The sequence below is a fragment of the Shewanella baltica genome, assembly GCF_900456975.1.
Classification (GTDB): Bacteria; Pseudomonadota; Gammaproteobacteria; order Enterobacterales; family Shewanellaceae; genus Shewanella; species Shewanella baltica.
The window spans coordinates 1,730,146-1,960,831 of sequence record NZ_UGYM01000002.1 but is presented as its reverse complement, the minus strand read 5'-3'; the positions used below and the strand labels follow the sequence as shown (position 1 = coordinate 1,960,831).

Genomic DNA, 230,686 nt, shown 5'->3' with positions numbered 1-230,686 from the left:
CCGTATTGTGGCTCTAACCACTCAGGACGCGCGGCGTCATCGCCTGCTTTTTCCAGCATGCCTTGAACGTGGCCTAATTCCCAACCTTGCTCAACCAATTTAACTTTGGCATCCGCAGGCGTTGGCGAGGCTTTGATCAGCGCAATAATCGGGTCGATGTTAGCCAGTGCAACCGCCAGCGCTTCCAAAATATGGGCACGCTCACGGGCTTTACGCAGTTCAAATACGGTACGACGCGTCACGACTTCACGGCGATGCAGAATAAAGCATTCGAGCATTTCTTTAAGATTAAACAGTTTAGGCTGACCATTGGTCAGGGCCACCATGTTAATCCCGAAAGAACACTGCATTTGCGTTTGAGCATACAGGTTGTTTAATACCACCTCGCCCACTTCACCGCGCTTAATTTCGATAACGATACGCATACCGTCTTTATCAGACTCGTCGCGTAGACCGCTGATCCCTTCAAGCTTTTTATCTTTGACCAGCTCGGCAATCTTCTCGATTAAACGGGCTTTGTTCACTTGATAAGGGATTTCAGTCACGATAATGCGTTCACGGCCATTATCTTCGGTTTCCACATCCGCCAGTGCACGCATGATCGCGCGGCCACGGCCAGTTTTATAGGCATCAATAATGCCTTTACGGCCATTGATAATTGCCGCAGTTGGGAAATCCGGACCTGGAATGTATTCCATCAGCTGTTCAATAGACAGTGAGGGTTCTTCAATCAGTGCCAAACAGCCTTTCACGACTTCCGTTAGGTTGTGTGGTGGGATGTTGGTCGCCATACCTACCGCAATACCCGATGAGCCGTTAATTAACAGGTTAGGTACGCGTGTAGGTAATACAGCTGGAATGAGTTCTGTGCCGTCGTAGTTAGGGACGAAATCTACTGTCTCTTTTTCAAGATCGGCCAGTAATTGATGCGCTAACTTATCCATACGGATTTCGGTATAACGCATTGCCGCCGCTGAGTCACCGTCGACCGAACCGAAGTTACCTTGGCCATCTACTAAGGTGTAACGCAGTGAGAATGGCTGGGCCATACGGACGATAGTGTCATAAACAGCAGAGTCACCATGAGGGTGATATTTACCGATGACGTCACCGACCACACGGGCAGATTTTTTGTAAGGCTTGTTCCAATCGTTCTTCAATTCACTCATGGCAAACAGAACGCGGCGATGAACCGGCTTTAAGCCGTCGCGCACGTCTGGTAATGCACGTCCCACGATAACGCTCATGGCGTAATCAAGGTACGAATTCTTTAGTTCGTCTTCGATATTAATTGGCGAAATAGATGATGCCAGATCAGTCATAAACTGCTCGTTCCCCTGAAAAATAGCCGACAACGTATAATCCGTATCATTGCCTAGCCCAAAAACGTGATTTGGCATTCTAACACAGTTATTTAATGTCGCCAGACCTATCATTATCGAATTGAGAGTCTGGTGGCTTAATAGATGAAAACACTGTCAATTTGGTCGTTTGAGCGATAAACCAGCGTTGGAATTCGCGGCTTAGGATGAGAAAAAATCGTCAAAGGGATGAAGTAAAAGGTCGATACGGAGCACAACAATTAACATAAAAGCAGAAAACTGCTGAAAATTCACTCAACCACAAGGGCTTAGCTCAGTCGAACACTTTGTTTATCAAACATAGTCGTTATAATAGCCGCACAATACAGCTACTTCAGGTAATAGCATGCATCAGAATACCAATGTGGACCCACAGGAAATCGCAAAGTTTGAACGTATGGCCGAAACGTGGTGGGATCTCAACGGTGAATTTAAGCCGCTGCATCTATTAAACCCGCTGCGCTTAAATTATATCGATCAAACTGCTGGCGGTATTTTCGGTAAGAAAGTGCTCGACGTTGGTTGCGGCGGCGGGATTTTATCTGAAAGCATGGCCCGCATAGGTGCCGAGGTTGATGGTCTTGACATGGGTGATGAGCCCTTAGAAGTCGCGCGCCTGCATGCCCTCGAAACGGGCGTAAGCATTAATTATGTAAAAAATACTGCCGAGACCCACAGCCAAGATCATCAAGCCTATTACGATGTGGTGACCTGTATGGAAATGCTGGAGCATGTGCCCGATCCACAATCGGTGATCAAGGCTTGCTGTGACATGGTCAAACCCGGTGGCTTTGTGTTTTTCTCCACCATCAACCGCAACATTAAATCCTATGTGCACACGATTCTCGGCGCAGAATATTTACTGAAGATGCTGCCGGTTGGCACCCATGAGCATAAAAAATTCATTAAGCCTTCGGAATTGATTGAGCTTGTGGACAATACCGACCTTATCTGTACCGATGCATTAGGCATCAGCTACAACCCGCTGACGGGCATTTTTAAATACACGCCTAAAGTTGATGTCAATTACATGATCGCAACGCGTAAGGTTGATTAATATGAGTCTGGCACAGATCCAAGGCGTACTGTTCGATCTCGACGGCACCTTAGCCGATACCGCGCCGGATCTGGTGCAGGCCCTTAATTTAAGTCTTCAGGACGTCGGCATCGCCGCGCAGCCGTTAGCGGCCATGCGCTACGCCGCATCCCACGGCAGTTTTGCCTTAGTCGATGCGGCGATCCCCAATGCAGCGGATGATCTTCGTACTCAAGTTCAGCAAGGGCTGCTCGCCCACTATCAGCGCATTAATGGCGATCACTGTGCGCTATTCACAGGCATTGCAGCATTACTCGACTGGCTCGAGTTAACGCAGCTGCCGTTTGGGGTGATCACCAACAAGCCAGCCCGCTTTACCCGTCCCTTATTGCGAAAACTGAATTTACACTTACGTATGCCCGTTATCATCAGTGGCGATTCAACCAAACACCCAAAACCCCACACAGCACCTATGTTGTTAGGCGCACAGCAACTGAACTGCGCACCTGAGCACATTTTGTATCTTGGGGATGCCGAGCGGGATTTGTTAGCAGCTAGGGCGGCGGGCATGTTAGGCGGCGTTGCCCTATGGGGTTATCTGGGTGTCAACGACAAGCCATCGCAGTGGCCAGCTCACGCGCACTTTGCCAGCCCAACTGAGTTACATCAGGCATTAGCCGACGCATTCGCCTGAAAACTCGCCCATAAAATGGTTAACAAACTTCACTTTTGCACTCGAAGATAAACCTTTTGCTAAAGTGACTATGCAGACGCACATAAGTGTGTTTGCCTGATTTTTACCTGCGAATAAAATCAGGCTGCGAAAGGTCGGCGGATAAAAGATCGGCACTTGTACGCGATCGCGATCTAAAGAAAAGATCGCCTAAAAATCCCCCATGAGTGCGACACGCTAACCTGAAATTGAGCTTCAAGGTTAGTCGTTACTAACGCGAAAGCTTATCCTCAACTTATCCACAAGATGTCCCCTGAATTCAGACTTGCAAATAGGGGCAAACCTCACTATCTTGTATCCCAGATAATTTAAAACACCATATCTTGTGTATAGGTAGCAATCAGACACACTAGAAGCTCGCCGCTTAATTGACTCGTTTTCAACCAGTCAGCAGTATTTAAGGGACGGTTATTGATTGTTTTACAAGGATACGTACGGTGAACTTGCTCACCTAAATAGATATAAGAACCAAGGCCTATCTCCAAATGAATAGCACTATGACAGTCACAAAACGCTGTGGCGATCGTGAAAATATCGATCTCGAAAAAATACACCGCGTAATTACTTGGGCAGCCAAGGGATTAAAAAACGTTTCTGTTTCTGAAGTTGAGCTTCGCTCGCACCTACAGTTTTTCGATGGCATCCCAACCGAAGCTATCCATGAAACCATTATCAAAGCGGCGGCGGATTTAATTTCTCCAGAATCACCGGACTATCAGTTCCTCGCCGCCCGTTTAGCGGTGTTTCATTTGCGTAAGAAGGCCTTCGGTCAGTTCGAGCCGCCAGCACTGTATACCCACGTGACTAAGTTAGTTGAGCTTGGCAAGTATGACATGCACATTCTGCAGGATTACAGCCGCGAAGAACTCGACGTGATGGATACCTATATCGACCATTGGCGCGATATGGACTTCTCTTACGCTGCGGTAAAACAGCTTGAAGGCAAATATTTAGTTCAAAACCGTGTGACGCACGAAATCTACGAGAGCGCCCAGTTCCTCTACATTTTGGTCGCGGCCTGTTTGTTTGCCCGTTATCCAAAAGAAACGCGCCTGAAATACGTTAAAGATTTCTATGACGCGGTATCGACCTTTAAGATTTCGCTACCAACGCCAATCATGGCCGGTGTGCGCACGCCAACGCGTCAGTTCAGCTCTTGCGTACTGATCGAATGTGGTGACAGCTTAGATTCAATCAATGCGACTGCTTCTTCTATCGTGAAATACGTTAGCCAACGTGCGGGTATCGGTATTAACGCCGGTCGTATTCGTGCTTTAGGTAGCCCAATCCGTGGTGGTGAAGCCTTCCACACAGGTTGTTTACCTTTCTATAAGTATTTCCAAACCGCAGTGAAGTCTTGTTCTCAAGGCGGCGTGCGTGGCGGTGCTGCGACCCTGTTCTACCCTATTTGGCACTTAGAAGTCGAATCTCTGCTGGTATTGAAAAATAACCGCGGCGTCGAAGACAACCGTATCCGTCATTTAGACTACGGTGTGCAGCTGAACAAAGTCATGTATCAACGTCTGATCAAAGGCGAAAACATCAGCCTGTTTAGCCCATCTGACGTACCAGGCTTGTATGATGCTTTCTTTGAAGATCAAAACGAATTCGAACGTTTATATGTGCAATATGAGCAAGACAGCAGCATTCGTAAGAAAACCATAAAGGCAGTTGAGCTGTTTTCACTGATGATGCAAGAGCGCGCCTCAACTGGCCGTATCTACATTCAAAACGTGGATCACTGCAACACTCACAGCCCGTTCGATTCAAAAGTCGCACCGATCAGACAGTCTAACCTGTGTCTTGAAATCGCCCTGCCGACTAAACCATTGAACAACATCGATGATCCAGAAGGTGAAATCGCGCTTTGTACGCTGTCAGCACTTAACTTAGGTTCGATCAAAGAATTATCTGATATTGAGCCATTAGCCGACCTCGCCGTACGTGCACTGGATAACCTGTTGGATTATCAAGATTACCCCATCAAGGCCGCGCAAATTGCCTCGATGAATCGCCGTACTTTAGGCATAGGCGTGATTAACTTTGCTAACTACTTAGCAAAAAATGGCATGAAGTATTCCGATGGCAGCGCGAACGAGCTTACCCACAGAACCTTCGAAGCGATTCAGTTCTATTTACTGAAAGCCTCAATGAACTTGGCCAAAGAGCAAGGTGCGTGTCCGTTATTCCACGAGACCACTTACTCTCAAGGTATTTTGCCAATCGATACCTACAAACGTGACCTAGATAAAATTTGTGCTGAACCATTGCACTTAGACTGGGAATCACTGCGTAGCGATATCAAGCAATATGGCCTACGTAACTCAACGCTGTCGGCATTAATGCCTTCAGAAACCTCGTCGCAAATCTCCAATGCGACCAATGGTATTGAGCCACCACGTGGTCTTATCAGCGTGAAATCGAGCAAAGACGGTCAGTTGAAGCAAGTCGTGCCAGATTTCGATACGCTGAAAGATAGCTATGAATTACTGTGGAAAATGCCAAGCAACGACGGTTACTTACAGCTAGTGGGTATCATGCAGAAGTTCGTTGACCAAGCGATTTCAGCCAACACTAACTACGATCCTTCACGTTTTGAAGGCCGTAAAGTACCGATGCAAACCCTGCTGAAAGATTTGCTCAATGCTTACAAGTTAGGTGTGAAAACGCTTTACTACCATAACACTCGCGATGGTGCGTCGGATTCACACGATGACATCACCAATTTAGAGAAAGAAGACGATGGTTGCGCCGGCGGCGCGTGTAAAATCTAGTCTTTAACGTTAACGCGGCTCTTACAAATAAAAAGTATAGGGATCCCGATTGAGTGGATCCCTATCCATTGGAAAATAGCACCATGGCCTACTCTACCTTCTGTCAAACACCCAACGATGCCACCCGTGAACCTATGTTTTTAGGTCAATCGGTCAACGTGGCTCGTTACGATCAACAAAAATATGAAGTGTTCGAAAAACTGATAGAAAAGCAGTTATCTTTCTTTTGGCGCCCGGAAGAAGTAGACGTCAGTCGCGATAAAATTGACTACGGTGCATTGCCCGATCATGAAAAACACATCTTTATTTCTAACCTGAAATACCAAACCTTACTCGACTCGATTCAAGGTCGCTCACCCAATGTGGCCTTTTTACCACTGGTGTCGCTGCCTGAACTAGAGACTTGGATTGAGACTTGGTCTTTCTCTGAGACGATTCACTCGCGCTCATACACCCATATTATTCGCAATATCGTTAACGATCCTTCAGTGATCTTCGACGATATCGTCGTGAACAAAGAAATATTAAGCCGTGCGACAGATATCGCCGCTTACTACGATCACTTGATCCAACTGACTCAAGTGTTCCATTTACTCGGCGCGGGTACCCATGTTATCGATGGCAAAGAAGTCATAGTCAACACTCGTACCCTGAAAAAAGCCTTGTACCTGTGCATGATGTCAGTCAACGCCCTAGAAGCGATTCGTTTCTATGTTAGCTTTGCCTGCTCATTTGCCTTTGCTGAACGTAAGCTAATGGAAGGTAACGCGAAAATCATTCGCCTGATTGCCCGTGATGAAGCACTGCACTTAAACAGCACTCAGCATATTTTAAGCATCATGCAAGGCGGTAAAGACGATCCAGAAATGGGTGAAATTGCTGCAGAATGCCAACAGGAAGCCTTCGATTTATTCTTCAAGGCCGCAGAGCAAGAGAAAGAATGGGCAAAATACCTGTTCAAAGACGGCTCTATGATAGGTTTGAATGAACAGATCCTCTGCCAATACGTTGAGTTTATTACGAACCAACGGATGAAGTCGGTGAACCTGCCGCAACCTTATCCTGAAATAACCAATCCATTACCTTGGATGAAAAACTGGTTAGAAAGCGATGCAGTGCAAGTCGCGCCTCAGGAAGTGGAAGTGTCTTCATACCTTGTCGGTCAAATTGACTCAGCGGTTGATGGCGATGAATTCCTCGACTTCGATCTCTAAGACGCTCAAAAGTGACGTTAAAAATGGCATTACAACAGTGACATCGAAAAAACGGCCACAAAACCTGTTTGCGAAGGCGCCAATCGTGCGCCTTCAAGGTCAACCTGTGTTGCTCTTTACCGAGCAACAAGGCACCTTGTTGCAAGCGCTCGAAGCAAAAAAAGTTAAAATCTTCTCAGAATGTCGCAACGGATTCTGCGGTGCCTGCAAAACACGGGTCATCAGCGGAAAAGTCAGCTACTTAAACGAGCCCTTAGCCGAACTTAAACATGATGAATGTTTACCCTGCTGCTGTGTGCCTACCGAAGATTTAGAGCTGGACTTGTCACCTGAAGGTGCGGCCGTAGTCACATATGCGTGTCAACCTCGTCAGAGCAAAGTCAGTTTGGCTAAGTCAAAGCAAACACAGCATGAAGCAAGCACCACGCACACGTTAAAACAAGAAGTGTTTGAAGACTAACAGCGCCAAGATTAGACTTCTCTATAAGCTGCTTTAAATGATCCACTCTGAATAAACAACTTTCACTTTTTCAGTAAGCGGCGTTAAAACAAGCATTACCTGTTAAACACAAAGTCCCTTTCAATACTGCCTTAATCAATCCGCGCCAATTAGCGACCAAACGCATTAAACCCCACACTTCTCACTATTTTCAATGCATTCCCGCGGAAAACCAAAACAAAAAAGCCTGAACACAGGTTCAGGCTTTCAGGCTTTCAGGCTCTAAAACTTAACGCCTAAAGCTTATCGCAGAAGACTTATCGAGTTTCTATAAACGCATTGCCAGCTCAGCGCCTTGGCGAATTGCACGCTTAGCATCAAGCTCTGCTGCGACATCCACGCCGCCAATCAGATGCACAGTCAAGCCCGTCGCTTTCATCTCATCCACTAAAGTGCGATTCGATTCTTGTCCAGCGCAAAGCACAACATTATCAACGGCCAGCACTTCAGCGGTTTCGCCCACGCGAATATGCAGTCCCGCATCATCAAACTTATCGTAACTCACGCCTGTTTTCATCTTCACATCATGTTGCTTAAGCACAAGACGGTGGATCCAGCCAGTGGTTTTACCTAAGCCTTTGCCCATCTTCGACGTTTTACGTTGCAGTAAAAACACCTTACGATGATCGGTATTGTCGGATTGAGGTTCTGTCAGGCCGCCCGCATGTTGGTAAGTTTTATCTATGCCCCACTGTTGTAGCCATTTATCGGCGTTCAGCGTGCTAGATTGGCGCTCACACAAAAAGTGCGCCATATCGAACCCTATGCCGCCAGCACCAATCAAGGCGACTGTATTACCGACAGTCACTTCACCCGAGAGCACTTTTTGATAATCGACCACGCGTGGGTCGTCAAAGCCGGGTAAGACTAAATCACGCGGCACAACGCCTGACGCTATCACCACTTCATCAAACTTTTCGGTTGCCAACACGCTGGCATCGAGGCGAGTGTTTAATCTCAGCTCCACCTTATGCAACTTAATTTGATTGATGAAATAACGGATAGTCTCGTTAAACTCTTCTTTCCCAGGGATTTTACGGGCGAGATTAAACTGACCACCTACCTCGGATTTCGCTTCAAACAAGACAACGTGATGGCCACGCATGGCGGCATAGACAGAGAACGCCATGCCCGCAGGACCTGCGCCCATCACCGCAATACGCTTTTTATTTGCTGTGGGTAAGAAGTTGATTTCAGTCTCATAACAGGCACGAGGATTCACTAAGCAGGTAGCGCGCTTAAGGGAGAAAGTATGATCAAGACACGCTTGGTTACAGCCAATGCAGGTGTTGATCAGCTCTGGCGTGTTCGCTGCGGCTTTATTGACAAACTCAGGATCAGCAAGGAAAGGCCGCGCCATCGACACCATGTCAGCTTGACCTGAGGCAATGATCTGCTCGCCAATCTCAGGGGTGTTAATGCGGTTAGTCGCAATTAAGGGCACAGAAACTGATTGTTTGAGCTTTTCAGTCACCCACGCAAAGGCGCCGCGGGGCACACTTGTCGCAATGGTCGGTACGCGCGCTTCATGCCAACCAATGCCGGTATTCAAAATAGACACGCCAGCTTGCTCTAACCACTGGGCGAGCTGCACCACTTCATCCCAAGTCGAGCCGTTATCCACTAGATCGAGCATAGATAAACGGAAGATAATGATGAAGTCTTTTCCGACCTTTGCCCGTATCGCGTTAACAATCTCAATTGGGAATTGCGCCCGCTTTTCAAACGCGCCGCCCCATTCGTCGGTGCGGGTGTTGGTGCGCGCACTGACAAACTGATTGATCAAATAACCTTCAGAGCCCATGACCTCAACGCCATCGTAACCGGCTTTCTTAGCTAGGGCGGCTGAGCTGGCATAATCCTTAATGGTCGAGCGCACTTGGCGACTAGACATAGCAGACGGTGTAAAAGGTGTAATCGGTGATTTAATCTTGCTCGGTGCTTGGGAAAAAGGATGATAACCGTAGCGGCCCGCATGCAAAATTTGCATACAGATCTTACCGCCCGCCTCATGCACAGCCTGCGTGACCACGCGATGCTTACTGACTTGCCAAGGAAAACTCAGCTGACAGGCATGCGGCGTAAGGCGGCCACGAAGATTGGGAGAAATACCGCCCGTCACAATCAAACCCACACCGCCCAGAGCGCGTTCTTTGTAGAACGCTGCCAGTTTCTCAAATCCGCCCTTTTCTTCTTCCAAACCTGTGTGCATTGAGCCCATAAGCACGCGGTTTTTGAGCTGGGTAAATCCCAGATCTAAGGGTTCTAATAAATGGGGAAACGACATTCAAACATCCTTTTAAAACAAGTGATTTAAATCAGCATACCTTGAGTCAAATCTAAGCTCAACCGTTGGATCGAGGCCATCAGTCAAAATCCTTTACAATTGTGTTTAGCCTGTAGCGCCATTTTCAGTTAGCATTGGCAGATTGGACTTATAAAGGAGTGGCAGATGTCCGCTAACCCATCGTTTTTCAAGAGAATATGTTTGTTTATTTGGCACACCCTCAACGGGACGCGTAAACTGATCCTCAATCTGATCTTTTTTGGCATCTTAGCCGCCATTATCATCTCCATTGGCAGCAGCGAAGATATCCAAGTAGAAGACAACTCGGCGCTGGTGCTTAATCTGGCCGGCTCGATTGTCGATCAGAAACAACAGGTTGATCCCTTAGAAGCCGCATTCAAGCAAGGCCAAAATGCCAACGCCGATGGGGAAATCCTGCTAGCCGATGTGCTGTATGTAATTGACAATGCCGCGCAAGATCAAAGGATTAGTACCCTAGTACTTGATCTAGCCGATTTGAAACGTGCCGGGATCAGCAAGCTGCAATCTATCGGAGATGCACTTAACCGCTTTAAAGAAAGCGGCAAAAAAGTGGTCGCCATCGGCAATTACTACGAGCAAAATCAATATTTCCTCGCCAGCTTTGCCGACACCATTTACCTTAATCCCCAAGGCGGCGTGTCGCTTGATGGCCTGAGTATGTACAACCAGTACTTCAAATCGGCCTTAGATAAACTCAAAGTTAAAGCGCATATTTTCCGCGTAGGGACTTTTAAATCTGCGGTTGAACCCTACATGCGTGACGATATGTCCGACGCCGCTCGCGAAGCCAGCAGTGCGCTTTTAGCGGATGTATGGCAAAGCTACACCCAGACTGTCGCAGGCAATCGCAATATTGAGCCTAACTCACTGGTACCCGATGCAACCACTTATTTGGCCGAGCTCGATAAAGCCAATGGTGACTCTGCGGCAATGGCCATCAACATGAAATGGGTTGATAGCTTAGCGACCACGGAAGATTTTCGTCAAACAATGCTAGAGACCGTGGGCAAAGCCAGCAGCGGTGACAGTTTCAAGCAAGTGAGTTTTTATGATTATTTAACCTTAGTGACGCCATTGCCAAGCTTTGTTGAGCAAGACAGTGTCGGCATTATTGTCGCAAGCGGTACGATTCTGAACGGCACTCAACCTGCGGGCCAAATTGGCGGCGAAAGCACTGCCGAACTGCTACGTAAGGCACGTTTCGATAAACACGTTAAAGCCTTAGTGCTGCGCGTCGATAGCCCTGGCGGTAGCGCCTTTGCCTCGGAGCAAATTCGTCAAGAATTACTGGCACTTAAAGCAGCGGGCAAACCTGTTGTCGTCAGTATGGGCAGTTTGGCCGCATCGGGTGGTTATTGGATTTCGGCCAGTGCCGACTACATCTTCGCAACGCCAACCACGCTCACGGGCTCAATTGGGATCTTCGGCATGATCACCACCTTCGAAGATTCTCTGGCCAGTATAGGCGTGCATACCGATGGCGTATCAACGTCGGAATGGGCGGGATTGTCTGTGACACGCACGCTGTCACCGCAAGTTGAAGCGATTATCCAACGTCATATTGAACGTGGCTATTTAGACTTTATCTCGCTGGTCGCCAAAGAACGAAAGATGACCATAGAACAAGTCGATAAGATTGCCCAAGGCCGTGTTTGGAGCGGTAAAAAAGCCCTTGAGCTTGGCTTAGTCGATGAACTAGGTGATTTAGATGAGGCGATAGCTAAAGCCGCTAAACTCGCGGATATGACACTATTTGACACCCGCGTTATCGAACAAGAGCTGACACCCGAGCAACGCTTTATGCAACAGATGTTTGCCTCAGTATCGAGCTACCTGCCCGCCTCACTGAGCCAATCATCGATGTTAGAGCAAATGCTAGCGCAATTGACCAGCAGCTTGAAAACGTTAACCTCTTTTGATGATCCAAATAACGTCTACATCTACTGCGATACTTGCAACATGATGAACTAAAGCTGCCAGCGTCTAGGTTGCAGCTCGCAACTTCAAGATGATGACAAAGACAAAGCCCGGATCTCCGGGCTTTTTTATTGGGTTTATGTCAGTTAAATCGTATAATTCGGCCACTTGAAGCTAAGAAAACGACAAGAATGACTAAACGCTCCATTTATGTTGCCTATACAGGCGGCACCATAGGTATGCAAAAAACCGATAACGGCTTCGTCCCCGTGGCGGGATTCCTGACTCAGTGCGTGCAATCTATGCCCGAGTTTTACCATGAAGAAATGCCGACATTCGTGATCAACGAATATTGCCCACTTATCGACTCTTCCAATATGGCGCCGACTGATTGGCAGATGATCGCTGATGACATACAAGCTAATTACGATAAATACGATGGCTTTGTGATCCTCCATGGCACAGATACCATGGCGTATACGGCTTCGGCGCTGTCGTTTATGCTGCAAGGCTTGTCAAAACCTGTGATAGTAACGGGCTCACAAATTCCCCTCGCCCAGCTGCGCTCAGACGGACAAACTAATTTATTAAATTCACTCTATATTGCGGCGAATTATCCGGTCGCAGAAGTGTGTTTATTCTTCAACAACAAACTCTTTCGAGGTAATCGCTCGACGAAGGCCCATGCCGACGGTTTCGATGCTTTTGCTTCGCCTAACTTCCCGCTACTGCTTGAAGCTGGGATCAAAATCAATCTGCGCGCTGGCAAAATCACCGTTGCCAACGATACCCCATTGGAAGTGGCGCATATTAGCCCGCAGCCTGTCGGTGTGGTGACTTTGTATCCAGGGATCTCGACCCAGATTTTTGAGAACATTCTGCAGCAGCCGGTTAAAGCCCTCATACTACTGACATTTGGTGTGGGTAACGCGCCACAGGATGCAGCCTTACTCAAAACCTTAAGGCAAGCGGATGAACGTGGCATAGTGCTGGTGAATCTTACCCAGTGTTTCCAAGGTAAGGTGAATATGGGCGGCTACGCCACAGGTAATGCGCTCGCTAAAGCGGGCGTGATCAGTGGCGCCGATATGACCATAGAAGCAGCCTTAGCAAAACTGCATTATTTACTATCTAAAAATTTGCAGCCAGCGGAGATAAAAGCGGCCATGTTACAAAATCTAGTCGGTGAACTGAGCATAGATTAACGCCATAGTCTTTAAACATTTCCCTTATTGATCAATCACTTGCCCCGCCCCAAGATAGGTTGACAGTTTTTAGGCCAGCTCCAGTAGCTGGCCTTTTCTATTGTGCACCTGATTAGGGGTCGCCATATTCAAACTCAGATGCGGTCTCATATCGTTGTATATTGCTATCGATTCTCTAACAAGTATCTTCAGCTCCGCAAATGTCCTACATCGGTGCAGTAAAAACTCCTGCTTCAGTATGCCATTCACTCTTTCTGCTAATGCATTTTGGTAGCAATCATAACCATCCGTCATTGACGGCTGGATTTGGCTCGCCTGAAGCGCATTCTGATAAACTGCTGAGCAGTATTGTAAGCCTCTGTCTGAGTGATGCACTGCGTTGCCGATATAGCGTTTATCTTTTATGGCCATTTTTAACGCTTTCACCACACTCTCGGCTTTCATGTCTTTACTCACGTGATGACCGACTATCTTACGAGAACTGGCATCGGTGACCAGTGACAGATAGTGCACACCTTGGTCTGACTCAAGATAGGTGATATCACTGACCAGTACATGCCCTGCATCATGCAGTCCTTCCTCTTTCAGCAGATTAGGATGCTTCTTCATCCAGTGTTTGCTGAACGTGGTTTTTGTGTAGCTTTTCTTCGGCTTAACCAGTAAACCTTCACTTCTCAAATAGGTAAAGAACCCATCTCGCCCAAGTTTAATATCGTGCTCAACCAGCCTGGATTTTATCAACGTGTAGAGCTTACGGGCCCCTAACCTTGGCATATATTTACGCCAGTACTGGACCCAGTCTTTAATGACCGATAGCTCAGCTCTACGACTTTCCATTCGAGCAACTGCCTGGTAGATACCTTGCCTCGACATACCCGCAGCACGACACGCGGCAGCCAGGTTTATTTCGCCGTTGCCTTTTGCTTGCCAGACGTACCGGATAAGTACTTTTTTCTGAGGCCAGCTCCATATTCATTGTCCATGATATCAACCATGCCATTGAGGATTTGGTTACGCAGTTTCTCTTCTGCTAACTCACGTTCAAGGCGCTTGATCGTTTCGGCAGGGGTTTCTTTTGACTTAGGCATAAGGGGATGCTGAAAAGGTTTCGACCAATCGAGTCTACCATGTTTTCTAAGCCAAACGAGTACCGTTGAACGGCCTTGAATACCAAAATGGGCTTGGGCTTGTTTGTACGTCATTTCGCCTTTTTCAACACGCTCTACGACGCCTAATTTAAAGGCTAAGGTGTAATCTCGTTGTGTGCGCTTACGGCTTGAGTTAATTGATGTTGTCATAAAGAAGTCCTCTTTATGTCAACGTATTTCAGGACGGGACAACTAGTAACAAAAAAGCCCATTAGATATGGGCTTTTTAATTTTAACTCAGATTAAACGGCGTCAAACTAATGAGTAAGTTACAAATCTTGTACTTTGAACTCGGCAATTGGCTCACCGCGGAATTGCTTTTTCAGCTCAGCTTTAGACAATTCATTGATTTTACCGTCAGGCGCAATAGTGAAATGCTCAGTTTGCTCAAGCTTGCGAGCTTGATACAACATCACGACCTGCAGGGTCGATTCACGCTGCGCTTCACTTAACACAGTGCCATCTTCCCACTTACCCAGCTCTGCTGCACTACGAAGCCTTTCATAGACTTCAATGGGCATTTGATCGATCACTTGATTAATATCTGTCATACACTTTTCCGCTTATGTAACACGATTCTGACTCGTGTGATGAGATAACCCACAAAACCAAACACAAAGCATATTCCAGCGATATTCGCCCGCATACCTTCGGCAGGTTCGCCACCCCAAAACCAAATCACCACACCAGCAATAAACAAGGTCATAGCAACAAAACTCTGATTCATTAAGCTGCTGGATTTTTGAATATGACTAATCCGTGATAAGGACTCATTGTCACCATTGCTGCTCGCTTGACAATGGGGACATGAAGGCGCCTTACTCGACATCCGCTTGCGACACACTGGACATTCAATTAATGCCATATCAGCCTCGCCCTAACGTAATTTATCAACAACGGCGAGCATGGCGATAAGCGATGCTTCACCTAAATAAATACTGCGCTCTGGCGACCAACCCACAAAAGGATCGGCCAAATTGTTATTGTCTTTAAAAGGCATTTCGAGGGTATTGGATAAACACTCGAAGGTCTGAGCGACCCAATTAGAAGCAACCGTTAGATTCGCTTGGCCAGGCTCGTCTTTGTCATAGCCAAACTGAGTTTGGAAATCAGCACTGGCTAAGGTTAATGCTTGACTGAAGTCCGCTTGCAGCTGCGCCAGCTTATCATTGTAGGCAGGCACGCCCTCACAACCTGCGAGAAACACATAAGGTAAGCCTTCATCACCATGGACATCATAGAACAAGTCGACACCAGTTTGCTGCATCTTGTTGACGACGTGGTACACCTCAGGGCTCTTTTCTAAACTTGGCGTTTGCCACTCGCGGTTAAGATTGATCCCAATCGCATTGGTGCGCAGATGGCCTCTGACACTGCCATCGGGATTCATGTTCGGCACTATATAGAAATTGGCTTTATCGAGCAGCGCTTTCGCCGTGGGGCAGTCATTATCGAGTAAACGATTCACGAGACCTTCGACTAACCATTCAGCCATGGTTTCACCCGGATGTTGTCTGGCGGTGATCCAAATATTGCGTTTAGAAGGATCGCCATTCCCTACTTTCATCAGGGTAATGTCGCGGCCATCTAAGGTCAGGCCTAAATGCTCTAAATTGACATCTGGGTGTAACTGGGCGCCGCTGAGTAAATCTAAGTGACGCTCATAGCTGTATGGCGCAAAGTAAGCGATTTGAATTGCATCGCAGTCCAGCTCTAAGCTAATGCTCAGTTTACCGTCTTTATATTGAGTCGGAATACGGAACCAATGCTGACGGTCGTAACTGGCTACCGCCTGATAGTCTTCCCATCCCTTGGTATAGGAAGCCGTCCCCGCGTTGATGATATTTAAGGTGTAATGGTTACCCACCTCACCTTCGAATCGAAAATTGAACCATTGATAAAACTCGCCGCCCGCATCGGGACGAATAGCAAGTTGAATATCGTCTTTATTATCAAGATTGACGACTTGGATATTTCCGCCATCAAAGTTGGCACTGATCCGCATAATGATTCCTAATAGGTTGTTAAAGCTAAGGGCAGTTAATGGCACGCGACTGATAGCACGCGGCACATTTTATTATATGGCCGATAGGATAAACCAAAACATCCCAAGGGGAAAACGAAAGCCAGTAAAATCAGTCAAGGCAGTTGCAGTCGACCTTTTATTGACCAAGTTTCACGCCAAACATCCGTCAAACTCAGCCGTTAACAAGGTAGTAAACGATGGTGTTAAGCCATAAAACTATAACCTTGGCCTCGCACTGTATTGATTAAGTTACGCGGCAAGCTTATGTTGGCTAATTTACGGCGAGTGTTACTAATGTGCATATCAAGATTGCGGTCAAATCGGCCCAGATCTTTTTGTAATACTGAGCGTTGCAACTCTTGTTTCGTGATGACTTGGCCTTTCCTTTCAAACAGATATTTAAATAATTTAAATTCGGTTTGAGTCAAATCGACATAACGCGTGCCAATCGTGATCCTATAACTCATATCATCAAAGTTAATCACTTTCGCCGCCACAGTCGCTATTTGCGGCGATTGAGATTGACGAGAACAAAGACGCCGCTCTAAAGCACGTAAGCGAACAAATAGCTCTTTGATGCTAAACGGTTTACTCAAAAAATCATCGGCCCCCAATTCATAACCTGTGATGCGATCGTCTTCATTATCCCGTGCTGAGATCATCAATACCGGCGTTGAGCATTCCCGCGCTTTTAACAGCTCAAAACCATTCATTTGTGGCATGACTAAATCAAGCACTATGATGTCGGGAGCAAAACTTTCAATGCATGCCAAACCGTCGACACCATTCACCGCACATGCAACTTGATGCCCTTGTGTGCCCAAGGCATCGGCCAACCACACACTAAACAAGGGATCATCATCGACTAAGAGTATTTTACTCATCCTTAAAACCCAAACGAGAATCTATATCATTTATATTACCATGCGAATCGAGATGACTCTAGACCTATTACATTCGTTAAGAAGTGTGATGTTGAAAACTGTGAACAAAATACGAAATTTAGGGAAAATTAAACGAAAATTGGCTATTTAAAAGCGATGAGTCAAATGATGTTTAGCCACTCAAAATCTGTGTCTAGCTCCATTTCACAATAAAAAAGCGCCCTAAGGCGCTTTTTAAACACTAAGAGTATTAACTTAGCTTAGAACTTAACCGTTACACCACCGTATATAGTACGGCCAATGGTGTCGTACACTTCTGGAACTGTACCAGCATCACTACCGTTAGTAACGTATAGCGGCTTCTCGTCAGTAAAGTTCTTCACCCCTAAGCTAACTGTGGTGCTGTCATTTACGTGATAAGTACCAGAAATATTGTGATACAGAATAGAATCAACACCTCTAACAGCAGCAAATGGTTCATCATTCACATCATAGTCAGTGTAATTATCATTCATAGATCGGATATAGCGGTTGAAGTACATTACACTCCAATCATCTTGACCCGCAGAAATGCTGAAGTTGTTACGAACACGAGAGTAAGCACCGAAGTTCCCATCGATAGTGCCAGTATAGTTTTCACCATCTTGCTCATAATTAATGAGGTATGTAGTGTCATTACTGACTTTCCAGTCTAACCCAAACAATGCAAAGCTATAAGCTAAGTTGAAATCAACACCGCTAGTATCCTGTGACCCAACGTTTGTTAATGCACTTGTTAAATTAAACAAATCACCATCGGCAGTAATATTGAATGTACTACATGCTTCTGCATCACCTTTATAACAAGCATCTAAACCAACTTGAACATCTGCACGAGCAATAGCATTGGTTACTTTGAAACGCCAGTAGTCTAAAGTCAGAGACATACCATCAATATAGCTTGGTGAGTAAACTAAACCAGCGGTATATGACTCAGATTCTTCAGGTTTTAAATTTTCATCAGATGTGCGATTAACTAAAATCTGTCCAGTTTGTTCACTCAGAGGTAACCAAGGGTTCGTTAAATAATCAAAAGAACCTGAATTACCACCATATAATTCAGCAACACTTGGAGCACGGAAACCTGTAGCAGCGACAGTACGTAACATAAGTTCGTCGGATGCGACATATGTCAACCCAATTTTCCACGTAGTTGCTTTACCAAATGTTGAATAATCATCTAAACGCAGTGCAAATTCACCCGTTAATTTTTCTGTAAATGGTACGCTCACTTCTTGGAAAATAGAGATAACGTTGTAGTTACCGCTTGTAGGGTCTTGCTGAGCAGCAGTACTATCGCCAGCGACAACAACTGGATCTGGATTATAGAAACCACTTTCACGACGGTATTCAGCGCCAATCGCAAAGCCCACAGCACCCGCACTTAAATCGAAGAGTTCACCATTTAAGCCAGCAGACAACGTTTGTTGTTCATTGCCACCAGTTGATTTCTCGTCATACGAAACGTCTTTCATTTCATTCGTCAGTGGAGCCCCTTCAAACCACGCATATGGGTCTGCATAAATAGAAGCAGCCATTAATGTTGCGTTAATTGAGTTATCAACACCAGTTTTAGCCTCGTTCTTACCAAATGTGTAGTCCACATTCCAGTTCATACCAGTATGAACATCCAAAGAACCCGCTAATCCACCAGATAAACGCCAAGTATCAGTATCTTGGCTGTAAACACGAGGTCCAACATCATTCATACGTCTGTTATATTGCACTTGTCCGCGAGCGTCAGCTTTAATCCCTGCATCAACCATGCTTTGGTCAAGATTAAGGCAACCAGCAGTTGGATCTGTCACTCTTGGGTCGCCACAAACATTTAATTTGATTTGCGCAGGCTGTGCCGCAAGCTGTTGGTTTGAACGGCGATTGGTATAGATAGCATCCGCGGTTAGTACCACATCATTACCTAACTCTTGTGTCATATTTGCAAATAAGCTACGGCGTTCGCTTGGCGTTTGGAAGTAAACGTCATTCGAATAATCATAACCTGTGGCTCTGTTAACCCAATTACCATTTGCATCAATAACCTTCTGGTTTAATGCACCAGTTGGAATAATTGAACTCGTATTATCGAGTGGGTCATACCAATCTCGATCACCTTGGATAACACCACGACGGTCAGCATAAGCAGCACCAAAGGTGTAGTTACCACCCTCTGTGTTGAAACCATATAATGCACTTACATCACCACTCTCACCGTCACCTTTGTCAGTGCCACTGCCGTTAAAATCGAGCTGGAAACCTTCAAAGTCTTTCTTAGTGATAATGTTCACTACACCGGCAATCGCATCTGAACCATAAACCGCTGAGGCGCCATCTTTCAGAATTTCAACACGTGCGATCATAGCCACAGGGATTGAGTTCAGATCCACTGCACTATCAGCACCAGAACCTGAGTTCACCATACGACGGCCATTCAGTAATACAAGCGTGCGCTGTGAACCCATACCACGTAAATCAACTTGCGCGACGCCATCAGCACCATTGTTAGTGCTTGAACCCACGGCTGCACCCGCCATAGATGTTTGTACTTGTAGCATTTGGTCAACAGAAGTAAAACCTTCCGCTTTAATCGCAGCAGCATCAATAACGGTCACAGGTGAAGCTGTTTCCATATCTTGGCGCTGAATGCGTGAACCCGTGACTTCAATACGTTCAACTTTGGCTTTTTCTTCCGCTGCAAATGCGCTTGACGTTACAAATGCACCAGAAGTGATAGATGCAACGATAGCTAAGTTAATAGCCGACGCTACTTTGGTTCTTTTGATCATGTATGAATGCTCCCTAGATCTTACTATTATTTTTATGCTTACAGCTTGTACAACTATTGATGTACTAGTGTTGCACTCGATACTGATGATTCACTTTAACCCCGTCAACACTCAAAATATTAACTAATTAAACATTAATGTTAATAAATATGAGTCAACTTGTTTTATTTGATGATTTTTATTTTCGATAAAACTTAAGCGATATAATTTATCAGAAGTTAAGTCTTAATGATGATAAATAATAAGTGATTAACACTGTTAACGAGTTACTTTTATGAAACATTACCAGTATGCAAAAGTGTGATATAGATCACGCTTAGCATGTGCAACGAGAGCTTTTGGTTGGAATGAAATACTGATTAACCACCACTTAAACTGCATAAAAAAGATTGTAAGTAACTAATGAAAAGCCAGAATAATTAAGATAATCTCACCAAATCAGCATATAACAACAGATACAATCAGTATCAATTGTGTTATTTATGCATAGAGAATAAAGCCGCCAATAAAATCTCAACAATAATATTACAAATTATTCAGCATGCTAAGCCTAACGAAGAGTAACGGTAGCGACTATTGTATTGAGGATTTAATGGCCTAAATCAAATTTGTTAAATTAAGTTAATCTCAGAGAAAAAAATCAATCTAAATAGTGAAAAACTCAGAATCACGCTCAATAAATACACTATAAAGATACATTTGTTAATAAATATAGGCGATCACTAATTGGCTATAAATATATAGATTTCTATATAAAAGCTATTATCAATGTCTAAATAGTGAGCTATAAAAGCCGTAAAACTTTTGAGTGTTGATGCAACTTAATAATGAGGCGTTAGTAGTTATCAACTCATAAAAGCTCCTACATTTAACGCCACATTAAACATCATTCGATTTGCTAAAGTGCGCTTTACTTCACCCCGATCGAACCAAAGGTAAATTTTAACCATAAAAAAGGCGACCTCTTAGGTCGCCTTTCATTATCGGTATTATCAAGCAGATGGCTATTCGGGTTTGATCAGCTCAAAATGCTGGTATGCCCGTACGGTTGCAATTCGGCCGCGGGGCGTGCGTTGGATAAACCCTTGTTGGATCAAGAAAGGTTCTAACACATCTTCGATGGTTTCACGTTCTTCGCCTATGGCCGCGGCTAAGTTATCCAGTCCTACTGGTCCACCCATAAATTTATCGATAATGGCCAGTAACAATTTGCGATCCATATAATCGAAACCTTCACTATCCACATCTAACAAATCTAAAGCGTGTTCGGCCACAAATTTGGTGACTGCACCGTCATGCTTCACCTGCGCGTAATCCCGCACGCGGCGCAGCAATCGGTTAGCTATTCGCGGTGTGCCGCGGGAACGGCGTGCGATTTCAAATGCGCCTTCGGCATCAATATCCAGTTCCATTACCTGCGCTGAACGCGTGACTATGGTGCTTAAATCTTTGATGTTATAGAACTCAAGCCGCAGTGGGATCCCAAAACGCGCCCGAAGTGGTGAGGTTAACGCCCCTGCCCGTGTTGTCGCGCCCACTAGAGTGAACGGCGGTAAATCAAGCTTGATAGAACGCGCCGCCGGCCCTTCACCTATCATGATATCCAGCTGATAATCTTCCATCGCCGGATACAAAATCTCTTCTACCACAGGGCTTAATCGATGGATTTCATCGATGAATAGCACATCACCGGATTCAAGATTGGTCAGGAGAGCTGCGAGATCACCGGCTTTTTCAAGCACTGGCCCCGAGGTGGATTTAATGTTTACCCCCATCTCGTTTGCCACAATCATAGCCAAGGTGGTTTTACCCAATCCTGGCGGCCCGTAGATCAACATATGGTCTAAGGCTTCGTTGCGATTCTTCGCCGCTTGAATAAACACCTTAAGCTGCGCCCGCGTGTCATCTTGGCCCGTGTATTCATCGAGCATTTTAGGGCGCATTGCCCTGTCGATGGATTCATCTTGAGCTTGGATCTGCGGCTGGATGAGTCTGTCTGCCTCAATCATTGTTCTTCCTTCTCGCAGCTTTCATCTTAATTATCATCATTATTCAATTAAAGCATCGACTTAAGGGCAGCTTTGATCAGGGTTTCTGAATCCATACCTTCTTTGTAGGCTGCAGAAACTGATTTACTCGCCTGCGGCGGTTTATAACCCAGCGAAATTAAAGCTGAAATGGCGTCTTCTTCAGCACTATTAACAGTCGGCGCAGGAGAGTAATTAGATTGCAGCACAAACTCACGCTCTGAACCTGCTGAGGCTTCCATCAAGCTCTTGAGCTTATCGCGCATTTCTACCAGTAAACGCTCGGCGGTCTTCTTACCCACACCGGGTAATTTCACTAAGGTCACTATGTCATCACGCTCAACACAGCCCACAAACTCTCCGGCAGTCATACCTGATAAAATGGTCAGTGCGAGCTTGGGACCGACACCATTGGTCTTGATCAGTAAGCGAAATAACGCCCTTTCCTGTTTAGTGATAAAACCATAGAGTAACTGTGCATCTTCACGCACCACAAAGTGGGTGTAGACCATAGTTTCATGGTTAACTTCAGGCAACTCATAAAAGCTGGTGAGCGGCATCTGCAACTCGTAACCCACACCATTAACATCGATCAAAATTTCTGGCGCTTGTTTCTCAACTAACACGCCCCGTAAACGACCTATCATCTGTACCGTCCGTATGTTCTTGCCGTTGCCCGGCCACTCAATGCGATTAAACTCTGGCTGGTGTGATAATGACACACAGCAACACCGAGTGCATCTGCGGCGTCAGCTTGTGGGGCTGCGGGTAATTTAAGTAGTTGTTGGATCATGTGTTGTACTTGAGCTTTCTGTGCTCGCCCCGTGCCAACGACTGCGCTTTTAATTTGAGTCGCACTGTATTCAGCCACAGGTAAATTGGCGACAGTGGCGGCGACAATGGCCGCGCCGCGTGCTTGACCAAGCTTGAGCGCAGAATCGGCATTTTTTGCCATAAATACCCGTTCAATCGCAAATTCGTCCGGTTGATACTGACGAATAATTTCAGTGATCCCATCAAATATTTGCTTAAGCCTGCCAGGTAGCTCTTCAGACGAAGTGCGAATACAGCCACTGCCGAGGTAAATCTGATGCCGTCCCTGACATTGGATCACGCCGTAGCCTGTGATCCGTGAACCTGGGTCAACACCTAAAATAATTGCCATTTAATGCCTTATATGGGATCTGAATGTTCGTCTCAGTTCCTGGATTAGCGAGTGTCCTACGTTAGCGTGTGCGAGCTGAAATTGGTCTAGATTGACGCCCAAATCCAGCTCACAGTCAATCTAACCTAGGCTTGCCATCACATCATCGGAGATTTCCGCATTATGATACACTTCTTGCACATCGTCATGATCTTCAAGGGTATCGATAAGGCGCATAAATTTTTCGGCGGTGTCTAGATCAAGCTCAGCTTTCGTCGAGGCTATCATAGCGATTTCAGCGTTATCTGCCACAAAACTCGCTTTATCGAGCACATCTTTCACCATATAGAAATCAACGGGATCGGTGAAGACGTCAATCGCGCCATCATCATAGCTGACGATATCTTCCGCACCCGCTTCAAGCGCCGCTTCCATCAATGCATCTTCATCGGTTCCCGGCGCATAGGATAACACCCCACGCTTAGTGAACAGATAAGAAACCGAACCATCCGTGCCTAAATTGCCACCCGATTTACTAAATGCATTGCGCACTCCGCTCACAGTCCGATTACGATTGTCCGTCATGGTTTCGACCATCACAGCGGTGCCGCCTGGGCCATAACCTTCATAGAGAATGGTTTCGAGTTGCTGACCTTCTAATTCACCGGCACCGCGTTTAATCGCGCGCTCAACCGTATCGCGGGTCATATTGCCACCGAGGGCTTTATCAATGGCGACACGTAATCGTGGATTTGAATCGGGATCTGAGCCGCCTTCACGGGCTGCGACGGTTAATTCGCGAATGAATTTAGTAAAGAGTTTACCGCGTTTAGCATCTTGAGCTGCTTTACGGTGCTTAATGTTGGCCCATTTACTGTGACCTGCCATGGGAAGTCTCCTTAACTGAGGTGTCATCGCATAGCTTATCAAGAGCCGAGGTGTAATGGATTGAATAACGGCTATGTAGGATTGAACTAACTGATATTGATAAGCAAAGAAATGACGATTCACTAAAAACAGACCGAGGCTTGCGCCTCGGTTTTCGGTACGACTAAAAATAACTGATAAGGACTAATGCTAATAGACTAACGCCAATCGACTAATGCCAATCGCCTTTCACAAAACGAGTTACATAACGTCGACTTGAATAAGGTCGATTTGCATAAGATCGATTTACAAAAGCCCTCTTACGAAAGATCAGTCTTCGGTTTTAACGGCTTTCTCAACCACGGCAATGCCAAGTTCAGCTAACTGCTGCGGATTAGCAAATCCTGGTGCGTTAGTCAGCGGACAAGCGGCTGTTGTCGTTTTCGGGAACGCCATCACATCGCGGATTGAGCTTGCGCCCGTCATCAGCATGATGATGCGGTCTAAACCAAACGCTAAACCTGCATGTGGCGGAGTGCCGTAACGCAGCGCTTCTAACAGGAAGCCGAACTTCTCTTTAGCTTCTTCGTCGGTAATACCCAAAATACGGAATACCGCAGACTGCATTTCTTGGTTGTGGATACGCACTGAACCACCGCCTAATTCGCAGCCGTTTAATACCATATCGTAAGCATCAGAAACGCGATTTGCTGGGTTAGCTTCAAGTTCTGCCGCCGTTACGCCGCGCGGAGCGGTAAACGGATGGTGAACAGCGTGGAAATTGCCGTTGATTTTCTCAAACATTGGGAAGTCAACCACCCACAGTGGACGCCATTCGCCTTGCAATAAGTTAAAATCTTCGCCCGCTTTAAGACGCAGTGCGCCCATGGATTCAGCAACCACAGTCGCCTGATCTGCACCAAACAGGATAATGTCGCCGGTTTGCGCGCCAGTACGGCTGATAATTTCGTTAACAATGCTCTCATTCAAGAACTTCAGCACAGGTGATTGAATGCCCTCTAAGCCAAGGCTTAGGTCATTAATCTTCATCCACGCTAAGCCTTTAGCACCATAGATGCCAACAAACTTAGTGTAATCATCGATTTGCTTACGAGACAGTGCAGCGCCGCCTGGAATACGCAGTGCGGCAACACGACCTTCTTCATCGTTAGCAGGGCCAGAGAATACCGCAAATTCGACTTCTTTGAGTAAATCGGCAATGTCCACCAACTCTAATGGGTTACGTAAATCTGGCTTATCTGAACCGAAACGACGCATCGCTTCGTTGTAGGTCATGCGTGGGAACTCGCCCAGATCGACGTTCAGCATTTCAAGGAACAGACCACGCATCATCTCTTCGGTTTTCGCCATCACTTGCTCAGAGCTCATGAAAGACGTTTCGATATCGATTTGGGTGAATTCTGGCTGACGGTCGGCACGTAAATCTTCATCACGGAAGCATTTTACGATTTGATAGTAACGATCAAAGCCTGACATCATCAGCAACTGTTTAAACAGCTGTGGCGATTGTGGCAAGGCAAAGAACTGACCTTTATAAGTACGGCTTGGTACTAAATAATCGCGGGCACCTTCTGGGGTTGCCTTGGTCAGGATCGGTGTTTCTATGTCTAAGAAACCGTTTGAGTCGAGGAAACGACGCACAGAACTGGTCACTTTAGCGCGGAAAATTAATCGCTGCGCCATTTCTGGGCGACGTAAATCTAAGTAACGATACTTAAGACGTTGCTCTTCGCTGTTGTTCTGGTAGTTATCCATGCTCAATGGCAGCGGATCGGCAGCGTTGATGATAGTCAAGGCTTGGCCTAAGACTTCAATTTCACCCGTCTTCATTTGACCATTGACTTGGCTGTCAGGACGGGCGCGAACTAGGCCTTTAACCTGAACGCAAAATTCGGCGCGCAGCGTGCTGGCGACATTGAACACCTCAGGTAAGTCTGGATCATAGACCACTTGGATCAGACCTTCTCTGTCTCTTAAATCTAAAAAGACAACGCCACCCAAATCACGGCTACGATTAACCCAACCTACCAAGGTAACTTCTTGTCCAACGTGAGACTTATTGACGTCTCCACAATAATGACTGCGCATCTAACTCTATCCTTTATCCGGAAACCGGTGCTTTGGAAATAATCAAAACGAGATAAAAGCGGCATTATAGTAAAATAATGCCGATTACCAAAGTACTTCACACTTAGGCGGTGAAGTATCAAACAGTTTTACGCCCTTGACTAGAGGCGAACGCACTATCTGAGCATGAGCGTTCAAAAAAACATCAAGCTGAGCGATAACAACGCCCGCCGCAACTTTTTGCGTGGTACATCAGTTGATCGGCTTTTTTCAATAAGCCTATCGCGGTATCACCATCGCGGGGGTAAATCACCACGCCCATACTGACCGCTATGCTGACACTGACGCCTTGAATAAGCAAAGGGCTCGACAGTGCCTGTAGAATATTATCAGCAACTTGGGTTGCAGCATCGAGATCTTGCACACGATTTAGCAGGATAACAAACTCATCGCCGCCAAATCGCGCCACGGTATCTGAGCCACGGATAACCTTGGTTAACTTTTGGGCGACCTGTACCAGTAATTCATCACCAATCGGATGACCATGTTGATCATTAATTTGTTTAAAGCCATCCAGATCAATAAATAACAAGGCAAAATGCGCTTGCTCGCGCTGATGGGACAATAAAGCTTGGGCTAATCTGTCATCGAGCAAGGCGCGATTGGGCAACTGAGTCAAAGCATCGTGGTTTGCCACATGCAGCAAACGTTTTTCTGCGACTAATCGCTGGGTGATCTCACGATTTAAGCGGCGATTCACTAACAACACTGCCACCATCACTAAGCACAAAATAATCACGCCAAATACGATATAACGCAGCCATAGCAGATATTTAGCACTCTCTGTCGCGACAGAAAATGACACCCAACGCGCATAAATTTGCTGCTGATGCTGAGCGTCAATCAAGGCTAAGGCTTTGTTAATCAGTGGCACCAGCGGCGCAAACTGAGGATAAACACCAATATGGCTATGCTGATCGGCAAGATCACTCAGCAGCGACATTTTCAGCGTCGGGTAGTGACTGGTTTTAAGTTCGGAGGCCAATGTCACCACTTTATCGATAAACACATCCGCATTGCCATTCGTCACCGCCGCCAATCCCGCCTGCGTATTTGGCACTATCACTAACTTGAGTGAAGGTTCAAGACTCATCAATTGCGCCACCAAATGATAGCCCTCGACCACGGCCACCCTTTGCCCTGCAAGCTGGGCAATATTGAATACCGAGACTTGCTCCAATTGCGACACTAATGCCCACGGCGATGGCCAATAAGCCTCACTAAACGCTAAACGCTGCTGGCGCTCTGCCGTTTGGGCGACACTGCCGGCTAAACTCACCTCGCCCTTTTGCAACGCCTCGATTAACGAATGCCAATCATCAAAGGCAACGGGCGTGAGCTTAAGTTTGAGCTGTTCCTTGAGTAATTTGACGATATCGCTGTTGATCCCCGCAAACTCGCCCTGCTCATCCATAAACTCCATCGGCGGCCACTGCTTTAAATAGCCCACTTTAAGCTCGCCTACACTTTCCACATAGGCCTGTTCTGCTGGGCTTAGGCTGACATGGCGCTCAGCTTGGGTAAAAACATGATCTTTGGGATTGAGCATCCATTTATTTTCAATATCGGCAAACTCTTGATTGCTAATATTGTTAAAGCCATTGGCGATCCGCTGCGTCAGACCTGGATCATCACTGCGAGTCAGCACATAAATGTTGGTGCTAAATTCGAGATTGGGATACTGGCTAAAGTCAGACCAGCCTTTATTGAGCAGTAAATAATGGGATGTCCATGCACCCGAAGCCACAAAGCCAACAATCTCGCCCGATCTTGCGCCCGCGACCATGGCATCCATATTGTCGTAATAACGCAGTGCCATTTGGGGTAAGGCTTTACGTAACTCCACCAGATAAGGCGCCGTCGGCACCACACCAATACGTTTGCCTTTTAAGCTGTCTAAATCGGTCAATTGCTGCTGAAAGAGAAACAAGCGGCTCTTAACTGTATATAAGTGCCAAGCCCGATTAAGCCCCGTTTTAACATCATCACTCTCTGGATAACCAATGTGCGCATCGGCAAGACCTCGGCGAACGTCATCCACACTGGAGTTCATATCGCCAGAAATAAAATCAACGGCGATACCGGTCTTCTCAGACCAAAGCTGCCACATGTCCACATACAAGCCATGGGGTAAACCATCGACCCCTAAGTCCACAAAAGGCTCGGCGCCCAGTTGCATGGAAATAACAATCCCAGCTTGTTGACGTTGGTAGCCAAGCCATCGTCGCTCCGTTTGTTGGATAAAGTGCGGATCGAGCGCGGTGAAACCTTTATTGATCCTATCAACTAAATCGAGATTGCCCTTTTTGACCGCAGGAACAAATTGCATCGCCTTAATTTGGATACGCGCCGTATTGGGATAATTCGCGGCAACCTCTTGGGATGAAGCGGGATCTTTCAAATAACCTTCTAAGCCCGCAAACACCATAATCTCGCCGGCTGCGACCCCAGCGAGTAATTTCTCACGACTTTCGTAACGTTTAAACACTAGCTGAGGTTCGATACGGTGCAATTCCGCTTCATGGGATGAAGCCGCCACCACACCAATTTGAAAGGGAATGAGTTCTTTAATGGACTTTTTACCCTGCAGGGATTTATGCAGATACAAAAAGGTACCGACATCGGCGATGGGCTCAGCAAAGTCGAACTCTTGCTCACGCTCTGGGGTTTTCCCCATGCCGATATGCACTTGCGCCTTACCTTGCCGCAGTTGATCAAGGGACTCGTGCCAGTGGCGCGCCACAAAAACCACTTGGGTATGGCTTTGTTTCGCCCACTCTTTCCATAAATCGACCAGTAGTCCGGTCGGCTCGCCATCGTTGTCGACATATTGATAGGGAAAGCTATCCTCCCCCATCACCACAATTAATGGCTCGTCGGGCAATGGACTTGCCTGCCCTGTTATACTCAAAAAACAGCTGCACAAGATCACGATTAAGTGGATCACAAACTTCAAGTTGAGCCCTTAGTACTTGATGTACATGTAACGATTTTGTTATCTATGGCGTATTAGACAAAAATTTATCGCAAATTACCAGTATGAGACTTGCTGCTAATCGATCGGATTCGTTAAAATGCCGGGTTGAATTCCCATGAAAAATCTCAGATGAACGTTTCTCAAGACACTATCTACGCTCAAGCGAGCGAGCATATTAGCGATTTCCAGTTTGATAACCGTGTAGCAGGCGTGTTCAGTGACATGATCCGCCGCTCCGTGCCTGGATATACGCAAATTATCAATACCATAGGCGATTTTGCAGATCGTTTCGTCATGCCAAATACTCAAATTTACGATTTGGGTTGCTCACTCGGCGCCGCAACTTTAAGTATTCGTCGCCAAATCCAAGGCCGTCAATGTCGTATTATCGCCGTGGATAACAGCGAATCTATGGTTGCACGCTGCCAAGAGAACCTGAATGCCTATGTCAGCGATACGGACGTCGATCTGGTTTGCGGAGATATTCGCGATATCGATATTCAAAATGCCTCACTGGTGGTACTCAACTTTACCTTGCAGTTTTTACCGCCAGAAGACAGAGAAACCCTGATAGCCAAGATTTATCAAGGCCTAAACCCCGGTGGGATTTTAGTGCTGTCGGAAAAAATTCGCTTTGAAGATGCCCCGATCCAAACCCTATTGGAAGAGCAACATTTAGACTTTAAACGCGCCAATGGCTACAGCGAACTCGAGATCAGCCAAAAACGCAGTGCGCTGGAAAATGTCATGAAGCCTGACACCTTAACCACGCATCAACAACGCCTAACCAGCCAAGGCTTCAGTCACTTTAGTCTCTGGTTCCAATGCTTTAACTTTGCTTCTATGGTGGCCATCAAGTGATCAGCTTTAGCTCGTTTTACCAACAAATCGCCGATTCAAATCTACAACACTGGCTCGAAACCCTGCCGAGCATTTTAGGCAAGTGGCAACGGGATCATAAACACGGCAACTTGCCAAAGTGGGAAAAAGTGCTCAACAAGCTGCACTATCCTGCACCCGACCAAGTGGACTTTATCGATAGCGTGACCGTCGGTAGCGGCGAGCAACTTAGCCCTGGCGAAAAAGAGAAACTTGAGAACCTACTGCGTCTGTTTATGCCATGGCGTAAAGGCCCCTTCCACATTCATGGCATCCATATCGATACCGAATGGCGCAGTGACTGGAAATGGGATCGCGTGAAGCAGCATATTTCACCGCTGAAAAACCGCACTGTGCTCGATGTTGGTTGCGGCAGTGGTTATCACATGTGGCGCATGTTGGGCTCAGGTGCCAAACGTGTAGTCGGTATCGACCCTTCACCGTTGTTTTTATGTCAGTTTGAAGCGGTAAAACGGTTAGCGGGCACACATCACCCTGTGCACCTTTTGCCTCTTGGCATTGAAGAGTTGCCACCGCTCGATGCATTCGACACCGTTTTCTCCATGGGTGTTTTGTATCACAGGCGTTCACCTATCGATCACTTGTTACAACTGCGTGATCAGTTGCGTACTGGTGGTGAGCTAGTGTTAGAAACATTAGTGATAGATGGCGACGAAAACGCCGTACTCGTGCCTCAAGATAGATATGGCAAAATGAATAATGTATGGTTCATTCCGTCCGTTGCCGCGCTGATGCTCTGGTTAAAGAAGTGTGATTTCACCGACATACGTTGTGTCGATACCGATGTCACAGCCCTTGCAGAGCAACGCCGTACCGATTGGATGCCCAACGAGTCACTGGTTGAGTACTTGGATCCTAACGACATCACCAAAACGGTTGAAGGTTATCCTGCGCCCAAACGCGCCACGATTATCGCGGTGAAGAACCAGCCGAATCAGGATTTAATCAGTTGATCTAATATCAGATTTACCGCTAACAGGAAGCACTATGCTTAAGCAGCTGCTCGCTATTGTCATTACCACCACACTTGGGGGATGTGCAATGACAGAACCGACCACCCATGCCACAGTTCCCGTAGATGCTGCCACGTTCAATACCCGTTTAGCCCAGCAACAAGACTCGCTGATTGAGGTCATCAATCAGCGATGCCAACCTCAAGATACGGCGCCTCTCGTGCAACTGCACGAGCAAGTGCAGCTACTACAACAGCAAGTCGCGAGTCTAGAAACACCCAAAGCTAAAACCGTTGCCGTGCCCAAACAATGCGCCCGCACGCCCTTAGGTGACAAGTTTATCTTAGGTGAAGTCGAAAACGTGTTTGTGGATGAACTCAACACTTATTTTGCCACCCGAATCGATACGGGCGCCGAGTCTTCCTCTATCGATGCGCGCAATATCACCCTGTTTGAGCGCGATGGTAATCAATGGGTACGGTTTGAGGTATTCACTCAGGGGGCAAACACTCCGCCACAACAGTTTGAGGCCAAAGTCGTGCGCTTTGTCCGCATTAAACAAGATGCGAGCGAGAAAGAAGATCGCCGCCCTGTGATCCACGCGCATCTTAAAATTGGTCAATATGCTGCAGAAACCGATCTCAACCTCACCGACCGCAGCCACCTCGATTATCCGTTACTACTTGGACGCAAGTTTATGAAAGACATTGCCGTAGTCGATGTCAGTCAACGTTATGTCCACGGCAAAGTAACAAACCAAGTAACCTCGGCGCAGTGAGCACGCTTTGAACTAAATGGCCGAACTCAAGAGGCGTGAGAACCAACAGCGATGAATGTCAAAGCTAAGCGTCAGGCGTGGATTTTGTATCAGCTTTGGTATCAGTCACGCCGCTCAAACTCACCGTTCACAACGACAGCTTAAAATTATTATTTTTCGACAACTTAATACGCAAAAAAATAGCTCAGCCAACGCAGGCGTCGTGACTATCACACTCGTGACTATAACACTCGTGACTACAACACTCGTGACTATCACATCAGTTTTTTAATAGACAATCCCGCGTTGGCATAACACTGAGTAGACGTAGCACTAAGTGACCAAACACTAAGTTGTCCTAACAAGAAGGATCCATAATGCACTCACGCAACCCTTTCTATATCTTGGTGGCAGTGCTCTTTATTGTCGGCATTGGCGCCAGCATTTACCGTGGCGTCGAGCATAACGTGCCCTTTTTGCCCGGTAAGCAAGTTCAAAGCTGGGCCGTGGAAGCCAAAGTCAGTTTTCAAGGTACGGGTGAACCAGCAGAAGTGTCTTTCTCTTTACCGCAAGATCCTGCCTACCAAGTGCTGGTCGAAAATGCCAGTTCACCGGGTTACGGTTTAACCATCAATCATAATGACAACGATCGCCGCGCGGTTTGGTCGATACGCCAAGCCCTAGGCACACAGGATTTATATTACAAAGTGACACTGGTGCCGACAGGGCATACCGAAATGCCAGCGACTCAAACTCCCACAGCGCCCGAAGCCTATTCATGGCCCGCGACTGAACAAGCCGCCGCAGAGCAAGTGATTGCAGATGCCTGGGCTCGCAGCGCGAGCAACCTCTCCTTCGCCCAACAATTGATGGCATCGATAACCGAGCCTAAACGCAGCCAGAATGTCGAGCTATTGCTCGCAAGCCAAACGCCGACCCAACTGTTTTTACACATGCTACACACTAAGGGCATTCCTGCGCACAAGGTCAGCGGTTTGTATTTAGAAGATCAACGCCGTCGACAGCCCTTATCGCCCTTTGTTGAAGTCTTTCACGACGGTCAATGGATACTGTTCGATTTAGTCAAAGGCAAACAAGGTCGCCCCCAAAACCTGCTGCTGTGGGAACGTGCGGGCCACTCAGTGCTTGATGTCATGGGCGGAGTTAACTCGCAGGTGAACTTCGCAATGCTGCAGGACACCCGTTCTGCCCTTGCGACATCCATCGACATGATGATGAACAACAATGCGCTCGATTTCTCCCTCTACCAATTACCCCTTGAGGAGCAAAGCCTTTTTAAAGGGATCTTGCTGATCCCCATCGGCGTACTAATAGTGGTTTTTTTGCGGGTGATGATTGGCATTAAAACCTCAGGGACTTTTATGCCGGTATTAATCGCACTGGCCTTTATTCAAACCAGCTTACTCACCGGGTTAATTGGTTTTTTGCTTATCGTTTCCTGCGGACTCGTCATCCGTTCCTACCTATCCCATTTAAATCTACTGCTAATCTCACGGATATCGGCAGTGATCATCGTGGTGATTGGGATCATCGGCGTATTCACACTGCTTTCCTACAAGTTTGGTTTGAGTGAAGGCTTAACCATTACTTTCTTCCCTATGATTATTCTGGCGTGGACCATAGAACGCATGTCGATTCTGTGGGAAGAAGAAGGTCCGAGGGAGGTCATGCTCCAAGGTGGCGGTAGTTTGATGGTTGCCACCTTGGCCTACCTCGCCATGAGCGCAAGCTGGGTACAGCATTGGGTGTTTAGCTTTCTCGGGATTCACTTAGTGATCTTGGCCTTAGTATTACTTATGGGGCAATACACAGGTTATCGTCTGCTCGAGCTCAAACGCTTTAAATCATTGGCGGGTGCATAAACATGGGGTTCGCTTGGCCGTGGGAGCTACGCAAAAATGGCGTGCTGAATATGAACCAACGTAATATCGATTACATTGGCCGTTACAATCCGCGTAAATTTTATAAACGCGTCGATGATAAGTTGATCACTAAACAGCTGGCCTTAGCGAATGATATTGCTGTTCCTGATCTGATTGCGGTCGTACGCGAACAACACGAGATAGCGCATATCCCTGAACGCATCTCAAGCCGAAGTGGATTTGTCGTCAAACCCGCCAAAGGCTCGGGCGGCAAAGGCATTATTGTGATCACTTAGGTCGATAATGGGCGCTATTTTAAACCCAGTGGCCACGAGATCAGCCTCTCTGAACTTAACCGCCATGTCTCCAATATTCTCAGTGGGTTATTTTCACTCGGCGGTAAACCCGATGTTGCCATTATCGAAGGCCTAATCGAATTCGATCCTGTGTTTGAAGGCTACAGCCATGAAGGGGTACCCGATATACGCTTGATTGTTTTTAAGGGATTTCCCGTGATGGGCATGCTGCGTTTATCGACTGCGGCCTCCGACGGTAAAGCCAACTTACATCAAGGCGCTGTGGGTGTAGGCGTTGACATTGCCACCGGAAAAGGGTTACATGCTGTGCAATTTGATAGACAAATTGAGTTTCATCCCGATACAGGTAAAAAACTCACCGACATCATAGTGCCCCATTGGGAAAGCTTGCTCCATACAGCTTCCAGCGCCTATGAAATGTGTGAAATGGGTTATCTCGGCACTGACATGGTGCTAGATCAAAGCAAAGGCCCTTTACTACTTGAACTCAATGCGCGCCCGGGACTGGCGATTCAGATTGCAAATGGAAAAGGTATTTTGCCTCGTCTTAAGCATGTTGAAGCCATGTCATCTCATTCTATGACAGTTGCAGAACGTGTTGCCTATGTTAAAACCCACTTTACTGGTTAGCCTGCTTGGCTTAAGCCTTTATGCTACGAATGCCGCCTATGCGGCGCCAAGTCCTGTTCCCCTCTTGGTTGAGCAATGTCTGCGTTTGCCAAACATTGAGCTCGCGTCTGCCTTCGCCAACGCGCGCTTAACGACGGCGCAATTAACCTTGGCCCAGCGCGCGCTTATTTTTGAGCAACAGACGATTGGGCTTAATAATATCAACGACAGGCTCAACTATTATCGTGGGTTTAACTTACCGAGTGAAGAACGCGAAGGTTTACTGCAATGCCAGTTACACCTAGCCGATACCCTGTCGCAACTTCTCAACCAAGCGGAATTAAGCCAACTGGCTTACGCCTTAGCCCAAGGTAATACTGAACAAATACTGTTGAGCCAACAGCTTAAACACTTGCTACAACAGCATTGGAGCGCCGAGGAAAAAGCGAAACTGCATACGGCGCAGGCCAGCATAGGCCAAGGGTTAGGCAGCCAACAATTTAGTCTTGCCTTCAATGACAACCAATGCCAACCCGAAGCGACTCAGCAGCAACATCATCTGCATGAAGAAGAGGATAAAAGTAACGAGCCGAAGCGCAGCAGTGCAAAGCAAAGCGATTTTTCGGGCACTATCGTCAGCTACTTACTGACACAGGAAAACGCCGTATGTCGCCAAAATGTATGGCAAGCCTACCAAGCCAGAGCGAGTGAAACCAATCAAACGGCATTACAGCGAATTGCAGAGCAGCGCCAACAAGCCGCCACTGCCGCAGGCTTTACCGATTACAGCGCATTAGCGCTTAGTTCGCAGCAGTTATCATCCCCCGAGTTGGTCAAAGCCTTTCTTGATAGCCAAACCCAAGATTTGCAAGTGGCTCCCTGGGATATTGGACGTACCCTGTCACAACAAGCATCAGCCAAGGGCCCCACATGGCAGACCTCAGACGTCTTGAGTCGCAGCTTTACTTATCTGCAAGTGTTTGGTTTGCAGTTTGAGACCATAGCAACCGCCAACGCCGAGAAAGCACCAACCGATCCTAATCGGCCACATATCGTCAGGGTTTACCACCAGCAAAGATTGTTGGGTGAAATCTATGTGGCGTACAACCAAAATCCACAGCAAAGTAGTCAACAGCAGACATTGCGCCAAAGTGTACTCGGCCAGCAATTTGGACAACAGGCGTTGGATCTTAAGCCGCAACTGAGTAACTACAAAGACATTGAACAGTTAACCGAATCCATCGCAGAAGCAATGACGTCCCTTGCTAAAGCGAGCCATTTCTACCTCAACAATGCCATGGGACAGAGTCAGGATAGCCATTTTGTGGCGAGTCTCTGGTTAGCTGAAGTACTGCGCCATCAACTCTTTCCGCAATTTGAGCAAAACTATTTACAAGAGCGTGAAACACTAGCTAAAGCTTATTCGAAACAGCTCAAAGTCTTTCGCGCTAAGGTTGCAGTCAACTTTTATCAAGATGTAAATTCACAAGTCTATCCGGATATCGGTGCAGAGTTTAGTGCTAGCTTCGGCCAAAATTGGCCGCAAACCAAGGATTATCCCTACAGCTTCAATGCTATCGCCAACGAAGGTCCGCTCTACTACCAATCGCTCTGGCAAGCATCGTTAGCCCAGCTGATTGATCAAGCAACATTAGGCTGCCAAGACAAACTTCAATTATTCAATTTGTTAGTCGTCAATGAAGACGCTTTAAACGTAAGTAAACAATTGAATGCCATTATTGGTGCGCCCGTTGATAGCGCTTCGCTGATCCAAAGGATCTCCAATCGCACCGCTTCGGAACATGCTGGTAATTCTGACAATCAAGCTTTCGACGCCACAGGCTCTTGTGCTTTTTAAGAGTGAATGCATAAGCTGTGTTTGTGACTCGCTCGGGCGCAAACACAGTTAATCGTCATGATTCGCCTCTCTATCCCCTCAATAACTTAGCGCGACATAGCTAGCAGTATGTCGTGAGAATGACTGACTCTATGATATTTAATTGAAAAAGTCGTAAGAAGTGGCCACTATAAGCCTCAATCTATCGTTTTTTTGAGATTATAATGACTCGAGCTAAATCTACCTTAGAACAATGGCGTATTTTGCAAGCGGTGGTCGATTTTGGCGGCTATGCCCAAGCGGCCGAAAAACTCAACAAGAGTCAATCGTCACTAAACCATGCGGTTGCCAAATTACAGCATCAATTAGGTATTGAACTACTCGAAGTCAAAGGCCGTAAAGCCTATCTCACCCAGCAAGGCGAAGTACTGCTGCGCCGCTCACGGCATGTCACCCAAGCCGTCAACGAGTTAGAACAGCTCGCGAGTAATCTCGAGCAAGGGTGGGAGCCGACACTCACGATTGCCCGTGAAATTATCTATCCGATGGAAAGCTTAGTATGTGCCCTCAATGCGTTTCTGCCCCACAGCCGTGGCACTCGCATCATCATGCTGGACTCAGTGATCACCGGCACCCAAGAGCTCATTCTGCAGAGTAAAGTCGATATTGCTATCTGTGCAGGGGTGCCGCCTAAAGGGTATTTATCCGAGCCTTTATGTGAACAAGAACTCTACCTCGTTTGTCATCCAAGTCATCCACTCGCTGACTTAGGTTCGATTGAAGACGATAAGCTACTGGCACAGTATTTACAGTTAGTGATCAAAGATACCGGCGTGCAATCCAATATCGACATCGGCTGGCTCAAAGCTGAGCAGCGCTGGACAGTTTCTAACTTCCACGAAGCAAAAGTCATTTTAAACCAAGGTATTGGTTTCTGTTGGATCCCGTCTTTTTTAGTCCAAGAGGAATTGGCTTCGGGCAATTTAGTGCGTTTACATCTTGATGGCAGTCAAAAACGCCGCATCATGTTAAGCCTAGTGATCCCCAATAGGGATCAACAAGGACCAGCATCTAAACTGCTTGCCTCTTTGATTTTAAAACAGCATGGAATTGAACCGACAAATAACAATTAATAGCAAGATAACCAAACGAGTTCTCAATTTGAGTGAGCAAGACGCTAAGAGCCTAGTGCTGACGCTGGTTTAGTGCTTAGTGCTTAGTGCTTAGTGCTTAGTGCTTAGTGCTTAGTGCTTAGTGCGAAAGAATAAATGCAGAGAGGTTGCTTGAAAAAAGAGAATGAACAGCTGAATGGACATAGTTAAAGCCTAATCTTACACACTAAAATCAACATAGCGTGCTGGTTGCTGACCCAAGTATTGCGGCTGAATAAATCCTGCTTCCTGCGATGCATCATCCTCTGCACTTGACTCACTCTGCGGTGACGCACTGCGATTCTCAATCGCACTGATGCTTGAGGGCGACTCGTTTATCTCGTTGGTATCTTTTGCTGCCAGAGTTGGCAGAACAGTGGCGGATTGCGCATGATTAGGCTGCTCGTTTACAGGGGCTAGATTAGAAGGCTGAATATTGACTTGCTGCGTTACGTCAGCACGGACTGAAGGTCCAATGCTGGCTTGTGCAACAGCGGCATAATAACGACTTGCGGTACTATCGGGTCTTGGAATAAAACGGGTCGCTAAATCAGCAGCAGTTGATGCTTTTCCAAATGCTAAGGTTGCAGTCGGTGGCTCAATGGTTTCCACTGTCGTTGGCGTATTAACTGAGCCGCTGGTACTAGAGGTATTAGATGGAGTTTCCGAACTAGGATTAGAGCTAGTATCTGTCGTCGCTGCGGTTTTGGCCCTCTGCGCTTCAACCCTTTGAATAAGCTTATCGACTGCATCTGATACTGGTGTTGAGACGGCATTTTGGGGCTGAGCGATATTCCCTGACTCGTCAACTTTCCCCGTTACTACGGGTGTGTGTTCTTGCAACGGCGGTAGCTCTTTAATCTGCGCATCGGCGCCCACTAAGATTTGGGTTGTTTGTAAGTCTACAATCTGTTGTTGCCGCTCTTCAGCAAGCTTCACCTTTGCTTCATTCATTTTTTGCAAAGCTTCAGCGGCAACGCGGATATCCGCAGATGAAGGATCAACCGGAGCCATTGCCGCCGCGTACACTTGCTTCATTTTGTTTATTGTTGCGAGTGGATCGCCTCCGACAGCAGAAACATCGATCTGCACTTCTCCATCGGTAGCATAACGTTGGCCATCGGCGCCCTTCTCATACTTAAAACTCGGACTCTGAGCGTATTGCCCGCCGACGGTGGCATGGGCATGTTCATGGGCTTTAACCTCAGAATCTCTGGCCTTAAGTGAATCAACCTGTTGTTGCTGTTGCGCCTGCGCTTTTTCTTGGGCTTGCTTCACTTGCTCCTGAGCTTGCTGTGCCTGTGATTGTTGCTGCTTTGCTTGTTCCACTGCTGCAGCTTGCTGTTTCTGCGACGCTTCTTCCTGTGCTTGCTTTTCAAGCTGATTATCGTTTTTAGCAAAGACATCGGCTAAGGCTTGCTGACGATCATCGGTGTTAGACGCTATAGCAGGATCTTCTACCTGACTAACTTGAGCCTTAGCGTCACCGAAAACCTGGGTAAATTGTTCCAACACTGTCGGTTGAGCAACTTCATTGCGAGCGGATTGATCTGCTGCTTGTGCAGAGTTTGACTGCTCAACAGTCCCCGCAATCGCTGCTGAACTATTACTACTTATATTTCCAGAATTTCCAGAATTTCCAGAATTTCCAGAACTGTTATTTACAGAGCTGTTACCTTCCGAGGTAGAGGGGTCAACTACCGCTGCGCCAGTAAAGACAGTTTGCGGCCCAAACACTGCGGCTAAATCAGGCGTTATTGGAGAAACACTGCCCGTACTCGATGGATTAAAAGCGGGAAGATCTGTGCCAATTGATGAACTCGGAGGCATAAAAATATCGGCGGGAATACTGCTCGTGACACTAAGACTCGGACTTGTTGTAGATAAGGCGTTTGCGCCAAGGCTAGTTCCTATAGTACTCGTGATTGATGAAAATACCAGAGTCGACACAGGTGCGGCAATTTGTCCCCCACGCACACCAGAAATGGATCTAGGTCCCGTTAATAAGCTAAAACTGGCATCGGCATGTAAACTCGCCCGATCTTTTAACCCATTGACTTGAGTAGCATTGGTTTTAGGAAGAGTAACCTGCGGCCTTGATTCAGCAAAAGGACTGGCCTTTAGTGCTTGGCTTGCGCCATTAAACGCTGGTAGTACAGGCGAAGCAGCAGCAATTGCAAGCGACGCTTTTACAGCATTAATGCCAGCGACATTTGAACTTATGGGTGTCGCCGTATTTGTCCCGTTGAATAAAGGCGCTGATGATATAGCGGCAGGCGTAGCAGAAAATGTTTGAGTGCTCGATGGCAATGAACTAGCAGCCAAAGAACTCGCATTAAAAGACACATTTGGTGATGAGTGGAGAGATTGAGAAACGTGAGTTGCTAATGAAGCAATAGGCGCGGCTTGAACCGGAGCGGTTGAGGTTCCAGTAAAATGTGGTTCATAGGCACCACTCACTTCAAATTTTGCTGAGCCTGCAGTGTGAGCGCTGGCTCCTTGATAAGTGCTATTAGCTTGACTCTGGCTTTGGCTTTGGCTTTGAGTCTGGCTTAGATTCGAGCTTAGCGTCTTATCATGTGCCGAAAATGAAGAGGATGGCGCTCCAACCTTAGGTGATAGCGCCACAACCGACATAATATTTACACCTTAATATTAATGATCGAACCTATCGTTTCTGAATCAGTTTCAATCACTTCTGTTGAGGCTTCACCTTGTCTTAATGACTCATTTGCTGCCAGTAATGCCGAGGTTTTATCGGGCTGGGCAACATCTCTGGCAGGCTCAGCCGGAGTTGCACTTTGCGTCTGCGTAGGTTTAGCCACATCTATTGTTGCTTGAGTGAGCCCAGATTGAGCACTTTGCAAGCCTTGCAGACCGGATGAATAAGCAGATTGGATTTGCATAACGGTATTCCTGCACGCTGTGATTAATGGGTCAATTATTGACCAGTAACGTGCAAAAGTACAGATTTTATCCGCATTCTCAGCATTTATTTACGGCCAGATTTATCCTGTGATCCAATTAGCTTCCCAATCCTTAAATACGGGGTTAAAACCCTGCCGTTGCATCTGTTCGATAACTTGCTCGACACTGCGATCATCGCTTATCTCAAATTGATCGAGTTGACTGTCAGGCGCTTGATAGCCGCCCGGTTGTGTCGAACTGCCCGCACTGATTTGAGTGATCCCAAGTGGCAAAAGATTATCCCTCAGCTCAGGGCTTTCTCTTGTCGACATGCTGATGTCAAGCTGTTGATTAAAAAGTCTAAATGCACAAATCATTTGCACTAAACCTAGATCCGATAGCATGACTTTTGGGGTGATCCCGCCAGTACAAGGCCTTAACCTTGGTAGCGAAATACTAAAGCGGGTGCGCCAATAGCGCCGTTCTAAATAGTCGAGATGATATCCCATCATTAACGCATCTAAACGCCAATCATCCAGCCCGAGTAATACCCCAAGACCAATTTTATCGACGCCCGCCGCCGCAACTCTGTCAGGTGTTGCTAAGCGATAGGCAAAATCCATTTTTTTCCCCCTGGAATGGTGACTAGCATAAGTCTCTGGTTGATAGGTCTCTTGATAAATCATCACAGCATCTAAACCTAGCGCGACTAACTGGCAATAATGGTCCTCACTCATGGGCTGAACCTCCATCGCCACATGGCTAAATTGCTGCTTTACCAGCGGCAACATTTGCTTGAAATAATCAATACCAACCTTAGTTTCATGCTCACCCGACACCAGTAAAATAGAATCAAAACCTCTGCCTTTGATAATGGCTATTTCAGCCATCAACTCCTGTTCATTCAAGGTTTTGCGTTTGAGTTTGTTACTCATGCTAAAACCACAGTAATCACACTCATTAGCGCACAGATTCGAGACGTATAGCGGTAAATACATGCCCAGATTCGCGCCAAATCGCTGCCGCGTAAGCGCCGCAGAGTGCTGCGCCATGGTTTCGATATAAGGTTCCGCCGCAGGTGATAGCAAGGCCAGTAAGCTACGTAAATCCCCAGCTGGACTCACTAACGCCCGCTCAACATCTTGGGCTGTGCAAGAATACAAATCGAGTAACAGTTTATCCCGTGGGATCTTGGCAAATTCCGCTACAAAACTCATTGATTTAAAAATCCCGTTAGAGGACTGGTATGTACCGCGCCCGTTTGTACTCGGCCAAGCCCAGCTGCAAAGGCCCGTCTGCCGCATTGCACCGCCTCTTTAAAGCACTCGGCCATCACTATCGGCGACGCGCTGCTGGCGATGGCGGTGTTGACGAGCACCGCATCGGCGCCCAGCTCCATTGCCCGCGCAGCCTGTGAAGGCGCGCCAATACCGGCATCGATCACCACTGGCACCCGCGCCTGCTCTATGATGATTTTTAAAAAGCTTTCAGTGACTAAACCTTGATTACTGCCAATCGGACTCGCCAGTGGCATAACCGCGGCGCAGCCCACTTCTTCTAAACGATGGCACAGCACAGGATCGGCATGCACGTAGGGCAATACGATAAAGCCTTTCTCACAGAGAATTCTGGCCGCCTCTAAGGTTTCTATCGCATCGGGCATTAGGTACTTAGGATCCGGGTGGATTTCGAGCTTAATCCAATGAGTTCCCAGCATTTCACGGGCAAGCTCAGCCGCAAACACCGCTTCCTTGGCGTTTCTCGCCCCCGAAGTGTTAGGCAATAGCCGTACACCCGCTTGACGTAACGGCGTGAGTAAATCATCAAGCCCAATTTTAAAATCAATTCTTTTCATCGCAACTGTCACTAACTGCGATTTTGAAGCCGTTATCGCCTCAAGCATCACTTGGCTATTGCTGAATTTTCCCGTTCCGGTAAATAACCGTGATTCAAACTCCACATCGGCAATCGTTAACATACTAGCCTCCCGCTACAGCTGAAAAAAGTTCTAATTTATCTTCATGTTGGCAGAGAATCGATTGCCAGCTATTACGCGGAACCACCTCTGCATTCAACACGATAGCGACCGAATCGAGGGCTATATCTTGCGCGAGGATCACCGCCGCGAGTGAAGTCGGTTCCGTTAATGGCTGCGGGACATTATTTATGTGAATTAAAATCATATCAAACCTCCATACTTTATAGTTTGCTGAGCTTATCGGATGATGAACGAACCTCTTTTGGACCACATACGTCACAATGGGGATCCCGCGTTAATGTCGCCGCTGTCCATGAAAGTGATTTAGCGTCGAAGCGCCAAAAACGCCCCAACAAGGCGCTTTTCGATTCATCACATCTATCCATATTCAGCAAGAGTTTCATGGCCACCAAAGATTGCATTGACGCCATGACGCCTACGCTCGGCCCGAGTACGCCTTGGGTACTGCAGCTCTGCGACACTCTCGTCTGCGCGGGGAAAATACAGTGATAACAACCACCAGAGGGGAACTGCATTTGGTCGACCGCGAACAATTGGCCGCTAAATGCCGCGATTGACGCGCTGACTAAAGGTAAAGCCGCTTCGATACAGCTGCGATTAATGGCTTGGCGAGTCGCAAAGTTATCGGTGCAGTCAAGTACAAGAACTCTTTTACCTTGTTGTTTTATTTGTAAAATATCCGCCAAATGATAAGCCGATGTCGCAGCATTAAATGCTGTTTCATAGGCAGTAACAGTGCAATGCGGTGCTATGCCATTGAGCTTTTGCTTGGCAACTCGCGCCTTATTGAGTCCAATATCGGCATCGTTGAATAACAATTGTCTTGGCAGATTTGATACTTCAACCTTATCCATATCGATTAAGGTCAAGCGACCAATACCTGCACAGGCCAGATATTGCGCCGCCAATTGCCCTAAACCGCCAAGACCGATAATAACAACGCTGGCGTCGACCAGTTGCAATTGCCCAGCCTCACCGACTTCAGGCAATAAGACTTGCCGAGAATAACGCATGAAATCGGCATCACTGAGTGTATGGCCGCAGTGTTCATTGTCGCTGTGTATATGACCGCAAAGAACCTCTGCGTGAGGAAGCGGTGGGTTTTTACTCATGCTTAGCACCCAACTCATGCTTTACAGCCAGTTCTTCAGACAAGCTACATTGCTCCCAAGCTTGGCTCAGCTCTGCAAACGCGGCTAACGGATCCTTAGCTTTCGTTATTGCGCGCACCACAGCAATATTGCCAACCCCTGTAGCTTTCACCTTTGCCAGATTTGTTAAGTCAATACCGCCAATGGCGACCAAGGGATAATGATCTTGGAGTAACGCCACATAGTGTTTAAGTTTTGCGAGCCCTTGGGGCGCCGAAGGCATTTGCTTCGTTGTGGTTGGGAATATATGCCCAAGCGCTATGTAGGATGGCGAGTATTGGTGCGCCAATAGCAACTCGAAATAACTGTGGCTCGATATGCCTAGCGCGAGCCCCGCGGCTTGAATGGCCGCTAAGTCAGTAACGGCGAGATCTTCTTGGCCTAAATGTACCCCGAAGGCATGGTATTTTATCGCTAACTGCCAGTGATCATTAATAAAAAGCTGTGCATTAAAATGCTTGCCTAAGGCAATGGCCATTTGAATTTGTGCTTCTAATTCGGAGCCAATTAACTCTGGTTCGCCTGACTTAGATTTGCCTGACTCACATCGACTTAGCGCAGACTTGCCTAAATTAAATTCGGCTGGCGCTGCACTAGTCAATTCGCTGATGTCGGTTTTTATCCGTAACTGCAGGGTTTTAACGCCCGCAGCTAACAAACCCTCCAGCATGGTTAAGTCACTCACCACAGGGTAAACACCAAGATCGGCATCGAGCACTTTAAAACCGTGGGATAAAATATTTTGAGGTGGCGTCGAGGCTATTCTTACCTGAGCGGTTGCCTGATCTGTTGCGGATAAAACTGTTGCAACTAAATCACTTCTAACGTCAAGATGTCGATTGAGGTGATGACGAATAAAATTGCCATCACACAGATTTATCTTGGCATAGCGGGACAAGTTATTAGGCCAACCCTTACGGGCCAACGGCCCTGGACCTTGCCCTAAACCAATCGCCGCGCTTAAGCCTTGACTCACATAGGCTTTCGCAACCACCACCGCATCTTGCAATACAAAACCCTGCGCTAACACGGCGGCAATGGCCGATGACAAAGTACAGCCACTACCATGGTTATGACGGGTATTAACCCGCTGGCTGGCTAACCAGAAGCGCCCATTTTGATGCAGTTTAGAGCTCGCGCGCACTTGACGACAAACTAGATAATCCTCGGCAAGCTCAAGATCCCAGCCATTACTCTTGTAAGCGATATCATGAGCGTTAGTCTGAGTTTGAGCATGAGTATCAGCAAGAATGTCAGTGCAACCAAAGCTCACATCGCCACCTTTAGCGAGCACACTGCAATCAAGGCTCTGGGATAAAGCCAGTGCCGCGGCAGCGAATTGCGCTTTCGTTGAAACATCACTGTGAGTTAACCGCCCAAGTTCAAGCACATTGGGCGTGATAAGTTCGATTAAACCTTTGAAAGGCTTAAAATCTAAGGCTGATTTGGCCGCACTTTTTATATCCTGACAGTTATCGACTGCTAATGCATCGCCACAACTGGCGACCATCACAGGATCGACAATCACAGGCACAGATGGATAGTGGATTTTAAAACTCGCGATCCAATCTGCCAGCAATGCCACTTGAGTTTGATCTGCCAGTAAGCCGATTTTAATTGCTTTGGGTGGCAAGTCGGAAAGTAGAGTCGTCAGCTGAGCCATTAACATCGCCGCTGATACGGGCTCGACTAAAATGACCGCCACTGAGCTTTGCGCCGTCACTGTGGTGATCACGCTGCAACCGTGACAGCCCAAATCTTGAATTGTCGCCAAGTCCGCCTGAATACCGGCACCGCCGCCACTGTCTGAACCAGCTATGGTCCAAACAAACGCGGGACGCTCGGTATTCATGGGCGCATTATCCCCATGAATACCCAACATAATTAGGCTTCCTCAGCTTCGGCGACGAGCTTGTCTTTCACGTGATAGATCTCGGCGCCCGAAGCAGCAAATTGTGCCGATTTTAGCGCCATAGCCGCTTCCAACTCCTGCGGCGTCTTGACTGTGACTTGCATGGCTTGGTCAGCAGCTTCAACTTGATCCGCCTTCGCTTGTGCCGCCTCTAAGCCAGCGGCATAGGCGCGCACATCTTGGGTGATTTTCATCGAACAAAATTTAGGGCCGCACATAGAGCAAAAATGCGCGACTTTAGCGGATTCCTGCGGTAAAGATTCATCGTGATAAGCACGTGCGGTTTCAGGATCGAGTCCTAAGTTATATTGATCTTCCCAGCGGAATTCAAACCGCGCCTTTGCCAGCGCATTATCACGAATTTGCGCACTCGGATGACCTTTCGCCACATCGGCGGCGTGGGCGGCAATCTTATAAGCAATCAAACCTTGCTTAACATCTTGTTTATTCGGTAATCCTAAGTGTTCTTTTGGCGTGACATAACACAACATAGCGCAGCCGTACCAAGCGATCATGGCCGCGCCTATGCCGGAGGTGAAATGATCATACCCAGGTGCGATATCGGTGATTTGCGGGCCAAGCGTGTAAAACGGCGCTTCATCGCAGTGAGCTAACTGCTTGTCCATGTTCTCTTTAATGAGTTGCATCGGGATATGTCCCGGCCCTTCGATAATGGTTTGTACGTCGTATTCCCATGCGATTTTGACTAGCTCACCTAAGGTTTCAAGCTCTGCAAACTGGGCGGCATCATTGGCGTCAGCAATTGAGCCTGGACGCATACCATCACCTAAAGACAGGGATACATCGTAGGCGACGCAAAGCTCACAGATCTCACGAAAATGGCTGTAGAGGAAGTTTTCCTTATGGTGGCTCAGGCACCATTTGGCCATGATTGAACCGCCGCGGGAAACGATCCCAGTGACGCGTTTAGCCGTCATCGGCACGTAGCGAAGCAGCACACCAGCATGAATGGTAAAGTAATCAACACCTTGCTCAGCTTGTTCAATCAAGGTATCGCGGAACACTTCCCAGGTTAAATCCTCTGCCACGCCGTTCACTTTCTCCAGCGCTTGATAAATCGGCACTGTGCCAATGGGCACTGGCGAGTTACGGATGATCCACTCGCGGGTCTCGTGAATATAACGACCCGTGGATAAATCCATGACCGTATCTGCACCCCAACGGGTTGACCAGACGAGCTTTTCCACTTCTTCCTCGATGGATGACGTCACCGCAGAATTACCAATATTGGCATTCACTTTCACCAAAAAGTTACGCCCTATGATCATAGGTTCGGCTTCGGGATGGTTAATATTCAGCGGAATAATCGCGCGGCCACGGGCGACTTCAGAGCGGACAAATTCGGCGGTAATCGGCTCGCCGACTAAGGCACCAAAAGCTTCACCCTTGGCTTTACGATTAAGAATTTCATCCTGTACCTGCGCAAGTGCCATGTTCTCGCGGATCGCCACATATTCCATTTCGGGCGTGATAATCCCTTGACGGGCATAGTGTAATTGACTGACTCGTTTACCCTGCAGCGCTCTGCGTGGGCGGACAATTGCACTCGAACCTGCCTCAAAACGCAGATGGTCTAAACCGTCGTCGGCGAGTCTTTGTTGGGTAAAATCTGAGGTCGCGCAGGGTAATTGCTCTGTGTCGTTGCGGGCTAGGATCCAGTTTTGTCTTAATTTACCAAGGCCTAGACGCACATTGATATCGGCCTCAGGATCGGAATAAGGTCCAGCGCAATCATACACGCGTATTGGCGGATTTTTTTCCATGATAGGCGCATCATCTGTACCGCCGACAAGGGTGTCAGTCTGCAGGATTTGCCGCATGCCAACGCGAATATCGGCACTTGAACCTTCGAGGTAAATCTTTTGTGAATTAGGATGTTGCAGCGGCGCTAACGTATCGATAAAGGCTTGGGCCTGCGCGCGGGTTTCGCGGCGACTCGGCGCCTTAGGCACGATTGATTGACTAGACTCAGCCGATTTATTAGGCACTGTCGATTTATTAGGGATTGTCGATTCTGACGCTGTGATTTCTATCGCATTGGCAGCTACAGCTGGGTTTTGGTTTGAACTGGACATAAGCAATCTCACGTTAAAAAATGGAGTTGCTTGTCTGGAGAATTGAGTTGTTGATAGCTGGGCATGGCAATCAATTTTTGTGACCAACACTGGCTTCAAAAATTGAGTTACCCTGCTCAATAACAATTAAATCTAAACATTAAGGCTTAAAACACTGCTGAGTTAACAGGTGTTCAAGCCGTCTATTTTGGCGATTTAATATGTGTTATTACGCTTGTTTCCTTCGCAGGTTTTAACCTGATCAGGTTCAACGGATCCCGAATAAACGGTCTCAGCCAAGAGGCACTCCGACAAGATGAGTGCGCAGTATAGACAGAAGCGGCAGCAACAAACAAGGAAAAAAGTAATTAAAAGCCTTAAATACCAATCCAAAATAAAGATTCATAATTTATTGTTTTTAATTAATTAAATAAAATTAAACTAAAAAAGTTATAATTAGCATGAAAATAGATCATAAAAGAAAGTCACTATTTATGGGGTTTGAGCATCATTTTATTTAATCGAGATTGAATGGCATCATCAATAGCTTGATTGATTTTTTTGCCACTGCAGTCAAATGGGAAGCCTAAATTTTCTGCGTAAGGATTGACTTGAGTCCCCAATTGTACCACGCGATAACAAGTATCCCCTTTACGCACAATACGATTTGGATCTAAGGGTAAATCTAGACTCGTTGTGCCACCGAAATCATCGGCGTTAGGGACAAATAACACTTCCATCTCAGGGCTCATTTCACTCATATTCGATTTCCGGGTGAATTTATCGGCCTGTTCAATGACGAGATCATCGAGCGCTTGCTCGCGCTGACGTTCAAAATATTGCTGGGTGAATAAACTCATGCTTGAGCTTGTCGCTATTGTGCTCTCACCTTCTGCTGCAGGCGAACTCTGAGCGCCAAGCTGCGTCTTAATTTCTGTGGCATCAAACATATTTGTTGGCTTTTTTGCCGTCGCTTCCGCGGGCTGTACTTCACTTGGGGCACTTGATTGAGATTGGCTCGATTGAGTGATGTCAGGTTTAACCGTATCTGGCTTCACTTTTCCCTGATCTACTTTTTCAGGCACGACCTTTTCAAATATTGGCATAGGCTTAACTTGAGTTGTAGGCGTGGGAACAGTTGTAGGCGTAACAGAACTTGTCATCTCAGTCTTATCCTCGGCCTTGCTCTCTGTTTCTAGCGCAGCGCTTTCAGCCTTCTCTACCGCGGGAGCATAAATAAAATAAGCTTTGAGCGCCGTCACTTTAGGGCCCCGGCTTTCTGTTTCCGTTAATCCAAAGAGATTTAACTGTGGGCGCCACAAAATGCAGATAAGTAAGAATAAACACGAATGCACTAAGAGCACAAAAAAAAGTAGACTTAATCCTTTGAAATACGGCTGACGAGCACGTAAAACGGATCCCGCCCCCAATGCCTGAGCATAGGTTTGTAACGTACAAGACAGTTCAAATTGGGATTCTAATTTAGACTCAGATGCCAAAGCATCACCCTGATCACTGAGGTGATCATCAAATGCAATAAAAGTCTCGCATTCTGGCGATGTGACCGATGACGATGTGACCGAAATAGGCAAATCACTATCAGCATCATCTCCAATCGCTATTGCTGTAGGAGATACTGTCAATAAAGGCACGGCTTTGGGTTGACGTTGAAAAGGCAAAATCCATCCTTAGGTTTTGTGTAGTCTCAATTGATTTCGATGATGCTTAACGTGGAACAATTGCACTCAAATTCAATATCGAGTTGCTGAATATTGAAAGAGAATTATCCAATGATTGCATTTACTTGCGAGTGCTCAACGCAGATTAGAGGAGGCAAACAGGGTAAAGTTCAACGCGAATGCAACACGTTACAAGCGCAGTGCTTACGCCAATGCTTAGTAAGACACTTGTCAGTCGAGACAAATAAGGCTGGGAATTGAGATCACAATCGCGCTAAATTGATGGGAAAATGCTTGCTAACTCTTACGTCTTAAAGCGGATAACATCATCAATGCGATACGCTGACGGGAATGCAAGACGGCGTAAAAAAGATAAAAGATGAAAACAACAGTAGCCAGTCACAAATTTAAGCTTACAAGTGTACGCTTAAATATGGTGATTTATTTTCCTAACTGATAGACTCAGTCATTATCGTTTGCGAGTGTGTATCTACCATGTCGAGTCAAAGTGTTGTCGAACAACAAAACCCAGCTAACATCCCTGCTAAGTCTGGGCCGTATAGTATTAAAGAAGAAATCGCTAATAGTGTATCCCATGGCTTAGGCGTCATCGCAGGCATAGCGGCATTGGTACTGATGTTACTCAAAGGGCAAGATCATCTAACGCCAATTCAACTAACAGGCGTTGCCATTTATGGTGCGAGCATCATTGTGCTTTTTCTATGCTCGACCTTATACCACAGCGTTAGCCATTCAGGCTGGAAACATAAACTTAAGATCGCCGATCACTGCGCAATTTACTGCTTGATTGCAGGAACTTACACACCTTTGATGCTGATAAGCCTACAGGGGACGCAATCGATAGTGATTTTAACAGCGATTTGGTCGCTTGCGATTGGTGGGATCCTATTTAAGACGCTATTTATTCACAAATTCAAAAAGTTAAGCTTAGTCTTGTATCTCGCCATGGGTTGGCTATGTGTCACTGTGATGGGCGATTTAACGGCGGCCATGTCGGAGTTGGGTTTCAATCTATTGATCTTAGGCGGGTTATTTTACACTTTAGGGGTGGTGTTCTACGTCGGGAAACGCATTCCATTTAACCATGCCATTTGGCATTTGTTCGTGCTTGGCGGTGCCATGAGTCACTTTCTGTGTATTTATCTGACTGTTATTTAAATGAATATGATTTACCTGATGGTGATTTAACTGGCTCTTATTTAACTGACGGTGATTTATCTGTGGGTCAAAGCTGAAAGTCGTTAATTATCTATTCAAGCACTTCCTCAAACGTTCTCTCGAACATCGCAATCAAGTACGGCTATTCAATTCAGTAAATAGCGACGCTAATAGCGTCGCTTGTTCTGCTCTGCCACACTGGCGCCAAAGCGCAATAATGCATTCTGCGGTGCACAAGCCCCCTTCTTGCTGATTACGCCGCAATATAAAGGCGGATTCAGGCATAAGTGGCGGCAAACTGACTCGTGCAGCCGTTTTCAGATAGGGGCTCTGGCGCAGCATCTTACGTGCCTCCTGCCAGGTCGCATCTAAAATCACCACTTGGCTCGGCATTAGTTCTGCTATCACTGTAGATTGCGCTGGTGCTAAAAAGGCTTGTGCGTTCGAGAGCGCCGGCTCAGCTAAAACCGTATCTAAGGCATTATGATAAATGGGCACAGCGGGCTCAGTATCGCTTGCTGGAAACAACAGTTTGGCCTGCTGGGATGCCAACATAGCCACTAAATCGTTATCAGGTGCCGTTCTCGACCAGACGATGCTTTTCACCTCTTCAGGGAATGCGGCTAACGCAAGTTGGCCAGTATTCGTTTTGCGGCTTAACTCGCGTTCGTGGGTCAATAAAATAATCTGCATTACCTTCCTTGCTGCGGCAAAAGAATGAGAAATAGCATTAAAAATCTACTGATGTCAGCCACAGGCTCGAAGCAATATCAGCTTAAAAGAGCACGTTGAAATAACGACGTTTAATCGCTAACCAAGCCCTGCTCACTCAGTTATGTGTGAAATAAAATCATATATTAAGATAATGATTTAAAAGTGATAAAACTTACAAGCATTCCAACACTATCTGTTTTAGCAGAAAAGTTTCACGCTCTATTGATTGGCCTTTATGGGGGTGATTACGCTGAATATCTTCGTTATGGGCGATAGCTTGATGAATATTAAGCCATTCAGGCCGCATGCCATTTTTTATCTCATGGGCTTCTAATCGAGTCTCACCTAAACCACGCTCGCCCAGTGCGGTGTCGATACGGCACACGTAACAGAATGACTCCATGTGCACTACGTTCGCCCCTTCACGGTACCAAGGCCGAAACTCTTCGTAACGGCCAAAGGGCGCTAACACTTGAATGTCTAGGGCGCCGGTTTCTTCCTGTAGCTCGCGGATCAGTCCATCTTCGAGGCTCTCGCCATCGTCAATTCCGCCGCCGGGTAAGCTGTAGTCGCGGTATTTTTGAGTATACAGCAGCAAAATGTCTTCACCCGATAACACAATCGCGCGGGCAGCTCTGCGATAAAAAACGCGTGCCGTCTGTAGGTTAACCGCTGGATCTTGGGTGGTTCTCAATAAACGCATAGTCGTAGCCATTTGCCGAAAAGGAGTCGCAGCATAAACGAAAATGTGCCAAATGCAGATCAAAAACTGTAGCAGAGGCAATAATCACACTCAGTCCCGTCCGAGTGATTAATAGGTTTTAGCGATTAGACTCTTGATTATTAACGGCTTAGGCTAAAATCGATTTGCCCATGATATTAACGTTATCTCTTTCGCCGATTCTCATCGTCGTTGCTCATCTTTGGTGCCCATCGTAATGTCCAAGCGGAAAAATGCTCAAGAGCATTCAAACTAACTATGCTCACTTAAGAGCTGGGCCAATTGCTGCTGATAGGCATCAATAATCTCTGGTGTTTGCTTATGCGTGGGCATGCGTAGGTAATGACCAATCACCTGCGACAGATAACGCTTCGCTCGCGGCAAACTTGTTTCATCTAGCGTCTGCCACATTAACGAACCCGTAGCACTGATAGGCAGACCATTTGGAGCCGCGATTGTACTGACATGGAGGATTTCGTAGAAACGTTGATTCTCTTCCAATAAATGTTCCGACTTAAGCCCTAGCCCTAAGGCAGTGAGTGATTGCCTGACATAGTAATTATGATGCACGGGACACAAAATAAATTCGAGGTGCCGCTGTGGGTGCTGGGCTAGAATTGCCTTCACTAAGTCCACCAGCAGTTCACCGCCCACACCAGCGATGATGATCAACTGTTTATCCTTGTCACTGGTTTGCGCGAGCGGTAAAGCCACAACATCAAGGCAATGCACTTGCCACTGAGTATGACGACTTAAATTTGGGTCTATGTCTAGGTTTAAGTGTGGGTCTATTTCTGGGTTTAAGTCTGGATCTAAGTTTGGATTAAGGCCTGATATGTCAGCGGGGAAGAAACGCTGCAAACGCAGTTCAAGCGCCTGCATCAGCGAAGGGACACAATCGACAAAGTGTACATGGCGGGCAGCGCTCCTTTCTAGCAACAGCATACCGAGTAAACCATGATCGCAGCAGCAATCCCAAATATGATCGTAATGACCACTGATCATGCTGTTTATCTGTTGTAAACGTTGGCTAATTTTCACGGTTTGACCTTACTGCTGCGGCTCCAAATACTATAAATCCCACTGTAAATCCCACGCTAAATTGCATTTTTAAGCAAAAAGAAAGCGCGCATATTACCCGAGTCAAAAGCAAACCACATCTTTTGTTCGTGCCCTCGCAATACTTCTCGTCACTTCTGTTACGTCACGCCTTAATGTGGTGAATACGTATGCAGGCCGTTGCGGTTAAAAAGCCATCGCCACTAGTATGCTGTGAGTCACATTCATTATAAAAACAAGGATCAAGGAATGTTCATCAAGACCAACCCTATTCAGTTTACTGGCCGTCACTTAACAAAGAGTCACGCTCGCCAGAGCTCAGCGCGCCAAAAGCGATCGCAAGCGCTATTGTGCCCTACACTTATCGCTCTTGCGGTTACGAGTCTCTTTAGTGCCAACGTATTTGCCAAAACCGTTACCGTCAGCTCACCCAACCAACAAATTCAAATCAGCTTGAGTGACGATACTGGCCGCCCCGAATATAAAATCGATTTTCACGGCAAGACAGTCATAGAACCGAGCCGCTTAGGCTTAGTTTTTCAATCCCTTGGTGAACTCGGTCAAGGATTGCAGATTAAAAGTAGCGATAAAAAGAGTGCCGATGACAAGTGGCAACAACCTTGGGGCGAGCAGGAATGGATCCGCGATCAGCACAATCAACTGACCGCGGTATTAAGCAACGGCAAGGTGCAGCTCGAAGTCGAGTTTAAAGCCTTTGACGATGGTATTGGCTTTCGCTATCACTTAGCCCAACAAGCCTCCCTTCCCGCTAATTCGCCGATCTTAATCACAGACGAGTTAACCGAGTTCAATGTCGGTCAAGCCGATAAAGCCACCGCTTGGTGGATCCCTGCCCGTGGCTGGAATCGCTACGAATATTTGTATCGCACCACAGCGCTGAAAGAAGTCGATAGAGTCCACACGCCCTTCACCTTTAAACTCGCGAACGGTACGCACTTAAGTATTCACGAGGCCGCCTTGGTGGACTTTGCCGCCATGACCTTAGATCAGCAGCGCGATGGCAAGCTTAAGGCCGATCTCACGCCTTGGTCCGATGGCATTCGCGTCAAAACTCAAGTGGGCTTTTATACGCCGTGGCGCACCATTCAAATTGCCGACAACGCGACTGGGCTGCTCAATTCGCACCTTATCCTTAACCTCAATGAGCCCAATAAACTCGGCGATGTTGCTTGGGTAAAACCGGGGAAATACGTCGGTATTTGGTGGGGAATGCACTTAAATGAAAATACTTGGGGTTCGGGCCCAACCCACGGCGCCAACACCAGCGAAACCGAACGCTACATGGATTTCGCCGCTAAATATCAGTTTGATGGTGTATTGGTAGAAGGTTGGAATGAAGGTTGGGACGGCGACTGGTTCCATAATGGCGATCAATTTAGCTTTACTAAGGCCTATGCCGATTTCGATCTGCCCGCCATCACAGCCTACGGGGCGAAAAAAGGGGTGCGTTTAATCGGCCACCATGAAACAGCAGGCTCTGTTACCCATTATCGCGATCAAATGGCTGATGCCTTTGCCCTGTATGAGCAGCAGGGTGTTACCCAAGTCAAAACGGGCTATGTCGCCGATGGTGGCCAAATCAAGCGTATCGATGACAAAGGCATTACCCGTCACGAGTGGCACGATGGCCAGTTTATGGTCGGCGAGTATCTGCACAGCGTCACAGAAGCTGCGAAACACCATATCAGCATCAATAGTCACGAGCCAATTAAAGACACAGGCCTGCGCCGAACCTATCCGAACTGGATCTCCCGCGAAGGCGCCCGCGGCCAAGAGTACAATGCCTGGGGTAGCCCACCAAATAGCCCTGAACATACGGCCATGTTACCGTTCACCCGTATGCTCGCTGGCCCAATGGACTTTACCCCGGGGATTTTTGACTTAGCACCTAAGGGGTTGGATGCGCAAAACCGTGTGCAAACCACCTTGACCAAACAGCTCGCCTTGTACGTTGTGCTCTATAGCCCAATCCAAATGGCAGCAGACTTACCGCGCAATTATGAAAAGCACTTAGATGCCTTCCAATTTATCCGCGATGTGCCCACCGATTGGTATCAGAGTGTCGCGCTTGCCGGTGAAGTTGGCGACTATGTGGTCTTTGCCCGCCAAGCAAAGGATCAAGGTGATTGGTACTTAGGTGCACTCACGGATGAAACCGCACGTAAGATCACGGTTAAACTGGATTTCCTCGATCCCAAAAAACGTTATCAAGCGCAGATTTACCGCGATGGCGCAAACGCCGATTGGAAAACCAATCCCTATGATTATGTGATTGAGACTAAAGAAGTGAATGCTAAAGATAGCCTAAACCTCGCACTCGCCAGCAGTGGCGGTACAGCAATCAGATTCAAAGTACTTTAAATTTAGTGCGTTAGGTTTAGCGCTTTAAATTCGGCATGTTAACGTCAGCGCGTTAACTGAGTGTTTGAGCGAGTGTTTGAGCGAGTGTTTGAGCGAGTGTTTGAGCGAGTGTTTGAGCGAGTGTTTGAGCGAGTGTTTGAGCGAGTGTTTGAGCGAGTGTTTGAGCGAGTGTAAAAATACAGAGTAAAAAACAGAAAGTCACCAAGGATGTACCTTGTCCTTGGTGACTTTTTATTGCCAAATAGCACCTGTTTATCCCAATACAAAACGTAAAAGTTAATCCCCCTCGAAGCGTCTTAGCTGATGTTGGCGTAAATTCAGTTCGTGCCTAGGCCGACAAATCAGCATGAACCGAATACACAGGCTTTTAAATACCCTCGCAAACTAGCCAACAGCACAGACTAACCACTCCAATCCAAGGCGAAGGCGAACAATCAACACAGGTGCAAAAATGCCTCAGTTAGATTAATCTGACCTTCCTTTACTTGCTAATGGTGCTCAGCGTGCGATATAAGGCAAATTTATTAGAAATGCGCAGCTTTAAGCGTTTTGAGACCGAACTCGCACACTTAGGCTTTACGCATTTTCAACCCTTAGCGCCACTTCGCCCTTGGGTGCAGCGCTACTTTCATTTGCGCGTAGCGACCGATTTACCGCAGGGCATTGAGCAGACATTTTATCCGGACGGCGGCACTAGCCTACATTTCTATTTCCCAACACAAACGCTAACTCAAACGATAAGCAGCGATGAACCCAAAGTGTTGTTTCATTGTGGTCAAAGCCGACATTCCCACGCCTTTTTGCCAGGAATCGAGCTGCTGATAGTTCGCTTTCACCCCGGCGGCGCGTTTCATTTACTCGGCATTGAACTGCAAGATATTAAGTCTACGACATCAGTGACGGCTATTGATGCGACGCAATTGCAGCTAACAGGATTGGATCAACTGCTATCACAACTGGCGCAAACCAATCAACCAGCCCGACGCATCGCATTACTTGAGCATTGGCTATTGCAACTCAACCAGCGGCAATTTACTGCGGCCTTATCTCGGCATGAATGCGCGAGGATTGGCTTAGTGCAGGCGAGTTTGCCAAAGCTTATTCAAACCCAAGCCAGTTTAGAGGATTTCTACGGACAACTGCCCCTAAGTCGTCGTCAGTTTGAACGAAGATTTAAACAAGAAACCGGATTGTCGCCAGCGCAGTTACTGCAGTTAAACAGAGTCAAAGTCGCCCGTAACCTACTCAGTCAATCACCTAACCTCAGCCTAGTGCAAGTTGCATTCGATTGCGGATTTTACGATCAAGCCCATCTACATCAACACTTTGTGCGAGTGACACAGCAAACGCCAGGACAATACAAAAAGCGTAAAATGTCGCAAATCTCCAATCCTACGTCGCGCTAACCGCTTAGATTGAAGCCTCAGCTTATAGGAGGCTTTTATGTCAGAACGTATACCACGCCAGCAAATTTATCAGCTACAACCCGCACTCGCCAACGCACTGTTAAGCTTAGACAAAGCAGCCGGCGACTCCCACTTTGCGCCATTACTGGTGCATTTAGTCAAGCTCAGAGCATCGCAACTCAATGGCTGCGCGTTTTGTCAGCGAAGGCACGCCGAGGAAGCCAGAAATGACGGTGAAGAACAGCTGCGTTTAGATTTACTTGCAGCTTGGCATGAGGTCGATGGAATCTTTAATGAACGGGAACGTGCAGCGCTGCTCTGGACAGAAATCTTAACCCAAGTTGCTACTGCACCCGTGCATGACAGTCAGTATGCGGCGCTTGCAGAGCATTATTCCGAGAAAGAAATTGTCGACCTCACCAGCTTAATCATTGCCATTAATGGCTGGAACCGCATCGCGATCGCCTTCCACTTGCAACCCATATAGCAGCAAATAAATGGACAATAAAAAGGGCACCTAATCGGGTGCCCTGTTTGTTGGTATCACTATGCCGTTCGTATCGCTATGCCGTTAACTTAAGGTCAGCGCGACAATTTTAAGTGGATGATTGTCATCGAACGAAGGGAAATCTTCATGGGGATCAAGCCAAGTGTGCGCTGTGACTGTACGACCTTGTTTTTCAACGCAGCGTACTAAACTGTCAAACCATGCTTGGCGCTCAACTTTCGCCACATTGTTGCAGCAAACGATAGTGCCGCCGACTTTAGTCGCCATTAATGCAGGCTTAAATAAACCTTGATAATCATTGATCAAATCGACAATACCGAAAGCACTCTTGGCATAACGCGGTGGATCGAGGAACACGAGATCAAACTGGGTTTGCGGCAATTTTGGGTAGCTCGGTAATTTTTGATTACGGCGCCCTCCCACACTTAAACCAGCCAATTGGCGCAATGCCGGAAACGCATCACTCTGCACAAACTCACACACATTGGACACCTGATTTAACGCCGCATTCGCTTTGCCCGTCGCTAAAGCAAAGGAAGAAAAATCGACGTTCATCACCCGAGTCGCGCCGCCGATGGCTGCCGCTGTACCAATGCCGCAGGTGTAAGAAAATAAATTCAGCACGGTTTTATCTTGGCTGTTTGCCCGCACATATTCACGACCAATGCGCATATCGAGGAATAACAGCGGATCTTGTCCTTCGTGGCGCAGTTTAGTGCTGAACTTAATACCATTTTCCTGCATGACTCGCTCAGAACTCGCGATCTCTGTCAGTGCCGGTGATAACGCGTTCAATACGCGGGAATTGCCTAATGAGCGGTCGTTATACACAATCGGCAAATCGGTCTGTTGCAGCAAAACGGCGCTAATATCGCTCAACTCTTCGTCGGTTAAGGTCTGATGAAAACTCTGCACTAGCCAAGTATCGCCGTAACGGTCGACATTCAAGCCACTCACGCCTTCGACTGTGCCATGGAACACCCGAAAACAATCGGTTTGATCCTGTTCTGCTTGTTGTAAAAAATCATGGCGTTTCGCCAGAGCCGTCGATAACAGCGTTTGAATAGACATAAAAAGCGGGACTCGCGCAGCGGAAACCTGCGTAAGGTTTCAAGAAGGAAAACGGCATAATAACAAACTAGGTCGCAGAATATCGGATAAATTCACCAAAAGAGCGCTAAATTGCAGGCTTTGGCCCGTTCCAACGAGGGCCCGACTCCCTTAGCATAGCTCTCTCGATAGCACTGTTGGATATAAGGTCAGATACCGCTCATGCTGATCATTTGAATAATCATTAGCTTGAAATCTAGCGCTCGCGTTTAGCTAGCGTCAGTGCAATCTTAACCTAAGCCGTTTTCTGAGTGCCCTTTCATTCTTAGTCCATCTCAAACTCACTTCACCCGTTTGTGATTTAGTTCACTGAGCCCTTGATGTATAAGGCTAAAGCATGCAGATGGATTTTCTAACGGCAGCAGATGTCCATATCGCTTATCTTCTAAAAATACTGTATCCGGCGTGAGCTGTTGCCAGCGCTGCCAGGTCGCTTCAGAAAAGAACACTGACGGTTTCCCTCGGATGGCGACGCAGGGAAGCTTTATCTGCTTCAATATCGATAATACATTCGGCGGTTGAGTGTAGTTATGCGCTTCCCATCGTTTAGGAAACTTCAACATGAATTGGCCATCATTGTTTTGATAAATCCCGAATTGAGCTAAGGCGATAAAAGCCTCATCATCAAAGCGTTTGTATAGCTTACTCATTTTGCAATATTCGATATATTGCTCCCGGGTTTCCCACACATCGCGCTTCTTTAAGGTGTTTTTTGCGGGCGCGGTCAGATTCATTAACGATTTAGGCATTAACTTAGCAAACCAAGCGATAGGGAGCGATACCATTGCAGGTTCAATTAGTATCAGTGCTTTAAACAAATCAGGTCTTTTATTGGCGGCAAGAATGGTACAGGTTGCTCCCATGGAATGGCCAATTCCCACAATCGGCGCACTGCAATGCCGCTCAATATGCAAGATCAAATCATCGGCATAAAGCTGCCAATCTCGACGCTTAGGCGGCATACCTGCATCAGGCCATGTCGGCCTTAACTCCAGTGCATTAAGGCTAAACTCTTGCTTCAACTTGGCCAATAAGGGCGCATAAACGCCTAATGGAAAACCATTGGCATGATAGAAATGAGCGGGTTCGCCAGTATCTGAAAAGGCTTTAAAAACCTTAGCCAGCTGTAATTCAGTCCAAATTTGATCCATCAAATCCCACTTATCGAGTCACAGTGTTATAGTTCAACGGATTCAATCGTACCAATCTAAATCGCTAGGCACCTTACGCTCAAGCTACGAAATCTAACCTGCCGATATTAGCCTCCACGACGGCCTAAAAGGTTATTAAATCACTTCAATTAACTGCTCTAATCCGGGCGCGGTTTTAGTCGGCACAAACTCTATTACCTCAAACTCGGCAACATCGGCAATGCAGAACGGATCTTGCTGCAAAATGGCCTCTAGCGCCGCGCGACTCTCAGCCTTAGCAAGGATGACACCGCCGGTACGTGGCACTTTGCGACCCGAGGCGACAAAAGTCCCTGCGGCATAATACTGCTCAAGGTAGGCAATGTGGGCGGCTAAATGTAACTCCACTTCGGCAATAGGCTTTTTATAGGTGAGCGAAACAACAAACATAGGTATCCTCTTATTCACAAGTTTGGGGCATAGGGTTCCCCCAGCTGACTATATAGTGCGGTCCTAAAGTGTCAAATGAACTTAGCTTCCTGCAAAGTTAAAAATAGCCAACAGCAGGTTGCACCCCTGTTTACCAGAAGTTATCAACCCATGATGAATACGTATGTAAGCAGTTGTGCACAAATCCACGCCGAGGCTACTATAAATCCGCTAGTTTCACCCTCTGCTTGTGGGGTTTGAAATCTGTGAGGTCGTTTCTGATAGGGTTATATACAAGGATTGCTATCAGGCTTAAGTTCTTTCTGCTGACTGGCTTTGAGCCACTCTTTTGGACTAACCGCTTTTAACTAAAGCTGAGGTCCAATTTAGAAATGAATTTATTGGCGAATATACTTCTGAGGGAGAGGTATATTCGCCATTTTTTCACAGAGCAGACTCATTCATAGCATGCGCGAAACCATAGCGAACAAGCTTTGAATCTAACTATCGGTTGTTTCGGGGACTTGCTGGCTTTTACAGGAAGCCTTTAACACAAGCCTCTTAGCAGTGATGAATAGCGAACCACATAAAAGCAAAGTACAGTGCCAATCCATTGCTCGGCAAAACAATTAAAACAATAAGCACTCAAGGCAGAAATACTGCCGGCAACAGAAAGGAAGTTCAATGTCTTCGAATCATCAACAGGCTAATCAAAAAGATAGCCATCAAGCTGCCACGCCTCAGGCGCCGCATTCATTCAAGCAACAACCTGAGCTGAATTTCTGGCAAATTTTTAATATGTGCTTCGGTTTTTTAGGCATTCAATTTGGTTTTGCCCTACAAAATGCTAACGTCAGCCGCATTTTTCAAACCTTAGGTGCATCTATCGATGAAATCCCTATTCTGTGGATTGCCGCGCCGCTGACGGGTTTATTGGTTCAACCTATTATTGGTTATTTGAGTGATAAAACCTGGGGATGCCTTGGCCGTCGCCGCCCTTATTTTTTGATTGGCGCGATTTTTACCACTCTCGCTATTTTCATCATGCCGCACTCGCCTACCCTGTGGATTGCCGCGGGCATGTTGTGGATCATGGATGCTTCGATCAACATCGCCATGGAGCCGTTTCGCGCCTTCGTTGGTGACAATTTACCGAAAAGCCAGCGTACCCAAGGCTATGCCATGCAAAGCTTTTTTATCGGCATTGGCGCTGTGGTCGCGTCAGCTTTACCCTATATTTTGACTCACTTTTTTGCTGTCGCCAATACTGCACCAGCGGGTGAAATCGCCGACTCAGTGCGTTATGCCTTCTATTTCGGTGGCGCAGTATTATTGCTAGCGGTCACTTGGACTGTCGTATCGACAAGAGAATATTCCCCCGAAGAGTTAGCCGCCTTTAACGCAAAACAAGTCGATGCTGAGGATGAAACTTTAGCTCGCACTCGTACCCGTAAGGATTATCAATTTGCGTCCTTCGTGTGGATGGGTCTCGGTGCCCTGCTCACCTTCGCTATTTGGGCGCAGGATTTAGATAAGCAACTGTATATCTTAAGCTTAGGGATTTTCGCCTTTGGCCCATTGCAACTGTATTGCGCGCTGCGTTTGGGCAATTCACAACCCGCTGAACGCAATAAGCTCGGCATGGTATTTAGCGTGGTCGATGACTTATTCCATATGCCCAAAGCCATGCATCAACTGGCGATAGTGCAGTTTTTCTCTTGGTTTGCGTTGTTTGCCATGTGGATTTACACCACAGCTGCCGTGACGTCTTACCATTTTGGCAGTAGCGATGTGTTGTCCCAAGCCTACAACGACGGCGCAGATTGGGTCGGCGTGCTGTTCGCCTCCTACAATGGTTTTGCCGCGATTGCCGCGATTTTTATACCTATGCTGGCTAAGCGTATCGGTATCAAACTGACGCACACAGTCAATATGTTCTGTGGCGGTATAGGCTTGATTAGCTTCTTCTTTATTAAAGATCCAAGCCTGTTATGGCTGCCTATGATAGGTGTCGGTATCGCGTGGGCGTCAATATTATCTGTGCCCTACGCTATGTTATCGGGCATGTTACCCCCGCAAAAAATGGGCGTTTACATGGGGATCTTTAACTTCTTCATCGTGATCCCGCAGCTTCTTGCCGCCAGTGTGCTGGGTTTAGTGCTCAATGGTCTGTTCGATGGTCAACCTATTTATGCGCTGATTACTGGTGGCGTCTTGATGATGTGCGCTGGTATTGCCGTACTTTTTGTTGAGCAAGAGATTGCGGATCAAAATGGCCAAAGCGCCGCCGTAAATAGCAAAATCAACTTAACCACAAAAGCCGCAAACAAAGTTAACTGATAACAAGTTCACTGAGGGCAGTGACGCTCAATGAGATGGCACTCAATTAAGTGCCATCTCCTTAAGTGAGGCTCTTTTAGATGCCAGGCCGTTAGATAAGAGGCAGTTAGTCGGCATACATCCAGATACGTTACGCAAGGTGAACTCGGCCAGTTGGCGATTCACCGCAGCATGAAGCTTTTATATCAATTCAATCACTATAAAAATATAACCATTATTTGGGGAGAACGAGATGGAATCTAGTCCTACGCCGCAGCAGGATCTGCACACTAGCCAAACCCGTCACGCGCAAACGTTAACAAGGCGTAGCCGCCTAGCGCTTGCCGCAAGTCTATTAGGGACAATAGGATTCACAGCCTGTTCACCCACATCGAATTTAGCAACAGCGAGCATGAGTAGCAATGCCGCATCAAATGTGCAGCTGGTTGCGCCCGGCGCACCGGGTAAAGCGCCGACTTGGGCATTTTCGGGTAAAACCGGTATTGGGACGTCTTACGAGCCTTACACCCAAGGTCAATACCAAGATGCCAAGCAAAATCCCATTAGCCGCGTTTGGTTCTCCCTCGCCCAAGGTATTTTAACCGAAACCATGTATGGTCTGATCCATAATGCGCAGCTCAAAGAACTGCAATTTGTGGTCACGGGTAATGGCTTTGTCGATACCGAAAAAGATAACACCATCAGCAGCATAGAATATTTAGATACCGATGCTAACGGTCGCCCGCAATCCCTTGCCTATAAAATTATCAATAAAGATGTTGAAGGTAAGTATCAGATTGAAAAGCATATCTTTACCGATCCCGACCGCGACACCCTAATGATACGCGTCACCTTTACCGCCTTTGAAGACGGCATTACGCCGCATTTGTATGTCAATCCGCATATCGATAACGCAGGCGCCAATGATATCGGCCGCATCGACACTCATACTGACAATCATGCCAACACTCATGCCAACACTCATGCTAGTAATCAGGCACTGGTGGCCTATACCGCCGCCAAAGACAGCAGCGTGATGACGGTGAAATCCGATCTCAATTTTGTGCAGGCAACGACAGGCTTTGTCGGCGTCTCTGATGGCCTAGCCGATTTGGCCGATAACGGCACACTCGATACGCCCTATCAAACGACCAGTGCGCAAGATAAATCGACCGTTGGCAATATCGCCTTTACTGCGAGTTACCCTACGCTCATCAAAGCCAAACCCGTCACTTTTAATCTCGCCATCGGTTTTGGTAAAGATGAAGCACAGAGTTTAGCCAATGCCGATGCCACTTTGGCCGCAGGTTATGATGCAGTGCTGAGCGCCTACAAAGGCGATGCCACCCATGTCGGCTGGCACGATTACTTAAGCTCGCTGCCCGCCATCACAAACATGGCCAACAACACTACCGATAACGGCAAGCTGCTTTATACCAGTGCTATGGTCTTGAAAGCGCAGGAAGATAAAACCTATGCGGGCGCACTGATCGCCTCGTTATCCAATCCTTGGGGCGATACGGTTTCAGCAGCCGTTCCGAGTACTGGCTATAAAGCGGTATGGCCGCGTGACTTTTACCAATGTGCCATGGCATTCCTCGCCATGGGTGACACCCAAACGCCCAAGGTGGCCTTCGAATACTTAAAAAAAGTGCAAGTAACCGAAAAGACGCCCGGCTTTACGGGTACGCCGGGTTGGTTCCTGCAAAAGACCCATGTGGATGGCCAAATTGAGTGGGTTGGTGTGCAGCTCGATCAAACCGCCATGCCTATCATGCTCGGCTGGAAACTCTGGCAAGCGGGTGTACTCACCCCCGATGAGATCAGTCACTGGTATCAAGAGATGCTAAAAGGTGCAGCGGACTTCTTGATCAGTGGCGGTGAGGTCAATCTGGATTGGAATCACACTCAAATCGCCCCGCCAAAAACCCAGCAAGAGCGTTGGGAAGAACAAGCGGGTTACTCACCCTCGACCACGGCCGCCGTGATCGCCGGTCTTGTTGCCGCGAGTGAAATAGCCAAAGAAGCCAAGGATCCCGACTCCAGCAGCCGTTATCTTGCAGCCGCCAAAGACTTAAGTAATAGTTTAGAAAAACACTTAGTCACCACCCAAGGACTACTAAAAAACAGCGCAGGCGTCAGCGCGCCTTACTATTTACGTTTAAGCCCGAATGGCGAGCCAAACACCGCCGATACACTGGCGGCGAATAACGGTAAGCAAGGTTTAGATCAGCGTCAGATCCTCGATGGCGGATTTTTAGAACTAGTACGTTATGGCGTGCGCGGTGTAACTGATAAGCTGATCAATCAAAGCCTTCAATTGATTGATAACACTGAACTTGACTCTAATTTGCGCCTTAAATATGAGTTTACCGCTAAAGATGGCAGCAAAATCCCAGGCTTTAGACGTTATGGCAACGATGGCTACGGTGAGGATACGGTTTCTGGCAAGAACTATGCGGAATCGGGCAGCAACAGCGCCGAACAACGTGGCCGCGTCTGGCCCTTCTTCACCGGTGAGCGCGGTCATTTTGAATTAGCACTCGCCCAAGCAAAAGGCGAGCTAACAGGCAATAACGCGCAGCAAACCAAGCAGCAGTTGGTAAACACCTATGTGCAGGGCATGGAAACGTTTGCGAATGCGGGCATGATGTTACCCGAGCAAGCGTGGGACGGTGTCGGCGATGCCACCCGCTACCATTACCAACTCGGACAAGGCACTAACTCAGCCACGCCGCTAGCTTGGACCCATGCCGAATACATCAAACTGGTGCGCTCGATGACCGACGGCCAAGTCTGGGATAACTACCCCATCGTCCCAACGGCATTGAAATAACGAGTTGAAGTGGCTTTTTGAAATAGCGTATTGAAATAGCGCATTGAAAAAATGTGCTGAAATAACACACTAAAACAGCGCATGAGCTTAACGATGCTTTAGCTTTAATAAATTAAGGGCTAGAACAACTCACAAATGTTGTTCTAGCCTTTTTTATATCTGGCTGTGACCTGTCAGACTCATTTTATAGAATTAATGCCCTTTTCATACTGAATTAAAGATGCATATCACCGAGTTCATTCACAACCAGTGTACAGTGCGCAAAAAACAGACGAAGAATAGCCCTGTTATGCTAACAACATCCATCAAACCTGATGAAAGTTGCGGTGATCTTTTACATATATTTTTTTAACATTCAAATCCCTTCACAGGCTGACTTCCCAAGCAACCAAATCGTGTTACATTATGTAATTAATGGCGGTTTAATTTGTTAACAGGATTTTTAATGCGACGTTTTTTGCGGGTAATGAAATGGATTTTAATCTCTCTATTATGTATTCCTGTCAGTTTATATTTCATTCTTCTGCTTATAAATTTTCGAGACAGTCCACCTTCTGAACTGGCACAAAACTACTTAGCCGACATCGCGGAAAATGATAATGCACTATCAAATCACCTTAACGATAATGCTTATGTATTTGTACTCGGTTTTGATGTCAGCAATACTGCTTCGCCAATGGATGTTGGACTAGAACGCCTCAAGAAGTTACAACACCTCGGGGTTATGGATAAACCTCAAGATAACCAACAAATCCGTTTTGAAAAGCCCCAATTACCGCTTGAACAATGCATCAAAGAAGATGATTTTCTCTCCAGCTGTAATGTAATGCTTAAACAAGAGAACAATCTTAACGCCTTACTCGATGAATATAATTGGTTAATCGTCCGCTACCAGCAGCTGCTTAATATCGGTACTTGGCAGGATGGCAGCCAATTTAATGTTTTTACAGATAGTATGCCCTTTACCCATCTGTTAGCAGCACAAAAACTCTATCTGTTTAATGTACTGACCGATGCCAGCACTATGGATCCCCTACAAGTCGCCGAGGCAATCAACCAAGATATGCTATTTTGGCAACGGCTATCAGCAAGCACTCATATGCTTATCGGTAAGATGATGAGTAATGCTGGAATGGAAGCGAATATGAAACTTGGAGAGTTGGTAATGAGTCAATTGCCGCATTCACAACTAATCGAGGCGTTACCACCAAGCTGGAAGCATGCACTGTCACCAGAAGTACTTTCGTTTGACAATGTAAAAAGGGGCGAATGGTATTACTTTACCCAGATAACCAGAGCGACACAGGTCACTAGTGATACTGACATAAATACAAAGCTAATAGAGTGGTTACTGCTACCATTGATGCAACACCAAGATACCGCCAATCGTTATGCCGCGATCCTAAACGACACGGCTCCCCTGAATGAATGTCCTAGCAATTTATCAATCGAAACTTTCAGCCAATACATCTATAACCCCGTAGGGAAATTCATACTCTGCTCTGGCATTATTTCATTAACCCCTTATCAGGAAAGGTTTAACAGACTTGAGCATCAACGAGCGGAGCTTGTTACTCGACTCCCACAAGATAGCACGAATATTAACTCCACTCTGACTGGCCAATTATAAGAATCGATATACAAAACATAGATATTTGTTATGGCTGACTCAGTTTATTCTTGCGCGGGAGTAAACTGATTTTTCCTGTTTTTCATCAGCTTATGCTGCGGATAATCTTGCGGCGTGCAACCAAATTGCATTTTAAAAGCCGCACTGAAACTGCTGACGCTCAGATAACCTAGACTATGTGCCACCCTAGTCGTGCTCTCTCCTTGGCTTAAGCTTTCAAGCGAATTTAACAAACGAAACCTTTGCCGCCATTGTCGATAAGTGAGCCCAGTTTCAGCTTTGAATAGTCGTTCAATCGTTCTCACACTCGCGCCGCCCATTTCGGCTAACTCGGTCAGGGTGTAATTCACTGTTGGGTGCCGGATCAACTTTTGGATCAAGCGGCTGAGTCTTGGATCTGAGCCTGCGGGTAAATGAGCATCTAGGCTGTCCAGAGTTTCGAGCTCATCAATGGCAACCAAACCCAGCCGATGCAGTTGTCCACTGCCTAAAAGGTGTGAACTCTCACAGAGTTTGAGCACCAGTTCGCGCATCAGCGCTGTCATCGTCACCATCACCACTTTTGTATCCTGTGGCCTAACATCATAGCTAGGATCAATATAGATATTGCGAGTGTGGGCGTGGGTTTCGCTGTTCACTTGATGGGGCAAATTGCAGGGGATCCACACCGCATGGGTTGAAGGTACCACCCAGACGGCATTGTCGCTGCGGACACGTAACAAGCCTTTCGCGGCCCAAAGTAGCTGCCCCCGCGGATGAGAATGAGGCTCGATGCCCGCTTCCGCCGCCATATTGCGAGTATGGGTTAGCACAGGTCGATTGGCATCTGTGATAAACGCCACGTCACTGGGCGTTAATAATGTCGCTTTAGGAACAGGTTTTGACATATTACCCTCTTAAAACGCCAAACTAAGTCAGCTATCTTAGTTGGCATCTTTTACGTATTCAACCCAATAGGTCGGTAAACATGAAACGTTTTATTGACGTTAAACCGCTAGCGTTTTTCAGTGCACTGTTGATCGCTACTTTACTTGCACTTTTTCCGCTGAGTCAGCATCCCGCGGTGTTTTCCTATAGCGGTGGCGTAGTATTAGTGACCTTAATGTTTTGGAGTACAGGTTTTTTCCCGCCCTTTATGGCGGGATTAATATTTTTTGCCCTTGCCACCATTTTCAAACTCATTGAGCCGAGTGTACTTTTTTCAGGATTCGGCTCGACTGCGGTGTGGTTAATCATTTCAGGGTTTGTGATTGGCAGTGCCATCACTCAGTCTGGTTTAAGTCGCAGAATGGCCAGTTTGATTGCCCCCATACTGACCTCAAGTTATCCACGCTTGATTGCGGGTTTGGTCTTTAGTGCCGTGCTGCTTGGCTTTGTGATGCCCTCATCCGTTGGCCGTGCGGTGGTCATGGTGCCAATTGGTATGGCGTTAGCTGAGCAAGTCGGTTTTGCTCGTGGTAGTCATGGGCGGATAGGCATTGCGACCGCCTTGGCACTGGCGTGTAACATGCCCAGTTTTGCCGTGTTGCCCGCGAATATTCCCAATATGATATTGGCGGGTTCCAGCGAGAATCTATTCAATATCCATTTTGGTTATACCGAGTATCTCTTACTGCATTTTCCAATCCTTGGTTTGCTCAAATCGATATTGATTGTGGCGCTAGTCGTCTTCCTATTTCCTGCAAAAATAGATGAAAATCGGCCTGAAAGCGTTATTGAAACAGAAGCTTATAATCTTGGTATGCAAAAGAAAGTCACAGTATTACTTGCGATAACTTTACTGTTTTGGGCGACAGACTCACTGCACGGGGTCAATCCGGCGTGGGTTGGACTGACCACAGCTATCTTGTTATTGCTCCCCAAATGGGGAGTGCTTGAGCCTAAGAGTTTTAATAGTTCGGTGGATTTTGCGACCGTCATTTTTGTCGCGGCGGCCTTAGGTCTAGGGGCATTGGTCAATCAATCTGGACTTGGCACTGCGCTAGGCCAATTGTTCAGTGAATGGCTACCATTGCAGCAAGGGGCATCGTTCCTGAATTTCATGTCGTTATCGCTGATGGGGACGCTGACGGGATTGGTAGCAACGGTTCCAGGTGTGCCGACAGTGTTGTCCCCCATGGCGGCAGATTTTGCCAATGCAACTGGCTTCTCCACCCCTGCGGTATTAATGACGCAGGTGATCGGTTTCTCAACCGTAATTTTTCCTTATCAGGTTGCCCCGTTGATTTTGGCGATGCAATTATCCCAAGAGCCCTTAAGCAAACTACTTAACATCACCTTACCGCTGGCGGCAATAACGCTCGTTGCACTGATCCCACTGGATTATCTGTGGTGGCTATGGCTCGGTTGGATTAACTAAATTGCGTTAACTAAAGCGGGTTAACTAAAGTGCGTTAACTAAATTAAATTGACGAAACACTCACCCTTGGCGGTATTGACGCCGCCAAGGGTGCTTTAGAGCAGCCATCATCAATTGCCCAGCACTCGGCACTCATCGCTCGACAGCGCATACAATCATCACACAGCATAAAACAAGTTCGTCTTTGCGCCAGGGTCGATAACACAACTGTCTCCACATAAATTCTTTCGATAAGTTTCATTGTTAGACTATACTGTTCATACGTACAGTATATTGTGATTTATTATGATGATCCTAGGCCGCTTCACCAAACATACCCAATATCGGCTCTCGCTATTTAGCTCCTTGATTGCCGCAGGATTTCCGTCACCAGCCCAAGACTATGTAGAACAAACATTAGATCTCAATGAGTTATGCATCAAGCATCCCGCCGCCACGTTTTTTGTCAAAGTCCAAGGGGATTCGATGATCGAAGCGGGGATTTTCTCCGGTGATATTTTAGTGGTGGATCGCTCATTACAGCCGGCCCACGGAGATACCGTTGTCGCAGCAGTCAACGGCGAGTTTACTGTAAAGCAATTACAGCTGCGCCCTGTGGTGCAATTGCTGCCACGTAATGCCTTATTCTCCCCGATTGCCATCAATGATGAGTCAGAGTTAAACATCTTTGGGGTGGTGACCAACGTAGTGAAAAAGCTCAAATGACGCCCTCATTATTTGCCCTCGTCGATTGCAATAATTTTTATGCCTCCTGTGAGCGGATGTTTAGGCCAGATTTAGCTGGCAGGCCGATTGTGGTGTTATCCAATAACGATGGCTGCGTCGTCGCCCGCTCGGCAGAGGCAAAACAACTTGGCATCAAGATGGCGGTGCCTGTGTATCAAATCGTAAACCAGCTCCGCCAGCATCACGTCGCGGTATTCTCCTCCAACTATGCACTCTATGCCGACATATCAAATAGAGTCATGACCACCTTAGAACAAATGGTACCGAAAGTAGAAGTGTATAGTATTGATGAAGCGTTTTTAGACCTTTCTCGTCTCGATAAATGTATTGATATTCATCAGCTTGCCTTAGATATTTATCAACGGATACCGCAGTGGATTGGGATCAGTGTTTGCGTCGGCATTGGACCGACAAAAACTCTCGCTAAACTGGCAAACCATGCCGCGAAACGTTATCCCGCGACGCGGGGCGTGGTTGACTTGCGCGACCGTGAACGCCAACGACGGCTGATGGCGCTTATCCCTGTCGACGAAGTCTGGGGAATAGGCCGTAGGCTTACAAAACGCTTGAACATCATGGGCATAAATACCGCGTTGCAATTGGCGGATGCGCATCCCAAGCTTATCCGCGACACCTTTTCTGTCACCGTTGAGCGCACGGTACGCGAACTTAACGGCATTGCCTGTGATGACATACAAGAGGTCGCCGCCACTAAGCAACAAATTATCAGCTCCCGCTCCTTTGGCAGCCGTATTGATAATTTAGAAGCGATGCAACAGGCAATCAATGAATACACTTTTAGGGCCTGTGAAAAACTGCGCTCCGAGCGCCAGTACGCTAAAGCGATGTCAGTATTTGTGCGTACTAGCCCTTTTAGCGATGCAACTCCCCAGTACAGCAAATCACTGTCGGGCAGTTTAGTTCGCCCCAGCAATGATACGCGTGATTTTGTCACCCTTGGCCAAAGCCTACTGCAACGTATTTGGCGTGAAGGTCATGCCTATGCAAAGGCCGGTGTCATGTTAGGGGATTTTTCTGGTGCAGGCGTGTTTCAGCTCGGATTATTCGATGACGTCACGCCTAGGCCTAAAAGCAAGGAGTTGATGCAGTTACTCGATAAAGTTAACCACAGCGGTCATGGAAAAATTTGGTTTGCAGGACAAGGTATTGACCCGACTTGGGGAATGAAGCGTGAGCAGCTTTCCCCTCGTTACACCACCCAATGGGCACAATTGCCCATAGTGAAATAATCAACAAATCCAGTGGCTAAATGACCATCTGCGAATTACAGAACCCACCTAACTCTAAACTAACTCTAAACTAACTCTAAACTAACTCTAAACTAACTCTAAACTCCATATAGCACTAAAACCCATCTAGATCTAAAAAACATATAGCGCTAAGCCCGTCGAGCGTTAACGCTAAAACGGTATTAACATATACCAAGCTTTGTCTCATTCCGCCTTAACACTCTTCATCGCTGAGATCTTCAAAGTACCAGTAGCCTAGATTCACCCACTCGGTAAGTTGCGTGAGCAAATCAGCATGGGCTAACCAAGGGGCTAAGGCAGCTTTATCCAACTGATTACTATCACATAGTAATGGGATCACTGCGGCCAATTCGGCTGAAAGCTGATACTTATCACCATTAATATAGACAACGCCCTGTGCCACATTGATATCAAAATACAAACAGCGCAGCCCGCCGAGGCGAATAAGCGGCTGCTCATCGAGCCAAGCGAGCACTTCGTCTTGCGTGATGTCCAATGGCTCATCGGGTAAATCTAAGGCGCATTTTGACTGAGTTAAATAGCGGCCCGAAAACTCGCTCACCAGTTCATCGGTCAACATATTAGTCAGTTGGGTGCGTAACCGCGCTAAATCGCCATTATCGACACAACCACTGCGGGTGGTCAGCTCGCGGTCTGGATCTGAAATCTGCTGTGCGCCTAAATCCTGTTCAGACAAATGATCGGCCAAAGCACTTATCATATCTTTGGCGGAGGCGGTGCGATAACCCACTGAAAAACTTAACGACTGTTCTAAGGTTATGCCGTCATGGGGGAATCCAGGGGGAATATAAAGGATGTCGCCAGGCAACAACTCAGTATCGATAATCGGGTCAAAGGCTTCGGTGTGCAGCAAAGCGGGATGGGCGGCAAACTCTTTGTGCGGCCCCAGATCGCCTACGCGCCAACTGCGACGTCCCGAACCTTGGCAAATAAACACATCATACAGATCGATATGCGGCCCCACGCCACCGCCTTGCGTCGCAAAACTCACCATCACATCATCTAAACGCCAGCGCGGAATAAAATCAAAGCATTGGATCAAGGCTTCCGCATCGGGCACCCAGTTATTCAAGGCTTGGACTATTAAAGTCCAATCCCGTTCTCCGAGATGATCGTAGGAATCGAAGGGGCCAAATTCCGCCTGCCATTGGCCTGCTTGTTGGTACACCCGCCGAGATTCCACCAGCTCATCCATGGCTAAGCCAGCTAATTCTTCAGAAGAGACTAAATCTTGAAAATGCTTGAATCCTTGGCGGATCACCAAAGGTTTTTTCTGCCAATATTCTGCTAAAAATTGCGCGGGCGTTAAGCCGTTAATATCGAGTTGCATGGGTTGCTCACAAACCAAACTGTTATTCATAGCAGCAAATGCTAACAGGAAGCGAAACCAAGAAAGCTCGACCGGATCAACAAAGCATTAAGTCTTTTGTCAGCATCAATGTGATAGTGAATTTACTAACGTATTGAATTACAATCGGCTTATCAAAAAGCATTTCGCCACAAACAGCGCTAATGCTGACACATCATTTATTGAGTCCATGTAAGATCTATGCCTACATCAGCTGCTAACACTTTGGTCGTGCTCGACTTTGAAACCACGGGGCTGTCGCCCAATCAAGGAGATCGCGCGATTGAAATCGGAGCTGTGCTGATTGAAGACGGCGTGATCACCCAAAGATTTTCTGAGTTAATGAACCCAGGATTTAGAATAAGTCGCTTTATTGAGGACTACACAGGGATCAGCAATCAAATGCTCAGGGACGCGGCGCCCTGCAATGAAGTGATGGCGCGTTTTGCCGACTTTATCGCCGATCACAATTTAGTTGCCCACAATGCGGCGTTCGATCAACGCTTTTTAGATGCGGAGTTTGCCCAAATTCGCCATCGTTATCTTGGGCAATTTGGCTGTTCCTTGCTGGTGGCGAGACGTTTGTATCAAGCGGCACCCAACCATCAGTTAGGTACTTTAGTGCGTTATAAACAGTTGCCAACCGATGGCACTTTTCACCGCGCCTTAGCCGATGCCGAAATGACCGGCCATTTGTGGCTAGCGATGCTGGCAGACCTTCAGCAAGAGTTCGGCGTCAATGCCCCTACCTTTGAGTTACTGCAAAAAATCGCTAAGAAAACCAAAGCAGATGTACCAAAGTTTTTGCGTCAATACGCAGGCAAGTGATCAAAGAACAACGCCGCTAAATGATAGTAAAAAGCCGATATATCCTAGGATTATCGGCTTTGTTCCATCAGCTTAGTTTCAACAGGTAAAATTAACGATTCAATCGGTTACCGACAAAAACATTATGCTAGCGGTAACGGCCATCTATAGCGACTTAAGCGGCGCGCTATCAATGCCGCATGAGCTGCGAACCACTAAGGTTGTAGGAATAAGCTGCGCACTCACCTCTTGCCCGCGGATAAGTTTGAGTACACTGTCGACTAAGATCTCACCGGCTAATTGGGTGTTCTGCTTAATAGTCGTTAATGGCGGATTGGCAAAACTCGCCACCGGAATATCGTCATATCCCACAACGGCCACTTGCTCTGGGACTGAAATGCCCTTTTCTTTCAGCGCCCGAATCGCGCCGATGGCAATCAAATCGCTGGCCGCAAATATCGCATCAAACTTAGCGCCTTGGGCAATCAACACCATAGCGGCATCGTAGCCGGAACTTTCGGTGCTGATGGCCGACACTTGCTTAGTGCGATCCACGGGAATATTCGCTGTTTGCAGCGCCTTGACATGGCCTAAATATCTGTCCCTAAACTCAGGGCTATGGCTCGAAGCATCACCTAAAAAGGCAAACGCTTTGCGGCCAAGGGAAATTAAATGCTCTGTCGCAATCAAGCCGCCTTGATGATTATCACAACCAATCGATAGCACAGACTTATTGTTATGCTCGGCGCCCCAAATCACAAAATGGGTATTCTGCGCTAACAGTCGCTCCAGCTTTTGCTCATAATCCATATAGTCGCCATAACCGAGCAGAATAATGCCATCGGCTTTATTGCTGTCTTCATAATCGGCATGCCAATCGCTGGATAATTGCTGAAAAGAAACGAGTAAATCATAACCCTGCTGCGCAGTTGCTCGGGTAATTGAACCTAGCATAGACAGAAAAAAGGGATTGATTAACGAGTCATCATTGGTGGGGTCTTCACACAATAACAGCGCTAAGGTATGGCTATTTTGGGTGCGAAGATTACTGGCGTTTTTATCAACCTTGTAATTCAGCTCTTTAGCAATGGCTTGAATACGTTGACGGGTCTCTAAATTGACTAACGGACTGTTTCTAAGGGCACGGGAAACCGTAGACTGGGATACGCCAGCACGATAAGCAATATCAATCGAGGTCGCTTTCGATGCCATAGAGAGGAGGTAACCTTAGTGATTATTTTGCGTCGATACTAAAACAGTTCCGCTAACTTGTATAGACGAATGCATTAACATCCGTCTTACACTTAGATTTTCTGCTTAAATGCCAAGCTGATCGAGCAAATCATCGGCGTCATTATCAATGGCGCGAGTCGCAATGGCGGGTTTGTCGGCCATCTTCACCCAAGGCGAAACATTCGACGTTGAGTCCTTATTACCGCCTATCGTGCTGTGCTGCTCTAACAGGCTGTCGGGGTCGAATTCTTCATCGTAAACAAATTCATCTAAACGAATGAACTCAGTTTTATCCATGGCAAATTCGAGGTAGAAAATATGATTATTTTCAGTTCTAAACGACACTCTACGGGCCACAGCATCATCTAAGTTAGCATCGATTGAAATAGTTAACTCTTTATTAATCGTCAACATTTTTGGTTGGCTTTGGCTGATTGACGTTTGTAATTCTTTTGAAATTTTATTAATAAAATCCCCTAAGATTTGGTTCATCAACTCACCCATCACGTTACCCACTTCATCTGACGTGTGCGAAAACGCTAATTCAGATTCAGGCATCCCCATGTTCAGCATGTAGCGACGGTAGATTTCAATCGCCGCAGAGGCGGAAAAGTTGATCACCACTAGGCCTGAAAAACCGCCATCAAAAATCGAGAAACAACCAAGATCGGGTTTTAGACGCGTGCGCGCGATACTTTGAACCATACCCGCGTGGGTAACATTACTGGCACTGGTGCTAGAGAGCACGTGGGCGACTGAGTGACATAACTTCAGTAAAATATCATCCGACGTTACGATAGTATTTGTGGTCATAATCGATTCTCAAACTGAATAATGCATTAATCTTGCGCGTAAAAGTGTAAAAAATCAAAATTAAAACAATTGATTAGCCTAATTTAGCAAGGCCGTAAAGTTAACATAATGCTAACTTATTGATATTTAATAGGTCAGATAAAACCTTCAAGGCGCAAGAACTTAAAAAACGGAATAACTTAATAAGAACATGCCCCATAATGCAACAGATTAAAATTCCCTATCATGATTCCCCGCTTTAGATCAAAGAAACTCATATTTTATAACGGCTTTTGCTGAATTTATGTCACAGACGATTCAATTGAGATTGATTCGCAGGTATATTAAGTAACAATTATCAGCCTTTGAGAACCCCCAATGATCACGTTTTTGCGCCGATTTACTATCTTGCAACGCTTAATGATGATGCTTCTTATGGCCGCGATAGGGACTGTGTGTTTTGCCAGTTTTTCGATTAAGGAGCAGTACAGCAATTTAATTGAGCAGAAATGGCTACAGATAGACGGTCAACTCGCAAGCATGTTAAGCGTGATAGATGTACATCGTCAGGATGCGCTCAAAGGTAAATACAGCGAAGAAGACGCCAAGAAAGCTGCCGCTGAGTTAATCAATCAGACTCGCTATTCTGGCTCAGGCTATTTCATTGTTATTGATGATAATAATCAAATCCTCGCCCACGGTGACAATGCAAGTCTTGTTGGCACCTCAGCATTAACGTTTAAATTACCCAATGGCACTAATCCATTGGCCACTATGCTGCCATTAGCGCGGGCTAAATCGAAAACCACCCTCGAATACCCCATAGCCGATCCTATGACTCGCGCTATCGAAGATAAGCTCGCCGAAGCCCGTTACTACCCGCAATGGGGCTGGACAGTGATGACAGGTGCTTATCTCAGTGATGTGAAAGCGAGTTTAAAGTCGGTCATTATCGATTACCTAATTATCATGTTTTTGATTTCAGTGCCGATTTTTGCCTTCTTCCTTGTGCTTAATCATTCCATCACCTCGCCATTGAATGATGCTATTGATGCCCTTGAAGATATTGCCCAAGGCGAAGGCGACTTAAGTCAGCGCATTAATGCCCAAGGTAAAGATGAAATTGCCCACCTTGCCCGCGCCTTTAATATGTTTGCACAAAAAATTGGCGACATGGTCGGCCATTTACAGCCCTTAGGCCAAGCGTTAGACACAGACGCAAAACAACTCTTAATTGCAGTTGAAGAGTCCAATCAAAGTGCTGAGCATATCCACAGAGAAACGGGCAGCGTTGCCACCGCCGTCAATCAAATGCTGTCGACCACCCATGAAATGGCGAGCAACACCCAGCAAGCGGCCGATGCGGCAAATAGCGTAAAAGAACAAGCGCAGCAAAGCCAAGTGGTGATTGACAACACGGTCAGCAATACTGAAAAGCTGGTAGCTGAATTAAAAGCCTCTGAAGTGATTACCCAAAAACTGGGCGTCGCCTCACAGCAGATCGGTAGCATTCTCGATGTGATCCGCAGCATTGCCGAACAGACCAACTTGCTCGCCCTTAATGCCGCCATTGAAGCTGCGCGAGCTGGGACCCACGGCCGCGGTTTTGCCGTGGTTGCCGATGAAGTTCGCGCCCTTGCTACTCGCACCCAAGACTCGACCAATGAGATCCAAAAAATCATTAGCGAGATCCAATCCGGCGTTGGCTCAGTAATGAAGAGCAACAATCAAACTCAACTGCAATCCGATGAGTTGCAAGCCCAAGCCCACGAAGCGGGTAAAGCCATGGCGGCGATTCTGCAATTGATTGCCCATATCAGTGATATGAATACCCAACTAGCGAGCGCCACCGAAGAGCAATCACTGGTGACCGAAGAAATTAATCGAAATATTTGTAATATTTCGGAATTAACGGAAGTATCAGTCAAAGCTAACGAGAGCAACAATCATGCGGCTCAGTCACTGCAAGACATTAGCCAAGACATGTCCCGCACCTTAGGTCAGTTTAAAATCTAACTAGAGTGTCTAGGCTGTGTAAAAGTGTATGACTTATCGACAGGGGCGCCATAGGGCGCCCTTTTCGTTGCACACCTTTTCCAGTAACCCTGGTTAACCGCTATCTCACCAACAATGAATTTCAACGAAAAAGTCCCATTAACCACAAATTCTCTGTCACGCTAACGTTTGATATGCGGTATGCTTTAGCCCTAAAAATTCAACCGAGACACTGCCATGCGAATGACCTTAGCCGTTCATCCTGAACAGTACACAATTCATAGCTTTAGCCCGAATGCCGTATTGCCCAGTGAGGTTTTTGCACAGGACATGTATTTCATTGGTAAAACCCAAGAAGGTTTATCTTTAGTCATTTCCAGTGAGATGGAACTCGACAGCCTAGAGCAAGAACCGGGCTGGTGTTGTTTTGAAGTGCTCGGCCCACTCGGATTCTCGATGACAGGCATTTTATCTAAGGTGTCTGGCACCTTAGCGGACGAACAAATCAGTATTTTTGCGATTTCCACCTTTGATACCGATTACATCCTCGTGAAAAATAATCGCCTCAAAAGTGCCATCGCCGCCTTGAAAAAACAGGGCTACCACATCATAGAATCGAAAGACGAAGTGTAATACCCCTCTAAATATGAGCTCATCCACTATGTACGAAAAAACAGTCACCATTACCGCTAAACATGGCATCCACACTCGTCCTGCAGCTTTACTGGTTAAAGAAGCCAAAACCTTTGATTGCGATGTCATGGTCGAATGTAATGGTAAGCAAGCCAGCGCTAAGAGTCTGTTTAAGCTACAAACTTTAGGGCTATATTCTGGCGTCACGGTAAGAGTGTTTGCCGAAGGTGAACAGGCACAAGCCGCGGTTGAGAAAGTCTCCGAGCTGCTGATCACGCTAAGCTAGGCCTTTATCCTATTTACTAGTGCACTGATTAGCGCACTAATATCTAAGTGCTTACATGTAGATCTTACCGACGAGGGATTAGTTGAAACGGATTCTGTTCGTGCCAATAGTTTACATGCCAACGCTTTACAAACTCAACGCCACTCAACTAGACTCGCTAGCGCTAACGGGCACTCAGTTCAGTGGTTAATTTAGGAAGGGATATGTCAATAACGGGGATTATAGTGTCATCGGGAATTGCCTTTGGTCAGGCACTTCACCTTATTCACACCGAACACCACCTCGATTATCGCCCTATTCCCCTGTCGAAAATTCCCCAACAACAGGGCAAGTTTGCCAAAGCCTTGCAAGAGCTACAGGCACAATTAACCCACAGCCAAGCTGCACTCGATAGCGACTCGGAAATTTATCAGCTGATCGAAGCCGACCTATTATTATTGGAAGACGATGAATTAATCGAGCAAGTGAACGATGCGATTCGTACCTTACAACTGTCGGCAAGTGTGGCGGTTGAACGCATATTTGCCCATCAAGCCAACGAGCTGCAATCCCTAGATGATCCCTATTTAGCCAATCGAGCCCAAGATGTACGCTGTTTAGGCCAACGCGTTGTCGCCGCGATCAATGGCCATTTAAACCAAGGGCTCGACAAACTCGATAAGCCCACCATCTTGTTGGCGCAAGATTTAACCCCCGCCGAATTTGCCTTACTGCCGAGGGAAAACCTCTGCGGTATTGTGCTCAAAACTGGCGGTTTAACCAGTCATACGGCGATTTTAGCCCGAGCTGCCGGCATTCCAGCCATCTTAAGTTGTCAGTTTGATGCCGATTCGATCCCCAACGGCACGCCCTTAGTACTCGATGCGCTCAATGGTGAGCTTTGCGTTAATCCCAATCCTGATCAACAGGCAAGACTCACAGTCACCTTTCACCACGAACAGGCAAGACGGGCGGCGCTGCAAACCTACAAAGATGGCCCAGCGCAAACCCAAGATGGCCATATCGTGGGGCTTATGGCTAACGTGGGTAATCTCAACGACATCACCCATGTCAGCGATGTTGGCGCCGATGGTATAGGTTTGTTTCGCACTGAATTTATGCTGATGAACGTCAGCACCCTGCCCGATGAGAAAGCCCAATACAGCTTATATTGCGATGCATTGCACGCTCTGGGCGGTAAGACCTTTACTATCCGCACCTTAGATATCGGTGCCGACAAAGAACTGCCTTGCCTGTGCCAAGAAATAGAAGACAATCCCGCCTTAGGGCTGCGCGGTATTCGCTATACCTTGGCACACCCCGACTTATTTAAAACCCAATTGAGGGCCATTCTGCGCGCCGCAAACCATGGCCCAATCCGCTTGATGTTCCCTATGGTCAATCAAGTCGAAGAATTGGATGAAGTGTTTGCACTGATTGCCCAGTGCCAAGATGCCCTGGAAGAAGAAGAGAAAGGCTACGGTGAACTCAGCTACGGTATCGTTGTCGAAACCCCCGCAGCGGTATTTAACCTCAATGCTATGCTGCCACGACTCGACTTTGTCAGCATTGGCACCAATGATTTAACCCAATATGCAATGGCAGCCGATAGGACTAACCCGCAGCTTACCCGCGACTATCCGTCCCTTTCGCCTGCCATTTTAGCGTTAATTAACATGACAATAGTCCAAGCAAAAGCGGCCAATGTGAAAGTGTCGCTGTGCGGCGAACTGGCCAGTTCACCACAAATTGCACCGCTGTTAATCGGCATGGGGCTGGACGAACTCAGTGTTAACTTAAGCTCACTGTTAGAAGTCAAAGCTGCCATTTGCCAAGGCAACATCCAACAATTTTCGGCACTGGCGCACACTGCATTACAACAAGATAGAATTGCAGGTCTACAGCAGTGTATAACAAGCTATAAATAGAGACATTTATTCGTTATGCTGCATTACAGAACAAAAACAATGACAAAAACAAGCAAAAGAGGCTCTAGATTATGGGATTTTTAAGCCGAATAAGGCGCTTGGTATCGGGTCAGACTCAGTTAGCTGGCGGTATCATGGTATATGCCCCCGTTTCAGGCGATATCGTCGCTATTGAAAAAGTCCCCGATGTGGTTTTTGCTGAGAAGATTGTCGGTGATGGCATTGCTATCGCCCCCAAAGGCGAATTAATTCTTGCGCCTATCGACGGCACCATCGGAAAAATTTTTGAGACAAATCATGCCTTCAGCATTGAGTCTCCCCAAGGTTTAGAATTATTTGTGCACTTTGGTGTCGGCACAGTCGAGCTGAGAGGCAAAGGTTTTAAACGTTTAGCCCAAGAAGGCCAAGAAGTGAAAGTCGGCGATCCGATTTTGTCCTTCGATATTGATTATCTTAAAGATCAAGTCGACAGCCTACTCACCCCTGTCGTACTGGCGAACATGGAAGACGTCAAATACCTAGACAAGGCTCAAGGCAGTGTCACTGCAGGTAAAGACGTGATCTTTACGGTACAGCTCTAATTTAACTGTTTAACATGCATCGTTTATCGGTTGTGTTTTGAATAATAAAAGGCTGACTCATAATCATGAGTCAGCCTTTTAAGTGTTTGAAAACCGAGCCTAACACGGTATTTGAATTCGCCAAGCTGTAGCAGTCTCGATACACAGCATTTAGAACAATCCATTTCGGTCGTTTTCACGCTAAGCCATCACGTTAGCTGCAACGAGCTGAGATAGAGTTCTCGTATACTAATCCGCTTTAAACATGGAAAAATCGGGTCGCGGTAGTCTATCTAAAATGCTGTACAGATAAATCACCAATACCGAGAGTGCGGCGCCCGTCAAAAACAGCCACTGACCGCCAAAATGATCCAATATAATACCGCCGCCAAGGGGCGCGAGCGCAAAGCCTAAGTCATAGAATGAGGCGGCGCCAAAGTAAGCACCCCGAAGATGGTCAGGGGCTAAGCGGTCGATATGCACATTCATAGTAGGAAACAAAATCGTCTCGGCGACGCTCATCACCATAATTGCCCCTATCCAGCCCCAAAAAAGATCCAGTGGATTAAATGCCAGCCAGATTTGTGAGCAGATAAGTAACAGCAATCCGATTTGAATCCGTTTGACGAGCGGAAAACGGGCCATGAGTTTCAATAGCAAAAATTGGGTTGAGATAATCACCATAGCATTAGTGAAAATCATGCCAGAGATTAACGTCAGTAAATCAGGCGCGCCAGCGCGAGTGAGATATTGGATCAACGAACTGTCCATTTGGGCATAAATGAACATACACAGAATATTGGCGAAAATTAAACATTGCAGCAGTTTATCTTGCAATAGAATGGCGACAATTTGCTTACGGCTCACGACAGCCGCTTTTTTCGTGCTCGTCTCAGTATCACTCGATAAGCCATTCACGCCACGATTAACACCATCACTTGTCATGTCATTTACACTACCACTTGCACCATCACTTTCAGTACCACTCGTAGCGTCACTTAAATTGTCATTCGATGAGGCGCCAGCCGCCAAAGCAACATCCTGACGGGTTTGATGGTTAAATCCCCAATATAACAAGGCTAACAACACGGCAAAGGCCACTGCAGTAAGGTAAAAACTGGACTGCTTGCCCGTAAGACCAAGCCATACCCCAAGCATAGGGCCAACGGCGCAGCCAACGTTGACGATAAAATACAGCGACTGCATCGCCAATTCGCGCGTCTTAGGATCGGCAATGATGTCGCCAATAGCCGCCGATGTCAGCGGTCGCCACAGTGACGTGGCCATAGAGCACAGGGTCATCACAACCACATACCCCTCGACAGAATTGGCTTCAGCCAATAACGAAAACGAGATGATATAGAGGATGCCCGTCAGGTACATCAGCTTATGACGACCTATTCTGTCGGACAATGAGCTACCAACAAAGCTCGTAAATACCGAAATAATCGCGGCGCAGGACAAGACCATGCCGACCTCAGTGGCACTTAGCGCGAATTTCTCATATAAAATAACGGCCAAAAATGGCCATACCATGTAATAACTGCCACGGGTGATAAAAGACCCAAACAAAAATATCCACATCAAGCGCGGAAATTGCTTAAATCGCTGCCAAGAAACATCGCTGTGCATTTTAATCCTTTAAAAGTCGCGCTAGAGTCAACGCCAGATATCAAGCTGATTTTAATGAGAAAACAATATATAACAGACAGTTTTGGTTAAACAAGTGTTAACGATTTTATCTGTGGCGTATTAAATATAAATACCGAGTGTCTGATGCTAAACGCATAGAGCTTACCTCGACTTATGGGTTTTGGTTGAAATCCTTAGCTCAGGCTCAGGTCGCTAAAAAGTGAACAACCTTGTGAGCTGAAAGTGCTGAAGGATGAAAGTGCATAAAGGTGAGAGTGTGGTGAGACAATAGGCATGATTAGTCATAGTAATGATGATGAAAAATATTAAAAAAGATACTTAACAATTGCTTAAAGCAAAAAAGAAAGCAGCACCTAACGATGGTGAATAATGTAAACACGGAATGGAAAAGCGATGTAGAGATCATTTCTTCGACAGCCAAAACACATAACGTTCTAGGCCGATAATATTCTAGGTAGATGTCCATTGACTGTTTTGGTGAGGATAAATGACATGTCGCACCCTGTTCAGAATGCATTCTTTCAACACTGCATGAAATTTAAGCACAACATAAATGCTGATGCGCATTTCACTTAGGTCGGTAGTCATTATCAAATCCTCTAAAACACTCGTCGGCTATATCGCATTAAAACCCGAGGACATAACAATATCGGCAATAAAGACACTGAATGGAGACGCTAATAGAGTAGAGGTAAAATTAAGAGGAAAAGTCGGCAATTGAGATGACAACCGCCGACCTGAATGGCCTCTAACTTTAAGCATTTAACTTAGGCCATGAACTTAACTAACTGACTTGAGAAACTAAATTGAATAACAAGCTCGAGTATCAAGCTCAAGCCACGAACTTAGGCAACCAACTCAAATAAAAAGCTTTAAGCAAAAGTGTCGACGGACTCCCCTTTGCCCGCCTCTTTCGCACGCTCTTGGGATGACTCATTCACTTCCTCTACTTTCTGAGGCGAGATATTGGCTTGTTTCTGTTGAGCTTGTATCGATGATGACTGCATGCTCGCAGATGATTGACCCACATTGGCGATATTCATGATGATTTCCCTCAACTAATGACAACAATTACACGCTTAGACATTAGAGCGGAAAACTTAAGCGACGCTTAAGCCTTTAGCCTATTTTTAATACAAACGAACAGACTTTCCCCCATGCTCAGATAACGCTTACAGCCCACAACAGCAGGCATGTAAAGGCGGATGCACTGACATTTTTATGCTCACGCTATCTCAGCGACACATCCTACTTGTGACATGCGGCGCACAATGCCACAATGCCAGCAAAATCAATGCTTGCCAGCCAAGCGTCCATCCACACTGGAGCATCATTTTGACCCTCTACGGTATTAAGAATTGCGATACAGTGCGTAAAGCACGCAAATGGATTGAAAATCATCAACTTCCAGTTCACTTCCATGATTTTAGAGATGACGGCCTACGCCAAGAAGACCTCGAATTCTGGTGTAACACCTCAGGCTGGGAAACCGTATTCAATAAGCGCAGCACAAGCTTTCGTGCACTCAGTGACGCAGATAAAACCGATATCGATCAAGCCAAAGCCATTCAACTTATGCTGGCGCAACCGACACTGATCAAACGCCCCGTCTTGGTCGTCGGTGAACACGTGCTGATTGGCTTTGATGAAGCCGCCTATAAAAGAGTATTTTCACTATGATACCAGCCGATGATTATCCCGTAACGGAACTGACAAAAGCGCTGATAGCCCGCCCTTCGGTGACGCCGCTTGATGAAGGCTGCCAAACCTTAATGGCTGAAAGACTCAGCGCCATCGGCTTTAATATCGAACCTATGGTATTTGAAGACACCACCAATATGTGGGCTCGCCGTGGCAATGAAGGTCCGGTCTTTTGTTTTGCCGGCCACACAGATGTTGTGCCAACAGGTGATGTGAGCCGCTGGCACACGCCGCCTTTTGTGCCCACCATTATCGATGGCTACTTATATGGCCGCGGCGCCGCAGACATGAAAGGTTCATTGGCGGCTATGGTCATTGCCACCGAACGTTTTGTGGCTAAACATCCCGATCATAATGGCTCAATCGCCTTTTTGATCACCAGCGATGAAGAAGGCCCCTTCATCAACGGCACGACGCGAGTCATTGATACCTTAGAAGCGCGCAACGAGAAGATCACCTGGGCGTTAGTCGGCGAGCCTTCATCTACCCTAAAGCTGGGTGATGTGGTCAAAAATGGTCGCCGCGGCAGTTTAACCGGCAACTTAATCGTGAAAGGCATTCAAGGCCACGTGGCCTATCCACACCTTGCCGATAATCCAATCCACAAAGCCGCGCCTTTCTTAGCTGAGCTGAGTCAGATGCACTGGGATAATGGCAATGAGTTCTTTCCGCCCACCAGCTTCCAAATCGCCAATATTAATGGCGGCACCGGCGCATCGAATGTGATCCCCGGCGCATTGGACGTGATGTTTAACTTCCGTTACTCCACCGAAGTGACCGCCGAAATATTGATTGAACGGGTTGAAGCCTTATTGAAAGCCCACGAGCTAGGCTACGATATTAGCTGGATTTTCAATGGTCTGCCATTTTTAACCGGCGATGGTCCACTGCTTGACGCGACCCGTATTGCTATTCGCCAAGTCACAGGCTATGAGACAGATCCACAAACCACAGGCGGCACATCGGACGGACGCTTTATCGCGCCAACGGGTGCTAAAGTGTTAGAGCTTGGCCCAGTGAACGCCACCATTCATAAAGTGAATGAATGCGTTAAAGTGGACGACCTTGAGCAGCTAGCCCTGTGTTATGAAGTGATTTTGGAACAACTATTGTGCTAACACACCTAGAGATCCGCCCCGAAACCGCAAGACTTTACGGCTTAAACTCCCCTGAATTGGTGGAATATTTAAGTCCGTATCACCTTGGGTATCATAGCTTTTGGCTCGAAGCGAACACCGCCATCGCCTTTAATGCGATGGCGGAAAAAGCCAAAGATGCGGGCATAGCACTCGCCATCTGCTCTGCCCACCGCCCTTTTGAGCGACAACTGGCGATTTGGAATGCCAAGGCCAGCGGTAAACGCGCGGTATTGGATGCCAACGAGCAGGCGGTAAGCATTAAGGGATTGAGTGATGATGCCATCGTCGACTTGATTTTGCTCTGGTCGGCGCTGCCCGGCGCTTCACGTCACCACTGGGGCACAGATCTCGATGTGTTCGATGCGAATCAAATTGATGTCAAAGCCCTGCGCCTTGTTGAAGCTGAATATGTCCAAGCTGGCCCCTGCGCCAAACTGCATGCTTGGCTAGTGGAGAATGCCCATGATTTTGGCTTTTATTTCCCGTTTCAACAGGGACAAAGCGCGGTCAGTCCTGAGCCTTGGCACATCAGCTATTTCCCTGTTGCGCAATTATTGTTGCCGCAATTCGATCGTGCCGAACTGGCAATCCTTTTAGAAAACAGTGATATGTTACTAAAAGATGCGGTACTAGCACGATTAGACTATCTAGTGGATGAATACGTATTGCGTATCGCTCAGCCTTAGCTGTGGGATATTAGTCGCAGATTTTTGTAAAGGTTAAGTCCAGCGCTCTATCGCCAAAATGGGCACCAAATAGGCTTAACATAATGATATATTTAATTAAGTAGGTTTTATGGATTTTTCTGCACACCGTCAGCAGCTCATTATTGCCGATCGTAAATTAAGTTACCTTGATGTCGGTACAGGCCCTGTATTGTTGTTTGGCCACAGTTATTTGTGGGATAGCGCCATGTGGGCGCCTCAAATTGCCGCGCTAAGTGCCCATTACCGCTGTATTGTGCCAGAACTGTGGGGTCATGGTCAGTCAGATTTACTGCCCGATAACGGTAAAACCCTGCTCGATATTGCCGATCACATGTTGGCCTTAATGGATGATCTCGACATCACTGACTTTAGTGTTATCGGACTTTCAGTAGGTGCAATGTGGGGGGCCGAACTGGTACTCAAGGCACCAGCAAGGGTGAAAACCTTAGTCATGCTCGACAGTTTTATCGGTTTTGAACCCGAAGTGACCCGCGCGAAATATGATGGCATGCTGGATATGATTACCGCCGCTAAGGCGATTCCTGCGCCGCTTATCAGTGCGATTTCACCTTTGTTCTTCGCAAACAATGCCGCGCATAACACACCTGAACTGGTCGCTGGCTTTGAACACTCACTTGCCACAATCTCAGCAGAAAAAATCCCCACGATAGTGAAACTTGGACGAATGATTTTTGGTCGCCGCGATACCATGGAATGTGCGGAGCAATTTACACTCCCCTGCCTCATCATGGCGGGCGTTGAGGATAAAGCGCGCAGTGTGCTCGAAAGCTACCTAATGAGTGATGTCATCGATGGCAGTCAACTGGTGCATATTCCTGCGGCGGGACATATCTCGACCCTTGAACAAGCCGAATTTATCAATCAACACTTAGCCGATTTTCTCGCTAAACATCACTAATCTGTCACTAAATACCGTCGCTAAATACTGTTGCGAAATAAATCTTCAAGGTGTGGGCATTCGCATCTTGAAGATGGCTATTCGGCTTAACCCATACCCTCAATACCAAATCCACGTTCCCCCTGTTTAACCCATGAATATATTAGGCTTTACTTGATTTAGCACCGCAGGTTAGCTCGCCTAGTTTTCCAAGACTCCACCGTTAAATCAGCATTAACAAGTATAAATCACCATTTTGATGTCAACGTCTCAAAAAATGTTGCATAAAGGTGAAATCTACCATTTATCAACTACCTTTATTACTGTATTCCCTCAACAAGGTATTCTGCCATGAGAAAAAGTACAGTTGCCCTCTGCGTGCTCAGCACACTTTATATGCCGTCTCTTTATGCCGATGTTCAAATAAATGGATTTGCCTCTATTGTCGCGGGTTCGAGTCTCAGTGACGATAAAAGCTATTATGACTATGACAAAGAGCTCAACTTTAATAACGATTCAAAAGTTGCCTTACAATTTACCGCCGATCTGGGCAGTGGCTTAAGAGCTACGGCGCAAGTGCTATCCCGAGGCAATAACGATTACAGTGCCGAATTTGAATGGGCTTATATCTCCTATGACATCAGCGACAAACTTATGCTCATGGCGGGCCGCCAGCGCTTTAACCTGTATAAATACTCTGATTATATTGACGTAGGCTATGCCTATCATTGGATCACCCCGCCCCGCGGCGTTTATTCGTTGCCGTTTAATTCAGGCGAAGGTGTCGGTTTAGTGTATTCCGATTTATGGGGCGATACCGAAGTCGGGTTGACCTATAAATACATCACCACTTCCGTTTCCGACTACGCACCTATAGGTTCATCAACACCTCCCGCACCCTTCTCCGCCAAGGGCCACATAATGAACTTTAACTTTGTGACCTCTGGGTTCGAGTACGGCTTGAATATTGGCATAGTGACCGATTTCTCCTACGAGTTACCCGCTTTGCTCGGCCTAGGCGATGCGATTGCCCAAACAGGGTTATTTAGTCAGCAAGTGGTCGATGATCTTTTACCCATTAACGACAGCGCGTTACTTATTGGCGCTAACGTTAAATATGATGCGGGTAAATGGTTCGTGTTGGCGGAATACACCCGCATTGACGTCGATCCCAGCAGTTTTAACATCCAAGATTCGGCCTTTGTTTCCGGCGGGATCCGCTATAAGGATTTCACCTTCCACTTAACCTACGGTATCGATAAAAACGATCCACAATACGATGCCTATGAAGGCATGTTACCGCTATACAATAGCCTGCCACCAGCAAACCAAGCTGCGCTAGCGCCTCTGGTTTTTGGTACAAAAGCTGCGCTTGAAGCACAGCAAGAAGACAGCTCCTACTACATCATAGGTACACGCTGGGATTTCCATCCCTCAGCAGCGCTAAAACTGGAGTACACCAACTACAGCAATGACAAACCGTCCTCCGATGAACAGTTGCTGAGTATGGCAATAGACTTAGTTTTTTAAGGAGTTAAACATGAAACTATTAATAAGATCTCGGTTGATGATGAAAACCTTAGTCGCCAGTGCGCTTTTGCTTGGCAGTGCCTGTGTGCAAGCCGAAATTGCCGTCGTGGTGCATCCTTCTAATACGTCAGAAATTAGCGCTGCGGATATTTCACGTATCTATTTAGGTAAACTTAAGTCTTTCCCCAGTGGTGGCACTGTGGTCGCGCTCGATCAACCCGAGGGCTCACCCGCCCGTGATGCGTTCGTGAAGCAAATCCTCAATAAAACCGAGAGTCAGCTCAAAGCCTATTGGTCAAAACTGGTCTTTTCAGGCCAAGGCCAACCGCCAAAAGTCGTCGACTCTAGCGCTGAAATGCTCTCATTGATTGCCGCCAATCCCAATATGATCGGGTTTGTTGACGTCAGCGAAGTGAACGATAGCGTGAAAGTGATCAGTAAGTTCTAGTCCATCTAGCATCATCCTTGTCCGCCTTAACCTCTGGCGGACAAGGTTTTCACTCAGCATTAGCGCGATATTAACCCCAAACACCCCCGCAAATGGCGCTCGAATCCCCAGAGAGAAGCTATCCATTTACAGTACTATTAAGAAAAAATAATCTCGATTTCTCAATATCCCGATTCAAACCTTAATTGGATAGACCAGCAGAAACAATTTTGCTGGTATACTCTTGCTAAAAATGTGCTGCTTGCATGAATTAGAGCATGAGAAGACATTTTATATGTCAATAAAACAATAGGTTAAAATGAAACTACTCAAACCTTTATTCGACAACAACCGCCGCTGGGCCGGACGTATACGCCAAGAAAATCCTGATTTCTTCGAGCAATTAGCGAAACAGCAACATCCTGAATACCTGTGGATTGGCTGCTCAGATAGTCGCGTACCGTCTAACCAAATCATCGATCTTATGCCGGGTGAAGTCTTTGTTCACCGCAATATTGCCAACATGGTGATCCATACCGATCTTAACTGCTTATCTGTGCTGCAATACGCCGTTGATGTGCTCAAGGTGAAGCACATTATGGTGGTGGGTCACTACGGCTGTGGTGGTGTGCGTGCGGCCATGAGTCAGCAACGCTTAGGCCTTATCGATAACTGGCTCGGGCATTTACGTGATATCTACCGTATCTATCAAGATGAATTAAAACAGATGGATGAAGCCAAACGTTTTGATCGCCTGTGCGAGCTAAACGTGATTGAGCAGGTTGCCAACGTCACCAGTTCAACCATAGTGCAAGAAGCCTGGGATCGCGGCCAAGAAGTCGCAGTACACGGCTGGATTTACGGCATTGATAACGGTTTACTGACAGATTTAGATGTCACGGTCGATCGTGAACACGGCTTAGCCAATCCACGCTAACGGCCTGAATCTAGGCTTTTAACCCTTAGCTAAGTGTCAGCTATACTCAGATAAAACCTGCACCTGTGCAGGTTTTTCTTTTTCCATGGCAATTTTCAGCAATAAAACATCGCAAGGGTCTATTACCCCAGTTATAATCCGCCAGTTAATTGCAGCGCGACCTATGCGCGACATATTCTAAGGAGATACCTTCCATGCCCGGTTTTGAATTATTTGGTCCTGAAGAGAAGCAGGAAGTCGCTGACGTTATGGAAAACGGTTTTACCTTCCGTTACAACTTCGACCATATGCGTAATGATCGCTGGAAGACTCGCGATATGGAGCAACTGCTCTGCGAGAAAATGAACGTGAAGCATGCTCACCTTTTATCAAGCGGTACCGCTGCACTGCAAACGGCCATGATGGCTGCGGGCATTGGCGCTGGCGACGAAGTTATCGTGCCACCTTTTACCTTTGTTGCCTCAGTTGAAGCGATTTTTATGGCAGGCGCGATTCCTATCTTTGCCGAAATCGACGAGACACTGTGTTTATCTCCAGAAGGTATTGAAGCCGCGATTACCCCACGTACTAAAGCGATTAACTTAGTGCACATGTGTGGTTCTATGGCAAAGATGGACGAGATCAAAGCCGTTTGTGCAAAACATAACATCAAGATTTTAGAAGATGCTTGCCAAGCCATTGGTGGCAGCTACAAGGGTCAAGCCCTCGGAACTATCGGTGATGTGGGTTGTTACTCATTCGATTCAGTCAAAACCATCACCTGTGGTGAAGGTGGCGCAGTGATCACTAATAACACTGAAATCTACAACAACGCGCACATGTTCTCAGATCACGGCCATGACCACATAGGTAAAGACCGCGGCGCTGAGTCACACCCAATCATTGGCTTGAACTTCCGTATTTCGGAAATGAACGCCGCCTTAGGTTTAGCGCAATTACGTAAACTCGATACCATTATCGATATCCAACGTAAAAACAAAAAAACCATTAAAGATGCGATGGCCGCTGCTATCCCAGAAGTAACCTTCCGCCTGATCCCCGATCCAGAAGGCGATTCAGCGGGCTTCTTAACCTTTATGTTGCCAACCGAAGCGCGTACTATTGAAATCAGCAAAAAACTGGCTGAAAACGGCGTCGATGGCTGCTTCTACTGGTATGTAAACAACTGGCATTATTTGAAAAACTGGAAACACATTCAGGAGCTTAAGGCATCTGCTGCGTTGCCAATCACATTAATCGCCGACAGACCTGACTATACTCAAGTTTCTGTGCCTAAATCCGATGCCATTATGAGCCGCACCATTTCTATGCTCATCAAGTTGTCTTGGACCGATGCTCAGATCGCTGAGCGTATCGAAAACATCAAGAAAGCATTTGCCCAATAATTCTACGGGAGTTTGTTGCAATGAGTTTTAAGAATTTTAAAGTAGTTGAAAAAATGATCTTTGGCCGTGGCTCATTCGTCCAATTGGATGAAGTGTTAGCTGCTGAACGTAAAACCGCCGACGACTTCGTGGTATTTTTAGTCGATGACGTGCATCAAGGCAAAGCCCTTGAAGGCCGTATCCCAGCTAAAGCACAAGATATGGTGATTTGGGTTAACGTTGATGAAGAGCCAAGCACCATTCAAATCGACACGTTAACAGAGCAAGTTCAAGCTTTTAATAGCAAACTGCCTGTCAGCGTAGTGGGTTTAGGTGGCGGTTCAACCATGGACGTGGCTAAAGCGGTATCGCTGATGCTGACGAACCCAGGTGGCTCTGCCATGTACCAAGGTTGGGACTTAATCAAGAACCCAGCGGTACACCACATTGGTATCCCAACGATTTCTGGTACTGGTGCAGAAGCGTCACGCACCGCCGTGTTATGTGGTCCAGTGCGTAAGCTAGGTCTGAACTCAGATTACACAGTATTCGATCAAATCATCATGGATTCTGAGTTAATCGAAGGCGTTGAAACGGACCAATGGTTCTACACAGGTATGGATTGCTATATCCACTGTGTTGAATCTTTACAAGGTACCTTCTTAAACGAATTCTCTAAATCCTACGCTGAAAAAGCCATGGATTTATGTCGCCAAGTGTACTTAGACGACCATATAGATAAAGACGACAAGCTGATGATGGCGTCTTTCATGGGCGGCATGAGCATAGCCTATAGCCAAGTGGGTGCCTGTCACGCGGTTTCTTACGGTCTGTCTTATATCCTGGGTTACCACCACGGTATCGGCAACTGTATCGCCTTTGACGTGTTAGAAGAATTCTATCCAGAAGGTGTTGAAGAGTTCCGTTTGATGATGAAGAAACACAACATCACACTGCCGAAGAACATCTGTAAAGATCTGCCAGACGAAACCATCGCTAAAATGGTTGCCGTGACTAAGAGCATGGGTCCACTATGGGCTAACGTTTACGGCGCGGGTTGGGAAGAGAAAGTCACAGACGAAATGTTGACTGCCCTGTTCCGTCGCATCTAAGCTCTAACACATATTAAAAGGGCTCAATTGTGAGCCCTTTTGTCTATATGCATTGTATTTCTACACTGTATATCTTTGATAAAAGTAGGATAATTTGATGAATGTGACTCTGTTAATCCCGGCTCGTTACGGTTCAAGCCGCTTCCCGGGCAAACCCTTAGCCCCGATTAACGGCAAGCCAATGATCCAACACGTGTATGAACGCGCGTCGTTAGCCAAAGGCCTCACCAATATTTATGTCGCTACCGATGATGACCGCATTAAAGCGGCCGTTGAAGGTTTTGGCGGCAAAGTGGTCATGACCAGCCCAGAAGCGGCATCGGGTACAGATCGTATCAATGATGCGATAAACCAACTGGGACTGAAAGATGACGACTTAGTGATCAACCTACAGGGCGATCAACCCCTTATTGACCCAACATCCATCGAGCAAGTCATCAGCCTCTTCGAGCGTCACCCAGGTGAGTTTGAAATGGCCACCTTAGGCTTTGAAATCGTGAATAAAGCCGAGCTTGACGATCCTATGCATGTGAAGATGGTGTTCGATAACAACAACTATGCCTTGTATTTCTCTCGTTCGCGTATTCCTTTTGGCCGCGACACCCAAGATTACCCCGTTTATAAGCACTTAGGTGTGTATGCTTATACCCGCAAATTCGTCCAAGCCTTCGCCGCTCTGCCATTAGGACGTCTAGAAGATCTGGAAAAACTCGAGCAATTACGTGCATTAGAGTACGGCCATAAAATCAAAATCGCCATTAGCGCCTTTGATTCTATTGAAGTTGATACGCCAGAAGACATTCGTAAATGTGAGCAACGTTTAGCGGTTGATTAATCGCTCGTGAGTCTATTCGAAACAGGAGCTGAGTATGTCGACCTTAGAAGTCTGGATCATTATTATTTTGATCGTCGGTGTCATCGCCAGCAATCTTGCCGCGTTGAAATACAGTGCTAAGTTCAAACTGCCGCAGTTCGGCCAACATGGTAAAGATAAGCAGATAAAGCCTACTGCCGAGCCTTCGGCAGCAGAGAATGACGCAGATGATGCTTCAAACAAGCCAAGTTCTGCGGACTCAGAAGCCAATAAAACAGATGAGCCACCTAAGGGCTAAACTCAATATTGGCCTTTAAAGAGTGTGTTGAAAGATGATTCGTAAACACGCCTCTTAAAGACTGCGCTAAAAAGCTGAGCAATAACGTTAGCAAACATAGAAAAGGCGCCATAAGCGCCTTTTTTGTCTCTTATACCAATCGTATTAATCACAAGCTTGCCCACGCATCAACCTTCAGCTTTTTTCGCTGATGTGCGACTCAATGGCTGCTCCTCAAGGTGCGCCACTAAAAAGACTAAGAAGCGAAACAGGGATTTAATCCTCAGATCGTGGCTTTTATTGGGCTCGGCCGCGACTAATTTCTGCAGTGATTTGATTTTAGAGTAAGCATTCTCGACTAAAGCGTCGTTCTCTTTACCGACATACTTAGCAAACTCGGCAAATTCGCCAATAAACTTCAGGGTCACTTTACGGCGATTTAACGCAGTGAGTGCAGCGCCCTCTTTCAGTTTTGCCTCAAAAATACTGCATTCTAAACCGCTGGCGATCGCACTTTGCGATAAACCGCTGCTTAACGCATCGGCCAGAAAGCCCAAATTGGCTTTTAACTCAAAGGCAATCGCCTGCTTACTGGCGCTCGATTGCTGCCAGCGACTGCGTTCCTTATCGAAAATATCGTATAGCTCTTTCCAAATGCTCATGCGCTTTGCCTACCTTGCACTGAATCACTCCCTTTCGTTTAATGGCACTCGACTTTATTTTTTAATACTAGTAATACTCGCGTTTTTTAATACTAGCGACTGAAAGTTATCATAAATTTAAGATTTTCGGCATAAAAAATGGCCCGAACGAGTCGGGCCATAGTGCAACCATATTCAAATCGAGAGCAATGTATGAGCTGCCTGAACGAGAAACGAACTCAGTGCAAACTCATGACTAACTAGCAGCTAATCCAATGAAATATAAAGTTAAAGCACTTGCGATTTTTTCGCGTTATTTTTCTCGGCGGCAAGTCGACGCTGCGCTTCTTTTTTCTCGCGGCGCGCTTCAATCACTTGATTCACATCGCTACCGATATGCGCTTCGTTACGGGCTTTTGCCAGATTCACTTGGCGCTCACGCTCAACAAAACGTTTACGCTGCTCGTCAGAAATTTTATCGATACAATGTGGGCAACTGACACCTTGCACATAGGCAGGGCTCTGTTTTTCAGCTTCAGTGATTGGCATACGGCAAGCATTACATTGATCGTATTGACCTTTCTTCAAGTCATGGTTAACCGCGACGCGATTATCGAACACGAAGCACTCGCCTTCCCACAGACTTTCTTCTGCTTTGACTTCTTCAAGGTATTTAAGAATGCCGCCTTCGAGATGATAGACCTCGTCAAAGCCTTGCTCTTTCAAATACGCGGTTGATTTCTCACAGCGGATACCACCAGTACAGAACATGGCAACCTTTTTATGTTTAGCAGGATCAAGATTCTGCTTCACATATTCAGGGAATTCTCTGAAGGTTTCAGTCACAGGGTTAACGGCATTTTTAAAAGTGCCGATTTGCACTTCATAGTCGTTACGGGTGTCGACTAAAATCACGTCAGGGTCAGAAATCAGCGCATTCCAATCTTGAGGCTTAACATAGGTGCCAACCACTTTAAGTGGATCAATGCCTTCAACGCCCATAGTGACGATTTCGTTTTTCAGTTTGACTTTAGTGCGGTAGAACGGCATTTCATCGTCGAATGACAATTTGTGAACAATATTGTCTAGGCCGTTTTGGCTATTAAGCCAAACCAATAATGCTTCGATCGCTTCTTGGGTGCCGGCAACAGTGCCATTAATCCCTTCGCTTGCGAGGAGCAGAGTGCCTTTGATCTCGGCCTGTTCCATCATAGCAAGCAGTGGCGCTCGAATAGATTCAAAATGCGGTAAAGACACGAATTTATATAACGCACACACGACAACTTTAGCCATAACACCCTCTTTGCTAGCTGGAACTTAATTTCCAGTGCATAAACAAATCAATCATCTGTAGACTGGCTACAGATCCCAAAATAGTGCGGAATTCTACCTGAGTCACAGCAAGATAAACACAGATAAAATGCAGGGTCTTTAATTCTTTACGCACAGAGGTAAGAAAAATTATTTTCTGCAGGCAAATTAAGCAGAAATTTCAATATGAAAGCGTTACCATCTGCGCCCTTTGCACACTGCCTGATTGGCACGCGGCATTCGTACTGGCACACTCGCGTCGTCAATAAGCATGTACATGTAGAAGACACAAGCCGACATCAGTGTTCATCGCACCAACTTGCGTCGCATTAGCGCCGCACAGTAGAGGAAATCCTAATGGCTTTAGCCGTCTTATACACTTTTCGCCGTTGCCCCTATGCCATGCGAGCGCGTTTGGGACTCTTACTCGCCCAATGCAATGTTGAAGTCCGCGAAATCACCCTCAAAGCTAAACCAGCGCAAATGCTGGCCGCTTCATCCAAAGGGACAGTGCCGGTATTAGTGCTAGCCAATGGCGAAGTGATTGCCGAAAGTATTGAGATCATGCGCTGGGCACTCACGCAAGCGGATCCCTTAGATCTGCTATGTCAACAAAGCCCTGTAATTGAAGATAAAATGGCGCAACTTATCGCGCAAAATGATCAGCAATTTAAGCCATGGCTCGACCGCTATAAATATGCTGACCGTTACCCTGAACAAACGCAAGCCGACTATTACCAGCAAGCGAGCCATTTCCTCACGCAACTTGAAGCATGCTTAGGGCAACACTCCTTTTTAGTTGCCGAGACACCTCGTCTTGCCGATTACGCCATCGTGCCTTTTATACGCCAATTTGCCGCAGTGGATCTTAAACGTGCACTGAGCGATGATTTTCCGCGACTCGCCGCTTGGCTAGAAAACCTCATTTCGAGTGAAATATTTATTCGAGCGATGGAAAAATATGTGATCTGGGACGCTAGCCATTCTCCAACTTGCTTGTTAGGAGACATGTAAGCCAATAAGATTTAAAGATTATTTTTATTTTATGTTATAGCCATCGGTAAAATATTCGAGTAAGGTATTTGACAGTTAGTGAGATGGCTAATTTAGCTACCGGTCACTAGGCAAGCTTCTCAAGATAAATGTAACCGCGCTTAATATCTTTCAAAGGCGTGAATGATAGAACACAAGGATAAGGCAGTTGGAACATATGGATATCAATATCATTATTATGCTTGGGGGCCTGATGCTACTGCATTTTCTTTTCGCCCTACGAGCCTTCAAAAGTAAAGTGGATCTCAGCACCAACAAAAAATGGTTATGGTGCCTACTCAGTTTGATCCTCGGCCCTATGGGATATTACGGTTATCACGGTTTTATTCCCCTCGATAGAATTCTCAAAGACTAAGCCGTCAAACACCATCACATTGGGCGACAACACTTGCTACTGCATCATTGACCCGCCCAATTCAAAGACTCATTTCAATACGAATCAAAGCACACAAACAAGCATTTAAACAAATACTTACAAAAACTTAAACAAGTACTGAAACACGTAAAAAAATAGCGCAACCTTAGGCTGCGCTATTTGAATGAATCCACTTTGACTTAATCTTTAAATTCAAACCATTCGCTATAAATGGCTATGCAACAATACTGAGTCATCAGGGACTTTTTGGATCACGGGCGCCTGCCCTTCAGCCAAGGCTTGTTTATAGCTTTGATTCATTTTAAGGGCGAGATACAAATCTGGCCGGATCAAAATCCCACCTTCCCCTGTCTGCATACCCGCTTGCTCGAACCAACTCAGCATCTGTCGTTTACGCCCCGCAAGCACTAAACGTACTCCACGCTTTTTAAGCAATTGATGTAAATCAGCCAACATAGCCATCACGCTTAAATCTAAATGGGTAAAACAAGGCACGGCATCAATAATGATGCAATCGACTGGCTCAGATTCCCGAATAAACTTTTCCAGTAAACGGCGTTTAAAATACGTCGCATTAAAGTAAGTTAACGGCGAATTAAAGCGATACATAAATACGCCAGGCACAGATTTAGCTTTACCCGAATCATCGACGCTACGGATAACACCCTTATGATCTAAGCCAAGCACTTGGTCCGTGGGGCGCATTACCGTAGCGAGGAACTGGAATAATCCCAATAACACGGCCAAAGTGATCCCAGGAATCACCCCAATAAATAGCACGGAAAATAAAGTGATACACGCAAGCAAGAACGCTGACTTATCGCGCACACGCAGATTCCACAGCGACTTAAGGTCGATAAGCGAAATAGAGGCAATCACCAATACCACGCCTAAAGCTGCGCTAGGGATGTACTTCAACGGTGCAGTAAAAAACAGCGCGACAACGCCAATCAATACCGCCGCTATGATGGAGACTAACTGGCTCTTGCCACCATTGGCATCGTTCACCGCAGTGCGGGAATCGGCGCCGCTCACCGCAAACCCTTGGGAGATGGCGGATGCAATATTGGCTAAACCTAATGCCCTGAATTCTTTATCTGCATCTATATCGTAACCATTTTTTGCCGCAAAACTTCGGGCCGTCAGCATCATGCTCACAAAGCTCACCATGGCTAAGTTGAGCGCGGGCACCACCAACTCACGGGCAATACCCAAATCAAAAGCCGGTGCTTGAAATGAAGGTAGTCCTGAAGTCACCTCCCCGACAACGCTAATATCAAAGCTCGTCAGGTTAAATACCCAAACGAGGAACGCCGCCATTGCCATTGCGCACATAGATGCGGGCCATTGGGGGCGAAACCGCTTCACTAAGGCATAGGTCGCGAGCGTCACAATCCCCATAGTCAACGTCGGCCAATGGGTTTTTGATAAATAAGAAGGGGCGCCGCTGAGGCGTTCGATTAAATAGCGCTCGTCGAAGGTAAAACCAAAAATCTTCGAAAATTGTCCGACGATAATGGTGATCGCGACCCCGTTCAGCAATCCCATTAAAATCGGCTTTGACAGAAAGTCAGCAAGCACACCCAGCTTAAAGCGGCTCGCAATCAGGCACCAAAAGCCTGTCATGGCTGTCATTGTCATGACTAACTGCCAGTGCTTCATGCTATCGCCCGCAGCGAGGGGTGTAACAACGGCGGCGATAACGGCGCAGGTCGCCGCATCTGGACCCACGATTAATTGCTTTGAGGTGCCAAATAGCGCGTATACCAGCATAGGCAATACGCAGGAGTACAAACCTACAGCAGCATTGACGCCTGTCAGCTGGGCATAGGCAATGGCGACGGGTAATGCCACGGCGGCAACGGACAAGCCAGCACGTACATCATCCCTAAGCCATTGCTTTTCATATTGTAATAATTGCGCCAATCCCGGCATAAACGAAATCAAACTAGGGAACTTCACTCGGCAACCTCCATATACACACTATCAAGATAAGCACTAACCAGTATAACCGAGACTGAAAACATTCAGCGAAAAGGTCATGACCTAACAGCCAGCAATAGTATGTTGGTTATGGCATAAAGCCAATCATTACGCGAGTATTTTCCTCAGAATATTTATGGAGTTAGGCGCTGATTGCACACTAAGTTAGCGCAATATCATCGGCAGTGACACTAAAAGTAAACTGCCCATAAACCAATTAAAATGACGCTTACGTCTATCCGTATTGAGTTTCTTACTGATCGCCGCACCAACAAACACCCAAGTAAATGAAGCCGGAAATCCTACTAAGTTAAAGGTTAATACCCCAAGAAAGGCACTGAGCCAAAAGCCATCACCGCCGAGAGTGAAAGCGCTGCACAGAGTGATGGTCGACATCCACGACTTAGGATTAATCCATTGAAATAAGGCGGCCTCAATCAGGGTCATAGGTTTTCGTCCGTCATCTAAATGCGTGCTCTGTACTGGCGATGTCACTAATTTGTACGCCAGATACAGCAAATACGCTAAAGCGAAATATTTTAAGACTTGGTGCAATACTGGCAGTGCTTCGAACAAGGTGCCAAGCCCGAATAATACCGCAAGGTGTAAAGAGGTCGAACCCAAGCGGATCCCTGCAATATGCGGCACGGTACGCAGCACACCAAAATGTGCACCAGAGCTCGCTAAGAGGATATTGTTCGGTCCGGGCGTCATGGTCATGGTTGCACAAAACAACGCGGCAGAAGCCATCAAGGTCCATAATTGTGGATCATAGAGTAGTGCAGTATTCATATTCACCTTAAATTGTATGCATACATTTATTGACATAAATAGATGCGATAAATAATATACGGAGAATATTAGAGATCAATGGATTTATTGTCATGGGTACAATCTGGACGCCAGACCTAAACGCTTTTTCAGGCCCTAAATATCAGCGCTTAGTCAGTGCGATAGAACAAGGCATTTTACAGAAGGTGTTGACCCAAGGCAGTAAACTGCCACCGCAGCGCCGCCTAGCGGATGCCTTAGGTATCACTATTGGCACAGTAACCCGTGCCTATGCATTGGCGGAGCAAAGGGGTTATGTTGAAGCACGCGTGGGTGATGGCACCTATGTCAACGCCTCACCAGTAGCTGATACAGCTAACGTACAATTGAATATGGCGACCTGCCAGCAGCCACTCACAGATCAAATCAGCACTCTCAGTGATTGCCTCAGCCAATTAGCAAAAGACCCGACAAAGCTCAGTCAGTTACTGGGTTATCGCGCCAGTCCATTAGACCAACATCAACAAGTGTTTCACCAATGGCTTAACCAACGCGGCATACAACAAACGCCTGAGCAACTGATCTTTACCCACGGCGGTCAGCAAGCGATTTTTGCCTGTTTGAGTGCATTTTTATCGACAGGCGATGTGCTGCTGCACGAGCAATACAGTTATCCAGGCGTGAGAATTTGCGCTAAGCAGCTTGGCGTGACCAGCATTGGAGTCCCCCTCACCCATGATGGCGTGGATCTCGCCCGTTTTGAGGCGTTAGTGCAAATCCACCATCCCAAGTTAGTCTATCTAACCCTTAATAATCAAAACCCTACCTGTATTCAGTACAGTGAATCACAGCGGCAAAAACTCCTTGAATTGGCCGAGCAGTATCAGTTTTATATTATTGAAGATGATGTGAATTATTGTTTACCTGAAGAGTGGCATTCGCCCCTGTGGCAACTAGCCAAGCAGCTGGCTATCCCACGGGTGATTTATATTTCCAGCCTGTCCAAATTGTTTTCTGGCGGCCTAAGGCAAGGTTTTATTCTGGTGCCTGAACCACTTATCGCCCAAGTGCGACTTGCGATTCATAGCCAATGCTGGATGGTATCGCCGCTGAACATTGAAATAGCCTGTCAGTTGATTAAGAAAGGCCAAATCACTGCCGATCGCGACGCCATAGTGCGCCAACGGCAATGCATCTGTATCGCCATGGGCGAACGACTGGGATTAACCCAAACTTGGCGAGGACTGAACGGTTGGCTACAACTGCCAGAAGATATCAAGGCCCATCATCTTGTCACTGCACTGGCCGCTAAAGGCATTTTGATCCGTAACGGAGATGACTTTAATTGCCATGACAATTTTATTCGCTTAAGCCTTGGCGGCGCCGAAAACGACAGTCAATTTCAACATGCGATTGAGTGTATCGAGGCGACGATTCACTCCCTGGTACAAAATGCCTATTCAGTGGTGTAATAGCGCTTAAAAACCTCCGAACTCAGCCAATTTTTATGCGCCATGTCAGATGAAGTTAATTCACACTAAATAGCTAATTTATAAAATTAGAGAGCATAAAAAAGCGCCAGTAGCATGTATGCTACTGGCGCTGATGTTACTGACAAGCTTGATGAACAAGTAATTAGTTATAAACCACTAACGCACCATTATTTAATCTTTAGTTGGTAAACACTCGTCGTGCCGCTGACTTCATTGCCTATGATTAACAAAGGATTACCGTTAGGGCTTTTATCGGCACTGACAAATTTCATCCCTTCTGGCCCTAAATCACCCGCCAATGTTGCATCCCCTTTAACTTCACCCGTATCTGTATCGATAACAAAGTCGGCCTCAAAATCACGATTCACAACATAATCGATAAAATGCACATCGAAGGGATTGGTCAAGTCATAAATCATAAAGCCTGCGGTGCGTTCCAAGCCAATAAAGGCATATAAGCGTTGGCCAATTTGACCCAGGGCTAAGGCTTCTGGCTCTGGTCCTTTGTCATCGCTGCGGCTATCACCTTTATTTTCTTCGTTATTATTGTTGAAGTGACTGCCTAAAAGTGCCGCGGTAATACGTTCAAAATCACTCGCACTGTCAAAGACTTGCTGACCGTCTGCGCTCCAAATCGAGAATGAGCGAGCACCGAAGCTGACTATCTTGTCGTAATCGCCGTCCTTATCGTCGTCACCCATGCTAGTGGTCACTTTAAGGCGGGCTAACTGCGTTTTATTTTTGCAGCGGCAAATTGTGGGTGATTTGGGTCGAGCACTAAATCCCCTGCGCGGGCTTCTTCAGAAAAGCCCGCATAATCACGGGAATCACCTTCGTTGGCCGTAACGATAAAGTCGGTATTGTTCCAACGGTAGGTCGCGACAGTATCGGGTTGATACATGCCGTAGACGCCTGTGTAGCTTTGCAGGTTGACAAGATTGTCTTTGTCACTCGCATCAATTTTATTCACTTCAAGTCCGTAATCCTTAAGGCCTAGTGGTAAAATCTTGGCGACTTTGGCATTGGCGATATCAATTACGGCAATGGCATTGTTCTCTTGCAAACTGACAAACGCACGGCGGTTATCTTGGCTAATGGCGATATATTCAGGTTCTAAATCCTGCGCCACACTCGCCATTGGGCCATTGATTTTAATGTCTGGAGTGATCTCACTGGCACGTGCACCGCCCTGATTAAATTCACTAAAACCGATAATAGTCGCAGTGGCTGCGGGCTTACTATCAGTAATTGCAATCAGCGCCACACTGCCTTCAGGATCTAATGTATAGGCTGGATTTGGCTCGCCTTCATTAGCCACTAATAAGGTTTTACCATCGTGGGTAAATGCCACGTTATCGGGTAAAGCGCCGACTTCTACCGCGCTGATATACTGCGGTGCATCTGTGCCGTTAAGCTGATAAAAAGCGACAAAACCATTGGCTTGGGTTTTATTGCCGTCAGCATCGCCACGTTCAATCGCAGCCGCTAACAAGTTGCCTGAAATGCTCACACTGTTAACGCTACCCATAAAGGTTTGGCCAACGTCTTTAGCAACATCAAGTTCGCCAAATTTTTCGAGATTATTCAATGCTAACGGATCAGCGGCATTGGATGCGGTTGCTAATAAACTGCCATCAATAATGTCCACTTTGCCGCTAATGGCATTGACCACAAAAATACGGTTAGATGCACTGTGATATTCAACGATTTCAGCGGCACTTAAGCCATAAACGCCAGTCTGATGACGACCAATTAACTCAGCTTTTAAGCCTGCAGTTTGTGGCTGGCAAACATATTGGGTTTGCGCTGCTGCAATTTCGTTGTCATCTAATTGTCCATTATTGTTAGCATCTAATCCGGTATCGATTCGCTGACCACCGGCGGGACAATTTGCATCACCGATATTCAATGCCGTCACGTTAACCAGTGAATTTAAGCCGTTGTCGCCTTTATCACCTGCTGCGCCATCATCACCGCTGCAGGCTCCGAGTAATAAGCTCGCCATAATGGCAGCGGCTAGCGGAAGTCGTTGTGTTTTCATCGTGTCATTCCTGAATATTTTATTTTTAGTAGGGTGAGGCTAAAGCCCACTAAATTAGTCAGCATAAAAGACGTTGGGATGACAAAGCCGTGACACTCAAATGACAACTCACACTTTCGAATGAGTCAGTTTGAACCATAAGGATGTGAAGGACTAAGATGTAAAGAACTGAGTTACAAAGGACTGCAATTTGATAAGAAAGACTTGATAAGAAAGATTTAAATGAAGAATCTTGTGAAGATAACAGCTCAATCCACTAAAGTGATGCCTCGATAATCAAACTTACCACTTAGTTACAATTTAATCGGTAAAATACAGTAAAGAAATCAGCGCAAAGATTGGTTTATTTGTCCGAGCACTTTACTATGCTATTGCTTACTGTCTGAACTATGCAAATAGACAATACCGCAATTCACTTTTGCCTAAACCCCGCCAATGATCTTGATCATGTGCTCTCGCTCTTAGTGTAGAAACTGGTAGCGCAGGAACTGGCTTCAAAATGGCGGATTAATCGTGAATTGTCCTAGTACAATTTAAACCACACCGCATAAACCTGTGAAATACGCTTTCAATTCTTTCGCCACCCGAGGTAACAGTGGACCCACAATCACAACCTTCTGCCCATAACGGCAGACGTATACCGAATTTAGCGCTGCTTATTCCCATGCTTGCGGCGATTGTCGCGATCACGCCATTGGCCATCGACATGTACTTACCTGCGATGTCGACATTGGCACTCAGTTTTCATACCGATGTCACGACAGTGCAACAGTCCCTGAGTATCTACTTAGCGGGTTACGCGCTGGGCATGTTATGTTTCGGCCCCCTAGCCGACCGCATTGGTCGTCGCCCTATGGTGATATTGGGACTGAGTGGATTTATGCTCACCAGCTTACTGATTGGGTTTGCGGGTCAAGTCGAAGTCTTTCTTGGACTACGTTTTTTACAGGCCTTTATCGGCGCGGCTGCGACTGTGGTGGTGCCGGGATACATCAAAGAAGTCTATGGTGATAATACCGCCAAGGGTATGTCATACGTGAGTTTAATCATGATGTTAGCGCCATTACTCGCACCTAGCATTGGCAGCGTGATCCTCGAACTCGGTGATTGGCATTTAATCTTCTTCATTCAATCCGCCTATGCCGCAACCCTGTTATTACTGGTGCTATTGGCGCTAAAAATGCCCAGCGATAAAGATATGGATACCCGCAGCCAAAAATCGTTTCTTGGCGCCTATGCGACCGTATTTTCCCGCCCTGGCGTTAAGTTAAACATTGCCAGTGGCGTGTTAACGTCTTTTTCATTTTTCTGTTATCTCACCGCATCGCCCTTCGTTTACATGGAAGTCTTTGCCTTAGATAAATCCTATTTTGCCATCTTGTTTAGCACTAACGTCGGCGCTTTGATGTTGGCCAATATCATCAATACGCGCATCGTGGGCCGTTATGGTTCGCTACGTATGTTGCATGTGTCGACCTTTTTCGGGGCGATTGCTGGTGTCGGTTTATTAACCGTAAACCTGCTGGATATGAGCTATCACTTTACCGTGATCATGCTTATTCCTTTGATGGGTAGCCTAGGGGTGATGTCAGTCAATGCCGATGCGATAGTACTGATGAAGTTCAAGCAAGAAACGGGAACCGCAACCGCAGTTATTGGCACCTTAAGATTTGGCTGTGGCGCACTGGCGGGCCCGTTATTGGCGGTGTTTTACGATGGCACAGCCGTGCCCTTCTCTGCACTCATGTTAGGTTCTATTGTGTTAGTCGGTATTTGCCAATTCAACCGTCCAAAGCATCAAATACCGCCGACGGTTTAAGGATCTATTTTTAAGGGGCTATTTTTAAAAGCCATGGATACCAATGCCACATCGGCAACACATGTTTGATCGCGTGAAAACAGCGCATTGGCTTTCACAGATGTAGCAAATAAGTAATATTTAATCGCGACAGTTAAGTATCTGCTTATCTAACCTCCAACACCAAAACGGCACTTTTAGTGCCGTTTTTGCTTTTTAAGCATCTAACAATCTGAAAAATATAAGATAAGCCCATAAACCAGCCTAGGTTACTTGGCGATTCAAGCAAGTTATCGAGTCATTCAAACGTGAAATTGTTTCAAGTTGGTTATTTTTTACATAAAAGGCTTGAAATGTTGTTTTTTTTGAATATGATGAAATTCTGTTCATTGCAACAGTTGCTGCATCCTAAGGGATGAGTCACTTGTCTTCGACGAAGTCAGTTCAGCATTTCGGAGTCTGAATTACCCTTCAGGCTTAATTTTTAGAGCGATTACCGTCGCTGTAACAAGATACTGTTTACCGTAACGGTACTATGCAATAGGAGTTCCACATGGAGATGTTATCCGGCGCCAGCATGATAGTGCGTTCTTTGATCGATGAAGGCGTAAAGCACATTTTTGGTTATCCTGGCGGTTCAGTTTTAGATATCTACGACGCCCTGCACGTTATCCCCGGTATTGAACACATACTCGTTCGCCACGAACAAGCCGCCGTACACATGGCCGATGGCTACGCCCGTGCCACGGGTAAAGTGGGCGTTGTATTAGTCACCTCAGGCCCAGGCGCGACCAACGCGATTACCGGTATTGCCACCGCTTACATGGATTCTATCCCCCTTGTGGTGTTATCGGGTCAAGTCCCGAGCAATCTTATCGGTAACGATGCCTTCCAAGAATGCGACATGATAGGTATCTCTCGCCCTGTAGTGAAACACAGCTTTTTAGTTAAAGATCCGACTGAAATTCCTGAAATTATTAAAAAGGCTTTTTACATTGCCTCTACTGGCCGTCCCGGTCCTGTAGTTGTCGATCTGCCAAAAGATTGTTTAAACCCAGCTCTGCTGCACGAATATTGCTACCCAGAAAGCGTCAAAATGCGCTCGTATAATCCAACGACATCAGGCCATAAAGGTCAGATCCGCCGTGGTCTTCAAGCCCTGTTAGCCGCGAAAAAACCGGTACTTTATGTCGGTGGCGGCGCGATTATCTCAGGTTGTGATAAGCAAATCCTGCAATTGGCTGAGAGATTAAATATTCCCGTCGTCAGCACGCTGATGGGACTTGGCGCTTTTCCAAGCACCCACAAAAACAGTTTAGGCATGCTTGGGATGCACGGTCGCTACGAAGCCAACATGACAATGCATAACTGCGATTTGATCTTCGGTATTGGTGTACGCTTCGACGATAGAACCACCAATAATGTGGAAAAATACTGTCCGAACGCGACCATTTTGCATATAGATATCGATCCCTCGTCTATTTCAAAAACTATCCACGTGGATATTCCTATCGTGGGGTCAGCCGACAGCATTTTAGACAGCATGTTGGCACTGTTAGATGAATCGAACGAACACAACGACAACGATGCCATTGCTACTTGGTGGAATGACATTGAACAATGGCGCAGTCGCGATTGTCTGGCCTATGACAAAAACAGTGGCCGCATCAAACCACAGCAAGTGATTGAAACCTTGTATAAGCTAACCAATGGCGATGCCTATGTCGCATCAGATGTTGGCCAGCACCAAATGTTTGCCGCCTTGTACTATCCGTTCGATAAGCCGCGTCGCTGGATCAACTCAGGTGGCCTAGGGACAATGGGATTCGGCCTGCCCGCCGCGATGGGCGTAAAAATGGCCATGCCTGACGCTACTGTTGTGTGTGTCACGGGTGATGGTTCCATCCAGATGAACATTCAAGAGCTTTCGACCGCGCTGCAATATGATACGCCGGTTAAAATCATCAACTTAAACAATCGTTTCCTTGGCATGGTAAAACAATGGCAGGACATGATTTACTCTGGCCGTCACTCACATTCCTATATGGATTCAGTGCCAAATTTTGCCAAAATTGCCGAGGCCTATGGTCATGTTGGCATGACGATCAGCGATCCCACCGAACTTGAGTCAAAAATGGCTGAAGCGCTGGCGATGAAAGACAGGCTGGTCTTTATCGATATCATGGTGGATGAAACTGAGCACGTGTACCCCATGTTGATCCGCGGTGGTGCGATGAATGAAATGTGGCTGACCAAGACGGAGAAATGCTAATGCGTCGAATTATATCTGTATTATTAGAAAACCAATCCGGCGCCCTGTCTCGTGTGGTCGGTTTGTTTTCACAACGCGGTTATAACATTGAAAGTTTAACAGTGGCGCCAACGGACGATATCACCCTGTCGCGGCTTAATATCACAGTCGTTGCCGACGAAATGGTGTTAGAGCAGATAGAGAAGCAGCTACATAAGTTAATCGATGTGTTAAAAGTATCGAATATTACCGAGTCTGCTTATATTGAACGCGAACTCGCCCTTGTTAAGGTCCGTGCCCAAGGTGAATTTAGGGAAGAAGTGAAACGCATGGCGGATATTTTCCGCGGACAGATTGTCGATGTCACCGCCAATTTATACACCATCCAAATGGTGGGCACGTCAGATAAACTCGATGCCTTTATTCATGCGCTGGGGGAAGTCACCAAACTGGTCGAAGTCTCACGCTCCGGCGTGGTGGGTTTGGCCCGCGGCGAAAAGGCCATGAAAGCCTAGTTTTCTGAAGGAAATCTCGCGGACATTTTTCGCATAAATACAAAAACATCAAGGGGAGCATAATGCTCCCCTTGTTTTTTAAGCGATTATCACAGCGTCAATTATGACTGGCTGTCTAACAAGCGCGATGAGGTGATCTCAATTTTGCGTGGTTTCAATGCTTCAGGAATTTCACGCACTAAATCAACATTGAGTAAGCCATTTTCTAAACTTGCACCGAGCACAGTGACATAGTCTGCCAGCTGAAAAGTACGCTCAAAACCGCGTTCAGCTATGCCTTGATACAGGTATTTACGCTCGGTTTGGCTTTCGGCTTTATTGCCTTTCACCAGCAATTTTTCACCTTCACTGCTGATCTCAAGTTCATCCATTGAGAATCCCGCTACGGCCATCGTTATGCGATAACGATTTTCGCCGAGTAATTCGATGTTATATGGAGGATAACCTGAGTTGCCATTATTGGCAGCGGCATGTTCTGCCAATTGCGCTAAACGGTCAAAACCAATGGCACTGCGGTAAAGTGGTGTTAAATCATAAGTACGCATATTCATATCCTTGTCTTAAGCAATATGGAGAATTGGCGGACTGTTTTCAGGATGAAAACGTTTGTAGAGTCTGCCGAATTAAATCTTCTGTCCTTACGGCACAGAATTCACACTAGGATCCTCATCGAGCGATCCTGAAATAGATATAAGGACGGGAGAGAAAATTTCAAGCAAGAAAATTAAAAAAATGTGCAGAATTTTAAAAGAACAATAAAAACAAACGCTAATACCGCTTTAAAACGGTAAAGCGAGATGTAATTGGTATCGCGGCATTAGATTCATTGCGCACGGCAAGCAGTATTCGCTAAATTGCAGCCAATAAAAAAGGAGCCTAGGGCTCCTTTTTCAGTCTTAGCATCGAATTAACGAGTGCGTGGACACAGTTCTTCAGCGCTGAAGAAGTAAGCAATTTCACGAGCAGCAGATTCAACAGCATCAGAGCCGTGAGCCGCGTTTTCGTCAATGCTTTCAGCGAAATCAGCACGGATAGTACCAGGAGCCGCTTGAGCTGGGTTAGTTGCACCTAAAATTTCACGGTGAGCTAAAACAGCGTTTTCGCCTTCTAATACTTGGACCATGATAGGACCAGAAGTCATGAATGCAACCAGAGCACCGAAGAAGCCGCGTTCGCTATGCTCAGCATAGAAACCTTCAGCTTGTTCTTTGGTCAGGTGTAACATTTTTGATGCAACGATCTTAAGACCAGCAGTTTCAAAACGATTGTAGATAGCACCGATGTGGTTTTTTGCAACAGCATCAGGTTTGATAATAGAAAATGTGCGTTCGATCGCCATAACTAGCTTCCTTTGTCAGCAAGTTTAAAAAATTCGCGCGGATTATACGAAATTTAAAAGCTAAATCCTATCTTTATAGCAAATTAGTCTGAGATATTGCGCACATTCGCTTTATTCGTAATCAGCTTGATCACACAAAAGACCCCGCTAGGAGGATAAATCCTCAGCAGGGTCCATTAACTCATTAAAAAATGGGATTATTTTCTATTTTTTGCCCAAATACCTGCACAAGCAATCAAAGCGACTAAAATGACTGCGGGAGCAAGATCTAACAAGTGATGGAATAAACCGACACCGCCATGCCCTGGATGAGCCCAAGCCATTGAAGGGACAAGCATACATAACAATACAAGCAAAAGTTTCATGTGAACATCCTTGCAGTTGCGATAACAAAGTTAAGCCATTTAAATGCCTTAACCAATATACAACAAGGTACGATATCCGCTAAAAATGAACTTGACTGTGATCAAACTCTCGCCAAATATTCTCTGCGCCCCTGCAAATACGTGAGGTAAATCACCTTAGTTAAACGTCAAAAGGACAAGATGCCTCACATAAAAAGCCGTATCACCGCTGTGCTCACTACTTTTCATCAATCCAACACTGCTGAATCGCTTCCAGTATTTTTTCATTACAGTGCTTGGGATCATCGGCAAAATCATCCAAGGCTAACACCCACTCATACAATTGGGTGAAATGCAGCTGAGTAGGATTCACCTCTGGGTGTGCTTCGAGTAATTCCAACGCAATATCTAACGAATCTATCCAGGTTAATGTCATCGTTTTCCCCTATTCGGTTCGCTTTAATGGGTAAGTTCTTGCTAAACGGCGTTACCCATAAGGAGGTGAATCAAGTGTTGATATTCCGTAGTCAATACTCGACAGCAAGGGCACTAACCCTGTGCTTGCGTCACCTTTTTCACTTTAATCGCATTTTTTTCAACAAAATCAATAATAGCACCCGCCACATCTTTCGTGGTGGCGCCTTCAATTCCTTCAAGACCAGGTGAAGAGTTAACTTCCATGATCACAGGACCGTGGTTTGAGCGTAGCAAGTCAACACCAGCCACATTAAGCCCCATGGTCTTAGCTGCACGAATGGCGACTGAGCGTTCCTCTGGGGTTAATTTGACTAAACTTGCCGTGCCACCACGGTGCAAGTTAGAGCGGAACTCACCGGGCATAGCTTGACGCTTCATGGCGGCAATCACTTTATCGCCGAGCACGAAACAGCGAATGTCTGCGCCATTGGCTTCTTTAATATATTCCTGCACCATGATGTTGGCTTTAAGGCCCATAAAGGCTTCAATCACGCTCTCAGCCGCTTTACGAGTCTCGGCTAATACCACGCCGATACCTTGGGTGCCTTCGAGTAATTTAATCACCAGAGGCGCGCCACCCACCATATCAATCAAGTCGGGGATATCACTCGGTTTATTGGCAAATCCAGTAATGGGTAAGCCAATGCCGCGGCGTGACATCAGCTGCATAGAACGCAATTTGTCACGTGAGCGCGAGATCCCAACAGAATCATTTAAAGCATATACGCCCATCATCTCAAACTGACGCAATACCGCCGAGCCATAAAAGGTAATCGACGCCCCAATGCGGGGGATCACAGCATCAAATGCGGGTAACTCTCGCCCACCAATGTGGATACTCGATTGCCGCATGTTGATATTCATATAACATTCAAGGGGATTGATTACTTGTACTTCATGACCACGTAATTGAGCCGCTTCAACGAGTCGCTTCGTTGAATATAACTCAGGCCCTTGCGATAAGATCGCTATTCTCATTCTGGTCTCCGGCAACCATTAATTTTGAGCGCATAATACGCCTGCGCAGGGATAAATCAAACAACTAGAGGCATAGACAAGATTAGTTGCACAAATGCTCAACGCCAAAAGCAAAAAACCAGTCACGTGGACTGGTTTTAACAATTATCGCGGCAGCATTAATTGCCTTCGCTGACCATGTTAACCGTGTATTTAGGGATCTCAATCACCATGTCAGTGTCGACCACTTTCGCCTGACAAGATAGACGGCTTTCGGGCTCAAGTCCCCAAGCTTTGTCTAACATATCATCTTCTAGCTCATCACTTGGCTCAAGATCATTAAAGCCTTCACGCACGATACAGTGACACGTCGTGCAAGCACAGGACTTTTCACATGCATGCTCGATATTGATGCCATTACGCAGGGCAACATCAAGAATGGTCTCACCAACATTCGCCTCAAGCACTGCACCATCTGGGCACAACTCGGCATGGGGAAGAAAGACTAATTGGGGCATTACATCACCTATATGTTGTCGATCGACTGGCCTTTGAATGCCACTCGAATAGAATTGTCCATACGTCTGGCAGCAAAATCTTGGGTTTGCTCATCCAGTTTTTCAATCGCGAGCTTAATCGCATCGGCATCATCGCCCGCGGCAACTTGCGCCACATTGGCCATAGTGGCATCGATTTGTCTACGCTCATCGGCATTCAGCAAGTCGCCATCTTTCGCTAACGCGGCATGTAAAGACTCGAGTACCCTCGCCGCCTCCACTTGCTGCTCGGCCAGCATACGACGACCGATATCGTCTTTGGCATACTTCATCGAATCTTTCAGCATAGTGGCAATTTCAGTATCCGATAAACCAAAAGACGGCTTAACTTGAATACTTGACTGCACGCCGGTGGATTTCTCCATCGCGGTCACACTGAGTAAACCATCTGCATCCACTTGGAAAGTCACACGAATGTGCGCAGCGCCTGCAGCTAACGGCGGAATACCTTTTAGAGTAAAACGCGCCAGTGAGCGGCAATCGGCAACGAGCTCACGCTCGCCCTGCACCACATGAAATGCCATGGCCGTTTGACCATCTTTAAAGGTGGTAAATTCCTGTGCTCGCGCAACCGGAATCGTCGTATTACGCGACACCACTTTTTCCACTAAACCGCCCATGGTCTCTATGCCTAATGACAAAGGGATCACATCGAGGAGCAGCAAATCAGATTCGGGTTTATTACCCACTAAAATGTCGGCTTGAATGGCCGCACCAATCGCGACAACACGGTCGGGATCGATAGACGTCAGTGGTGGTTTACCGAAGAAAGCTTCAACCTGTTCACGCACTAATGGCACGCGCGTTGAACCGCCAACCATCACAGTTTCAAGCACTTCATCTGTCGTTACGCCCGCATCACGCAGGGTACGGCGACAGCTAGCAATGGTCTTCTTAACCAACGCCGCAATCATGGCATCAAATTCAGCTTTAGTAACGATTTGCGTGAGCTCAGTCCCATCGGCAAGGATCACTTTTGCTTCAGTTTCTGCTGCATCCGTTAAGGCTTCTTTGACTCGACGCGATTCAATCAACAGTTGACGGCTTAATTGTGAGTCGATGTCGCTAAGCTGCCACACTTGTTGCATATGTGCTTGGAGTAAATGATCGAAATCATCGCCGCCAAGCGCAGAATCACCGCCGGTGGCTAACACTTCGAATACGCCGCGATTCAAGCGCAAAATAGAAATGTCGAAGGTGCCGCCGCCTAAGTCATAGATGGCAATTACGCCCTCTTGCTTAGAGTCTAAGCCGTAGGCAATCGCAGCAGCCGTCGGTTCATTCAACAGACGTAGCACTTTAACACCCAGCAAAGCTGCGGCATCTTTCGTGCCTTGGCGCTGGGCATCATCAAAATAGGCCGGTACGGTTATTACGACACCTTGCAGCTCGCCACCTAAGGTTTTTTCAGCACGGGCAATCAGCGGACGTAAAATCTCCGCAGACACTTGCACGGGATTTACTTGGCCTTGGGGAGTCACGAATAAAGGTAAACCGTTTTCGCTTTCGGCAAACTCGTAGGGGAATGATTGCTCGCCGGCTTTGATATCAGCCAGGCTGCGGCCCATAAAACGCTTAACCGAAACGATCGTGTTTTGCGGATCCTGCGCCGAACTCAACGCCGCAAGGGCGCCAACTTCGACTGAATCTTGGGTATAACGCACGATAGAAGGTAATGAATGCTGTCCAAGTTCGTCCGGCAGGGTTGCCGTCTCCCCACTTCGAACAGCCGCCACCAAAGAATTGGTCGTACCTAAATCGATGCCAACGGCAAGTCTATGTTGGTGCGGCGCGGCACTTTGACCGGGCTCAGCTATCTGCAAAAGGGCCATATATATCCAACTTAGTAATGCCAACTCAAGCGTGCTTGAGTCAGCAAAGTAACATAAACACGCAAAATCAATCTAACAGAGCGTCTTCGACTCTGGTTAACTCGTCGTGTAATTTTGCCATAAATTTGAGTTTGCGAACTTGATCCGCCGCTAACAATGCATCTTCAGCCTGCTCACTGGTTAACAGTTGAGTCAATTGCTGAGTGAGTTGCGCGCGGTACTGCGCAAACGATTGATATAGCTCGTCAATACTCGCTTGAGGATCGGCACTATCGCGTATGTCTTCCAACGCCTCACGCCATTCCATTTGCTGCATCAAGAAGCCAGTATCTTTCACTGTGGTGGTTTCATGGCTTAATTCAATGCCGCGCAGCGACAACATATGCTCGGCGCGGCGAATGGGATCTTTTAAGGTTTGAAAACCATCATTGACTTGCGCCGTGCGCTGCACCGACAGCAATTTTTGCTGCTCAGTATCATTGGCAAATTTATCGGGATGAACCGCCCGTTGCAGTTCGCGATAGCGTTCTGCAAGTAAGGCGGTATCAATATCGAAGGCAGGGGAAAATTTAAACAGCTCGAAATAATTCATGCGTCAACTTTAGCGGTTAAACAGTGAAACTCTCACCGCAACCACACTCACCTTTTGCGTTAGGATTGTTAAATTGGAAGCCTTCGTTCAGCCCTTCTTTAACAAAATCCAGCTCGATCCCTTGAAGATAGATGAGGCTCTTGGCATCGATGATGATTTTCACATCTTCGATATCAAACACTTCATCGTCATCATTTAAAGAATCAACGAACTCAAGTACATAAGCCATACCAGAACAGCCTGATGTTCTTAAGCCGAGACGCAGGCCTACACCTTTGCCTCGGTTGACTAAGAAAGATCTGACACGATCGGCTGCCGCTGGGGTCATTGTAATCGCCATCTTAACTCCAGATGTTACTTAGCTTGTTTCGATTTGTACTCGTCGATAGCAGCTTTAATGGCATCTTCAGCCAAAATTGAACAGTGGATCTTCACCGGTGGCAATGCCAATTCTTCAGCGATATCTGTGTTCTTAATCGCCGCAGCTTGTTCGATAGTCTTGCCTTTAACCCACTCAGTTACCAGTGAGCTAGACGCAATCGCGCTACCACAACCGTAAGTTTTGAACTTAGCGTCTTGAATGATGCCATCAGCACCAATTTTCAACTGAAGTTTCATCACGTCACCGCAAGCAGGCGCGCCTACCATACCGGTCACGACCGAAGGATCGTTTTTATCAAAAGAACCAACGTTACGTGGGTTCTCATAATGATCTATCACTTTTTCACTGTAAGCCATGGTACTGCTCCAAAATTATCTATTGTAAAGGTCAGAATTAATGATGTGCCCATTGAACTTGGTTCAGGTCGATTCCATCTTTAAACATTTCCCACAAAGGAGACATTTCTCTTAATTTATCAATAGATTGAGTAATTACTTCGATAGCGTGATCAATTTCTTCTTCGGTTGTGAAACGGCCGATAGAGAAACGAATCGAGCTATGTGCCATTTCATCGTTTAAGCCAAGCGCACGTAATACGTAGCTAGGCTCTAGGCTGGCTGAGGTACATGCCGAACCCGATGAAACCGCTAAATCTTTCAGTGCCATCATTAACGACTCGCCTTCAACATAGTTGAAGCTGACGTTGAGGCTACCGCTAACGCGCTCAATCGCATCACCATTGATATAGGTTTCTTCAATGTGCTTGATGCCATTCCATAATTTGTCACGTAATGCACCGATACGAGCGTCATCAGAGGCCATTTCCGCTTTTGCGATTGCAGCAGCTTCACCTAAACCTACGATTTGATGCGTTGGTAACGTACCGCTACGCATACCACGCTCATGACCACCACCGTGCATTTGCGCTTCTAGGCGAATGCGTGGCTTACGACGAACATATAGCGCGCCGATACCTTTAGGGCCATACATTTTGTGACCAGAAATCGAGATCAAATCCACTTTAGTGGCTTGCACATCGATAGGCACTTTGCCTGCACTTTGCGCTGCATCCATGTGGAAAATAATGCCTTTTGAACGGCATAGCTCACCGATTGCATCGATATCGTGGATCACACCGATTTCGTTATTCACGTGCATGATGCTGACAAGGATAGTGTCGTCACGCATTGCCGCTTCTAAACGTTCCATCGGAATGATGCCGTTAGCCGCAGGCTCTAAATAAGTCACTTCGAAACCTTCGCGCTCTAATTGGCGACAGGTATCAAGAACGGCTTTATGTTCAGTCTTACTGGTGATGATGTGCTTGCCTTTCTTGTGATAGAAATGAGCAACACCTTTAATCGCTAAGTTGTTCGATTCCGTAGCGCCAGAGGTAAACACAATTTCGCGGTGATCGGCGTTAATTAACTCGGCAATTTGATTGCGAGCAATATCCACCGCTTCTTCAGCTTGCCAGCCGTAGCGATGTGAACGTGAGGCTGGATTACCAAAGATGCCGTCCATTGTCATGCATTGGAACATCTTTTCCGCGACTCTTGGATCAACAGGCGTGGTGGCGGCATAATCTAAATAGATAGGAAGCTTCATAACACACTCCGTACTGAGCAGTCTCTGCCGAGGCTACATACAACGTACAAAAATTATTTTTATCGTATAACAAAGTTCAGTTATAAACTGACTCTTTGTTCCTTTTGCATAGTGTCTTGCTTAAGCGAGATAAATTGCACATCTCGTTTCTGCATCAAGCCAGCAAGACTGATACCATCTAAAAAATCTGAAATTTGTTTGCTTAAATCGCCCCAAAGTGAATGGGTTAAGCAGCGAGTTCCACTCTGACAATTGCCAAGTCCTTGGCAACGAGTCGCATCGACAGACTCGTCTACAGCATGGACAACCATGCCGACTGAAATATCATTGGCTTCTAGGCCTAAGCGATAACCACCGCCCGGTCCACGTACACTGGCAACTAAACCGTGTTTTCTTAGCTTAGCGAAGAGTTGTTCCAGATAGGAAAGCGAAATCCCTTGTCTCTCAGAGATGTCCGCTAAGGGAACTGGTCCCGATGCCGAGTGGATGGCCACATCTAGCATAGCGGTTACTGCATAACGACCTTTTGATGTAAGTTTCATAACTACCATAGCTCCCGAAGAGGTATGCTTTATTTCAACATACCCGAGTAAATCAGTCAAGTATTAAAACCTACTAAAACACTCAAGTATTGAGTGCGCACATAACCAATACCCTTTCATCTTGGTGGGGTATTTAACCTTTTTCCGGCTTAAGATTCAATGCTAGAGCGCCAATTAATCGACATCTAGCACGATATAAACCCAGGATAAAAGTGATCAGTACACTATGGCGCGGTCAAACTAAGGTTTGACCGCTGTATTAGCCTTTATAACAAGATCCGCTAAAGTAGAACCGTTGAAACTAGACTTTTAAGTCACTCAGACCATTACGTTAAAGTTAAATACTCGGATCAAACTCATCGATAGCATTTTGTCGCTTATCGGCGGCGGCTTTCTCTGCATCATTAAACTCGCCCATATCCAGCTCTGGGAGTTTTTCGGTGCAGACATTACCACCCAGCCCTTGGATGGCTTGACACAACTCTTGAACTTTCGAGTCCATCAGATGCATATGATCCAGCATCTGCCCTATCGCATTGGCAACAGGATCGGGATTATCCGGTGATACTGCGTATGCATCAAAACCGTATTTTTTCGCCATCGCGCTACGGCGTTCAGTTTTCTCTTTCGATTGCGGTGACGGTGATGCCACCACGCGCCCAGGAATGCCCACTACTGTGGTATCTTTTGGCACATCTTTTACCACAACCGAGTTTGAACCCACACGCGCACCGTCGTGCATGGTAATAGGACCGAGGATTTTTGCCCCCGCGCCCACCACCACGTTATTGGCTAACGTCGGGTGACGTTTACCCGCCTGCCATGTGGTTCCGCCAAGCGTTACACCGTGATAAAGCGTGCAATCATCACCAATCTCAGCCGTTTCACCAATCACCACCCCCATACCATGGTCGATAAAAAATCGATGGCCTATGGTCGCACCTGGATGGATTTCTACACCCGTCAACCAACGGGAAAAAGTCGATAAACAACGTGCCGTTAAGCGCCAATCGCGCTTCCATAGCTTATGGCTTATCCGATGCAACCAAATGGCATGCATGCCCGGATAGTTAACCAAGATCTCAAACGCGCTGCGCGCCGCAGGATCACGGTGATATATAGATTCAATGTCTTCTTTTAGCCTAGCTATCACGCCCATTGTTTATCCCTTTACGGTCATTCTGTACGGTAATTATTGATGATTAGGATTTGGCTATTTGTCTTTAGAACCCGTCACTTTCTCAATAGAGGTCAAAATACCCCTGAGGATATTCATCTCCTGACTCTCAATCCGTGCGCGGCTAAACAAGCGGCGCAGTTTCATCATCACTTGTCCGGGATGATTCTTAATGATAAATCCGGTTGATAGCAGTGTCGTCTCAAGGTGTGCAAAGAAACGTTCCTGATCGGCGGCCAAGGGATACTCAGTCAGCTCTTCTTCGGCCACTTCTTTTTGTGCGAGGTGGGCAACACGGGTTTCATAACAAATGATTTGTACGGCTTGCGCAAGATTGAGCGAGCTGTATTCAGGATTTGCAGGAATCGCCACATGATAAGTGCACTGTTGCAACTCTTCATTGCTCAACCCGTGGTTCTCACGGCCAAACACGATTGCCACGGGGCCTTTAAGTGCCTCTGTCGCTAATCTCACTCCTGCTTCTCTTGGCTCTAACATCGGCCAATCTAAGGTGCGACTGCGCGCGCTGGTTGCAATCACGAGACTGCAATCGGCAATCGCTTCAGCGAGTGAATCCACTTTCACAAGATGTTTCAGAATATCCGATGCACCCGCGGCTAATGCAATGGAATGCCCATCGGGTTCAACACGCGGTTCTGCAAGGTACAGATTTGACAGACCCATAGTCTTCATCGCTCTGGCAGTGGAACCAATATTGCCGGGGTGCGAAGTCCCCACTAAAACCACTCGAATATTACTTAGCATGAAACAACTTAATTTAATTCATAAAACGTTGGGGACGAATATTATCACAGCCATTGCCGAATGCTTATATGAAAATCGGTATTTGATATAACTATCAAATCGGGTATAATGCCGCCCGCTATTTTAACGTTCTTTAACATCCAGGGGATTGCAATGCATCCGATGCTGACGATTGCTGTACGCGCTGCCCGCGCGGCCGGCCAAAATATTATGCGCGCCTATACCGAACTTGACCGTATTGAAGTCAGTTCAAAAGGTATCAACGATTTTGTTACCAGTGTAGACAAGGAAGCAGAAGCGACAATTACTTACCAAATTCGTAAATCTTACCCTGATCACACTATCGTGGGTGAAGAGAAAGGCGAAAACCGCGGTGAGAATAACGACTACGTTTGGATAGTTGACCCTCTGGATGGCACTAACAACTTTGTTAGAGGCATTCCCCACTTCGCGATTTCTATCGCTCTGCAACATAAAGGTAAAACTGAAGTTGCGGTTGTTTACGATCCTGTCCGTGAAGAACTCTTTACCGCCGTCCGTGGTAAAGGCGCAAAACTCAATGATTTCCGTCTGCGTGTTACCAACGTGAATGAATTAGCGCCTACCATGATTGGTACTGGCTTCCCATTCAAGGCGCGTCAACACACTGAAACTTACATGGCTATTTTCGGCGAAGTCTTCGGCCAATGTGCTGACTTACGTCGTGCAGGTTCTGCCGCATTAGATTTAGCCTATGTTGCCGCGGGTCGTTTAGACGGTTTCTTCGAAATCGGCTTAAAGCCATGGGATATCGCTGCAGGCGATCTTATCTGCCGCGAAGCGGGCGGTACGGTTACCGATTTCACTGGCAACCATAACTATTTGATTTCTGGTAACATCGTTGCAGGTTCACCTAAAGTGACCACAGAACTAGTTAAAATCATGCGTCCATTATTGAACGAAGCATTAAAGCGTTAATTGTAGGCGTTAATCTCGAAGTGTTATTCTCGAAGCGTTAGTCTCGATTAACACTTAGCTTTCCAAAACGCATAGATACAAAACGCATAGATACAAAACGTTAGACATAAAAAAGGCCAGTGGCTGTCTCTTCTAAGAGCGCTCACTGGCCTTTTTGTTTATGTGGCTTTCATTCTAAAGCCTTCAGTACTCGAGTCATCAAGTCCTCACATCCTCAGTCGCCACAATCTAATAATAAAGAAATAGTATAGTCATTGAGACATAGTGATTGAGAATAAAAGGAGTTTCCTGCAAGCGTCAGCACTGATTTCAGCACCAATCGGCTAACAGGACGAACAACCACTAATTGAGTTATCTCCCCGCTAAGGCTTGCGCTGGCGCAATCTGACTGGCTTTCCAAGCAGGATAGAGTGTGGCGACTAAGCTCATCACAAACGCCATCACAATCACCAACACCGCATCTGAGCCATGTAACTCAGACGGTAAAAAATCGACAAAGTACACATCGGCTGACAGCAGTTGAATACCGAGTAACTGCTCCATCGTACTGGCAATCGCACTTAAATTCAGTGCCACACTCACGCCGATAATCCCGCCAAGACCACAGCCAAGCAGACCATTCAAGGCGCCCTGCACCATGAAAATCCCCATCACAGCAAGGCGGCTCAGGCCCATAGTCATCAAAATCGCAATCTCAGAGGCTTTATCCCGCACTGCCATCACTAAGGTGGAAACGATATTAAAGCAAGCGACACCAATCACCAGCACAAGCACTAAGTACATGACTGTGCGAACCAACTGAATGTCTTGATATAAATGCCCTTGGGTACGGGTCCAGTCACTGATATACACCGACTGCTTTTGCGCATAACCAAGCTCGCGCACTTTGACGGGCGCATCAAACACTTTATCGACGCTAATACGCACGCCAGTCACGCCGCTCTTCATGTTCAAAATCTGCGCCGCGTACTGCATAGGAATATAAGCCGTAGTCAGCTCAAGCTCGCCGCCAAGATTATAGGCGCCAGACACCACAAAACGATGGCTCTTCGCCGCGCGTAAACTGCCCGCCGCTTCTGGATCCAGATCCTGCACATATAAGGCCAGCGTATCGCCAACCTCAAGCCCCAACTTGGTCAACAAACTCTGCCCAAGGACGATGTTATTCTCATCTTGGCCTAGACTCTGCCAGCTGGCATCGCTCATAAATTGCGCCAGTGTCGAGACCTTGATTTCTTCTTTTGGATCGATCCCCACCACGGCTAAACCTTGAAAACCGCCGGGCTTTTGCACTAAACCTTGCATGCGGATAAAAGGCGCCGCGCCGCGAATACCTTCAATTAACAGCGCTCCCTCGGCAACACTCTGCCAGTTCGCGATAGGCTCACTCACGCCAACTATGTCCGCCTGCGGCACGACGCCAAGCAATCTATGTTCTAACTCGCGCTCAAAACCGTTCATCGCCGACAGAACGATGATCAATACCGCCACGCCTAAGGCGATGCCCGCAGTCGATGCGAAGGAAATAAAGCTAATAAAGCTGTTGGATTGGCGGGCGCGATAAAAACGCCAACCAATGGATAAGGCTAACGGTCCTTTCATACTTGGGTTTCCGCCGCTAATTGCAGGAAGCCGTTCTTCATCATCAGTTGACGATCCATACGGGCGGCCAATTTATGATCATGGGTCACCACCACAAACGCCGTACCCAGTTGTTCGGCGAGTTCGCGGATCAACTCATAAACCGCATCGCCACTGTTGGCATCTAAGTTACCCGTAGGTTCATCGGCCAGCACTAATTTAGGTTTATTAATCAAGGCCCTTGCGATAGCCACACGTTGACGTTCGCCGCCAGATAGCTCGGCAGGAATGTGCGTCATGCGATGCCCTAACCCGACCCGCTCCAACAAGGCTTTAGCATCGGCGAGCGCCAGCTTACGATCTTTACCTTGAATAAACGCTGGCATAGCGACGTTTTCTAGCGCGGTAAATTCTGGCAATAAATGATGGAATTGATAGATAAAACCTAAGTCTTGGTTACGGATCTGCGCTTGGCGTGCACTGGACACTTGATATAAATCTTCGCCTAACAGCAAGACTTTACCTGCGGTTGGTTCATCCAACGTGCCCATGATGTGCAGCAAGGTACTTTTACCTGAGCCTGAACTGCCGACAATCGCCAACTGCTCGCCCTTAAACACTTGCAGATCAACATTAGACAACACTTGCGTGGTCACGGCGCCATCATGGTAACTCTTACTGACACTCTGCACTTGCAGTAACACGTCTTGCATTGAAGTTCTCTCTTAAACAGGCTTTGGCATCGATTTATGTCATCAAATCAATGCATTTAATTATTCGTATATTGAAATCGTTATTCCATCGTCGCTCAGTCGCAACGACAGGTTTATTCGCATACCGTTACTCATATCTGAGCGCAGTCGCGGGTTGCACATTGGCGGCGCGCAGTGCGGGATATAAGGTCGCCAGCAGGGTCACCAGTAGCGTACCAATCACGATCACAGACAACTGCATCAACTCCAATTTCACCGGCAAGCTCTGCCCCACACCTAAAATAGAAATCCCTAAGGTGGTCATAATGCCATTCAGATTCAAGGTGATGAGTATCCCAACCGCCAGCCCCAGCACTAAACCGAGCACTGCATTAAGCGACCCTTGCACCACAAAAATGCCCATCACGGCGGGTGTGGTCACGCCTTGGGTTTTGAGTACCGCCACATCTGTGGTTTTATCGACCACCATCATGACCAGCGCCGAGACGATATTGAATGCGGCCACGGCCACAATCAGACTCAACATCAGCGACATCATGTTCTTTTCCATTTTGACCGCGCCAAACAAGTGGCCATAGGTATCACGCCAATCGCTGGTTGTCGCCTTAACACCTTGTTTAGCTAATATATCCTGAACTTTAGGCGCTAAAGCGGGTGCGCTAAAGGGATCGGCTAAATAGAGTCTGAGCTGATCAATAGCCTCACTGGGTTGACGCATCAGCCGTTTCGCATCTTGATAATGGATATACGCCACGCCCGCATCGACCTGAGAGCCCATTTCAAAAATGCCTGAGACCAAAAACTTACGTTGGCTCGGCACTGGGCCTAAGGGCGAATACACCACACCATCGCCACTCAATAATCGCACCGTATCACCGGGGGCGACTTTAAGTTGCCTTGCCAGCTCAGAGCCCAAAATCACCTTGTAGTCGCCGCTCGTCAGCTGCTCAAATGCACCTGAGTAAGTGTGCTGGGCAACCGAAGATAACTTTTCCGCTAACTCGGGGAACACGCCATAAACCTGCACAGCACGAATACTCGCCGCCGATTGCACCATGGCCTGCGTCGACACGCTCGGCGTCACGCCTAATACGCCAGGTAAGGCTTTAAGCGCACTCGCTTGCTTAGTCCAATCGACTAAAGGCGCTTCACTATAAAGGGTTAATTGCGGTACTGCGCCTAAGATACGTTGCTTGAGTTGGCCTTCGAGACCATTCATCACAGAGCTCACGACAATGAGCGCGGCAACGCCTAAAAAAATGCCCGAAACGGCAAATAGAGTAATGAACGACGCGAACGCGTTCGCTTTTCTGGCCCGCCAATAACGGTAACCAATATAGAAAGGAAATCCTGGATTCATTGAAAGAGGGTTGCGTCCTGTGTGCTGAACTTGCTAAATCATGAAGATGGGCACGATAATAGGGGTATTGGTCCTATAAATAAAGAGGCAAGCCTTGTTCACTGACACCAATCCGTATTTTAGTGTGCCTCACCCTTTTACCGCCTACTTAAGTCTGTGGCCGAGTTCCGAGCCATTACCCTCTGAAATGGCATTAAGATCAATGCAATCATTGGGTATTCAGCTACTCAGCGAAGTGAAAACGCTCGAAGCCAATTGCTTGCTGCAACTGCGCCATTTAGACAACGACGCTAAGGTGGTGGTGGACTTTTTAAAGCTGCAATCCCGCAAAGTGGATTTAGTGCTGCAGCATGTATTAGAGAAAGAAACCCAAGAAGGCGAAAAATGCATTGGCAATCAGTTTGGTGGCAGCGGCCTAAGACTACTCACACCCACAGCCTTGGACATCGGATCACACTATAAAATCACCCTGTTTATTCACGACGAGCTAGTCGCTATTCTCTGTTTTGGCAAAGTAACCGCCTCTACCGCGCAAAAAACGCTATCTACCGAGAGCAGCGCCAATAGCGATACTAATAGCGGTGACACACAAAGCCACGAATTCAATACTCAGGCGGAACTTCAGTCGCCTGCCCCGCAGTGGCAAACCGACTTTGAATTCAGTCAAATTCTCGAAGCTGACGTGGAGCAATTAGTCAAAGCCAGCCTCAATGTGCAGCAGAAACAACTCAAGTTACGTAAACTCGCCAGAGACGAGCGTCAATAGCCGCTGACTTTTCACTGGCACCTGCGCCATCAAGTCTCTACAATGTCTGCAACTCTTTGTGAATGAATCAGTTTATCGCACGCCAATGACTCACATATCAGCCCTAACGCCGCCAGCCGTCAAAAATGGCAATCAAATTCAGACTCTGTCCACTGTGGGCGGCGTTTGCCAAGCCGTTACACTCGCCAGTTTAGCGCGTCAACACAAGGGGACGACCTTAGTTGTCACCAGTGATACGCCGAGCGCCTTAAGCTTAGAGCTAGAGCTGAGTTATTTGCTCAGTAAAACAGGCATTAAGGTCAGATTATTCCCTGACCGCGAAACCTTGCCCTACGACAGTTTTTCGCCCCATCAGGATTTGATCTCCCAGCGACTCGAAACCCTGTCGCAGTTGTCTCAAATTGAGCAAAACATCGTTATCGTGCCGGTCACGACCTTAATGATGCGCCTGCCACCTAAGGCCTATTTGAGCGCCAACGTGTTTGTGCTGAAAAAAGGCGATAGCTACAAGTTACACGATGTACGCCAGCATTTAACCGACACTGGCTACCATTCAGTTGAGCAAGTGTATGAACACGGCGAGTTTGCCATTCGCGGCTCGATTCTGGATATCTTCCCCACTGGGATGAATATGCCGCTGCGCATCGAGCTATTCGATGAAGAAGTGGAGACCATCCGCCATTTTGATCCCGAAACCCAACGTTCATTGCAACCTGTTGACTCGATTCGCTTATTGCCCGCGAAGGAATTTCCGACCGACAGCTCTGCCATCGAAGGCTTTAGACAAAGATACCGTCGCCGTTTTGAGGTCATAGTTAAAGAGCCGGAATCAGTTTATCAGCTGGTGAGCCGCAGCTTGATGCCGGCGGGGATTGAAAACTACCTGCCGCTGTTTTTTGATGACACAGCGACCCTATTCGATTACTTGCCCAAGGACACTCAGTTAGTCACTTTAGGGGATATCGAAAAGTCGGCGCGCGCGCATTTGCAAGAAGTCGAACATCGCTATCAAGACAGACGAGTCGATCCACTGCGGCCGCTACTGGCGCCTAAAGAGCTGTATTTACTCATTGAAGAGTTATTTGCCGCCTTTAAACCGCTGCCACGTTATCAAATGCACGTGCCGACAGATGGCACTGAAACGACAAAAGCTGTGGTGATTGCTGCCAGCCCCCTGCCCGATATCAGCGCCAACCATAAATTAAAGCAACCACTGTTAGCGCTGCAAGATTACGCCAGCAGCGCCAAACGCATGTTGTTTAGCGCTGAGTCCGAGGGTCGCCGCGAAGCGCTGCTTGAATTGCTCGCTAAAATTCAGCTTAAACCTGTGCTATTTAACCATTTTGATGAATTTATTCAAAGTGATGCCAAGTTAGGCCTTATCGTGTCGCCGCTGTCACGCGGTTGTTTGCTGCAGATCAGCGCCAAAGATGGCATCAGTATCATTTGTGAAACTGAGCTCTTCGGCCATCGAATTTCCCAGCAACGTCGCCGTGAAAAACAGCGTCAGATCAGTAACGATGCCCTGATTAAAAACTTGGCCGAACTCAAAGTCGGTCAGCCCATTGTGCATTTAGAACACGGTGTTGCCCTCTATAAAGGCTTAGTCACCCTAGATACGGGTGGACTGGTCGCCGAATACCTGCAATTGGAATACGCCGGCGGCGATAAACTGTATGTGCCAGTGTCTTCATTGCACCTTATCAGCCGCTACAGTGTTGGCGCCGACGAAGACGCCCACTTAAATAAACTCGGCAATGAGACGTGGGCTAAAGCCAAGAAAAAAGCCATTGAAAAAATCCGCGATGTTGCGGCCGAGCTGCTTGATGTCTATGCCCGTCGCCAATCTCGTCCCGGCGAAAGCTGCGAGATTGACGAAGATGAATACGCCCAATTCGCTCGCGGTTTCCCCTTCGAGGAAACCGTCGATCAAGAAAGCGCCATCATCGCCGTGTTAGCCGATATGCAATCGCCAACAGCAATGGACAGATTAGTCTGTGGCGATGTGGGCTTTGGTAAAACCGAAGTCGCCATGCGCGCCGCCTTTGTGGCCGTCAACGCCGGTAAACAAGTGGTCGTGCTGGTCCCGACCACATTGCTTGCCCAGCAACACTATGAAAACTTTAAAGACAGATTTGCCGACTGGCCTGTGGTCACCGAAGTGATGTCACGCTTTCGCACCGCCAAAGAGCAGACTCAAGTGCTGCAGCAATTGGAAGAAGGCAAAGTCGATATCGTTATCGGTACTCACAAGTTATTGCAATCTGAGGCCAAGTTTGAAAACTTAGGCCTGCTGATCATCGACGAAGAACACAGATTCGGTGTGCGTCAGAAAGAGAAAATCAAGGCACTGCGTGCGAACGTGGATATCCTAACTCTGACGGCAACGCCTATTCCACGGACCTTAAATATGGCCATGTCGGGCATGCGCGATTTATCGATTATCGCCACCCCGCCCGCCAAACGTTTAGCGGTAAAAACCTTTGTGCGGGAATCCGATCCTGCAACCGTGCGCGAGGCCATTTTGCGGGAAATTCTCCGTGGCGGCCAAGTGTATTACCTGCACAATAATGTTGAAAGTATTGAGAAATGTGCCCAAGGTATTATCGATTTACTGCCAGAAGCGCGGGTAGTCGTCGCCCACGGTCAAATGCGTGAGCGCGACCTTGAGCGGGTGATGTCTGACTTTTATCACCAAAGATTCAACGTGTTAGTCTGTACCACTATTATCGAAACTGGTATCGACGTTCCGAGTGCCAACACCATTATTATCGAGCGCGCCGATACCTTTGGTCTGGCGCAGTTACACCAATTACGCGGCCGCGTCGGACGCTCGCACCATCAGGCTTATGCCTATTTGATGACGCCGCATCCTAAACGTATGACTCCCGATGCGCGTAAGCGTTTAGAAGCCATTGATGCCCTTGAAGATCTCGGTGCAGGCTTTATGCTCGCGACCCAAGATTTGGAGATCCGCGGTGCAGGTGAACTCTTAGGTGATGAGCAGAGCGGCCATATTTCGAAAATTGGTTTTAGCTTATACATGGAAATGCTCGAAGCGGCAGTCAAAGCCTTAAAACAAGGCAAAGAGCCATCGCTGGCGCAAATGCTGAATCAACAATGTGAAATTGAACTGCGTATCCCTGCCCTACTGCCTGAGGCCTATGTGAGCGACGTGAATATTCGTCTATCGCTCTATAAACGCATCGCAGGTTGCGAAACCGAAGCGGCGCTGGATGAGTTAAAAGTCGAATTAATCGACCGTTTTGGCCTATTGCCCGAACCGACGCGCAACTTAATGGAAATGACCCTCTATAAACATGAGGCGACTCGCTTAGGGGCGACTAAAATAGAAGTGCACAGTAAAGGTGGCAGCATCGAATTTAGTCATGATCACGTCATCGATCCTATGTTTATTATTGGATTACTCCAAAGCCAGCCACAAATCTATCGAATGGAAGGACCGAATAAGTTAAAGTTCAGCCTTGCGGCCGAAACCAGCAAAGACAGGCTCGCTTTAGTGAAACTCTTGCTCGAACAATTATCGCAACATCGTCTTGGAGATAATAAATAGTGTTACGTAAACTCGCGGTCTCTATCGCTACCCTCATTGCACTATCGTACAGTCAGGTGGTCCAAGCTGAAGCTTGGTTCGAAGTTGAAGTCTATGTATTTGAACGCCAAAGTCAGTCAACTGAGCAATGGCCAGATACGCCGATCAAGACGAAAACCGATAAAGCGATAGACTTGATCTCTCCAGCGGTTGCACAAGTCATCACCCCAATGGCGAGTGAGTCGGCGCCTTGTACGCTAGTATTTGATGCCGATGCCAATAGCCACTGCGCTGAAAGCTTAAACGGTGAGCCAACGTCTGAGCCTGTAGCCGCCGCGCCGACCAGTGTCGAATATCGCTATCCGCCAGTGATCCCATCAGAAATCAGCAGCGCAACGACCAGCTATGCCAGCGCCAATGGTGGCCCAGTGTTATTAGCACGCAGCCAAAGCCAGTTCGCGAGCATTATCAATAGCATCTCCCGTGAACGCGGCACGCGCAGTTTACTGCACATGGCGTGGCAACAACCGATGCGCGGCAAAAGTGGTTCTGTGCCTATTCGTTTATTTGCGGGTAAAGATTTCTCGGATACCTATCATTTTGATGGCAGAAAAATTGTTACGCCAACTCAAACAGAACCTATGATCAATGCCGATGGCACGCCTATGCTTGCACCTGTGGTCTCACCGGTTTGGGAATTAGATGGCACGTTAAATATCTACTTGAGCCACTATTTGTATATTGAAACTGCACTGAATATGCGCAAAGAAGGCAGAAAGCTATTACCAGCAATGCCAAGCGATGCCGCCGATACCAGCGCAACACTCACGGCACCTAAAGTCATGACTCCGTTTTTAATGTCAGTGCCATTGGAGCAAAACCGCCGGGTGAAGAGTGAGGAAATCCATTATTTAGATCACCCCGAAATGGGCATGGTGATCCAAATTCGTAAGATGGCACAACCTAGTGCACAGCAAAAAAGTCAGAATGCCGAATCCATACAAACGGTTGGGCAATACTGAGTCAGCAAGTAAATTGCAAAAGACTTGAGTCGTACTCTAAAATGAATGACTTAGACTGTACTGCTGTTTGAGACTGCACGTTTAGCTTAAGACTGTGCAGCTGTTTAAGACTGTACTTTTAACTTAAGACTGTACTATGGAGAAGTCGAGGTAGATATCATCGGCTTCGTCTTCTCCCACAGTGACAGTTAATCCCTCGGTACAAGGCACGCCCACTTCGCACCAAGCAATCAAGTTATTCACCGCAATATCACTGCCTTGGGCTAATACTTCGACACTACCATCACGGCAATTGGTGACATAGCCTGTCACGCCCAAGGCTCTGGCCTTAGTCAAGGTCGCATGCCGACAACCCACACCTTGTACTTTACCCGTTAAACTTATCAATACACGCTTCATCTCATGCCCCTTTTGCATTGCACACAAGCCTGTTATTGGATTAAGCATAGCCGCAATTATCCAAAGGCTAAGTGTTAACCTATGGATCTATAGAGCAAAAAACAAACGATATTTTATTTTAGGCAAAAAAAACAGCTAACAAGACTGCAGTTAGCTGTGTCGGGCGACATACGCAAAGGGATATCCAATAAATGGACAAATACAACAGCAACTCTGTAGCATTTTGTTACAAAATAGCAAGACTGACTACTTTACACAATAAATAATTATTTTCAAGAGTTTGAAAAGTAAAACTATCCCTCCCCAGCGAATATAATGCTTTTAGCTGAAAATCGGCTCCTACCTCTGCCTGCATTGTTCATTTAACAAAACACCCCTGTGAAAATCGCAGAAACATGAGGGCGCATTGACGTTCAACGCTGAGATTGTGCTTGTTCTGGCCAGCTCGCAATTGCAAAACGAGGGTTTGGGAAGTAATGGGGTTAGAAGTGAGGGTTGTAGAATTGAAGTGTCGCTATGCCACGCTAATAACGGGTACTGTGTATGGCGAAGCGTTACAGCAAGACAAGCAAAAATATGCCAGCTACACATTCAAAAGACAAAAGTAAAAAACCGGCATAGTCTGCCGGTTTCTGTTTTATTGCGCGATAAGTTGATTACGCGATAACCAGCTAGTCGCTGATCATCTGACCATTTTGATAGCGATACTCGGATGAGGGTTCGCCATTAAAGTAATACACCGACCTGCCGTGCAGTTGATTATCAAGATACTCATCACTTTGTAGCAGGCTGCCATCTTCGTTAAAACTGTAACCTTTACCCTGCAATTGACCTTTATCATCATACTGCGTCTGCCCTAATAAATGGCCGTTGGCGGAAAAGGCTTGCCAGTGACCCACTTCGTGTCCTGCTTTATAGTGACCATGCCAGAGCTTAACCATGCTGTAGCTGCTTTCATCTTGCAGCAGCCATTGGCCTTCACGCTGACCGTTAACATACTGACCTTGGGCTTGCAGCTGTTTATCAAAACCACGCAGTAAATATGCGCCATGTAACTTAGCGTTTTTATAAAACTCTCGGCGCATTATCGTGCCATCGGCTGCAATTTCTGTTTGTTCGCCACTCAACTCACCTTGTTGGTTAAACTGCTCATTGCGCGTCGTGTCACGGGTTTGCGTGACCCACTTGCCGACCTTTAAACCTAAGTGGTATTGGCCGCTGACAAAACTGCCGTCCTCTACATTATCTTCCCGATAGGCACCGTGCATTTGACCTTTGCTATAGCTCGCACGTTGGACAGCGCCATTCCAGCCAATCCCGATATACAAGCCATCGTATTGCCCCTTGAGTTGTTCATCGCGTTCAATCAATTCACCTGCAGAGTCGAAGCGCTGACGTAAACTCCAGTTTTTCGCAGTATCACGCTGATATTGATGGGTTAACTTTCCAGTGGCATCGAAGCGCTGTTCAGTGCTAATCCGGCCTTTTGCAAGATATTGAGTATCGGTTTGAGTGGCGACATTGCCAGCATTATCATAGGTAATATACTGTATTTCACGGCCATCATTATCGTACTCTTGCTGCATGGCTAACAGCCCTGGCCCTTTAAAACGCTGCTGGTTTCCTACCTGCTTGCCATGCTGATAATGTTTGATCTCTTGCAGAATGTCTGCGGCCTGATAACTCAACACTTCTCCGTGCATTTTTCCATTCAGGTAAAACTCTTTGGTGTATAACCAGCCCTCTTTAGTCCAATACAGTCGCTCACCTTGGTATTTTCCCGCCACCATATTCACGCTTTGCTCTGGCTTACCATTGTCATAGAAGCTTTCATATCGCCCTTCCATACCGTTCGCACCATAGTTTGCGCGCGATGCCAGCAGGCCGTTGGCATGATAACTTTGCGATAAGCCTAATTCAGCCCCATTCACGCGATGCTCATGGCGCTGCAGTTGGCCATTTTGATAATAGCTTTTCTGCTCGCCGTTCAGCTGGCCATTCTGGTAGTGGTACTCTCCCGAGAGCGCTCCGTCTTCCCAATAATGCAGATGCGTGCCCTGATAATGTCCTTGCGCATCGCTGCTGCCCTTGCGAGACAATTGACCGTCGGGGTAGAAAAACTCGAAATCGCCAACGATAAAACTCTCGACTAAATTGGGATTGTTGACACTGCCCTTAAAAACCGGTTTATCCGTTTCTAAATAAAATAGCTGCACTGGCCACTCGCCATCTTGTTCTGTCGGCGCTTGCTCCAGATAATAAATGGCTTCGCCCGGCACATCGCTAAGCCGCCATTCTTGGTCGAGTAAAATTCGCTCAGCCGACAAATTAAACGACATAAGTAGCGCAGATAATAGTAATAAGACTCGCATTTTCTGCTCCTTAAGGTAACGCAGGGAATGTATTAACCCACTGTTTATTTACAGGTTCGCCGCTTATCGAAAGCTGTTCTATTTGTGCTGCGCGCCCCGCCAGCACAAACCAGCGTTGCTCACGTAATACTTGCTGCAACGGACGTTGATAAAAATCACTACTGTCACCTTGCATAGCAGGCGCAAGGGGTAAATTCTGCGCATTTAAAAAACGATAGCGCCGCATAACGTCGGCCACGGTTTGAGTGGTATCCAAATCTGGCAGCTGACTGACATCAATCAACCAGCTTTGCTCGGGGTGATATGCGAGTGCTTGCCATTGAGGCGTACCGGTACAGGCCAAGGTGCTGCTGACATTGATGTCGTAAAAATTGCGGCGGATCCCATCGGTGCTACTCAGTTGGTACAGCACAAACTTATCTAGCCCAGCACCAAAACCCGTGTTGTTGCTGGCGTTAGTGTTTGTCCATTGCAGTGTGTGCCCGTTTACCTTAGGGGCATCGACCACACTGAGGGTGCACACCGCTGCCTGCTCGGACGTTAACAGCATACTAACGCCGTATTTGGCGACGATTTGCGGCTCAAGTAAGGCAGGATCGAAAGGTGTGCTAGGTTGCGGCTGATTATCATAGGACGCATACATATCATCGCTATAAAGCAGTTGCTGCTGCGCCGGCGGATAAGCCATATTTTGCGCGTAATCTAGGGTCGGAATAAAACGAATATTCTTAGTCAGTTCGCCGCTGTCAGTCGCAGTATTCACATAGAGTGTCAGTGTCGACGGCGCGGCGGCAAAGGTAAACTGTGTAATCGTTTCATATTGCGCCGATGAAGTCAGCGCCAGCATATTTTGCTCTGCTGGGGTTAACCAATCCGGTCCAGTGGCTGGCGGTGGCAGATAGTGCACCATAGCGCCTTCGGCACCGTCATAGCGCCGGTACAACCAAGTTTTGTCAGCGCCGCCTCGCGATTTCAGTAAATAACTGAATGGTTGATCTGGGATTGGCGAGAGTTCCAGCTGTAAATCTTCATACTGCAAGCTCACAGTTTTACTGGGATCAGGTGTCAGGTTAAGTTTGACCAGTTTCGCACCATGATAATGGGCAGTCGCGCGAAACTCAGCAACCTGAGCTAAGAGGTCATTTGGTGCATTCCAGCCAATAAGCAGATTTTGCTGCACAGATTGATGGAAACCATCCTGTTCTGGATAACTGTAACTGCCCACCTTGCTTAGTTGCAGTGGCAGCACAGTGCCATCCACGCTGTGTGCCGTGATATCGGTTAAGCTAAATCCGCCTTCGGGTTTAAAACCTGAAAAGTCATGATGATAGGTTAGATTTAATAGATCATCTTGCTGGTAAAAGTAACCCGCATCATAGGCAAACACAGCATCAATGCCTAAGGTCTTATTGATGTCATCCAGTACAAAGTCAGGCTGTTTTTGATACTCAAAGGCAGGGAAATCATAATCAAAACCTAAACGCTGTGTTAAATCACCCAACTGGCGCTGCTGCGGCAACATAATAACGTTGCTGCGCACTGTGCCCTTATAGCCGTAGCGCTCAAACGGCGCTTCTGCCACTAAGGCTAACTGTGCTAACCAACCCCGCTCACGTTCTAACATCAGCTGACCGTATATTTTGGCTTGCTCACCATCACTTTCAACTTTGGCTAACACATGCGTATCAGTGACTTGCAATACAGTAAGTTTGGCATTGGCGTGGCCTTGATAGGTAGGAAGCGCGACGACCGCCCCTGCTTTGGCGGGTATGGTGCTAAGGAAGGCCGATGAGCTAAAGAGTTTTTTCAGTTCCTGCTCAAGCTCTGCGCCGCGTTCAGCCAGCAGCGCCTGCCATACCGGTTTGTTCAATGCACTGAATTCTTTAACGCTGCCATCGTCTAGATTTAACGTAAATTCAAATCCCTGCGAGAAAATAGCGTGCATTTCGGGATTACGATCGGCCCGCTGGCCACTACTGACGCCGCTCCCTTGACCATCGCGCATGTTCATATAATCGACATGCACTTGAAACCGACTGTTTTTGCCTGTTTCGAGGACCTTATAACGCAGCAATTGATGTGAGCTAGTATTAACCGTTTCGGTACGCCGACCGTTGTCTACAGTGATGTTGGTGGTGCTATACAGCTGATACGAGCGCTCTTCCCCTTTCTCAGGTGTGAACTCAACATCAGCATCCCCAAAAGAACAGGCCGATAATAAACAGCATGCAACTACGCTAACCAAGTACTTCATGGTTATTCCTTGTATCTCAAATAGTAAGCGCCGCATTATGCCCTTTCACGCCCAGTAAATAAAATGCTTTGCTGTTTATGCCTGTCCAGCGCAACACATGCGGTAGCAACCATCAGCGAATTAAGGCGTTTCTGATGTACTTGAGGACATTGTTCTTTGAGTAAATCGTGTAATATATCGATATCATGCATAATGTTGAATCTATGAGGTTTTTGCTAAATGGTTTAGATCAAAAACATCATGCGTGTCTACTTATTTGAATCTCATCGAGTTTATCTGGGATTCGCTAGTTACAGGCGTTAAATGCTTAGAGGGAAACGTAGGCAGTGAAGATTTCAAATAGTTCCAAAACAGATCGTCTTGGTGTTCAAAGTGTTGGTTACAAATTTGAGCGCATTGGTTATGTATTTAGAGAACAGACGGTCGCCGACTTTGGTATTGATGCACAAATAGAACTTGTCGATGAAAATAGTGCTACTGGTAGATTGATAGCTGTTCAGATTAAATCTGGTAAATCTTGGTTCAAAGAAAGCAACGACCGAGGCTATGTTTACCGAGGAGACATGTCGCATTTAGATTATTGGCTTCATCACTCACTTCCCGTATTAATTGTCTTATGTGATGTTGATGAAGATGAATGTTATTGGCAAGTTGTCACACCAAATACTGTCACTTATACCAAGACTGCATGGAAAATAGAAATACCCAAAAATCAAAAAATTAATGCGGGAATGCATGTGGACATGAAGAGGCTAGTTCGAAAAATGCCTGTCCACAAGAATTACACCATCTCATCAATTGAAGAAAATAGCCATAACGCAGCGAAGAGGTACTCGCTGAGGGTTGTGCTGAACAAAGAGCATACTCAGGCGGAACTAATCGATGTAGTAAAGAATTGCACCCTTGAAGCGATTAATTGTGAATATCATCGGAGCGAAATTACGCGAAACCGTTGGAGTGGAACAGCAGCACACGTAGTATGGCTTCTTGTGTATCCAACGTCGGAAGATGAAAAGAACAACAATTATATTTGCCGTTCTGAATGGTTCTCTGACAGTTTAGATGCGAATTTCCTTCCCATGTCTCACGGAGGGGAAGACATTGGTTTAAACATCAAGGTAGAGTGGGACGATAACTATCTCTCTAACTCCCGATTCAATGCCGAGAATAGCATCTGTAAAGAGAAGTTCGTTTTGGAGACGACTGGGATTAAGAATTTGGTTGAACCTCTTGTTTGCGAATTGAGTTCAAAGCTAAAAGATTATGATTCAGGTCGTTTGGAGTTTGGCGGGATTATTTCTGTCTTGCATTCTTACTTCCCTAAGATCAATAGGTTATATAATGCAGGTTTGGGAATTGGCCTATCTCCATATGAATGTAAAGAAGTTAGTACTAAGTTTCAGAGTCTTATTGCTCATGCTGATAATATCTGCTTACTCGCATACCATGGTGTCGAACGTAACGAAGAGATCAACGAATGGCAGGTAGTCTTTAACGCAAAGAGCCAACTCAGTTACTATATTGAAGCAACTGAAGGATTTGAGTTCGAACTGAAAAAGGTGCAATAGCACTTAATAGATGGCTCCCTACAACAGCACGGTGGGCACACTGCAAGAACTCACCGATTACTGCGAGCACTTAGAAAGCTACGACGGCACTTTGCATCAAGTTGTCAGCACTTTCACATCAACTGACAGCTACTTAATATCGCTCCGAAAACAATTATCGCCTAACATCTCCCAAGCACTATGGGATGACTTGTCACGTCTGAAATACACCATTTTTCAATGAATTAGCTCGCTTTTGACTCCTTTTCCCCTACAGCCAATGTTAATGACCCTCGTTAAGGCTACTTTAGCCACTGCTGCTTGAAGGCAAACCTAAAGCGCATTATGTTGTTTTAAATAGAGAGACAAATAGAGAGAAGACAAATAGAGAGGACAGCCATATCTTTTTGTGTTTTTTAGCTTCTTTGACTAGGCTTTACATTATCTTGCTTTTGTCGTTTTGGAGTGTCTTATGACCTCAGCCAGAAGACAGTTAATTGATGCTAATGCGACACCTTTCTATCATGTAATAAATCGCTGTGTTCGCAGGGCTTTTCTGTGCGGTGAAGATAAACTGTCAGGCCGCAGTTATGAGCATCGTCGCGGCTGGATTGTTGATAAAATCAAGGTATTTTCTGCATTGATATTTGCGCCTATGCGGTGATGAGTAATCACTATCATTTAGTGCTTAAAATTGATGTCGACAAGGCGAAATCGCTAACGCAAAAAGATATTATTAGTCGCTGGTGTCAAATCACTAAGGGCCATGTTGTCGCCACTAAGTATATGAATGGTGATGATTTAATCGACGGTGAAGTGATGTTACTTGATGCATTACTCGCCGAGTGGTATGAGCGACTGAGCAGTATCTCTTGGTTTATGCGCTGTTTAAATGAAGAAATTGCCCGTAAGGCCAATCGTGAAGATAAGTGTAAAGGCGCTTTTTGGGAAGGCCGTTTTAAGTCACAAGCGTTGTTAGATGAGCAAGCACTGCTGGCGTGCATGATGTATGTCGATTTAAATCCTATTCGAGCAGGGATTGCCGACTCCGTGCAATCCTCTGATTTTACATCGATTCAGGAGCGCGTGAATGCACTTAATCCTCATATCAACGCGCCCCAACGGGCCAAAAATACCGCAGATAACCTACAGCAAATACCACATAAAGCCCTCGCAAAATTTGATGGTTCAACACTTCTGAATCAGCAAACGGGTATTCCGTTTCATTTTGCCGATTATCTTGAGTTAATAGATTGGACGGGACGAGCTATGCGCCTTGATAAAAAAGGCTATATCGATAATCAACGGCCAAAACTACTCAATGAATTAGGCATTTCGCCCGATGCGTGGCTCACTTCAGCTAAAGAGTTTCGACGTCAATACAGTGGCATAAGTGGTCGATGGGATAGCATGTGCGAGTTTAAAAAGCAGCACAACAGCGGCAAATGGTGTAAAGGTAAAGCCTCAAGCCAAGCGTTACATCCTTAAGTTCATTATTGCCCACGATTCAGCGCTTGGAATTATTTTTGTTGTTCCGAAATGAAGATAATTCCGCGCAAAACATAGCACGTTTTTGTCCAATAAGAGTGGTGTTTAATAATCGTTAAGATTAGATCTAGTCTTTAAAACCTAGAGGTTACGCATGCGCTCGAAAGGCGAGCTATGGTGATTAGCGAGACGACCGTCCGCCCCATGGACGAGGCGGTCGAGCATCCACGGACGGACTTGCTGCGTGTCGACGAGTCAATGCCATGGCAAGCCTGTGCAAGTGGAGACCACCCAACACTAAATCACTAAATCACTAAATCACTAAATCACTAAAAAATAAAACTAAAACTAAAGTTGCAGCCCTTCGGCACTACTATCTAACACATTTCAGTCCAAAATCAACACAGTCGATTTTACAATTTAGAGCCCTTAATGTGCGCGGCATGAAGTATAAAAAGCCAAAACCATAAGGCGGAATAGCCGATGAGATAAACCCACTCCCCCTCTTAAATATAAAAAGAGGAGTGGTACTTTTATCCAATCGATATCAATCAAGCCAATTTAAAGGCTTTTATTTTGGGCAGATGTGCGGCGAGTTGGGGGAATTTGTGGGGCTGAACGTCATCCCAATCAATCGAATAATAGGCGCTTAATTCACTGGCGAGTTGCAGATTATCGAACATCTCATCATTCACTGAGAATATGCACATGGCCTTGTGGGTATTCTTTTCACGAAATTGCGACACGCACTTATTGGCAATATCGGCATATTCTTCTGGGCGGTCAATCTTGCCCTGCATATTCTCTTCTGGGTGCAAATTGGGGTTAATCAGCACAGATTTAAGACCATTCAAAAATCCAATGCGTTCGGCCCAATAAGCGCCGAGTCCCACGCCGACCATTAACGGCGCGGGATCGTCGCTATGCTTCATTTGCTTGGCGACTTCCTTGAGCAAGTGTTGCATGTCGTGCTTAGGGTGCAAGGTGCTGTAACTGACCAAACGTACGTCAGGGTCGATAAATTGCAACTGACGCATTTTTTCGTGATTACCTGGGCTAGTCGCATCAAATCCATGAAGATAGAAAATCATATCAAGGCCTTTTAATCATTTTTGATTACAGTGAATTAACTAACCCTAGCAAAAGAGTGATCTCACACCTTGCGCTACATCAAACTTTCGCCTGTTGGGCCAAACAAATTTGCTCCGCAAGCTGCTTCGCGTTTTCCCAACGGGCGGTATTATCGAGCGCTGCGGCCGTTTGTGCGGCATTGGGCTTGAGTAAACTTGCAGGATGCTGCGGCGCACTCGCTGGCCATGTAAAACCATCCAGCAGCGACATTACGCCCGCATTGTCATTGCACACTAAAATCATATCGCAACCGGCGGCTAAGGCAGCGCTGGCCCTTGCACGGTAATCGCCCGCAAATCCTGCGCCTTGCATGCCAAGATCGTCGGAGAAAATCACCCCGTTAAAGCCAAGCTCTTTGCGCAGCACTTGTTTTAGCCAGTATTCAGAAAAACCCGCAGAGTTGGGGTCGACTTTAGGATAAACCACGTGCGCGGGCATCACGCCTAATAACTTCTCTTTTGCGATCAAGTCTTTAAACGGCAGGATATCCTTTGCAAAAATCGCCTCGGCATCGCGATCATCAATCGGTTTCTCGTAGTGCGAATCCGCCACCACACTGCCGTGTCCGGGGAAATGTTTACCCACAGCGCCCATGCCAGCGGCGGCCATACCCGCAATAAAGCTTTCGGCCAGTGTAATCACCTCGGCAGGCTCTGGGCTAAAGCTGCGTTTACCTATGACTTGACTCACGCCATTTAAGTCCAATACGGGCGCGAAACTTAAGTCGATATCGCAGGCCAGTAATTCAATCGCCATCAAGAAACCGAGCTCACAGGCCCAGCGTTTGGCTAACGCTATATCACCTTTTGCTGCGGGTAAAATGTCGCCCATGGCGGGAATAACGGTAAAGCCATCGCGGAAGCGTTGTACTCGACCGCCCTCATGATCGACGGCAATTAATAGTTCAGGGCGAATTTGGCGTATCTGTTGTACCAGACGGATCAACTGATCACGGCTTGAAAAATTGCGGGAAAATAGAATTAAACCACCCACCTGTGGATGGCGTAGCATCTCAGATTCTGCCTCACTGACGTCCAACGACAGTAGGTCCAACATTAAATAGCTCATACTTCTCCCTAAAAATTTTCATTAATACTCAAAAAATAACCACTCAAGCCATAAGTAGTCCGCGCTCACAAAAATGCTCAAAAAAGCGAACCATCTGCCCTTGTAGCGCTTTTAAAGCCTGTATTCTTGACCATAAAATGGCCAGCAAAAAAGTCCCAATTAAGTTCAGCTTATCCGAACTATATCGAATTAAAAAAACTAATGTGAATTGTCACACTAATCTATGGGATACTGAGGTTAGAGTATCACACAAGCAGATTTCGCATGAAAGAGCGCCGCCATTGACCAGAGTTCACGTTGAAGATTAGCGTGCTTCAATCTGCAGAGCGAGCAATCCCATGCACTCAGACTAAAATAATAAACAAGACACAACAGGACTTCTATCATGATTAGCGTATTTGACATGTTCAAGATCGGCATAGGTCCATCGAGTTCACATACCGTCGGCCCAATGAAAGCGGGCAAAATTTTTATGCAAAACCTGACTGACTCAGGACTCGTGACCCAGATTGATGAATTAAGAGCCGAGCTCTTTGGCTCCCTCGGCCAAACAGGCAAAGGCCACGGCACTGGCAAAGCAGTGATTTTAGGCTTAATGGGTGAAGATCCAGAAACCGTAGATACTGACAGTATCGACGGCATTTTAGAGCACGTCTCCAAGGACGAAACCTTAACTCTGCACTGTGGCAAAGTGGTTAAATTTACCCGCGAGCAAGGCATTACCTACCACAGACGTAAAACCTTGCCAGCACACGCCAACGCCATGACCTTATACGCTTATTGTAAAGATGAGTGTATTTTCGAGCGCACTTATTATTCTGTCGGCGGCGGCTTTATCTTAGATGAAGACGAAATCAGCCAACGTAACGCATCACCTGCATCACCAATCGAAGCAGCCCCTTTTGATTTTGGTAGCGCAGCACAATTATTAGAATTGTGTGGCGAGCAAGGTCTGAGCATTTCTTCTTTGATGATGGCGAACGAACTGAGTTTAGCCACAGAAGATGAAGTCAAAGCCAAGCTGTGGAACATTTGGCAGACCATGAAAACCTGTATCGAACGCGGTTATCAAAAAGAAGGCATTTTACCTGGTGGCTTAAAACTGCGTCGCCGCGCCCCTGCCCTGTACCGTCGTTTGAAAGCAGAAGGCCGTAACAACGTCGACCCATTAACCGCAATGGATTGGGTCGATTTATTCGCCCTGTCGGTCAACGAGCAAAATGCAGCCGGCGATCGCGTCGTGACGGCACCCACAAACGGCGCTGCGGGAATTATCCCTGCAGTATTATGCTATTACGATACCTTCGTACAAGAAGTGGATATCGATGTCTGCGCCCGTTACCTATTAACCGCCGCCGCGATTGGTATTTTGTACAAGAAGAATGCCTCAATTTCTGGCGCCGAAGTGGGTTGCCAAGGTGAAGTTGGCGTAGCCTGTTCTATGGCTGCTGGCGCACTGACTGAAATCATGGGCGGCACGATTGAGCACGTTGAAAACGCAGCTGAAATCGGCATGGAACATAACTTAGGCTTAACCTGCGATCCTGTGGGCGGCCTAGTGCAAGTGCCTTGTATCGAACGTAATGCCATGGGCGCGATCAAAGCGATCAACGCCTCTCGTATGGCCCTACGCGGTGACGGTCACCATAAGGTTTCACTGGATAAAGTGATCAAAACCATGATGGATACCGGCAGAGATATGCGCAGCAAATACAAAGAAACCGCCAAAGGCGGCCTAGCAGTCAACATTGTTGAGTGCTAAGTGCTGAGTGTTAGTTCACTCCCACTAATCACTTAAACTGCATTATAAAAAATGCCGCGACTCACTGAGTTGCGGCATTTTTGTTTTAGCTCATCGGCGTGACTGCTGAATCGACGATTCAGGGCTTAAAGTACAAACTATGGAACTTAAGGTGTTCTTCAATAAAACTCGCGATGAAGTAGTAGCTGTGATCGTACCCCGCTTGCATCCGCACATCTAAGGGATAACCCTTAGCATTGGCAATGTCCACTAGCGATTGTGGCATCAATTGGGTGTCTAAAAAGCTATCGGCTTCACCTTGGTCAATCATAACTGGCACCTCGGCAATGGCGAGCTTGAGCAACTCACAAGCATCGTACTGGCGCCAGTGTTCACGATTCTCACCTAAATACTCACTGAAGGCTTTAATGCCCCAAGGCGCATTACTCGGATTCGAAATCGGACTAAAGGCCGAAATAGAGCTGTATCTGTGCGGATTACTCAGGCCAATCACCAAAGCACCATGGCCGCCCATCGAATGGCCAGAGATGGCGCGCTGGGTAGTCACCGGAAAATGCGCTTCAATCAACGCGGGCAACTCGTGGACAATGTAATCGTACATTTTGTAGTGTCGATTCCACGGTGCCTTGGTCGCATTGAGGTAGAACCCAGCTCCTAAGCCTAAATCGTAGGCTTTGTCCGCTGCATCGGGCACATCATCACCGCGAGGACTAGTATCAGGGGCAACAATCGCCATCCCAAGCTCAGCCGCCATGCGCTGGGCGCCTGCCTTCTGCATAAAGTTTTCATCGGTGCAGGTTAAGCCTGAGAGCCAATACAGCACAGGCACAGGTTTATTCACCGCTTCAGGTGGCAGATAAATCGCAAAGCGCATCTCGCAGTTTAACGACTGAGATTGATGGCGATATTGCTTATGCCAACCGCCGAAACTCTTGTTACAACTGATATTTTCTATGGTCATACAAGTCCTTTTAAGCTCAATCTTTTAGCGCTTGTCTTAGCGTTAGTCATGGCATTTGTCTTAGCGTTTGCCATCTGCTCAGTGCAACACAGCAGACAGATTGTCACCTGTCTGCCGGTTTGTCACATCAAGCTGAAGCATCAATTGACAGTGCGAAACCGCTTATTTATCAAAATGGATCACGCTACGGATGCTTTTACCTTCGTGCATCAGCTCGAACGCTTCATTGATTTGCTCCAGCCCCATAGTGTGCGTGATAAAGTCATCGAGCTTAAACTCACCCGCCATGTAACGCTCAACAATGTGTGGTAGTTCAGAACGCCCTTTCACGCCGCCAAAAGCAGAACCGCGCCACACTCGGCCAGTAACTAATTGGAATGGACGGGTTGAAATCTCTTGCCCAGCACCGGCAACACCGATGATGACCGACTCGCCCCAACCCTTATGACAACACTCTAAAGCGCTGCGCATCACGTTGACGTTGCCGATACACTCAAATGAGTAATCTACGCCGCCGTCGGTCATCTCAACGATCACCTCTTGGATGGGCTTATCGAGTAATTTAGGGTTGATGCAATCGGTCGCGCCGAGTTTTTTGGCTAACTCGAACTTAGACTCGTTGATATCAATGGCGATAATGCGGCTGGCTTTTGCCATAGTCGCGCCAATGATCGCCGATAAACCAATACCGCCGAGGCCGAAAATAGCCACGGTTGCGCCTTCTTCCACTTTGGCCGTGTTCATCACAGCGCCCATGCCAGTGGTCACGCCACAACCTAACAGACAAATTTCTTCTAATGGCGCGCTCTTATTGACTTTCGCCAATGAGATTTCAGGCAGCACAGTATATTCAGAGAAAGTCGAGCAGCCCATGTAATGGAAAATAGGTTTGCCATCGAGATAAAAACGCGTGGTGCCATCGGGCATTAAGCCTTTACCTTGGGTCGCACGAATTTTTTGGCACAGGTTAGTCTTACCCGATAGGCAGAACTTACACTCGCCGCACTCTGGGGTATAAAGTGGGATCACATGATCGCCCACTTGCACGCTGGTCACGCCCTCGCCCACTTGCTCAACGATACCGCCACCTTCGTGGCCTAGAATTGCTGGGAATACGCCTTCAGGATCGTCACCGCTCAAGGTAAACGCGTCCGTGTGACACACGCCTGTAGCCACAATGCGCACTAAGACTTCGCCCGCTTTTGGTAACATCACATCCACTTCTTCAATTTTCAGTGGTTGTCCTGGTCCCCAAGCAACAGCGGCCTTTGATTTAATAAACTGCGGTTTTTCGTTCGACATTGTTACCGTCCCTTGATAAGTAATAGGAGAAAGTTATTGTTGTAATCAATTCCACTTAAGCTAAAGCATCTTGGTTCAAACATATTGGCTCAAACATACCGACTCAGCATACGCTGATACCGATTGCACTGATGCTAATGAATAGGAAGATTGTATTTGTTTCTCAGCGAGAGACAATCTAGTATTCAAGCAATTCATTTTTACTGAGTAACAACAATGTATCTCTGGGATGGCATTTCTGAATTTGTCGCAGTGGCTGAGGCTGAAAGTTTTACCTTAGCGGCGCAGCGACTGAATATCTCTACCGCCCACGTGAGCCGCCAAGTCAGCGCCTTAGAGAATCGCCTCGGCACTAAGCTGTTTTACCGCACTACTCGTAAAGTGTCGCTAACCGAAGAAGGCACCATTTATTATCGTCATTGCCGCCAATTACAAACCGGGTTGGAAGAAGCCGAGCGCGCCATCTCAAACCTAAAGGACTCACCCCAAGGCTTAGTCAAACTCACGGCGCCCGTGGCCTATGGCGAGAAATTTATCATGCCGTTACTCAATGATTTTATGGTACAATATCCCAGTGTTGAGTTTAGTGTCGACCTCACTAATCGCACCTTGGACTTGATTGAAGGTGGTTACGATCTGGCCATTCGCCTCGGTAAACTCGCCGATTCGAGTTTAATGGCTAAACCGCTCAGCAGCCGCACTCACTATGTGGCCGCCTCACCGAGTTATGTGGAAAAATACGGCCAGCCCCATACCTTATCTGAACTTAGTCAGCACAATTGCTTGATTGGTAATCACAATTACTGGCGCTTTGTGGAGAATGGCCGCGAGCGCAATATCAAAGTGCGCGGCAATCTCAATTGTAACAGCGGCTACGCATTAAGGGATGCGGCACTAAAGGGAATTGGTATAGTACAACTGCCTGATTATTATATTGAAGAAGATATTCAAGCAGGACGTTTACTGTCCTTACTCGACGGTCACCGCGAAGCCAAAGAAGGCATTTGGGCGCTCTATCCGCAAAACCGCCATTTATCGGCCAAGATCCGCGTATTAGTCGATTACCTCGCCGAAAAACTCATCGAACAGGACTAATCTTTTTCTGAACAGCCGGTTGTTGAGCAGTATTTTGTGGAGCAGTCTGTTGCTAAAAAATCTATTGCTGAGAGGTTTATTGTGGAGCCGCCTGTTGTTGAGCGGATTACTCAGTTCGAACAAACAAAGCGATAACAGACAAGACGCCGCAAACTAGCGCCAGTTTTCCCGTAAAGTGTAATACAACATGCCTAACGCCAGCGCTTGATTGCCGAACCATTCATTTAACGGAATACGGATATGGCGCATGCCGGCAAACAAATCAAATTCACGCAATTGTCCATCCATCGCATTGGCCATGATCTCAGCCATAATGTGTGATGTCGCCACCCCATGCCCAGAATATCCTTGGCAATAGAATACATTAGGCGATACTTTGCCGAGCTGCGGGATACGGTTAATCACAATCCCCGCCATTCCCGCCCACGCAAATTCGATATCAACACCCTTTAATTGCGGAAACGTGCGCTCAATTGCAGGCCGTAATTCCGCCGCCACATTTTTAGGATCGCGGCCGCTGTAATTAGTGCCGCCGCCGAACATCAACCGTTTATCTGCAGTCAGGCGATAGTAATCCAGCACAAAGCGACAATCGTACACGGCTAAATCCTGCGGATTAATCTGCAAAGCGATCTCATCAGGCAAAATTGCAGTAGCACAATTGCCTAAGGACGCAGGAAATAACATGCCACGCAATTGAGGGCGCGCAAGTTTATGGTAGGCATTCCCCGCGATCAGCACGCTATTGGCGCGCACTTTTCCCTTGGCGGTGACAACGGTAGCTACATCGCCTTCTTCAATATCGAGCACGGGCGAGTTTTCAAAGATCAACGCCCCAAGACCTGCTGCAGCGCGGGCTTCACCCAGGCATAAATTGACTGAGTGCAAATGCATGTTGCGCCGATTAACTAAGCCGCCGTGATACAAGGGCGAGCCTAAATAGGTGGGCATTTCATCGGCGGAGACCAAGGTCATAAACTCACACATACCGCGACGCTGCGCTTCATCATGCATAGCCCTAAGCTCGTGCATATGCTGCATCTGGTAAGCGGTTTGGATATGACCAAACTTTAAATCACACTCTATGCCGTACTTGGCCACTCGATTTTTAATAATGTCATGACCGCGCCAACGTAAATTCCACACATAATCTTCAGCTTCATTACCAATCTGACGACGCAGTTGTTTTGTCATCGCGGCATCGCCAGACAAACTGCCTGTCACCTGCCCGCCGTTGCGTCCGGTTGCGCCCCACGCAATTTTATTAGCCTCAATAAGTGCCACCTTGTAGCCCTTCTCGGATAATTCCAGCGCCGTTGCTACACCGGTAAACCCGCCACCGACAATCACCACATCGACGCGAATGTCGCCTTCAAGCGCAGGATAATTCGACTCTTGGTTTATGGTGGCATTGTAGTAGGAGGCGCAACGCTCTGCTGGCATAGTCATTCCTTGATGTTGAAAGTTAAGTGTTAAAAGTTAAATATTAAAAGTTGAGTGTTGAACGTTAAGTACTAAAAGCTGTGTGCTGGTAATGGGTGTTGAGTCTTAGTTTATAGGCGCGAGTGTTAACACGTCCCCCCAACGGTTGTTTTATATTTTTTACAAGCGTTCAGAATTTGAGAGTATATCTGAGTTGAGATCGAGGTCAATAGTGGATTGGATTAACCGCTTGCTGGACATAACAAAGGGAGTTGGGCTGGCTCCTGCTTGACGAGCCTGAAATGGAAAAGCTTGAGATGAAAGTATCTGAAATGCCGGCCCCTGTGATTATGGAGCTAGAGATTAAGGAGCCAGAGATTAAGAATATGAGCTTAGGCGCCGAATATTAAGGCGTGGCTCATTTTATCTTTTAAGCCTTATGCTTTTTGCTGGTTTAAGATAGGCTTGTGCGGCGTCATCCTCTTTTAATCTCAGCAACCTAGAGTCCATTATGCCACGATTGCCAATTGTCCAGCCACTTAGCCAACTGCCGTTTTCCCAAGCGTGCGAAAACAACAAAGCGCCGATTTTAGCCGTATTAACGCAAGCATTCTCACTCAACCAACATGTGCTCGAAATCGGCAGTGGCACTGGCCAACATGCCGTATTTTTTGCAGCAAATCTTCCCCATTTAATCTGGCAAACCAGCGATCAAGCAGAATATATTGGTGGCATTAGCGCAAGATGCGAGCAAGAAGGCGGGCTATTCAATGCTGGGGCAAATCTAGCTTTACCGCTTATCCTTGATGTTACCGCGCCATGGCCGGTGGAGGGATTAACACCTGATATTGATGGCGTATTTACTGCGAACACTTTGCATATTATGAGCAAAAACATGGTAGAAGCGCTTTTTACTGGTCTTGGTCTGTATCTCCCCCAACTCAAAACACTGTGCATTTACGGCCCCTTCAACTACCAAGGCGAATTCAGCAGTGACAGCAATCGCCAATTCGATGCCTTTTTAAAACAGCGCGATCCCGCCAGCGGCATTCGCGATATCGAATGGATTTGCAGTTTAGCCAGCGAGCAAGGCTTAACACTCGAGCAAGATGTGGCTATGCCCGCCAATAATCGACTGCTGCATTTTGTTAAAGGCTAGCATTTTGTTAGGGACTCGTTTCTTGTTAAAAGCTAGCTTTAGTATCGTGGTTTAGTCAGTTTTGGCCTCAGCGGTTCTGTGCCCATAACTCAGCACTCGGGTGGCTTTCCACTGTTCGCCCTGTTTGCGCCACACAATGACAAAGTCGGCTAGACCATCACAGCTGCCGGTTTCAAAGCTGCAAAAACGGTGAACGCCTAGCTCTATTGCGCCAAACTCTTTCACCGGAAACACTTTCATCGTGCCCGCAACTAACTCGCGGCGGTAATGGCCACAGGCGTATTTTTCGGTGTTGGCGATCATGTCCTTGCGGTTCCACGTCACGCCACCTGTGTCGTGGTAAAACTCCACATCTTCAGTGAAAAACGCCGCGTGTTTCTTAAGTTCAGCGGAGGCTGCGCACTTATTGAAGCTATCAAACACGGCAAAATCCACCGCTGCAATTTGGGCAGATAAGGTATCTTCTAACGCTGTCGCGGGTTGCGCAATGCCTGCATGTGAAGCCTCAGCGGTTTTATCCGATGCGGCTTTAGCTAGTGTAGGAGCATCTGTGGCAACAGCCGGTTCGGTTGTGGCGAGTGACAAGGTTAAAACGGCGACTGTGGCTAGGCTATAAAATGCTGGATTCATATTCTCTCCGTGAATGTTGGCTGTAAATTTTTATGGCGACGATTCACATCACAAACCTGCATAACGCCACAAATCTGAAGCAGAAGTGTCAGCAAAGCGTATGCCAATTAAATTATCCTTTTAAATCAGAATAATATAATTAAAAATTGAATTTACCTGCTGCATCTGCCGACAATTTATGGCTAGTTTCACTATCTTTGCGCGATTTAACCCACCTCAGCGTTTCGCTTTTTCGCATTAGCTTTCTCATATTTGCTTCTCAGCAATATCAGTTTCGTGGTGAACGCTGCGATCCACAACTGCATACCCGCTATCATACTGTTACTAAAGAGTAAAATTTACATAGTCTTTACACAAAAGCGGGATCTGCACTCTTGATGCACTATTTAAGAATAATTATCATTCGCCGAAATTATCCAAGGAAGAATGATATGTCCCGCTTAATCCGCCGTACTCGCAAAACAAGTCATACATCCGTTGCAGCTCTGTCACCTAAACTGAGCCTGCTATCGCGCGCCATTGGCTTAAGCCTGTTGTTACCCGCTGCATGGGCAACTGCAGCAGCTCCCCAAGATGCCACGCCAGAAATGGAACGTATGGTGATCACAGCTACGCAAACTCAGCATTCGGAACTGTCGGCGCCCGCTTCTGTGTCAGTAATTAACCGCAGCGAGCTCGAAGCGCTAGTGATCGACGATCTGGCCAGTGCAGTGCGTTATTTACAGGGCGTGAATATCAGTGAAGGCACGCCCTATGGTCGCAATGAAATTAGCCTACGCGGACTGGATTCGGACTACACGCTGATCTTAATCAACGGTCGGCGAGTCAACTCCCGCGAAGCGCTAACCTCCAGTTATGGTAACGATTTTGACTTATCATCCATTCCCATGTCTGCGATTGAGCGTATCGAAGTCGTGCGCGGGCCCATGTCATCCCTGTATGGCTCCGAAGCCTTAGGTGGCGTGGTTAACGTGATTTTGCGCCAACCCACTGACGACTGGCAGACCAGTGTCGGCGTGCAATACGATACGCCCACCAGCGGCAAAGGTGGCGACAGCACTAAGTACAATTTCTACACCAGCGGCGCGCTGATCAAAGATAAATTGCTGGCAAACTTAATCGTCGACAGCAATCAACGTGATGCCTGGCGCTCAGATTTAAAACCCACAATCGATGCGTTAGAAGACAGAGATGAAATCAGCGCCCTCGCTAACCTGCAATGGTTGATTGATAGCCAACAAGATCTGCAATTTGACTTAAGTTACGCCAACGACGAACGCGAGTCGGATTGGAATAACTACGGCACTATCCTTACCAATAACCAGCAAGCCGAGCGGATAAGCTCAGGTTTAACCCACAATGGCCACTGGAATTGGGGCGATACTCGCCTGCGCTATTACTATGAAAATGTTGAGGTGACTGACGACTCGGCGCTGATCGCCGAGATTGGGCATATCACCCAAACTAACCACAATCTCGACGGCCAAACCACAGTACTACTTGGGGATCACATGTTAACCAGCGGCGCGGAATACCGTTGGACTCAGCTTGAAAACAGCCGCAATATTTTGGGTGATGGCACCTTAGACGACAGCCAGTCAGCCTTGTATCTGCAAGATGAATTTAGCTTAGGCGAACTCAATATCACCTTAGGGGGGCGCGTCGATCACCACAATGTGTACGGCACCGAATTTAGCCCACGCGTGTATTTGGTGTATAACTTAAGCTCTGAATGGGTGATCAAAGGTGGCGGTGGCAAGGCATTTAAAGCGCCAAATATGTCGCAGTCCCAAGCCGACTATATTATCCCAGCTTGTCGCGGCGCCTGTACCGTCGCGGGCAATCCAGATTTACAAGCCGAAACCTCAGTGAACTACGAATTATCGACCCAATATCAAACCACGGATTTTGGCGGCTCAATCACCTACTTCCACAATGATGTAGAAAATAAAATCATCACAGAAACCTGGGATAGGACGCCCGGCGCAGTGTTGACTTATCAAAACGTGAACGAAGCCAAGATCACCGGTTGGGAACTACAGGCTTGGTACGATGTAACCGACACGGTCAGCTTTAGCGGTAATTACAGTAAAACCGATGCCGAAGATAAGCAAAATGGCGCGCCTTTTACCCTAACGCCGGATGACAGCTACAACCTGAAACTGCAATGGCTGGCATTGGAGGGCTTATCCACCTTTATCGCCTACCACTATACTGGCGATCAGTATTTGCGCACCAATGTAAAATCGACGGGTTATGGTTCACTAGATCTCGGCGCAAATTACCAAATCAATCCTATGTTCAGAGTCAAACTCGGCGTCACTAACCTAACGGATACAGAACGCGACCAAGTGGCTACCGATCTTGATTACATTCAAAAGAGCCGAAGTATTTATGCGGGCGTGACGGCAAGTTTCTAATAGCAATCAGCCACAGACATGGGTTTATCTTGGTAAAAACGGGCTTGCGAAACTATCGCCAGCCCGTTGTTTATGAATTCAGTTTTAAGCTTTCGAACTTTTAGAACACTTCCCCAAGCGAGCTGCCTTAAGGGATTTGTTTTATGGGATAGGCTTTAAGGGAGCGTTTTTAAGGGATCTGCCTTAAAAATTCCAGCGCTTTATCTAAGTCACGGGTGCGCGCCATCGGCGGCAATGAGTTTAAAAAGGCTTGGCCATAGTAGCGATTCACGATGCGATTATCGCAAAGGATCAGCACACCGCGATCTTTCTCATCACGAATAAGACGGCCAACACCTTGTTTTAGCGCAATAATCGCCTGCGGTAAGGACACTTCAGTAAAAGGATCGAGTCCATGACGACTAACATTGTCGGCTCGGGCACGATACAGGGGCTCATCAGGCGACACAAAAGGTAATTTGTCGATAATCACGCAGCTTAATAATTTGCCGCGCACATCCACCCCTTCCCAAAAACTGCTGGTGCCGAGCAATACCGCATTGCCGAGTTGGCGAAACTTCGTCAGAAGACTCTGTTTACCCGCTTGACCTTGTACCAGCAGCGGATAATGAGTGCGAGTTCGCAGTGCCAGCGCCGCTTGTTCGAGCATTTTATGGCTGGTAAATAAAATAAAAGTCCGTCCCTGTGCCGCATCTATAGCTTGCACGCACACCTCCACCAGCTGCTTTAACGCTTGCTGTTGATTGGTCACGCTGCCGAGTTGTCTCGGCACACAAAATACCGCTTGGCGGGGATAATCGAAGGGACTGTCGAGAATGCTTTGCTGCGCATCGACGATACCCATTTCTCTGGCGAAATGGGCAAGACTGCGGTTAACTTGCAAAGTTGCCGAGGTAAATATCCAGCTGGTTTCCGGCACAAATAACTGCTGGCACTCACGGGCAATATTGATGGGTGAAATTCGCAGCACCACAAAGCGACTACCAAATTCAATGCTGTAGGCCGCCAGATTATTATCGCAGTTAAAAAACACACTGAGCTTATTATTCAGCTCCGCCAACTTGATGGCGATATCATCTAACAATTCACTGCGGCCAATATGGGCCATTAATAAATTCTGCAGCGCAGTTAATTCCGCTAATAAATCCCATGACGCCGCCGCGAGCGCTTTATTGCCCAGCACTAAACGCCAGTCGGATTCACCGCAGGAATATAACTGATTATGCCAGTCACTTAATTTAGCGAGGCAACGCTGACAAAATTGGGCGAGTTGCCCCGTATCACTGAGTTCGGTCTGATAAATAGCGAGTAGCTTTTGAATAAAATCATCGATAGTGCGACTCGAACATTGCTGGCCAAAATAGTTAACGCAAATATCGGGTAATAAATGCGCTTCATCGAAAATCACTACGTCGGGATCGGGCAGTAACTCGGCAAAGCCCGTGTCTTTGAGTACGCTATCGGCGAAAAATAAATGGTGGTTAACCACAATAATTTTGGCATCCATGGCACGGCTGCGCGCCTTGCGCGTAAAGCAGGCATCATAAAAATCGCAGCGCTTACCAATACAGCTTTCTTTGGTACTGACCACGAGCGGCAGCGCCGAGGAATTCTCAGGTACTGAGGTCAAGCCGCCAATATCGCCATCTTTACAGGTGCTCGCCCACTGATTGATTTTCAACAAATCATCCAATAAACGCGCATCGATATGTGTCGCCTCGCTCATTTGCTTATCGAGTCGCCACTGGCACAGATAATTATTGCGCCCCTTAAGCAGCGCCAGTTTGGGCTCAATCCCCAACATGGCGACCAGCGCGGGTAAGTCTTTAAAAAACAACTGCTCTTGCAGATTTTTACTGCCCGTACTGACGATAACTTGCTTGCCGCTCAATATCGCGGGGATCAAATATGCAAAGGTTTTACCCACCCCTGTGCCCGCCTCAATCACCACATTACTCTTAGACGCTATCGCCTCACTCACTTGCTGCGCCATCTGCATTTGGCTTGTTCGCGCACTAAACCCTTGAATATGTTTAGACAATACTCCATCGGGCAAAAATGCGCGTTGCACTTCGCCCGCGAGTCGGCTCACCGCAGCAGCGCCTTTTGAGGCAGCAGGCTTAGCCACTATTTCTTTAGAGGGTGCATGCTTTGATGTCGGTTGGCGGGAGCGAGTCAAAGGGATAATCAATCCTTTATCAAGGTGTTAGGGATCGTTATAAAACAATGTAGTCAGGCCACACTATAAGCTGCTGCGGGCTGCTGAGCGAGTGCATTGTGATGACTTTAATTAACCACAAGCACTGGTTAGTGCCGCAAACCGCAGCCGTAAACGATAGCGTTAAGCTTAACAGCTCGAAGCATTATGCTGATTTAAGATAAGACTACAAGTTAGCAAGGATAATTTCGCGGGTTCTTTCCCTCGCGCCATACATGAGCCTCCATTTAAAGCTATTCATTATGGGTCGTCAGTTTTGATACAAAGCTCCCAAAACAAGATACTTGAGTACGCGCAGCATTAATTGCCATTGTTTCCCCAGTGACTCGCCATAAACTCGTCGCTGAAGGCTCGACGGCGGCATATATGGATATATTCACGGCGTGTTACTGGAATGACTGTGCTTAATGATTACATACACATTGACTTCACGACTTTCTCGGTCATTGGAACAGATTACGCTGATGCTAGTTCGGCACGACTTACCAACACATTTCGGTCCACTTTCAACATCCCCTCAACAAATATGCTCAATGGCTTTATTTAGCGATAACCACCTGCCTTTCACAAAAACGCATAAATATTCTCATTTAATTCAAAATTGCTGTTGCAAAGGCTCATAAAAGCGGTTAGTTTAAATCTACTTATACGGATAGACGTCCGTAACAACGCATTCAACGCTTCACTGTATTTCGAGCAGTTGAGCCAATAAAGTTAAATACCGAGAGAGTAAAATGAGCCCACTACTGAACGCTATCCACCACCATCACCACCATATGCGGTAGCCTTCGGACGCTCACTGCCGGAGGACTATATCCTTCTGGCGGACTGATTCAAGATGATCATAAACCCCTGGAAGGAATTCCGGGGGTTTTTTGCATTTAGGCGTTAATTTTGGTTTTAATTTAAATGGAAATTTTAGATATTTAATAAATTATCAATACGTTAGCTAGAGCACTTAGCTAGATTTTTTAGCTAGAGCCCATTGAACAGCAAGCGTATTAAACCGATTAAACAACACACTTTTGAATCTTTTAATTTTGATACTTTTGAGCGAGATAACACTATGACTGAATCGAACCGTTTACGCATCGCCATCCAAAAATCTGGCCGTCTTTCTACTGACTCTCAGCAACTGCTAAAAAGCTGTGGTGTTAAATTTTCCATTAATGAACAACGCCTTATTGCTCACGCCGACAATATGCCTATCGATTTACTGCGTGTTCGTGATGATGATATCCCAGGATTGGTGATGGACGGCGTGGTTGATATGGGGATCATCGGTGAAAACGTGCTCGAAGAGGAACAAATCGAGCGTCAAACACTGAACAAGCCCGCAGATTGCCTCAAACTGCGTCAGTTAGATTTCGGATCATGTCGCCTCTCGTTAGCCGTACCGACAGAATTCAGTTACGCCGATGCCTCCTCTTTAGAAGGATTACGCATCGCCACTTCTTACCCGAACCTGCTGCGCCGTTTTATGCAACAAAAAGGCATAACTTATCGCGACTGTATGTTAAAAGGCTCGGTTGAAGTCGCCCCACGCGCTGGCCTTGCCGATGGTATTTGTGATCTCGTGTCGACGGGCGCCACCTTAGAAGCCAACGGTTTATACGAAACTGAAGTGATTTACCGCTCTATGGCATGCATCATTCAATCGACCCAAACCCAAACGCCGACGAAACAAGCACTCATCGACAAGATTCTTTCCCGCGTCAATGGTGTTATCCGCGCCCGTGAGAGCAAATACATCCTGCTGCACGCGCCAACCGAAACCTTAGATCAAATCGTCGCCCTGCTGCCTGGCGCTGAAAACCCAACCGTATTGCCATTAAATGATGATACAAACCGCGTTGCTATACACGCCGTCAGTACCGAAGATTTATTCTGGGATACCATGGAACAGCTAACCGCACTCGGTGCCAGCTCAATTCTGGTGATGCCAATCGAAAAAATGATGGGGTAATGTATGGAAATCCTAACTTGGTCAACCTTATCAACCACCGAGCAGAAAACGGCGCTGAAACGCTCACCCTTAATTGGTGACAGCGGCTTAGAGCAAAGCGTTCGTGCCATTCTCGATGCGGTGGCGACGCGGGGTGATGCCGCCATTCAAGAGTTTAATCAAAAATTTGATGGCTTCAATAGCGCTAAGATTGGTGAGCTGCGCATGGGCGAAGCCGAAATAACGGCGGCAAGCGCACGGGTATCGCCAGAGCTGAAAGCGGCGATATCCAAAGCCATGGCGAACATAGATGTGTTTCACAGCGCCCAGCAATTTCGCCCGATTGATATGGAGACCGAGGCGGGAGTACGCTGCGAGCTACGTAGCGAACCGATTGAAAAAGTGGGTTTATATATCCCCGGTGGCAGCGCACCATTAATTTCTACCGTGATGATGCTTGCCCTGCCCGCCAAGATCGCCGGCTGCGAACAAAGAGTATTGGTCAGCCCACCGCCCATCAACGATGCCATTATCTATGCCGCCAATGCCTGTGGGATCACTGAAATCTATCAAGTGGGCGGCGCGCAGGCCATTGCGGCACTGGCCTTTGGCACGGAAACTATTCCGGCGGTTGATAAGATTTTTGGTCCTGGTAATCGCTATGTGACGGAAGCTAAACGCTTAGTGTCACAGGATGGCCGCTGCACTGTGTGTATCGATATGCCGGCAGGCCCTTCTGAGGTGTTGGTGATTGCCGATAGCGACGCGAATTGCGAATTTATCGCCGCCGATTTGCTTTCACAAGCGGAGCACGGCCCTGATTCACAAGTGATTTTAGTGACGGATTCGCAAGCTATCGCGGACGGCGTGAATGACGCACTGACGAGACAACTTGCCGTCCTGCCGCGTTGTGATATCGCGGCAACGGCGCTACTGAGCAGTCGTACTTTGGTTGTGGATGATATGCTGCAAGCCGCGCAGGTTTCTAATCAATATGGGCCTGAGCACTTGATCATTCAAACGCGCTTTCCCCGTGAGGTGCTGAAAAACATTCGCGCTGCTGGCTCAGTGTTTTTAGGCGCTTATACGCCTGAATCAGTTGGCGATTATGCCAGTGGCACCAACCACGTGCTGCCGACTTACGGTTACAGCCGCGCCGTATCGAGCCTGTCATTAGCCGACTTTAGCCGCCGCTTTACCGTGCAGGAACTCAGCGCTAAAGGCTTAATCGGACTGGGGCAAGCGGTCATGACGTTAGCCAGTAACGAATTGCTCGATGCGCACAAAAATGCCGTCGCAGTACGTTTAGCTAGCCTAGAGAAATGATCCGCTTAATGAGATGTGAGTGAAGAAAATGAGCCAAGTGAGCAGCATGGAAAAGACAGCAGAACCCGCAGCATTAGCGTTAAATTTAGCCGAGCGTTTAGCGCGCCCTGAGTTACTGGATTTAACGCCCTACCAGAGTGCCCGCAGACTGGGCGGTCGTGGTGATATTTGGATCAATGCCAACGAATCACCCTTCAATAATGTCGATACCGCAGCGCTCGATTTATCAAAATTGAATCGTTACCCAGAATGCCAACCGCCGCAGCTTATCAGTGCCTACAGCGAATACAGCGGCGTAAGCGCCAGCAAGATAGTCGCCAGCCGCGGCGCCGATGAAGCGATTGAACTGTTAATTCGCGCCTTTTGTATACCTAGTGTCGACAGCATTGCCTGCTTTGGCCCGACGTACGGCATGTATGCCATCAGCGCGAACACCTTTAATGTGGGCGTTAAAGCGTTAAATCTCAGCGCTGAATATGGCTTGCCGACAAGCTATGCCGAGGACGTTGGCGGCGCAAAACTGGTGTTTATCTGCAATCCCAATAATCCGACCGGGACTGTGATCGACAAAGCCATTATCGAGCAAGCAATCAAAGCCCTGCCCGACGCGCTTGTAGTGATCGATGAGGCCTATATTGAGTTTTGCCCTGAAAACAGTGTGGCGGATTTACTGGAAAGCTATCCGAATCTAGTGGTACTGCGCACCCTGTCAAAAGCCTTTGCACTCGCCGGCGCACGTTGTGGTTTTATGCTGGCAAACGAGGCAGTGGTCGAAATCATTATGCGCGTGATTGCGCCCTATCCTGTGCCGCTGCCAGTGAGTGAAGTCGCCACCCAAGCGCTATCAAGCGCTGGCGTTGCACGGATGAAAGTGCAAGTTGCTGAATTAAATGAGCAAGGCGCCAGACTCACCGCGGCGATCAGCGCATATTGTTCAAAATCGAATAGCTCAGATTCTCGCGCCCGCGTGCTTAAGCCTAACGGCAATTATGTACTGGCTGAATTTGATGATGTCGCCAAGGTCGTGGCGTTACTGCAAGGCAGCGGTGTTGTCGCCCGCACCTACAAAGATCCAAGGCTTGCCAAGGCTATCCGCTTTAGCTTCAGTTCAAAGGCGGATACCGATGTGTTAGTGAATTTATTTGAATCGCAACGCACTGAGCAATCACCAGAAACGAATAATATGTAACTGAACATAAAAACTAATAAAACCAATAAAAAGCGAATGCCGCGCTGAAGGTAAAATCAGTTTAAGCATTAGCTAAACGAATTGAATTTGAAGGTAGAGCCATGAACCCACAATTTATCCCGAACGTTGCACAAAAAATTCTGTTTATCGACCGCGATGGCACCTTGATTGAAGAACCCGTCACCGACAAACAGGTCGATAGTCTGGCTAAATTAGTATTTGAGCCACAGGTGATCCCCGCTTTGCTCCGTCTGCAAAAGGCTGGATTTCGTTTAGTCATGGTCAGCAATCAAGACGGCCTTGGCACACCGTCTTTCCCGCAGGAAGATTTCGACGCGCCCCACAATATGATGATGCAAATCCTCAAAAGCCAAGGGGTTAACTTCGAAGATGTGGTGATTTGCCCGCACTTTAACGATGAAAATTGCAGCTGCCGTAAACCTAAGCTTGGGCTAATAAAAGACTATCTCACCCAAGGCTGTATCGATTTCACCCAATCAGCTGTGATTGGCGATCGCGAAACCGATGTGGAACTGGGCAATGCCATGGGCATTAAAAGCCTGAAATATCAACGCGACACTTTGGGCTGGAACGCCATCGCCGATGCGCTGCTCAATAAAGGCCGCACCGCGACGGTCGTGCGCACCACCAAAGAAACTGATATTCGTGTGACTGTGGACCTCGACAGTTCAGTCAAAGGCAAAATCGACACTGGCATTGGCTTTTTCGATCATATGCTCGATCAAATTGCCACCCACGGTAATTTTAGAATGGATGTGAAAGTCGATGGCGACTTAGAAATCGACGATCACCACAGCGTCGAAGACACGGCGCTGGCCATAGGTGACGCCCTGCGCCAAGCGCTCGGTGACAAACGCGGCATTGCCCGTTTCGGCTTTAGTCTGCCGATGGACGAAGCCAAGGGCGAATGTCTGCTGGATATCTCTGGCCGTCCTTTTATCAAATTCTCGGCCGATTTTGAACGTGAGCACGTAGGCGAAATGGCCACAGAAATGGTGCCACACTTCTTCCGCTCCTTTGCCGATGGCCTGCGCTGTACGCTGCATGTGTCGACCGAAGGCGATAACGATCACCACAAGGTTGAAGCCCTGTTTAAAGTGCTCGGCCGCGCGCTACGCCAAGCAGTTAAAGTTGAAGGCGATATTCTGCCATCGAGCAAAGGCGTACTTTAAGGCATCAGCATAAATCGTTTAAGAGGTTAGGATGCAACAAGACACTCTATTAACAGCTGGCCAGCAATTAACAGCTAGCCCGCAATTAACAGCAAATGAATCATCAGATGCTGAAACCGTCATCATAGACACGGGCTGCGCCAATTTAAGCTCAGTACGTTTCGCCTTCGAGCGTTTAGGCGCTAAGGTATTGGTCACAGACGATAAAGCCAAAATCAAAGCGGCAAAACGTGTGGTGCTGCCGGGTGTGGGCACAGCGGGTGCCGCCATGGCGTCCTTACATGAAAAAGGCTTGGTCGAACTCATCCAAGGCCTGACTCAACCTGTGTTGGGCGTATGTCTTGGCATGCAAATGTTGGCGGCAATTTCTAAGGAGCGCGGCGGCAAAGGTCAAGATTGTGAGTGCTTAGGCATAATCCCAACCGACATTTGTGAGCTGGATACGCAGTTACTCAAAGCTGAAAGCCTACCTTTGCCGCACATGGGCTGGAACCAACTTAAGCTCACGACAAACTCACAAGGCGCCAACAGCCCTAACGTTCACCCGCTGTTTGCGGGTATTGAAGATGGCAGTTATGTATATTTCGTCCACAGTTACCGCGCGCCGTTGAGCGAATTTACCTTAGCCGAATGTACCTATGGTGAAGGCTTTAGCGCCGCCATCGGCAAAGGCAACTTTATGGGCGTACAGTTCCACCCCGAAAAAAGTGCCGCCGTGGGCGCGCAAATTCTGCGTAACTTTTTACAGATGGACGAGTTAAAGATGAACAAAGCTCTGATGAACGAAGCTCTGATGCACAAAGCGCTGCGAAGCAACTCTGCTGATGGCCAAGCAGGTGTAAATAAGGCTGACCAATGAATAAATTACTCATCAAAAAACCATTTATTAATAAATTACTTACAAACAAATCAAGGATGTGAACCTATGATTATTCCTGCGATTGATTTAATTGATGGCAATGTTGTCCGCCTTTATCAAGGTGATTACGGCCAGCAGACCACCTTTGATTTAAGTCCTTTGGCGCAGCTGCAATCCTATGAGGCACAAGGCGCGAAGTGGTTACATATTGTTGATTTAACAGGTGCGAAAGATCCCGCTAAACGCCAAACTCTCCTTATCAGTCAACTCGTGGCGGGACTAAACGCTAATATTCAAGTTGGCGGTGGGATTCGCACGGAAGAACAAGTCACTGAATTATTAGCTATCGGCGTAAAACGCGTGGTGATTGGATCACTTGCGGTGAAAGAACCTGAGTTAGTTAAACAATGGTTTATTAAATACGGCAGCGAAGCGATTTGCCTCGCGCTCGATGTCAATATCAACCAGAGCGGCGAGAAAATTGTCGCCGTATCCGGTTGGCAAAGTGGCGGCGGTAAGAGTTTAGAATCCCTTGTAGAAACCTTTAGCGCGGTCGGCTTAAAGCATGCGCTAGTGACTGACATTAGCCGTGACGGCACGCTAACGGGCGCAAATACTGCGCTTTATCAAGAAATTGCCACAAGTTATCCCGATATCGCTTGGCAAGCCTCCGGCGGTATTGCAACTCTTGATGATGTGAGCGCCGTGCGTGACAGCGGCGCTGCGGGTATCATTATCGGTAAAGCCTTGCTTATCAATCAGTTTAACGTGGCGGAGGCAATCCAATGCTGGCCAAACGACTAGTCCCCTGTTTAGATGTAAAAGACGGTAAAGTAGTGAAAGGCGTACAGTTTCGTAACCACGAAATTGTCGGCGATATCGTCCCGTTAGCAGCGCGTTATGCCGAAGAAGGTGCCGATGAGCTGGTGTTTTATGACATTACCGCCAGCGCCCACGAACGTGTGGTCGATAAATCTTGGGTGAGCCGCGTGGCGGAGCAGATTGATATTCCCTTCTGCGTGGCCGGTGGCATTAAAACCATTAGCCAAGCCCGTGAATTATTAGCCTTTGGTGCGGATAAGATTTCGATTAACTCGCCCGCCTTAACCGATCCAAGTTTAATCTCGCGCCTGCAGGACGAGTTCGGCCGCCAGTGTATCGTGATTGGCATCGACTCCTTTTTCGATGCCACCAGCAACAGCTATAAGGTAAAGCAATTTACTGGCGATGAAGCAGCAACTAAGGATACGCAGTGGTTTACCCAAGACTGGGTTGAAGAAGTGCAAAAACGAGGTTGTGGTGAAATCGTGCTCAATGTGATGAACCAAGACGGCGTGCGCGGCGGCTACGATATCAAGCAGTTAAGCCTTGTTCGCGCTATCTGCGACGTGCCTTTAATTGCCTCGGGCGGCGCTGGAACTATGGCGCATTTCCGTGATGTGTTTATTGAAGCCAAGGTCGATGCGGCGCTGGCAGCGAGCGTATTCCACAAGGCGATTATCAACATCGGTGAATTAAAAGCCTATTTAGCGGCCGAAGGCATTGCGATTAGGCGCTAGCTATTGCAATTAGCCGCTCGCGGTTAATCGTGAATAGCGAGCTAATGCCACCTCTCGATACCGCGACAGTAAGAGCATGAGCAATCAACCTGAATATGTCGCTAAAAAGCATCAACAAATTAAGAGTGAACACTATGTCAACGCAAACAAACACTAAAGCGGATTTTAGCGAGCTGGATTGGGACAAACAGGATGGGCTTATTCCTGCCGTGATCCAAAACCATTTATCGGGCAAGGTATTAATGCTCGGTTATATGGATAAGGCCGCGCTGGAAAAAACCTTAAGCACAGGTGATGTGACCTTTTTCAGCCGCTCAAAACAGCGCTTGTGGACTAAGGGTGAAACCTCGGGCAATACCCTAAAGTTGGTGGCTATCGATAAGGACTGCGATAACGACAGCCTGTTAGTGCAAGTGATCCCCAACGGCCCAACCTGCCACAAAGGCACCGAAAGTTGCTGGTTAGATGACAATGCGCACCCATTTTTGAACAACCTCGCCAGCTTAATCACCTCGCGTAAAGGGCAAAGTGCCGATTCCAGCTATACAGCGTCTTTATTTGCACGTGGCACTAAACGTATCGCCCAAAAGGTCGGGGAAGAAGGCCTTGAAACCGCCCTTGCCGCTGCGACCCACGATAAGGAAGAGTTAGTTAACGAAGCCTCAGATCTTATCTATCACTTGCTGGTATTGCTTGAAGATCAAGACTTAAGCCTCAGTGACATCACAGCAAACTTGCTGGCAAGACATGAAAAGGCGCTGCAGAGCAAAGCATAATCTGCTCACTGGCTCTGATATCACGCTGGTCGCTTACATCTTGAAATGCCGCACACTTAAGCCAAGTCTGCGGCATTTTTTATCTTGCCATAAATCTAGCTAACTCCTCTTTCCTTCCCCTCGTTGACCATAAACTCAGTGTGAGTTAGGCATGTCTTCCTGCTTAGTCACATGACAAAAAACAAACAAAATACTGTTGTAATGGTTGACAAGTACACCTCTAATCCCTATGGTAGCCTCCGTTGCCGTTAAGTTATTAAGGCAAGGCATGAAAACACTTATCCGTTTTTACTCAACACACGCTAAGGCAAGTTTTATGTGTTTCACAGCATTTTATACTCCCTATCTGTAGCCGCAATGGGTATACCCAAGCTACCTGAAGATACGAGTTTCAGCATCTTCAGATTGTTTGTGCATAGATAGGCTCCCTCGCCTGACCTTCCATTGTGGCCATATCCTTTCGGATCCGCAGAGCGCCACTGTCTCATTTGCTTAAATCATTTTGTGCTTGAATCGTTTCACATTGAATCGCATCAAAATATTTTAAGACAGTTGCTTTCGGATCAAATCTTTAGCTCTTTTTCATCCGACACGCTTTTGAGATTATGTTATGACACAGAATAAAATTTTCGGCAGTTTGCTGCTTATCGCAGGCACCACTATCGGCGCGGGTATGCTGGCTTTGCCTATCGCATCGGCGGGACTTGGTTTTGGCACGTCCTCCGCCATCATGTTGATCCTGTGGGCGCTAATGGCCTACACGGCACTGCTTATGGTGGAAATCCATCAATTCGCCCCCAGCGATGCCAGCCTTAATCACTTAGCGCAACGCTTATTAGGTCGTAAGGGCCAGTTGATCGCCAATAGCGCCTTGATGTTTTTACTGTACGCCCTTTGCGCCGCCTACATTGCCGGTGGCGGTGAGCAAGTGAACCAAAAGCTGAGCACTTGGCTAGGGCTAAGTTTGCCACCACAGGCGGGCGCCATCCTGTTTACCTTGCTGATTGGGGTGATTGTGGGCATGGGAACTCACTGTGTGGACCTTATCAACCGCGGTTTGTTTGCCCTTAAGCTATTGGCATTACTGCTTATGTTGGCCTTGTTACTGCCGCAGGTAGAAAGCCCACATTTACTCGAACTCCCACTTAACCAAGGTTTGATTATCACGGCTATTCCGGTGATTTTTACCTCCTTTGGTTTCCACGGGTCGATTCCATCAGTGGTGCGCTACTTAGGGGTTGAGGTCAAAGCCCTGCGCAGGATCATGCTACTCGGCTCAGCTTTACCACTGGTCATTTATCTTTTGTGGCAAGTAGGTAGCCAAGGTGTACTGAGCCAAAGCCAATTGCTCGAAAATCAGAGCTTATCGAGCTTTATCAATCAACTGGCGAGCGTACTGCACAGCGAATACTTAAGCAGCGCGATCAGTTTGTTTGCCGATCTCGCCCTTGCGACTTCATTTTTAGGGGTGAGTTTAGGCTTGTTCGATTTTATGGCCTCGACCTTAAGACGTGAGGATAATTTTTCTGGTCGTGGCATAACCGCCGCCATCACCTTTTTACCGCCCTTAGGTTTTGCCCTATTCTACCCCCAAGGTTTTATCACAGCCCTAGGTTACGCGGCGATTGCGCTGGTGATCCTCGCTATCTTTTTACCTGTGGCCATGGTGTGGAAACAGCGCCAGACGCGAGATGCGACCAATATGCCGACGGGATATCGGGTCGCGGGCGGCAAGTTTGCCTTAATGCTCGCCACACTTTGCGGAATAGTGGTTATCGCCGCGCAGATGTTTAGCTAGTCGCAATTCACTCACCAAGAGTTATTTAATCAAAAGTTAGCTAGCCCAAAGTTAGCTAGCCCCAATTCACTAGCCCTATTCGCTAGCCCTATTCGCTAGCTCGAATAACAGATTAGGTACAAGAGCCTGTAAAGCTTCAACTATTGACAGCAGGCTCTTGTCTATTCGATGATCCTTTCACATTAGTCAGCTAAGCCCTTGAGTGTTAAACTGCCTCTGATGCTCGTGCACGCTGCGACAGCGGCTAAGAAGACGGCTCCTAGAGTCAGTGACTAAAGACGGTTACTAATGTCAGTTGCTAAAGACATTTGCTAAAAAAGTACCTCAGCAAAAATGCCGGTGCAAAGCACGCGTAATTGTATTTGTGCAATGCTAAGGCACGAGTTTGATCAGGGCTCAGTGAATAAGGAAAGAAGTCGAACCCAATGCCAATCCACAACAAGCCAAGCCGTAGCAGTGCCTCTGATAGCAAGGCACCTCAACACGAGGCAACGGAGACATCCGCAGACCCTCACACTGGTGCTGCAGGTTCTGGAACGGATACTCATGTTGCAAAACAAAGCCGCCGTAAATTCCCCCTAAAAAAGACCTTATTGGCGACCAGCTTAACGGGCATCTTGGCGGGCGTGGCGTTAACTGTGTGGATTGTGAATACTCAGGCTGAAAAACTGATTATGCAGGCGGCAAACTTTGCCCTCGTAAGCATGGACAGCGAACTGATTGACATTGAATTAGGGAAAAGTCAGTTAGAACATTGGCGCATTACTTCTGCCAATCTTAGGGTGCATGACAGCCATATCACGCTTAATGATGTGAATATCCAGCTAAAACTTGACTGGCCGCAGAGCTTTGCCGAGCTGAAACAGTTCAGCCAAATCGCTTACCTCACTCAAAAAATCACCCAAATCTCCACAGGTGATATTGAAGTCGAGTTAGGGCAATCGCTATTTTTACCCAATCGAAATGCCATCGATGAACAAGGCCCCGCCTTGGCCTTAGATATCAAATCATTACCCCTCATCGATATCGGCAAAACCAGCCTTATTCTCAAAGCTCACCATCTCGACACCCAAAATGATTTACCCGCCTATCGTTTGGTGATGGACAAGTTGAGCCTTAACGGCGCGGGGGAAATCAACAGCGAGTTTAGCCACGAAGGTGAAAGCATCGCCAAACTCAAAGCCACACTCGCAACCCAACAGTGGCAACTGGTAAGTCAAATTGCACTCGCGCCGCTGCTTACAAGCTTGCATCAAATTAGCCTGAGGCAAGCGCAAGACAGTGTGCTGAGTCCGTTAACGGAACTTGATAAAGAGTGGCAAGCGTTAGCGATTGATTTGCAAGGTCAATTAGTGTCCGACAGCCGTATTACATTAACTTCGGGCGAACTTATCAGCCAGCACCAGTTAATTGACCCTAAGCTGACCTTTAATCAGTTGGCGGCGCTAGAACTTGCGCCAAAACCCGAGCTTGTGTCAAAACCTAAGTTAGCATTTAAGATTGCTGGGCATTTAGCCGAACTTGACCTAAGCCTTGAGCCCTTTACCTTAGCAGTGAGCCCCAATGCAGCGCAGCAACAGCGATTGATGCAGCTGCTTGATGAGACGCTGGCTAAACCTTTAACTCAGCCTCCATCCAAATCGGCAGCCAAGCCCGCTTCGGAGCAAGTGCCGGAACAAGTTGCAAGTCAAACAGCAGGTCAAATCGCTAAGCTGCTGTCAGGGCTCAAAAGCACAGATGCACCAGTGGGGATCGCGCTGACATTAACTGAAGCCCTGCATTATCCGCTGACTCAAATCCAGCAAGATGCACAGAGTCAACCGCTTAAGAATGAGCCGCTTAGCTTCAAGCTTCCCCGAATTGAGCTAAAAACCTTAGGCAGTAAACTCGATACCCAAATCGATTTGGCCAATGTTGAAGTGGTCAAGTCCGCCGAAACGCTGTCATTCAACACAGATTGGCGCCTTAACGCTAAACAAACCAGTTCACTGCAATTATCTGAATTGTGGGCGAATACGCCCCAAGATCTCAGCTGGAATAGCAGCCAGTTAACCACTGCGGGCAGATTGAGCTTTAATCGGACACCAAGCTCAACCGACTGGCAATTCATTACCACGCCTATCGGTGCTGCGACCCAAACACAGCAAAATGCCGGCGACACGCTGCAGTTCACTGTGGGCGAGCTTAAACAGCTCAGCGCTCAAGATAACAATGCGGCTAAACATGCCGATGTGAGCCTTGGCAGTATCACAATAAACGCCCTTGCGCCGCTTACCTTCAGATCGCAGCGCAACTCAAATACCAGCTCAAGTATCAGCTCAGCACAAACTTCAGTGCCCGCGTCCGATACTGCAAACCAATTCACACTGGCCTTACCGCCTTTGACCTTGGCTCTGGAGCAGCTGCATTTTTCGCAAACCACACAGACGGTTGTTACTGAAACGGCTGTTGTTGAAACAAAAAGGGCTGAAACGGCTGCTGTTGAAACGAAAGTGACAGAAGCTAGCGCTGACAAAAGCACAAACACGAGCATCACAACTAAAACTGATATGAGCGCGGGCAGTTTCTCGATTGCATTCCAAAAAGCCATGTCATTTGAGTTTAAGCCCGAGGTCGAAGCCCCACTCGACTCGCTGCTCATAGCCACTTGGCAAAATCAGCTTGAATGGCAAGCCAATCAGCTCAATATCGAAAAGCAGCTCAGCAGCAAAGGTCGCAGCCGTAAAGAAACCGTACTCAAGCTGGACAAGTTAACGCTGGCACAAAGCTTAGATTGGAAAAATAATACGCTCTTTGGTGATGAGCACTGGCAAGTGGGCACTGTTGAGCTGCAAAGCCAACACAAGCTGAACCTTGCCACTACGAGCAAACCTTTAGTGCTGACGGGTCAATGGGTTGTCGACACTAGCATGACCGAGGCATTGTCCTTGCTCAATCAAACCCAGCCCTTGCCTGCTGAGCTTAATGTCACGGGTCATAACCAATTACAGGCACAGTTTAATTTAACCCAACAGCGCGATCAGACCCAATTTGCCATGCAAATTACTCAGTCGATGACCGAACTTGAAGGTTTTTATAAGGACACCACCTTTGAGGGAGGGAAACTGCAGGCGCAATGTGAGTTTACTTGGGGCCAGTCTCATAAAAAACCGCAGGATAAAGGCTATTTTAGCAGTCTCAGTAAGCTCAATTGTCCGCAGACACTGATGACCTTTAACCTGTTTGATCCTGGCTTTCCACTGACCGATATCGAAGTGGAAGCCGATATCGCACTTGGTAAAGATGCCGAGAAACTGCCCGACAATTGGATACAGCAACTCACAGGCTTAAGTGACACAGATGTTTCCATGACCGCCAAAGGCAAAGTACTCAGCGGCCAGTTCCTGCTGCCAGAATTTAATCTGAAATTGCAGGATAAATCCCATGCGTATCTGCTGCTGCAGGCCATGAGTCTGGAAGAGGTTCTGCGCATTCAACCGCAAATTGGCGTCTATGCCGATGGCATATTCGATGGCGTATTACCCGTCGATTTAATCAACGGCAAAGTCTCGATCACAGGCGGTCAACTCGCCGCCCGCGCCCCCGGTGGCTTAATCGCCATTTCGGGTAATCCGGCGGTTGAACAAATGCGCCAATCCCAGCCATACCTAGATTTTGTCTTTTCGACGCTAGAACACTTACAATACAGTCAATTATCGAGCAGCTTTGACATGGACCAAGCCGGTGATGCTAAGCTACTCGTCGAAGTGAAAGGCCGCAGCCAAGGGGTTGAACGTCCTATTCACTTGAATTACTCTCATGAAGAGAACATGCTGCAATTATTTAGAAGTCTGCAAATTGGTAATGACTTGCAGGACAGAATCGAAAAATCAGTGAAGTAACAAGGAAACCTCAGTGAAGATAATTCAATTACAGCAAGTTAGCCTAGGTGCCCGACGCGCGCTTGTCGCATTGTTCGCACTCGCCGCATTGCAGGGCTGTGCGCCCACAGTAAAAATAGAACCGCCGGATAAACCTATCGTGATCAATCTCAATGTGAAAATTGAACATGAGATACGGATCAAAGTAGATAAGGAATTAGACCAACTCCTGTCAGACGATAAGCTGTTCTAATTGATTAAGAATTGAGGAATCACCATGAAATCAATCCGACTAAAAACAAAGTTATTATTGCTATTAACCCTCAGCGTCTTAAGCCTAAGTGCCTTCGCTATGTCACTTCAAGACGCTAAATCACAGGGCTATTTAGGCGAACAAGCCAACGGCTACTTAGGGCTAGTGCAAGCTAATCCCGAAGCTAAAGCCGTGATGGATGACGTAAATAACAAACGTCGCGCCCACTACGAAACCATCGCCAAGAAGAACAAACTCTCCCCCGCCGACGTAGCTAAACTCGCCGGTGAAAAAGCCATAGCCGCCACAGATAAAGGCAACTATGTGCAAGATGCCAAAGGAAAATGGATTAAAAAATAATCCGCTTTTAAAGCGCTCTAGCGCATAAAAGCAAAACGAATAGACATAAACAAAACGCCTGCAATAGCAGGCGTTTTCATTAGTGGTCGATAAAGGGAATGATTTGCTGGCCAATACCGTTGAGCGAGGATCTAGATTTTAGATTGTTTGATGGAGTTTGGTTAAGCACTGTCATTCCAGTGACTCGCAGCAAGTACATCCGTGTATGCTCGACCGTGACATCCCTGTCACGGACGGTCACTTCCATGACTGTGCTTAATCTCATCGACCCCGGCGTAAACTGGGTAACCAAATTTAACAATGGGTGTCTTATTAAATTTCTTATTAAATTTCCGCCGACGTCGCTAAACTCGCCGGCGAAAAAGCCATAGCCGCCACAGATAAAGGCAACTATGTGCAAGATGCCAAAGGCAAATGGATTAAAAAGTAGTCTGCTATTTAAGGCTCTAGCACATAAAAGAAAAACGAATAGACATAAACAAAACGCCTGCAATAGCAGGCGTTTTTGTTGATGGAGTTTGATTATGCACACTCATTCCAGTGACACGCCGTCCTGTTACCTAGTAAGAAGTATCCCTATAGGCTCGACCGTGACATCCCTGTCACGAACGGTCACTTCCATGACTGTGCTTAATCTCATCGACCCGGCGTATACTGGGTAACCAAATTTAACAATGGGTGTCTCATTAAATTTTACATGGGATTGTTAGATTTTGGGTTTGTTGTCATGCCCAATTTTTCTTAAAACAACATGTATTGTCGATAAGTAGAAGTAAAACATCCAACTAAGCCAGATAGCTGAGTCATAAGATGTTTTTTGCTTGTCATTGTGGTGTCTTACACCAAAGTTATTGGCAATGTTAAATAGATCTTGCTCATCTTTATTCGATAGCAACTGCTTAACTTTAGGCTTTAAGTACTCAAGTACATCAGCGAGATCTCTTACAGCTTGCCGCCTGTCATCAATAGTTGAACCATGACGCCTAAATTGAGTAGTTGCGACGTTTATTCTATCAACAATGTTATGATCATCAGACGGAACATCAGCTTTGAAGATTTGTTCAAACCCTTTTTCTGGCTTGCTCAAAACTTGACCACCAGTATCTAATTCGTATTTATTCTTATAATGACCTAACACAGTATTAATTTTTTCGATGAATACAGCTTGGCCATCTTTCTTATTGAAAGTTTCCCAGTGCATTCCGCAACCACCATAAGAATGCATTGTTCCATCGATGGGTTTAGATACATGCTGGTAGAGAAATTCGATAACATCTAGAAAGTCATCTTCTGTATAAGATAGGGCATACTGAGAGATTGGCCATAAGTTCTTCTTTCGAATGCTCAAGAGCATTTCAAGTTCAACGTCTTTTACCAAGCCCTCCACATGGTCGTCATCGATACACCAAAAACCAAATGCTTGAGTAAAATAACCCTCAGATTCAAGTTGATTGTAGACACGTAAAAATAAGTCGATCGTGTCCGATAATGGCAACCCATCAAGATTTGGGTTACTACCGTTTCTTTGTGAGTAATACTGATGACTCATTATTTTCCTCGTAAAAACCTAATCTTTGTATAGTGCGCATGCGCGTTTTCGAAACCTATTATCTCAAGCTGTCAAAAACCTGACCCACAACTATTTTTGCTTTTAGCGCTGCGCAAACAATACAGAAAACAGTGCCAGCCATAGTTAAATAAAAACTCCTCCCTCTTGAAACCCCAGACAACGCAAATGCTGAAAGGTGCGCAATGGTGATTGGCGAGACGACCGTCCGCCCCATGGACGGGGCGTCGAGCATCCAAGGACGGACTGGCTGCGAGTCGACGAGTGAATACCATGGCAAACCAGACTGCGTAGTGAGTTTAATACTAAAAGCAGGGCCAAATAGAGAAAACTAAGACTCACGAATTATCGGTAAGTGGTTAATATCAAAAACCAATGATGAGCTATGCCGCAACCACGTGGCGCTGCGCACGTAGGGGGTGTAAGCGATTATGCATCACTTTAATGGTTTCAAACTGCACCATAGTTTTAGCGCCCGACAAGACACATTCAGGTGACAATAACATCACTAGCGCGGACTGTAGGGTATTTTCAACTACGAGGGCGAGCACTCTTTGCTTTTGGCATTTAAGCTCAAAGACTTTACCCACATCGCTATAAACACAGACATCACTGGTATCAAAAAACCATGATTTTGGCATTTGCGGTGTCAGCATAAAATGGGCTGCGGTAGCATTGAGGGCAATTTGAACAATTGCAGCATCGGACAAAGACAGGGTTTTAGGTAATCTATCGAGTAAGCTCATATAGAATTTGGCGTGCGCAATATTAAATTCCATGCTTGATAAGGCATCTGGAATGAGTAATTTTGCTTTATAAGACGTCAGAAATTCTATCTCGGAACCTAACGATACGCCTAAAACACCATACGAATCGTTATATTTCCATTGCCAATCTTTTTGTGGCATTAATAACATAACGGTGACCCAATATTTGAACACTGGGACATAATAGTAGATATTTTATCCAATATCAAAATAAAAATAATAAAATACAAATTATTTAACAGTTACTTAGTCGATCTAATATAGGATCTTAACAGCGATCTAGGGATCCTTTTAGATCGCTGTTAAAGAATAAGATCTTATTTTAGATCGTTATATTGATCTTAAGATCATTATTTTAAGCGATATGCATTCACAATTTCTTTAATTAACTTCGGACCTTGATAAATAAAACCCGAATAAATCTGCACCATAGTGGCGCCCGCATCAAATTTAGCCAAGGCATCTTCGGCACTATTGATGCCGCCCACGCCGATGATCGGGATCTGCCCTTTCAAGCATATCGCTAACTGCTTGATCACTTTGGTAGACAGCTCTGTCAGAGGTTTACCGCTTAAGCCGCCGCTTTCATTGGCGTTGGCAAGACCGCTAACACCATCACGCGTTAAGGTAGTATTAGTCGCAATTGCGCCATCAAATTTGTTTTTAATCAAAGCTTGCGCGATATTTTCAATTTCTTCGATGGTTAAATCTGGAGCAATTTTAAGCGCGATGGGCACGTATTTTTTATGCTTTTCGGCCAGTTCAAGTTGCTTAGTTTTAATTGCGCTCAATAATTCGTCTAATAGATCGCCATATTGTAGCGATCGCAATCCTGGGGTATTGGGTGATGAAATATTCACCGCAATATAAGCCGCATGGAGATAAACTTTGTCCATGCAGATCAAATAATCATCTTTACCTTGTTCTACTGGGGTGTCTTTATTTTTACCAATATTAACACCAACCATAATGTCGGTCTTTTTAGCGATCAAATTTTTGACCAGATTATCGACACCTTTATTATTAAACCCCATGCGATTAATAATGCCTTTGGCAGGCTTTAATCTAAATAGACGGGGTAAATCATTACCGGGTTGTGGTCTTGGGGTCACAGTGCCCACTTCAACATGACCAAATCCCATCGCATGAAAGGCATCAATCGATTCGCCGTCCTTGTCCATACCCGCAGCGAGTCCCACTGGGTTAGGAAAAGTCAGTCCCATAACACTCACGGGAGCCGGTGCAATCGTTTGTCCGTATAGACACGTTAGCGGGCTATTGGCGGTCATTTTTAGACTGCCTATAGCAAGATGGTGAGCTCGCTCAGGATCCATCTGAAACATGACTTTCTGTGCGATTTTATAAAACATGTACTTTCCTCGACCTAAAAAAAGCCCCGGCGATCGCCAGGGCTTCTGATTGTTATAATAAGTTTACTTTTGGCCTTCGCAGTGAAGGATCAGAAGGTTAAGTTCACGTAGGGCGACAGAGAACTTAGCAAACTCATGGCTTTGCGACGTTTTGAAGTCAGCTAGCATGTGGAACCATCTTTCCAATAAGCCTTGATTGATCTCAATCCACTGAGAAATCACGCTTTCGGCATCACAGGTTGCACTGCAGGTTCTTAGTACCACTGAACTTAATGCACGTTGTTGCCAATCCAACTCTTCCCTAAAGGCGGCACGAGCCAGTGCTTGCCAATGGTTAGCCACAGGTTGAGCGCTGATCTGTTCTAAGAACCAGTGCAGCTCAACGCGGGCGCCGAGTTTGAAGTAAGTTTCAGCCACTAGCGCAACTGTCTTATCTTCTGTTTGGGCAATTTGGGCAATGTCTAAGGCAGAGAACAAGGTGCTCATGTTAGCCACAATGGTTGCCACAGCTTGTGGTACGTTTTCTTTGACCAAAGCATTGATCTCAGATTGGATACCCTTAGCTTCTTCTTCGACCAGATATAAATGAACGTTATCTTTAATTTGTTCAAATACTGGTTTGAAGAAGGCAACTGTCTGTTCGATGCTACCAGTGCGGTTACGGTGACGGAGGAACCAGCGGCTAGCACGACGCATATTGCGGCGTAACTGATGCAGCATTTCACCTTGAACCACAGCAGGAACTATGCCGTTTAAGTCAGTGATCGATTTAGTTAATTCAGCTAAACCAAATACTTCGCGGGCCATAGTGTAGCAAATTGCCGCGTCAGCAACTGAGGCACCAGTCTCATCTTGCATACGTTGAACAAAATTCAAACCCATGTCGTTAACGAGTTCATTGGCGAGTGAGGTCGCAATGATTTCGCCACGCAGTGGATGGGTTGCCATTTTGTCGCTGTATTTTTCCTGAAGTTTTTTCGGGAAATAGGCGATAAGCAATTGGCTTAACAGCGTATCTTCAGTGATTTCTGGGGTCACTAATTGCTCTTTCAGCACCATCTTCGCATAGGCAACCAGTACTGATAGCTCAGGACGTGTTAACGCACGACCACTGGCTAAACGCTCAGCCAATTCGTCGTCAGACGGTAAGAACTCTAAGGCTCTGTCTAACTTGCCTTCTTTTTCCAGATACTGGATAAAGCGGATCTGCTCTTTTAACTGCTCAGCACCACGCACTTGAGTCACAGAGATAGTACGCGTTTGATCTTTACAGTCTTGCAGTACGATGTGGCCGACTTCTTCAGTCATTTCTTCCAGTAAACGGTTACGTTGTTTCAACGTCAGTTCACCTTCAGTTACCATAGCGTTCAGCAAAATCTTGATGTTCACTTCGTTATCTGAACAGTCCACACCACCAACGTTATCCACGAAGTCAGTGTTGATACGGCCGCCGTTAGATGCATATTCGATTCGACCTAACTGAGTACAACCTAAGTTACCGCCCTCGCCGACTATCTTAGCGCGCAGTTCGCCACCGTTGACACGCAATGCATCGTTGGCGCGATCGCCGACTTCAGCATGGGTTTCGCGTGCAGATTTCACATAGGTACCGATACCGCCGTTCCAGATCAAATCAACTGGCATTTTCAGCAGTTCTTTCATCAGCTCAGTTGGGGTCATAGAGGTTTTCTCTGTGGCCAACATTTGCTTAATTTCTGCCGATAATGGAATGGATTTAGATGAACGTAGGAAAATACCGCCACCTTTAGAAATCAACTTGCTGTTGTAATCTTCCCAGCTTGAACGTGGCAGAGCGAATAAACGCGCCCGTTCATCATAACTTAATGCCGTATCCGGATTTGGATCGATAAAGATATGCATGTGGTTAAAGGCTGCAACCAGTTTAGTGTGCTTAGACAACAACATACCGTTACCGAATACGTCGCCCGCCATGTCACCTATACCTAAACAGGTAAAGTCTGTGGTTTGGCAATCAATACCGACTTCGCGGAAATGACGCTTAACAGATTCCCAGCCGCCTTTGGCCGTGATACCCATTTTCTTATGGTCATAACCGTTACTGCCACCCGATGCGAATGCATCACCGAGCCAGAAGTTGTATTCAAGAGAAATCGAGTTCGCGATATCAGAGAATGTCGCTGTGCCTTTATCGGCTGCTACCACTAAATATGGGTCATCTTCATCGTGACGAACCACATCCAATGGGTGGACGATTTCACCGTTCAAAATGTTATCGGTAATATCGAGCAAAGCACGGATAAAGATGCGGTAGCATTCTTGACCTTCGGTGAAGAATGCTTCACGGCCGCCTTCGGTTGGCAATTGTTTACAAACAAAGCCACCTTTAGCACCCACAGGCACGATCACAGTGTTTTTCACTTGCTGTGCTTTTACCAGACCTAATACTTCGGTACGGAAGTCTTCACGACGATCTGACCAACGCAGACCACCACGGGCCACTTTACCGTAACGTAAATGCACACCTTCAACCCGTGGCGAATAAACGAAGATCTCGAATTTCGGCAGTGGACGTGGCATTTCAGGGATCAGTGAAGGCATGAATTTAAACGAGATATAACTCTTAGATTCGCCTTTAGCATCCTGTTGGTAGAAGTTGGTACGCAAAGTGGCGTTAATCAAGTCTAAATAACGACGAATAATACGGTCATCATCTAGGCTAGACACTTCGTCTAAACGTAAATTGATCTGTTCCATAAACTTGCCCAGAGTACGGGTTTTCAGTTTAGGGTTAAATTTACGGATGAACATCTTCACCAACAAATCAGCGATTTGTGGGTAACGACCGAAGGTTTCTTCGATATAAGACTGACTGAACGTCGCATCGATTTGACGCATGTATTTGGCATACGCGCGCAGTACCGAGACTTCACGGCCCGTTAAGCCTGACGCCAGAATAATGCGGTTGAAACCGTCATCTTCTAACTTCTTTTGCCACACTTGTGACAGTGCAGTTTGGAATCTGTCTTGGCTATCGGCGATGTTGTCGGTGTTGACGACTTTAACTGTCATCAAGAAGTCTAAGATCCAGAAGGTAGAACCGTCTGAGGTCGTGACTTCATATGGACGCTCGTTGATCACGCGCAGACCAAAGTTTTCCAGCATTGGCAGCACGTCAGAAAGATGAATTGGCTCATCTTTATGGAATAGCTTTAAACGCACTTTATTGTCGTTCAGCGCCGCTTCTTGCGGTTGATAGAACAACATGCCGAGCTTGTGTTCGTCATCCAGTGCTTCGAGCTGTTGCATGTCAACGACGGCAGAGCTTGGCAATACATCTTCTTTATAGCTTTGCTCAAACGCATTGAAATAACGCTTTGTCAGATGAGTGCCGGCTTCTTCACCGAGTGCACTGTTAAGCGCAGTGCTTAACTTATCTTCCCACGAACGTGCCGCTTCTATTAAGTTGTTCTCTATGGCAGCCACATCTACATCCATATTATTGTTATCAACTTTGACTATGTAGTGAGTGCGGGCTAGCGTCGACTCGGAGAAATAAGTCGTAAACTCTACATCTTCTTTGCTGTTAAAATGCTGGGCCAGAATACGTTGAGTATCTTGGCGGAGTTTAGTGTTGTAACGATCCTTAGAAACGTACACTAAACAGGATAAGAAACGGCCAAAGCCATCTTTGCGCACAAAGAGTTTCAGCTTGTCTCTGTCTTGCATTTCTAACACGCCATGGGCCATGTGCGATAAATCATCAACATTGGCTTGAATTAGCTCGTCACGAGGTAAATTCTCAAGAATGTTTAGCAGGGCTTTATAGTCGTGTGAACGTGGGGTTAAGCCTGAACGATCTAACACACGCTGCACTTTTTCGTTCAGCAGTGGGATTTCACGTGGGCTGCGGTTATACAGGTTTGACGCATATAAACCGATAAATCTATCTTCACCAACCACATTGCCTTTCTTATCGAAACGCTTGATGCCGATATAATCGACATAAGCTGGGCGATGTACGCGGCTCTTGGCACTGCTCTTAGTGAGGATCAACAAGCTGTGGTCTAAGGCTTCTTTGCGGGCGCTATCGGAGAAGCTAGATAGCAACAAACCTTGTTCAGGTTGCGCTTTAGTGTGCTTGTTCATCAAACCTAAACTAGAGGCTATATTAGGCACTAGCTCAACGTCACCTTCGACACGATTCAAATCGTATTGGCGGTAACCTAAAAGCGTAAAGTGATGATTATTCAAGTAAGTCAGGAAGTTAATCGCTTCTTCTAACTCTTGCTTATCGCCCGGGAACGGACGTTTTGGCAATTCCTTGATCATCTCACCCAACTTGGCAGACATGGCTTCCCAGTCATTGACTGATGAAGCAACATCGGCAAGCACAGACTGAATTTCGCGCTCTAATGCTTTGATATCGACTGTGCTGCTTTGACGGTCAATTTCAATCAAGAATACGGCGACATGTTCAGTGCTTTCTGGGCTCTGATTAAGATAAGTGACATTGGTCACACCGCTATCTGAACGCTCAATGGCCAGCGGAGTGTGTAACATCATGTGAGCAGTAATACCCATACGATTCAATGCCATACCAACTGAATCTACCAAGAATGGCATGTCAGGTTGGATAACTTCAATGATCGAGTGGGTAGATTGCCAGCCGTGTTTGGCCTGGCTAGGGTTGAACACTCGTAGGTGAGTGTTACCTTTTGGCGTTTTGTTCAGGGCGTTCCATAAACTGAGAACCGCACCGTATAAATCACTGTCATTACGCGCATTGAGATCGTCTTTCGACATGTGGGCATAAAGGCAGGTGGCGAACTGTTCAACTTGCTTGGCTTGTGAATTAGGGACTTTAGCGTGAATTAAACTGACTACATTTTCAAGTAGTACTGAAGGCATTGCATCTTTCAAGGCCATGTTGCTGTTTCCTTAAGCGTCTATGGCAGCGCTTTTTTCATTATTTGGATGCTTCGGCTTAACGATCTCAGATAAATTAATGTGATCTGGATCATCGCGCGAAGTTTATTACTAAAACCGCTGTATTTCGAGGAAAATTTTAGTGGTACATCCTCTTGAAATCCAGTATTCGCGTAAACAATGAATGACAAATGACCAAACAATCGATAAAGCAGACTAAGTATTCAAAAACAAATGGGGAGCTAAGCTCCCCATTTGTAGACCCTACTTAGGTTGGCGCCAGAAAACAGCGGCCAATGCAGGAAGGATAATTATGGCACCGAGCATATTTACCACAAACATGAATGTTAACAATATTCCCATGTCCATTTGGAATTTAAGTGCCGAGAAGAACCAAGTACTGACACCAATCGCCAATGTGAGGCCAGTAAAGATCACCGCACTGCCCCGTTCGACCAACGCCTCATAGTATGCCTGTTGCACCGGCATACCGTTCGAGAGCTTAGACGACATGGTAGAGAGGATATAAATACCGTAATCCACACCGATACCGACACCCAGCGCAATAACAGGTAAGGTACTAACTGCTAAGCCAATATCCAGTTGCGTCATCAAAGCTTGCGCCAATGTCGACACCACATACAGCGGGATAATTACCGCCACAGTCGCTTTCAAGGATTTAAAGCTGATTAAACAGAGTACAAACACGGCACCATAGACGTATAACATCATAGGTAATTGCGCTTCGGCTACCGCTTCGTTGGTCGCAGCCATCACGCCTACAGGACCCGATGCCAGTTTAAACTGCAGCTTGTCGTTATCCATTTTCGCGGCGACGGCTTTCACCTTAGCGACCACAGTTTCTATGGTTTCTGCCTTATGATCTTTCATAAACAGATACACAGGCATGACAGAACAATCGCCATTTAACAAACCAGAGGTCGTCGGAATTTGGCCAATGGCCTGCACTAAACTCGCGGTCGTGCGCGGCAGCACTTCCCACCTTGGATTACCTTCGTTAAAGCCTGCGTTCACTTTTTTAGCAACCGACGCCAGACTCACAGTCGACTCGACCCCAGGCGTATTACGCACTAACCACTCGAACTCATCAATTTGAGTGAGCACATCGTGGTAAGTACAAGCCTCGGGCGCCGCCTCAACAATCACAGTCATCACGTCGGTGGTGATGGAGAAATGATCTGTGATGAAGAAGGTATCGAGGTTATAGCGCGAATCTTGGTGTAACGCTGGCGCCCCGCCCTGTAAGTCACCAATCTTCATCTGATTGGCTTGTTGCAGACCGGCAAAATACAACACCACAGTGGCAATAATCACCACCACAGCGTATTTAGGCGTCGCGAAACGTGCTAAGAAACGCCAAATCGCTTCAGTGCGGACTTCTTCAGCCGTCGGCTCTGCGGTTTTATTGACTTTGATTTCAGTAAAAGAAATCACCAAAGGCAACAGGATAAGGTTAGTGAAAATGATCACGCCCACACCGAGTGATGCCGAAATCGCCAGCTCGCGAATAATCCCGATATCAATCGACAACAGGGTAATAAAACCAACAGTATCAGACAGTAAAGCCACACCGCCCGGTACTAATAAACTGCGAAATGCCGAAGCCGCCGCCGCTTTGGTGGTTTGTCCGTCCATCACGCGGCGCCTTACCGCGTTGATCATCTGCACCCCGTGGCTGACCCCGATGGCAAATACCAAAAACGGCACCAGAATCGACATGGGATCAAGACCAAAACCAATCACAGTCAATAAACCAAGCTGCCAAACCACAGCAGTTAAACTGCAGACGAGGGGTAAAACGGTCAGAATGATTGATTTAGAGAAGAGGTAAACCATGACGGCGGTGATCAAAATGGCGATCACAAAGAACAGCAATACGCCCTTAGCACCATCGGCCACATCCCCCGCCATCTTGGCGAAACCTATGATGTGAATTTTAACCTTGTCGGTTTCAAACTTGCCCCTGAGTTCTTTTTCGAGCTGCGCCGCAAAGGCAATGGTATCTAAGGGTTTACCTGTTTGTGGATCAAAATCCATCAACTGAGCCGACACCATGGCCGCACTGTAATCGTTGGCAATTAATCGACCAACGATGCCCGCTTTTTCAATATTATCGCGCACGGTTTCGAGCCCTGATACTGAGGTCGAAAAATCCGCAGGAATAACGGGCCCGCCAGCAAAACCATCTTCAACGACTTCTGTAAAACGAGTGGAAGGCGAAAAAATCGATTTCACCTGCGCGCGATCAACCCCAGGTATAAAAAACAGCTGATCGTGCACGTTTTTTAAGGTATCAAAATAGTTCGCATTAAAAATATTGCCGCTGGTGTCTTCCACCGCCACCATGATGCTGTTGGCGCCACCAAAATCTTTTTGGTGTTTCAGGTAGGTCTGCATATAACTGTGATGCAGTGGAATGTTTTTAATGAAGGCCGCATCCATTTTGAGTTGACTGGCTTGAAAGCCTAAAAACAACGTCAAAAACACAAAAATGCCGACGACCCACGCACGATTGCGGAATAAAAATGACTCAAATCCGTTGACCAGTTTTTCTAACATCTTCTCGGCCCTGTTATTGTAGTTTTAAAATTTTATGGCTTAAGAATAAACAGCCCTTGGCTGCCGGATAACCACATATTCCCTTGATTATCCTTCGCAATAGAGACTAAGTTTTCCCCTTGGCGACGAGTGACAATACTGCTGGTATCATCCCCATTCAGCTTAATCACTATCCCTGCATTTCCCACGAGATAAACCGCATCGTCCGATACTGACATCGCCCCATTGATTGAAGATTGCACGGGCAGTTCGATTTCATTCCACTGGCTTAAACTCACGTCAGCTTTGAATATATGACCGCGAAGGCCCATCACATACACGGCATCTTTCGTTTCAATGGCATTAAACATAGAGCCATCGTAATCAAAACTGGTACGCGCAAAGGTTTGGCCTTGATCGCTTGAAACGGCCACTAGACCTAACTCGCCGACCAGTAATAAACGTCCGTCAGTCAAGGTTAAAATACGATTAAAGTGCGGCAATAATGAAGCGCGTGCGCTCATGTAGGCTGATTGATCGCTGCCTTTCAACTCCGCTAAATAGGACACATCTTCTTCGGCTAACAGCTCCTCATGGAACTCGTCGCTCCAATGGGCACCACCATCATTAGTACGATAAAACAAACCGTAAGCCCCAATGGCGAACCCCTTGTTTTCATCTAAAAAGACCACATCAAGGAATGGCTTTTCAATCTCGGGCGAATGCATCTGCTGCTGCCAAGTTTGACCGCCATCCTGAGTATGTAAAATGGTCGCATCATGGCCCACGGCCCAGCCGAGTTTGTCATTAAGGAAAAACACTTTGGTCAGCTGCGAGCTCACGGGTGTCGCCACTTGATGCCAACTGCCGTCATAAACCAGAACATGACCGCGTTCACCCACAGCCACTAACCCTTTGCCCACGTTGGCAATATCTAAAATCAGGGATGAAGCCGCAAGCGGTTGAATTTGAGAAAAAATCGGATCAGAGGGGGTTGCAGATAACGTAGAAGGGAAAAAAGCGCCACCGAAACTTAATGCAGCAACACACTGAAGGATGCGAAACGACATACAAACTTCCTTAAACTAATGAGGGGCGCAGAGCGCCCCTTTATTTGTGGCGTATTAACGGATACCTTCGCGACGCAATGCATCGGGGGTAAAGTTAGCTTCAGTCAGTTTGGCATCGAAGTTATACATACCACTTTGGTTGTCTAAACCCATGGCGAGATAACGACGGGATTGCAAATCATGGAAGACTTCCAGCGTGTCCCATTGAGTTGGCACTTCGTAGTAGTTCAAGCCATGTGCAACAGCCACACGATACAGCTGATCACGGTTATCGTAGAGATCGGCTATCGACACTTGCCATGAATCTTCGTCAAGGTACATATCGCGCACTTTGTAAATGTGGCGCATACCGTCTTTCAACGTCGCCTTCACTTGCCATACGCGGTGTTTTTCCCAACGAACATACTCAGGATTAACATGCCCAGGTTTTAAGATTTGGTCATATTTCAGCTTGTCTGAGTGCAGTTTGTAATCGTTGTACGGAATGTAAATTTCTTTCTTGCCAACCAGTTCCCAGTTATAACGCACTGGAGAGCCGTTAAACATGTCGAAATCATCCGTCGTACGCAGACCGTCAGACACTGTACCCGGTGTATCGAAAGCGACGTTTGGCGCTTTACGGACACGACGTTGTCCTGTGTTATAGGTCCAAGCTTGACGTGGCAACGCCTCTTGATCCATGGTCTCTTTCACCAATAACGCAGTTCCCGCTAAACGGGCTGGTTGAGTCACCACTTGCTTAAAGTAGAACAACGTATTGCTGGCTTTAAGCAGATCTAAGGTCATTTCTGGACGAGAATATTCGAAGCGAATTTCCTCTGAGGTTTCCACTAAGCTATAGCTACCATCGGCCGTTGGTGCAGCTTGGCTACGGGAAGTCTCGATATCGACCCCGCGAAAACGCAAAATGTGGTTCCAAATCGCTTCTAACCCATTTGCTGGGATCGGGAATGGAATACCAATAGCAGCGCCAGAAATACCATTGCCCTGTGCAATCAATTCTGCACGTGTCGCGTTAGCTTTGGTCGCATCATAGACAAACTGCGGCACTGATGCGCTACGGCGAGTCTTATACACATTCATCTTGTAGGTATCAGGATAAAGTTCGAACAACTTCATCTGACCCGGTGTTAAAAAGTCTTTATATTGCGCTTTGTTAGCATTGGTAATGGTGAATTCAATCTTATCCTCAGGGAAAGGATCTGGGTGATGCATCCCTTTGGTATAACCCGCCACAGGCTTAGTGATACCACCATCCCACGCAGGAATAGAACCGTCAGCATTACCTGCTTTTTCAGCACCTAAAGGGGTGAGCTCATTGCCAAGTTTAGCCGCGTCAGCCTCTGATACCTTAGCCATAGCGACTGGCGCTACGAGTGCGAACATCACTGCACTCGCCAATATCGTCAGTTTCTTCATTGTTTGAGTCCTTTTAGATCGAATACTTGATATTGAATGAAACATAATCACGATCTGCCATCGCATTCGTCGTACCGACACCGCCAAAGAAATTGTTATAGGAGATATCTGCACCCCAACGGTTTTGATAGTCGAAGTTAACGCCTAGCGCGACAGACTTGCGTCCTTCCGTGAACAGGAACATAGGATCCGGAGTAATACCGTCAACGTCATGGGAGAAAATGACCCGTGGCGACATATTGACCCCAGCAAAGACGTTGTTGAAATCCGCTTTTGCCACTAAACGGTAGCCCCAAGCAAAGTCAGTTGGGAACGGGTTAGTTTCAGGACCATTGTGCAAGGCTTGAATGATGCCAGGCATATCTGGATTGCCGCCAGAACGTGACGTACCTGGGCCATTGAGACGTAGTTCATCGAAACCTGGCATATCGTGGATCCACACACCACCCACTTCGGCCAACATAGTTAAGTTATCTAACCCTAAAGTTGGACCAAATAGATGAGTGAAAGTCACCTGCGCCTGTGTGGTATCAAGGCGGATAAAGCCATCGACGGTTTCACCCGGTTGAACGTCTTTAATCTGTGAAATACCATCAAGATCAGGACGAAGCCCCGCATTGGCTAACTGCTGTGGCATACCGGCGAACAGCAATTCAACGTCATCAATCTGCAGTGGCTCATCTTGACGATGGGCAATCTCACCCGCGACAGACGTATCACCAATCAAGGTGTTGAAGCTGAAACCGTAGAGTTTAATATCTTCGGGATAAACGATTTGCGCCTTAGAGAAGCTCTTCAGGCTAAGCAGCAGTTCACGGTTGATGTTGCCCGAGTTTTGGCCTACCGTCGCCAAATCAGATAACAATGCACCTGTGCTAAAGTCGGCAGCAGTACCACTGATAAGTGGACGACGACTATGGTAATTCATGAAATAGAAACCAAATTCGGTTTCACCTAGTTCAGGCGCGTAATAACCCAGCTTGATACCGTATTGGCCATCATTGCTTGGTTCTTCTTCATCCTGCACTAGCGTCACTTTCGTTGGGTAGGCTAAAGCCATAGAAACCAATTGCTGTGTCGGAATGGATTGGCCGCTGGCGATCATGCCCGCTAAACGCTCATATTCTTGCATCACAAAATCTAAGTTGATGTCAGGGTTAGCGTTAAAACCAAGCTGAGCGTTTTGAGCATAACCCCCAAAACCGGCAAAATCGTTAGTCGCAAAAATGGAGCCCGGAGTTGGGACCCAAATAGGTTGCCAATCATATTGATAGAATGCTTCAACTGTTAGCGAATCTGTCAGGCCAAGGGATGCCCACACCATACCTTGCGGTCTAAACGCTTCTTTTAACTCAGCACCAGGTGCGTTAAGAATGTTCAAATCCACGGCGTTGATTTCACTGATCCCATGGGCAATCAGCGTACTTTCACCCCATGACACCACTTGGTTACCAACACGAATAGATAATGGATTAGCACCCTCATTCAAATCGAAGTTGGCATAGACAAACGCATCTAATAAACGGATATCTTTACATTGTACTTCTGAAGCGCGGCTATCTTCGCAAGGGTCAAATTCTTTACCCGTGATCGGATCGTTGTAGTCATAATTGCCATCGTTCAGTTTACGATCATAAAAATACATACCGCGGGCGAACAAACCGTAGTTTTTGTATTTCAACGATAATTCATGCAAACCTTTGACGATTTCAGACGTAGTATCGCCTTGAGAATATAGTAAGTTACTTAAGTCATTGTTACTGGAATACGACCCGGGCTGGGCCCAAATCTCAGCTGAAGTATATTTTGTATTGCCAAATGCGCTGTAATTAGACCAATCGAATTGGGGTTGATTCACCTTACCAATTTGACCATCCCAATCACGTGCGCCAACACGCCAGCTCGCACCAGCAGTCCAAGTTGAGTCGAATGTGCCCTCAACCTCTCCCCAATCAAAAGATATTGCATTAACGCTTGGGATCATTAACAAACTCAATGCCGACGCTACCCCCAAAGCAAGCGCCGATTTGTTAAAACTATTTTTAACAATTTTCATTTTAGCTCTCCGTACCCTGCTGGATTCTTTGTTTTAGGAATTACAACCAACATCTTGTTAGCTCACAGGTAACATCATTGTTACAGCAATTAATCCCCTTGGGCAAGGCGCAGTTAGAGAAAATTTTCTAAAGAATTAAGCATGTAGACACATTTGTGCCAGCAGTTGAAAAGGTGGGATTTAAATTAGAGAAAAGCGGGAGAGAAATGAAGCGGGAAAAGATATCAAAAAATCATATAATTCATTAACATATTTAAAAACTAAATATCACAAACCGAGCCTGATAATCAGCCGACCGTTTAAAGTAATTACTCTAAGCGTAAATAAACAAATTCAGACTAGACTCGATTTAATGAAACAAATTGTCCCTTGTCATCTAAAACCAATTTAAAATAGCCTTGAATGCCATTTTCGGTTAAAAAACGTCTGAAATGACGGCCATTAATCCACAAAATACGTCCTTGCGTTTCGCGGACCTCAATTTTATCAGCAAGCCCTTGATAGTAAGGTAAGAAATCTCGATAGCTGATCGTTAGTTTGAAATACAATTCCATAATATCAGGGCGGCATCGATTGCCGCCCTCCTCCTACAAACCGTTATTTTGCCAATGCCTTAGAGACTTTTTCGTACATATCCTTAGATAAGTCAGGTAAAGCCAAAAGTTGCCCTAAACAGGCTTTTATTAAGGTTTGACGGCCTAAGTCGAATTTATGGAACTGGATCAATGGCGTCACCATGCGTGCCGCGACCTGCGGATTGAGCTTATTAAGGGTAATTAAGCATTCGGTTAAGAAAGCATAACCCTTACCATCTTGACGGTGGAATTGGTAAATATTACCCGCCGCAAAACTGCCCACTAACGCGCGCACTCGGTTTGGATTACTCATACTAAAACGCTTGTGCTGCTGTAATTGACGCAGACATTCAATCACATCTTGCGCATTACGAGTCGCTTGCAACATAAACCATTTATCCATTACCAATGGCGTGTCCTGCCAACGCAGCTCAAATGCGGTCATCAACTCATCGCGACAAGGCAAATCACCCACGTTCGCCGCAGTCAGTGCACCGAGGGAATCAGTCATATTGCTGGCTTTATCAAACTGAGCAATCACTAACGCTTCAGCCTCATCCGACACTCTTGCTAACCAAGTTAAACACTGATTTTTAAGCGCTCTTGCCTGCGTGCTATCGACTGGTACCAAAGAGCGATAGAGCGCGATCAATTCATCTTCAGAGTGTGAAGCCAGCTCAGTTAACACAAATTCACGGGCTAAGGCTAACGCATCGAGATCAACGCTCTCTGTTTGCTCAATCAAAGCAGATGCCGTAGGTATGGCTAAGATTTCGGCAATCAATGCTGGGTCAAGTTCAGTGTCTAACAACACGCCTTTAAAACTATCGCGCACGCGGGGATCGAGTGTCATGGCTTGTTGCTGCTGTAAACTCGCCACATTTTGCCAAATCGCTTGGCTCACTAAGGTCACTGAGGCTTCCCAGCGCGCCACTTCGCTGCTGGCAAAACGCATCAAGTGAACCAGTTGATCCACATTGAATCGATATTGCAATTTAACGGGCGCGGAGAAGTTTTGCAGCAGTGAAGCCACCGGCTTATGACTTAATCCCTCAAAACTAAACACTTGTTCAGCTTGAGTAAAGTCGAGAACTTCATTCACTAAAGAGTGGCCCTTGGCATCTAACAGTTCGATACTGAACGGGATATGCAAGGGTGATGCACAGTTCGCTAAACTTTGTTTAAGGGTTAATTGGTAAACGCCCGTTAGCGCATCGAAACTGTCCATCGCAGTCACAATCGGCGTGCCCGCTTGGCTATACCATAAACGGAATTGGGTTAAATCTACGCCGCTGGCATCTTCCATTGCCGCCACAAAATCATCGCAGGTGACCGCTTGGCCATCGTGGCGTTTAAAATACAGTTTCATCCCCGCTTGAAACTTTTCTTCGCCAAGCAAAGTGTGCATCATGCGGATCACTTCAGCGCCCTTGTTATACACAGTGACGGTGTAGAAATTATTCATCTCAATCACAGATTCTGGACGAATGGGATGGGACATAGGGCCAGAATCTTCGGCAAATTGCTGATTCTTGATCACTTTGATTGCGTGAATTCGATTCACAGCGCGTGAGCCTAAATCGGAGCTGAATTCTTGATCGCGAAAAACCGTTAAGCCTTCTTTTAAACTTAGCTGGAACCAATCACGGCACGTCACGCGGTTTCCGGTCCAATTATGGAAATACTCATGGCCTACCACCGATTCAATACCGTGATAATCCTCGTCGGTAGCCGTTAACGTATCTGCAAGCACATATTTAGTGTTGAAGATATTTAAGCCTTTGTTTTCCATCGCTCCCATATTGAAAAAGTCGACGGCAACTATCATGTAAATATCTAAATCGTACTCGAGGTCAAAACGACTCTCATCCCATGCCATGGATTTTTTCAGCGATGCCATCGCATGGTGTGCTTTATGTAAATTACCTTTATCGACGAACACTTGCAGGATCACTTTACGGCGACTGCGGGTAATGAACTCATCTTGCAACAGATCAAAATCGCCAGCGACTAAGGCAAACAAGTAAGCCGGTTTTGGAAACGGATCTTGCCAGCAAACATAATGGCGGCCGCCCTCTAATTCGCCTTGATCAATCAAATTCCCGTTACTCAGTAAAAACGGGAATGCGGCTCTATCGGCTTCGATGCGCACAGTATATTTGGCTAATACATCGGGACGGTCGAGGAAATAAGTGATCCGTCTAAAGCCCTCAGCCTCACATTGCGTGCAGTAGGCACCATCGGACATATACAGGCCTTCAAGGCTCGAATTGGCCTCGGGATCGAGCTTAGTGACGATGTTCAGCTCAAACTCATCAAGCGCCGTTTCTAAGACTAATTGACCCGCGCTAACATGATAAGGCACTGCTTCACCGTCAACCGTCAGCGAGACCACAGTTAAGTCTTCGCCATCCAATACTAAAGCTTGGGCATGCTTAGAAGCGCGTTTTACCCGACTTATCGCCTGCACATGAGTCTCATTGCCCGCCAGATTAAAGGCTAAGTCGATCGTGTCTATCGTGAAGAGTGGCGCTTGATAATCTTTTAAGTATTTTGCTTGAGCTTGTGTCATTTCGATCCCTTTAACGCTGAACTAAATAAGAAAAAACGCGCCATAAGCGCGTTTTGATATTGGATAAATCGACTCGACTAACGCCTACTTAGCACTAGTTTTAGCCAGTTTTTGCGCATCAGCCATATCTAAGGTGATATAAGCCGTTTCATCTAAAAATGCGTCTGGCAATTCGGCGTCGTCTTTAATGTCTTCCATGGATTTAACCGGTGCTAAACCATTGGCGACTCGGCGCTCGTTCGTTCTATCGAGGACTTTCTTCTCATCGGCTTCGCGGGAGGCAATGCGCTCACTTTCAACCAGAGAAACTGTCTTCTCTTTGTGGTGCTTTTTAAAGTCGGCAATATCTTGATTGATATAAGCAAACTCTACACTGCTTTTGATGCGGTTAAGGTGCTTGGCCTCAAGGCTAGTCACTAACTCAGGCGTCACATCATTGAGCGTGCCATATTGTGCCATTGGCACTTTATCCCAAGGCAAGGCATTTTTCTCTTCAGCTTCGCCGTACTCACCTGGCTCTAACGCACTTGGGTAAGCAATGTTGGGTGTCACACCTTTAAGCTGTGTGCTGCCGCCATTGATCCGATAGAACTTTTGAATCGTGTATTGCACATGGCCAATTGGCTTTTCATACATGTCGTATATACGGCCTAAGCTCTTATGCTGCTGCACTGTACCTTTACCAAAGCTAGATTCACCAACAATCAGCGCGCGGTCATAATCTTGCAATGCGGCAGCAAAAATCTCAGAGGCTGAAGCACTGTAACGGTCAACCATCACAGTCAACGGGCCTGCATAACTGGTTTTGCCATCGTTATCACGGTGCGCAGACACACGGCCATCGGCATCACGAATTTGCACCACAGGACCCATATCGATAAAGAGTCCCGTCAGCAACACGGCTTCTGTTAATGCACCACCACCGTTACCTCTAAGGTCGATGACTATGCCTTCAACTTTGGCTTCGTTTAACTTCACTAGCTCTTTTTCAACGTCCTGTGACAGATTCATGTAGAAACCAGGAATATGGATCACACCGACTTTGCGATTAGCGTACTCGCCATCTTTAGGTTCAATCACCTTAGAGGTTGCCGCTCTGTCTTCAAGACGAATTTTATCGCGTACTAAGGTAACGTCGAATGGCTTAGCATTCGAACCGCCTTTCTTCGGTAAAATTTGCAGTACGACTTTACTGCCCTTAGGTCCTTTGATCAGATCAACCACGTCGTCTAAACGCCAGCCGATCACATCAACAATTTCACCGCCTTCTTGACCGACGCCGACAATCTTGTCTTCTGGCGACAGTTTTTCGCTGCCAGCCGCAGGACCGCCAGCAATTAAGCTTTTAATCACAGTGTAATCGTCTTCAAGTTGCAGTTGAGCACCAATCCCTTCAAGGCTTAAATTCATTTCCATTTGGAAACGTTCAGCATTGCGTGGTGACAGGTAACTCGTATGCGGCTCAATGCTACGTGAGAAGGCATTCATCACGCCTTGGAACACGTCTTCACTGTTGGTTTGAGTCAAACGTTTGATGGCGTTGTTGTAACGCTTTTGCAAGATCTCAACAATCTCAGGCCATTTTTTACCTGTGAGCTTCAGATTTAGCGCATCGTATTTAACACGTTGACGCCATAACTCATTGATCTCGGCTTGATCTTTTGGCCATGCCGCATCGTCACGGTCATACTCATAGGCATCGCCAGGGGCGGAGAAGTCCATCTCTTTATCCAGTAGGGATAAAGCATAGACAAAGCCTTCATAACGACGCTTTTGGACGATATCAAACATTTTATAGGCAGGCTCAAGTTCGCCAGAACTGAGCATGTCATCGAATTGGGTAGCATAAGGTTTAAAGCTATCGACATCCGCTTGGGTTAACACATTGCGGCGATAGTCTAACTGCTGTAGATAACGGTCAAAAATTTGCGTAGAAAAGGCATCATCAAGATTAAATCTATGATAATGCGAACGAGTGTATAAGTCCGTTACCCTTTTGCTCGCGACCTTATGTTGCGCTTCCTGCTTGAGAGTGGGTAACTCGCTGATTTGAATCGTGGGTGGTACGGCCCAAGCCGAGAATCCGACAAAAACAGTGGCGATCGAGGTAGCCAAAGTGAGTTTTCGCATCAACAAGTTACTCCGTTTTAAAAAATGATTACAGCAGGATATGTTCTGCTCTAACTTTAATCGTTAGGCCACTATCAAGCTGAACATGAATATCTTCCTTATTAATATCAGTAATCACACCGGCTACGGGTGTCATACCTAACTTAACATTGACGCGTTGTTTTTTCGTTAAATCAGTCAATTGTGCTTGGACATAATTTACGACTGGCGCTGCTGCTTTAGGCGCAGGCTTAGCAGGACGCTCAGTTTTAGCACGTTGAGGAACAGCCACCTTTTTAGGTGCTTTCTTCGCCGCAGACTTAGGTGCGAGTGCTACACGTTTCGCTTTAGCTTTATCCTGACTTTCTTTCAACATGGCTTGAGCATGGTCAATGTGCTCTTGCTCTAACTCGCCGCAAGGTTCGCCATCCAGATTAACGCGTTGTGCGCCCGCTTTAACGCACTTTAAATAGCGCCAGCTGCTGGTGTAACGTCTTAAGGCAACTCTGAGCTGAGTTTTACTGACTTTAGAATCATCAGCCAACCTTTCAGCCAAATCTTGAAACAATCCGATTTTTAATGGCTTAGTTTCACCTTCAGCAATAAAGCACAAAGGAAATGTTTCATACAAATACGCCAAAATTGCATTGGTGTCGGTCAACTTTTCTGTTGATTCCATCATTACTTCCACAGTCAAAAAGGGACATCGATTCGAGGTGATATATATCAACTTCTTACGTGTCGTTTATCTTCGTTAAACTCAATATTGAGTCAACGTACAAATTAGCATCCTAGCCGCGTTTACTAAAGTTAAAAAAAATATACCTTAACAAATTTTTACAGCTCAAAACACTAAGCTTATTCATTGCATGCCAATCAAACCAGCTTAATGCGTGCAGGCGCATATTATAAGGCGCACGCCACCGATTGCGACTATGAATTATGCGTTATTGTACGCAAATTAATCAAATAGGCAGTTTTCAAAACTTTTAACCAGTAATTCCAGCCCCTTTTGGTCTTCTTCGTCGAAACGATCGAAGATTGGGCTGTCAATATCGAGCACGGCAACCACGTTACCTTGAGCACAAACTGGCACAACGATTTCAGAATTACTGGCAGAATCACAGGCAATATGGCCATCAAATTGATGAACATCGGCCACTCGCTGGGTTTGATTGGTGAATGCCGCCGTACCACACACGCCTTTTCCTAACGGAATACGTGTACAAGCCACTTTACCTTGAAATGGGCCTAATACGAGTTGTTCGCCACGCATAACGTAGAATCCCACCCAGTTCAGCTCAGTTAAATTATCATTGAGTAAGGCTGAAAAATTCGCCATTGCCGCAACAAGGTCGTCTTCCCCTTCCAACAAGGCCAAGGCTTGACGGTTAAGTGACTCATAAAATTTCGATTTCATTACATTTCCTAACAATTTTATTCTGCTGCTTCGGTCTTTTTAGCCGTTTTTTTCGCAACAGGTGGATTCGTTGGCGTACTATTAACCTGAACGACACCTTTAAGCAAGTTCGTCAGCTCATCTTTATTGTTAGCAAAATAGAATGCGAGCTTTTCGCCCACGCTTTCATCTATACCTAAATCAGCTTTTTGAATGAAGGGGATAAGGTTATCGGCGATATCGAGCATCTTATCGTAGGCATCAGCCTCCTTCTTAGATGTGAATGTCATCTTTTCAACCCCTTCTCTGACCACGACAAACTGTGTTATTACTGCCATGACTGCCCTCGCACTGTTTTTATATACAGTAACTAGAGTGACATAGATTGAACTTGTGATGCAAGTGTTCTGATTAATCTGATATTATTAGCGTACTTTCGTTGCCAAGATTATAAAGCGCTAGACTGTGCAGAAAGGCTGATTAGCACTACACTTTGCACCGATCTCGCTGTTATTACTCCTATTTAGGCTAATATATATTTTTATATGCATGAAAACGCAGCAGAAAATTCAGTAATCCTTTGCCGTTCCTGCGATTTAGCAGTCCGCAAACGTGCCTTGCCAAGCGGTGTCAGAGCCCTTTGCCCCCGTTGCAGTACTGCACTTTATGACACTCCTTACTGCTCTGTAAATGGCATGCTCGCCCTATGTATCTCGGCATTAGTGTTTTATTTTCCTGCCAATTTTTTACCCGTACTCGAAATTCACTTTTTCGGCAGTATTCGCACCACCACAGTTTTTCAGGGCGCGTTTGCAGTATTTGACCAAGGTTATTGGGTTGTAGGTTTAGCCGTGCTTGCCGCCGCTGTGATTGGTCCAGGCTTATTACTATTGTCGATACTGACGCAGATTTTGATTGTGAAATGGGGACTGAGTCGTCTTTTTTGGCGTAACTCATTAAAGCAATTATTGAAGTTTCATGGCGTATTGTCGCAGCTCACTATGCTAGAAATTTATGTGATCAGCTTTTTGGTTTCATCGTTCCAGCTTTCTGATTTTTCGGATATTTATTTTGGCATGGGCACATTTTGCTTCACTATGTTGTTTCTCGTGACTTTGTTTCTACAAAGAGAGTACGACTTAGAGCACATGTGGACTTTATTGGAAGGTCATCGCTGATATGAAGCAACAAGGTAAAGATATCGGCCTGTGTCTGTGTAAGGTCTGCCGCCTGCTCAATAGTAGTGACCTCAGCCACTGCCAGCGCTGTGAAGCTGAGTTGCAGGTCAGGGACTATTCTAGCCTGCAAAAAAGTTGGGCTTTGTTGATTACCGCTGCCATTTTGCTGGTGCCTGCAAACATTTACCCTATCACTATGCTGACCAACCAAGGGCAAGTGCGGCACGACACCATTTTTTCGGGCATTTTGCATCTAGTGCATTCAGATATGTTGCCCATTGCCGTGATAGTTTTTACTGCCAGTATTTTAGTGCCATGGATTAAAATCATCGGCTTATCCATTTATCTGTGTGCGATCAGCTTTGATATTCCGATTTCAAAAAAGAAATTGATGGTGGGTTTTCACATCATCGAATGGATTGGTCGTTGGTCAATGCTCGATTTATTTGTCATCTCAATCACAGTGGCATTAGTGAATATGGGACAACTACTCGACGCTAAACCCGCGCCTGCAGCGACCGCATTTGCCTTGGTTATTCTGTTAACTCAGTTAGCCGCAAAAGTGTTAGACACTCGTTTACTCTGGGATCGATTGGAACCTCAAGATGACACAAATTGAATCGCCGAAAGTTGTAAAGAAAAAACTCTTTTCGCCCATTTGGCTGCTGCCTATTGTCGCGTTAGCATTGGGTGCGTGGCTGGGCATTAAGAGCATTAAAGAATCGGGCGTTGAAATTCAAATTCACTTTCCGAGCGCCACTGGGATTGACGTAGGTAAAACCTTAGTCAAATACCAAGGCTTGACTGTCGGTAAAGTCAAAGACATAGGAATAGATGAAGATCTCAAGGGCGTAAACGTTAAAGTCATGATGGACTACCGTGCTAAGCCTTTCTTAAATAAGGAAACTCTCTTCTGGCTGGTCACCCCTAAGGCCAGTATCACAGGTGTTGAAGGCTTAGATGCGTTGTTTTCGGGTAACTACATCGCGATTCAACCGGGCAAAGGTAATGCGTCAACCTTCTTCGAGGCTGAACGCCAACCGCCGCCGATGCAAATCGGCTCAGAAGGTGTGATGGTCGAACTGACCTCAGACAAACTCGGTTCGTTGGATGTTGGCTCGCCAATATTTTTCCGCCAAATCCCCGTGGGCAGTGTGGTCAGCTATCGTTTAGATGGCAATCAAAGGGTCATCATCAGTGCCTTCATTCAAGAACAATACGCGCGATTAGTGAAGAAAAACTCTCACTTTTGGAACGTCTCCGGCGTTAAAATTGATGCATCACTGACTGGGGTTAAAGTCAGCTCTGAGAGTTTGGCATCCATTCTGGCTGGCGGCGTGAGTTTCAGCTCTGACGATAAAGCAGATATTGCCAAAAACGGTGACATTTTTTCGCTTTATGATTCAGAAACCACAGCCCTTGGCGGCATAGAAATAAACCTGACCATGGCTGATGCTAACGGTGTCGACAAAGGCACTCGTATTGTTTATCGCGGCATCAATATCGGCAGCATTTTAAGCAAGCAACTCACCGCCAATGGCGTAATAGCCGTGGCTAAGTTTGAACCTCAATACGGTTCACTGCTAACTAACGACGGCGTGTTTTGGCTTGAAGGTGCCGATATTTCCCTCTCAGGCATTAAAAATCCAGAGCGTTTACTAACGGGCAGCGTGATCAACTTCCTGCCGGGTATTAATACAAAAACGGCGATGCCAAGCAGTTTTGCCTTACAAGCCAAAGCCCCTGATTTACTGCAATCGAAGAAGCGTTTCTTGACCTTAACCTCAGCCGAAAACATGGGCATTTCAGCGGGCGCCGAAGTTCGCTTTAAGCAAATCCCCATTGGCTCAGTACTTGCGGTTAAGTTAACCAAAGATTTATCGGCGGTGGAATACCAACTCGAGTTACAACCTGAGTTTGCTAGCCTAATTCGCAGCGACAGCTATTTTGTGCCTGAGTCGGCATTAACAGTAAAAGCATCACTAGAGGGCGTGTCAGTCAAAGCAAGGGACTTTACGACGCTCACTCAAGGTGCGGTTAGCTTGATCCAAGGCCACAGCGATACGCCACTCGCCGCCAACAGCGCCCTCACCTTGTTTAGCTCAGTGGATGCCGCGACAGCCTTCTATGATCGTCAGCAACAAGTACATCTGACCTTAATCAGTCAAGATGGCGCCGATGTCAGCCAAGGCTCACCGATTTACTATAAAAAGATGCAAATTGGCACAGTTGACTCTGTGAACTGGCAAAGTAAGACCGAAGACTTTGCTATCAAGCTCGCTATCGACAAACAGTTCCAGCCCTTGCTGAAAAAGCCGAATGTGTTCTGGCGTAACAGCGCCGTGGATATTAGCGCCAGTCTTGCGGGCATTGATGTTGCGGTCGCACCGCTTCAAGGAGCATTAAAGGGCAGCATCAGTCTGGGATTGCTTGATAGCAATGACAAAGCCAGCAATGCAGCTAACTTAAAACTCTATGAGAGCAAGCAGTTGGCATTAACGCAGGCGCAGGCGATTCGCCTCACCCTACCCGCCTCAAGCAAACTGGCGGCCAAGGCAGCGATTCGTTATCAAGGTCATCAAGTGGGTGAAGTGTCGCAGGTGAAGCTCAATGCCGATCTCAATACACTCACTGCAACGGCCTATCTCTACGGCGAATACGCCGAACATTTCAGCCGCAGCGACTGTGAATATCATCTAGTGGATGCGCAAATTTCTCTAGCAGGAATTAAAGCGCCAGAAACCTTGATCACTGGCCCTTATATCGGTGTGCTACCGGGTACAAGCAGTCAAAAAGCGACCCAGTTTGTCGCCAACCTCGCTGCCAGCAGCTATGCCAATGTTGCCGAAGATGCGCTTAAATTTACCCTAGAAGATAGCAACTTAGGCTCGATGAAAGTCGGCACACCTATCTTCTTCCGTGGTATCAAAGTCGGTCAAATCGATGGTTATCACCTGTCGACACAGGGCAATAGCGTGCTGATGCAAGCCCATATTGAGCCGCAGTACAGTCACTTAGTGAATCAAAGCAGTCAGTTCTGGGATGCTTCTGGGATTAAAGTTGATGTTGGCCTATTCTCAGGCGCGCAAATCGAAGCGGGCTCGCTGGAAACCTTACTCGCTGGCGGTATTAATGTCGCGACTAAGGACACGACTCAAGAGGGTAATCGTTTAGCAGCAGGAACAGTATTAAGATTGCAACACAAAGCCGAAAACGAATGGCAGGAATGGGCACCCGCCCAGTAATTCTTTTCTTCAAAATACTTACACCAACGCACTAATATTAAAGCTCTTAAAAGTCAATCAGGCGCATTATGCGCCTGATTGATTTTTAGCTTCTCAAATGTCATAGACACATTCTAGGGCGATCAACACTCTCCCCCCCTTATCCATAAAACCAATAACAAACGGCAATCGCAGCACTGATCCCCGCAAAATCCGCGGTTAACCCACAGGCTAAGGCGTGGCGGCCATGGCGAATACCCACAGAGCCAAAATACACGGCGAGAACATAAAAAGTAGTTTCAGTGCTGCCCTGAAAAATCGCCGCTAATCGGCCAGCAAAAGAATCGACGCCGTGATGATCCATTGTCTCGAGCATCATGGCTCTAGCACCTGAACCACTAAAAGGCTTCATCAGCGCGGTCGGCATAGCATCGACAAAACGCGTATCAAAACCCAATATCCGCACGCCACTGGCAATCAAGTGCAACAGATAATCCAAGGCGCCGGATGCGCGTAGTAAACCGATCGCTAATAGCATGGCGAGCAAATAAGGGATCAGTTGGATAGATTGGGCAAAACCCGCCTTCGCCCCTTCAATAAACTCATCATAAACCGCCACCTTACGGATGCCCGCAACAATGACGAAGGTAAACACTAATAACAATAAAATGCCGTTACCCATTGCCGTCGACACTGTGCCAATGGCTTCAGCACTTAAGGTCATCAGATAAAAACCACTCGCCACTAGGCCAGAGAGCATCAAGGCGCCATAACCGAGCACCACAGAGTTTAATAACGAAATCCGCTGCACTAACGCCACAACCAACAAACCCGCCAGTGTCGAGGCCGAGGTTGCCAGTAAAATCGGCAGGAAAATATCCGCAGGCGCGGCTGCACCTTGCTGGGCACGGTAAAGGAATACCGTCACAGGCACTAAGGTGACAGAGGAGGTATTAAGTACTAAAAATAAGATTTGCGCATTAGTCGCCACGGTTTTTAGCGGATTTAGACTCTGCAAATCATGCATCGCCCTTAAACCAAGCGGCGTGGCGGCATTATCTAAACCAAAAATATTCGCCGTTAAATTCATCGTGATACTGCCAAAGGCGGGATGGCCCTTGGGCACTTCTGGCATCAAGCGGCGCAGTAAGGGCTCAAACACAAAGGCGATAGCGCTGACCACTCCGGCCTTCTCGCCCACCTGCATCAATCCCATCCACAGAGAAAGTACACCAATCAGCCCAAGGGAAATTTCAGCGGCAAGCTTAGCGCTAGCAAATAATGCGGCGACCGAAGCCGATAGGACTTCTATGTGCCCATTGAACAGTTGCACCGCTATTGCCAGCAATGCCGTAACAAAGAAAGCTAACCACACGCGATTCAGCACGCTAATCCCCTTATTTTTATTTGTTTTTATTCTATTAGCTCATGACTACTGAGTGCTAGCTTTATGGCAACTCATTCTAATATTGCGGCAATCGTCTGTGCATAAACCTCAAATAACCATAACGGCTGAGGCACTTGGGATAAAATCTCAGACCCAATAAGGGATTATGATATACTCGCGCCAGTTGATACACAGTCTATTTTCCTATGGTTCAATGAAATCAATGGTTCAATTAAATCAAAATTTTATCGATACAATCACCCAAGAACTCCCCGCCCATTTATCCATGGACGAGTTTATTGCCGCTTGCGACAGGCCGCTTAGACGTTCAATTCGGGTCAATACCTTAAAAATCAGCAGCGACGACTTTAAGACTCTGATGCAACCTAAGGGCTGGACGTTTGATCCTATTCCTTGGTGTGAAGACGGATTTTGGATCAGCTACGATGAAGAAGAACAACTCGGCAATGCCTTAGAGCACATTCAGGGCTTATTCTACATTCAAGAAGCCAGCTCTATGTTGCCGCCGACCGCACTTTTTACGCCTAGTGCATTTACGACTAGTGCAAAGTGGCAGTGCGTACTCGATCTCGCCTCTGCGCCGGGTTCAAAAACCACGCAAATGGCCGCATTGATGCAAAACCAAGGTTTATTGGTAGCGAATGAGTATTCGGCGAGCCGCGTGAAAGTATTGCACGCCAATGTGCTGCGCATGGGCGCAAGTCACTGTGCTCTCACCCATTTCGATGGCCGTGTGTTTGGCGAATACCTGTACGAAAGTTTCGATGCAGTGCTCATTGATGCGCCCTGTGGCGGCGAAGGCACAGTGCGTAAAGATGCCGATGCGCTAAAACACTGGAGCCTTGACGATGTGTTGGCCATTAGTGAAACCCAAAAAGCCTTAATCGAATCAGCGTTTCTCGCCCTGAAACCCGGCGGCAGTTTGGTCTACTCAACCTGCACCTTAAACCGCCTCGAAAACCAAGGCGTGTGCGAGTATTTAAAGCAAGTCTACGGCGATGCCGTGCAATTTGAATCCTTAAGTGATTTATTTGATGGCGCTGATCGAGCCACGACAGCCGAAGGCTTCTTGCATGTCTGGCCGCAGATTTACGACAGTGAAGGTTTCTTTGTCGCTAAATTGACAAAAACTGCCTCTGTGCCGCGATTACTGCCTGAGCCTAAACTGCAGAAAAACTTCCCCTTCACGACCGCATCAGCGAAACAAGCTCAAGGGATCAAAGACTATTTTCAGCAGGATTTAGGTATCAGCTTACCGGACGAACTCATCATGGTTCGCGATGATGAATTCTGGCTATTTCCTCATGAATTCAACGCTTTTATCGGCCGTATGCGCTTTCAGCGTATTGGCATTAAACTCGCCGATAACAGTAAGCACGGGTTTAAAGTCCGCCATGAAGCGATTATTGCTTTAGCGGGAAAACAACTTAGCCCAACGGCAAAAACGGTCGATGTGAGCGATGTTGAAGCTAAAGAGTATTTAATGGGGCGAGATATTCCCTTAGCCACCGCAGGCAAAGCCCAAGGTGAAGTGATCGTCTGTTATGGCGGCGCGCCATTAGGCATGGCGAAACATTTAGGCAATAAGTTAAAAAACAACCTGCCCAGAGACTTAGTGAAAGATAAAGTGTTATTGCTACCAGAACAGACAAAATCGTTATAGTTCTGCTGTTTTTTAGCGATAAATAACCTAAAAAAGGGGAAGGTGAACGCGACTCTAGGGCAAAAGCTCAACTACACTGAGTCTATTGTAAAGCGCACTGCATGGCGCTTTCACCTGTAGCGCACGGCTCTTCAACGAGCCATTCCCCTAGGCCCAAACAGCTTTCATCGTTTTGGGCCTTTTTTTATGCCAATGTCTTTATGCCTGAGTCTTTTTGCCTGAGCCTTTATGTCTCAGTGTTGGCAAGCACGCAATCGCATAACATGGGTCAAAACACTTAAAGCTAACGGCCGACTAAACGCGCCGCATCTTTGAATAAATTAAAGAAGTTATTACTGGTGTACTCAGCAAGATCCTCGTAGCGCTCACCTCTAAGCTCGGCCACAAACTCAGCAACATCACGCACATAGGCGGGCTGGTTTTCTTGTCCACGGTGTGGAATAGGCGCCAAATAGGGCGAGTCTGTTTCAACCAGCAGGCGATCCTGTGGCACTTTACGGATAACAGTGCGAAGTTCACCGGCATTTTTAAAGGTGACTATGCCTGATACTGAAATGTAAAAGCCAAGGTCAATCGCCGCTTTCGCCATTTCCCAATTCTCGGTAAAGCAATGCAGTACGCCGCCAACTTTATCCGCGTTGCCCTGCTTAAGCATAGTGATCGTGTCTTCACGCGCATCGCGAGTATGGACAATCAAAGGTTTATTCACTTCGACCGCAAGGGCGATCTGCTGCTCAAAACATTGTTGTTGCAGCAATTTAGTTTCGTCGGCATAAAAATAATCTAGGCCAGTTTCACCAATCGCGACCACTTTAGGATCGGTGGCAAAGCGGCGGATTTGCTCAACATCAAGCCCTTCTTTAACGTCTAATGGATGCACGCCCGATGACAAAAATACCTGATCGAAGGCTGCAACTTTATCTCGCATCGATTCAAATCCCTGCTGGCGCACGTTGACGCATAGCATATAGTCCACGCCACGGGCTTTCGCGCTGGCCAGAATATGTTCTAGGGTTTGTTGATCAGGCGCCGCTTTAAGGCGATCGAGATGGCAGTGTGAATCAATAAGCACAGGGATTTCCAAGCAGAATAACAAAAGGAAGACAAGGATACCCAGCCAAGGGATCGAGGTCAAATTCCACGGAGGCGAAGTATCAGTTTAGAGTGTGGGCCAATGTTAAAACTAGAACAGTTAAACGAGAGTAACGCTTAAAGCAGAGCGTTTAAACCTAAGTAACATTTAAACCTAAGTAACCTTCAAACCAGAGCAATAATGCGGGCCAACCTACATAGTGCAGGTTAGATCGCCGGAGGCAAGTTCGCGGGACAGTAATTTTTCGATGTGGTGTTTATGGCTATCGGGCTCAGAAACAATTTTAATGCCAATGCCTACAGGACGGCCGCCCGAAGCACCTAAGGGATTGATCCATACCACGACACCGCGAAATTCATTCGTTATGGTCGCGCCCGGTAAGCGATACGCAATCGTCAGCGGCTGGCCAAGGTAATGCCCTTCACTGGTGGCTATGAATAATCCTGCCGGCTTAATAAAAGGCATATAGGCACGATATAGCTGATGTAAGGTATCAAAATTAACGACGAGATCTACCATGGCATATTACTTATTTGTTATCTCTCTATATTCTAAGACATAACTTTGACACAAGGCCAGATAATTGACGCTCGGCATTGTACTTAAGCTATGACACATTCCCATGATCTTGGCCGCCAAGTTCCCGAGCTGCGCATGGATAAACGCATCTTGGTGGCTATTTTTCAGTAACACCTGTCGTATAAGCAGGTATAAAACCTTAAGAACATCAATTATTTGTTGTTCACTTATAGTTAACAAACTAGCACACAGATGACCAGACGACAAACTTTGGGCCCAATCTTTGCGAAACTGTAGCAAGGATTGATAACGGCTCTGTTGACCACCTTCAGACTGCAAGCTCTCTGCCAACTGTAGCGGTCCACCCACCACACTCAAGCACCAAGTAACATCCTCTTTGATATCACATTGCTGCGCTAACCAGTTTTTGATGATTTCTCGACTTGGCACAACGAAGGGAATGCGCTGACAACGACTGCTGACCGTCGCCATTAAACGTGCAGGCGTATCCGACTGCAATATCAGTAAAGTGTCTTTACCCGGCTCCTCAAGGGTTTTAAGGAGAGCGTTGGCGGCAGCGGAGTTAAGCCGCTCGCTATGATGAATAATCGCCACTCGCATACCGCTTTGCTGGGCTGTAGCAGTAAGACGCGTGCAAAGCTCACGAATTTGATCGACTTTAATTTGATTGCCATCGGCAGCAATATGGTAAAAATCGGGATGATTGCCCGCATCAAAAAGCTGACAAGACTTACAAAAACCGCAGGCCTCCGCCGGTGTTGGCTGCAAACACATGGCCGCACGCGCCATAAATACACTCAGCAGCTCACCACCATAGGCAGAATCAATGCCGACAAGCTGCGCATGGGGCATTTTTTGCCGCGTTAGTTGCGCTAAAAATGCCTGCCTTGGCCCTTCGAGCCAAGGCAATTGCGCAGCCGTAAACCCAGACTCAACTACCATGCCATCGCCTGTAACACGGCTAAGATATCTTTATGCACTTCGGCCATGGTTTGACTCGCATCGATAACCACTATGCTGTCATCTTCGCTAGCAAGTTTAAGGTAAGTCGCGCGAGCCCGTTCAAAGAAATCAATCGCTTGTTGCTCAATTCTATCAAGCTCACCGCGTTTAGCCGCGCGGGTTAGCCCAAGCTTAGGATCTAAATCTAAGTACAAAGTGAGATCGGGTTTAAAGCCTTTTAGGGTGGCATTGCTCACCGCTTCCACTAACGGCATTAAGCCCCTGCCACCACCTTGATAGGCCAGTGACGATAAATTGTGTCTGTCACCCAATACCCATTGACCCTTTGCAAGCGCGGGCTTAATGACATTGGCAACCAACTGGGCTCTGGCGGCATAGATGAGTAAACACTCGGCCTCGTCACACAGGGGATCGGTCGCATCGGCAATTTTGACCAAATCACGGATACGTTCGGCCAGTGGCGTGCCACCCGGCTCGCGGGTGCAGATCGGCGCTTTACCCGTATGTTTTTCAATAAAGTCGCGAATAAGGTTAATAGCACTCGACTTACCCGCGCCCTCTAAACCTTCAATAACGATAAATTTTGCAAAAACTGACATTGGATTTTCTTTCTCTGCATTTTTACTTTGGTGATTTTTCTGGCGTCGCCGGTTTTTTCTTACGCTGATACACATCGACAGCTTGGTTGTGTGCTTCAAGTGTGCTTGAAAACACATGGGTACCATCGTTGCGTGACACGAAATAGAGATAACTCACACTAGCGGGTTTAGACACGGCCATCAGTGAGGCTTTACTCGGTGCTGCTATCGGTGTTGGCGGTAATCCAAAAATACGATAAGTGTTAAAAGGTGTCTCTTCGACTAAATCTTTACGGGTGATATTGCCCTTATAGCGTTCGCCCATGCCATAAATAACCGTCGGGTCGGTTTGCAGACGCATGCCTTGATTAAGACGATTAACGAATACTCCGGCAATTTGGTCGCGCTCATGGGCTTGGCCGGTTTCCTTCTCGACTATCGATGCCAAGATCAGCATTTCATAGGGGGATTTTAACGGTAAATTCGGCGCCCGTTCCGCCCACGCTTTGGCAAGCTCTTGCTCCATCATCTTATAGCTTTGAGTCAGCAGGACTTTAACATCCGCCTCAGCAGTATAATGATAGGTGTCAGGGAAGAATTTACCCTCAGGCAGACCTGAATCATCGCCCTGCGCCATCAACACGGCGGCAAACACCTCTGGTGACATCTGTAAATGCGGCGCACTGGCAAGTTGTTGTTCCCATTCAACGATGGTTTTACCTTCAACTAAGGTCAAACTGAAGGTTTTCACTTTTCCGGCAATCAAATCATTCAGCAAATCGGTAATGGTTTGTGAAGGGGATATTTCGTAAAGGCCCGAGCGGATCTTAGCAAGCTCAGGGCGGAACTTAAGTAGCCACTTGAGTTTCCACGTGTCTTGAATCACACCATCGTCGGCAAGTTGCTGCGCAAGCTGGTTCACGCTGGTACCGCGTTCAACGGTCAGCTCTTTAGGCTCGCTGAGACTCAGCGGCGTTTGACTGTATTCGATGACAGTTTGATAGCCCCAAAAGGCGCCAAAACAGACTAATGTCAGCAAGGTCAACAGGGTTGAACTGGCGATAAGAATGAGTTTTTTCATAGGGTGAGTGAAAGTGTCTGTCTAAGTTGCGCGGTAATCGGAGCACGGCTGAACATGAGCGAATCAATCGCCAGCACATCCACAATTCCTAAAACGCTGTTAGTGATAAACGCTGAGTCAAATTCAATTAAACGCTCGGCGCCAACGGGCAAACATTCGATATTCATGTTCTGTTCAAGCAAGGCTATCATAACCTGTTCGCGCATCACACCCGCCACGCCGCACTGGGCTAATGAAGGGGTTATAACGCGATTGCCTTTGATAAAAAACACATTGGCCATCGAAGATTCAATCACATTGTCTTCGATATCGTTAACTAACCAGTCATCAAACCCCTGAGGTAAAGGGTGGGATTTTATCAAGACTTGTTCGAGTCGATTTAAATGCTTCATCCCAGCCAACAAGGGCTGCAAACCCAATCGTATCGACGAGGTTTTAAGGCAAATGCCCGCTTGCTGCCACTTTGCATAATGGCTTGGAATAGCATGAACAGAGACGATTTCGGTAGGATTAACCGTTTCTGGTGGTGTGTAACCACGGCCACCAACACCACGGGAAACGATTAACTTAATGCAATGATGTGGATATTCAATGGCTAAGGCATGAAGCTGCTGTTGCAGTGCTTCACTCATTTGCCATTGAAACCCAAGCCTTGCGGCGCCTGCGGTTAAACGAGCTTGATGGGCGTCGAAAAACAAAATCCCCTCAGCGCCTGTCCGCATAGTCGCAAACAAGCCATCACCGTAGGCAAGCCCTCGATCGGAAGGGTCGACACTCGCCAGCGATGCGCCATTCACCCAAAACACTTGTGTTAGTCCTGACTGATACGGCTGGCGACCGCTTCTTGCTGATCTTTATACTTGGCACTTTTACGGGTGTTATAAGGACGTGCAACCGCATGATTGAGGCGTTCAAAGTTAAGCGCACCTATGGTCATACGTGGACGCAGGGCCAAAGGTAACTTGCCGCTGTTATAGAACTCGAGCACGATTTTACCCTGCCAACCTGGATCGATACGGTGCGCAGTCACATGTACCATAAGACCTAAACGCGCCAATGATGAACGACCATCGAGCCAACCGACGATATCGGCGGGCAGCGTCACGCTCTCGTAAGTCACCGCCAAGGCCAATTCGCCAGGATGCAGGAAAAACGCTTCGCCATCAGGGATTTCGATAATTTCACTCATCACCCGATCAAGCGCAGCTTGCATCTCGACGCTTGGGCCACTCAAGTCGATATAAGGCGCAGTATGATCTTTAAACACGCGAAACTGTCCACCTAAGCGCACATCAACACTGACGCCTGAAATAGCTTCTATGCCTGGGCGAGGTTCTATTACGATAGTGCCGTTATCAAGGGCCTGTTCAATTTCGATATCGGTTAAGCGCATCTTGCCTATTACTCCTTGAGTTTTTATGTCGTTATTTTGCCAGTAAATGTTGGATACGAGTTTTTAAAATATCGGTCGCAATACGATTCTTACCGCCACGGGGAACGATAATATCGGCGTATTGTTTCGACGGTTCGATAAACTGTAAGAACATAGGACGCACGGTTTTCTTGTACTGAGAAATCACAGATTCCATCGTACGACCGCGTTCAGCCACATCACGGGTTAGGCGACGTAGGAAACAAATGTCCAGCGGTGTGTCCATAAACACACTCGCGTCCATCAGCGCACGTAATTTAGGATCGGTCAGCAGTAAGATACCTTCTAAAATGATCACCTTTTTCGGTGTCATCGTCAGGGTTTCTGCTATACGAGTGTGTTCTGTGTAGCTATAACAAGGGATATCAACAGCTTCGCCAGACTTGAGCAACTGTAAATGGGTGCACAACAGTTGATGGTCCAACGCTTTTGGATGATCGTAATTCGTTAATACCCGTTCATCCATGGATAAATGACTCTGATCGCGATAGTACGCGTCTTCATTAATTACCCCAATTTGATCTGTGCCTAAATCGCGGCGTAATTCGTCAAAAATCGTTTTGGCAATTAAACTTTTGCCCGATGCTGACGCGCCAGCAATTGCAATAATGACACACTGCTGAGAATTCATACCCTTAAACCTTACTCGTCATCTGAAACACTAATAGAAACTGTTTTCTGGCTTTGTTTTAAAGCCAATTCTGCGCCCACTTTACGGGCAATTTCCCGATAAAGTGCGGCTACTTCACTGTCTGGTTCGGCAACGACCGTCGGCGCACCGTTATCCATGGCTTCACGGATATTGATGTGCAGCGGCAAGGCGCCTAACAGTGGAACTTGATAACGCTCGGCGATTTTACTGCCACCGTGTGTTCCAAATGGATGTTCTTTATGTCCACACTCGGGACATAAATGGAAACTCATGTTTTCGACGATACCCAGCACAGGAATGTTCACTTTCTGGAACATATTGATGCCCTTCTTGGCATCGGCCAGCGCGATATCCTGCGGCGTAGTCACGATAACAGCACCACTCACAGGCACTTTTTGTGACAGAGTTAATTGAATATCACCCGTACCCGGCGGCATATCGACGACTAAATAATCAAGCTCTGGCCATTGGGTTTCATTGAGCAGTTGCGCTAGCGCGCCCGCTGCCATTGGGCCACGCCACACGGCCGCTTCATCACCGCTGAGCATAAATCCAATCGATTGCGCGGCAATGCCATGGGCACTGGCGGCGGTCATGTGTTTGCCATCGGGGGAAAGCGGTCTGAAATTAGGAATACCTAGCATCATAGGCACTGACGGGCCGTAAATATCCGCATCGAGAATACCCACCTGTGCGCCTTCAGCCGCTAAGGCCAAGGCTAAGTTCACCGCTGTGGTTGATTTACCCACACCGCCCTTACCTGAGGCAACGGCAATCACTTGCTTCACATTGGCAATCGGTGCGATAGAAGATAACGCTGAATAGGCTTTAGGTTGAAAATCGATTTCACATTCGACTTCATCGATAGCATCGAGCACGGCCAACTTGTTGGTCAGCGCCATCACAGTGTCGCGATACTGGGTCATGCAAGGGTATGGATAGACTAAGCCAAGCTGCAAACGCTTACCTTCCAACGCCAGTTTATTTACGCATCCTGCGCTCACTAACCCTTTCGCGAGATACGGATCAACAAATGAATCGAGAATAGCCAGAACTGGCCCGAGAAGATCGTCATTTAGACGATAATCAGTTTGAGTTGAAGACAAAAGAATTACCCCCACCAATAAATTTGCCCAAGTGTACCAGATAATGCAGAAAACATTAGCGCAGATTTAGCTCAATCGGCTCAGCTTTTGATGAAAATCATCCTGTAATCGGTTAGTATCTCTACCAATATTTTTGGCCCACCACGATATTTGAGACAAGATGGCAACTTCACAACGTAAAATTCTCGTGACCAGCGCACTTCCCTACGCAAACGGACCGATACATTTAGGTCACATGTTGGAATACATCCAGACAGATATCTGGTCGCGTTATCAAAAACTTCGTGGACATGAGTGCCACTATATTTGTGCCGATGACGCCCATGGCACGCCGATCATGCTTAAAGCGCAGCAATTAGGCATAGCGCCTGAAGATATGATCGCCCAAGTGAACAAAGAACATCAGCAGGATTTTGCCGATTTTAATGTCGCCTTCGATAACTATCACAGCACTCACAGCGAAGAAAACCGCCTCATGGCGAGCGATATTTATCTCAAGCTAAGGGACAACGGCTATATCAAGAGCAAGAGCATTTCTCAGTTATTCGATCCTGAGAAATCCATGTTCCTGCCCGACCGCTTCGTAAAAGGTACTTGCCCTAAGTGTAAGTCACCTGATCAATACGGCGATAACTGTGATTCTTGCGGCGCGACTTACAGCCCAACTGAACTGATCAATCCAAAATCAGCGGTATCGGGTGCAACGCCAGTGATGAAAGACACTGAGCACTTTTTCTTCGACCTGCCCGCCTTCGAAGGCATGCTAAAAGAGTGGACTCGCTCTGGCGCACTGCAAGTCGAAATGGCCAATAAACTCGACGAATGGTTTGAGCAAGGTCTGCAGCAATGGGATATCACCCGTGATGCACCGTATTTTGGCTTTGAAATTCCCGATGCACCGGGCAAGTATTTCTATGTTTGGTTAGATGCGCCTATCGGCTATATGGGTTCATTCAAAAACCTGTGTGCAAAACGTCCTGAGTTGAGCTTCGATGAATTCTGGGGCAAAGATTCTACTGCTGAGGTTTATCACTTCATCGGTAAAGACATCGTTTACTTCCATAGCCTCTTCTGGCCAGCCATGCTGCACGGCTCAGGTTATCGTCAGCCAAACAGCGTCTATGCCCACGGTTATGTGACGGTCAATGGCGCGAAGATGTCAAAATCGAAAGGCACGTTCATTAAGGCGCGTACCTATTTAGATCATTTAGATCCTGAATATTTACGTTACTACTACGCCGCTAAACTCAGCAGCCGTATCGACGATTTAGATTTAAATCTGGAAGATTTCGCCCAGCGCGTGAACTCAGATTTAGTCGGTAAACTAGTGAACTTAGCCTCGCGCACAGCAGGTTTTATCACTAAACGCTTCGATGGCAAGCTAGCGAAAATTAACGACACTACCCTGACCGAAGCGTTTTTAGCCAAGCAAGACGTGATTGCCGATTTTTACGAGTCGCGTGAATACGGCAAAGCGATGCGCGAAATCATGGCGCTGGCGGATATTGCCAACGGGTTTGTGGCTGATGCTGCACCTTGGCAAATGGTGAAACATGACGATCAACAGGAAGCTGCCCATCAAGTGTGTTCAAACGCCTTGAATCTGTTCCGTATTCTCGTGACGTATCTAAAACCTGTATTGCCACGTTTAGCCCAAGATGTGGAAGCCTTCTTCCAACTGCCACTCACTTGGGATGCATTGGGCCAAGATTTAGCGGGTCATGAAATCGCCCCATTCAAGGCAATGATGCAACGTGTTGAGCTGGATAAAGTCAATGCCATGGTTGCTGATTCCAAGGATAACCTGCAAGTCACGGCGGATGCACCAAAGACGGCAGCACCTGAAAAAATAGCTAAAGCTTCATCGGTTAGCAGTGAGCCGCTGGTTAGTGATCCTATCAGTGAGACCATCAACTTTGATGATTTTGCGAAAATCGACCTGCGTATCGCTCGCATCGTCAAAGCAGAGCATGTTGCTGACGCTGACAAGTTACTCAAGTTACAACTCGACATCGGTGGTGAAACGCGCCAAGTGTTTGCCGGGATCAAATCGGCCTATTCGCCAGAGGATCTCGAAGGCAAGTTGACTGTGATGGTGGCGAACTTAGCGCCACGTAAGATGCGTTTTGGCATGTCAGAAGGCATGGTGTTGGCCGCAGGACCTGGTGGTAGCGACCTGTGGATTTTAGAACCCCATGAAGGCGCACAGCCTGGCATGCGGGTTAAGTAATCTGCGCTAGCTAACGCTCGAAAAATCAATAAGGCCGCATTTATGTGGCCTTATTTGTTGGTTTTGACTGTTAGCCAATTCGTGGCGCCGAGTGTCAATTCGTCTTTTAAAAGACTGAGTTTACGCCACTAGGTTTAGCAAACAGGTTTAAGTGACTAGTTTAAGTGACAGGTTTCAGAAAACGAGTTAATGCTCGTATTTCTATCGACAAGGCATTCGCTGCAGTGTGATATTCATATCTGTGACAGGTCTAAAATCGACGCGGTGTTCAGTGAGTCATTCGAGGAGTAGTTATGGGAAATATCGTTGAGCAGTTGCTGTTTTCTGCCTCGATTACGGGTCCAATCTGTTTGATGTTAGCGCTCGGTGTGATCCTAAAACGCACCCAAATCATCAATGAAAACTTTATTGATGTCGCATCAAAATTAGTCTTTAACGTGACGCTGCCAGCCTTACTGTTCCTTAGCATTATTAGCTCCAATCACGATCTCGCCTCCAGTGCGCCCTTAATTGGCTATGGGTTAGCGGCCAATCTGCTGTTTTTTATATTATCCAGCTATGCAACTGGACGACTATTTCCCAAGCACAAAGACCAAGGCGTGATCATTCAAGGGGGATTCAGGGCCAATACCGCGATTATCGGCTTAGCTTATGTTTCCAACGCCTACGGCAGTTCTGGTGTTGCTTTAGCTGCGGTTTATGTCGCCTCGATGACACTGCTCTACAATATTCAAGCGGTTATTTGCCTCAGCCCTAAAGGCGAAGAATCCAGCCAACGCGCATTTGGCGTGATTATCAAGACCATCACTAAAAACCCGCTGATCATTGCCATTATGGTCGGCATGTTGTTCTATTTACTTGCTATTCCAGTACCGAAAATGGTGCTCGATGCGGGCCAATACTTTGCCAATATGACCCTGCCACTAGCGCTACTGTGCACTGGCGGTTCTCTCGATATTGGTTCACTCAAACATGAAAAGCATTCAACTTGGTTCTCGACCGCATTGAAACTGATCTTTGCCCCGCTTTTTATCACGCTTGGGGCCTTGCTGTTGGGCTATCGAGGGATTGAGTTAGCGCTGGTCTTTTTAATGAGTTCTGCCCCCACCGCAGCCGCCAGCTATGTGATGGCACGCGCCATGGGTGGCAATGCACCCCTTGCAGCCAATATTATCGCGCTGACCACAGTCTGCTCGTTGCTCACGTGCACCTTAGGCATCTTTGTATTGTCCACTTTGGGGCTGATCTAGCTACAGCTAAAGGCTAAGAGCTGATTGCTAAATCAGCTAGAGGAACAAGTTTGAGTGCTGATAAGTCACCATAACTCACAATAAAAAAGGCGAGCCATGCTCGCCTTTCGTTTAGGGATAAAACGGTTAGATGGTCACCATAAGCCGCTTAATTAATGGATTAGACCGGATTGGTGATATCTACAAAATGGTGCACGAGATCAAACTCGCGAGCGAGATGACGGCCTAAGGCTTGAATCCCAAAACGTTCGGTCGCATGGTGCCCCGCCGCAAAATAATGTATGCCCTGCTCCACCGCACTGTGGAACGTGCGTTCGGACACTTCACCACTGATAAACGCATCCACACCTAAACTCGCCGCAACATCGATATAGTCCTGCGCGCCGCCAGTACACCAAGCTAAATGTTGGATCTTGGCATCGCCATCACCAATGTGCAGTGGGGCTCTGCCTAACGCCTCCTCAAGGGTGTGAGAAAATTCGCTAGCACTAACCGCAAGATCAAGTTTTCCACGCCACAGCAGCCCCTGAGCCACCTCTTCGATGGCTTCTGCGTCGACGATCCCAAGTTGCCTGCCTAAGGTCGCGTTATTACCCAGCATTGGGTGGGCGTCCAAGGGCAAATGATAGCCAAATAAATTAATATCATGCTTGAGCAGTGCCTTAATCCGGCGTTGTTTCATGCCAGTGATCACTTCAGGCTCATTCTTCCAAAAAAAGCCGTGATGGACCAAAATCGCATCGGCGTTTAATCGAATCGCTTCATCGATCAAAGCCTGACACGCAGTCACGCCCGTCACTATGGTGCGGATCTCATCCTTGCCTTCTATTTGCAGCCCATTGGGCGCGTAATCTTTAAACGCCGATACATGTAAAAAATCGGCTAAATATTGGGTTAATTCTGTCCGTGTCATTGCATTACCGTCCTTTACTCGAGATGACCATTTACTGAAGATGACGACTTAATCAAGATAAGACAGTCGCTTACATCGCGACATCAACACGCACACCGCCTTGCAGGTAGACCACTCGTACTCTGTCACCCGCATTGAATACCATGCCAGCATCATAGTCTTGGATCACCATAACTTGGGTGCCATCTTCTTGATTGATCATCAATTCCACCAGCTTCAATGACTGCACACTCGTACCACTGCCATAACGATTGCCGATACCGCCACCAATCAAGGCGCCTAAAATGGTCGCCACATCACGGCCAGAACCGCCACCAAACTGATTACCAATCACCCCACCCGCTAAGGCGCCACCAAAGGTTTTCCAACCTCGATTACGGTCTTCAATCAGCTGGGTTTCAGTGATATTACGTACCGAAGTGATATCGCCATAGAGCACTTTCTCGACAGGCACGGCTTGATTACGGTCATAACCCGCACTCGCGGGGCTGAGGATAAACGCAAAAATAAACATAAAGCTTGCTAGAGTAGGTTTCCACATATCTGAATTTCCGCTAACTTAATAATAAGGTCTATAACTAAATCATACTCAATTGTGAAGTCACTGTCTTTTCTGAATCACGAATTTGAAGCTTTTCCTTCACCCGAACTCGCCTTAACCGATCCTAATGGGTTATTGGCTATCGGCGGCGACTTACGTCCTGAACGCTTACTCTCGGCTTACTACAACGGTATTTTTCCTTGGTTTAACTCAGATGATCCTATTTTATGGTGGTCGCCCGATCCCCGCGCCGTGTTTATTCCCGGTGAAATACACATCAGCACAAGTTTGCGGAAATACTTAAAAAAACAACCTTGGCGGATCACAATTAATCACGCTTTCACCGATGTAATGGCGGGATGCGCGCAGCCAAGAGAAAAACAGAGCGGCACTTGGATTACCCAAGAAATTCAAATGGCCTATCGCGAACTGCATTACACAGGTCACGCCCATTCCATTGAAGTCTGGGAAGGTGAACGTTTAATCGGTGGGCTTTACGGCTTAGCAATCGGCCAAGTGTTTTGCGGCGAGTCCATGTTTCACCGTAAAACTAATGCGTCCAAGGCCGCCGTTGCAGCGCTGCAACAGCATTTACTCAAAATGGGATTCAAACTCATCGATGCACAAGTGATGAATCCTCACCTAGAAAGTTTGGGAGCCAAAGCCATTAAACGCATTGATTTTATAACGTTACTGAGCGAACTGAGAAACAATCCCGTGGACCCAGCGACTTGGACCACTAAAGAGGTCATCCTTGAACTCGAGTAAAGCATCGATCGCTATCGGTATCAGTCAAATATTCCCCTGCAGCTACCTCGATGGCCAGCAGGAGCAGCTACTTGTCATCCAAGAAGATACGCTCGATCCCATTTTATTTGAGCGTTTACTTGCGGTGGGTTTTCGCCGCAGTGGCGGCTCCATCTATAAACCCCGTTGCCCAAGGTGCAGCGCGTGCCAGCCTATTCGTGTGCCAGCGCATGAATTTGTGCCATCGAAACGTCAAAAACGGACTTTAGCAAAAAACCAAGATCTGACCTGGCGAATTACATCGGAACAAACCGCCGAACAGTATGCCCTGTATGAACATTACATTCGTGAGCGGCATTTTGATGGCCCTATGTTCCCCACGAGTGAAGATCAATATCATCACTTTCTTTTTTGCCATTGGTTGCCGCCGACGTTTATCGAAGTCTATAACGGCGATAAATTATTAGCCGTAGCGGTCACAGATACCTTACCCAATAGTCTGTCGGCGATTTACAGCTATTTTGACCCCGACGAAGAACAGCGTTCCCTCGGCGCTCTGTTAATTTTAATTCAGTGCCGATTGGCAAAACTCATGGACAAAGAATTTGTTTATCTCGGATATCAAATAGATGAAAACCGTAAGATGTCCTACAAGCGTTTATATCGCCCATATCAAATTCTCACACCGACGGGCTGGGAGTATTCCCAAGTTCGCTAAGTACTTCCCCTTTACAGCAGGGTGAATTTGGGGCATGATACGCCCGTTTTTTATATTCGAAGGCTAATGGGATAATTAATTAATGGCGAAAGAAGACAACATTGAAATGCAAGGCACTATCCTTGAAACCTTGCCAAACACAATGTTTCGTGTAGAGCTTGAAAATGGTCATGTGGTGATAGCCCACATTTCAGGCAAAATGCGCAAAAACTACATCCGGATCCTTACTGGCGATAAAGTTACCGTCCAGCTGACTCCTTATGATCTGACCAAAGGTCGCATTGTCTTCCGCGCACGCTGATATAGCCTCTTAGATTTAAAAACCCGGCAAGGCCGGGTTTTTTTGTTTGCGAAAGATGAAAAAAATGGCTGCAATTGCAGCCATTTTTATGTCAAAAACTACTGGATAATCAAGCGTTAAGCTTTTGTTGTCGCTTTTTCGTGACGTTCGGTACGAATGACAATCTCGCCTTCCTTCACATCCACATGCGCCACACCGCCTGACTCTAAGACACCAAATAAGATCTCGTCTGCCAATGGACGTTTGATCAATTCGGTCACGACCCGAGCCATTGGACGCGCGCCCATGTTCTTGTCGTAACCTTTCTCAGCCAACAAGGTTCTGGCTTCGTCGCTGACATCCAAAGTAACGTGTTTTGCATCCAATTGAGCCTGCAATTCCACCAAGAACTTATCGACTACTTTGGCGATAATCGTCATATCCAAATGGTTGAACCAAATGATGGAATCGAGACGATTTCGAAATTCTGGTGAAAATACCCGATTAATTTCAGATAACGCATCTTGGGTGTGATCTTGTTGGGTAAAGCCAATCGACTTACGAATAGTCTCCTGAACACCCGCGTTCGTTGTCATCACCAAAGTCACGTGTCTGAAGTCAGCCTTACGACCATTATTGTCGGTCAAAGTACCGTGATCCATCACCTGCAACAGCAAGTTATAGACATCGCGGTGGGCCTTCTCGATTTCATCCAATAGCACCACACAGTGCGGATTTTTAATCACAGCATCGGTGAGCAAGCCACCTTGGTCATAACCCACATATCCAGGAGGCGCACCAATCAAGCGTGACACTGTGTGGCTTTCCATGTACTCAGACATGTCAAAGCGCACTAGTTTCATCCCCAAACAGTTGGCCAGTTGGTTAGTGACTTCGGTTTTACCCACACCGGTGGGACCCGCGAATAAGAAGCTACCCACAGGTTTCCTGTCTGTGCCTAAGCCACTGCGCGATAAGCGAATGGCCGAACTCAGACTCTCAATGGCCTTGTCTTGGCCAAAGACCACCATCTTAAGGTTACGCTCAAGATTACGCAGTAAGTCCTTATCAGTGGCGGATACCGACTTCTCAGGGATACGCGCCATTTTCGCCACTATCGACTCAATCTCGGCTTGGCCTATAGTCTTTTTACGTTTGCTCATAGGCAACATCACCATACGCGCCCCCGCTTCATCGATCACATCGATGGCTTTATCGGGTAAATGTCTGTCATTGATGTGCTTGGCCGACAATACCGCAGCGCTGCTGATCGCAGCCTGTGTATAACGAACCCCATGATATTCTTCGTATTTAGACTTAAGCCCCATCAAAATCTTAGTGGTTTCTTCCACTGAAGGCTCATTGATATCCACCTTTTGGAAACGACGTGCAAGTGCGCGGTCTTTCTCAAAAATACTTTGATATTCTTGGAAAGTTGTCGAGCCCATGCAGCGCAAGTTACCGCTAGATAGCAAAGGTTTCAGCAGATTAGAGGCATCCATTACGCCGCCAGAGGCCGCGCCCGCACCGATGATGGTGTGGATCTCATCGATGAATAGGATGGCATGCTTATCAGCCGCCAGTTCTTTTAACAGGTTCTTAAAGCGCTTTTCAAAGTCGCCGCGATACTTAGTTCCCGCCAGCAGTGAACCTAAATCCAAGGAATACACTGTGGCTTCAAGCATCACATCGGGCACTTGTTTATTGACGATGCGATACGCCAGCCCTTCGGCAATCGCCGTTTTACCTACGCCCGCCTCACCCACTAACAGCGGATTATTTTTACGGCGACGGCACAGGGTTTGAATCGCGCGCTCAATTTCTTGATCACGACCAATCAGTGGGTCGATGATCCCTTGTTTAGCAAGTTGATTTAAGTTGGACGCAAATTGCGACAACATGCTGCGCTCTTCGCTGCTTTCGCCCTGATCTTCAACCCGTTCTTGATCTTGATGTGACTCAGCATCATCATTTTTGGCGAAACCATGGGAAATAAAATTCACAACGTCTAGGCGACTAATATCGCAGCGGCGCAGTAAATACACGGCTTGGGATTCTTGCTCACTGAAAATGGCGACTAACACGTTAGCGCCGTTTACTTCATTGCGACCCGATGACTGCACATGGAATACTGCACGTTGCAGCACTCGTTGGAACCCCAGCGTTGGCTGAGTTTCTTTGTCATCATCAATATCGGCAATGATTGGGGTTGTTTGTTGGATAAAGCTTGCCACTTCATCTCTGAGTTTATCTAGATTCGCTCCACAGGCGATTAACGCTTCTTGAGCCGCAGGATTGTCGATCAGAGCTAATAACAGATGTTCCACTGTCATATACTCGTGACGCGCGTCTCTGGCTTGCTGAAACGCCAGATTTAAGGTGACTTCCAGGTCTTTGTTCAGCATAAGCACCCCCAAAATTAACAACAGACTACAGAGTAAAGCGGTTTTATGCTTTCTCTAACGAACACAGTAACGGATGTTGGTTTTGTCTTGCAAATTGATTTACTTGTATCACCTTAGTTTCTGCAATCCCAAACGGGAAAATACCGCAAATACCTTTTCCTTGGTGATGGATCGTCAACATGATATCGGTCGCTTCCTGCTCGTTCTTGCGAAAGAAAACCTGCAAAACTTCAATCACAAAATCCATTGGGGTGTAATCATCATTATTGAGTACCACCTTGTACATCGAAGGCGGCATTAACTCTGATTCGACACGTTCTTCAACGTGTTCAATATTTCCTATCTTTGCCATTTTTTAATACTAGCCTCTCGTGTTGGCCTCTTCCAATTGATCCGTTCAAATTAATCAGTTGTTACCCCTTTGTTAATTTTAGCTTGACTTCCGCTTTTACTCCTTACATTCTGTTGTGCAGACGGTGAACGAATACCCGTCTATACAGGTTTTACTATCTTACTGGTAAGTAGACAACAGAAGGAAGTGGAAGTATGGCAAGCGGAACTGTTAAATGGTTCAACAACGCCAAAGGATTCGGGTTTATTTGCCCTGATCAAGGTGGTGAGGACGTTTTTGCACACTATTCTACCATTGAAATGGAAGGCTATCGAACTCTAAAAGCAGGCCAACCCGTTCAATTTGAAGTAGAAGCCGGTCCAAAAGGGATGCACGCTTCAGCCATTTCACCAACAAAATAACGTTTGGTGAGGCCAATGATCTAAAAGGCAGGGACTTGTCCCTGCCTTTTTATTGCTGCGTGTTTTATTAATCCTCGGCACTTAATGCTCCATCGCTTGTCAGCATTACGCATGAATTTAATTCAAGATCAATCGCAGCCCCTCACCCATAGCATCCCCACAAAAAGATTTTATCATCTGTCTCGACAGCAAATTTAGGGCATAAAAAAGGGATCTGCCATGCAGATCCCTTTTCAAAATCAGTCTAATGACTTACAACTTTACATCAACTTTGATGGCCCACACTGACGCATGCGCCATCCAAAAGCTAAAACTCACGAGATTAAGCAATCAACAACTTGTTTAACGTCTCGCTTGGGCGCATGGCTTTTTCAGCCTTAGCCGCATCTAAACGGTAGTAACCGCCTAAATCGACTGGTGCACCTTGTGCCGTCGCTAATTCAGCCACAATCACTTGCTCATTTGCGGCCAACGCATGCGCTAACGGAATAAAGTGAGCTTGTAACTGCTCATCGCCCGTTTGCGCGGCTAAGGCTTGTGCCCAGTACATGGCTAAGTAGAAATGGCTGCCACGGTTGTCTAACTCACCGACTCTTCTTGATGGCGATTTGTTGCTATCTAAGAATTGACCAATGGCTTGATCTAAGGTATCAGCTAACACTTGGGCTTTTGGATTACCGACAGTTTGGCTTAAATGCTCAAGAGACGCAGCCAGAGCCAAGAATTCACCCAGAGAGTCCCAACGTAAGTGACCTTCTTTCTCAACCTGTTGCACGTGCTTAGGTGCACTACCGCCCGCGCCAGTTTCAAATAGACCACCACCGTTCATTAACGGAACGATTGATAGCATTTTGGCACTGGTGCCCAGCTCTAGGATAGGGAACAAGTCAGTCAGGTAGTCACGTAGAACGTTGCCCGTAACTGAAATGGTATCTTTGCCTTCTTTGATGCGAGCCAACGAGAAGCGAGTCGCTTCTTCTGGAGACATAATGCTGATCTCTAAGCCATCAGTATCATGCTCTGGCAGATATTGCTGCACTTTTGCAATGATTTGAGCATCGTGGGCACGTTTGCTATCTAACCAGAATACCGCAGGTGTATTGCTTAAACGGGCACGGCGCACGGCCAGTTTGACCCAATCACGGATAGGTGCGTCTTTAACTTGGCACATTCTCCAGATATCGCCCGCTTCCACGTTATGGCTCATCAATACCTTACCACTGGCATCGACAACGTTGACCACACCGTCAGCAGGTATTTCAAAGGTCTTATCGTGGCTGCCGTACTCTTCGGCTTTTTGCGCCATCAAGCCCACGTTTGGAACGCTGCCCATGGTTTTAGGATCAAAAGCGCCGTGCTCTTTACAGAAGGCAATCGTTTCTTGGTAGATACCGGCATAGCAACGATCTGGGATCATAGCTTTAGTGTCATGCAGTTGACCATCTGGTCCCCACATTTGGCCAGATGAACGAATCGCAGCAGGCATAGACGCATCGATAATGATGTCGCTTGGCACGTGTAAGTTGGTGATACCTTTGTCAGAATCAACCATAGCCAATGCGGGACGTGCAGCGTAAACGGCGGCGATATCGGCTTCGACTTCGGCGCGGCTATCGGCAGGTAATGTCGCTATTTTGGCATAAACATCACCAAAACCGTTGTTAACATCTACGCCTAATTCAGCAAAAAGCGCCGCATGCTTGTCAAACACTGGCTTGAAGAATACCTTCACAGCGTGACCAAACATAATAGGATCAGACACTTTCATCATAGTGGCTTTCAGATGCAGCGATAACAGCACATCTTCTGCTTTGGCGTTTTCGATTTCACGCTCATAGAAGCTCACTAAGGCTTTTTTACTCAATACCGCAGCATCGATAATTTCGCCAGCCAGCAGCTTAAGACCCGATTTCAGCACCACTTCTTGGCCATCTTTTTGCGTCAGCACGATATTCACGCTGCCCGCATCAGATAAAGTCACTGACTGCTCGCTGCCGTAGAAATCGCCGTCAGTCATGTGAGCAACGTGTGACTTAGAATCTGTAGCCCATTTACCCATTGAATGCGGATTTTTTTTGGCGAAGTTTTTCACCGATAATGGGGCACGGCGATCTGAGTTACCTTCACGCAGTACTGGGTTTACCGCACTGCCTTTAATCTTGTCGTAACGTGTTTTAATTGACTTTTCAGCGTCGGTTTTTGGCTCATCCGGATAGTGAGGGATGTTGTAACCTTTTTGCTGGAGTTCAAGGATACAGGCTTTTAATTGTGGAATCGAAGCACTGATATTCGGTAACTTGATGATGTTCGCTTCTGGCTGATTCGCTAACTCGCCAAGCTCAGTCAGATGATCGCCAATCTTTTGTGCTTCGGTCAGTTGCTCAGGGAAACTGGCAATAATACGGCCCGATAACGAGATATCACGGGTTTCAACCGCAACGCCCGCTGCGTCGGTAAACGTTCTGATAATAGGTAAGAGTGAGAGGGTGGCCAGTGCTGGCGCTTCGTCTGTTTCAGTGTAAATAATTGTTGATGAGTTATCTTTCATGTTACATCCTACATTATTGTAAAATTTAATATTTTTTATAATAATTTTATAGCATGGCGAACAAATCTGAGCACAGTGAAAATATCAATCAAGGCAATCGAATCCGCCTTAACCTTTCAAATTATCAATGCCCTTCTGCCTTTGCGCGCAAGCTAAAATTTGTTACAACGACTCATTAAAACCTAATAAACATTTAGGCACAGATCACATTTTCTGGCCGACATCATAGAGCATTCGCAATAATATTCAAATTCCACTAACGGCGAATGCCAAGTACACTATGACCACATTAACGACTCAATCAAGTCAGGTAAGCGTGTCTCAACCTCCTGTTAGCAAAAGTATGAACAAAAACAAGTTTCCACCTAAACGTGCCAATTCCAGTACCAGTTCCCCAGCCAATAGCACGATTAAACCCGCTAAGCCCGCGAGCAGAGGCCCTGTCAACCGCGCTACCGCCGTAGATAGCAAAGTGGCGCCAGCACGTAATGCCAATGGCAGTTTAAAGAAAGAACCCTTTAAAAATCCTAATCGACGCGCAATTGCAGCGGCAAAACCGGTGCAGATCCAAACGCTCGCACCGATTATCGTGCTGTTTAATAAGCCTTTTGATGTACTTTGCCAGTTTACCGACGAACAAGGTCGCAAAACTCTAAAAGACTATATTCCCATTGCTGACGTGTATGCCGCAGGCCGCTTAGACAGAGACAGTGAGGGCTTGTTGTTGCTGACCAATGACGGTCAATTACAGGCAAGACTGACAGAACCGAAAAAGAAAACCTTTAAAACCTATTGGGTGCAAGTAGAAGGCGTCCCGACGGAAGATGCACTGACGAAACTGCGCCAAGGTGTTGAATTAAATGATGGTATGACGCTGCCTGCTAAAGTCAAAATCATGGATTCACCCGATATTTGGCCACGTAATCCGCCAGTGAGAGAACGCAAAAATATCCCAACAACTTGGTTAGAAATCCAAATTCATGAAGGCCGTAACCGCCAAGTCAGACGCATGACAGCGCATATCGGTTTTCCGACCTTAAGATTAATCCGTTATAAAATAGGCCAATGGAGTCTAGATAATTTGCCATCGGGTGAGCATAAATGCATTCGCCTCGGTGATGAAGTCTAACTTTCAGCCAAGTTTCTGCGCTCAACGCCACTAAAAAGTGGCACCATGTCCACTCAAAGGAGGCACTATGAGTCAACGATATAAACCCAATGTGACCGTCGCTTGTATTATTCATGCGACTTCACAGGATAAGTATCTGATGGTGGAAGAGTGGATTGATGGCGAGCAGCGCTTTAATCAGCCAGCGGGTCACTTAGAAGCGAATGAAAGCTTAATCCAAGCCTGTGAGCGTGAAGTGTTTGAGGAAACGGGGTTATCACTTAACCCCCAAGGACTCGTCGGCATCTATCAATTTAGCGCCAGTGAAGACTTAGCCTTTGTGCGCTTTACCTTCTTCGTGCAGTTAGATGATATGCCCTCACCTGCGCCGCAGGACAACGCTATCCACAGTGCGCACTGGCTGAGTTTTGCACAGATAGAAGCCAAGTCATCTTTACTGCGCAGCCCCTTAGTGCTCGATTGCCTAAAAGACTATCTTAATAACGCACAACAGGGCCAAACTTATGCCCTCTCCTTACTCAATAGTGACCGCCTCGCGATAGCCCAAGCGAGTAAGGCGTGATAGAATACCGCCCCGCATAAACTGCTTGTTAAACTTATGCATGTGCTAGTGCCTATCGGCCTCTACGTGGCTAAATAGCAGACTGTACAGTAGACCGTAAATACGAGTTTTACTGACCGCTCGCACGACACCCAGATTTTTAAGTTAGCTTGGATTTAAAGCTAGCCCATATTTTTTAAGCTAGGTTAGGCACTTTTTGTTACGCGCTCAATGTCGCGGCTTAACTTAAACAACCTAGCCAACACACATACTCAATGGTTTTTAGGATCTATGACATCAATCGAACCCACTCATACAGGAAAAAAAGTCATTGTCGGCATGTCCGGCGGTGTAGATTCATCTGTTTCAGCCTATTTGCTTATGCAGCAAGGCTATCAGGTTGAAGGCCTTTTCATGAAGAACTGGGAAGAAGATGACAACAACGAGTACTGCGCTGCCGCAGAAGATTTAAAAGATGCCCAAGCCGTATGCGACAAGCTCGGGATCAAGCTACACACAGTTAACTTTGCAGCCGAATATTGGGACAATGTATTTGAGTATTTCCTCGCCGAATACAAAGCCGGCCGCACGCCCAATCCCGATATCATGTGCAACAAAGAAATCAAATTTAAGGCATTTTTAGAATTTGCCGACGAAATCCTCGACGCCGATTACATCGCCATGGGCCACTATGTGCGCCGCCGTGATAATAGCGATGGCAGCACACAAATGCTCCGTGGCGTCGATGGCAATAAAGATCAAAGTTATTTCCTCTACACCCTTAGCCACGAGCAAGTGGCTCGAAGTCTGTTCCCTGTCGGTGAATTGGAAAAACATGAAGTACGTGAAATCGCAAAAGAAATGGGCCTAATCACCCATGATAAAAAAGATAGCACCGGCATCTGCTTTATCGGTGAGCGCAAGTTCACTGAATTCCTAGGCACTTATTTACCGGCGCAGCCTGGCAATATCGAAACCCCAGAAGGCGAAGTCATAGGTACACACCAAGGGCTGATGTACCACACCTTAGGCCAGCGTAAAGGCTTAGGCATTGGCGGCATGAAAAACAGCAATGACGATCCTTGGTATGTCGTTGATAAAGATCTTGAGCGTAACGTATTGATCGTAGGGCAAGGCGGACACCATCCTCGTTTGATGTCGACCGGCATGACAGTTAACCAACTGCATTGGGTGGATAGAATCGGACCTATCGATGGCTGTCATATTGCAGTGAAAACCCGTTATCGCCAACAAGATGTGCCTTGTACTTTGACCTACACAGATGAACACACCTTACGCGTGGTCTTCGATGAGCCTGTTGCGGCGGTAACGCCAGGACAGTCTGCGGTATTTTATGATGGTGAAGTCTGCTTAGGTGGCGGCATCATAGATCAATTGATCCGAGGGTAAAGCGTGAACGAGCAACTCATGAATCGGACCATGGCGTTTGCGGGCATACTGCAAGCCATTGCCCAAGTTCAACATTTAGCCCGCCATGGCGAATTAGATAATGCCGAGCTCGCGGCGAGCTTAAACACCATTCTTGTCACCAATCCTGACAATACTGCCGATGTCTACCAAGACAAAATCGTATTGCAAAAAGGCTATAAGCTGATCCTGAATCAGCTCGGTGACAGCAGTCAAAAAGATGTTGAAATCACCCGCTATTTAGTTGGCGTGTTGGCGTTAGAGCGAAAATTAGTTCGCTCTAACAGTGGTTTAGGCATGTTGGCCGAGCGCATTAATCAAGTGAATCGCCAGCTACATCATTTTGCGATCACCGATGAGCAAGTGATTGCCAATCTTGCCAGCATTTACAGTGACATCATCAGTAATTTAGGGCCGAAAATCCAAATCTCTGGTAATCCAGTATGTTTGCAACGCCCTATCGTACAACAAAAAATTCGCGCTCTACTGCTTGCAGCCATGCGCAGCGCTGTACTGTGGCGCCAACTTGGCGGTAAGCGTCGACACTTAGTCTTCGCCCGCAAAGCCATAGTCGATACAGCCAAGAAAAGTCTTACCCTATAATAAAATTAGCGTTCATCAAGGAGCTTCACATGGATCTTTCCGCACTAACTGCTATCTCTCCGGTAGACGGTCGTTATGGTAGTAAAACCGCGTCATTGAGAGGGATTTTCAGCGAGTTCGGTCTTACCAAGTACCGTGTTCAGGTTGAAATCAATTGGCTAAAACTGTTAGCCGACTGCCCAGACATTAGCGAAGTGCCAACACTGAGCGCGTCAGCTATCGCTGTGCTCGATGGCATTAAAGACAATTTCAACGAACAAGATGCGCTGCGTGTTAAGGCTATCGAAAGCACCACTAACCACGATGTGAAAGCGGTTGAATACTTCATCAAAGAAAAAATCGCGGGCAATAGCGAATTAGCCGCTGTGGGTGAGTTTGTTCACTTTGCCTGTACTTCCGAAGATATCAACAACTTAAGCCACGGTTTAATGTTGACTGAAGCCCGTGAACAAGTATTACTGCCCTACTGCAACGAGTTACTGACTGCGATTAAAAAGCTGGCGATTGAATATCGCTCTGTGCCATTAATGTCACGCACCCATGGCCAACCTGCTTCACCTTCGACACTCGGTAAAGAGATGGCGAACGTGGCGATGCGTCTTGAGCGTCAAATCAAACAAATCGCCAATGTTGAAATCATGGGCAAACTGAACGGTGCCGTAGGTAACTACAATGCTCACCTGTCAGCCTACCCTGAAGTTAACTGGCATGAACTTTCTGAGCGTTTTGTGACTAGCCTTGGCCTGCACTGGAACGCTTACACGACGCAAATCGAGCCACACGATTATATTGCCGAACTGTTTGATGCGGTTGCCCGTTTCAACACTGTACTGATTGACTTTGACCGTGACATTTGGGGTTACATTGCCCTAGGTCACTTCAAACAACGCACTATCGCCGGTGAAATCGGTTCATCGACTATGCCGCATAAAGTTAACCCAATTGATTTTGAAAACTCTGAGGGTAACTTAGGGATCGCTAACGCGCTGATGCAACATTTAGCGTCTAAGCTGCCGTTATCAAGATGGCAACGTGACTTAACTGACTCAACTGTGCTGCGTAACTTAGGCGTGGGTATTGCCCATGCGTTGATCGCGTATCAAGCGACCTTAAAAGGCATCAGCAAGTTAGAAGTTAACGAAGCGCACCTGCGTGATGAGTTAGATCACAACTGGGAAGTGTTAGCAGAACCAGTACAAACTGTGATGCGTCGTTATGGCATTGAAAAACCATACGAAAAGTTAAAAGAACTGACGCGCGGTAAACGTATCGACGCGCAGCAACTGTCAGTGTTTATTGACGGACTTGAATTACCAGACTCAGTGAAAGCTGAACTGAAGAAAATGACGCCCGCCAATTACATTGGTCGCGCCGAAACGTTTGTCGACGAACTGAAGTAAGCTTTTAACTGAACTTAGTTTTTAACTGAACTTAGTTATTAGCTGAAATTGGCGATGGACAATACTCTTTCATAAACAGAAATAAGGATTAAGGCGACTCACATCTGTGCGATGTGGTCGCCTTTTTTAACACTATGTATACACTCAATCTCGATATCGCCCAGTTTCTTAGTGAATACTGGCAAAAGAAACCCCTGCTGATCAAAAAAGCCTTTCCGCAGTTTGAAGATCCTATCAGCGCCGATGAACTAGCAGGCCTTGCCTGTGAGGAAGAAATCTCTTCACGTATCGTCGTCACCAAAGACAATGATTGGGAAGTGGTCCAAGGCCCGTTTGAGGATTACGACAGCTATGGCGAAACCCATTGGCAATTGCTAGTGCAAGCAGTCAACCATTGGTATCCCGATTCACAGCCATTAGTTGAAGCGCTGCGCTTTCTACCTGACTGGCGCTTCGATGATTTGATGGCCTCATTTGCAACCCCAAGTGGTGGTGTGGGCCCACACGTCGATAACTACGATGTGTTTATCATTCAAGGCGAAGGTGAGCGTCGCTGGACTGTGGGCGACAATACTCCGCAACAACGCCGCGGTGGCAACCCAAACTCGCCGCTGGTTGAAGACTTCACCCCAATTATCGATGTGGTGCTAGAAAAAGGCGACATGCTTTATATTCCGCCAGGTTTCCCGCATTGCGGCGAAACCCTAACTGTGGCAATGAGTTACTCGATTGGTTTTCGCGCCCCAAGCCAGCAAGAATTGGTCAGCGAAGTTGCCGATTATTTGCTCGACAATAACTTAGGTCAGCAGCGTTTCACCTCACAAACTGAACCGAGTTCAGCGGGTATCGTCAGCCAAGATCATCAAGTGGGCATAATGTCACTCTTGAGTCAGCTGAGCCAAGATCCCAATAGCTACCAAATCGTGTTAGGTAAGCTACTCAGTCAAAACCGTTTCGAACTTGATTTGTGTGAAGGTGAAGAAGCTTACAGCATTGAAGATTTGCAAGATGCCTTCGCCCAAGGTGCTGGCGTCAGCCGTATCGGCGGTTTGAAAGTATTGCGCCTTGAAAATGATGCCACGCCGCGATTATTCATCAATGGTGACGTGCACGAATTGCTAAATACACCGATAGACGTTATCGCACAGTTGAGCGATAACGTGAGCTTAAGCGCCGATGAAGCGACTGAAATATGTCAGCATGAAGAAGTTCAAGCCTTACTATTGAAACTCATCAATCAAGGTTTCTTCTACTTAAGCGACAGCGAAGAATAAGCTTTATCGACTTTGCTTGATGGCCTTGTTCTTAACATAGGAAATCAACATAAAAGTCAGTATAAAAAAGGCACTCAATTGAGTGCCTTATTGTTATTTCAATTATCAGTATCAATCAACACAAGTGACTGTATTGACTTAATACAATCTCAATACAATCCTCAACTCATTTGAGCTTAGGCATTCCACAGCTTATCGTCATTGTGCATACGATATAAACTCTCGGCGCGCGATACCAGTAATTGCGCAAATTTGGCCTGCGTGGCATCACGGGTTGCACCTGAACGTACCAAGTTTTCCGCCTGCATTTGCCACATCATAGAGAAATGACGCACCGCATCACGGGCCGTTGCCGCCACTTTCACATCGACGAAATCCGATGGTAAATCGCCCGACATCACCCAATAGGTTTTGTTGCTGGGACGCTTTGATTCCATTTTCCAAATCGCCATGTAAGGCGCAAGATAACGACTATCATCGGCCAAGACTTTACTTGGGATCACGCCTTTTTCAGCGAGGAAACGATTGGCTTTTTGAAATTGAGTTCTGACCCACTCTTGACGCAGCTTTTCCACTTCTTCAGCTGATAAATTCTGTTGAGTTTGGTCGACAGCTTGTTCAGTCATACTTCCGTCCTATCTTATTGTTATAACGCGAACCTAATTCTTGGGATCAGTGCGCGATTCATTCTATTCGTTACATTAAATTCAGTACAATCCATTTCCAACCGCAAAGCTTACGTTTACGTAAAGTGGAAAGCTAAATTGCCACAAATAATGTATTTATTCGGTCATTATGCATGGTTGAGAGTATCGCTAAATGCTATGGTTCTGCAATAAATATAACAAGCAGTCGATGGGACTCACCTCGTCGGCTTTTTCATTGTGTATAGCGGAGAAATTCACGTGGCTGTATTTAATCATGTATCCTTTGACGAACATGAACAGGTCGTATTCTGTCATGATAAAGAAAGTGGCTTAAAGGCCATTGTCGCCATCCATAACACTAACCTTGGCCCTGCCGTGGGTGGTTGCCGGATGTGGAATTACCAATCGGATGATGAAGCCCTGACTGACGTATTACGCCTCTCTCGTGGCATGACTTACAAAAACGCCCTTGCCGGTTTAACCATGGGCGGCGGCAAATCAGTGATCATCGCCGATCCAAAAAGACAAGACCGCGAAGCCCTATTCCGCGCTTTTGGCCGTTTCATTAATAGCCTTGGCGGCCGCTATTATTCCGCTGAAGACGTGGGTACAACTACAGCAGATATAATGATTGCCCATGAAGAAACCCCTTATATGGCAGGTCTTGAAGGCAAGAGTGGCGATCCATCACCGTTCACCGCCCTTGGCACTTATTTAGGCATCAAAGCTGCGGTTAAACATAGACTCGGTTTAGACAGCCTAAAAGGCCTTAAAATCGCCGTTCAAGGTGTAGGTCACGTTGGCTATTACCTGTGCAAACACTTGCATAACGATGGCGCTGAACTGATTGTTACCGACATTCATCAAGCATCGTTAGACAAAGTCGCTACCGACTTTGGTGCCATTGTTGTCGCGCCTCAAGAAATTTACGCGCAAGATGTGGATGTGTATGCTCCTTGTGCCCTTGGCGCAACTTTAAACGATGCGACCTTACCGCAACTGAATGCCAAAATTGTTGCTGGCTGTGCCAACAACCAATTAGCTGAAGTACGCCACGGCGAACAACTGAAAGAAATGGGCATTCTGTACGCGCCAGACTATGTGATCAACGCAGGCGGCATTATCAACGTGTCGTTCGAAAAAGATTACGATGCGGCGAAATCGACCGCTAAAGTAGAAGAAATTTACAACACCCTGTTGAAAATATTCAGCCAAGCTGATGCGCAGAACCGTACAACCGGCGCTGTGGCTGATGAAATGGCCAAAGCCATTATCGAAGCCGCAAAAAAGTAATTTTTCTGCCCGCGTAACATCCGCAAAAGCGACCTCTGGTCGCTTTTTTGTTATCTAAAATTTAATCTAGCGCTAAGCTCATGGTTTAGCCGCGCTTTTAATTTCGACACAGAATATTCATTAAATCACGCTGGAAAACGTCATATTTGTCTGCTTGAATTAGCCTCTCAGGTCCCAGCACAGGATAGCGCTATGATCCGTTTCAAGTATGATCTCAACCAAGATGTAGTTGAACTGCAAGCCAGTAATTGGAGCGGTTTAGAGCGGGTCTTTGTCAACGGCCAGATGGTGTCGCACAAGCTAAATTTTAAGCCTCAGAGCGAACACACTATTCAACTTAAAGACGGCGCACCTTGCAAGTTTGAACTGCTTATCGATCCCCAAACCGATGAGTTGATGTGCCGGATTTATAAGCAGCACACCCTCGTCGCCAGCCTAAAACAAGGCAAAGAAAATTTGTTAGCCAGCCGCCGTTATTTGCAACACTCAGTAATAGTCGTCAGTCTGCTTTGCGTCTTTGCACTTTACTTGAATTGATTACACCAGTTTAATCCCGCGAAGTAACGGATGAATGATGGGATTAAACTGGAGAAAATGAATTTAGACAACCACATACAGATAGCAGTGAAAACGGCTAAACCGCAGTTTCCCTCTATACCGACTTAATCCGTATCATTAAGCCAAGCGATTGATTTTATTTAATAGTAAGACGAACTGCTGCTGCTCCTCATCACTGAGGTTAGACAGGAACTTTTCGTTGACACGCTCAGCTTCGCAAATCAGATCTTGCTCTAATGCTTTGGCTTCATCGGTCAAAAAGATTTGAAAGGCGCGCCGATTATCGGCTTCTTGATGGCGGGTAATAAGACCTTGTACCTGCAACTGATCGAGTAAACGCGTCATAGTGTAATTTGCCACATCGCAACGCTTAGACAATTCAGTTTGGCTGATGCCCTCCTCTTGCCACAAAGCAAACAGCACAGGCCACAGTTTTATATCGAGTTGATATCGCTTAAGATGCAGATCAAGCTCATTTTGCAGCTCGATATTTAAGTGGGAAACAAGATAGCCTAAGCTTTCATGACGATTCAAACAGCACCTCCTACAACAAAGGTTTTAACGCGTTTTCACTTACCCTGTGCGCCATGATAAGAACCCAGAGTCAGTTTTAATACTACCACTTAACCCGCAATAAACTAGCTAACACCACAGCTAATTATGCTATTAACCTACGAACTCACTGCTCATTTAGATCAGATAAATTGAATTCATTCACAAAATTATAGTAACAAGCACGACCTAATTTCCCCCATAACCCACGCTCAAGCGGCAAATAAACACTGTCATCGGTGAGCTTCATCTGCTTTATATCCACATTGTGGTGCAGAGTGTCAATACTGGTGCTCACATTGAGCAGAGAATGAGGTTGCGCTCGCTCGAAATCGACAATCAGCAGAGGCGCATCTTCAACCTGCACTCGCACCTTCTCCACTGGGGTAATTAAGAAATATTCATCATCGATGCAATGCAAAATACTGGCGAACAACTTAGCAAACTTTGCTGGCAGCGATGTACTTAAATACGTCCAATCACCCAAGGCGTTAATGTCAAATAGTGGGATGTCACTGCACAACGGCGCTGTTGTCGTTAATGCGCTATCGGCGGCGAATTGTTTGAGTGTGTGTTGAATACTGTCAGTCATCTTTTCCATCTAGGCCTCCGTCGTCCATAAAAAAACCAGCCTTGCGGCTGGCTTTAGTGTGACATTCAACACTAGGATATGCTAGTGAGGATAATAACAAGCTCACTAGCTAAGCGATAAACACCACTAGATATTTGCTAACTCGAGCAAGGCCTCAAGTGGATGTTTTGGTTTGTAACCGGCAAAACGTTTTACCTGGCTACGGCAAGAATAGCCTGACACTAACACTTGCGGCTGTTCAATCTTAGCGAGAGTTTGCTGCCAAGACATCTCAAACAAAGCTTTAGAGCGCTCGAGGTTTTCCGCCTCATGGCCGTAGGTTCCGGCCATACCACAACAACCTAAATTGACTGCGGTTAACTTAGCACCAAAATGGGCAAAGATTTTAGTCCACTCATTGGCGGTATTTGGCTTGGCCGTCGATTCAGTGCAATGACTAAACCAGGTATATTGCTTATCTTGTGGCGCTTTCGCGGGTAGGTCCTTGATGACATTAAGTAGCCATTCGTTGGCTAACTTAACCTCAAAATGACCGCGATTAGCCCCTAAGACTTCACGGTATTCGTCGCGATAACACAAGACTAAGGCTGGATCGATGCCGACCATAGGCATGCCCAGTTTATGGACTTGGTTCAAAAAGTCCGCACTCGACTGCGCCGTTTTCGCGAACTTATCTAAAAATCCCTTGATATGCGTTGGCTTACCATTGGGTTTATAGGGCAATAACACAGGTTTTAAACCAAGCTTTTCAATCAACTGGATAAAGCGCAGCACAAGGCCAGAGTCATAGAAACTGTTAAAGGGATCTTGTACCACCAGCACAAACTGTGAGCGCGCCTCTTCTGGGATAGCCTGCAGTGCAGCTAAGTCGTAACCACGGCTTGCATGACCATCGAGTCTTTGCTTCAAGGTCGGCACAGATAACGCAGGCGCGTCAACATAACCAATCGCCTTTTTAATCACCCATTGGCTCAATGGATTTTGTGCGGCAAAGTTAGTAAGTCGTGGTGCAGCGGCCATTAATGGCAAGCTATCTTCGATACCAGCAACAAGATAGTCCTTCGCCGGTCTTAAATAGCGTTGATAGTAGATATTAAAGAACTGCGCCCTAAACTTAGGCACATCCACTTTGACAGGACATTGCCCTGAGCAGGCTTTACAGGCCAAGCAGCCCTTGAGCGATTCCATCACTTCGTGGGAATAATCATAATCGCGCTGGGCGTTCAGGGTATTTTGAACGCGCTGCAGCAAACCTAAGGGCTTTGCTTTGGCCAGTGCGTTGACATCAACCCCTTCAGCCTCCAGCAGCCTGAGCCACTCTCTCATGAGCCCTGCGCGCCCCTTGGGCGATTGCACCCTGTCACCCGTCACCTTAAACGACGGACACATGGGCGAATAGCTGCTGTAGTTAAAACACAGGCCGTTGCCGTTACAGTTCATCACATCGGGGAATGCATCACGTACTTCGATAGGGATTTGTCGGTCAAACTTACCGCGCTTAGCACTGTCGATATCGTAATAGAGGGCGCCAGTAAGTTTAGGTGCCACTAGCTTACCAGGGTTAAGTCGGTTGTCGGGATCGAACAAGCCTTTGATATCTTGTAGAACGCCGTATAGTTCATCACCAAAGACAGATGGACCGTATTCACCGCGCACACCTTTACCGTGCTCGCCCCACATCAGGCCGCCGTATTTAAGCGTCAGTGCCGCGACTTGATCAGAAATGACTCGCAGTAGTTTTTCATCTTCAACATCGCACATATCAAGTGCTGGCCGTACATGCAACACGCCCGCATCCACATGACCGAACATACCGTATTGCAGATTATGGCCATCGAGTACTGCACGAAACTCCATAATATAGTCGGCGAGTTTTTCGGGCGGCACCGCAGTATCTTCCGCAAAGGCGATAGGTTTACGACGTCCTTTAGTGGCGCCCAATAAGCCAACGGCTTTTTTGCGCATGCCGTAGATTTTTTCGATGCTTGGCTTATCTTGTGTTACTTGGTAGCCCAATACGCCGCACTCGCCTTTGCTGATCTGCTCAGCCAAGACAGCTTCAAGACTCGCAAGCTTTTGTTCAACCTCTACTGTGTCGCCAGCAAACTCGACCATATTGAGGCCGTCGATGACTTTACCCGGCACTTCTTGAATCAGATCAGATACCGAGTGCCAGACTATATCTTCACGGGCTAAATTTAGCACTTTTGAATCGACGGTTTCGACCACAGTCGCCCGCGCGGCAACTAAGGATGGCGCATGACGCAATGCCGATTGGAACGAATCGTACTTAATGTTCACCATCGCGCGCTCAGTCGGCAGCGGGGTGAGATTGAGTTTAGCTTCGGTTATCACCGCAAGCGTGCCCTCTGAGCCTGTCAAAATCCGTGATAAATCGAATTGCGTCAGGTTGTCGTTCCACACATGTTTTAAGTCATAGCCCGTGAGGAAACGGTTGAGCTTAGGAAACTGGTTTTCAATTTGAGTGCGCTTTTCGCGGCATACCGCCGCTACAGCAGAAATCAATTTCTGCCCCAGCGGATTATCACTGATGTTATCGGGGTTGCACAGGAGTCCAGCGTCTAAGGGATGCGTATCCAGCACACTGCCATCAATCAACACACTGCGCAGCGCTAGCACGTGATCTGACGTCTTACCGTAGACCAATGAACCCGCACCCGAGGCATCGGTATTAATCATGCCGCCAATCGTGGCGCGGTTTGAGGTGGATAAATCGGGACTAAAAAAGAATCCATGGGGACGCAATGCATCGTTAAGTGCATCTTTAACGACACCAGCTTCAACTCGTACCCAACCTTGCTCAGCATTCACTTCGAGCACGCGATTCATGTAACGCGACACATCCAAAATCAAGCCATGGGTCAGGGATTGTCCGTTGGTACCGGTACCGCCACCCCGCGCACTGAAGGTCACGCTGCGAAATGCGTCCGTAGCAGCCAGTGTCAATGCAATTTGGATATCCTGCTGATTTTTAGGATATAACACAGCTTGAGGTAAGAATTGATATACAGAGTTGTCCGTTGCTTGCACTAAACGTGCGCTGTAACGTTTGTCTATATCACCGGAATACTCACTTTGCTCCAGTGCATCAAGGTATGCCAAATACACTGGCTCTAATGTTTGTTGATGTGATAGCAGGGGTAGCATAGATGGCTTCTGTCAATTATCGTTATGGCGCCATTATAAACAAAAAAAAGCCGCTAAAAAGCGGCTTTTTTAACAAGTTTATAAAATTACAATCTAGATCAACCGTGAGCTTCGGCTAAATACAACCAAGTATCAATCACAGTATCTGGATTTAACGATACGGTATCTATGCCCTGCTCGACCAACCAAGCCGCAAAATCGGCGTGATCTGAAGGACCTTGACCACAAATACCTATGTAAGCACCCTTAGTTTTAGCCGCTTTAATGGCTAAAGAAAGTAGCATTTTAACGGCTTCATCACGCTCATCAAATAAGTGGCTGATGATACCTGAGTCACGGTCAAGACCGAGTGTCAGCTGAGTTAAATCGTTTGAACCGATTGAGAAACCATCGAAATGCTCAAGGAATTGGTCTGCTAACAGGGCGTTTGAAGGGACTTCACACATCATGATGACGCGTAAACCATCTTTACCGCGCTCTAAACCTTGCTCTTTCAGCAGGCCGATCACTTGTTCAGCTTCTTTCACTGTACGTACGAACGGGATCATGACTTCAACGTTTTTCAGACCCATGTCGTTGCGAACACGTTTGATCGCTTCACACTCTAAGGCAAAACAGTCACGGAACGATTCAGAGATATAACGGCTTGCACCGCGGAAGCCCAACATTGGGTTCTCTTCTTCTGGTTCGTATCTGTCACCGCCAACCAAGTTTGCGTATTCGTTAGACTTAAAGTCTGACATACGCACGATCACTTTCTTCGGATAGAAAGCAGAACCGATAGTCGCAATACCTTCAACCAGACGGGCAATGTAGAACTCAACCGGTGATTCATAACCTGCGATCATCTCGTTGATTTCAGTTTGCAGCGCGGCATCCTGTTGATTGAACTCAAGCAGTGCCTTTGGATGAATACCAATCATACGGTTGATGATGAATTCTAAACGCGCTAGACCCACACCTTCATTTGGTAAACGGGCGAAATCAAATGCACGATCAGGGTTACCCACGTTCATCATGATTTTCATTGGCAGTTCTGGCAAAGAGTCAACACGGTTTGAAATCACTTCAAACTCTTGTTTACCTTCGTAGATAAAGCCAGTGTCACCTTCGGCGCAAGAAACAGTCACGATTTGACCATTCTTGATACGGTCAGTCACGTCACCACAACCCACCACCGCTGGCACACCTAATTCACGAGCGATAATCGCCGCGTGACAAGTACGACCGCCACGGTTTGTGACAATAGCACTCGCGCGTTTCATGATAGGTTCCCAATCTGGATCTGTCATGTCAGTCACTAACACGTCACCTGGTTGGATTTGATCCATATCAGCGATAGAGGTTAATACTTTGGCTACGCCTGTTCCCACTTTATGACCGATAGCGCGACCTTCACAGATCACAGCGCCACGGCTCTTTAAGTGATAACGCTCAATCAATTGCACATCTTCACGGCTACGAACCGTTTCTGGACGCGCTTGAACGATATACAATTTGCCGTCGTTACCGTCTTTTGCCCACTCGATGTCCATTGGACGACCATAGTGTTGCTCGATAATC

186 protein-coding genes, 5 pseudogenes and 1 riboswitch (2 of these 192 running past the window's edge) are annotated in these 230,686 nt (G+C 46.9%); of the genes and pseudogenes, 89 read left to right on the top strand and 102 right to left on the bottom strand.

Features of this window, described 5'->3' with window-relative positions; all coding sequences use genetic code 11:
• Nucleotides 1–1,322: the beginning of a DNA gyrase subunit A gene (gene gyrA / locus DYH48_RS08800; RefSeq protein WP_006086767.1), read on the bottom strand. It extends 1,429 nt beyond the left edge of the window; 1,322 of the gene's 2,751 nt are visible here — the first part of the coding sequence; its start codon is at nt 1,320–1,322; the stop codon falls past the left edge of the window.
• A gap of 385 nt (nt 1,323–1,707) precedes the next feature.
• Here gyrA and ubiG point away from each other — a divergent pair, with 385 nt between their 5' ends.
• The 5 genes from ubiG (at nt 1,708) to yfaE (ending at nt 7,578) form a co-directional block, all read left to right on the top strand.
• Entirely contained in the window at nt 1,708–2,418 is a 711-nt protein-coding gene (ubiG, locus tag DYH48_RS08795; RefSeq protein WP_006086768.1) for a bifunctional 2-polyprenyl-6-hydroxyphenol methylase/3-demethylubiquinol 3-O-methyltransferase UbiG, read from the top strand.
• A gap of 1 nt (nt 2,419) precedes the next feature.
• The gene (locus DYH48_RS08790; RefSeq protein ID WP_115334543.1) at nt 2,420–3,091 is read left to right on the top strand and encodes an HAD family hydrolase; all 672 of its coding nucleotides are present in this window, start codon (nt 2,420–2,422) and stop codon (nt 3,089–3,091) included.
• 524 nt (nt 3,092–3,615) lie between these two features.
• Nucleotides 3,616–5,904, top strand: a complete 2,289-nt coding sequence (nrdA, locus tag DYH48_RS08785; RefSeq protein WP_006086770.1) for a class 1a ribonucleoside-diphosphate reductase subunit alpha — start codon at nt 3,616–3,618, stop codon at nt 5,902–5,904.
• Between the two features lie 83 nt (nt 5,905–5,987).
• Complete coding sequence (nrdB, locus tag DYH48_RS08780) at nt 5,988–7,118, top strand: class Ia ribonucleoside-diphosphate reductase subunit beta (RefSeq protein WP_006081731.1); 1,131 nt, start codon at nt 5,988–5,990, stop codon at nt 7,116–7,118.
• Between the two features lie 37 nt (nt 7,119–7,155).
• Nucleotides 7,156–7,578: a class I ribonucleotide reductase maintenance protein YfaE gene (gene yfaE, locus DYH48_RS08775; protein ID WP_014358007.1), complete on the top strand. Its 423-nt coding sequence runs from the start codon at nt 7,156–7,158 to the stop codon at nt 7,576–7,578.
• A gap of 307 nt (nt 7,579–7,885) precedes the next feature.
• Here the strand turns inward: yfaE and DYH48_RS08770 are convergent, their stop codons facing one another.
• The gene (locus DYH48_RS08770) at nt 7,886–9,904 is read right to left on the bottom strand and encodes an NADPH-dependent 2,4-dienoyl-CoA reductase (RefSeq protein WP_115334542.1); all 2,019 of its coding nucleotides are present in this window, start codon (nt 9,902–9,904) and stop codon (nt 7,886–7,888) included.
• A 165-nt stretch (nt 9,905–10,069) separates the two neighbouring features.
• On the opposite strand from DYH48_RS08770, the gene sppA reads away from it, so the two are divergent.
• Entirely contained in the window at nt 10,070–11,917 is a 1,848-nt protein-coding gene (sppA, locus tag DYH48_RS08765; protein WP_115334541.1) for a signal peptide peptidase SppA, read from the top strand.
• Nucleotides 11,918–12,054: 137 nt separating this feature from the next.
• On the top strand, nt 12,055–13,068 hold the full coding sequence (gene ansA / locus DYH48_RS08760) for an asparaginase (protein ID WP_012089292.1): 1,014 nt from the start codon (nt 12,055–12,057) through the stop codon (nt 13,066–13,068).
• Nucleotides 13,069–13,137: 69 nt separating this feature from the next.
• Here ansA and DYH48_RS08755 read toward each other — a convergent pair.
• The 12 genes from DYH48_RS08755 to DYH48_RS08695 all read right to left on the bottom strand — a co-directional run bounded on the left by DYH48_RS08755 (nt 13,138) and on the right by DYH48_RS08695 (nt 29,090).
• A protein-coding gene (locus DYH48_RS08755) for an IS3-like element ISShes2 family transposase (RefSeq protein ID WP_115334540.1) occupies nt 13,138–14,366 on the bottom strand; the annotation gives its coding sequence in 2 pieces (ribosomal slippage) (nt 13,138–14,015 and nt 14,015–14,366; 1,230 coding nt in all).
• Between the two features lie 119 nt (nt 14,367–14,485).
• Nucleotides 14,486–14,767 carry a YeaC family protein gene (locus tag DYH48_RS08750; RefSeq protein ID WP_006081736.1) on the bottom strand — a complete coding sequence of 94 codons (282 nt, stop codon included), beginning with the start codon at nt 14,765–14,767 and terminating at the stop codon, nt 14,486–14,488.
• The gene (locus DYH48_RS08745; RefSeq protein ID WP_115334539.1) at nt 14,764–15,081 is read right to left on the bottom strand and encodes a zinc ribbon domain-containing protein; all 318 of its coding nucleotides are present in this window, start codon (nt 15,079–15,081) and stop codon (nt 14,764–14,766) included. Before DYH48_RS08745 ends, DYH48_RS08750 begins: the two co-directional genes overlap by 4 nt.
• Before the next feature lie 12 nt (nt 15,082–15,093).
• The gene (locus DYH48_RS08740) at nt 15,094–16,221 is read right to left on the bottom strand and encodes a M14 family metallopeptidase (protein WP_012587584.1); all 1,128 of its coding nucleotides are present in this window, start codon (nt 16,219–16,221) and stop codon (nt 15,094–15,096) included.
• Nucleotides 16,222–16,445: 224 nt separating this feature from the next.
• The gene (ssoR, locus tag DYH48_RS08730) at nt 16,446–17,126 is read right to left on the bottom strand and encodes a response regulator transcription factor SsoR (protein ID WP_012089296.1); all 681 of its coding nucleotides are present in this window, start codon (nt 17,124–17,126) and stop codon (nt 16,446–16,448) included.
• A gap of 260 nt (nt 17,127–17,386) precedes the next feature.
• Nucleotides 17,387–19,948, bottom strand: coding sequence for a TonB-dependent receptor plug domain-containing protein (locus DYH48_RS08725; protein ID WP_115334538.1), 2,562 nt, complete (start codon nt 19,946–19,948; stop codon nt 17,387–17,389).
• A 1,004-nt stretch (nt 19,949–20,952) separates the two neighbouring features.
• The gene (ruvB, locus tag DYH48_RS08720) at nt 20,953–21,957 is read right to left on the bottom strand and encodes a Holliday junction branch migration DNA helicase RuvB (protein ID WP_006086781.1); all 1,005 of its coding nucleotides are present in this window, start codon (nt 21,955–21,957) and stop codon (nt 20,953–20,955) included.
• Nucleotides 21,958–22,004: 47 nt separating this feature from the next.
• A complete protein-coding gene (ruvA, locus tag DYH48_RS08715) occupies nt 22,005–22,622 on the bottom strand; it encodes a Holliday junction branch migration protein RuvA (protein WP_006081742.1) in 618 nt (205 codons plus the stop codon).
• Nucleotides 22,619–23,140, bottom strand: coding sequence for a crossover junction endodeoxyribonuclease RuvC (gene ruvC, locus DYH48_RS08710; protein WP_006081743.1), 522 nt, complete (start codon nt 23,138–23,140; stop codon nt 22,619–22,621). Before ruvC ends, ruvA begins: the two co-directional genes overlap by 4 nt.
• A gap of 120 nt (nt 23,141–23,260) precedes the next feature.
• A complete protein-coding gene (locus DYH48_RS08705; protein ID WP_115334537.1) occupies nt 23,261–24,007 on the bottom strand; it encodes a YebC/PmpR family DNA-binding transcriptional regulator in 747 nt (248 codons plus the stop codon).
• Nucleotides 24,008–24,316: 309 nt separating this feature from the next.
• A complete protein-coding gene (gene aspS, locus DYH48_RS08700) occupies nt 24,317–26,095 on the bottom strand; it encodes an aspartate--tRNA ligase (protein WP_115334536.1) in 1,779 nt (592 codons plus the stop codon).
• 184 nt (nt 26,096–26,279) lie between these two features.
• Nucleotides 26,280–29,090 (bottom strand): transporter substrate-binding domain-containing protein, encoded by a 2,811-nt coding sequence (locus DYH48_RS08695; protein WP_115334535.1) that lies wholly within the window; start codon nt 29,088–29,090, stop codon nt 26,280–26,282.
• A gap of 150 nt (nt 29,091–29,240) precedes the next feature.
• On the opposite strand from DYH48_RS08695, the gene cmoA reads away from it, so the two are divergent.
• The 7 genes and pseudogenes from cmoA to DYH48_RS08660 all read left to right on the top strand — a co-directional run bounded on the left by cmoA (nt 29,241) and on the right by DYH48_RS08660 (nt 37,500).
• Complete coding sequence (gene cmoA / locus DYH48_RS08690; protein WP_006081747.1) at nt 29,241–29,972, top strand: carboxy-S-adenosyl-L-methionine synthase CmoA; 732 nt, start codon at nt 29,241–29,243, stop codon at nt 29,970–29,972.
• Complete coding sequence (gene cmoB / locus DYH48_RS08685; protein ID WP_011846752.1) at nt 29,969–30,964, top strand: tRNA 5-methoxyuridine(34)/uridine 5-oxyacetic acid(34) synthase CmoB; 996 nt, start codon at nt 29,969–29,971, stop codon at nt 30,962–30,964. The genes cmoA and cmoB overlap by 4 nt, the downstream gene beginning before the upstream one ends.
• 34 nt (nt 30,965–30,998) lie before the next feature.
• A complete protein-coding gene (locus DYH48_RS08680) occupies nt 30,999–31,742 on the top strand; it encodes an ATP-dependent zinc protease family protein (protein WP_115334534.1) in 744 nt (247 codons plus the stop codon).
• Between the two features lie 356 nt (nt 31,743–32,098).
• Nucleotides 32,099–33,604 (top strand): inactive transglutaminase family protein, encoded by a 1,506-nt coding sequence (locus DYH48_RS08675; RefSeq protein ID WP_115334533.1) that lies wholly within the window; start codon nt 32,099–32,101, stop codon nt 33,602–33,604.
• Nucleotides 33,605–33,606: 2 nt separating this feature from the next.
• Nucleotides 33,607–34,551 (top strand): annotated as a pseudogene (locus DYH48_RS08670) (alpha-L-glutamate ligase-like protein).
• Entirely contained in the window at nt 34,526–36,388 is a 1,863-nt protein-coding gene (locus DYH48_RS08665; RefSeq protein WP_115334532.1) for a M3 family metallopeptidase, read from the top strand. Before DYH48_RS08670 ends, DYH48_RS08665 begins: the two are co-directional and overlap by 26 nt.
• A gap of 203 nt (nt 36,389–36,591) precedes the next feature.
• Entirely contained in the window at nt 36,592–37,500 is a 909-nt protein-coding gene (locus DYH48_RS08660) for a LysR family transcriptional regulator (protein ID WP_006081753.1), read from the top strand.
• Between the two features lie 198 nt (nt 37,501–37,698).
• Here the strand turns inward: DYH48_RS08660 and DYH48_RS08655 are convergent, their stop codons facing one another.
• The 9 genes from DYH48_RS08655 to DYH48_RS08615 form a co-directional block, all read right to left on the bottom strand.
• The gene (locus DYH48_RS08655; protein ID WP_115334531.1) at nt 37,699–40,155 is read right to left on the bottom strand and encodes a putative metalloprotease CJM1_0395 family protein; all 2,457 of its coding nucleotides are present in this window, start codon (nt 40,153–40,155) and stop codon (nt 37,699–37,701) included.
• A gap of 5 nt (nt 40,156–40,160) precedes the next feature.
• Nucleotides 40,161–40,424, bottom strand: a complete 264-nt coding sequence (locus DYH48_RS08650; protein ID WP_006081755.1) for a hypothetical protein — start codon at nt 40,422–40,424, stop codon at nt 40,161–40,163.
• A 102-nt stretch (nt 40,425–40,526) separates the two neighbouring features.
• Nucleotides 40,527–41,642 (bottom strand): 2-iminoacetate synthase ThiH, encoded by a 1,116-nt coding sequence (gene thiH, locus DYH48_RS08645; RefSeq protein ID WP_115334530.1) that lies wholly within the window; start codon nt 41,640–41,642, stop codon nt 40,527–40,529.
• Entirely contained in the window at nt 41,639–42,403 is a 765-nt protein-coding gene (locus DYH48_RS08640; protein ID WP_115334529.1) for a thiazole synthase, read from the bottom strand. The genes thiH and DYH48_RS08640 overlap by 4 nt, the downstream gene beginning before the upstream one ends.
• Before the next feature lies 1 nt (nt 42,404).
• On the bottom strand, nt 42,405–42,608 hold the full coding sequence (gene thiS, locus DYH48_RS08635) for a sulfur carrier protein ThiS (RefSeq protein WP_107404594.1): 204 nt from the start codon (nt 42,606–42,608) through the stop codon (nt 42,405–42,407).
• A gap of 16 nt (nt 42,609–42,624) precedes the next feature.
• On the bottom strand, nt 42,625–43,536 hold the full coding sequence (locus DYH48_RS08630; protein WP_115334528.1) for a HesA/MoeB/ThiF family protein: 912 nt from the start codon (nt 43,534–43,536) through the stop codon (nt 42,625–42,627).
• The gene (locus DYH48_RS08625) at nt 43,529–45,457 is read right to left on the bottom strand and encodes a bifunctional hydroxymethylpyrimidine kinase/phosphomethylpyrimidine kinase (RefSeq protein ID WP_115334527.1); all 1,929 of its coding nucleotides are present in this window, start codon (nt 45,455–45,457) and stop codon (nt 43,529–43,531) included. The genes DYH48_RS08630 and DYH48_RS08625 overlap by 8 nt, the downstream gene beginning before the upstream one ends.
• 2 nt (nt 45,458–45,459) lie before the next feature.
• Nucleotides 45,460–47,583 carry a phosphomethylpyrimidine synthase ThiC gene (thiC, locus tag DYH48_RS08620; RefSeq protein ID WP_256613033.1) on the bottom strand — a complete coding sequence of 708 codons (2,124 nt, stop codon included), beginning with the start codon at nt 47,581–47,583 and terminating at the stop codon, nt 45,460–45,462.
• Nucleotides 47,584–47,784: 201 nt separating this feature from the next.
• Nucleotides 47,785–47,883: riboswitch (TPP riboswitch) on the bottom strand.
• A gap of 167 nt (nt 47,884–48,050) precedes the next feature.
• Entirely contained in the window at nt 48,051–49,241 is a 1,191-nt protein-coding gene (locus tag DYH48_RS08615; RefSeq protein ID WP_115334526.1) for a hypothetical protein, read from the bottom strand.
• 495 nt (nt 49,242–49,736) lie between these two features.
• Here DYH48_RS08615 and trhA point away from each other — a divergent pair, with 495 nt between their 5' ends.
• On the top strand, nt 49,737–50,420 hold the full coding sequence (gene trhA / locus DYH48_RS08610) for a PAQR family membrane homeostasis protein TrhA (RefSeq protein ID WP_115334525.1): 684 nt from the start codon (nt 49,737–49,739) through the stop codon (nt 50,418–50,420).
• 132 nt (nt 50,421–50,552) lie between these two features.
• On the opposite strand, the gene DYH48_RS08605 is transcribed toward trhA, so the two are convergent.
• The 3 genes from DYH48_RS08605 to DYH48_RS08595 form a co-directional block, all read right to left on the bottom strand.
• Complete coding sequence (locus DYH48_RS08605; protein ID WP_115334524.1) at nt 50,553–51,113, bottom strand: tRNA-uridine aminocarboxypropyltransferase; 561 nt, start codon at nt 51,111–51,113, stop codon at nt 50,553–50,555.
• Nucleotides 51,114–51,306: 193 nt separating this feature from the next.
• Nucleotides 51,307–51,837: an NUDIX hydrolase gene (locus DYH48_RS08600; protein ID WP_041408466.1), complete on the bottom strand. Its 531-nt coding sequence runs from the start codon at nt 51,835–51,837 to the stop codon at nt 51,307–51,309.
• Between the two features lie 270 nt (nt 51,838–52,107).
• A complete protein-coding gene (locus DYH48_RS08595; RefSeq protein ID WP_115334523.1) occupies nt 52,108–52,896 on the bottom strand; it encodes a tRNA (adenine(22)-N(1))-methyltransferase in 789 nt (262 codons plus the stop codon).
• Nucleotides 52,897–53,163: 267 nt separating this feature from the next.
• Here DYH48_RS08595 and DYH48_RS08590 point away from each other — a divergent pair, with 267 nt between their 5' ends.
• The 3 genes from DYH48_RS08590 (at nt 53,164) to DYH48_RS08575 (ending at nt 57,189) form a co-directional block, all read left to right on the top strand.
• The gene (locus DYH48_RS08590; RefSeq protein WP_115334522.1) at nt 53,164–55,296 is read left to right on the top strand and encodes a glycoside hydrolase family 97 protein; all 2,133 of its coding nucleotides are present in this window, start codon (nt 53,164–53,166) and stop codon (nt 55,294–55,296) included.
• Between the two features lie 491 nt (nt 55,297–55,787).
• On the top strand, nt 55,788–56,702 hold the full coding sequence (locus tag DYH48_RS08580) for a helix-turn-helix domain-containing protein (protein ID WP_115334520.1): 915 nt from the start codon (nt 55,788–55,790) through the stop codon (nt 56,700–56,702).
• Between the two features lie 37 nt (nt 56,703–56,739).
• A complete protein-coding gene (locus tag DYH48_RS08575) occupies nt 56,740–57,189 on the top strand; it encodes a carboxymuconolactone decarboxylase family protein (protein WP_115334519.1) in 450 nt (149 codons plus the stop codon).
• An 84-nt stretch (nt 57,190–57,273) separates the two neighbouring features.
• Here the strand turns inward: DYH48_RS08575 and DYH48_RS08570 are convergent, their stop codons facing one another.
• From DYH48_RS08570 to DYH48_RS08560, 3 genes are all read right to left on the bottom strand, one after another.
• Complete coding sequence (locus DYH48_RS08570; protein ID WP_107404604.1) at nt 57,274–58,281, bottom strand: class I SAM-dependent rRNA methyltransferase; 1,008 nt, start codon at nt 58,279–58,281, stop codon at nt 57,274–57,276.
• A 320-nt stretch (nt 58,282–58,601) separates the two neighbouring features.
• Nucleotides 58,602–59,471 (bottom strand): alpha/beta fold hydrolase, encoded by an 870-nt coding sequence (locus tag DYH48_RS08565; protein WP_115334518.1) that lies wholly within the window; start codon nt 59,469–59,471, stop codon nt 58,602–58,604.
• 135 nt (nt 59,472–59,606) lie between these two features.
• Complete coding sequence (locus tag DYH48_RS08560) at nt 59,607–59,900, bottom strand: YciI family protein (protein ID WP_012587557.1); 294 nt, start codon at nt 59,898–59,900, stop codon at nt 59,607–59,609.
• Nucleotides 59,901–60,563: 663 nt separating this feature from the next.
• Between DYH48_RS08560 and DYH48_RS08555 the strand changes: the two genes are divergently transcribed.
• From DYH48_RS08555 to DYH48_RS08545, 3 genes are all read left to right on the top strand, one after another.
• Complete coding sequence (locus DYH48_RS08555; protein ID WP_115334517.1) at nt 60,564–62,219, top strand: MFS transporter; 1,656 nt, start codon at nt 60,564–60,566, stop codon at nt 62,217–62,219.
• Nucleotides 62,220–62,451: 232 nt separating this feature from the next.
• A complete protein-coding gene (locus DYH48_RS08550; RefSeq protein ID WP_115334516.1) occupies nt 62,452–65,034 on the top strand; it encodes a glycoside hydrolase family 15 protein in 2,583 nt (860 codons plus the stop codon).
• Nucleotides 65,035–65,479: 445 nt separating this feature from the next.
• Nucleotides 65,480–66,664 (top strand): hypothetical protein, encoded by a 1,185-nt coding sequence (locus DYH48_RS08545; RefSeq protein WP_006086808.1) that lies wholly within the window; start codon nt 65,480–65,482, stop codon nt 66,662–66,664.
• A 44-nt stretch (nt 66,665–66,708) separates the two neighbouring features.
• On the opposite strand, the gene DYH48_RS08540 is transcribed toward DYH48_RS08545, so the two are convergent.
• Nucleotides 66,709–67,551, bottom strand: a complete 843-nt coding sequence (locus tag DYH48_RS08540; protein WP_012089319.1) for an AraC family transcriptional regulator — start codon at nt 67,549–67,551, stop codon at nt 66,709–66,711.
• A gap of 80 nt (nt 67,552–67,631) precedes the next feature.
• Between DYH48_RS08540 and DYH48_RS08535 the strand changes: the two genes are divergently transcribed.
• From DYH48_RS08535 to umuC, 3 genes are all read left to right on the top strand, one after another.
• Entirely contained in the window at nt 67,632–69,023 is a 1,392-nt protein-coding gene (locus tag DYH48_RS08535; RefSeq protein WP_115334515.1) for an SLC13 family permease, read from the top strand.
• A 285-nt stretch (nt 69,024–69,308) separates the two neighbouring features.
• Nucleotides 69,309–69,728, top strand: coding sequence for a translesion error-prone DNA polymerase V autoproteolytic subunit (gene umuD / locus DYH48_RS08530; protein WP_115334514.1), 420 nt, complete (start codon nt 69,309–69,311; stop codon nt 69,726–69,728).
• Nucleotides 69,725–70,999: a translesion error-prone DNA polymerase V subunit UmuC gene (gene umuC, locus DYH48_RS08525; RefSeq protein WP_115334513.1), complete on the top strand. Its 1,275-nt coding sequence runs from the start codon at nt 69,725–69,727 to the stop codon at nt 70,997–70,999. Before umuD ends, umuC begins: the two co-directional genes overlap by 4 nt.
• 214 nt (nt 71,000–71,213) lie before the next feature.
• Here the strand turns inward: umuC and DYH48_RS08520 are convergent, their stop codons facing one another.
• Nucleotides 71,214–72,371 carry a ribosomal protein uL16 3-hydroxylase gene (locus tag DYH48_RS08520; RefSeq protein WP_115334512.1) on the bottom strand — a complete coding sequence of 386 codons (1,158 nt, stop codon included), beginning with the start codon at nt 72,369–72,371 and terminating at the stop codon, nt 71,214–71,216.
• 219 nt (nt 72,372–72,590) lie between these two features.
• On the opposite strand from DYH48_RS08520, the gene DYH48_RS08515 reads away from it, so the two are divergent.
• Entirely contained in the window at nt 72,591–73,217 is a 627-nt protein-coding gene (locus DYH48_RS08515) for a 3'-5' exonuclease (protein ID WP_115334511.1), read from the top strand.
• Between the two features lie 144 nt (nt 73,218–73,361).
• Here the strand turns inward: DYH48_RS08515 and DYH48_RS08510 are convergent, their stop codons facing one another.
• The gene (locus DYH48_RS08510) at nt 73,362–74,408 is read right to left on the bottom strand and encodes a LacI family DNA-binding transcriptional regulator (protein WP_115334510.1); all 1,047 of its coding nucleotides are present in this window, start codon (nt 74,406–74,408) and stop codon (nt 73,362–73,364) included.
• A 105-nt stretch (nt 74,409–74,513) separates the two neighbouring features.
• A complete protein-coding gene (locus DYH48_RS08505; RefSeq protein WP_115334509.1) occupies nt 74,514–75,242 on the bottom strand; it encodes a DUF3334 family protein in 729 nt (242 codons plus the stop codon).
• Nucleotides 75,243–75,599: 357 nt separating this feature from the next.
• On the opposite strand from DYH48_RS08505, the gene DYH48_RS08500 reads away from it, so the two are divergent.
• From DYH48_RS08500 to crr, 5 genes are all read left to right on the top strand, one after another.
• Nucleotides 75,600–77,237: a methyl-accepting chemotaxis protein gene (locus DYH48_RS08500; RefSeq protein ID WP_006086816.1), complete on the top strand. Its 1,638-nt coding sequence runs from the start codon at nt 75,600–75,602 to the stop codon at nt 77,235–77,237.
• A 216-nt stretch (nt 77,238–77,453) separates the two neighbouring features.
• Nucleotides 77,454–77,849 carry an ACT domain-containing protein gene (locus tag DYH48_RS08495; protein WP_011846923.1) on the top strand — a complete coding sequence of 132 codons (396 nt, stop codon included), beginning with the start codon at nt 77,454–77,456 and terminating at the stop codon, nt 77,847–77,849.
• Nucleotides 77,850–77,877: 28 nt separating this feature from the next.
• Nucleotides 77,878–78,135, top strand: a complete 258-nt coding sequence (locus DYH48_RS08490; RefSeq protein ID WP_028760055.1) for an HPr family phosphocarrier protein — start codon at nt 77,878–77,880, stop codon at nt 78,133–78,135.
• 203 nt (nt 78,136–78,338) lie between these two features.
• On the top strand, nt 78,339–80,042 hold the full coding sequence (gene ptsP, locus DYH48_RS08485) for a phosphoenolpyruvate--protein phosphotransferase (protein WP_012089322.1): 1,704 nt from the start codon (nt 78,339–78,341) through the stop codon (nt 80,040–80,042).
• A gap of 71 nt (nt 80,043–80,113) precedes the next feature.
• Nucleotides 80,114–80,623: a PTS glucose transporter subunit IIA gene (gene crr / locus DYH48_RS08480; protein WP_006081821.1), complete on the top strand. Its 510-nt coding sequence runs from the start codon at nt 80,114–80,116 to the stop codon at nt 80,621–80,623.
• Nucleotides 80,624–80,851: 228 nt separating this feature from the next.
• On the opposite strand, the gene DYH48_RS08475 is transcribed toward crr, so the two are convergent.
• Nucleotides 80,852–82,234, bottom strand: a complete 1,383-nt coding sequence (locus DYH48_RS08475) for an MFS transporter (protein WP_012089323.1) — start codon at nt 82,232–82,234, stop codon at nt 80,852–80,854.
• A gap of 893 nt (nt 82,235–83,127) precedes the next feature.
• Nucleotides 83,128–83,298: a hypothetical protein gene (locus tag DYH48_RS23670; RefSeq protein WP_006086821.1), complete on the bottom strand. Its 171-nt coding sequence runs from the start codon at nt 83,296–83,298 to the stop codon at nt 83,128–83,130.
• Nucleotides 83,299–83,590: 292 nt separating this feature from the next.
• Here DYH48_RS23670 and DYH48_RS08470 point away from each other — a divergent pair, with 292 nt between their 5' ends.
• From DYH48_RS08470 to DYH48_RS08420, 11 genes are all read left to right on the top strand, one after another.
• On the top strand, nt 83,591–83,935 hold the full coding sequence (locus DYH48_RS08470; protein WP_041411449.1) for an ArsC family reductase: 345 nt from the start codon (nt 83,591–83,593) through the stop codon (nt 83,933–83,935).
• The gene (gene dapE / locus DYH48_RS08465; protein WP_012089325.1) at nt 83,932–85,074 is read left to right on the top strand and encodes a succinyl-diaminopimelate desuccinylase; all 1,143 of its coding nucleotides are present in this window, start codon (nt 83,932–83,934) and stop codon (nt 85,072–85,074) included. Before DYH48_RS08470 ends, dapE begins: the two co-directional genes overlap by 4 nt.
• Nucleotides 85,068–85,781, top strand: a complete 714-nt coding sequence (locus DYH48_RS08460; protein ID WP_012089326.1) for a M15 family metallopeptidase — start codon at nt 85,068–85,070, stop codon at nt 85,779–85,781. The genes dapE and DYH48_RS08460 overlap by 7 nt, the downstream gene beginning before the upstream one ends.
• Before the next feature lie 109 nt (nt 85,782–85,890).
• On the top strand, nt 85,891–86,721 hold the full coding sequence (locus DYH48_RS08455) for an alpha/beta fold hydrolase (protein ID WP_115334508.1): 831 nt from the start codon (nt 85,891–85,893) through the stop codon (nt 86,719–86,721).
• A 330-nt stretch (nt 86,722–87,051) separates the two neighbouring features.
• Nucleotides 87,052–88,230, top strand: a complete 1,179-nt coding sequence (locus DYH48_RS08450) for a porin (protein ID WP_006086826.1) — start codon at nt 87,052–87,054, stop codon at nt 88,228–88,230.
• Between the two features lie 10 nt (nt 88,231–88,240).
• The gene (locus DYH48_RS08445; protein ID WP_006081830.1) at nt 88,241–88,678 is read left to right on the top strand and encodes a type 2 periplasmic-binding domain-containing protein; all 438 of its coding nucleotides are present in this window, start codon (nt 88,241–88,243) and stop codon (nt 88,676–88,678) included.
• A 298-nt stretch (nt 88,679–88,976) separates the two neighbouring features.
• On the top strand, nt 88,977–89,594 hold the full coding sequence (can, locus tag DYH48_RS08440) for a carbonate dehydratase (RefSeq protein WP_006081831.1): 618 nt from the start codon (nt 88,977–88,979) through the stop codon (nt 89,592–89,594).
• 194 nt (nt 89,595–89,788) lie between these two features.
• A complete protein-coding gene (kdnA, locus tag DYH48_RS08435; RefSeq protein WP_006081832.1) occupies nt 89,789–90,979 on the top strand; it encodes an 8-amino-3,8-dideoxy-alpha-D-manno-octulosonate transaminase KdnA in 1,191 nt (396 codons plus the stop codon).
• A gap of 20 nt (nt 90,980–90,999) precedes the next feature.
• Complete coding sequence (kdnB, locus tag DYH48_RS08430; protein WP_006086829.1) at nt 91,000–92,070, top strand: 3-deoxy-alpha-D-manno-octulosonate 8-oxidase KdnB; 1,071 nt, start codon at nt 91,000–91,002, stop codon at nt 92,068–92,070.
• A 97-nt stretch (nt 92,071–92,167) separates the two neighbouring features.
• Nucleotides 92,168–92,905 carry an 8-amino-3,8-dideoxy-manno-octulosonate cytidylyltransferase KdsB gene (gene kdsB, locus DYH48_RS08425; RefSeq protein WP_006081834.1) on the top strand — a complete coding sequence of 246 codons (738 nt, stop codon included), beginning with the start codon at nt 92,168–92,170 and terminating at the stop codon, nt 92,903–92,905.
• Between the two features lie 34 nt (nt 92,906–92,939).
• Nucleotides 92,940–93,182: a DUF2897 family protein gene (locus DYH48_RS08420; protein ID WP_012089332.1), complete on the top strand. Its 243-nt coding sequence runs from the start codon at nt 92,940–92,942 to the stop codon at nt 93,180–93,182.
• A gap of 167 nt (nt 93,183–93,349) precedes the next feature.
• Here DYH48_RS08420 and DYH48_RS08415 read toward each other — a convergent pair whose 3' ends face one another.
• Together DYH48_RS08415 and trhO are read right to left on the bottom strand one after the other, a co-directional pair.
• Entirely contained in the window at nt 93,350–93,823 is a 474-nt protein-coding gene (locus DYH48_RS08415) for a hypothetical protein (protein WP_006081836.1), read from the bottom strand.
• Between the two features lie 267 nt (nt 93,824–94,090).
• On the bottom strand, nt 94,091–95,095 hold the full coding sequence (trhO, locus tag DYH48_RS08410) for an oxygen-dependent tRNA uridine(34) hydroxylase TrhO (RefSeq protein WP_115334507.1): 1,005 nt from the start codon (nt 95,093–95,095) through the stop codon (nt 94,091–94,093).
• A 375-nt stretch (nt 95,096–95,470) separates the two neighbouring features.
• Between trhO and DYH48_RS08405 the strand changes: the two genes are divergently transcribed.
• Together DYH48_RS08405 and DYH48_RS08400 are read left to right on the top strand one after the other, a co-directional pair.
• The gene (locus tag DYH48_RS08405; RefSeq protein WP_115334506.1) at nt 95,471–96,127 is read left to right on the top strand and encodes a glutathione S-transferase; all 657 of its coding nucleotides are present in this window, start codon (nt 95,471–95,473) and stop codon (nt 96,125–96,127) included.
• A gap of 196 nt (nt 96,128–96,323) precedes the next feature.
• Nucleotides 96,324–96,521: a hypothetical protein gene (locus DYH48_RS08400; protein WP_006081839.1), complete on the top strand. Its 198-nt coding sequence runs from the start codon at nt 96,324–96,326 to the stop codon at nt 96,519–96,521.
• Between the two features lie 225 nt (nt 96,522–96,746).
• Here the strand turns inward: DYH48_RS08400 and DYH48_RS08395 are convergent, their stop codons facing one another.
• Nucleotides 96,747–98,504, bottom strand: a complete 1,758-nt coding sequence (locus DYH48_RS08395; protein ID WP_115334505.1) for a SulP family inorganic anion transporter — start codon at nt 98,502–98,504, stop codon at nt 96,747–96,749.
• A gap of 186 nt (nt 98,505–98,690) precedes the next feature.
• Nucleotides 98,691–99,317, bottom strand: a complete 627-nt coding sequence (locus tag DYH48_RS08390) for a LysE family translocator (RefSeq protein ID WP_106650653.1) — start codon at nt 99,315–99,317, stop codon at nt 98,691–98,693.
• Nucleotides 99,318–99,409: 92 nt separating this feature from the next.
• Between DYH48_RS08390 and DYH48_RS08385 the strand changes: the two genes are divergently transcribed.
• On the top strand, nt 99,410–100,768 hold the full coding sequence (locus DYH48_RS08385; protein ID WP_115334504.1) for an aminotransferase-like domain-containing protein: 1,359 nt from the start codon (nt 99,410–99,412) through the stop codon (nt 100,766–100,768).
• Nucleotides 100,769–100,956: 188 nt separating this feature from the next.
• Here the strand turns inward: DYH48_RS08385 and DYH48_RS08380 are convergent.
• Nucleotides 100,957–102,830 (bottom strand): annotated as a pseudogene (locus DYH48_RS08380) (choice-of-anchor I family protein).
• Nucleotides 102,831–103,425: 595 nt separating this feature from the next.
• Here DYH48_RS08380 and DYH48_RS08375 point away from each other — a divergent pair.
• The 3 genes from DYH48_RS08375 (at nt 103,426) to ilvN (ending at nt 107,394) form a co-directional block, all read left to right on the top strand.
• Complete coding sequence (locus tag DYH48_RS08375) at nt 103,426–104,649, top strand: multidrug effflux MFS transporter (RefSeq protein WP_115334503.1); 1,224 nt, start codon at nt 103,426–103,428, stop codon at nt 104,647–104,649.
• Nucleotides 104,650–105,181: 532 nt separating this feature from the next.
• Entirely contained in the window at nt 105,182–106,900 is a 1,719-nt protein-coding gene (locus DYH48_RS08370; protein ID WP_115334502.1) for an acetolactate synthase 3 large subunit, read from the top strand.
• Nucleotides 106,900–107,394, top strand: coding sequence for an acetolactate synthase small subunit (gene ilvN, locus DYH48_RS08365; RefSeq protein WP_006081846.1), 495 nt, complete (start codon nt 106,900–106,902; stop codon nt 107,392–107,394). Before DYH48_RS08370 ends, ilvN begins: the two co-directional genes overlap by 1 nt.
• A 101-nt stretch (nt 107,395–107,495) precedes the next feature.
• Here ilvN and DYH48_RS08360 read toward each other — a convergent pair whose 3' ends face one another.
• The 14 genes from DYH48_RS08360 to trmJ all read right to left on the bottom strand — a co-directional run bounded on the left by DYH48_RS08360 (nt 107,496) and on the right by trmJ (nt 117,966).
• The gene (locus DYH48_RS08360) at nt 107,496–107,939 is read right to left on the bottom strand and encodes an Hsp20 family protein (protein WP_006081847.1); all 444 of its coding nucleotides are present in this window, start codon (nt 107,937–107,939) and stop codon (nt 107,496–107,498) included.
• Between the two features lie 362 nt (nt 107,940–108,301).
• Complete coding sequence (gene ndk, locus DYH48_RS08355) at nt 108,302–108,733, bottom strand: nucleoside-diphosphate kinase (RefSeq protein WP_006081848.1); 432 nt, start codon at nt 108,731–108,733, stop codon at nt 108,302–108,304.
• Nucleotides 108,734–108,930: 197 nt separating this feature from the next.
• Complete coding sequence (locus tag DYH48_RS08350) at nt 108,931–109,098, bottom strand: hypothetical protein (RefSeq protein ID WP_115334501.1); 168 nt, start codon at nt 109,096–109,098, stop codon at nt 108,931–108,933.
• A 217-nt stretch (nt 109,099–109,315) separates the two neighbouring features.
• Nucleotides 109,316–109,513, bottom strand: coding sequence for a Fe-S cluster assembly protein IscX (gene iscX, locus DYH48_RS08345; RefSeq protein ID WP_006081850.1), 198 nt, complete (start codon nt 109,511–109,513; stop codon nt 109,316–109,318).
• Between the two features lie 113 nt (nt 109,514–109,626).
• The gene (rimK, locus tag DYH48_RS08340) at nt 109,627–110,532 is read right to left on the bottom strand and encodes a 30S ribosomal protein S6--L-glutamate ligase (protein WP_115334500.1); all 906 of its coding nucleotides are present in this window, start codon (nt 110,530–110,532) and stop codon (nt 109,627–109,629) included.
• 158 nt (nt 110,533–110,690) lie between these two features.
• Complete coding sequence (gene fdx, locus DYH48_RS08335) at nt 110,691–111,029, bottom strand: ISC system 2Fe-2S type ferredoxin (protein ID WP_006081852.1); 339 nt, start codon at nt 111,027–111,029, stop codon at nt 110,691–110,693.
• A gap of 8 nt (nt 111,030–111,037) precedes the next feature.
• Nucleotides 111,038–112,900 carry a Fe-S protein assembly chaperone HscA gene (hscA, locus tag DYH48_RS08330; RefSeq protein ID WP_115334499.1) on the bottom strand — a complete coding sequence of 621 codons (1,863 nt, stop codon included), beginning with the start codon at nt 112,898–112,900 and terminating at the stop codon, nt 111,038–111,040.
• Nucleotides 112,901–112,967: 67 nt separating this feature from the next.
• Nucleotides 112,968–113,492 carry a co-chaperone HscB gene (gene hscB, locus DYH48_RS08325; RefSeq protein ID WP_012089341.1) on the bottom strand — a complete coding sequence of 175 codons (525 nt, stop codon included), beginning with the start codon at nt 113,490–113,492 and terminating at the stop codon, nt 112,968–112,970.
• A 16-nt stretch (nt 113,493–113,508) separates the two neighbouring features.
• Nucleotides 113,509–113,832: an iron-sulfur cluster assembly protein IscA gene (gene iscA, locus DYH48_RS08320; protein ID WP_006081855.1), complete on the bottom strand. Its 324-nt coding sequence runs from the start codon at nt 113,830–113,832 to the stop codon at nt 113,509–113,511.
• A 14-nt stretch (nt 113,833–113,846) separates the two neighbouring features.
• On the bottom strand, nt 113,847–114,230 hold the full coding sequence (iscU, locus tag DYH48_RS08315; protein WP_006081856.1) for a Fe-S cluster assembly scaffold IscU: 384 nt from the start codon (nt 114,228–114,230) through the stop codon (nt 113,847–113,849).
• A gap of 37 nt (nt 114,231–114,267) precedes the next feature.
• Nucleotides 114,268–115,482, bottom strand: coding sequence for an IscS subfamily cysteine desulfurase (locus DYH48_RS08310; protein ID WP_006081857.1), 1,215 nt, complete (start codon nt 115,480–115,482; stop codon nt 114,268–114,270).
• Between the two features lie 80 nt (nt 115,483–115,562).
• Complete coding sequence (gene iscR / locus DYH48_RS08305; RefSeq protein ID WP_006081858.1) at nt 115,563–116,024, bottom strand: Fe-S cluster assembly transcriptional regulator IscR; 462 nt, start codon at nt 116,022–116,024, stop codon at nt 115,563–115,565.
• 337 nt (nt 116,025–116,361) lie between these two features.
• Nucleotides 116,362–117,183: a serine O-acetyltransferase gene (gene cysE / locus DYH48_RS08300; protein ID WP_006081859.1), complete on the bottom strand. Its 822-nt coding sequence runs from the start codon at nt 117,181–117,183 to the stop codon at nt 116,362–116,364.
• A gap of 54 nt (nt 117,184–117,237) precedes the next feature.
• Nucleotides 117,238–117,966 (bottom strand): tRNA (cytosine(32)/uridine(32)-2'-O)-methyltransferase TrmJ, encoded by a 729-nt coding sequence (gene trmJ, locus DYH48_RS08295; protein WP_006081860.1) that lies wholly within the window; start codon nt 117,964–117,966, stop codon nt 117,238–117,240.
• A 153-nt stretch (nt 117,967–118,119) separates the two neighbouring features.
• On the opposite strand from trmJ, the gene suhB reads away from it, so the two are divergent.
• Nucleotides 118,120–118,923, top strand: coding sequence for an inositol-1-monophosphatase (suhB, locus tag DYH48_RS08290; protein WP_006081861.1), 804 nt, complete (start codon nt 118,120–118,122; stop codon nt 118,921–118,923).
• A gap of 351 nt (nt 118,924–119,274) precedes the next feature.
• Here the strand turns inward: suhB and lolE are convergent, their stop codons facing one another.
• The 3 genes from lolE to DYH48_RS08275 all read right to left on the bottom strand — a co-directional run bounded on the left by lolE (nt 119,275) and on the right by DYH48_RS08275 (nt 122,577).
• Nucleotides 119,275–120,525: a lipoprotein-releasing ABC transporter permease subunit LolE gene (gene lolE / locus DYH48_RS08285; RefSeq protein WP_006086840.1), complete on the bottom strand. Its 1,251-nt coding sequence runs from the start codon at nt 120,523–120,525 to the stop codon at nt 119,275–119,277.
• Nucleotides 120,522–121,217, bottom strand: a complete 696-nt coding sequence (gene lolD / locus DYH48_RS08280) for a lipoprotein-releasing ABC transporter ATP-binding protein LolD (protein WP_006081863.1) — start codon at nt 121,215–121,217, stop codon at nt 120,522–120,524. The genes lolE and lolD overlap by 4 nt, the downstream gene beginning before the upstream one ends.
• Before the next feature lie 127 nt (nt 121,218–121,344).
• Nucleotides 121,345–122,577, bottom strand: a complete 1,233-nt coding sequence (locus DYH48_RS08275; protein WP_115334498.1) for a lipoprotein-releasing ABC transporter permease subunit — start codon at nt 122,575–122,577, stop codon at nt 121,345–121,347.
• Nucleotides 122,578–122,671: 94 nt separating this feature from the next.
• Here DYH48_RS08275 and DYH48_RS08270 point away from each other — a divergent pair, with 94 nt between their 5' ends.
• The 3 genes from DYH48_RS08270 to DYH48_RS08260 all read left to right on the top strand — a co-directional run bounded on the left by DYH48_RS08270 (nt 122,672) and on the right by DYH48_RS08260 (nt 127,918).
• Complete coding sequence (locus DYH48_RS08270; protein WP_115334497.1) at nt 122,672–123,343, top strand: hypothetical protein; 672 nt, start codon at nt 122,672–122,674, stop codon at nt 123,341–123,343.
• An 85-nt stretch (nt 123,344–123,428) separates the two neighbouring features.
• A complete protein-coding gene (gene mfd, locus DYH48_RS08265) occupies nt 123,429–126,917 on the top strand; it encodes a transcription-repair coupling factor (RefSeq protein WP_115334496.1) in 3,489 nt (1,162 codons plus the stop codon).
• Nucleotides 126,917–127,918, top strand: coding sequence for a peptidoglycan binding protein CsiV (locus DYH48_RS08260; protein WP_115334495.1), 1,002 nt, complete (start codon nt 126,917–126,919; stop codon nt 127,916–127,918). The genes mfd and DYH48_RS08260 overlap by 1 nt, the downstream gene beginning before the upstream one ends.
• A gap of 123 nt (nt 127,919–128,041) precedes the next feature.
• Here DYH48_RS08260 and DYH48_RS08255 read toward each other — a convergent pair whose 3' ends face one another.
• From DYH48_RS08255 to DYH48_RS08245, 3 genes are all read right to left on the bottom strand, one after another.
• Complete coding sequence (locus DYH48_RS08255) at nt 128,042–128,317, bottom strand: acylphosphatase (protein ID WP_011846955.1); 276 nt, start codon at nt 128,315–128,317, stop codon at nt 128,042–128,044.
• 671 nt (nt 128,318–128,988) lie between these two features.
• On the bottom strand, nt 128,989–130,689 hold the full coding sequence (locus tag DYH48_RS08250) for a toxin-antitoxin system YwqK family antitoxin (protein ID WP_115334494.1): 1,701 nt from the start codon (nt 130,687–130,689) through the stop codon (nt 128,989–128,991).
• 10 nt (nt 130,690–130,699) lie between these two features.
• The gene (locus DYH48_RS08245; protein WP_115334493.1) at nt 130,700–132,943 is read right to left on the bottom strand and encodes a hypothetical protein; all 2,244 of its coding nucleotides are present in this window, start codon (nt 132,941–132,943) and stop codon (nt 130,700–130,702) included.
• Nucleotides 132,944–133,269: 326 nt separating this feature from the next.
• Between DYH48_RS08245 and DYH48_RS08240 the strand changes: the two genes are divergently transcribed.
• The 3 genes and pseudogenes from DYH48_RS08240 to DYH48_RS08230 all read left to right on the top strand — a co-directional run bounded on the left by DYH48_RS08240 (nt 133,270) and on the right by DYH48_RS08230 (nt 135,978).
• Nucleotides 133,270–134,511, top strand: coding sequence for a DUF4365 domain-containing protein (locus tag DYH48_RS08240; protein WP_115334492.1), 1,242 nt, complete (start codon nt 133,270–133,272; stop codon nt 134,509–134,511).
• 19 nt (nt 134,512–134,530) lie between these two features.
• A pseudogene (locus tag DYH48_RS23925) lies at nt 134,531–134,637 on the top strand (transposase); the annotation flags it as partial.
• A gap of 325 nt (nt 134,638–134,962) precedes the next feature.
• Nucleotides 134,963–135,978, top strand: a pseudogene (locus tag DYH48_RS08230) (transposase).
• A 551-nt stretch (nt 135,979–136,529) separates the two neighbouring features.
• Here DYH48_RS08230 and ycfP read toward each other — a convergent pair.
• Nucleotides 136,530–137,069: an alpha/beta hydrolase YcfP gene (ycfP, locus tag DYH48_RS08225; protein ID WP_115334491.1), complete on the bottom strand. Its 540-nt coding sequence runs from the start codon at nt 137,067–137,069 to the stop codon at nt 136,530–136,532.
• A 79-nt stretch (nt 137,070–137,148) separates the two neighbouring features.
• A complete protein-coding gene (gene nagZ, locus DYH48_RS08220; RefSeq protein WP_115334490.1) occupies nt 137,149–138,177 on the bottom strand; it encodes a beta-N-acetylhexosaminidase in 1,029 nt (342 codons plus the stop codon).
• 385 nt (nt 138,178–138,562) lie between these two features.
• On the opposite strand from nagZ, the gene DYH48_RS08215 reads away from it, so the two are divergent.
• Nucleotides 138,563–139,939, top strand: a complete 1,377-nt coding sequence (locus tag DYH48_RS08215; RefSeq protein WP_115334489.1) for an L-serine ammonia-lyase — start codon at nt 138,563–138,565, stop codon at nt 139,937–139,939.
• Between the two features lie 118 nt (nt 139,940–140,057).
• Here the strand turns inward: DYH48_RS08215 and fghA are convergent, their stop codons facing one another.
• Together fghA and DYH48_RS08205 are read right to left on the bottom strand one after the other, a co-directional pair.
• A complete protein-coding gene (gene fghA, locus DYH48_RS08210) occupies nt 140,058–140,900 on the bottom strand; it encodes an S-formylglutathione hydrolase (protein WP_011846962.1) in 843 nt (280 codons plus the stop codon).
• 162 nt (nt 140,901–141,062) lie between these two features.
• The gene (locus DYH48_RS08205) at nt 141,063–142,202 is read right to left on the bottom strand and encodes an S-(hydroxymethyl)glutathione dehydrogenase/class III alcohol dehydrogenase (protein ID WP_006081880.1); all 1,140 of its coding nucleotides are present in this window, start codon (nt 142,200–142,202) and stop codon (nt 141,063–141,065) included.
• A 216-nt stretch (nt 142,203–142,418) separates the two neighbouring features.
• On the opposite strand from DYH48_RS08205, the gene DYH48_RS08200 reads away from it, so the two are divergent.
• On the top strand, nt 142,419–143,297 hold the full coding sequence (locus tag DYH48_RS08200; protein ID WP_012089354.1) for a LysR family transcriptional regulator: 879 nt from the start codon (nt 142,419–142,421) through the stop codon (nt 143,295–143,297).
• A gap of 153 nt (nt 143,298–143,450) precedes the next feature.
• On the opposite strand, the gene DYH48_RS08195 is transcribed toward DYH48_RS08200, so the two are convergent.
• A complete protein-coding gene (locus DYH48_RS08195) occupies nt 143,451–144,740 on the bottom strand; it encodes an NAD(P)/FAD-dependent oxidoreductase (RefSeq protein WP_115334488.1) in 1,290 nt (429 codons plus the stop codon).
• Nucleotides 144,741–145,230: 490 nt separating this feature from the next.
• Here DYH48_RS08195 and DYH48_RS08190 point away from each other — a divergent pair, with 490 nt between their 5' ends.
• The gene (locus DYH48_RS08190) at nt 145,231–145,878 is read left to right on the top strand and encodes a DUF938 domain-containing protein (protein ID WP_115334487.1); all 648 of its coding nucleotides are present in this window, start codon (nt 145,231–145,233) and stop codon (nt 145,876–145,878) included.
• 51 nt (nt 145,879–145,929) lie between these two features.
• Here the strand turns inward: DYH48_RS08190 and DYH48_RS08185 are convergent, their stop codons facing one another.
• Entirely contained in the window at nt 145,930–146,508 is a 579-nt protein-coding gene (locus DYH48_RS08185; RefSeq protein ID WP_115334486.1) for a nuclear transport factor 2 family protein, read from the bottom strand.
• A gap of 431 nt (nt 146,509–146,939) precedes the next feature.
• Between DYH48_RS08185 and DYH48_RS08180 the strand changes: the two genes are divergently transcribed.
• Entirely contained in the window at nt 146,940–148,928 is a 1,989-nt protein-coding gene (locus DYH48_RS08180) for a TonB-dependent receptor domain-containing protein (RefSeq protein WP_115334485.1), read from the top strand.
• A gap of 169 nt (nt 148,929–149,097) precedes the next feature.
• On the opposite strand, the gene yoaA is transcribed toward DYH48_RS08180, so the two are convergent.
• Entirely contained in the window at nt 149,098–151,107 is a 2,010-nt protein-coding gene (gene yoaA, locus DYH48_RS08175) for a DNA repair helicase YoaA (protein WP_172481166.1), read from the bottom strand.
• 1,105 nt (nt 151,108–152,212) lie between these two features.
• On the opposite strand from yoaA, the gene hisG reads away from it, so the two are divergent.
• The 12 genes from hisG to DYH48_RS08115 all read left to right on the top strand — a co-directional run bounded on the left by hisG (nt 152,213) and on the right by DYH48_RS08115 (nt 166,264).
• Nucleotides 152,213–153,112: an ATP phosphoribosyltransferase gene (gene hisG / locus DYH48_RS08170; RefSeq protein ID WP_006086295.1), complete on the top strand. Its 900-nt coding sequence runs from the start codon at nt 152,213–152,215 to the stop codon at nt 153,110–153,112.
• Nucleotides 153,113–153,115: 3 nt separating this feature from the next.
• A complete protein-coding gene (gene hisD / locus DYH48_RS08165; RefSeq protein ID WP_115334484.1) occupies nt 153,116–154,417 on the top strand; it encodes a histidinol dehydrogenase in 1,302 nt (433 codons plus the stop codon).
• 28 nt (nt 154,418–154,445) lie between these two features.
• Nucleotides 154,446–155,606 carry a histidinol-phosphate transaminase gene (gene hisC, locus DYH48_RS08160; RefSeq protein ID WP_115336112.1) on the top strand — a complete coding sequence of 387 codons (1,161 nt, stop codon included), beginning with the start codon at nt 154,446–154,448 and terminating at the stop codon, nt 155,604–155,606.
• A 101-nt stretch (nt 155,607–155,707) separates the two neighbouring features.
• Nucleotides 155,708–156,799 carry a bifunctional histidinol-phosphatase/imidazoleglycerol-phosphate dehydratase HisB gene (gene hisB / locus DYH48_RS08155; RefSeq protein WP_012089365.1) on the top strand — a complete coding sequence of 364 codons (1,092 nt, stop codon included), beginning with the start codon at nt 155,708–155,710 and terminating at the stop codon, nt 156,797–156,799.
• Nucleotides 156,800–156,830: 31 nt separating this feature from the next.
• Complete coding sequence (gene hisH / locus DYH48_RS08150) at nt 156,831–157,658, top strand: imidazole glycerol phosphate synthase subunit HisH (protein ID WP_115334483.1); 828 nt, start codon at nt 156,831–156,833, stop codon at nt 157,656–157,658.
• A 66-nt stretch (nt 157,659–157,724) separates the two neighbouring features.
• On the top strand, nt 157,725–158,462 hold the full coding sequence (gene hisA, locus DYH48_RS08145) for a 1-(5-phosphoribosyl)-5-[(5-phosphoribosylamino)methylideneamino]imidazole-4-carboxamide isomerase (protein WP_115334482.1): 738 nt from the start codon (nt 157,725–157,727) through the stop codon (nt 158,460–158,462).
• Nucleotides 158,444–159,217, top strand: coding sequence for an imidazole glycerol phosphate synthase subunit HisF (gene hisF / locus DYH48_RS08140; protein ID WP_006081894.1), 774 nt, complete (start codon nt 158,444–158,446; stop codon nt 159,215–159,217). The genes hisA and hisF overlap by 19 nt, the downstream gene beginning before the upstream one ends.
• Nucleotides 159,218–159,351: 134 nt before the next feature.
• Complete coding sequence (hisIE, locus tag DYH48_RS08135) at nt 159,352–159,993, top strand: bifunctional phosphoribosyl-AMP cyclohydrolase/phosphoribosyl-ATP diphosphatase HisIE (protein ID WP_012089368.1); 642 nt, start codon at nt 159,352–159,354, stop codon at nt 159,991–159,993.
• Between the two features lie 610 nt (nt 159,994–160,603).
• Entirely contained in the window at nt 160,604–161,791 is a 1,188-nt protein-coding gene (locus DYH48_RS08130) for an aromatic amino acid transport family protein (protein WP_115334481.1), read from the top strand.
• 425 nt (nt 161,792–162,216) lie between these two features.
• Entirely contained in the window at nt 162,217–165,672 is a 3,456-nt protein-coding gene (locus DYH48_RS08125; RefSeq protein WP_115334480.1) for an intermembrane phospholipid transport YdbH family protein, read from the top strand.
• A 13-nt stretch (nt 165,673–165,685) separates the two neighbouring features.
• Entirely contained in the window at nt 165,686–165,904 is a 219-nt protein-coding gene (locus tag DYH48_RS08120; RefSeq protein WP_012587505.1) for a YnbE family lipoprotein, read from the top strand.
• Between the two features lie 24 nt (nt 165,905–165,928).
• The gene (locus tag DYH48_RS08115) at nt 165,929–166,264 is read left to right on the top strand and encodes a YdbL family probable chaperone protein (RefSeq protein WP_006081899.1); all 336 of its coding nucleotides are present in this window, start codon (nt 165,929–165,931) and stop codon (nt 166,262–166,264) included.
• 79 nt (nt 166,265–166,343) lie between these two features.
• Here DYH48_RS08115 and DYH48_RS23665 read toward each other — a convergent pair whose 3' ends face one another.
• Entirely contained in the window at nt 166,344–166,511 is a 168-nt protein-coding gene (locus DYH48_RS23665; protein WP_172481165.1) for a hypothetical protein, read from the bottom strand.
• A gap of 87 nt (nt 166,512–166,598) precedes the next feature.
• Between DYH48_RS23665 and DYH48_RS08110 the strand changes: the two are divergent.
• Nucleotides 166,599–166,694, top strand: a pseudogene (locus DYH48_RS08110) (DUF1318 domain-containing protein); the annotation flags it as partial.
• A 276-nt stretch (nt 166,695–166,970) separates the two neighbouring features.
• Here DYH48_RS08110 and DYH48_RS08105 read toward each other — a convergent pair.
• The 14 genes from DYH48_RS08105 to DYH48_RS08040 all read right to left on the bottom strand — a co-directional run bounded on the left by DYH48_RS08105 (nt 166,971) and on the right by DYH48_RS08040 (nt 188,973).
• Nucleotides 166,971–167,813, bottom strand: coding sequence for a hypothetical protein (locus DYH48_RS08105; RefSeq protein ID WP_006081900.1), 843 nt, complete (start codon nt 167,811–167,813; stop codon nt 166,971–166,973).
• A gap of 401 nt (nt 167,814–168,214) precedes the next feature.
• Nucleotides 168,215–168,748, bottom strand: a complete 534-nt coding sequence (locus tag DYH48_RS08100) for a cell division protein ZapC (protein ID WP_006081901.1) — start codon at nt 168,746–168,748, stop codon at nt 168,215–168,217.
• Nucleotides 168,749–168,948: 200 nt separating this feature from the next.
• Nucleotides 168,949–169,968, bottom strand: a complete 1,020-nt coding sequence (gene pyrD / locus DYH48_RS08095) for a quinone-dependent dihydroorotate dehydrogenase (RefSeq protein WP_006086283.1) — start codon at nt 169,966–169,968, stop codon at nt 168,949–168,951.
• 63 nt (nt 169,969–170,031) lie between these two features.
• Entirely contained in the window at nt 170,032–174,876 is a 4,845-nt protein-coding gene (locus DYH48_RS08090; RefSeq protein WP_011846980.1) for an NAD-glutamate dehydrogenase, read from the bottom strand.
• Between the two features lie 264 nt (nt 174,877–175,140).
• Nucleotides 175,141–177,456, bottom strand: coding sequence for an efflux RND transporter permease subunit (locus DYH48_RS08085; RefSeq protein WP_012089377.1), 2,316 nt, complete (start codon nt 177,454–177,456; stop codon nt 175,141–175,143).
• 32 nt (nt 177,457–177,488) lie between these two features.
• On the bottom strand, nt 177,489–178,505 hold the full coding sequence (locus DYH48_RS08080) for a YCF48-related protein (RefSeq protein ID WP_115334479.1): 1,017 nt from the start codon (nt 178,503–178,505) through the stop codon (nt 177,489–177,491).
• Nucleotides 178,506–178,559: 54 nt separating this feature from the next.
• Nucleotides 178,560–179,924: a DUF1329 domain-containing protein gene (locus tag DYH48_RS08075; protein ID WP_006081906.1), complete on the bottom strand. Its 1,365-nt coding sequence runs from the start codon at nt 179,922–179,924 to the stop codon at nt 178,560–178,562.
• A gap of 13 nt (nt 179,925–179,937) precedes the next feature.
• Complete coding sequence (locus DYH48_RS08070) at nt 179,938–181,980, bottom strand: DUF1302 domain-containing protein (protein WP_115334478.1); 2,043 nt, start codon at nt 181,978–181,980, stop codon at nt 179,938–179,940.
• A gap of 338 nt (nt 181,981–182,318) precedes the next feature.
• Nucleotides 182,319–182,534 carry a DUF2835 domain-containing protein gene (locus DYH48_RS08065; protein ID WP_006086278.1) on the bottom strand — a complete coding sequence of 72 codons (216 nt, stop codon included), beginning with the start codon at nt 182,532–182,534 and terminating at the stop codon, nt 182,319–182,321.
• A gap of 43 nt (nt 182,535–182,577) precedes the next feature.
• Nucleotides 182,578–185,127 carry an aminopeptidase N gene (gene pepN / locus DYH48_RS08060; protein WP_115334477.1) on the bottom strand — a complete coding sequence of 850 codons (2,550 nt, stop codon included), beginning with the start codon at nt 185,125–185,127 and terminating at the stop codon, nt 182,578–182,580.
• An 84-nt stretch (nt 185,128–185,211) separates the two neighbouring features.
• Complete coding sequence (gene prc, locus DYH48_RS08055) at nt 185,212–187,257, bottom strand: carboxy terminal-processing peptidase (protein ID WP_006081910.1); 2,046 nt, start codon at nt 187,255–187,257, stop codon at nt 185,212–185,214.
• Nucleotides 187,258–187,285: 28 nt separating this feature from the next.
• Nucleotides 187,286–187,915: an RNA chaperone ProQ gene (proQ, locus tag DYH48_RS08050; protein WP_115334476.1), complete on the bottom strand. Its 630-nt coding sequence runs from the start codon at nt 187,913–187,915 to the stop codon at nt 187,286–187,288.
• 282 nt (nt 187,916–188,197) lie between these two features.
• Complete coding sequence (gene msrC / locus DYH48_RS08045) at nt 188,198–188,656, bottom strand: free L-methionine (R)-S-oxide reductase MsrC (protein ID WP_006081912.1); 459 nt, start codon at nt 188,654–188,656, stop codon at nt 188,198–188,200.
• 17 nt (nt 188,657–188,673) lie between these two features.
• Complete coding sequence (locus DYH48_RS08040; RefSeq protein ID WP_006086275.1) at nt 188,674–188,973, bottom strand: YebG family protein; 300 nt, start codon at nt 188,971–188,973, stop codon at nt 188,674–188,676.
• A 207-nt stretch (nt 188,974–189,180) separates the two neighbouring features.
• Here DYH48_RS08040 and DYH48_RS08035 point away from each other — a divergent pair, with 207 nt between their 5' ends.
• From DYH48_RS08035 to DYH48_RS08025, 3 genes are read left to right on the top strand one after another with little or no spacing between them, the layout of a single operon-like run.
• Entirely contained in the window at nt 189,181–189,813 is a 633-nt protein-coding gene (locus DYH48_RS08035) for a paraquat-inducible protein A (protein WP_006081914.1), read from the top strand.
• Between the two features lies 1 nt (nt 189,814).
• On the top strand, nt 189,815–190,432 hold the full coding sequence (locus tag DYH48_RS08030) for a paraquat-inducible protein A (RefSeq protein ID WP_115334475.1): 618 nt from the start codon (nt 189,815–189,817) through the stop codon (nt 190,430–190,432).
• On the top strand, nt 190,419–193,058 hold the full coding sequence (locus DYH48_RS08025; RefSeq protein ID WP_115334474.1) for a PqiB family protein: 2,640 nt from the start codon (nt 190,419–190,421) through the stop codon (nt 193,056–193,058). Before DYH48_RS08030 ends, DYH48_RS08025 begins: the two co-directional genes overlap by 14 nt.
• 139 nt (nt 193,059–193,197) lie before the next feature.
• Here DYH48_RS08025 and DYH48_RS08020 read toward each other — a convergent pair whose 3' ends face one another.
• The gene (locus DYH48_RS08020; protein WP_012587487.1) at nt 193,198–194,424 is read right to left on the bottom strand and encodes a nucleoside recognition domain-containing protein; all 1,227 of its coding nucleotides are present in this window, start codon (nt 194,422–194,424) and stop codon (nt 193,198–193,200) included.
• Between the two features lie 223 nt (nt 194,425–194,647).
• On the opposite strand from DYH48_RS08020, the gene rsmF reads away from it, so the two are divergent.
• Nucleotides 194,648–196,108, top strand: coding sequence for a 16S rRNA (cytosine(1407)-C(5))-methyltransferase RsmF (rsmF, locus tag DYH48_RS08015; protein WP_115334473.1), 1,461 nt, complete (start codon nt 194,648–194,650; stop codon nt 196,106–196,108).
• 283 nt (nt 196,109–196,391) lie between these two features.
• On the opposite strand, the gene DYH48_RS08010 is transcribed toward rsmF, so the two are convergent.
• The 9 genes from DYH48_RS08010 to apbC all read right to left on the bottom strand — a co-directional run bounded on the left by DYH48_RS08010 (nt 196,392) and on the right by apbC (nt 203,553).
• A complete protein-coding gene (locus DYH48_RS08010; RefSeq protein ID WP_006086270.1) occupies nt 196,392–197,180 on the bottom strand; it encodes a TatD family hydrolase in 789 nt (262 codons plus the stop codon).
• A 213-nt stretch (nt 197,181–197,393) separates the two neighbouring features.
• Nucleotides 197,394–197,720, bottom strand: a complete 327-nt coding sequence (locus DYH48_RS08005) for a PilZ domain-containing protein (RefSeq protein ID WP_006081920.1) — start codon at nt 197,718–197,720, stop codon at nt 197,394–197,396.
• Between the two features lie 6 nt (nt 197,721–197,726).
• Entirely contained in the window at nt 197,727–198,683 is a 957-nt protein-coding gene (gene holB / locus DYH48_RS08000) for a DNA polymerase III subunit delta' (RefSeq protein ID WP_115334472.1), read from the bottom strand.
• Nucleotides 198,677–199,303: a dTMP kinase gene (gene tmk / locus DYH48_RS07995; RefSeq protein WP_011846993.1), complete on the bottom strand. Its 627-nt coding sequence runs from the start codon at nt 199,301–199,303 to the stop codon at nt 198,677–198,679. The genes holB and tmk overlap by 7 nt, the downstream gene beginning before the upstream one ends.
• Before the next feature lie 22 nt (nt 199,304–199,325).
• On the bottom strand, nt 199,326–200,363 hold the full coding sequence (mltG, locus tag DYH48_RS07990; protein ID WP_006086268.1) for an endolytic transglycosylase MltG: 1,038 nt from the start codon (nt 200,361–200,363) through the stop codon (nt 199,326–199,328).
• Nucleotides 200,360–201,169, bottom strand: coding sequence for an aminodeoxychorismate lyase (gene pabC, locus DYH48_RS07985; protein ID WP_006086267.1), 810 nt, complete (start codon nt 201,167–201,169; stop codon nt 200,360–200,362). The genes mltG and pabC overlap by 4 nt, the downstream gene beginning before the upstream one ends.
• Nucleotides 201,170–201,174: 5 nt before the next feature.
• Entirely contained in the window at nt 201,175–201,756 is a 582-nt protein-coding gene (gene dcd / locus DYH48_RS07980; protein ID WP_006081925.1) for a dCTP deaminase, read from the bottom strand.
• A gap of 31 nt (nt 201,757–201,787) precedes the next feature.
• The gene (gene udk, locus DYH48_RS07975) at nt 201,788–202,426 is read right to left on the bottom strand and encodes a uridine kinase (RefSeq protein WP_006081926.1); all 639 of its coding nucleotides are present in this window, start codon (nt 202,424–202,426) and stop codon (nt 201,788–201,790) included.
• Nucleotides 202,427–202,437: 11 nt separating this feature from the next.
• The gene (gene apbC, locus DYH48_RS07970; RefSeq protein ID WP_006081927.1) at nt 202,438–203,553 is read right to left on the bottom strand and encodes an iron-sulfur cluster carrier protein ApbC; all 1,116 of its coding nucleotides are present in this window, start codon (nt 203,551–203,553) and stop codon (nt 202,438–202,440) included.
• 160 nt (nt 203,554–203,713) lie between these two features.
• On the opposite strand from apbC, the gene metG reads away from it, so the two are divergent.
• Together metG and DYH48_RS07960 are read left to right on the top strand one after the other, a co-directional pair.
• Nucleotides 203,714–205,783: a methionine--tRNA ligase gene (metG, locus tag DYH48_RS07965; RefSeq protein WP_011846995.1), complete on the top strand. Its 2,070-nt coding sequence runs from the start codon at nt 203,714–203,716 to the stop codon at nt 205,781–205,783.
• 293 nt (nt 205,784–206,076) lie between these two features.
• On the top strand, nt 206,077–207,033 hold the full coding sequence (locus tag DYH48_RS07960; protein ID WP_115334471.1) for an AEC family transporter: 957 nt from the start codon (nt 206,077–206,079) through the stop codon (nt 207,031–207,033).
• A 160-nt stretch (nt 207,034–207,193) separates the two neighbouring features.
• Here the strand turns inward: DYH48_RS07960 and DYH48_RS07955 are convergent, their stop codons facing one another.
• Both DYH48_RS07955 and DYH48_RS07950 read right to left on the bottom strand, forming a co-directional pair.
• A complete protein-coding gene (locus DYH48_RS07955) occupies nt 207,194–207,946 on the bottom strand; it encodes a Nif3-like dinuclear metal center hexameric protein (RefSeq protein WP_115334470.1) in 753 nt (250 codons plus the stop codon).
• A gap of 70 nt (nt 207,947–208,016) precedes the next feature.
• Entirely contained in the window at nt 208,017–208,487 is a 471-nt protein-coding gene (locus DYH48_RS07950; protein WP_006081931.1) for an outer membrane lipoprotein, read from the bottom strand.
• Nucleotides 208,488–208,541: 54 nt separating this feature from the next.
• Here DYH48_RS07950 and aat point away from each other — a divergent pair, with 54 nt between their 5' ends.
• From aat to infA, 3 genes are all read left to right on the top strand, one after another.
• On the top strand, nt 208,542–209,255 hold the full coding sequence (gene aat, locus DYH48_RS07945; RefSeq protein ID WP_006081932.1) for a leucyl/phenylalanyl-tRNA--protein transferase: 714 nt from the start codon (nt 208,542–208,544) through the stop codon (nt 209,253–209,255).
• Nucleotides 209,242–209,952 (top strand): arginyltransferase, encoded by a 711-nt coding sequence (locus DYH48_RS07940; RefSeq protein WP_115334469.1) that lies wholly within the window; start codon nt 209,242–209,244, stop codon nt 209,950–209,952. Before aat ends, DYH48_RS07940 begins: the two co-directional genes overlap by 14 nt.
• Before the next feature lie 82 nt (nt 209,953–210,034).
• Nucleotides 210,035–210,253, top strand: coding sequence for a translation initiation factor IF-1 (infA, locus tag DYH48_RS07935; protein WP_006081934.1), 219 nt, complete (start codon nt 210,035–210,037; stop codon nt 210,251–210,253).
• 116 nt (nt 210,254–210,369) lie between these two features.
• On the opposite strand, the gene clpA is transcribed toward infA, so the two are convergent.
• Both clpA and clpS read right to left on the bottom strand, forming a co-directional pair.
• On the bottom strand, nt 210,370–212,637 hold the full coding sequence (gene clpA, locus DYH48_RS07930; protein WP_115334468.1) for an ATP-dependent Clp protease ATP-binding subunit ClpA: 2,268 nt from the start codon (nt 212,635–212,637) through the stop codon (nt 210,370–210,372).
• Nucleotides 212,638–212,680: 43 nt separating this feature from the next.
• Nucleotides 212,681–212,989: an ATP-dependent Clp protease adapter ClpS gene (clpS, locus tag DYH48_RS07925; RefSeq protein WP_006081936.1), complete on the bottom strand. Its 309-nt coding sequence runs from the start codon at nt 212,987–212,989 to the stop codon at nt 212,681–212,683.
• Nucleotides 212,990–213,183: 194 nt separating this feature from the next.
• Between clpS and cspD the strand changes: the two genes are divergently transcribed.
• Nucleotides 213,184–213,390, top strand: coding sequence for a cold shock domain-containing protein CspD (gene cspD / locus DYH48_RS07920; protein ID WP_006081937.1), 207 nt, complete (start codon nt 213,184–213,186; stop codon nt 213,388–213,390).
• A gap of 322 nt (nt 213,391–213,712) precedes the next feature.
• On the opposite strand, the gene DYH48_RS07915 is transcribed toward cspD, so the two are convergent.
• A complete protein-coding gene (locus DYH48_RS07915) occupies nt 213,713–215,938 on the bottom strand; it encodes an NADP-dependent isocitrate dehydrogenase (RefSeq protein WP_115334467.1) in 2,226 nt (741 codons plus the stop codon).
• A 343-nt stretch (nt 215,939–216,281) separates the two neighbouring features.
• Here DYH48_RS07915 and rluE point away from each other — a divergent pair, with 343 nt between their 5' ends.
• The 6 genes from rluE (at nt 216,282) to DYH48_RS07885 (ending at nt 222,313) form a co-directional block, all read left to right on the top strand.
• Entirely contained in the window at nt 216,282–217,067 is a 786-nt protein-coding gene (gene rluE, locus DYH48_RS23660; RefSeq protein WP_256613032.1) for a 23S rRNA pseudouridine(2457) synthase RluE, read from the top strand.
• 67 nt (nt 217,068–217,134) lie between these two features.
• Complete coding sequence (locus tag DYH48_RS07905; protein WP_115334466.1) at nt 217,135–217,629, top strand: NUDIX hydrolase; 495 nt, start codon at nt 217,135–217,137, stop codon at nt 217,627–217,629.
• A gap of 270 nt (nt 217,630–217,899) precedes the next feature.
• A complete protein-coding gene (mnmA, locus tag DYH48_RS07900) occupies nt 217,900–219,018 on the top strand; it encodes a tRNA 2-thiouridine(34) synthase MnmA (protein WP_115334465.1) in 1,119 nt (372 codons plus the stop codon).
• 18 nt (nt 219,019–219,036) lie between these two features.
• A complete protein-coding gene (gene hflD / locus DYH48_RS07895; RefSeq protein ID WP_370452671.1) occupies nt 219,037–219,639 on the top strand; it encodes a high frequency lysogenization protein HflD in 603 nt (200 codons plus the stop codon).
• 29 nt (nt 219,640–219,668) lie between these two features.
• Entirely contained in the window at nt 219,669–221,039 is a 1,371-nt protein-coding gene (gene purB / locus DYH48_RS07890; RefSeq protein WP_012089398.1) for an adenylosuccinate lyase, read from the top strand.
• A gap of 134 nt (nt 221,040–221,173) precedes the next feature.
• Nucleotides 221,174–222,313, top strand: coding sequence for a ribosomal protein uL16 3-hydroxylase (locus tag DYH48_RS07885; protein ID WP_115336111.1), 1,140 nt, complete (start codon nt 221,174–221,176; stop codon nt 222,311–222,313).
• Between the two features lie 176 nt (nt 222,314–222,489).
• On the opposite strand, the gene DYH48_RS07880 is transcribed toward DYH48_RS07885, so the two are convergent.
• A complete protein-coding gene (locus DYH48_RS07880) occupies nt 222,490–222,939 on the bottom strand; it encodes a DUF4826 family protein (protein WP_115334463.1) in 450 nt (149 codons plus the stop codon).
• Between the two features lie 279 nt (nt 222,940–223,218).
• Between DYH48_RS07880 and DYH48_RS07875 the strand changes: the two genes are divergently transcribed.
• Complete coding sequence (locus DYH48_RS07875; protein ID WP_115334462.1) at nt 223,219–224,253, top strand: Glu/Leu/Phe/Val dehydrogenase dimerization domain-containing protein; 1,035 nt, start codon at nt 223,219–223,221, stop codon at nt 224,251–224,253.
• A 192-nt stretch (nt 224,254–224,445) separates the two neighbouring features.
• Nucleotides 224,446–224,790, top strand: coding sequence for a hypothetical protein (locus DYH48_RS07870; protein WP_106650732.1), 345 nt, complete (start codon nt 224,446–224,448; stop codon nt 224,788–224,790).
• A 138-nt stretch (nt 224,791–224,928) separates the two neighbouring features.
• On the opposite strand, the gene DYH48_RS07865 is transcribed toward DYH48_RS07870, so the two are convergent.
• From DYH48_RS07865 to ppsA, 4 genes are all read right to left on the bottom strand, one after another.
• Nucleotides 224,929–225,345: a MarR family winged helix-turn-helix transcriptional regulator gene (locus tag DYH48_RS07865; RefSeq protein WP_006081948.1), complete on the bottom strand. Its 417-nt coding sequence runs from the start codon at nt 225,343–225,345 to the stop codon at nt 224,929–224,931.
• A 145-nt stretch (nt 225,346–225,490) separates the two neighbouring features.
• Entirely contained in the window at nt 225,491–225,964 is a 474-nt protein-coding gene (locus DYH48_RS07860) for a DUF1285 domain-containing protein (RefSeq protein WP_115334461.1), read from the bottom strand.
• Nucleotides 225,965–226,081: 117 nt separating this feature from the next.
• Complete coding sequence (ydiJ, locus tag DYH48_RS07855) at nt 226,082–229,123, bottom strand: D-2-hydroxyglutarate dehydrogenase YdiJ (RefSeq protein WP_115334460.1); 3,042 nt, start codon at nt 229,121–229,123, stop codon at nt 226,082–226,084.
• 98 nt (nt 229,124–229,221) lie between these two features.
• Nucleotides 229,222–230,686 carry the 3' portion of a phosphoenolpyruvate synthase gene (gene ppsA / locus DYH48_RS07850; protein WP_006081951.1) on the bottom strand. 905 nt of this gene lie beyond the right edge of the window, so the window shows 1,465 of its 2,370 coding nt (coding positions 906–2,370); its start codon lies off the right edge, out of view; the stop codon is at nt 229,222–229,224.

What these genes read in the sequence shown, in the direction of transcription:
- DYH48_RS08065 (WP_006086278.1), bottom strand. Translation starts at nt 182,534, where the DNA reads ATGGAATTGTATTTCAAACTAACGATCAGCTATCGAGATTTCTTACCT.
- DYH48_RS08625 (WP_115334527.1), bottom strand. Translation starts at nt 45,457, where the DNA reads ATGTTGGGTATTCATGGGGATAATGCGCCCATGAATACCGAGCGTCCC.
- rimK (WP_115334500.1), bottom strand. Translation starts at nt 110,532, where the DNA reads ATGAGAATAGCGATCTTATCGCAAGGGCCTGAGTTATATTCAACGAAG.
- hisG (WP_006086295.1), top strand. Translation starts at nt 152,213, where the DNA reads ATGACTGAATCGAACCGTTTACGCATCGCCATCCAAAAATCTGGCCGT.
- trhA (WP_115334525.1), top strand. Translation starts at nt 49,737, where the DNA reads ATGTCGAGTCAAAGTGTTGTCGAACAACAAAACCCAGCTAACATCCCT.
- DYH48_RS08535 (WP_115334515.1), top strand. Translation starts at nt 67,632, where the DNA reads ATGAAACGTTTTATTGACGTTAAACCGCTAGCGTTTTTCAGTGCACTG.
- DYH48_RS08515 (WP_115334511.1), top strand. Translation starts at nt 72,591, where the DNA reads ATGCCTACATCAGCTGCTAACACTTTGGTCGTGCTCGACTTTGAAACC.
- DYH48_RS07860 (WP_115334461.1), bottom strand. Translation starts at nt 225,964, where the DNA reads ATGGAAAAGATGACTGACAGTATTCAACACACACTCAAACAATTCGCC.
- ruvA (WP_006081742.1), bottom strand. Translation starts at nt 22,622, where the DNA reads ATGATAGGTCGTTTACGGGGCGTGTTAGTTGAGAAACAAGCGCCAGAA.
- hisB (WP_012089365.1), top strand. Translation starts at nt 155,708, where the DNA reads ATGAACCCACAATTTATCCCGAACGTTGCACAAAAAATTCTGTTTATC.
- DYH48_RS08590 (WP_115334522.1), top strand. Translation starts at nt 53,164, where the DNA reads ATGTTCATCAAGACCAACCCTATTCAGTTTACTGGCCGTCACTTAACA.
- mnmA (WP_115334465.1), top strand. Translation starts at nt 217,900, where the DNA reads ATGACATCAATCGAACCCACTCATACAGGAAAAAAAGTCATTGTCGGC.
- hisIE (WP_012089368.1), top strand. Translation starts at nt 159,352, where the DNA reads ATGTCAACGCAAACAAACACTAAAGCGGATTTTAGCGAGCTGGATTGG.
- thiC (WP_256613033.1), bottom strand. Translation starts at nt 47,583, where the DNA reads ATGTCCAGTTCAAACCAAAACCCAGCTGTAGCTGCCAATGCGATAGAA.
- DYH48_RS08680 (WP_115334534.1), top strand. Translation starts at nt 30,999, where the DNA reads ATGCTTAAGCAGCTGCTCGCTATTGTCATTACCACCACACTTGGGGGA.
- crr (WP_006081821.1), top strand. Translation starts at nt 80,114, where the DNA reads ATGGGATTTTTAAGCCGAATAAGGCGCTTGGTATCGGGTCAGACTCAG.
- iscR (WP_006081858.1), bottom strand. Translation starts at nt 116,024, where the DNA reads ATGAAACTTACATCAAAAGGTCGTTATGCAGTAACCGCTATGCTAGAT.
- kdsB (WP_006081834.1), top strand. Translation starts at nt 92,168, where the DNA reads ATGAATGTGACTCTGTTAATCCCGGCTCGTTACGGTTCAAGCCGCTTC.
- suhB (WP_006081861.1), top strand. Translation starts at nt 118,120, where the DNA reads ATGCATCCGATGCTGACGATTGCTGTACGCGCTGCCCGCGCGGCCGGC.
- ansA (WP_012089292.1), top strand. Translation starts at nt 12,055, where the DNA reads ATGACTAAACGCTCCATTTATGTTGCCTATACAGGCGGCACCATAGGT.
- DYH48_RS08490 (WP_028760055.1), top strand. Translation starts at nt 77,878, where the DNA reads ATGTACGAAAAAACAGTCACCATTACCGCTAAACATGGCATCCACACT.
- hisC (WP_115336112.1), top strand. Translation starts at nt 154,446, where the DNA reads ATGAGCCAAGTGAGCAGCATGGAAAAGACAGCAGAACCCGCAGCATTA.
- DYH48_RS08660 (WP_006081753.1), top strand. Translation starts at nt 36,592, where the DNA reads ATGACTCGAGCTAAATCTACCTTAGAACAATGGCGTATTTTGCAAGCG.
- DYH48_RS08090 (WP_011846980.1), bottom strand. Translation starts at nt 174,876, where the DNA reads ATGGCCTTGAAAGATGCAATGCCTTCAGTACTACTTGAAAATGTAGTC.
- rsmF (WP_115334473.1), top strand. Translation starts at nt 194,648, where the DNA reads ATGGTTCAATTAAATCAAAATTTTATCGATACAATCACCCAAGAACTC.
- umuD (WP_115334514.1), top strand. Translation starts at nt 69,309, where the DNA reads ATGATGATCCTAGGCCGCTTCACCAAACATACCCAATATCGGCTCTCG.
- DYH48_RS08640 (WP_115334529.1), bottom strand. Translation starts at nt 42,403, where the DNA reads ATGTTAACGATTGCCGATGTGGAGTTTGAATCACGGTTATTTACCGGA.
- DYH48_RS08415 (WP_006081836.1), bottom strand. Translation starts at nt 93,823, where the DNA reads ATGAGCATTTGGAAAGAGCTATACGATATTTTCGATAAGGAACGCAGT.
- DYH48_RS08705 (WP_115334537.1), bottom strand. Translation starts at nt 24,007, where the DNA reads ATGGCAGGTCACAGTAAATGGGCCAACATTAAGCACCGTAAAGCAGCT.
- DYH48_RS08445 (WP_006081830.1), top strand. Translation starts at nt 88,241, where the DNA reads ATGAAACTATTAATAAGATCTCGGTTGATGATGAAAACCTTAGTCGCC.
- DYH48_RS07870 (WP_106650732.1), top strand. Translation starts at nt 224,446, where the DNA reads ATGATCCGTTTCAAGTATGATCTCAACCAAGATGTAGTTGAACTGCAA.
- DYH48_RS08085 (WP_012089377.1), bottom strand. Translation starts at nt 177,456, where the DNA reads ATGTTAGAAAAACTGGTCAACGGATTTGAGTCATTTTTATTCCGCAAT.
- iscX (WP_006081850.1), bottom strand. Translation starts at nt 109,513, where the DNA reads ATGACATTAACCTGGATAGATTCGTTAGATATTGCGTTGGAATTACTC.
- cmoA (WP_006081747.1), top strand. Translation starts at nt 29,241, where the DNA reads ATGAACGTTTCTCAAGACACTATCTACGCTCAAGCGAGCGAGCATATT.
- DYH48_RS08200 (WP_012089354.1), top strand. Translation starts at nt 142,419, where the DNA reads ATGTATCTCTGGGATGGCATTTCTGAATTTGTCGCAGTGGCTGAGGCT.
- clpS (WP_006081936.1), bottom strand. Translation starts at nt 212,989, where the DNA reads ATGGCAAAGATAGGAAATATTGAACACGTTGAAGAACGTGTCGAATCA.
- hisH (WP_115334483.1), top strand. Translation starts at nt 156,831, where the DNA reads ATGCAACAAGACACTCTATTAACAGCTGGCCAGCAATTAACAGCTAGC.
- trmJ (WP_006081860.1), bottom strand. Translation starts at nt 117,966, where the DNA reads ATGCTAAGTAATATTCGAGTGGTTTTAGTGGGGACTTCGCACCCCGGC.
- DYH48_RS08500 (WP_006086816.1), top strand. Translation starts at nt 75,600, where the DNA reads ATGATCACGTTTTTGCGCCGATTTACTATCTTGCAACGCTTAATGATG.
- ilvN (WP_006081846.1), top strand. Translation starts at nt 106,900, where the DNA reads ATGCGTCGAATTATATCTGTATTATTAGAAAACCAATCCGGCGCCCTG.
- kdnA (WP_006081832.1), top strand. Translation starts at nt 89,789, where the DNA reads ATGCCCGGTTTTGAATTATTTGGTCCTGAAGAGAAGCAGGAAGTCGCT.
- DYH48_RS08185 (WP_115334486.1), bottom strand. Translation starts at nt 146,508, where the DNA reads ATGAATCCAGCATTTTATAGCCTAGCCACAGTCGCCGTTTTAACCTTG.
- pyrD (WP_006086283.1), bottom strand. Translation starts at nt 169,968, where the DNA reads ATGTTTTATAAAATCGCACAGAAAGTCATGTTTCAGATGGATCCTGAG.
- mltG (WP_006086268.1), bottom strand. Translation starts at nt 200,363, where the DNA reads ATGAAAAAACTCATTCTTATCGCCAGTTCAACCCTGTTGACCTTGCTG.
- DYH48_RS08665 (WP_115334532.1), top strand. Translation starts at nt 34,526, where the DNA reads ATGTTAAAACCCACTTTACTGGTTAGCCTGCTTGGCTTAAGCCTTTAT.
- DYH48_RS08790 (WP_115334543.1), top strand. Translation starts at nt 2,420, where the DNA reads ATGAGTCTGGCACAGATCCAAGGCGTACTGTTCGATCTCGACGGCACC.
- udk (WP_006081926.1), bottom strand. Translation starts at nt 202,426, where the DNA reads ATGAATTCTCAGCAGTGTGTCATTATTGCAATTGCTGGCGCGTCAGCA.
- DYH48_RS08750 (WP_006081736.1), bottom strand. Translation starts at nt 14,767, where the DNA reads ATGACAGATATTAATCAAGTGATCGATCAAATGCCCATTGAAGTCTAT.
- DYH48_RS08075 (WP_006081906.1), bottom strand. Translation starts at nt 179,924, where the DNA reads ATGAAGAAACTGACGATATTGGCGAGTGCAGTGATGTTCGCACTCGTA.
- trhO (WP_115334507.1), bottom strand. Translation starts at nt 95,095, where the DNA reads ATGGCTAAAGTTGTCGTGTGTGCGTTATATAAATTCGTGTCTTTACCG.
- DYH48_RS23670 (WP_006086821.1), bottom strand. Translation starts at nt 83,298, where the DNA reads ATGAATATCGCCAATGTGGGTCAATCATCTGCGAGCATGCAGTCATCA.
- nrdB (WP_006081731.1), top strand. Translation starts at nt 5,988, where the DNA reads ATGGCCTACTCTACCTTCTGTCAAACACCCAACGATGCCACCCGTGAA.
- ruvB (WP_006086781.1), bottom strand. Translation starts at nt 21,957, where the DNA reads ATGATTGAGGCAGACAGACTCATCCAGCCGCAGATCCAAGCTCAAGAT.
- ndk (WP_006081848.1), bottom strand. Translation starts at nt 108,733, where the DNA reads ATGGCGATCGAACGCACATTTTCTATTATCAAACCTGATGCTGTTGCA.
- DYH48_RS08545 (WP_006086808.1), top strand. Translation starts at nt 65,480, where the DNA reads ATGCGACGTTTTTTGCGGGTAATGAAATGGATTTTAATCTCTCTATTA.
- DYH48_RS08605 (WP_115334524.1), bottom strand. Translation starts at nt 51,113, where the DNA reads ATGCAGATTATTTTATTGACCCACGAACGCGAGTTAAGCCGCAAAACG.
- dcd (WP_006081925.1), bottom strand. Translation starts at nt 201,756, where the DNA reads ATGCGCTTAACCGATATCGAAATTGAACAGGCCCTTGATAACGGCACT.
- DYH48_RS08420 (WP_012089332.1), top strand. Translation starts at nt 92,940, where the DNA reads ATGTCGACCTTAGAAGTCTGGATCATTATTATTTTGATCGTCGGTGTC.
- DYH48_RS08245 (WP_115334493.1), bottom strand. Translation starts at nt 132,943, where the DNA reads ATGAAGTACTTGGTTAGCGTAGTTGCATGCTGTTTATTATCGGCCTGT.
- pepN (WP_115334477.1), bottom strand. Translation starts at nt 185,127, where the DNA reads ATGACACAAGCTCAAGCAAAATACTTAAAAGATTATCAAGCGCCACTC.
- DYH48_RS08040 (WP_006086275.1), bottom strand. Translation starts at nt 188,973, where the DNA reads ATGGCAGTAATAACACAGTTTGTCGTGGTCAGAGAAGGGGTTGAAAAG.
- DYH48_RS08455 (WP_115334508.1), top strand. Translation starts at nt 85,891, where the DNA reads ATGGATTTTTCTGCACACCGTCAGCAGCTCATTATTGCCGATCGTAAA.
- DYH48_RS08600 (WP_041408466.1), bottom strand. Translation starts at nt 51,837, where the DNA reads ATGCGTTTATTGAGAACCACCCAAGATCCAGCGGTTAACCTACAGACG.
- DYH48_RS08255 (WP_011846955.1), bottom strand. Translation starts at nt 128,317, where the DNA reads ATGAAGCGTGTATTGATAAGTTTAACGGGTAAAGTACAAGGTGTGGGT.
- DYH48_RS08405 (WP_115334506.1), top strand. Translation starts at nt 95,471, where the DNA reads ATGGCTTTAGCCGTCTTATACACTTTTCGCCGTTGCCCCTATGCCATG.
- ssoR (WP_012089296.1), bottom strand. Translation starts at nt 17,126, where the DNA reads ATGAGTAAAATACTCTTAGTCGATGATGATCCCTTGTTTAGTGTGTGG.
- DYH48_RS08520 (WP_115334512.1), bottom strand. Translation starts at nt 72,371, where the DNA reads ATGCAACTCGATATTAACGGCTTAACGCCCGCGCAATTTTTAGCAGAA.
- DYH48_RS08080 (WP_115334479.1), bottom strand. Translation starts at nt 178,505, where the DNA reads ATGTCGTTTCGCATCCTTCAGTGTGTTGCTGCATTAAGTTTCGGTGGC.
- DYH48_RS08510 (WP_115334510.1), bottom strand. Translation starts at nt 74,408, where the DNA reads ATGGCATCGAAAGCGACCTCGATTGATATTGCTTATCGTGCTGGCGTA.
- hscB (WP_012089341.1), bottom strand. Translation starts at nt 113,492, where the DNA reads ATGAATTATTTCGAGCTGTTTAAATTTTCCCCTGCCTTCGATATTGAT.
- lolD (WP_006081863.1), bottom strand. Translation starts at nt 121,217, where the DNA reads ATGCAAGACGTGTTACTGCAAGTGCAGAGTGTCAGTAAGAGTTACCAT.
- ycfP (WP_115334491.1), bottom strand. Translation starts at nt 137,069, where the DNA reads ATGATTTTCTATCTTCATGGATTTGATGCGACTAGCCCAGGTAATCAC.
- DYH48_RS07905 (WP_115334466.1), top strand. Translation starts at nt 217,135, where the DNA reads ATGAGTCAACGATATAAACCCAATGTGACCGTCGCTTGTATTATTCAT.
- ydiJ (WP_115334460.1), bottom strand. Translation starts at nt 229,123, where the DNA reads ATGCTACCCCTGCTATCACATCAACAAACATTAGAGCCAGTGTATTTG.
- DYH48_RS08190 (WP_115334487.1), top strand. Translation starts at nt 145,231, where the DNA reads ATGCCACGATTGCCAATTGTCCAGCCACTTAGCCAACTGCCGTTTTCC.
- DYH48_RS08740 (WP_012587584.1), bottom strand. Translation starts at nt 16,221, where the DNA reads ATGCGGATCAGTGCCAACTTTGATGGCGGAAATATCCAAGTCGTCAAT.
- hflD (WP_370452671.1), top strand. Translation starts at nt 219,037, where the DNA reads ATGAATCGGACCATGGCGTTTGCGGGCATACTGCAAGCCATTGCCCAA.
- DYH48_RS08360 (WP_006081847.1), bottom strand. Translation starts at nt 107,939, where the DNA reads ATGCGTACTTATGATTTAACACCACTTTACCGCAGTGCCATTGGTTTT.
- DYH48_RS08555 (WP_115334517.1), top strand. Translation starts at nt 60,564, where the DNA reads ATGTCTTCGAATCATCAACAGGCTAATCAAAAAGATAGCCATCAAGCT.
- hisD (WP_115334484.1), top strand. Translation starts at nt 153,116, where the DNA reads ATGGAAATCCTAACTTGGTCAACCTTATCAACCACCGAGCAGAAAACG.
- DYH48_RS08560 (WP_012587557.1), bottom strand. Translation starts at nt 59,900, where the DNA reads ATGTTTGTTGTTTCGCTCACCTATAAAAAGCCTATTGCCGAAGTGGAG.
- nrdA (WP_006086770.1), top strand. Translation starts at nt 3,616, where the DNA reads ATGAATAGCACTATGACAGTCACAAAACGCTGTGGCGATCGTGAAAAT.
- DYH48_RS08565 (WP_115334518.1), bottom strand. Translation starts at nt 59,471, where the DNA reads ATGGATCAAATTTGGACTGAATTACAGCTGGCTAAGGTTTTTAAAGCC.
- DYH48_RS08495 (WP_011846923.1), top strand. Translation starts at nt 77,454, where the DNA reads ATGCGAATGACCTTAGCCGTTCATCCTGAACAGTACACAATTCATAGC.
- cysE (WP_006081859.1), bottom strand. Translation starts at nt 117,183, where the DNA reads ATGGGCGTGATAGCTAGGCTAAAAGAAGACATTGAATCTATATATCAC.
- DYH48_RS08005 (WP_006081920.1), bottom strand. Translation starts at nt 197,720, where the DNA reads ATGGTAGATCTCGTCGTTAATTTTGATACCTTACATCAGCTATATCGT.
- DYH48_RS08390 (WP_106650653.1), bottom strand. Translation starts at nt 99,317, where the DNA reads ATGAATACTGCACTACTCTATGATCCACAATTATGGACCTTGATGGCT.
- DYH48_RS08275 (WP_115334498.1), bottom strand. Translation starts at nt 122,577, where the DNA reads ATGAATCCAGGATTTCCTTTCTATATTGGTTACCGTTATTGGCGGGCC.
- DYH48_RS08350 (WP_115334501.1), bottom strand. Translation starts at nt 109,098, where the DNA reads ATGAAACTTTTGCTTGTATTGTTATGTATGCTTGTCCCTTCAATGGCT.
- DYH48_RS08035 (WP_006081914.1), top strand. Translation starts at nt 189,181, where the DNA reads ATGCATGAAAACGCAGCAGAAAATTCAGTAATCCTTTGCCGTTCCTGC.
- DYH48_RS08130 (WP_115334481.1), top strand. Translation starts at nt 160,604, where the DNA reads ATGACACAGAATAAAATTTTCGGCAGTTTGCTGCTTATCGCAGGCACC.
- proQ (WP_115334476.1), bottom strand. Translation starts at nt 187,915, where the DNA reads ATGGAATCAACAGAAAAGTTGACCGACACCAATGCAATTTTGGCGTAT.
- DYH48_RS07880 (WP_115334463.1), bottom strand. Translation starts at nt 222,939, where the DNA reads ATGACTGAACAAGCTGTCGACCAAACTCAACAGAATTTATCAGCTGAA.
- DYH48_RS08475 (WP_012089323.1), bottom strand. Translation starts at nt 82,234, where the DNA reads ATGCACAGCGATGTTTCTTGGCAGCGATTTAAGCAATTTCCGCGCTTG.
- iscU (WP_006081856.1), bottom strand. Translation starts at nt 114,230, where the DNA reads ATGGCTTACAGTGAAAAAGTGATAGATCATTATGAGAACCCACGTAAC.
- DYH48_RS08195 (WP_115334488.1), bottom strand. Translation starts at nt 144,740, where the DNA reads ATGCCAGCAGAGCGTTGCGCCTCCTACTACAATGCCACCATAAACCAA.
- DYH48_RS08250 (WP_115334494.1), bottom strand. Translation starts at nt 130,689, where the DNA reads ATGCGAGTCTTATTACTATTATCTGCGCTACTTATGTCGTTTAATTTG.
- DYH48_RS08675 (WP_115334533.1), top strand. Translation starts at nt 32,099, where the DNA reads ATGCACTCACGCAACCCTTTCTATATCTTGGTGGCAGTGCTCTTTATT.
- kdnB (WP_006086829.1), top strand. Translation starts at nt 91,000, where the DNA reads ATGAGTTTTAAGAATTTTAAAGTAGTTGAAAAAATGATCTTTGGCCGT.
- thiS (WP_107404594.1), bottom strand. Translation starts at nt 42,608, where the DNA reads ATGATTTTAATTCACATAAATAATGTCCCGCAGCCATTAACGGAACCG.
- fghA (WP_011846962.1), bottom strand. Translation starts at nt 140,900, where the DNA reads ATGACCATAGAAAATATCAGTTGTAACAAGAGTTTCGGCGGTTGGCAT.
- DYH48_RS07915 (WP_115334467.1), bottom strand. Translation starts at nt 215,938, where the DNA reads ATGAAAGATAACTCATCAACAATTATTTACACTGAAACAGACGAAGCG.
- holB (WP_115334472.1), bottom strand. Translation starts at nt 198,683, where the DNA reads ATGGTAGTTGAGTCTGGGTTTACGGCTGCGCAATTGCCTTGGCTCGAA.
- tmk (WP_011846993.1), bottom strand. Translation starts at nt 199,303, where the DNA reads ATGTCAGTTTTTGCAAAATTTATCGTTATTGAAGGTTTAGAGGGCGCG.
- DYH48_RS23665 (WP_172481165.1), bottom strand. Translation starts at nt 166,511, where the DNA reads ATGGAAGTGACCGTCCGTGACAGGGATGTCACGGTCGAGCATACACGG.
- iscA (WP_006081855.1), bottom strand. Translation starts at nt 113,832, where the DNA reads ATGGCGATTACAATGACCCCAGCGGCAGCCGATCGTGTCAGATCTTTC.
- DYH48_RS08030 (WP_115334475.1), top strand. Translation starts at nt 189,815, where the DNA reads ATGAAGCAACAAGGTAAAGATATCGGCCTGTGTCTGTGTAAGGTCTGC.
- DYH48_RS08630 (WP_115334528.1), bottom strand. Translation starts at nt 43,536, where the DNA reads ATGAGTAAAAACCCACCGCTTCCTCACGCAGAGGTTCTTTGCGGTCAT.
- DYH48_RS08215 (WP_115334489.1), top strand. Translation starts at nt 138,563, where the DNA reads ATGATTAGCGTATTTGACATGTTCAAGATCGGCATAGGTCCATCGAGT.
- DYH48_RS08655 (WP_115334531.1), bottom strand. Translation starts at nt 40,155, where the DNA reads ATGTCGGTTGTGGCGCTATCACCTAAGGTTGGAGCGCCATCCTCTTCA.
- DYH48_RS08385 (WP_115334504.1), top strand. Translation starts at nt 99,410, where the DNA reads ATGGGTACAATCTGGACGCCAGACCTAAACGCTTTTTCAGGCCCTAAA.
- hisA (WP_115334482.1), top strand. Translation starts at nt 157,725, where the DNA reads ATGATTATTCCTGCGATTGATTTAATTGATGGCAATGTTGTCCGCCTT.
- hisF (WP_006081894.1), top strand. Translation starts at nt 158,444, where the DNA reads ATGCTGGCCAAACGACTAGTCCCCTGTTTAGATGTAAAAGACGGTAAA.
- DYH48_RS07950 (WP_006081931.1), bottom strand. Translation starts at nt 208,487, where the DNA reads ATGTGGAAACCTACTCTAGCAAGCTTTATGTTTATTTTTGCGTTTATC.
- cspD (WP_006081937.1), top strand. Translation starts at nt 213,184, where the DNA reads ATGGCAAGCGGAACTGTTAAATGGTTCAACAACGCCAAAGGATTCGGG.
- DYH48_RS08570 (WP_107404604.1), bottom strand. Translation starts at nt 58,281, where the DNA reads ATGTCTATTCAAACGCTGTTATCGACGGCTCTGGCGAAACGCCATGAT.
- clpA (WP_115334468.1), bottom strand. Translation starts at nt 212,637, where the DNA reads ATGCTGAACAAAGACCTGGAAGTCACCTTAAATCTGGCGTTTCAGCAA.
- umuC (WP_115334513.1), top strand. Translation starts at nt 69,725, where the DNA reads ATGACGCCCTCATTATTTGCCCTCGTCGATTGCAATAATTTTTATGCC.
- DYH48_RS08550 (WP_115334516.1), top strand. Translation starts at nt 62,452, where the DNA reads ATGGAATCTAGTCCTACGCCGCAGCAGGATCTGCACACTAGCCAAACC.
- DYH48_RS08115 (WP_006081899.1), top strand. Translation starts at nt 165,929, where the DNA reads ATGAAATCAATCCGACTAAAAACAAAGTTATTATTGCTATTAACCCTC.
- DYH48_RS07960 (WP_115334471.1), top strand. Translation starts at nt 206,077, where the DNA reads ATGGGAAATATCGTTGAGCAGTTGCTGTTTTCTGCCTCGATTACGGGT.
- DYH48_RS08025 (WP_115334474.1), top strand. Translation starts at nt 190,419, where the DNA reads ATGACACAAATTGAATCGCCGAAAGTTGTAAAGAAAAAACTCTTTTCG.
- hscA (WP_115334499.1), bottom strand. Translation starts at nt 112,900, where the DNA reads ATGGCCCTTTTGCAGATAGCTGAGCCCGGTCAAAGTGCCGCGCCGCAC.
- fdx (WP_006081852.1), bottom strand. Translation starts at nt 111,029, where the DNA reads ATGCCCCAATTAGTCTTTCTTCCCCATGCCGAGTTGTGCCCAGATGGT.
- sppA (WP_115334541.1), top strand. Translation starts at nt 10,070, where the DNA reads ATGTCCGCTAACCCATCGTTTTTCAAGAGAATATGTTTGTTTATTTGG.
- prc (WP_006081910.1), bottom strand. Translation starts at nt 187,257, where the DNA reads ATGCGAAAACTCACTTTGGCTACCTCGATCGCCACTGTTTTTGTCGGA.
- ubiG (WP_006086768.1), top strand. Translation starts at nt 1,708, where the DNA reads ATGCATCAGAATACCAATGTGGACCCACAGGAAATCGCAAAGTTTGAA.
- DYH48_RS07885 (WP_115336111.1), top strand. Translation starts at nt 221,174, where the DNA reads ATGTATACACTCAATCTCGATATCGCCCAGTTTCTTAGTGAATACTGG.
- DYH48_RS08400 (WP_006081839.1), top strand. Translation starts at nt 96,324, where the DNA reads ATGGATATCAATATCATTATTATGCTTGGGGGCCTGATGCTACTGCAT.
- DYH48_RS08310 (WP_006081857.1), bottom strand. Translation starts at nt 115,482, where the DNA reads ATGAAGCTTCCTATCTATTTAGATTATGCCGCCACCACGCCTGTTGAT.
- msrC (WP_006081912.1), bottom strand. Translation starts at nt 188,656, where the DNA reads ATGAAATCGAAATTTTATGAGTCACTTAACCGTCAAGCCTTGGCCTTG.
- ptsP (WP_012089322.1), top strand. Translation starts at nt 78,339, where the DNA reads ATGTCAATAACGGGGATTATAGTGTCATCGGGAATTGCCTTTGGTCAG.
- DYH48_RS08580 (WP_115334520.1), top strand. Translation starts at nt 55,788, where the DNA reads ATGGTGCTCAGCGTGCGATATAAGGCAAATTTATTAGAAATGCGCAGC.
- DYH48_RS08575 (WP_115334519.1), top strand. Translation starts at nt 56,740, where the DNA reads ATGTCAGAACGTATACCACGCCAGCAAATTTATCAGCTACAACCCGCA.
- rluE (WP_256613032.1), top strand. Translation starts at nt 216,282, where the DNA reads ATGAACAAAAACAAGTTTCCACCTAAACGTGCCAATTCCAGTACCAGT.
- DYH48_RS08205 (WP_006081880.1), bottom strand. Translation starts at nt 142,202, where the DNA reads ATGTCGAACGAAAAACCGCAGTTTATTAAATCAAAGGCCGCTGTTGCT.
- can (WP_006081831.1), top strand. Translation starts at nt 88,977, where the DNA reads ATGAAACTACTCAAACCTTTATTCGACAACAACCGCCGCTGGGCCGGA.
- DYH48_RS08105 (WP_006081900.1), bottom strand. Translation starts at nt 167,813, where the DNA reads ATGAGTCATCAGTATTACTCACAAAGAAACGGTAGTAACCCAAATCTT.
- metG (WP_011846995.1), top strand. Translation starts at nt 203,714, where the DNA reads ATGGCAACTTCACAACGTAAAATTCTCGTGACCAGCGCACTTCCCTAC.
- DYH48_RS08370 (WP_115334502.1), top strand. Translation starts at nt 105,182, where the DNA reads ATGGAGATGTTATCCGGCGCCAGCATGATAGTGCGTTCTTTGATCGAT.
- DYH48_RS08180 (WP_115334485.1), top strand. Translation starts at nt 146,940, where the DNA reads ATGTCCCGCTTAATCCGCCGTACTCGCAAAACAAGTCATACATCCGTT.
- DYH48_RS08770 (WP_115334542.1), bottom strand. Translation starts at nt 9,904, where the DNA reads ATGTCGTTTCCCCATTTATTAGAACCCTTAGATCTGGGATTTACCCAG.
- nagZ (WP_115334490.1), bottom strand. Translation starts at nt 138,177, where the DNA reads ATGAGCTATTTAATGTTGGACCTACTGTCGTTGGACGTCAGTGAGGCA.
- dapE (WP_012089325.1), top strand. Translation starts at nt 83,932, where the DNA reads ATGATACCAGCCGATGATTATCCCGTAACGGAACTGACAAAAGCGCTG.
- ruvC (WP_006081743.1), bottom strand. Translation starts at nt 23,140, where the DNA reads ATGGCAATTATTTTAGGTGTTGACCCAGGTTCACGGATCACAGGCTAC.
- DYH48_RS08650 (WP_006081755.1), bottom strand. Translation starts at nt 40,424, where the DNA reads ATGCAAATCCAATCTGCTTATTCATCCGGTCTGCAAGGCTTGCAAAGT.
- infA (WP_006081934.1), top strand. Translation starts at nt 210,035, where the DNA reads ATGGCGAAAGAAGACAACATTGAAATGCAAGGCACTATCCTTGAAACC.
- DYH48_RS08505 (WP_115334509.1), bottom strand. Translation starts at nt 75,242, where the DNA reads ATGACCACAAATACTATCGTAACGTCGGATGATATTTTACTGAAGTTA.
- DYH48_RS07955 (WP_115334470.1), bottom strand. Translation starts at nt 207,946, where the DNA reads ATGACACGGACAGAATTAACCCAATATTTAGCCGATTTTTTACATGTA.
- purB (WP_012089398.1), top strand. Translation starts at nt 219,669, where the DNA reads ATGGATCTTTCCGCACTAACTGCTATCTCTCCGGTAGACGGTCGTTAT.
- thiH (WP_115334530.1), bottom strand. Translation starts at nt 41,642, where the DNA reads ATGAGTTTTGTAGCGGAATTTGCCAAGATCCCACGGGATAAACTGTTA.
- DYH48_RS08450 (WP_006086826.1), top strand. Translation starts at nt 87,052, where the DNA reads ATGAGAAAAAGTACAGTTGCCCTCTGCGTGCTCAGCACACTTTATATG.
- aspS (WP_115334536.1), bottom strand. Translation starts at nt 26,095, where the DNA reads ATGCGCAGTCATTATTGTGGAGACGTCAATAAGTCTCACGTTGGACAA.
- mfd (WP_115334496.1), top strand. Translation starts at nt 123,429, where the DNA reads ATGACTCACATATCAGCCCTAACGCCGCCAGCCGTCAAAAATGGCAAT.
- DYH48_RS08100 (WP_006081901.1), bottom strand. Translation starts at nt 168,748, where the DNA reads ATGTTATTAATGCCACAAAAAGATTGGCAATGGAAATATAACGATTCG.
- DYH48_RS08125 (WP_115334480.1), top strand. Translation starts at nt 162,217, where the DNA reads ATGCCAATCCACAACAAGCCAAGCCGTAGCAGTGCCTCTGATAGCAAG.
- DYH48_RS08745 (WP_115334539.1), bottom strand. Translation starts at nt 15,081, where the DNA reads ATGGCATTAATTGAATGTCCAGTGTGTCGCAAGCGGATGTCGAGTAAG.
- lolE (WP_006086840.1), bottom strand. Translation starts at nt 120,525, where the DNA reads ATGAAAGGACCGTTAGCCTTATCCATTGGTTGGCGTTTTTATCGCGCC.
- DYH48_RS08725 (WP_115334538.1), bottom strand. Translation starts at nt 19,948, where the DNA reads ATGATCAAAAGAACCAAAGTAGCGTCGGCTATTAACTTAGCTATCGTT.
- DYH48_RS08070 (WP_115334478.1), bottom strand. Translation starts at nt 181,980, where the DNA reads ATGAAAATTGTTAAAAATAGTTTTAACAAATCGGCGCTTGCTTTGGGG.
- DYH48_RS08540 (WP_012089319.1), bottom strand. Translation starts at nt 67,551, where the DNA reads ATGTCAAAACCTGTTCCTAAAGCGACATTATTAACGCCCAGTGACGTG.